The sequence below is a fragment of the Ammoniphilus sp. CFH 90114 genome, from assembly GCF_004123195.1.
Classification (GTDB): domain Bacteria; phylum Bacillota; class Bacilli; order Aneurinibacillales; family RAOX-1; genus YIM-78166.
In genome coordinates this window covers 57672-235059 of sequence record NZ_SDLI01000007.1, presented here as the reverse complement: position 1 = coordinate 235059, position 177388 = coordinate 57672, and the positions used below count along the sequence as shown (strand labels likewise).

Here is a 177388-nt window from a genome sequence, read left to right as displayed (position 1 = left end):
CAGATGCGCTACCAAGCTGCGCTACTTCCCGTCTGCAATGGCGTGCCCGGAGAGACTCGAACTCCCAACCTTCTGATTCGTAGTCAGACACTCTATCCGATTGAGCTACGGGCACACACATGTATGATTATTATTAATATGGAGCGGACGACGAGACTCGAACTCGCGACCCCAACCTTGGCAAGGTTGTGCTCTACCAACTGAGCTACGTCCGCTTGATGGATGGTGGACGATGACGGATTCGAACCGCCGACCTCTACGATGTCAACGTAGCGCTCTAACCAACTGAGCTAATCGTCCTTTATATAGTGAGCAAAGGCAAAGACATGGCCGCTTCCCCAAAGGGTAGCTAGATAAATTCTCATTCATTCTTTACGAAGCGACAAGAGATAATATAGCACATCTACATCGTTATTGCAAGCTTGATTTTACAAAAATTTGCTCCTCATCATTCAAGGAACAACGATTACAATAATGGACTGGTACCGAAGGTCGGGGTCGAACCGACACTCCTTACGGAACACGATTTTGAGTCGTGCGCGTGTGCCAATTCCGCCACTTCGGCACGATGAAATGTTTAATGTCTCGAGACAGTAGTATAATATCATGGAGCATTTCCAAATGCAATTTCTTTTTTAGATTTTTCTAATTACATTCTAACTTTCGTTCAGCCTTAGCTTTCCGGAAGGTTCTAGGCAATTTACCTAGTATGAACATTGGTCGTTTTATGTATTAATATGCTAAAATGAATTTTATCAACATTTACAACGTATTCATAGTATATATCCGATATATTTTCTGGAGGTGAAAAGATGAATACTGACTTTATTCGCGTTAAATCTCTAGAAGGCGAATTAAAATTGTCTCAGATGAAAAGTCAATTTGGTTGTTCCATAACGACGAAAGAGCTAATCTTTTTAAAACCTCATCATTCATACCAAATACAGTTAGCAGATATCATTAGTATGATTCCGCATCAATTACATGGTAAACCTTTGACCTTCTCTCCGCAGGCTTCAAAAGAGGAAAAGGTGGTTGCTTCTTTTGGAAACAATTATTATAAAATCTCAGTGGAAAAGGTCAAAATTTATAATCGAAGCGGTACTTTTGAGCGTGGTAAGATGGATTTTATCGTACCTTTAAGTCAAAAAATGCTTGAGCATGTGGCCCAATATAGTAGTATGACCGTATTAAACTAAATTGTTTTTCTCATTTTTACAAATATACTTTTCAAATAAAAACTGTTAGAATATATGAAATATCAAGAGGTGGAGGGAACCATTATGACAAGAAAAATGAGAAGTGACACAATCAAGCGTGGATTCGACCGCGCTCCCCATAGAAGTTTATTAAGAGCAACAGGAGTAATTCAAGACGAGTCCGATTGGGACAAGCCTTTTATTGCCGTTGCCAATTCTTACATTGACATCATTCCAGGTCATGTTCATTTACAAGAATTTGGGAAGATCGTGAAAGAAGCCATTCGTGAAGCGGGTGGAGTTCCTTTTGAATTTAATACCATCGGAGTTGATGATGGAATCGCAATGGGTCACATCGGTATGCGCTACTCTCTACCGAGCCGTGAAATTATCGCTGATTCAATCGAAACGGTTGTATCTGCTCATGCTTTCGACGGACTTATTTGTATCCCGAACTGCGATAAGATTACTCCTGCGATGATGATGGCATCACTGCGTGTGAATATCCCGACTATTATTGTTACAGGCGGACCGATGAAGGCTGGAAAAACCTCTGACGGTCGCTCCATCTCTTTATCTTCTGTTTTTGAAGGCGTTGGCGCTTTCCAATCCGGTAAAATTAATCAGGAGAGCCTAGATGAGCTTGAAAAATATGGTTGCCCTACCTGTGGATCTTGTTCCGGAATGTTTACTGCTAATTCTATGAACTGTCTTGCAGAAGTGTTAGGACTAGCTCTTCCTGGCAATGGAACGATCCTTGCTGTATCTGACGAGCGTAGAGATTTAGTAAAAAGGGCTGCAAAACAAATTATGAATTTGATTGAGATGGATATCAAGCCACGTGATATCGTGACAGAGAAAGCGATTGACAATGCTTTCGCCCTTGACATGGCCATGGGTGGTTCTACCAACACGGTTCTTCACACCTTAGCCATCGCTAACGAAGCAGGCATTGACTACTCTTTGGAGAGAATTAATCTTGTTGCCGATCGAGTGCCACATCTGTCTAAGATCGCACCTGCTTCTGATTATCATATGGAAGATGTCCACCTTGCAGGTGGTGTTACAGCGATCCTAAACGAACTTAGCAAAAAAGAAGGCGCTATTCATGTTGACACTCTTACTGTCACAGGTAAAACACTAGCCGAAAACATTGCTGGACACGATATCCAAAACAAAGAAGTCATTCGTCCTCTCGATAACCCTTATTCTGCAAAGGGTGGACTATCCATCCTATTCGGAAATATGGCACCTGAAGGTGGCGTAATTAAGACAGGCGCTGTTGAGCCGGGAATCAAAAAGCATGAAGGCCCAGCCATCGTATTTGATTCTCAAGAACAAGCTCTTGAAGGAATTGCTACTGGTAAGATTAAAGAAGGACATGTCGTTGTTATCCGTTACGAAGGACCAAAGGGTGGTCCAGGAATGCCTGAGATGCTTGCTCCTACTTCTCAAATCATGGGGATGGGTCTTGGAACCAAGGTAGCCCTTGTTACGGATGGTCGCTTCTCCGGAGCTTCTCGCGGAATTAGTGTAGGTCACGTTTCTCCTGAAGCAGCAGAAGGTGGACCGATTGCCTATATTCAAGATGGTGATATTATCACGATTGACCTTGAAACCAATCGCTTAGAAGTTCAAATTTCTGATGAAGAAATGGCAAATCGCAAAGCCCAATGGCCTGGTTTTGAACCAAAAGTAAAGACAGGATACCTTGCTCGTTATTCTAAACTTGTAACCTCTGCTAGCACAGGTGGAATTATGAAAATCTAAGTAAAGAAACGAAAAAAGACGATGGATAAGAAATTATCATCGTCTTTTTTTCTGCCTATTTGATGGTCTCTTCATCCCCCATGTAATGAAGTTGGGCAAAATAAATAAAATCCCACCTATACTTAGTGGGATTATCTTAACCTCTGATTTAGCAAGATGATTTTCGTTGTGTGGAAAGATAGGCAATTCTGCTATTAATTAACTGAACCTGCTCGTAAAGTTTCATTCTTGAGTCCCAATTCAAATCAGGACTGACCACTGAATCCTTAATCCTGTTCTTCTTTTCACGTAAAGTCCCTATGTCTTGTAATGCCTCAATTTCATTCCTAAATGAACTCATAGAAACCTCCTTAACACCTCATAAAAAAGAATCTAATTTCAGTGACTTAATCTAAGAATACCAAAATCAGGATAATCTGTCCACAGAAACATGTGCATAAATTGTTATTATCCTGTTAATTTACTGTTTATAAATCTTCATATCATGTGGATAAATTAATGTGTATATTTTTCTCGATTCCTACCCATAATAAAAATCCACAGCAAGGGACGAGGGCTTTTAGCCCACTGGTCGTCCGCTGTGGAGAGCTCTTCAAAAAGAACCAACCTGATTTGTGGCTGACTGTTAGCCATGACGGATTAAACGATCCGCCCTAAAACAAAAAAGGAGTGACATGCGAATGGCTCAAAATTCTAACAACAACCAAAAATTAGTACCTCAAGCGGCTCAAGCACTAGATCAAATGAAGTACGAGATTGCTTCTGAGTTCGGTGTAGAGCTTGGTGCTGATACTACGTCCCGCGCCAATGGTTCTGTAGGTGGAGAAATCACAAAGCGCCTTGTGCAATTTGCTGAACAACAACTATCTAACCAACGCTAAAGTCTTAAGGTAACCCTCCTTCTAAGGAAGCGGATCATCCGCTTCCTTTTTAGCTTTATAAAGAAAGGATGAACGTTAACCATGCAGCTAAATATTATTTGTTATAACATCCATAGCGGTAGAAATCTTTTTTATCGCCCTACTCTTGATCTCATCATTCAATTTTTAAAGGAGCAATCAGCCGATATTATTTCTCTCCAGGAAGTCCATCATAACTCAAAGCAAGGATGGCAGTTTGACCAAATCATGAAAGGTCTTGCCATGGATGGAAGCTATGGAGCAAACGTGAAAATTACAGACGGTGCTTACGGCAATGCAACATTTTCACGTTATCCCATTGTTTGGAGCAAAAATGTATGGTTACCGAGCCAGAAGGAGCAACGTGGCATGCTGCATTCTGTTCTGGAGATCCAAAGGAAGAAAGTTCATATTTTTAATACTCACCTTGGGCTTGGGAAAAAAGAGAGAGAAATGCAACTCGAGGCTTTGACTCATACTGTAGAAGAATGTGGATCCTCTTGTTTACTGATGGGTGATTTAAATACAACCGTTTCGCTTCCTTTCCCTAACATGATTGACTTAGGAAAAAAAGCAGGGAAAGAAAGTCAACCGACTATCTTTCCCTTGAAAAAACGCATTGATTATATTTATGCCTCTTCTTCTTTTGAGCTTCTTCATTATGAAGTGAATCAAGTCAACCACTCTGATCATTATCCAATCAAGGCAACGGTGCAATTAGTTGAGTAATTGGAGGATATAGGGTTTTAGATCAATCAGTCTGGGATGTTCAAATGGCCTTGTCTGATCTTCTGACCCCGCTATGATAAGGGGAATGGTCGAATCTTTACGATGCAAAGATCCGTGGCTTCCCCCATTAAGATGTGTAGGGGCAAACGCGGATTTGAACTCATAACCTGGTTTAGCTGTTATGGCGATCATAGGAATATCCTGTGAGTAGAGAGCACCGTTCAATCTAGCCAAGACATCTGGGAAGTCTCCATAGCTAAGCGCGTCATCGTTCCCGCTAATTTGAAGATCTAAGATACCAGGGTTTCCTTCAATTGTCCAACCAGCACCGTATACATCTTTCAGCTTACCTTTTCGCCGAAACCGAAGTCGCCCTTCTTTCTCTCCAGAACAAACTGAAATCCACTCTCCATCTCTATAGGCAATAATATCAATTCGAATATCCTGCTTAAGACGGTGGATGATTTCTGCTTCTACTCCATGTTTAAATGGATAAAGATATGTCATCCGCTCGTTATTTGCGATCAAAAGATCATCTTCAGGAGCTGGCGTGCCGCCATATGGGGTGATTCTCATGCCCAATAACAAATCTTCAAGTTTGATATTATGTTGCTCCTCCGACTTGCCTATGAGTGTTTGACCATGGTCTCCAGTTATAATAAACACGTATTTTTCCAACGCGTGTTCCCAGGAGGAAAATTGGTTGAGGACAGATTGCAGGCGTTTATCTACCTTTTGCAATATAGCCATAGCCTTTCTCGGATGGATGTGTACTTGATGATCGTTGTCCGGAAGATAGACCATGGTAAAGTCAGGTGTCGTATCATGAGTAATGAGATGATTTAACAAACGAATGGCAAAGTCATCGTTAATTCCATAATGCTTAAAAACTGTCTCATCAAAGCCCCAGGGCAACTTAGGCTGTATGTTGGAACGAACGAGACTTCCAAGAGTAAATAGATCAGGACCACTGACATCGTCATAAGAACGAAAACCAGTAACCAATTTAACTAAAAACGGAAGATTGACCTTGTATTTCTTGAGAGAACGATGGGCAATTAAATTAATTGAACCCGTAGTTTTCCCCTTTAAGGCCAATTCTTCATATAAGGTTGAGACGTTGCGGCTTAGATGCCTATCGTTCATTTGGCATAGGGCATCATCTATACATTGGCCGAGCCCTAATTTTAATACAGGCAATGAACCGTTCGTGTAATTCACCAGCTTACGCTTATCCGGATCATACCAGACGAGAGCTGGGATTTTATGCTTGTCCGGATATTCTCCTGTAACGAGTGAGCAATCCACCGAGGCCGTCATGGTTGGAAATACACTTGTACAATTGTTCCAATACATGCCCTTTTCCTTAAAAAACGCTAAGGCCGGGAGCATTCCGCGATCGATACCATCCTCTAAAACCTCAGGCATCAAGGAATCTATCATTAAGAAAATGACCTTTTTCACGAATAGTCCCTCTCCCCTTTTGGTTGGTCAAGTATTGTATAGTTTGTACAAGGTTATCCTTTTTATTCCACCATTTTGAGAAGAGAAATCTCTTCTTCTCGCAATTCACGATACTCTCCTAGAGAAAGCGCGGGATCAAGAGAAAGATTACCCATTTTAATTCTTTTTAGATACTTAACTTTTTTCCCGACGGCTTGGAACATTCTCTTTACCTGATGAAATTTTCCTTCATGGATGGTTAATTCGATCTTGGATAATTCACCCGATTGCAAGATCACAAGGTGAGCTGGCAGAGTCGTATATCCGTCATCAAGCTGAACTCCCTTTGAAAAGGCGAGAACATCTTCTGAGGTGACGATGCCTTCTACATCAGCATAATAGGTTTTTGGAACGTGCTTTCGGGGAGAAAGTAATTCATGTGCCATTTTTCCATCATTCGAGAGAATCAACAGGCCTTCAGTGTCCTTATCTAGACGTCCGACGGGGAACACCTCAAATGGTATGTATTCTTGATCAAGCAGATCTATCACTGTACGCTCCACTAAGTCCTCCGTGGCAGAGATTACCCCTTGAGGTTTGTTCAACATCAAATAGACAAACTCCCGATACCTTACGATCTCCCCATCAAATTCAACCTGTTGCTCCTCTGTCTCTACATGCTGACTGCTATCTTTTACGATTTTACCATCCACCACAATCAAACCATCTTTGGCAAATTTCTTAATATCTTTTCTTGTGCCATATCCCATATTGGATAGTAGCTTATCAAGCCTCATTTTGGCCATTGAACGCTCTCCTCCATCATATTTTTCCACTATTTTCCCCGACTTGGTTAAAAAATAAAAGGGCAATCCTAAAGGATTACCCTCGAACAACATTCTAATCTTCTTCAGCAGGATACCAATTATCAAGCACCTTTGCCTCTAGAACCTTTCCTTTTACAAACGACACTTGAGTTTCTGTGAAGTTCGCTGTCCAGTCCAATCCAAGCTCTTCAGCAATACCTGCGACGGTCAAGAGCTCTTGCCAAGCTACGTAACGCTTATACCAGAAAAATTGAGGATGTTCGCTCATGTAAGGGTATAGATCATCAAACTCCGTATGCTTACAATCCACAGCACGCTCAAATGTCTTCTTTGCTTTCTGTATCTTTTCCTCAAAGAATTTCGTAATATCTTGATCCATTTGGATGGACATGTCAGTTCCCCTCCCAAGCATTTTCTTTTCATTATAATACATTTTGGAGGGTAAAATCGATGTTTAACTAAATTTATTACACAATAAAATTCTGGCAACCTGCCCTATTAGTCGGTCGTCGTTGGATTCCCTTGAGCAGGCGGTTCAAGTAAATTTTCCTCAGGTTCCACAGGTGTTGGTTCGATAGGTGTGACTTCTGGCGGCTCCGTAGGAGGTGCCTGTTCCTCAGGCGGAAGGATCTCTCCCTCTCCTTCTGTACCTTCTTCCATAGGCGGTGCTAGCTCCGGATCCGATATCGGTTGTGGAATTAGACTAACCACATTGGAAGCTGAACCTTCCCGTCTATTCTGTGTATCATAAGGTACTACAAAATAGTGAATCGGTTCTGTCGATTGAATGCCCATGTCGATCCATTCACTGTATTCTGTTTCACCAATTAGTTCTCGATTGGCCGGATCCCCAATATAGCGATATATCCTATATAAAATACGTTCGTCAGGGATAGGTGACCAAATCAAATGAATGGAATCTATTGTGTTTGTCGCTTGAAGGTCGGTAATAGGCTGCAGGTTCACTGGTGGCTCTAGTTCCTTGACACCTTTAGGTCTGGTGAACGATTTGACTTCCCGCCCCTTTAGGGCTTCTGTCATTACCGTTCTGAAGAATTTTGCCGTTACCGAACTTCCTTCTGTCAGGTAGTTCGTCTTGGCATTGGATTTATCGTAACCCATCCAAATAGCTCCAACATATTCAGGCGTATAACCCACAAACCAGGCATCACGGTTACCGCCCTTGGTTCCTTCCATTTGAGTGGTACCTGTCTTCCCTGCAACAGGACGGTTCATCTTTGCACTTTTCCCTGTTCCTTCGTTTACTGCCGCTTGAAGCATTTTGGTCATATAGTACGCAGTCTGTTCGGTCACGACAGTGGATGTAGCGACATCTTTCTGCAGTAAGGCTCCATCGCGATCCTGAATTTTAACAATCGCATGAGGTTCAATGACCACACCATTGTTAGCAAATGCACTGTAGGCAGCCGCCATCTCCATAGGAGTAGCACCATGCGTAAGTCCACCTAAGGCAATACCCAGCTGGCGATCTTGTTGTTTATCATAAGCTATACCAAAGCGGTCAAGATATCGGAAACTTGTTTCAATGCCGATCTCATTAAGCAACCAAACTGCCGGGACATTCTTCGAGCGTTTAAGTGCATCATACATCGATACTTGCCCCAGATACCCATCGCCATTCCAGTTACTCGGACTGTACCCTCCTGAGAAGGTCATTTTTTCATCCTTTAACATGTCGTATGGGTTCCAGCCTTTTTCTAACGCTGGGGCATACACGGCAAGCGGTTTAAAAGTCGATCCAGGACTTCGTTTGGTTAACGCCCTGTTCAATCCCTTTGTGACATATTCACGGCCACCCATCATAGCGACGACCCCACCGGTATGAGGGTCCATAATGACCATACCTGCCTGAACCGGATCTTTAGACTTGCTCTTAGGGAAGAGAGCTGGATTATCAAAAGCCTTGATCATCGCGTTCTGAGCCTTAGAATCCATCTCCGTATAGATCTGATATCCCCCGCGATATAACTGGTTTTCGGTCAAATCAAATCGCTCTTGTGCTTCCTTAAGCACATAATCAACATAAGCCCGAATCGCTTGATCCCCTTTTCCTGCTCCTACAAGTTGTAACTCTTCATTGGCTGCTGCTTCCCGCTCTTCTTTTGTTATAGATCCGTTTCTCTCCATCAGAGCAAGAACTACTTTTCTACGTTCCAATGACTTTTCATAATTCTTAAGAGGGGAATAGTTGTTTGGCGCTTTAGGAAGAGCGGCTAAAGTCGCTACTTCCGCAAGAGTTAAATCATTTAAATCATCTTTCCCAAAGTAATACCTCGCAGCTGACTTAATGCCATATACGGCATCCCCAAAATAGATCTCGTTGAGGTAAAACTCAAGGATCTGCTCTTTAGAGTAGTTTTGCTCTAAATTCACCGCAATGATAGCTTCCTTCGTTTTTCTCCAAATGGATTTTTCATGTGTCAAATAAACGTTCTTCGCCAACTGTTGGGTGATGGTACTTGCTCCTTCCACCTTGCTGCCGGCTCGAATATCCTTATATAGTGCACGTGCAATAGCGATCGGATCTAAACCTTGATGGGTAAAGAAGCGCTCATCCTCTACATTGACGAAAGCACTAACGATAATAGGAGGAATCTCTTGATAAGGAACCGATTCTCTGTCCTCCACGTATAAACGAAAGACTTCTCGTTCTTCATTATCGTATAGAATAGTTGTTTCAATTTGCTCCTTCACTTTGCCTTGATCTACTAAAGCATTGCCTACAGACAGGACAGCGGCACATCCGCCTACAGCAAGCAACATCATCAAGCCCACCAGAACCGCAAACCATTTCCATATGTTTACTTTTTTCTTTTTTTTCTTTTTCATTTCTCTCCCCCCTGTTAGACAGGTCAAAGTTGTTATTAATCTAACCATAGTTATTTACTCTGTAAAGGTAAAAAAAGTTTCGTCCTTACCCTACTAAAAATCTTCGAAAAGCTCTTGACTTTTTTAAGGGGCAAATAAAAAAGAGGAGAAGGTACATAAATATGTACCTTCTACTTGTAGGGATTTTGATTCAGTTCTGTTTTCCTTTTGCGAACAGCCATGAGCGCAGACCGAAAAATATCCGGATCCCCGAGTAGACCAGCCTGATGGAGCTCCATTATTTCATCCTCCATAAGGATACAATCTCCCAAGGCATTACCGGTATAAATCACGATCCCAAATGTCCTTAACAACTCTTTTGCCTCGGTAAAGGACATAGGTTTCATAGGAAATTATCCTTCCTTGGTATACTCGACAACGACCTTCGTGCCTAGTCCGCCTCTCGCATTCCAATCCGCATCAATCTTCATGTATAGTGGATCACAGCACTTCACTAGATCTTCTAAAATACGATTGGTTGCATGTTCTTGATAAATGCCGACATTACGATAGGAAGTCAAATAATACTTAAGGGACTTCATCTCGATCAGTTCTTCATTCGGAACGTAGGTAATTCTGATATCAGCAAAGTCCGGTAATCCTGACCAAGGGCAAACGGAAGTAAATTCATTAGTTGGAATCATGACCTCTGTTCGCTTCCCAATATACTCATAGGGAATGGTTTCTAGGATATCCACTAAGATAACCGATTCGTCCTGAATATCAAAGCGAATTCCTTTATATTTGTCGTGATTATGTTCTACTTTTGCCATAAGCTTTTAAACCCCCTTAAAATAAAGAAACCACTCTAAAAAGAGTCGCCCAAAAAAGGGCAGACTTCATGTGGGAGTGGTGTAATATGAATTACATACGGTGGATGTTTTTTCCGTTGGTTTCCCCACTAAACAACGATTCTATTGTCCTAAGCTATTATGCGATAAACTTGCAGGATTTGCAACCAGAATAATTTGGCTTAATTTGGCTCTGTTTGAATATACGCTATTAATTGTGGATGAAGGTGCGGATTACTAGCCACGACTGTACTCGCCTCAGTAAATGGAAGCGGATCACCATCCAATCTTGAAGCGATTCCTCCCGCTTCTTCAAGGATGACTCTCCCCGCCGCGAAGTCCCACGGATTCAAGTTGAGGCTGACATAGGCATCAATTCTACCCGCTGCTACATAAGCCATCTCTAGGGCGGCGCAACCATACACGCGAATGCCGCGACAAGTTTTCGGCAGATCATAAAGAAGCTTTACTAATCCTAGTTCTTCAGCTCGATGATGCCAGAATAGACTCGTACAGATTAAAGCTTCACTCTGATTGACTTGCTTTTTCACTTCCAATAATGTGTCGTTGAGGAATGCTCCTTCTCCTTTCATTGCCCAAAAAAGCTCGTCTCGGGAAGGATCGTAGATGACTCCAAAAACGCTTTCCCCTTTATGAACAACCGCTACAGATATACAATAATTTAATTGCTGATGAACGAAGTTCATCGTGCCATCTATAGGATCGATAATCCATAAGGTGTCGAACTCCTTCGGGTCCCGTTCAAAGGTGCCCTCTTCCCCTACAATACCATGGTCAGGGTATTCGTTTAAGATTTTCTCAATCATAAATTCCTCGACTTCTTTATCCACCTGGGTTACTAAATCTGAGGGAGAGGACTTATAGGTATACTCAAGGGGGGTCTTTGCTCGAGTTAAACTTATACGTCCAGCTTCCATGGCCCACTCTTTTGCAACTGCTAACATCTTCTTAAAATCCTGCATAAGTTTGACACACCTTTACCATTAGATATTCTCTCTATTGTATTCCCTTGTCTTCCCAAAAAAACCTGCCTGCAGAATAACATGCTTTTACAATTCCTTATAAACAGAAGTGTTAAGCAAATATATTTGGTTTTAAATACTTGTACATGGTACATTAAAACTGCAAGAAAATTTTCCGAGAGGGATCACATTATGTTCAAAGTTGAACATCTTTCCGCTAACACATCTTTCATCAATATAGAGCCCTCGGCTCCATTAAACACCTTACACAACCTATTTCTAGAGGCTCAATACGCCATTGTGCAGAACGAATTATCGTACATTATTTCAGCTAATGAGTGGGAGTCAATCGCCCAACACGGTTTTCATGAGCTGACGATTCAGGATTGGCTTCTCCAACAACAATGGTTACCTTCAACATCTTGTTTGATAGAAGAGATCTACTCCACAGAGATCAATTGGAAAAGACCTATCATCGTAATAGATCATCAGGAAAACGTCAAAGGCGTAGTTTCTGCAGAATGTTTTATCACCTTTTTACTGAAAGAAAACAGGCAACTCGAAGCCTATTTTACGGCGCTTTCGGAGACGGTAAACGATGCCGTAACAGCCGTAGACCGGGATGGCGAAGTAATCTGCTGGAACAGTTCAGCGGAGCTTACTTATGGTATTCGAAAAGAGGATATCCTCCATCGAAAGATTGGTGAACACTTCCAACAGGAATCTATTATGTTATTGCGGATCCTAGATGTTGGTCGACCTGTTCGGCAAATTTACCATCAACCCACGCCTGATACACATGTATTGATCAACGCTTCTCCTATTCTTGAGAACAATCAGGTCATCGGCGGCATTGCAACCGAGCAAGATATTACCCGCATTGTTCAACTTAACGAAGAATTGTATTCCTCCCATCCTGTAAAAATGGAGAAAGAAGAAGATCCATTCTCTTTATTTATAGCTAGGGGACATGCTATGAAGCAGGCTATTCAGCTTGCGAAAAAGGTTTCAAAGACCCGCACGCCAGTCTTATTAATTGGAGAGCCTGGTACTGGGAAAGAAAGGTTGGCTTGGGCCATCCACTTTGCCGGTCACCGGAAGAACGAGCCTATTATTGCTGTTCATTGTCAAGCTGTCCCTCCCGCATTATTAGAGGCTGAGCTCTTTGGTTACCAAGGAGGTGCCTTCACTGGCAATGAAACCCTAGGAAAGCCAGGGAAGCTTGAACTTGCCGCCAACGGTTCCTTATTTATTGAGGACATTCATACAATGGAGTTAGAAACGCAGGGAAAGCTTCTTGAATTCCTCCAACAGCAGAGTTTCGTTCGAACTGGGGGCACTGAACCCATTCAAGTTAACGTGCGCATCATGGCCTCATCTGACCAGGATCTCATGACACTAGTTGAACAAGGACAATTCTTAAGAGAATTATACTATCAAATCAGCGTCCTCCCTATTGAGATCCCATCACTTCGACATCGTGTTGAAGATCTACCTGAGCTAGTCCATCGGTTATTACGCGACCTCACCCAACAACATGAAAAACCGATGCTAAAACTGGATCCTGTGGTGATGTCCGTGCTGATGAGCTATCATTGGCCAGGAAATATTAAAGAATTACGGAACGTGATGGAGCGTTGTGTTATTTTGGCTGAAGAAGACATGATCACGGTAGAACATCTGCCGAAGAACTTGACTCCTTCTATTGATATGGGAAATAAGATAGAAGAAGATCCTCCTGGTGACATCATGTTGAAAGCTCGTGTCTCTCATCAGGAAGAAGTGGCCATTATAGAAGAGGCGCTAAGGAAAACGTATGGAAACAAAAGTGCGGCAGCGAAGCTCCTTGGCATCTCAAGAGGAACTTTGTATAACAAAATGAAAGAATATGACTTAATCTAACGGATGAGGGGGATGAATATCGGATGAGCTTTGACTGGCATGGGGAGTCTGCTTCGCAGTGGAATCGAATGTCAAAACATTGGCAGCAAAACAGCAAGGAGATGTGGGAAGAAGGCAGCCGAATAAAAATCATTCCTCTATTTATTAAGCACTTGTCATTAGATTCTGGCACAATCCTTGATGCCGGATGCGGAGATGGATATGGTACTAGGAAGATGGCTCGACTTGGCTATCACATGATCGGGATAGATATATCAAAAGACATGATAGAGGAGGCTAAATCACAACAAGGTCATCTTCCTATCCAATTTATCCAAGCCGATGTTGTAAGCCTTCCCTTTCAAGACGATTCCTTTGACGGTGTTCTTTCGATTAACTGTCTGGAATGGATTCAGTCTCCCCTCACCGGCTTAAGAGAACTCAAACGCGTCCTAAAACCCGGCGGGCGGCTCTGTTTAGGAATTCTAGGCCCAACCGCAGCACCACGTCAGCATAGTTACAAGCGTCTCTACGGAGAAGAGGTCATTTGCAATACGATGATGCCTTGGGAGTGTGCCAGATTATTGGAGGAGAATGGATTTCGGATCTTAGATCAAGAAGGAGTCTATAAAAAAGGAGTTCAAGAAGGTCAACTGGGCTCATTATCTTTAGAATTAAAACAAGCACTGACGTTCATGTGGCTCTTCATTGTTGAGAAGCAACCGACATAAGCGGTAATTTTTCCGCTATTTTAGCAAAGTGGACAAATTAAGGCGAAATAAGCGGAGATACTCCGCCTAATTGGGTTGAGACCGCTTAAAATAGTGCAAAATAAACAAATAACGGAGATTTCTCCGCCTAATTGGCCGCTTTTTCTACCTTTTATTAAAATAAGCGGAAATTCTCCGCTTAAGAAAGAGAGGTTGTCCCTAAAGGTCGGTAAGACCGCCCTTAGGGACAACCTTATGATTTCAAAGCTTTACTGATGTTCACTAAAGCTTGTTGTACATGCTCTCCCGTAATTTCACGATGAGTGACAAAACGGATTACGCCATCATCGAATGGACCAGCTAATACCCCTGCCTGTCTTAAACGATCAAGGAATTCCTCATTCGAAAGCCCAGTTCCCTTAATATCACAGAGAATAATATTCGTGTCAACGCCTTGAACATCAACATAAAGCCCTTCAATCGCGCTCAAACCCTCAGCAAGCATACGAGCATGGGCGTGGTCTTCTGCTAATCGACCTACCATCTCTTGAATCGCAATGATCCCTGGTGCCGCAATAACACCAACCTGCCTTAAGCCTCCACCTAATCGTTTTCTCCACTTTCTTGCTTCTTTGATAAATGATTTACTTCCCGCTAAGATGGAACCAATGGGCGCTGATAGTCCTTTCGATAGGCATATCTGAACCGTATCTACATACTGGGTAAAATCAGTTACAGGCCTTCCTGCAGCAACCGCGGCGTTAAATAAACGAGCACCGTCAAGATGTACAGGCACTCCTTTTTCACTAGCATACTCATAGATAGCCTTCATATTTTCAATGGGAACAATCTTTCCGCCTGATTTGTTATGAGTATTCTCTAGACAAATCAACCCGCTGTAAGGATAATGGATATCTTCGCCACGTATCGCTTTCTTCACAGCCATAGGATCCATCGCACCACGATTACCGGCTATAGGTCTCGTTTGAACCCCTGCTAGTGCGGAAGAGGCTCCACCTTCGTACAGAAAGATATGAGATTCTGCCTCAAGAATGACTTCATCGCCTGGTCGGCAATGAGTGAGTACCGCAACTTGATTTCCTTGTGTACCACTCGTTACAAATAGAGCATCTTGCTTCCCAAGAATTTCGGCCGCAATAGCCTCAAGACGGTTAACGGTAGGATCTTCCCCATACACATCATCGCCAACAACAGCTTCAGCCATCGCTCGTCTCATTTCTTCGGTTGGTTTGGTTACAGTATCGCTGCGAAAGTCCATTTTTTTCTCCTTACATATTGATTTTTTTGTACAGATCATGATGTAATGGATGCTGTTCAATAATCATGAGAAGGTTGTCCATCCATGCCTTAATTCCTAGAATATGCTCTAAGTCCTCCCTGTTAAAGGAGAGCGTGTGGATGTAGGGCTCTACTTCAAGAAACATCTGTTCTAGCTTCTCATCAAAATGGTTCCACTTCATCATGTGTTTGACTTCTGCATCTTTGTTCATAAGTTCATGAATGATCTGGTACATGTAAAAGATTCGCTTCAACATCTCATAGGCATGACGACGATTCCCTAGATCATTAGCCTTTGCTTGCGCTCTTATGTCTCTTCTGACAAAAGAGAAGTAGGCGAAAAAGTGGACAAGGGTAAGCAAGAGAACTCCCCAAGTTAAAGCAAGGCCACCGTAATAATAATAAGGAATAATGACGGTATCATGAGCCAACCAAAGTATGAAATGATATAAAAGAGAAAGTACCCAAAGGATGACAATATACAGATTAACTCTTGCAACCTTTTCTTCCGTTTGGTTAAACTTTTTGGTGGAAACAAAGATAAACGCTAGTAAGTATAAACCCAAAAATAAGATACTGCTAAAAAACAAACTGATCTGTAAGGTCTGCCTGAACGCTAACGAATCAGGAATCTGGACATATACAAGCATGAAATAAATCATAGCTAAAAATAATACGCTTGTACCCAGAGATATCAATACCGTCGGTAGTTTGCTCTGGCTTACCTTGTGTCTCTCGACTCGAGACATCAGCTCCACGTTTGTCACCCACCTTCTCTTGCAATGGCATATTATAGTAATTCTACTTTTATTATTAATTTCCTTTCGATATAACCTTGACACAACAGATAAACTCATTTTATCAGCTGTGCCTAGAGTATACCAATTTTAATTTTGAGCTTCTATCCTATAACTTTCAAGGGTAAAATAATGGCATTAGTTTGTCAGAGGTGAAATCATGAAACGTATACCAATAGAATTTGAAAAGAGAATGAAAAGTTTACTTATTGATGAGTTTGATTCGTTTATAGAGTCTTACAACCAACCTGCCCACCAAGGGCTGCGCATCAATACATTAAAGACACAGGTAGAAGAATTTCTTAGGAGGTCTCCGTTTTCTTTAGAACCTGTTCCTTGGTGTCCTACGGGCTTTTATTATTCGGAACAGGATCGACCGGGAAAACATCCCTACCATGCCGCAGGTGTCTACTATATTCAGGAACCTAGTGCCATGTCTGTAGTTGAATTTCTTCAACCTGTACCTGGGGAGAATATCCTTGACTTGTGCGCGGCTCCTGGAGGAAAATCTACGCAGATTGCAGCCTATTTACAAGGGAACGGATTTTTAGTTAGCAACGAAATTCACCCGAGTCGCTCGAAGGCCCTATCCGAAAATATCGAACGGTGTGGAATTAAAAATGCATTAGTCACCAACGAAACTCCCGAACGTTTGGCCGCGCGCTTCCCCACTTTTTTTGATCGAATTCTTGTGGATGCCCCTTGTTCAGGAGAAGGAATGTTTCGCAAGCTAGAGGAAGCTTGCGATGATTGGTCCAATGAAAAAGTCGCACATTGCGCTTTCATGCAGGAAGAGATCTTGGATGCCGCCGCGTTGATGTTAAAGCCCGGAGGAGTAATGGTTTATTCAACTTGTACCTTTTCACCCGAAGAAAACGAAAAAAAGATGGTACAATTTCTGGAGAAACATCCTTCCTTTGTGCTGGAACAATTGCCCCCGCATCATGGAATGGTTGAAGGACGATCCGATTGGGGAGAAGGACCCGAAGAGTTAGGTAAAACCTTACGCTTGTGGCCACATCGACTAAGAGGAGAGGGACACTATGTTGCTCGTCTCCGTAAGGCTGAAGGCCAGGAACACATGCCCGGTAAGATACGTCAACCTAAGGTCGACAAACAGGCAATTAAGTCTTTCGAAGAGTTCCAGACAAGCTATCTAACAAGTGAAATCGTTCAACATGACGGGTTTCTACAGTTTGGAGAGCAGCTTTATCTCCATCCTCTAGGGATGCCTTCCATTGATAAGCTTAAAGTGGTTCGCCCCGGTTGGCACCTAGGAACCGTGAAGAAAGGGAGATTTGAACCTAGCCACGCACTGGCTCTTGGTTTACAGAAAGAACAAGCTCGCCTAACCCATACTTTTCACCCAACAGACATGGATCTTCTAAGATATCTGAGAGGAGAATCCATTATGATCTATACGGAACAGAAGGGTTGGACATTGGTTTGTGTAGAGGAATTTCCTATTGGATGGGGTAAAATCTCAAATGGACAATTGAAAAACCACTATCCCAAGGGTTTAAGATGGGTATAGTAGAGTAATATTTTCAGCACATAAAATAAAAACCCATCAAGGACTATAACTTTGATGGGTCTTTTCTATGCGTATTTTTCTTTTATCTCTCTCGCACTTCTCTTGCTTCTTTTCGCTTCTTCTTCTTAATCTGTTCATTAATCGATTGCTGAATTCGTTTGCGTTTCTCCTGACTTTCTTGACGTTGCTTCTCAAGGACGGCTTTTTTCTTATAACCCGGCTTCACCTTTTTCTTATCCTGAGCTGGCCTTGTTTGATTCTCTGCTTTTTCCGGATGCTTTTCTTTTGGTAAATGATCCTTAGGAGTTCGTCCTGTTCGTTTATTTTCTGGCCTTGGCTTTCTTCTTTCTTTTCCTGGGATTTCTGCAAAGCCTTTTGTTCCACTAAGCAAACGTTCTTCAATCTTTTGCTTAATCGAAGTTTCAATCTTTTTCATAATCGACTTTTGACGAGGAGATACAAAGGTAATCGCTGTTCCTTCCTGTCCTGCTCTGCCTGTTCGCCCTACACGGTGGATATAGCTTTCGGGATCAGATGGCAAGTCGAAATTAAATACATGGGTAACACCTTCAACATCCACGCCACGTGCTGCAATGTCTGTACATACCATATATTGGAATTTAACCTTACGGAAGTTCTCCATCAGCTGTTCTCTTTTATTTTGAGATAATCCGCCATGCAAAGCTGCCGCCTCATAACCGGCTTGTTGCAGCTGCTCGGTAATAAACTCAACACGGTCCTGAGTATTCACAAAAATAATGGCTAAATATGGATTCAGGTCTTTTAATAAAGATTGAAGAGCTTCCACTTTCTCACTCTGGTTCACCACATAATAATATTGTTTTGTTTTTTCCGCTGTAGCTTGTTTCATCTCCACTTTAATGTGTGGTGGCTGGAACATAAAACGGTGAGCAAGCAGTCGCACTCGGTCCGGCATCGTAGCGGAAAATAAAAGAGTTTGCTTCTTCTCAGGTGTTTGTTGGATGATGGTCTCCACGTCTTCCTGAAATCCCATTTCAAGCATTTTATCTGCTTCATCTAGGACAAGCATCTTGATCCTTCCAAAATGCAACGTGCCCCTTCTCAAGTGATCCAGGATCCGTCCAGGGGTTCCGACAACGATATGTACTCTGTCTTGTAACTTATTAATCTGCGCCTGAATATCTCTTCCCCCATGCAGGCAAAGGACATTCACCTCCAAGTGCTTAGCTAAATCAGCTACATCTTCAGCAATTTGAATGGCTAATTCTCGAGTAGGCGTAAGGATGAGACCTTGTATATCATGACTGTTTTCTTGTAGCTTCTGAAGCATAGGGATAACAAATGCTGCTGTCTTCCCAGTCCCAGTCTGCGCTTGACCAATAAGATCCTTGCCTTCTAAGGCAAGGGGAATCGCTCGCTCCTGAATGGGAGTCGGTTCTGTGAAATAGAGGTCAGAAATGCCCTCTAGTATTTCTCGTTTTAATCCGAACTTTGCAAATCCTTTCATGGATTAGCTCCTTTCAATTGGTGTGCCCACCTTATTGTACCGCAATTTTCCTGCTAGGCAAGGATTACCTCTTCACTCTTATTATACTTGCCCTATTTTACTAAAGAAAAACAATGAAAAGCCGCTGCACCTATATGGCGCAACGGCTTTTTTACTAATGGTTTACAATACCCACCCGCTCTTCTTCTTTTACAACAATCTCTGGTCTTTCTTTATCTTGAAGGAAATATCGAATACTATCCAGTAGAGCTTGCCAGCTCGCTTCGATGATATTGGCTGAAACCCCGACAGTATTCCATTTCTCCTTACCATCCGAAGACTCCATGAGCACTCGAACCTTTGCCGCAGTAGCTCCACCTTCGTCGAGAACCCGCACCTTATAGTCGGCAAGATGCATATTTTTGATTGCTGGATAATAACCTTCCAATGCCTTACGCAGCGCGTTATCCAATGCATTAACAGGTCCGTTTCCGTCTCCTGCCGTATGCACTAACTCGTCCTGGATCCGAATCTTTACAATGGCTTCTGTATGGATGGCTGAATCAGCTGATTTATCCACTAATATTTTAAAGGACTCTAGAGCGAAGGGTTCAAATAGTTCACCCAAGCCTTCTTTAAGCAATAATTCAAAAGAAGCATCTGCTCCTTCATACTGATATCCAGCATGTTCCCTATCCTTGATCTTATGAATGAGAGACTTCGTTGCAGGATCAGACTTACTTAAATCAATATTAAGCTCCTGAGCCTTGAATAATAAATTGCTTTGTCCAGACAACTCGGATACTAATACTCTCCTGTGGTTTCCTACCTGTTCAGGTTGAAGATGCTCGTAGGTTTCAGGCGACTTAAGGATAGCGCTGACATGCATTCCACCCTTATGGGCAAAAGCACTTACGCCTGTAAACGGCTGTGTATTAGGCGGTACAACGTTAGCGATCTCATGTACATAACGCGATAAGTTCGTAAGCTGCTTCAATTGGTCTTCCTTTACACAGGAGTACCCTAATTTAAGTTGTAGGTTAGGAATGATAGAGATCAGGTTGGCATTCCCACATCGTTCCCCATATCCATTAATCGTCCCTTGCACTTGTCTTGCACCTGCGCGTACAGCAGCCAAAGAATTGGCGACGGCACATTCTGAATCATTATGGCAATGCACTCCAATAGGGGTTGTCACGGCTCGTTTTACCGTACGAACGACCTCTTCTAACTCATGCGGCAATGTTCCCCCATTGGTATCACATAAGACAAGCCAATCTGCACCAGCCGCTTCCGCACTCTTCAGGGCTTCAATAGCGTAATCTGAATTATGCTTGTATCCATCAAAAAAATGCTCGGCGTCAAAGATAACCTCGAGACCCTTTGATTTCAGAAATTTAACTGAATCATAGATCATGGATAAGTTTTCTTCCAAGGTTGTCTGCAAAGCATGGGTGACATGAAAATCCCATGTTTTACCGAAGATTGTAGCTACTGAAACGCCACTTTCAATAAGCTTGCACAAATTTTCATCCTGCTCTGCTGTCACCCCTTGACGTCTCGTGCTGCCGAAAGCCGTAATCTTAGCCTGAGTTAAAGAAAGCTGTTTCGCTTTCTCGAAAAATTCCATGTCCTTGGGATTGCTTCCAGGCCATCCTCCCTCAATATAACGGACTCCAAACTGATCCAATCGGATAGCAATCTTCAATTTATCGTCAACGGATAGACTAATGCCTTCACCCTGCGTCCCATCTCGTAAGGTTGTATCATAGAGTATTACCTGATCCAACTTCTGTTCCCTCCTGACTAACGCTCAAGTCAATTAATTATCTAATAAATTTATATATTTTGCATTCCAGTATAGCATAGGCAACTGGAACTGAAAACCTGATTTTTTTTTCATCCTTCTAGGAAGGATATAGTATAATGTACGAAAGTTACCCTTGAAAGAGGCGAGTAGAACATGTACCTATTAGAGACTTCGGTGCTAATTAAATTAGGAGCATCTATCGTCTTTGGCATGGTCATAGGTCTAGAGAGAGAACTTCGAAAGAAGCCTCTAGGCTTAAAAACATCCCTCGTAATCTGTGTAAGCAGTTGTTTACTAACCATTGTAAGTATAGAGTCAGCAGAACGATACGCTGAAGCTGCCATACGCCCAATGGATCCTCTACGTTTAGCAGCTCAGATTGTGTCAGGGATTGGATTTCTAGGTGCTGGAGTTATCTTAAGAAAACAAAATGATATCATCGTAGGTCTAACCACTGCTGCGATGATATGGGCTGCATGCGGACTAGGTATTGCCACTGGGGCCGGATTTTACTTGGAAGCTTTTGTGGGGCTTTGTTTGATTATTATCAGTGTTGAACTATTACCCATTATCATTAAGCTGGTTGGACCTGCTTCCCTAAGCGACAAAGAGATTAAGATGGACTTGACTGTAAGCAGGGCTGATAACCGCGTCGTTGACATCCTAAATGAAATTAAAGCTAGAGACATTAAAATTAAACATGTCCGTATTACGGATATTCGAACCGATTCCGGTAAAGAAGGGACCCATCAGGTTCAATTAGTCATAATGGTACATGAAGACCGCTTTACAGCAGAAATTTATCACGAAATGAAGCAAATTGATTTCATCCTTAGTGTACAGATTGAAAACCTCTCTCCTTCACGAAGATAAAGGGTGTCGAACCACAAGGTTCGGCACCCTTTTCCTCTAAGCCTGTATGGACGATGATTCCTTCCCGCGCTCAAAATGAAACCCGTCGACCACCTGACCTTGATGGTACATCCGAATATTCACCCATTCCATTGGGTCTGTAAGTGCTTCTTCAAAGACGCTCTTCATTAAGTGATGAGCTGTGTCCTCAGTAGGTTTAATCGCTAATTCAACGGTTACATCTACACCATCTTCGGAGTAGTAAAAAGTCGCCTCTCCTAATGGACGATCTTTTTCATCGACCAGATCAAAGACAACCTCCGCACGTTCCCTATCTTCATAGTCATCCTCTTCTTCTTCACGTTCGAGCATTTGAATGATGGAATCCGAGCTCTCGGTTTCTAAATCCATGTTCTCTTCTATATCTTCGGTCTCAATCTCTACTTCCTCATACTCCTGTCCGTTGACAAAAAAGGTAAAGTTATATTGATCAATAAGATCATGGTCATAATCCTTTAGTAGGACAGCCTCAATATCTTCCATAACCTGCTCAGTAGGTTCACTTGTAAAGTGAATATCACCAACAATTCGGGTACCTTTAATATCGACTACAGCTTCTGCTACAAGGTCTCCTTCGTCATCGTATACTTGGTATTCAATACCGTTCTTTCCTTGTCCTACAATCCAGCGTTCATAACCCGTTACCTCTTCACCAAGAAAATCGTCTTCCTCTACTTCTTCCTCATTCATTTCATCTGTGTAATCTTCTAATAATGAATATTGTCCAAAGAGAATATTGATATTATGGTCGGTCACATTCAAGGCATAGGACAAGCTGGTAATATAGGATTGAACCTCCTGAATAATACGATATACCTCACTTTGCTCCACATACTCCTCATCTAGATGAATGGTACCTGTGAGTAGGTCATTTTCTCTATAAATCAAATAAACGTCACCAATCCATTCTCCTTTACGGTGAATCGATAACGCTTCGCCCCCTGTTGTACGCAGTTCAGGGTACAATTCAATTTTAGCCATCTATTCCACTCCTTCCAGCATGTTCTTCCTCTATTTTGGGATAAATAAGAGAAGGATATACTGCGGAGGTGGAGTAGCATTGGAAAATATGAGTTTCACCATTCATGACATCACGAGGGACGTGGGGGTTAGCATTTCCGGACCAGCGCAACATCCCTGTGGAGCTGATTTATATTTAAAGGCCATTCTCGCCCTTATTGAACAGGCAGATCTAAGTGCAATGGCTGAGGATGGGTACCGAGATTTTGGGTTTCAATTCCATGTGGCTATTCTTAAACAACTTGTAAACCGAACCTTCATGGACACCCTTGACAGGATCCCTGATGATTTAGATTACGCCGAAGCGTTAATTCATGATATTCACCATTACCGGGAAGAAGGCTTGATCTAAGCTGTCTGCATGGCGGTGTCGTGGGTAGGGGATTGGCTTGGGAGACAATAACCGGAGAAGATTCCGCTAATTCTCGTTTTTATATAATTATAGGCAAAATAAGACCCATTTTTTCCGCTAAATCAGTAAAAAAGACGAAGTAAGACGCTTTTTGTGAAATAACGGAAATGTATTCCGTTATTTCACGCCCATTTCTTAATTATTTTAAAATAAAGGAAAAAAGTTCCTTTATCCACCAGATTGAGTTCTAAATCGCTTTTTCTCTTGATTTTCTCTCTTCTTGATGGCCCAACAATTGAACTTTGACCCAAAAGGCATTAAATAGTATTAAAGAGGCTGCGAATAGAAATACTCCTTGTAACCCAATCCAACCGGATAGCCAGCCTCCTAGCAGTGGACCTAGCATATTACCTAGAAATATACACATATTGCTGTAACCGTAAGTTCTGCTTTCCATATTCTTGGGAGCATAATGGCGTATTAGAGCATTGACGCTTGGCAACATCCCACCAATACACATTCCTAGTAAGAAGCGACACAGGAACAATTGCCACAACGATACAACAAAAGCATGAGGAATCAAGAACAAACCTGCACCTACTAAAGCGTAAAACAGGATATATTGGGAACCAATGCGATCCCCCCATTTTCCTAAAAAAGGAGAAAAAATCATAGTAGCGAGTCCTGTAATGGAGATGGCGGCACCGGCTAGCAAAGCCAGCATCTCTTGGCTTTTCCATAGCTCTTGAACGTAACTAGTGATAAAAGGAGTAGTTCCTAGCATCGCAATTTGGATTAAAAATCCTGAGGCAAAGAGAGCAGGAAGTGGTTTCGTTTTGAAGATCACCTTAAAGTCCTCTATGTAGCCTGTTTCTTCTACCTTTTTCTTATCAGGTTTATTAATCTCCGTTACCAAGCACGTAACCATCACCGCTGCAACAAACAATAATATCCCCATAACGAAGAAGATGCTTCTATAACCCATGGAATGGGCTAACAACCCGCCAAGAAGCGGACCGCAGACGGAACCACCTACCGCCGCCGCTTGGAGCGTTCCTAGTGCATATCCAGATCTCTCCTTTGGGGTATTGGTTGAGACCAAGGCAATGGATGCCGGTATAAACCCTGATATGGTTCCATTCAAAAAGCGAAGTATGAGTAAATGGATCGGTGAGGTGGCAAGGCCCATACAAGCAACCACAATCGCCATTCCAAACCCACTGCGAATGAGCATAATTTTTCTTCCATGACGATCAGCTAATTTCCCCCAGATGGGTGAAAACAAAAACGCCGATAAGAAGTTCGCACCAAAAATAACACCCGTCCAAAGGTGTAGTGCCTTCTCATCGACGATTCCCATTTCTTGCTGTAAATAAAGTGGTAAAAAAGGAATGACTAAACTCATGCCAGCCATGACTAAAAACTGGGCGAGACATAGTACCACTAAATTTCTTTTCCAAAGTTCCACTGTCAATCATCTCCATCCTGCTACTATTATACTTGGCTTTAGCCATATTGAAAAGTAGCAGGAGAAGGGTAAAAACCATTTAACTACCCTCCGCTTACTGGAGGAATAAACGCTACCTCATCTGTTTCACGGATAAGATCTGAGGCATTAGCATACTCTTGGTTAATAGCTGCCATACTCTTCCCGAGTAAGTCTGCCATAGCCGGATATCGTAAGGATAACTTTTCTCTTACCGTTTCTATGGATAATGGGCCCTGTCCTACTTCTAAATGAATCTCGGACGCTCCAGCTACTTCCGCTAACCCTGCAAACAGTAGAACACGAATCATCAGCTTTCCTCCTTTATCTCAGGCTTCCCTGTTGGATAAGCCACCTTTTCTTTCTGATCTCCAATCCAGCTCTGTCCATCTTCCCAATTTTCTTTTTTCCAGATGGGGACAATTTCCTTAATACGTTCAATCGCGTACCGACAAGCTTCAAATGAAGCATCACGGTGCGGACTAGAGACGGCAATCGCTACGGCTACTTCAGAAATGTCAAGATGTCCAATTCGATGAACAATCGCTACGCGGGCTTCTGGATGCATGGCTGTAATCTCATCGCCGATTTGCTTTAGCTTTTTCTCAGCCATCTCTTCATACGCTTGATATTCGAGATAAAGCGTCTTAAGCCCTTTCGTCATTTCCCTTACTGTACCGATAAACGTGCAAATCGCTCCTGCATTTGGATGTGAGACAAGATCAATAAGCGGTTGAATCTCGATTTGATCACGAGTGATAGCGAAGTTTTTCACCTAAAAGGCCTCCTGTCAACATTTAGTTCTTAAGAAAATCGGAGATAATTTGAAATAATTGCTCATATTGATCTTTTTCAACTACCGGTAGGATAGGGTGTTGGTAGGGAAACCAAGTAGAAACCGCTATAATTTCATTCGCCTGGTCAAGAAGCGGAAGGTCCCCCTCATTTCTTAGCAGGACAACTTTAGGGTAGCTCTCAAACTTGTAACCTTCTACGATCACAAGATCAACCCCACTCATACGAGTTAACAAGTCGTCCAAACTCGAAGATTGCTGTTCCATGATGGCTGTTTTATCCTTCGAGGAAATGGCTACAATCTGAGCCCCTGCTTCTCTATGAAGCCAAGTGTCCTTTCCTGGGTAGTCCACCTCGAAGTCGTGGGCATCGTGCTTAATGCTCCCTACTTTCCAACCTAATTCAGAAAAACGACGAATCATCTCGCAGCTCGTCGTTGTCTTTCCGCTATTTTTATAACCTACAATCTGTATAACGGCTTTTTCTGTCATGCTGTCCCCCCAGTATGGAAGTTGTGTTACTTCTTATTTTCCGTTACTTGCTTTACCGTGTTCTTAGCTTCATCAATCTCTTCTCGTACATCTGCTGTTAACTCATTGGTCGATTTCTTAAATTCTCGTAGTGTTTGGCCAAAAGCTCGTCCGATCTCCGGAAGTTTCTTGGGTCCAAAAATGACTAAAGCAATGACAAGAATCAGAATAAGACCTGGAATTCCTATATTTGTAAACATACAACATCACTCCTTTTTTGTTAAGAGGTTTTTTCCTCCATGTCACCTAACCATTTCTCGTCCTCTTCTAACTGCTTCTTGTAAATTCCTTTCGATAACCAAATACTAAACTCATATAAAAGCAACAAGGGAATGGTCACAAGAAAATCAGAAATAATCTCGGGCGGCGTTATCGTGACAGCTACTAAAACAAGAACAAAATAGGCTAATTTTCTCATCTTTGCTAACCTAATAGGATTAAGGATCCTTAAACGGGTAAGGAAAATCACAAGAACAGGAAGTTCAAACAAAAGCCCAAAAGGTAACACAATCGAGAACATAAAACTGAAATATTGTGTGATACCAAACATTTCCTCTGCCTGTAAGGTTTGGGTCATAATTAACATAAACCTGGTAACCATAGGAAATAAAATATAATACCCAAATCCAATCCCTAATACAAATAATAAGGTCGCTCCCGGAATAAAGCGCAAGGCTATTTTCTGTTCAGACTTCTTCAAACCTGGTTTTACAAAAGCCCAGATCTGATAGAGAAAGAAAGGAAGAGAAATAATAAGACCTAAAACAAGGGAAACCTTAACGTAAACGGATAAAGCATCGGCAATACCGAAGACATGCCATTCTAAATGCTTGGCCGCAGGATCATTCTTCAAATGATTGACTACTTGTCCTGAAAATACAAATCCAGCGATCATGGCAAGGAAAAAGAATACTAAGCAATAAATAATTCTTTTTCTCATCTCGGCAAGATGTTCCGTAAGCTGTACATCTGATCTTGTTTCTTCTTTATTCATTTCACACCTCCTTTTAGCTTATTTGGAACATTTTTTTAGGAAAGTTATAATTAAAAGCATTTTGTTCCTTTTGGACCTATGATAATATTTAATAATAACTACTGTGAAGGGAGGTCATACATTGGAAAATATAACTGATAAAACCTTTTTCCAATTGATCCCAAATGAATTCCGTGAAGAGATCAATGCGATTGCCGTCGATGTCAATTACCCTAAGGATACCATACTTTACATGGATGGAGAAAAAGCTGAGAATCTCTACTTCATTCGTTCCGGTAGTGTGAAGATCAGTAAAACGACCCTTGAGGGAAAAGAGCTGACTCTTTATATTTGTAAACCAGGAGAACTGATTGGAGAACTAGCCCTTTTTCAGCCTGGAATAACCTATACCTCTACCGCAGAGATGCTAGAGGACGGAAGCGCTGGAATTATAGCTAGATCAAGCTTAGAAGATCTCCTGACACGCAACAGTAAACTAGCCGTAGAGTTTATGAAATGGATGGGAATTGCTTATCGCCGCAATCAATCGAAGTTTAGGGATCTAATGCTCCTTGGTAAGCACGGTGCTCTTTATTCTACACTGATCCGAATGACCAATACTTATGGGATTAAGGTCAAGGACGGTGTCCTTATTGATCTCTTCTTAACCAACAAAGATCTTGCCAATTTCATCGGGACCACCCGTGAGAGTGTAAACCGTATGTTAAATGAGCTTCGCAAGAATGAAGTCATTAGTGTTGATAATGGCTTTATTACTGTTCATAATATCACATATCTTAAAGAATTTTTAGAATGTGATGGTTGCCCTGAAGATATTTGCCGAATTTAACTTTCTTAAAACAAAAAGATTCCTGCGAGGAATCTTTTTTTACTTTTCCATCTGTAACAAATACCCCCTTAGCATAGGGAATAACCCGCTCTCCTCTTCAAAGATGTGAGTGACTGTTTGCGTAAGGAATCTTTTAGTTTTCACAAACACTTCTTCATCCAATTGCTCTCTTTCTTCACTAATGTGCATACGCAATTGCTTCTTAATAGCCAGTAGATCCTCTTCCATCTGCACGTGTTCATCTTCTACGTAATGAGCCATTTCTGGAGAATGATACATTTTCTCAACGAGAGGAACAATCACTTCCTCTTCCTGCCTGCTGTGCTCCATGAGCTCTGCTTTCAGTTTCACTAGTTTATCTAATACTTCTTGGTATCCCTCCACGTTTCCAGTTGATTTAATCCGCTCCAACGCGAGCTGGGCTTCCTTAGCCGTTGCTTTTATTTGTTCATGTTGTTCTAGAAAGAGCGCAAATGAATCAGTTATATTCATCGTTCCTTCCCTCTTTCCCATAGATTTTTGCAAAGTAACCTTGCATTGTGTTATACGTATCTGTATAGAATTCTCTATTCATATAGTAATTTACTATACGCTATAGCCAACGTCTGTTAAGTTTATCACAAACCTGAATAGATCAAGCAAAAGAGAGGAAGAAAACGATTGAGCATTGAACAAGCATTAGAGCGATTTCGATACGCCCTGTTCCTAGGAGTTGAACCACCTGAGGAATATACAGCAAAAACTCAAGAAGAGTATATTGAGCACTATGAACAGCAAATCGAACGAGACCCAGCAAAAGAAAGAAAACTTATCACACGACTGTCCGCTCCTTTACTACAGGTATACCGAAAACAAGTAGAGCAATTAGCCCGAATGGAACAGCTGATCTCAGGCGATCAATCCCCCCTCATATTTAGCGATGAGGATATACTTGAAGAACTGTACGATGAACTGTCTAACATCGAAACAGAAGAAGAGTGGGTCGTATTTAAGAGCCGCGTTGTCTCCACTTCATAGAAACTACCCATCCGGATATCGGAATATCCGGAGTTTTTTTCATATAAAAAATAAGCGGAATTGCTCCGCTTAATCTCTTTTCCATAATCGTCCCTGCCATGCATTCCTTTGACGCAATTCACGTTCGATTCCATTTAGGACTTCCCACTTTCTTCTACTCCACATCGGTCCAATCAAGAGTTCTGGAGGCCCATCTCCCGTTAAACGGTGAATAATCATTTCTGGTGGTAGGATCTCTAATATATCAACGACCAAACGTGTGTAGGTTTCCTGATCCAAAAATTCTAATCCTCCTTGTTCCCACAATTTGACTAACGGAGTCTTCTTAAGCAGGTGCAGCAAATGAATCTTAATGCCTTGAACAGGGAGGTTTGCGACAGCTTTAGCCGTCTCCATCATCATCTCTTCCGTCTCACCTGGCAAGCCTAAGATGATATGAGAACAAACTCGAATATTGTGCTTCCTCAATTTTTCTACAGCTTCTACATAGGTCTCAAAGTCATGAGCTCTATTAATGAGTTCCGCTGTTGATTCATGAACGGTTTGTAAGCCTAGTTCAACCCATAGATACGTTCTTTGATTCATCTCTGCTAGATATTCTACAACATCATCAGGAAGACAATCTGGCCTAGTTGCAATGGCTAATCCAACTACATCCTCTTCTAAAATGGTTTCGTAGCACTCCCTCAATTCTTCTACTGGAGCATAGGTATTGGTATAAGCCTGAAAATAGCCAATATACTTTGCCTCAGGCCACTTCGTATGCATTCTTTCTGCTACATCATGAAACTGCTTTTTTAGATCGTCTCTTCTTGCGCCGGCAAAATCTCCTGAACCTCTAGCGCTACAGAATGTACATCCCCCAATGGCTACTTTTCCATCTCTGTTCGGGCAGGTGAATCCCGCATCAAGCATGACTTTAAATACCTTAGCCCCGAATCGTTCTCTTAAGTGATAATTCCAAGTATGATATCGTTTATCTCCCCACATCTGCGGAGCAATCGGTTGAATAGTATTCAATTTAATCTCTGCCCCTTTCTCTACAACCTTACACGAGAACCATTCCATTATAAACTAACATTAAGACCTGAGAAAACACATCGTTTCCGTAGTATTCCCTTGACAATATGGTAAAATTATTGCTATACGAATTAACTAATTGGAGATGATATAAATGAATCTTGCAAATCCTAGTCGTGAAAATATGGTGCATATGCTTAATGAGCTACAAAAGAAATTAACAATGGCTAATACCTCCGTCATGAATCCTGATGCTTTTGAATTAGATATTTATGAGGATCTGCTAGACCTCTTTGAAATGGTCATGCGTAAAGAACGATTTAGCATCAGCGAGATGGAAGCCATCGTAAGCGAACTAGGGAGTATGCGAAAAAAATAAGAGGGACAATTATGAAATATGATGTGATTATCATTGGTGGAGGCCCTTCAGGTCTCATGGCGGCTGTTGCAGCCGGACGTTCTGGAAGCAAAGTTCTTCTGTTAGATAAAGGAGACAAGCTCGGAAGGAAATTGGCGATCTCCGGTGGCGGACGTTGTAATGTAACGAATGCAGGGAGTATTGATTTCATTATTAAGAATATCCCCGGTAATGGGCGTTTCCTACATAGTGCGTTTTCTGTTTTCAATAACAAGGATATTATTGAATTCTTTGAAGGGCTAGGCATCCCCTTAAAAGAAGAAGATCGTGGAAGGATGTTTCCCGTTACAGATAAAGCGAAAGATGTTGTTAATACTCTCATTAATCAAATTAAATTACTTAAAGTAGAGATTCTAACAAACGCCCCAGTAGATAAGGTCTTATATGAGGACCACGAGGTGAAGGGCATCCGATTAAAAGACGGGAAGCTCCTTGAAGCACGCTCCGTTGTCATAGCCGTAGGGGGGAAATCAGTTCCACATACAGGGTCAACGGGAGATGGATATGAATGGGCTCAGGAGGCTGGTCATACCATTACAGAGCTTTATCCGACAGAAGTACCGCTAACGTCGAAAGCACCGTTCATACAACAACGGGTACTTCAGGGACTCTCTCTGAGAAGTATCCACTTAGCTGTGCTAGATCCGCTCAAACACAAGAAAATTATCGAGCATGAAGGCGACATCATCTTTACTCATTTCGGATTATCCGGACCCGCTGCACTCCGTTGTAGTCAATTTGTCATCAAGGCCTTAAAAAAACATGGGGTTAAAGAAATCTCCGTGCTAATTGATCTATTTCCTACTAAAAAAGCAGATGAGATCATGGAGGAAATTCAGCGTAAGACAACGGAAGAACCGAAGAAAGCCATTAAAAATGTACTAAAAGGATATCTTCCAGAACGGTTGATTCCTTTACTTTTAGAATGGGCAGATATAGATGAGAGTACAACTTCTGCTCATCTGCCTAAAGATGGACTTGAAAAGCTTTCAAGATTATGTAAGGAGTTTCCAGTGCCTGTCAATGGTACATTATCCATTGAGGAAGCCTTCGTCACAGGTGGAGGGATCAACCTTAAAGAGATCGAACCTAAAACCATGAAATCTAAAATCATGCCAGGGCTTTTCTTTTGTGGAGAAATTCTAGACATCCATGGGTATACAGGTGGTTTCAATATTACCGCTGCTTTTGCTACCGGATATACGGCAGGACAAGGCGCAGCCGAATATAGTCGAAATGAGCAAGAACTTGCATTATTTCCTGTGGAATAAATAAAAAAACTTGGTTGACATTTAAAAAGTATGTCGTCAACCAAGTTTTTTTTTGTACTAATGGATCTGAGGCTCTTCTTCGCGAATTTTTTCTTCTTTCTTAATGACGGGATACTCAAAGGTCTTAACTTCCACCTTTGTCTTTTCCTTTTCTTTAGCGGATTGGGTAATTCCTACCAGTAAACTGGATAAGCCAAATCCAAACAACCCCCAACCAATGGGATTATCCACCAAATTGTCTTTTGGATTAGCTCTGCGCATAGGCATCATGAACAAGCCTAAAAGAGTAAAAACTCCTCCAAACAATAGCATCATTAACCCTCTTTGCATATCTGCATCCCCCCTCTTTGTTATTTAGTATGAAGAACTAAACAGCCTGCTATCCTTGGAATTAACTTCCCTTAATGAAATCTACATATATTCCTTTAGGTGTTTATAAAGAAATGTAGTATAATATCTAGGTTGAATGTAAAACTTTCTATGTAAGAGAACCCGAAGGAGCACAATAATGAAAAGAGAAGATTTACGTAATATTGCCATCATTGCACACGTTGACCATGGAAAAACGACTCTTGTGGATAAACTTTTACAACAGTCTGGGATATTTCGTTCTAACGAGCAAGTCCATGAACGCGTTATGGATTCCAATGACTTGGAGAGAGAACGCGGTATTACTATATTAGCGAAGAATACAGCGGTCAATTACAAAGGGCATACAATTAACATCTTGGATACCCCAGGCCATGCTGACTTCGGTGGTGAAGTAGAACGAATTATGAAGTTAGTTGACGGTGTACTGTTAGTCGTCGATGCCTTTGAAGGCTGTATGCCACAAACTCGATTTGTTCTAAAGAAAGCCCTTGAGCAACAGTTGACCCCCATCTTGGTTATTAACAAGATAGATAGGGAGAATGCCCGCCCTGAAGAAGTGGTAAATGAAGTTTATGACCTTTTTATTGATCTTGATGCCACTGAAGAGCAATTGGAATTCCCTGTTATTTACGCTTCTGGAATTAACGGTACTTCAAGTACTGATCCTAACCAACAGAACGAGAATATGGAATCCTTGTTCGACGCTATTATTTCCCACATCCCTGCTCCAGAAGTAGATGTGGATGGACCTTTACAGATGCAAGCAACGATCCTAGACTATAATGACTATCTAGGAAGAATCGGTATTGGCCGTATTCACCGCGGGGTTATCCGCAAGGGTCAAATGGTTGCCCATATTACTCGTGATGGTTCCATTAAGCAAGTGCGTATCGTCAAGCTATTTGGTTTTGCTGGCTTGAAACGAATTGAAATTGAAGAAGCTAAAGCGGGGGACCTTATCGCTGTACCAGGTCTTGCTGAAATTTACGTAGGGGAGACGATTGCTGATCTCGAAAACCCAGAAGCTTTGCCTCTTCTAAAGATTGATGAACCTACTCTTAAGATGACTTTCTCTGTCAATAATGGACCATTCGCAGGTAAAGAAGGGAAGCATGTTACCTCCCGTAAGATTAGAGACCGTCTGTACCAAGAGTTAGAAACCGATGTAAGTCTTCGTGTTGAGGATTCTGAAGGCGGAGAATCCTTCGAAGTATCTGGTAGAGGGGAACTACATCTTTCTATCCTTATTGAAACCATGAGAAGAGAAGGCTACGAGTTGCTGGTCTCTAAGCCTGAGGTAATTATCCGTGAAATTGACGGAAAGAAAATGGAACCAACTGAGCGTGTATTAATTGATGTTCCAGAAGAATTTACTGGTAATGTCATGGAGTCTCTTGGCTACCGAAAAGCTGAAATGATCAACATGGTTAATAATGGATTTGGAGCAGTTCGCTTAGAGTTCCTTATTCCATCTCGTGGCTTAATTGGCTACCGTACGGAGTTCATGACTTTAACTAAGGGTTATGGAATCCTAAACCATTCTTTTGACAGCTATCAGCCTTATATTGCTGCACAAGTGGGCGGTCGCCGAGTGGGAGTCCTCATCTCCCACGAAACAGGAGTCGCTACAACATATGGACTTCTTTCAGTTGAAGATCGCGGTTATATGTTTATTCATCCTGGAACCAATGTTTATGAAGGGATGATCGTAGGCGAACACAACCGTGACAATGACTTGGTCGTAAACGTGTGTAAAGAAAAGCATGCAACAAACGTAAGAAGCGCGACGAAAGATGATACTGTGAAACTTAAAACGCCTAGAACCTTGTCTCTAGAAGAAGCTTTAGAGTATCTTAACGATGACGAGTTCTGTGAGGTAACACCTAAATCTGTTCGTTTGCGTAAGAAGTACCTTAAGAAGAATGAACGTGAAAGTGCTAAGAAAGCACAACGATATGGAGTTACCCAATAAATAAGCTCTTCATAAAGAAAGAGGACCCTCGAGGGTCCTCTTTTTTCTTCTATTATCCTTGTGCTCCCTCTACCGGCTGTTGCGGTTCTGCTGGCTTCGGATTAGGTACAGGAGCTGGCGCAGGTGCTGGCGGTTGTAACATTCCTGGAGATTCTGCCGGGGCTGGTACTACAGCCGGTGAATCTGAAGGAGGTGAAGCCGGAGTGGATGGTTCTGGTTGTTGTGGTTGTTGTGGTTGTGCCGGTTGAACCGTTCCGCTTGGATTATCTTGTTGAACAGGTGGATCCATTGGAACGGGTTGTTCGGTTGGCTCAACTGGTTCTGCTGGTTTATTAGTTGGTTCTTTTGCAGGTGCTTCCTGTGCTTGGTTCTTAGGAGTGGTTGGAGTCTTGGCCGGTTCTGCTTTCTTGATTGGAGTTGACTTCGTTGACCCTCCATCTACACGCAAATTGGACTCAAACTTAACCCCTTCAATTCCCATCTCATGTTGGAAAGAATATTGAATTTGCTTTAGGTTTTCCTTCGGTATGATCGTATGAGAACTTGCTCGATCCCAATATCCGCCTGTATCTAAGCTCGCAATATTCTCAGAACCAACGGATTTGAAATCCATGACCAGCCCTCTAATTTGATCCTTAGATAGGTCTGTACGCGCGTGCTCCCCTGCTACATTCAGTACGCTGAAGAAGCTCGAAATCCCCGTAAAAGATTTCATCTTATCAACCATGCCTTTAACTACGATTTGCTGTCTTTGTCCTCGATCGAAGTCAGAAGAGTAATACTTCGGGCCTCTGTTATCTAAGCGATGACGCACATAATCTAGGGTCTGTTTACCATCTAATGATTGTCGTCCTGCTTCTAAGTTGATGTTCGTTCCGTCGGTTGGATCCGTATATTTCATACTTTTTTCTACGTCGATTTCAAGTCCACCCAACTTATCGACAACCTTAGTAAAGCCTTCGAAATCCACCATAGCATAATAATGGATAGGAATCCCAAGGGCCTCCTCTAATGTCTTCTTCAATAACGTTGTACCTGTTTCGGTAACGGGTTTACCGGTTTGTTCGGCTAGGCGACGCTCGCGCTCGCCTTTTGCATAGACGGAGTTAATCTTATGATAACCTTTATACCCTGGTATCTGTACCCCCGTATCCCGTGGGATAGACATCATGGTCACATGTTTCGTTTTCGGATTCAGAGCGGCTACAATGAGTACATCTGTATTCATTGTCCCAAGGCCTTCCCTAGAGTCCTTCCCAATCATAACAATAGAAATTGGATCTTGGTTATAGTTGACTGGTTTGGTCGTTTCTTCTTTAATTACTCCTGGTTCAGCTTCTATGGTAATATCATCTAAGAAATCTTCAACCTTCCACCAAACAGCCCCTGCCGCGATCGAAGCGAAGAGAAAGAAACTTAGGAGCATTCCAATCCATCGTCTTTTCTTTTTTGTCTTCTTCGTCTGTTTATTCTTTAAAGATCGATTTGTTTCAATTTGCATTGTTGTACCCCCACGCAACTAGATCATACCCATTAAAGCATAATGTACAACCATAAATTTAGCAATATCCTTTGTATGGGAAGACTTGTTTTTTCCCATACTATTAATTTATTCGAAAATGATCTACCCAATCAGACGGTAAAGAAGCAGAAAAAGTTTCATTCCTAAAAAAACAAAAGAGACTGATCTAGACAGCCTCTTAATCGTTCTCAGTTTAAATTTATCGGATAGCTTCCTCCGTTTTTGCATCAAAGAAATGAGACTTGTTCATATCGAATGCTAAGTCTACGTTTTCTCCACGCTTTTGCACTCCTCTTCCTTTCACACGTGCCGTAATGCTGTTCTTACCAACCGTGAGGTAAAGGAAAATTTCAGCTCCCATATTCTCGGCCACATCAATACTTGCTGTGAATTTAGACTGAGGAGCAGACTCTAGGAAAACTAGTTCGTCATGAATATCCTCAGGGCGTATGCCAAACGTGACTTCCTGATTTACGTATCCTTTTGTACGCAAGATCTTAGCTTTACCTTCTGGAATAAGAACATGGAACCCTTCGTTCTTGAAGAATAAGCTTCCACCTTCTTCTACAATTTTACCTTCAATAAAATTCATAGCAGGGGACCCAATAAATCCAGCTACAAACTTATTGGACGGAAAATTATAAATTTCTTGTGGAGTGGCTACTTGTTGAATAACGCCATCATACATCACCACAATACGGTCACCCATCGTCATTGCTTCCGTCTGGTCGTGGGTAACGTATACGATTGTCGTTTCTAATCGCTTGTGCAACTTACTGATCTCTGTGCGCATCTGTACACGGAGCTTGGCATCGAGGTTGGAAAGCGGTTCGTCCATTAAGAAGACTTGAGGTTCACGTACAATTGCTCGACCTAATGCTACACGTTGGCGCTGCCCTCCGGATAGAGCCTTCGGCTTACGATCTAATAAATGTTCAATATCAAGGATTTTAGCAGCTTCCCTTACACGCTTTTCAATCTCGGCTTTCGGGAACTTTCTTAGTTTAAGCCCAAATGCCATATTATCGTAGACGTTCATGTGTGGGTATAAGGCATAGTTTTGAAATACCATGGCAATATCGCGATCTTTCGGTGCTACATCATTCACTACACGATCACCGATATAAAGTTCACCTTCAGAGATATCCTCTAAGCCCGCAATCATCCGGAGAGTTGTCGATTTCCCGCAACCGGAAGGACCAACTAATACGAGGAATTCTTTATCTGCTACATCTAAATGAAAATCTTTTACTGTCAGTGCGTTATCTCCATACTTCTTTTTAATATGATTAAATTTCAATCCTGCCACTTGGTTTCCCCCTGCCATTGGTTAATTCTTACTCCTATTGTAACCAGAATCGAGCCTAACTCCAATTGGACAGGTTAAACAAAATTAGCGATAGGACTTTGGTCAATCTGTATGAAAGCCCTTGCAAAGAATCATCGCTAAGTAGACAAGATAGGCCTCCCGGCCGTTTCTTAAATCTCGTCCCGTCTCTTGCTTGAACCGTTCAATTCGATATAGAAGGGTATTCCTATGAATATAAAGTTTCCTTGCTGTTTCACTAACATTAAGATTCTCCTGGAGAAACACTTGAAGGGTAGAAAACAACTCTCCATTGACTTGTGACAACCCTTTTTCCCCTAGCACTTGCTCAACGTATCTCTTTACGCTTTCTTCAGGAAGATCAGACAGCATTAGCTCTAAAGGCATTTTCCAAGAAAAATACACACGGGCTTCTGGATCAAATTTTCTTCCAGCGTAGCACAGGTTTTTACCTAAATGAAAGGCTCCTGACCAATGGTGGATATCATGGACAGGGAGGGTAAATGACATTCGAACATGTTCCAATCCTTCCTCTAGCAAAAGCTCTGTCAACCCGCGCCCCAGTTCTTCTAACGCTTCCTGGTCTAACGGATCTAGAGCTAAGTCTCCTATCGATATGAAGAAATATCCTTGTAAATCACTTATATCTCCAAACACTTTTCCCTCAAAGTAGGATTCAATCATGGAAGAGAGGCCACTCTCTGCCTTCTCCATTTCGAGGTACAGAGGCATATAAACTTTATTATCATCCAATCCTAACTGCCTTGCTTCTTGAACCATTTGTACGATTGGTTTTCCGTCCATTAAATGATGAAAGAAGTCTAACACGCTCAATCCCTTAGAATAAGCGGAAGATGCCTCTAGAAGGAGCAATTCAATAAGCTGGATAGATTGAGGGTGCAACAATTTTAAAGGGTAAGCTACACATTGATTGATTTCAAATTGGAAGAGCAGCTCGTCCCCTAGCCTCCAACTCTGACCGATTTGCATCTGTGCCCTCGTACTTCTGACTTCTCCTCTTTGACCTATAATCCTATTCAATTGGTCTATCAATACATGCCCTTCTCTCAATTTTTAAGGTCTCCTCTCCTTCATCCACTTCACCATCGCATCCATAACCTCTTGCCTCTCCGGTTCACTCAGAAGTTCATGGTAAAGTCCCGGCCACAAGGTAAACTCTTTATCCGTAAGTTGTACATTGTCTATCCACTTCTTAGGGGCAGACGAATCAATGATAAGATCTTGACCCGCTTGATGAATGGCTATAGGAACATCTGGGAAAAGCACCTTCTCTTCCCAATTTCTTTGCATATGAACTTGAAGTTCTCGATACCACCGTACACTTACTCCCTTCACTCTTAAGGGATCATTCTCGATGATCCGTCGAGTTTCAATATTACGGGTAACAGCCTCTGTTGTCACTTCTGAGGGAAGGACTAGAGAAGGATAAAAAACATTAAGACTTTTTGCTATCCATTCTTTCCATGCAGGAACTCTAACCTTCAATGCAAAACAAGGAGAGGATAGGATGACGCCGCTCGCTTCTCTTTTCTTTACTTCCATAAATCTACTTACCACCAACCCTCCCAAACTATGCCCAAAAATAAAGGGAAGATGATGAGACTTCCTTCTAAACGCTTCATACCAAGTATCCACTGCATCTATATAATCGTCAAACTGATGGATATGGCCTCGTTTTCCAGGGGACTGACCGTGCCCAGGCAAATCCCCCCCCCATACATCAAGTCCAGCTTGATTCCACTGATCTACCGCCCATTTATAGGCACCTACATGCTCACCAGATCCGTGAACCAACAGAACAGATCCCCAAACCGGCTCGCTTCCGGGTGAAAAAAAGGTAAAAGTCTTCAATGTAAGTTACGCCTCCTACCATTTACTGAAATTTAACGAAATTTTAACATTAATTATCTTCAAAAATTCGACTCAATTTCTCTAAAAACAATTTTCTTTTGGTTTCAAAAACCTTTATAATATAAGTTATAGTGTTTTTTGAAGGGGGACGTTTTAGTGATTGAATACAGCAATGTAGACGCTAGATTAGAAGGGCGCCTAATGGAATTATACAAGGTTCACCGTGAAAGAGCTGAAAAGATTGACTGGAGCTATCATGATTTTATCCCTTGGGACAAGGCTCGATGCTTTAAGAAAGAACCATGGGAAGAAAGTCAAAGAACTCTACCCACAGCTATTTATACAGCTATTGAAACCGCCTTACTGACAGAAGTGAATCTTCCTTGGTTTACGACTCATCTTAACGTGACCTTCAAGGGTGCTTTAGAGCCTCTGGTAGACTTTATTCATACTTGGGTATCTGAGGAAGATCAACATTCCAGCTTATTAGAAACTTATCTCATTATTACTCGTAATGCAAACCCTCATGAACTGCGTAAGCTTAGAAAGCACGTGGTTGAGCAGGGATTTGAATGTGAGTTCCCTGAACCAGTACAAGTCATGGCATATACCGCTATTCAAGAGCTTGCAACGATGGTTTACTATAACAATGTTGCTAAAGTGGCACAGAACTATGATCGCGATTTAGCCACGTTGCTTAGACGCTTAGCCAAGGATGAAAGCTTACACTACGCCTTCTACAGAGATGCGGTTAAGGCTCACCTTGAGTTGGATCCTAATTATGTTTATCATGTCTCTCATGTATTGCTCAACTTTGGTATGCCCGGTAGAAACATGCCGGATTTTGAAGATCGCATGAAGGTCATTGGACATGAAGCGAATTATGGACCAGAGCAGTATTTTCTTCAGGTGGTTGATGTTCTTGTTGAGTTCTGGGGTATTCGTGAATTAACGCCTTCTCACTCTGAGGCAGAAGAAGCGAAGAACAACATGTTGAAGCACCATGATCGACTCAAGAAAATTTCAGAGAGAGCTGCACGAAAAAAAGCAAATGCATAACACCAGGTAGATTTTACCTGGTGTTTTTTCTTTCCAATAAAATTCAAACCTGGGTTACGATTAGAAGGGAGGATCTTCATCATTCCTTCCAGCTGCGACTTCTGTGTAGCCGTTTGAACGGAATTGCTTATTTGTGATCTTATGCATAACCTCTTCCAACTGATCAGGGCGTAGTAGTTCAATAGGAGAGATGCCCTTATCAAACTGAAAGGAGTCACCTTCAATCAGGACGACATAGCGATTTCCAATTTTAGCAAAGTGTATATTCTCTCCGTATTCCGATAACATGGACTTAACCATGACAGCATCAAGTTTGAATTTCATTTCCAAGTCCGGCTTTGCCTCAACCAGAGCTTGTGTTGCAGCCTCTACTTGATCTGGTGTCCACTTCTCCTGTAATTCTCTCTCTTTCTTTCCTGCCCATAAGTCCATTTCTTCGAGTTCCTTTTCCTTTTCTTCTTGCTCGACGGGAAAAGACTCCTCAATGAACTCTTGAACCATCCCCATGACCTGTGTATTCATCAACTCTGGTACAGAGGGCTCATAATCCACATACTTTAAAAAATCCTCAAAATAACGAGCGTGAGAAGACTGGAATATTTTCAACTCCCATTCATTTACCATTCCTTCTTCAGGCATATAAGGATAAAGGATGGATTTAATATTCTTCGCACTAATCGCCATCTGGACTTCCTGAATGATAAAGTCATCTGCAATTCGGGCGATCTTATTTTCAAAATCACACTTCATGATGAAGATGAATGGTTCATCAAAATATTTGGTGAGCTTTGCTCTTGCGATAATTAGGGCGCCCCCTCGACTAGCTGAGGTTTGAATATAAGCTCGAATCATATCATCTGTGGCTTTTTTGAAGTCCTCTATGCTCTCTGCCTTCTTTAGTCTGTAGAACATGTTATAGTTGGGGTTGCTGTCTAACCCATGACCTGGTTCTACAATAAACTTCCCAATTTTCGTTGGTGCTTGATCTGTTTTAGGAGTTCGTTCTGCCTTTCTTTTTACTGTTCTTGCAAACTCCCCTTCAAGAAACCACATGACATTACTTTCCTGGTAGCTGTTTTCATCGAATGTCTGGTAGTGCCTATAGGATGGAGAGGCCTGTTCTCCTTCTCCCTCCATTTTCACTACAAAAAACGAAAGATACTCAACCTTAAAATCCATATTGTCGTTTTCCCCTTAACCTAAGAGAATAGTTATCTTTTTAGACTTCATTATTATATCAGCTTTTCAAAAAGAAAAAGGACCACAAATCAATTTTATGCATGTATATTTTTGTCATAATATCACGTTTTCTGGATATATTTTAGCATTGGGGGAATTGTATTTTTTCCATGGTTAAAAAGGGGGAATTACGGTGGATGAGTTCCAAACTGAAATATACACAATATCAAATATAACTGCGCTCGAGGATATTAAAAAAATCATCAAAGACCAAGTGGTTGATCCTACAATATGTTGGCAAGAACGAATGTTGTTGTATCGTAAAGTTCAGGTGATTAACGAGCGAATAACGTTTCTTGGTGAAACAAGAAAAAAAGAAGCCTTATGAAAATTAAAGGCTTCTTTTCGCATACTCAATCCAATTAGGTATAAAAAATATCGTCTAAACAAGCTAATTCTCCATTTTCATCTAGCTCATAAAAAGTAATCTTTTCACCAAGTTTCATTTCTATAAAGCAGTCAGAGCAATAAAAGTACTTAGGGGCTACTTGTCCAACATTTATTCTTTGACAATTAGGGCACCTAACAATTCGATCTCCTTCTACACAACGATCTAAAAACTGATCTACTGGCATGACATCCATTCATTTTCACCTCATTCACGATGATCCACTCTTCTATCACTCAGTATAGACAAGAGATTCGTCCGTTAATCCTCTATTTGAAAAGGAATAGAGTAAAACGCTGCGGTAAACAATATGGTTAGTTTTACATGCACTATACTCAAAGGAGGATCAACATGAAGCAAAATCAAAACAATGATATGATCACACAAACGGCAAAAACGATTAAGGATGGAGCCGATACCGCATTTGATACCGTAGAAAACGCCGTTGCTGGGGCCGCGCAGGCCACCCAACAAGGTTTAGAAGCTGTAGAAAGTACTGCCATGAATGCAGTTGACCAGATGGCGAGTGCAGCAAAAAATATGGCGAAACGAATGAATAACACGAATCGAGAGAACTAGCCTAAGCTAGTTCTTTTTTATGTATTCTATTTTTGAATGTGATTTTTATCATAGCTGAGGATAAAAATCCATGTTAGCATCATGGTAAGCGTAAAAACATCGAAAACTAAAACCGAGAGGATGCTTCTCCTATGAAATTAGAATTATTGTTACCTATTTTCCGCTCCCTTCAAGATGACACTAGAATCAGTGTCTATAACTATCTTGTAGAACACCAAGAGACATTTAATTGTCAAGAGCTTGCTGCCGTTTTTAGTATTCACCCTAATGTTATGAGAGACCATTTAAAAACCTTAGAGCACGCCAATCTAATTGTAGAAGAACGCTCATCTTACAAAACGAATAAAACAGGTAGAAAGCCTATGGTTTACAAAGCAAACCCTCAAGTTTTCCATGCCCTTGATAAATGGAATCAGGAAATACGAGTACTCGTTGGATAAAAAAAAGAACTGTGTTCGTAAACACAGCTCTTTCTTTCATTACTTATAGTAAACAAGGGGTTAATACACATATGAGCTTACTTGGAGTAGATAAAGGGTTTGTGATTAAATGGGGGATGTGCGAAGGAAAGTGAATCGCATCTCCCTTTTTTAAATGAAATACTTCTTCTTCAATGGTAAAGTCAACTTCACCATCTAGCACATAATAAAACTCTTCTCCAGAATGTTGATTAAATCGTTTTTCATTCTGTGCAGGTTGAAGTTCCATAATTAAAGGATCCATCTTACGCTCAGGAAATTCCCCAGCTAATCGAATAAGTGTCGCAGAGGAAAAATCAACCTTCAGTTCCTTCTGGTCCACTTTGCGAATAACAAATTGAGTGTTATTCAGATCCATGAAGAATTTGGACATAGGGATATCTAAAGCTAGTGCTATCTTCTCCAATGAAGTGATAGCTAAAGAAGAAGTTCCCCGTTCCACTTGCGATAAAAAACTGATGGATAGGCCTGTGATTTCGCTCATTTCTTTTAATGTTATTCTTTTCTCGGTCCGTATTTCTCTTATCCGCTCGGAAATATGCAGTAAGACCTCGCTACCACTCGACATACCCTTACCCCCCATCACCCATTGATGTCTCTAGTTTTTCATTCTCGGGTCTAGTACATCTCTTAATCCATCTCCAATGAGATTGAATCCTAAAACAGTTAACATAATAGACAATCCTGGGAAAATAACGGTCCAAGGGGCTAACTGAATAAACTGTCTAGAATCGGCTAACATCTTACCCCATTCAGGTTCTGGCGGCTGTGCACCCATTCCAAGAAAACCAAGTGCAGCAGCCTCAATAATAGCTGTAGCAATCCCCAATGTACCTTGAACGATAATGGGTGCTAAGCTGTTAGGCAGGATATGATGGAAAAGAATTCGGCTATCTCGCATCCCTTGTGCTCTTGCTGCCATGATAAACTCTTCTTCTTTTAAACTTAATACCTTAGCTCTTACGAGACGACCAAAGTTAGGGATGTTAACAATCGCTATCGCTATTAGTGCATTCTGAAGAGAAGGACCTAATGCCGCTACAATCGCAATAGCGAGAAGGATACTCGGGAAAGCCAACATGATATCAAAGAAACGAGAGATAATCATGTCAACCCATCTTCCATAATAACCCGCAACAATCCCTAGGAAAGATCCAGCTATCATGGAGCCGATTACCGCAAATGTACCTACCCATAAGGAGATACGTGCACCATACAATATACGTGAAAAAATATCTCTCCCTAAATCATCCGTTCCAAACCAATGCTCAGCAGAAGGAGCTTGAAGGCGGTTCATCAAATCAGGTTCCTTGTAGTCATGTGTTGCTAACACCGGTGCAAAGATGGCAATGGTGACGAAGAAGATTATAATAAATCCCCCAACCATAGCCAGCTTATTTTTCTTAAGACCTCTCCATGCATCACGCCAAGGAGAGGATATCGGTTCGGACTTCTGTTTCAATTCATTATTCGTTTCTACTTGTGCAGTTAGTTGAGACAAAACTTATCACCCCTACCTATAGTTGATTCGTGGATCAATCAATGCATAGAGAAGATCAACGATTAAATTAATTAAGACGAAGATAACAGCGATAACGAGTATTCCAGATTGAATAACAGGGTAATCGCGGAAGCTGATAGCCTCAAAAATATAACGTCCTACCCCTGGCCAAGCAAATATCGTTTCTGTTAATACAGCACCGCCTAACAATAAGCCTGTTTGCAAACCAATGACTGTAACAACAGGGATTAGGGCATTCTTAAACGCATGCTTATATACGACTGGAAGCTGATTTAAGCCTTTTGCTCTTGCCGTACGAATATAATCGGAACGCATCACCTCTAGCATACTAGAACGCGTCATACGTGCAATGATGGCCATCGGAATCGTTCCCAAAGCAATACCAGGTAAAATTAAATGCTTGATTACAGTCCAAGCCTGATCTGGACGTCCAGCTATTAGAGCATCGATAATATATAAGTGTGTTACAGCCTCAACAGGATCGCGTGCATTCATCCGACCAAGAGAAGGGAGCCACTTTAACTCCAAAGCAAAAATCCATTGCTCCATAAGGCCTAACCAGAAAATCGGCATCGAAACACCAACTAAAGCAAAGATCATACTTGTATAATCAAACCATGAGTTCTGTTTCCAAGCACTAATAATACCTGCATTGACCCCAACGAAGACAGCTATTGCCATACTTACCAGTGTCAATTCAAGGGTAGCTGCCAAATATGGACCAATCTCCTCAGAGATAGGGACATTCGTGCGAATGGAATTGCCCAGATCCCCTTGCAACAATCTAGTCATGTAATTTAAATATTGCACATGAACCGGATCGTTCAATCCAAGTTCTTCACGAAGGGCTTCTTTGGATTCCTCTGTAGCCTTATCTCCTAGGATGGTTTCAGCCGGATCTCCAGGTATGGCATGTATAATAGAAAAAACGATAATAGACATCCCGATGAGTACGGGAATAAGCATAAGCAAACGCCTGATGATATATGACACCATGTTGTAAACCACCCACCTTCACTATACAAATTAATAATAAGTTCGCTATTGTCAAGACAACCATGGGTTACCTTGACATAATCACAACAGTCACTCGATGATTCGCTGTCAAGGTTATGTCAAGGTAACCTTGCTTCTCTTAAATAGAAAGAGGATAGTAGGTAGAACCTACTACCCTCTTGCCATTATTTACTCAAAGTATACAGCTTCATAAGATTCAGAGCCTGTAGGAGAAGGTACATATCCCTTCACATTCGCACGTCCAGCAAGCAATGGAGTAGAGTGTACTAAAGGTACCCAAGGAGCTTCTTGCTTGAAGATTTCTTGAGCTTTCTTGTACAGATCGATACGCTTCGCTTCATCTAGTTCGCCTTGTGCTTCTGCTACTAACTTAGAGTACTCATCATGCGCCCATTGTGAATAGTTGTTGCTTCCAATCGTATCCTTAGAAAGAAGAGTGAACAAGAAGTTATCCGCATCTCCATTGTCACCAGTCCATCCAAGCATAAAGATGTGATCTTTTTCTCCTTTTTTCGCATCTTCTAGGTAGACAGCCCACTCAGGAGATTCAATCTTTGTTTTCACGCCAATTTTTGCAAACTCAGCTTGAAGTGCTTCAGCTACTTTCTTTCCATCTGGCATATAAGGACGAGCTACTGGCATTGCATAGAATACTAATTCTTCTTCGATTCCATTAGGATAGCCAGCTTCAGCAAGAAGAGCTTTTGCCTTTTCTAGGTCATATGGATAATCTTCGATCGCATCGTTGTAACCAAACAAGGAAGGAGGCATTGGGTTTTTAGCTGGTTCAGCCAATCCGCCATAGAAAGCACTAATCAAAGCTTCTTTATTTACAGCATGGCTCAATGCAACACGAACCTTAGGATTGTCAAATGGAGGCTTCTTCGCATTAAATCCAAGGTATCCTACGTTAAATGCAGGACGAACGAACTTTTGTAAATCAGCATTACCTTCTAATGCAGCAAGATCATCAGGATTTACGCCTTCAATCAAGTCAAGCTCGCCTGCTTGAAGAGCTGTAAAACGTGCAGAGTTTTCAGGGATGCTGCGAACAATTACCTTATTCACCTTCGGGAATCCTTCGTTCCAGTAGTTAGGATTCTTTTCTAGTGTAATGGAATCATTACGCTTCCACTCTTTGAAAACAAATGCTCCGGTTCCAACTGGTTCTTCCTTAAACTTTTCACCTTTTTCTTCTAGAGCCTTAGGACTTGCGATACCAAATGCAGGCATTGCTAAATTACGCAAGAAAGGAGCTTGTGTCTTGTTCAAGGTAAATTCTACTGTATTAGCATCGATTGCTTTTACCTCTTTAATTACACGGTCTTCAGCAGTTCCAAATGCACTAACAAAGTAGTAGAATTGGCTCTTATCTCCAGCCAACCAACGGTTGAAGTTATGAACAACAGCATCCGCGTTAAAATCTGTTCCATCATGGAACTTTACGCCTTGACGCAATTTGAAAGTATATTTCAAACCGTCCTCAGACATTTCCCAAGACTCAGCTAAGGAAGGTTCTACATCCGTAGTCCCTGGCTTGTAGTCTAATAGGGTGTCAAATACTTGTTGTGTAATCTTGATTGACTCTCCATCTGTAACCACAGCTGGATCTAGTGCAGCAGAGTCACCTCCGCGCCCTACGATTAGAGTGTCTTGCGCTGGCTTGCCTGATTCAGCCGGTTGTGCATTTTCTTGCGGCTTGGAAGCATCTGGTGTTTGGCTAGAGCTTCCGCATCCTGTTAATCCTAAGGATGCTGCAAGAAGTAGTGAAAGTGCAGAGAACATCCATCTCTTCTTCATGCTTTTTCCCCCTTAATGGTTTTTAGAAGAATATTATTTTATCTATAACTAGAGCCAAATAAGAGAACTAGTTATAAAGATGACACGCTACAAAATGACCATTCCCACTATCCTTGAAAGCGGGTCTATCTGTTTTACAGATGTCCATTACTGCACTGCAGCGGGTATGGAATGCACAGCCCTTCGGTGCATTCGCTGGGCTTGGCACATCTCCTTGAAGGATAATGCGCTCCTGCAATACATCAGGATCTGGAATCGGAACAGCAGACAGAAGAGCCTTTGTATAAGGATGCTTAGGTTCAGCATAAAGACTATTCTTATCGGCCAACTCTACAACTCTTCCTAAATACATCACGCCAACGCGGTCGCAAATGTGTTTTACGACACTTAAGTCATGGGCAATAAAGATGTAGGTTAAGTCAAATTCCCTTTGTAAATCTTGCAGAAGATTCAAGACCTGCGACTGAATGGATACATCCAAGGCTGAGACAGGCTCATCCGCTACGATCAACTTCGGATTAACAGCGAGCGCTCTTGCAATCCCAATCCGCTGACGCTGTCCCCCAGAAAACTGGTGCGGATAACGCTTCGCGTGGTAGGCATTCAATCCTACAACCTCTAGTAAGTACTGGACTCTTTCTTTTCTTTCTTTTGCATTGCCCATACCGTGTACGATTAAAGGCTCTTCGAGAATCTTTTCTACTGTATGCCTTGGATTCAGAGAAGCAAACGGATCCTGAAAAACAATTTGCATATCTCTTCGCATCCGTCTTAACTCATCCTTAGACATTGCTGTTACGTCTTTCCCGTCAAAAACGACTTGGCCTGAGGTTGGTTCAATTAATCGGAGGAGTGATCTTCCAGTCGTTGACTTTCCGCATCCACTTTCCCCTACTAAGCCTAGCGTCTCTCCTTTTTTCACTGTAAAGGATACATCATCGACCGCTTTGACCTGACCGACCTCCTTACCCAATATGCCGCCTTTTATAGGAAAATACTTTTTGAGATTTTTAACTTGGAGCAAATCCTGTGCCACTCGAGAGTCCTCCTTTCCTTATTGTTGCAACCAACATCTGCACTTGTGCCCTGCTTCTAAAGAAACGAGCTCCGGCATCTCTTCCTTACATCTATCAATAATAGATTCACACCTTGGGGCGAAGCGACATCCCTTCGGCATGGACCCTGGGGTCGGAACATTACCCGGGATTGAATACAGTCGATCTTTATTATCATCCATACGCGGAACGGACTGAATTAAGCCTTTTGTATATGGGTGTTGTGGGTTCTTGAAGATCGTTCTTACATCTCCTTCTTCAACCACTTTTCCAGCGTACATAACAACAACCCGATCGCACATCTCAGCTACGACACCAAGATCATGAGTAATCATCATAATCGCTGCCCCAGTTTCTTTATTCAAGTTTCTCATGAGATCAAGAATCTGGGCTTGTATCGTAACATCCAGTGCAGTTGTCGGTTCATCGGCGATGAGTAATTCAGGATCACAAGACATAGCCATAGCGATCATGACCCGTTGTCTCATTCCTCCCGATAGTTGATGAGGATACTCATCAACTATCTGCTCAGGGCGTGGGATCCCTACCTTTCTCAGCATATCAATGGCATGCTGTTTGGCTTCCTTCTTACTCAAGTTCCGATGAAGACGAACGGTTTCTCCAATTTGATCCCCAATCGTGTAGACGGGGTTTAAGGAAGTCATAGGTTCCTGGAAAATCATCGCAATCTCATTTCCTCTAATTTTCCGCATTCTTTTTTCACTTGCGGAAACTAAATCTTCACCCTTAAAGGACATTGTGCCACCGACGATCTTTCCTGGTGGGTTGGGAACAAGTCTCATAACAGAAAGAGAGGTTACGCTTTTCCCGCAGCCTGATTCTCCAACAACTCCTAACACTTCTCCTCTTCTTACATAGAGATCAATTCCATCTACTGCTGGAATTTCTCCTGAATCACTGAAAAAGTGGGTGCGTAGTCCTTTTATTTCTAATAATTTGTCCGTCACAAAAGCACACCTCTTCCAAATTTACTGCAAATTTATAATAAATTAATATTTCACTCGATTAAAGTATTACTGTACGAAACCAATTTCATTTTCTATAATACTGAATATTTCCGAATCACAAAAGTGATTGTATCACTTTGTTCACATTTTTGTAAAGAAAAAAATAGATACATATTACTATTTTTTCTAAAAATTTTCCCAGTTCAGTGTACTCCCCATGAAGACACATTACAAATTCCTTCATTTTTCAACTATATTTGTTTGTCTGCAAACATTTTTGTGGATTAAGACCAAAAAACAATCATTTTCATACCGTTTACACGTAATAGACGACATGATACGCCTATTTGTTGCAAAGTTATCTACATTGGAAATATACCCAACTTAAGCGCTTACAAAGCGTTGAGACAAAATAAAAGGAGGTTTCTTATGGCAACAACAAACTTGGGTAAAAATGTCGTTCAGCCCATTGGGCACCAGTCCTCTGTTCCGGCTTCTCTAAACACACAATTTGTTTCAACCCAGGAATTAGCGGAAGTAGAGAAGTCTTTCTCTGCGCAGAAGAAACTAAGCTTCACCTTTGGAGCCTACTTCTTCCTCATCACACTCTTAATCCCCTTCTTGAGCATTACCTCGGAATGGTGGTACGCCACCCCTATTGTTGGAGGACTTTCACTTAACTTCTGGACTACACTCTTACTCTTTCATATCGTTTATTGGTTGATGGCTTTTGTATTTGTAAAGAAAGCGAATAAGCTAGATGAAATCCTAAATAAAAAGTAAATAACAAGTAAATGAAGATAGGGGGGTTTATATGTTAAATACTACCGCAGTTATCATGGTTCTTACTCTTGTAGTCATTACAATTGGAATTTCTATTTATGCGAGAAGCTTCAACTCCAATACAGCAAACTTTTATCTAGCTGGCCGTAAGGTAGGGATGTTGACAAACTCAACTGCGATCTGCGGTGATTACTTCTCCGCTGCCTCCTTCCTCGGTGTTGCTGCCGCTGTCTATGCATCAGGTGTTGATGGAATGTGGTATGCTGTTGGATTTGGTGCCGCCTTCGTACCTGTTGTTCTCTTTATAGCTAGTCCTCTACGCAAATTTGGGGAGTATACCATTCCAGACTTCCTATTTGCCCGATTCGGGAAAAGCCACACAGCTAGAATTATTGGCGTTATTATGGTTCAGATCATTTGTATTTTCTACTTAGCTCCACAAATGGTCGGAGCAGGTAACACTTGGAACGTACTTGTTGGACTTGGATTCTTTGGCATGACCCCATACCAAACGGGAGTAGTTGCTGTTGTTGCTATCATGATCTTTTATGTTGCTGTTGGTGGTATGAAGGGTACAACCTTGAATCAGATGATCCAATTCTGGGTATTGTTCACAGCTATGTTCTTAGTCTTTGCTCTTGTATTAGCTAAAGGTGTAGGTTCTTACGCTTCTGAAAACAAACCTTTAACTAACCCTGCTACGATGACTGTTGAAAAATTGATGGCAGGCGAAGAAGGTAAGCGTCCTTATGATAAGGCGAAGGCCGTCATGACTCCTGAAGCATTTGCGGAAGTAGATGCAAAGGTTCAAGCTGGAGATCCTTCTGCAAACGTGAATGTGGTATTGCCTCAATCCAATAAGTTGCATCCTGAGCGTACTATGACATTCCAAGAGCCAGGACACCGCTATGATTGGTTAAATCAGTTCTCTATGGTACTTGCGCTCGTTCTTGGTACAATGGGTCTTCCTCATATCATGAATCGCTACTATACCAACCCGTCTGGTAAGGTAGCACGCATTACAACGCTATGGGTATTAGGATTTATCGGATTTTTCTATATCATGAGTTCTGTAGTAGGGATGGGTGGACGAAATTTCGTTGCTAACCTTGCGGCAACAGATCCTAGCATACTTGCCCTTACTGTAGATGGACATCTGTTAAAGTCTGACCAGATTATGCCTGTATTAGGAAAGTTATTGTTCGGTGAGTTCGGTCTTGGATACGTTGCTGCAGGTGCTTTTGCTGCGATGTTCTCTACTGTTGGTGGATTATTAATCGCTTCTGCTGCTTCTTGGGGACATGATATTTATGAAAACTACGTAAACCCGAATGCACCAGAATGGAAAAAAGTATTTGTAGGTAAACTAGCGGTTGTGGTCATGGGTCTATTCTCTCTTCTCGTTGGAATCGGGATCCCAGCAATTGGACTTGATAAAGCTTATCCTTCTCTCATTGCCATGATGGTAACTTGGGCGTTCGCGGTATCTGGTGGTGCTTTCGTGCCTATGCTTCTCTGCTCCATCTGGTGGAAGAAAACAACTCGAAATGGTGCTATTGCAGGGATGATTGTTGGTGGAGGCGGAAGTATTTTCTTCATCCTCATGAACATCCTGAAGGAGACTGGTGTATTTGCACCTGGAAGCTTTGGAGCAACTCTAGGGGCAATGGCCTTTCCATCAATCTTCGTTATTCCATTAAGCTTCTTGGCGATTTACCTTGTAAGCATTATGGATAAAAACCAAATGCCCGTTTATGTTAATAACATTTGGGCTCGTATCCACGGTTCTGATGAATTATCTGAGCGTGTTCGCATTGCGATGCAGGAGGCCGACTCTAAAGCCTCATAAGATCACATAAAAAGGAAAGCTGGGTTACCCAGTTTTCCTTTTTCTATATTTGGGGTAGACTATGGTGAATGGATACTCGTTGGCAAAGGAGGAATATTCTTGGAGCAGATCATCGACATTGCTTATGCCAATCTTCTTTCTCCTATGATTTTATTCTTTATCTTAGGGATTATTGCTGTACTCGTAAATTCTGACTTACAGGTTCCCTCAGCTTTCTACACCGGCTATACGATGATTATTTTATTTACCATCGGAATTAAAGGTGGAGTGGAATTATCCCATGTCCCCTTTCTCTCCATGCTGCCTGCCGTTTTAGCCGCCCTTATTCTCAGCTTTTTTATGCTTGGGATTACCTTTTTACTTCTTCGATATGTCTACCGTTTTTCCCTTGATGATTCAACAGCGATAGCTGCGCATTATGGTTCAGTAAGTGCCGTTACCTTTGTTGCTGCTCTTAGCTTTCTTGATAAAATTAATATGCCCTACGAAAGCTATATTGCCGCCATCTTAGTCATTATGGAAGGACCGGCCATTGTTACAGCCATCGTGATCAATCGTATGTTATCTAAAAATAAACAACGTAATGAAGGATTAAGTCATGTCTTTAAAGAAGCGTTTTTCGGAAAGAGCATATTTCTTCTGTTAGGGGGGATGGTTATAGGATTAATCGCTCATGAGGATGGAATTGCCAAGATCAAGCCTTTGTTTGGAGACTTATTTTACGGTGTACTTTGCATATTCCTCTTGCACATGGGGATGATTGCCACACAAAAGATTCGAGAGCTTAAAAATATTAATCTTGTTTCTTTTTCCTTCGCCTTTATTCTTCCTCTTATCGGGGGAGTATTAGGTGTCATGCTCGGAACATTCATTGGGATGTCAATCGGAGGAGTAACCATGCTTGCTACGCTAGCTGCGAGTGCATCGTACATTGCCGCTCCTGCCGCTGTTGAGCAAGCCATCCCTCATGCCAACTCGGGTTTATACATTGGCTCTGCCTTAGGTCTAACCCTTCCCTTTAACCTCATTGTAGGGATTCCGTTATATTTTTGGTTGGCTAATACCATTGCTTCATAGCATATAAAAGAAAAAAGACGCTTAAGGCGTCTTTTTTTCTGTTTCCTCTGAACGTGTGGACTCAGCAAGTTGGTCTTCCTTTTGTTCAGTTGATTCCGTTATACTAATAGGGGATAAATCCTTTTCTTGGTATTGAGAAAGTTGAGATTTCGTTTGGGTTAACTCTTTTTCTAACTTTTTAAGTTGCCATTGAAGCTTATATTGTCTAAATATCCCTAACATCCCGACAACTAAGCCGCCAAGCAATGCTGACCCAACAATGACAATGATTAACGGAATTTCACTTACCCCTAATAAATAGTGAACGGTAACAGATGAAACATTGGCCACAGCAAATACAGCAACCAATAAGGCAAAGAATAGACCTAAGATAAGATTCCATTGACCTCTCACTTTCATATCACTCCATTGACTAGCCTTTAATTTATAGTAACATTCCTTGCAATTAAATGCTAGAAATCACAAACGTCCCCTGCAGTAAAGAGAAACCACTACTTCTCAAAAGATTAGAATTTATTTATACATAAAAGAAAAAGGGAGAAAACCAAAATATGTCAAAGCTTTATGATATTATCGACTTCAATCATACTTTTGTACAAAATAAAGAATTTGAAAAATACCGCACTACAAAATTTCCAGACAGAAAGATGGTCATCCTGACTTGTATGGATACTCGTCTTATTGAGTTGCTTCCACAAGCCATGGGCTTAAAAAATGGTGACGTCAAGATTATTAAAAATGCTGGAGCCATTGTCTCCCATCCCTTTGGAAGTATCATGCGCAGTATTCTGGTGGCCATCTATGAACTGAATGCTGAAGAAATTTGTGTCATTGGTCATCATGACTGCGGCATGACGGGACTTCACTCATCGTCCATGCTAGACAAAATAAAAGACTACGGAATTTCACAAGAGCATATTAACATTTTAAATCACGCGGGCGTGGATTTAGGGAAATGGCTTACGGGATTCGAAAATGTAATAGAAGCTGTAATTAATAGTGTAAAAATGATCCAAAATCACCCCTTGCTATCGAAGAGCATTCCTGTACATGGATTAATCATTCATCCTGAAACCGGAAAGCTAGATTGGGTCGTTAATGGGTATTCGCATACTCAGAAATAAAAATAGGCTTTCCCCTTGTTTGAAGGGGAAAGCTTATTTTTATCCTTTGATACTAATGTCACACTTCCCAAGAACCTCTTCGCCCCATACGAGTGACAATTGATCACCGTCAGCCAGTGGCCCTACTCCTTCTGGTGTCCCAGTAAAGATCAAATCTCCTTTTCCTAACCCAAAATGTTTTGCCGAAAATTCAACTAAGGCTTGCATGTCAAACAACATGTTCTCAATATTACCGCACTGTACTTGTTCTCCATTCTTAAGGAGCATGAAATTCTTTGCCTTACAAGCCTCAACACCAGGGAAAGGTACAAACTCGGTAACCACGGCAGAGTTCGGGAAGCCCTTCGCCAATAACCATGGGTATCCTTTCTTCTTCAATTCACCCTGAACGTCTCTTAAGGTCAAATCTAACCCTATGGCCATGGAGTCTACTAAATCATCAACCTTCATCCCAGCTTCGTAATCACGTGCAATATGAATTACTAATTCCACCTCATAATGCACGCCGCCTCTATCTCCTGGTAGCGTGATGGTTTGTCCATCAGCTTTCACTACTGCATGTGTTGGCTTGGAGAATAAGAAGGGAGAAGTAGGTACTTCATTGTTTAATTCTTTAGCGTGTAAGGCGTAGTTTCGTCCCACACAGTAGATATTTCGAATTGAATTCATATGTGCCACCCTCTGTCTTTTTTTATATAGATTTCACCATACCACCGTTGATGGGGATCACCCTCTATCTACAGTGCATGCAAATGGTTACTTTTTACTTGGTTGAACAAACTGTAAAAGCTCTTGATTAGGACCATAGAAGAAAATGGTCTTAGCTCCATCTATCGCCGTGTTGGGTTGATCCGTAAGGAACTGTATTCCCTTGTCCTGATAATGTGAAATGGCTTCTTCCATGTTCTCTACCGTAAAGGCTAAATGATTAACAATACCCTTCTCGGAATAGTTATGCTTCGTTGGGTCAAGGTCACGAATGAGTTCTAATTCCACACCAGGCTGATTCTTGTGGAAAAGAAAAGCCATCTCTCTAACTTGGTTTTCCCCTCTCGTTCTTAATTCGTAACCGAACATTTGGCAGTAATAGTTAATTGATGCATCCATATCTTTTACAATCAGTGCCACATGCTCCAATTTGATCATCATGTTCCCTTCACCCCTCTAGTAAACTTCTTTTTCAAACTCTGTAACATATTATACCAAAAAGAATATCATTGTGTATCTATTACGATAATTCCAATTGAATTATACAATCTATATACAAAAAAAAGAGCCATAACGGAGCAACCTCTCGCCATGACTCTATTCTTCCTTCTATGGTATTGACTTAAAATACTCTTGAATATAAGGGTAGCTTTCTTTTAACCTTTCCTTATAGACAGGTTTGTTCCACTCTTTCCATTGGTAAGGTGGTGACTCCTCAAGTTTGCTGCCGCCCGGGAATAAGTCTACCACTTCCTGATTTTTATCTAACCAAACCGCTGATACACGAATTCCTTCCGTTTTCTCCGTTCGTAGTTCGTCTCTTTCTAGGACACCTTCTAGTTCTTCCAAATTACGGCTATCATTTAATACCTGTAAGGAAGTCGGGTCTGTCACATTGATTCGACCCCAAGGCAGTCGAAGGTGGATTCTATCTTCAGTAGAATTCCAATGGTTGTAATTCCCTACAAAAGTACCATATTTAAGGCTGCTTCCATCGGCAAAATGCGCACCATAAGTGGTTCCGTCCTTACGAACACCCCCCTTGTTAATGAGGCGCCTCATTTCTTCAAAGCGACCCTCTTGGCTTCGTCCAGAGCTAAATCTCCCCTCTGCTATATTGTAGCTTGGTATGACTAGGAGCTTTGCGTCTTGCTCACTCTTGAGCTCTATGAGAAACTCCAATCCCGTAGGTGATGTCAAAGGATGTCCAGAGCGATATCGGAATTCACCCTTTGTCTTATCAAAGGTGTCGAGACCGATTAACAGTTCATCCTTGGACCAATCTACTGGACGACTCAAGGTTAAGTCGATATGAAGGAAAGCTTCATCCGCGCTCATTTTAAGCTTGCGTATGAGACCTTCTCCCTCCAGGGAATAATCCGATACGGATGGCTTCTTCGGTTCCATAGCAAGAAGACCGTAGTTCTGTTCTGGATCAATGGCATTATGCCACATGACATGTCTCTCATAAGGTATCATAAAAGGCTCGGTAATCCAGGTTTTCTTTGCCCATTCGTCCATCCATTCAAAGATTAGAGCGCCTGCATACCCTTCCCTGTGGATCGCCTTCGTCATTCGGACAACCCCTAAACCTTGCTGCTCTTCTGACATACCACCATGATGATATCCATCCGGACTATGATGCGCATTGCCCATTCCTGTCGCTAGTCCGTATTCAGCTACCACGGCTGGAAAGCCTTGATGGATCTTCATAAATTGCTGCAGATATCCACCATAGCGTAACCGCCCTTCTTCATCCTGATAATCATCGTAACTTTGCTCATTGTTCATGAAATCTGGATAGTTCGGATAAATATGATAGGCGCCGAAGAGGCCTGCCTTCATCTTAGGACCGAAGGACAAGTTGCGAATATCTACCGTGGCCTTATCATTATATAGCTTAGAAGGATCCCCTTCGGCATTCCATTCTGCATCATGCTTCAAGGCATCGAGGGTCGGCCAACTTACGATCGCGACCGGATGCTGCCAGCCGTAGGTTTTTTCTTCATAAGCCAATACATAGTCACAGCTCCAGGCCAGCCAGTTTTCCGTTGGACTGCCTCCTTTGGCTGAGAGATAATCTCCTTCAAATTGAAAGTCAGGATGTCTTTTATCTGTTTCTAATACCTCTTCCGGCTCCAGCTCACGTCCCACTAGATAACCCACTACGTAGGCAGAAACATCGACAGTGTATTCCCCATAAGCTCGGCCTTTTCGCTCAGGAATCTTCGCCTTTCCATGTATAGCATCTATCACATACTCAATTTCTTCATGAAAGGCACGATTATACTTTTCTCCTAAGAAGTCATGATGTTCCGGATGCTCTTCCGGCCAGATCTCTTGCATTAACCACAGCGGTTCGTCAGGGTGGACCTTATTGTATGCCGCCAAGGCTCGATAGAATGCAGGTTCCATTAAGGTATAGACACGAACCGTATTGCTATTCATCTCGCCAATCATGGTAAGCCATCGCAAATAGTCCGCTTCGTCCTTAGGAAATTCCGTAAACCATTTACCCGGGAGAGCCATCCCCATGTTTACACCCTTTGCAAAGAAGGTTTCCCAGTTGCCGTTTTGATAGATTTGTAGATCACTATCATGGGTTCTGGCTACTAGCTGTGTTCCATCTTCGGTTAGCATATCCGGCATGTTCGGAGGTGGACGGTTCTCTTTTTCCTTTAAGGTGTCAGCTAGGATATTCTCCATCATAGGTAAATAAATTCGCCAGAAAAAGGGTTCTAAGCTTTCCTTTGAATCCCAGGAGAGCCATGAGATCAATCGATCAAAGCCAGCGAATTGGAAAAGGGAGGGAAGCTCATTGCTATCGGCATAGTCACCAGCAAAATAGTAAGAAGTATATACTCCTGTTGCATTCTTGACCACCGCAGGAAATACGGCAGGAATTCCATGTTGGTCCAGTAGTTTCTTACCTTCTTCGGTTACATCCAAATGATACTCAGCCAGTACCGATTTTGGTTGAGTTGCTTCAACGATATCGAACCAATAGTTATACCGCGTATCACTTAGAGGGCCAAAGAAAGCTTTTCCTTCTTCCGTTAAAGAATATCTACTTCCTCCTTTTCCCGCCTCCTTGCCTCCCTCTAGTACAATAATGTCATCTTGCTCGTTGACGAAAACAAGTCCATATCCCTTATAGTTCCATGGAGTGCCATACTTTTTTTCATAATTGGATACAGCCCAAGCTGGCACTTCTTTTCCTCTCGTCAGATCCGCAAAGGATCTTCCAATCCAACCCGACCATTCAAGTCCTAGGATCTTATAAAGCGATTGTCTCACGCTTTCTTCTGTAGGACTTCCAAAGGTATTGAACTCGGCAATTAATGTTTTTCCCCGGTAGATCTCCGCCTTAATTTTCTCTAAGTCATCAGAGCGTAATCCTCCATAAATTTTATCTGAACGTACGCCATGACTATTGGCGGTATGACCATAGTAATCCTCTTCATACACCCCATACGTATCGGCAATGTAAATCAAGTCAGACTCATTAGGAGTTATCTCTAACTCTTTAATTTCGTATTTATGATCTGTGCTTGGAACAAAACCAAAATAATGATCTTTTAGACTATACGTAGACTGAGTTTGACTTCTCACATATTTAAAATGATTTAATAACCATATCAGTCCTTTATGTTCCCTGTAAGAGGAATTGGGAACGGTATTGTCTAGGATAACGACGTCTAAGGCTTGACTCTCCTTATATACCCAACTGAAATAAGGAAGTAGAATAATACTTATAGCAAAAAGAAGAACAACTCCCCATTTAATCCAACCTCTTCGCAAAACTCCTCCTCCTGTCTTTAAGCGGAAAAGGGACGACCTCATTCGGAGTCCGCCCCTAAATAGATAAGCTCTCTTTGTTTTCTTGAAACCATTTTATTTTTTCTCGTAATCTTACAACTTCCCCAACGAGGATAATCGCCGGATTCGTAACTTCAGTTAATTCCACAATCTCCTCGATCGTACAAAGCGTACCAATAACGGTAGTTTGCTGAGGGGTTGTCCCCCAAGAAATGACAGCCACTGGAGTTTCTGGTCTTCTCCCATATTTCATTAATTGAGAGCAGATATGTGGAAGATTGGCTACCCCCATATAGAACGCTATCGTATCCATTCCGCGCGCTAAAGACTCCCATTTCTCTTCGGAATGTTCCTTATCCCTTCCCATTTGCCCAGTGACCATAGCAAAGGTCGAGCCATAATCGCGATGGGTAACGGGAATACCAGCATAAGCTGGTACGGCAATCCCAGAAGTTACTCCCGGAATGATCTCAAATTCAATATGGTTGAACACCAAGACCTCAGCTTCCTCTCCCACTCGACCGAAAACACAAGGGTCTCCTCCCTTAAGTCGAGTAACCACCTTACCTTCTAGAGCCTTCTCCACTAATAGCTGATTAATGGCTTCTTGGCGTAAAGTATGATGATGCGGCAGTTTTCCACAATAAATCAACTCGGCTCCGTCTTTTCTGTAGTCAAGCAGAACAGGATTAGCAAGTCGGTCGTAGACAATCACATCTGCCTCCCGAATGCATTCCATACCCTTTATTGTAATTAATTTCGGATCCCCTGGACCGGCTCCTACTAAGTAAACTTTACCTCTCATCTTTTGCTCTCTTCCCTTTCTAGTCTAGTCTAAAACAATCATTAGAAGGAAGTGACCTTTTCTCCCAAGCCTAGTATTTTAGTTTAATAATACCTTACTCTTAGGTTTCTGGCATTGGAAATTTATCATCATTTCTTTCAATTGCTTTAAACAAAGGAAGATTCTTTATGCAAAATTATACCTTTGGCAAAATAGAAGCTTCCTCCTGCCCCATAGCCTTCATTGCTGCAGCCACCGCAGCACCTCGCTCTATCTTGGCACCTTGCAAAGTAAGCAACTGCTCAAGTGCTGTAAGAAATAGTACAACATTGCGCGGCTGGCATGAATGTCCCATAAGACCTATCCTCCAAACCTTTCCCTTCAGTTGACCAAGACCACCCCCGATTTCTAAACCGAACTGCTCCAGTAATGATTTACGAACAGCGAGATCATCCACACCCTCTGGAATGAGCACCGAGGTCAACTGGGGTAAACGCTGACCTTCCTTCACATGAAGGGTTAAACCCATAGCAACAAGTCCCTTCTGAAGGGACTGTCCCAAAGTCCAGTGTCTCTTGAAGGTCTGCTGTAAGCCTTCCTCTTGAACAACTAGCCGTAGAGCTTCACGTATGGCATAGCTCATGGTAATGGGGGCTGTGTGATGGTAAAATCTTTCTTTCCCCCAATAATTCTGAATCATCGACAAGTCTAAATACCAGCTCTGAACCTTAGACTTACGTTTCGACATGACTGCTAGAGCACGAGGACTAAAGGTTACAGGAGATAGTCCTGGAGGGGCACTGATACATTTTTGCGTACCGCTGTAACAAGCATCTACCTGATGCTTATCAATCCCAACTTCAATTCCTCCCAGAGAAGTAACGGCATCTACAACAAATAAAGCTTCATGCTCATGAACGACCCTAGAAATTTCCGCGAGAGGTTGTAGTGCACCTGTTGAGGTTTCTGCATGCACAATGGCTACGAGCTTAATATTGGTATTCGCTTTTAAAACTTTCTCAATGGCGTCCGGCTCAATAATTTCGCCCCAAGGTGCCTCCACACGGATCACCTCTGCTCCACATCGCTCGGCAACATCCACCATTCTTTCCCCAAACAAACCATTTACTCCAATAACGACCTTATCTCCGGGCTCAACGAGATTGACGAAGACCGTCTCCATTCCAGCGCTCCCTGTTCCGGACATTGCTACCGTCAGTTTATTATCCGTCTGGAAGGTCGCGCGTAATAGGTCCATTACTTCATTCATAATTTCAAGAAACTTCGGGTCTAAGTGACCAATGAGAGGAGTAGCCATAGCCTTCAACACCTGCGGGTGAACGTCACTGGGACCTGGTCCCATAAGAATACGGGTTGGCGGATTTAATGTGTACATCTTATCGACTCCTTATATCTTTTTACAAAATGTAGCATAATCCTTATGTAAATTCCAAGTGAAGGAATTGAAAAAAGCCTCCTAAAGAAGGCTTTTTCCCAATCTTACTTATTTAATAAGTTATAAATAACTTGCGCACTTTCAGCCCGTGTAGTCTTGCCTTGAGGACTAAACTGGTCCGCCGTGCGACCCTTGACTAAATCGAGTTCAACTGCTGCACTCACTGCATCCTTTGCCCAGCTTTGGACTTGTCCCATATCACTGAATGATGCTGCTGTTCCCGCTTGATAGCTCTGCCCTGTTTTCACTTCATAGGCTTTAACTAGCATCGCAACCATCTCTTGGCGAGTAATCGTTGCCTCAGGAGCAAACAATCCATTTCCTTTACCTTTTACAATGCCTGCTTCGGCCGCTGCAGTAACTTCCTTCGCGTACCACTTGCTGGAAGGTACGTCCTTAAACGCTGCGCTATTCTTAGCTTTTAAGCCAAGGGCACGTACCAATAAAGCAGAGAATTCAGCGCGGGTAACCGATCGCCCGGGAGCAAACTGGGTCTCGCTTACACCGCTTACGATATGTTTTGCGGCTAGTTCTTGAATGACATTAGAAGCCCAGAAGCTAACTGCTACATCATCATAAGATTTCTTATATTCGAGAACAGCAAACTTGCTAAAATGGTGAATTTCCGCGGTCATCATGCCATTGCTTAGTGTACCGCCCATATATTCTAGCTCTCCATTATCTCCAAGGAAGTAGATTCCAGCGTACTTTGCATTGACTTCAGCATTTGTGCGAAGGGCAATGGTTACAGGCTTATTAAATTGCTTCAAGGTCGATGTCTTTCCATCCTGGGTAACAATTGATAAGTCAAAGTCCAGAATGTCTCCACCCGCAATCAGATCAACCTTTCCTTTGCTTTTCGCTTTCGCTAAGAACTGCTTACCGGATTCCGCAGATAGGGTAGTCACAGATATAGAAATTCTACTGTCTTGTAGAGCCTCCTGAGAAACCAGGGAAGTCAAGGCCACAAGAACGTCTTGAGGTACTGTCATCGTCAGCCCTGCGCCTTTTACTTCAAGCTTATTTGTTTTGAGTAGTTCACCTATGTTAGAAGGAAGAAGGATCGTTCCTTTACTGTCAGTAAGCTGTATTGATAGCTTACCGTCTTTGACACCTTTCTGGACATCTTCTGCCTTTAATTCAATTTTAGGCAACCCTGTAGCCGGTTGAGTGACAACGGGCTGTTGCGCAGTAGGTCCACCTCCGCCTGGCCCACTTGTACCTGGTGTTCCACCGGTACCTGGCTGTTGAGGGGTGCCTCCCGAGATGTCTTGATTGTTCGAATTAGCAAGCTGAACCTCACCAAGTTTGATTCCATGATCTCCTGCTTGTTTTACTTTAAATGTTGCGGTATAAAGGGTATCGTTTAGATTAATGCCAGCTACATCACCAAGAGCAAGCAGAGCGGAGAACCCAACTCTTCCCTGCTGATTGTCAACATTGTTTTGGATCTCAGCCCCTCCGCCATAGTTCCCCTTCTTGACTTGGACTCCTGGGACATCCGTCATGGCATCTACAACTTCCACCTTTGTTGAATCAAAATCTAAGTTTACCTTCGCAGCGTATAAGTCGTTTGCCTTGACTACGACATCAACCGTAAAGGTATCTCCTGTTGTTGCTGGGTTTACTCTCAATGAAACAGGATTATCAGCAGCAGCCAATTGGGTAAATGGTTCAGGCAATGAACTTACAGAGCCAAAAGTGAGACTTGCAGCCAAAGCTATCGGAAGAATAGTACTATTTTTGACATATCGTTTCATAGTTACGCTCCTTTATTGTAGACAAGCTAATATCTATTTACTTAGTAATCTATCAAACTTAGGTTAATTGATTATTAAGGAAGTGTAAAAATTGTTAATAATTATTTCAATCCAAAAAAAGAGAACTCCGGAGGAGCTCTCTAATAAGTGTTAATTTCCTAAAGAAATATCTTGAAACTGTGGTTGTAATCTTAACCTTAGCTCCTTGGACGTGATAAAAATGGGCTCTTCAGCTAATGTAATAGAGGTAGAATCGTTTCCCTTTAATCTCGCCTTAAAGCTAAATAGAACTGCATCCTTGACATGGTGACCTGTTACGTTCCCAAGCAAGCTGCCAGCAAAAACGATCTGCTTGCTTGTATAGTTTGCTTCATTAGCTACTGGCAGTGAACGGAATAGAGAACCCGTATTAATGGTGACCTTCCCCGCTTCATTCGGACCATCTACTACATCCATTTTTGTTGGATCAAAGGCAAGGTGGACTTCTGCAGCATACAAATCAGAAGCAGTGAGAAGTGCTTTCACTTCATAGACATCTCCTTGCTTAGTAGAGACCAGCTTTAATTCTGCTTTATTAGATAGTACAATAATTCTAAATTGTTTAGTCTCTTGGGTATTATTTCTCTTAATTGTAGCTGTTAGGAGAACTTCCTGATCCCCTTGGTCAAAGGAAGGACGATTAACATCTCCAGTTTCTGTGACTAGCTGTGAATTGCTTGTTGTCCATGAGATTGTCGTTCCAGTTCCACTTTTCCCTGCTAGAGGCAAACTTAATTTAGTAGCAACATTTTGCAAATCCAAATTTCGATTTTTCAGTTCAGTGTCCGTTAGAGCTGTTGCTGCTTCTCTTACATAATCAACGTCAGTTTTACCGCCTCCTCCACTGCTTCCCCCACTGCTTCCTCCACTGCTGGAACCTGGAGATGTCGGTTGTCCAATCACATTATTCGGTTGCGTCTCAAAGCTAACGCCGGTCTGCACATTCAACTTTGCCGTTTGAATAGTCCCTGTTCCTGTAACGGAAACTGGGGCATCAATCGTCATGTTTTTAACAGAGGCACCTGAAGCCACATTGACAGTTGCACCTGCGGCCCCTGTACCTACTTGGAAGGACCCCACTTGTCCGCTTGCTACCTGAACCGTTACATTCGGAGCATTAATGATGACTTGTCCAAAGTTACCATTTAGTGTGATCGTTGCACCTGGTGATGCATTCACAACCACAACTTGTCCAAAACCATTCCCAGAAAGATTTTTTGTCTCAAGCTTCGCGCCTGAAACTACATTAGCTTCTTCAATTTCTGTTGTTCCCGATGCTTCAATACGTACCACGCCATTCGTGCGATCTACATGCATTACACCTAATGTGGAGTCTTCAATTAGAATACTATTAGATCCGCCGCCTCGTACAAAGGTAGTTCCCTTGACCGTTACTTTTTTAAGCTTGGCTTCTCCTTCACCAATGCCTTTATCCAGTATTAAATCTCCGTTAATCGTCATGTTTTGAAGAGTTACACCAGACACCGTTACAATAACATTTCCATTAATCACCTGCTGTCCGGATTGTGAACCGTAAACCCCGGCTTTATCGTAGGTTACCTTTTCCTGCTTGCTCTTCATCGCCGCATCTAAAGTGACAACCGCTTCTGCACGCGTAATAGACTTCTTAGCTTGGAAGGTTTGATCCGGATAACCTTTCATAATTTGCTTTTTTACAACAGCTTCTATCGCATCTCTGCTCCAGCTGGGGATGACATCTACATCCTTAAAGGCATTAATTACTTCTAGTTTTTCTGGAGCTTGCAATTCAGAAATATTAAAGATAATAGCAGCCACTTCTTGCCGGCTGATCGGCTGATTCGGACGAATGGTACCGTCTTCGTAACCATTCAGGTATCCTGCAGCTTTCGCTTTAGACAGCTCAGTGAAGTACCAATCTGTTACAGCTATATCCGTAAAGCTCATCTCTTCGATATTAGAGTAATTAAAGGCTTTATTAGTGAGTGTGACAAACTCTGCTCTAGTTATGGGCTTGTTAGGTCGAAAACTTCCATCAGGATAACCCTGAATTTTCTTTTCTTCCACCCAAGCATTCATTTGTTTTTCAGCCCAATGACCATCGATGTCAACAGCCATGGCAGAAATGAATGAGATCGGGTAGACCAGTATACAAAGCGTAAACATCATGAGTAATCTAGATAGCCTAGCAATTCTGTCCATAATTTCCTCCTGCTTGTTTTATTAATAGAATCCACTGTATTCAATCTACCAAATCAATTCATATCTTTTGTTAATTAATTGTAAAGTCTTGTTAAAAATCTATTCGTTATCTTAACATTGCATTTTTAAAACCGTCACCCCTCATGAATTTTCAGACTATAATATTCAATACTCTAAAAATCAACAATTCCTTGATCATATCTTGTTCAATCCACTTGCAATCTTAAATAAGGTGTTCTAAACATCCCGTTTAAAATCTATATATGATAACACGACAAAATCATCCCTTATTCGAAGAGCGAATGGGTCAGATTTTGGCGCGCTCAAGTTACAGTGGCACCAACTTCAGAGCCGCAGATGAAAGGAGATTATGAATGACCATTGCAAATCGGAATAAAGTTCTTCTTTTAGACATGGATGATGTTACCGTTGATCAAACCTCTACTTGGGTTCAAAGAATCTACGAGAAGACTGGCACTCTTTATGACCGGGAAGAATGGACAAAGTGGGATCTTTCAAGTATTCTCCCACCGGAGATTATGCATATGATTTTTGAAGAGATTAACAAGGAACCGGGTTTCTTTAGGCGTCTGCCGGCGAAAGAAGGAGCAATTGAGGGAATAAAGGAGCTTTCTCGCTATTTTGATATTGTATTTGTTACGGCTAGTGAGCATTATGCCTACCAGGATAAATATCACTGGATTAGGGAAAACCTTTCCTTTTTATCCAGACCCAATTTGATTTTAACTCACCGTAAAGACTTGGTTATGGGAGATATCATTGTTGATGACGGTCCCCATAATATAATAAAATCCCCTGTAAAAACCAAAATTATTTTTGATCATCCGTGGAATCGTCATATTTCCCAATTTCAACGAGTGGCACACTGGAATCAACTTGTCGATTTTCTCTTGACAAAAGAGCAGTATTTTAAATCCTCTGTATGCTAAATGATCAAATAAGGCCTAATGATGGAGTAGTCTCCGCCATCATAGGCCTCTTGGTTTATTACATTTTAAATTTACTAATCATCTTTTGAAGATCGTCAGCCATCTTGGACAGGGATAATGAGGCTGAAGTAATTTCCTCCATAGTGGCTAGTTGCTCCTGTACAGCCGAGGAAATTTCCTGGGTCCCTGCAGAAGAGGTCTCCGCAATTCCCGTAATTCTATTCATGGAATCTACTACTTGCTCACTACTTGCGGACATTTGTTCAATCGCTGCAGACACCTCTTCAATCTGGACGGCCACTTCATTAATAGATTGAGATATCTCACCAAAGAAGTCACCTGCTGTATGGACTTTGTCCATCCCTCGTGTTACCTCTTGCATGGCTGCTTCCATCGTTTTCACCGCTTGGTGTGTTTCTTCTCGGATGGAGAAGATCAATGTTGAGATCTGCTGAGCTGAGCCAGCTGATTGCTCCGCTAGCTTGCGAACTTCGTCTGCTACTACAGCAAAGCCTCTCCCTTGTTCGCCCGCTCTTGCAGCTTCTATGGCGGCATTCAAGGCTAGAAGATTGGTTTGTGCGGCAATTCCGGTAATCACCTCTAATATTTTCCCAATCTCTTGGGAACGTTCACCGAGCCCTTGTACGACACGTGCCAATCCATTCATTGTACTATGAATGGAACTCATTTGATCTGTTGCAGAAGAAATGGCCTCCGCCCCTACCTTGGCTTGTTCAAGTGTATGAGCGGATGAAACCGATACCTTCTGTGTAGAAGAAGCGATTTGCAGAATACCTTGTGACATATCAGCGAGGGTTTGAGAACTTTCTTCCATGCTTGTTACTTGCTTCTCTGCTCCACTAGCAACATCTTGAATCGTTGTAGCAATTTGCTGTGTTGCCTGTGCGGTTTGCTCAGCACCCGCCGTCAGCTCCTCTGCTGAGTTTGCTACTTTTTCTGCACTTCGTTTAACTTCTTGAATGATTTGCTTTAAATTTTGATTCATCGTACTCATGTCTTTAGCCAATTTGGCCACTTCATCCTCACCTTTTATAGTAATAGAGTGAGTGAGATCCCCTTCAGCAACGTTTTTCGCTATTTCTGCCATCTGACCAATCGGTCTCGCAATCCGGCTGGCCATGAGATAACTTATCCCGATGGAGAAAATGATAAGTATAATAGAAACGACATAGGATAAGTATTGTTTTGCTGCGGTTTGATTCATGATTTCTTCTTGCATGGATACAAAGCCTGGGATTCTAGCGACCATCACGCCTGCCACACTTCCTGTATGGGTAAGGATAGGCTGCAGGTAAGCGGCATAAGCCACTCCATTCCACTCCGTGACTTGAGTCATTCCCTTTCCTTCCGCACGTACCTGCTCTAAATAAGGAAGCACTTCTTTAAACATCGCCTTCTCATTCGCTAGTTGGGAAACATATCGAGCCTGCTCCCCTAAGGTTTCTTTTGATTCCTCAAACAAGAGGTGTCCAATTTCATCGGACTTCGTGTCGGTCATGACATAATAATCTTCTCCGTTAACCAGAAACAGAGTATTTCCAATACTTGCCAACTGAGAGATCTCTTGAAGCATGCCTTGATAAGTCTGCCTTCCGACTACAATCGCTCCAATGACTTTTCCTTCATTAAATATCGGAGCCGTCACTTGCAGCTTTCCATCTTCCTCGTTCACTTCCCAAGAGGATATCGTTTTCCCGCTGTTTAAAGCTTCATTTGTTGATGAGTAGTTAAGACCACCGAATCCATCAAATTTAGGATTGGTCGGACAAGCCAATATAGGTGTATCTCCTTCTGAGGTTCGACTAGATAGACTTGTCACCCAGATGAGATCAATTCCAGCTTTCTCCTTTGCAAGCTCTGAAGACTTCCCAAGGGCTTGATGAATCAATTCAGGGTTATTTTCCACAATCCCTTGGATAACTTGCTCCTCTGAAGCCATCTGCTCAGCCAAGAGGACGGAGGTTTGGATCACATGATCGAGTTGACCATGAACACTCATCTCTAACATTTCAACCTTCTCTTGTAATTGCTCTTCAAGCAGTTGAGAAGTATATTCCGCATTTTCCTTTAGCATGGATTGAGCAAAGATTAAATTGACGGAGGCAATCAGAATAAAGATCATTCCATAAATAAGTACCAATTTAGTTTTTATCGATTTCATATCCGCTACGGTTTCCTCCTTAAGCACTGAATTTAGAACGTTACTACTATGACCATAGGTTCAATAGATACTAAATATCATAAATCAAAAGTCCTTTTCTGTACATCATTTTGTATACAATATACTAAACAAAAAAGAGAGGGATATCCCCTCTCTCACGCTTGTTAGCACTTTACCTCTGCATTTTTCCTTGAATAATAGTACCAAGTAACGACTAAGCTGATTGCATAATATCCGATGAAAAGATACAAGGCTAAATTCGCAGCACCCGTTGTTTCGATAGACCATCCGAAGATCTTTGGAATAAAGAAGGCACCGTAAGCTCCGATTGCAGCCGTGAAGCCTAGTACAGGAGCAGCTTCTTTAGCTGGGAAGATGAAAGGAATCATGCGGAAAGTCGATCCGTTAGCAATTCCTGTCGTTGTAAAGAGAATTAAGAACATAATGAGGAATCCAGTAAAGTTCTTCTCGTTTAAGAAGTAGATAACACCGAAGGTTGCTGCAATCATCACAATGGTATCCCAGAAGGTTACCAAAGCTCCACCAAACTTGTCAGATAGCCATCCTCCGACTGGTCGAATCGCTGCCCCCACTAATGGTCCCAAGAAAGCTAGATGAATCACGTTTAGTTCAGCAAACTGTGACTTAATTAATAGTGGGAAAGCTGCAGAGTAACCGATAAAAGATCCGAAACACATGACATAAAGCCAAGTCATAATCCAAGTGTGTTTTCTTTTGAAGATAACTGCTTGTTCCTTAAAAGACTGCTTCGCGGACGGAAGATTATCCATTCCAAACAGCGCTGCGATTGTGACGAGAATGATAGGAATAACCCAGATAAAGGCTGCATTTTGAATCCATACTTCAGAGCCGTTCGCTAACTGTTGATTTACTCCACCTACTGCACCGAAGATTCCCATCGTAATGACAATCGGAGCTAAAAACTGAACCGTACTAACCCCTAAGTTCCCAATCCCTGCGTTAATTCCTAATGCAATCCCTTTTGATTTCTTTGGAAAGAAGAAACTGATATTAGCCATGGAAGAAGAGAAATTACCGCCCCCAAGACCACATAGTGCTGCTAGTATCGCCATGGTTGTAAAGCTTGTCTCTGGATTTTGAACAGCAAGTCCAATTCCTATAGATGGTATCAATAAGGACGCGGTTGAAATGACTGTCCAGTTCTTGCCTCCAAATATTCCAGGTAGAAAAGTATAAAAAATTCTTAGTGTTGCCCCTGTAAGACCTGGTAAAGCTGCTAGTGTAAAGAGCTGAGTTGAAGTAAAACTGAATCCAACATCGTTTAATCTTACTGCGACTACGGACCAAATTTGCCATACTGCAAAGGCGAGTAATAACGCTGGTACAGAGATCAACAAATTTCTTCTCGCGTGACGTTTCCCCTCTGCTTCCCAAAACTGTTCATTTTCCGGGTTCCAATTGGCTCCGATTCGCCCGACAGGTTTATTCCCGATGGTCTCCGCCTTCATTTTCCATTCCTCCTTATAGGATGTGTTGCTCCATTTTGTTTTGCAAATCAATTGTTTTTTAAGTTTTGATGATCATCAAGTTTATGGCTGATACCTATATAATAGAGGGCATCACTCGAAGCAGGTGTGACGAACTTCACAAATTGGATTGGATTCGATATTTAGTCACAAACTATTGAAAATAAAGATTCCGTGTGATTTTCTTCACCACAAGGTCTTTCTTAATCAAGTAGGATTAGACGATTAAACAAGAGGGAGGGGCAAGAATGCTTACAGCAACCATTCAATTTAAGCCAACCTATCAAATAGAGGGTGCCCTGTTAGTAAACGGATTCAAGAACTCGAAAGAAAGCTATGTACTAGAAACTAAACAAAGAAAAGAATTGGTTCGAGCCGAGGTTCGCACTGATGAAGTACTCTTTACTTTCCCCGGAAATCTAGGAATGGGAGAATACGAAACGGTTCATGAGGCATTGAAGAATGTACTAGAAGCATCAGGTGGCTCTATCGATGATTCAAACAGCCTCCTGGGCTACCTTCCAAACGGGGAAGGGGCTTATATCATTCATCAATTCAGAGCTTGGACAACCTTTCTGTTAACAGCTAAACATCACTCGATGAAAGGTCAAAAAGTACAGGTGCTAGATCAAGCGGGAAGAGTGATGGGAGAAGGTTTACTAATGGATTATGAGCTGGAAGAATCCCATTCCTTTTCAGTCAGTAAGTGTACACTCGTTACCACCTTTGGTGAGCAAAGTTATACAGGTAAGCATCTAAAAATTGAACCTACTGGAAGTTGGTAGATGCTTCAGTAAACTTGAGAGACCTGAATGTGTGGGCCATACATTTCATTATTTGTAATCATTAGCGATTCGTGACCTCGTAACTATCGTTCGTGATATCAGAAGGTATTTTTGTGAGTTTGGCTGGTCGTTTTGTATTCCATAGGGGTTGTTCAATGTGGGATTACTTGGAACAGTTTCAGGAAAGTGACAAAAAATGCCGATTCCGTGATTTTAATGGACGCTTTATTTGTAATAGATACAGTATCGTGAGAAACGAACTCTATTCCGTGACAAAAATCAATGTATTCGTGAGTATTCTCCATAATTTGTGAGTTTCTGATTCATCTGGGACCTAACATGTGGACTTTAGACTTGAGATCCGTTCGTTTGAGAAATTTTTAACACTTATCTCCCCAAAAATAGGCTTTGAAGGTGGTACGAAGACTGAAATAATTTTCTCCAGCTTTATTTTTTTAATAAATCCATCAAAAAGGGAGCTAATATCCCGTCAAAATTTAAAAAAGGCTAGGCTGTCACTTCTCACAGCCTAAGCCTTTCTCTTTAATTCTTCAACTGATTGAGCTCTTCCATCAGTTGTCTTGTACGCTTTGCATTTCCCTCAGCAAAGTTCTGTAGCCTGTCCTTTAGCACCGGATCTTCGTGGATACGTTCTGCTGTGATGAGGTATGTACGCATAAGTTCAGTTTCGAGTTCCAGTGAGCTTTCTAAGATTTCAGTTAAATGATCTCCAGCGATTTGATCCCGAGAAATCTGTTCACGGTCACGATCATAATCCATCTCATAGTTCATTTCACTTTTTCCACCCTTCAGGAAACTTATTTTTCTGTTTCATTGTTCGCCTTTCACGATCTCATTATTCAGCCCCCATATATACATAAAAAATAAGGCTTCCCCAGGTGCTCATGACAACGGGAAAAGCCTTATTTTTTATTTTGAATACTCTTGTTTCCTCCACCCCAGATACGAGAGGAAGGCGATGACAACCGAAATCAAGGCTACAATGGTAAATGTAAATACCAACTCATACTCCAAACCATAATAAGCTTCTACGGTCCATTGCAGCATCACCACATTGACGGCTAACGATAGGAAAATAATGACCCACCACAGTTTTTTAGGCATCATGACGAATCTTCCTTCCCACAGCAAAGATGGCTCCGTTCACTACTTCCACATCTATCTTCGGCAGTTCCCTTTGTGGTGGACCCGCTACAGGGTGTCCATTGTCTACACTGAAATAGCCTTGGTGACAAGGGCAGAGCAAAATATTTTCCTGAGCTTCATAGAAAACGGGACACTGTAAATGTGTACACTTATTGTTGTATGCCTTAAGTTCACCCTCTTTTGTATGAACTAAGATGGCTGGTTCCGCCTCAGAAGGATAATTAAAGTTTATAGCCTCACCCTTTGGAACATCGGCTAACTCTCCAATCTTTACTCTAAGAGGATCTCCTTCTCCTTTTTCCATCATGGCTTTGATGGAAAAAGGAACGGTTGCTAGGCCTAAGGCTACGGTAGCCCCAACAGCGGTTTTTAAAAAGGAACGACGGTTATATTTCAAATCGTTTTCACGCTCTATATTGTCGACCAGATTAATCATATCGTCATTCGTATCTTTCTGATTACGTCGAAGCTTCTTCTCTTCTGTCATGACGAACACCTCCTTTTATTTCTAATCCGAATAGACCCCGAAGAACTCAGGCACATAATCCCACTTGTTGCCTTCCTTCGGCTTCTTTCCTTCCACTAAGTTCATCTGGGTGCGACGACGGCGCAAAGCTTGCATTTCTTCAAAATCGATGAATCGGATCGCTTCACTTGGGCAAACGGAAGCACACATTGGAGCAATATCGTGTTTTGTACGATCGTAGCACATATCACACTTGTACATTTTATTCGCTTCAAAGTCGAACTTAGGAATACCGAATGGGCAACCAAACGTACAGTTTCGACATCCGATACACTTCTCTTCCATGGCTGAGAGAACAACACCCTCTTCGGTGATTTGGATCGCATTAGCCGGACATACTCTTGCACAGGCTGGATCTTTACACTGCATGCAGAGCATCGGGTAAGTCTGACGGCTCTCCATAAAGTCCACATATTCTACGTAGTTTCTCTCTTTGTATTCATGATCGCCACACTCTCGGCACGCCGCTTGGCAAGAGCGGCAGCCGATGCATCGTTCAAATTCTAGATACATAATCTTATTCATAGCCGGTTCCTCCTCTTATATTTCTATACTTTCTCGATTTTTACCGCACAAACTTTAAATTCAGGCATTCTAGAAGTCGGATCCAAGCAAGGATTCGTTAACTGATTGACCGCTAATTCTTTACCCCAGTGATAAGGGACGAATACGGTATCATTGCGAATGGCTTTTGTTAAACGAACTTCTAAAGTCATATGAGAACGTGGTGTCGTTAATTTCACTTGATCTCCCGTACGGAGGTTATATTGGCTCGCTAGTTCCGGATGAATCTCAGCGTAAGGCAGCGGACATTGCTCCATTAAAAATTCCGTGCGTCGCGTCTGGCTACCAGACAAGTAATGGAATACAACACGTCCCGTAGTTAAGATATGTGGATAATCCTTTGTAGGCGTTTCTCCAGGCTCTTTCCACGTTACTGCTGCTAAGTTCGCTTTGCCATCCGGTGTTCCGAACTTTTCTTTAAACATCGTTGGCGTCCCTGGATGATCCTCTGATGGACATGGCCAGAATACACCGTCTTCTTTGTCAATGCGCTCCCAAGTAATCCCATAGTAATCTGCTTTTCCGCCTTTCGTCGCTACGCGGAACTCTTCAAAGATCTCTCTAGCTTCTTGATAAGGGAAGAACTGTCCCTTTCCAAGACGTTTGGCAATGGCTTGCATGATACCCCAATCAGGTAAAGATTCACCTAGCGGTTCTCTTACTTTACGAATTCGGATGACGCGTCCCTCTAAGTTTGTTGTCGTTCCATCATCTTCCGCCCAAGTTGCTGCAGGAAGAATAACATCTGCAAACTCGGCAGTTTCCGATAAGAAGAAATCGCTCACGACCATGAAGTCTAGCTTACGGAAAGCAGACCAGACATATTCGGTATCCGGTGCTGAAACCGCTGGGTTACTACACATTACATGCATCGCACGAATGTTGCCAGCATGGATTTCATCAAACAATTCAAAAGCAGATACCCCGGGTTTAGGCATATCACTCGGATCCATTCCCCATAGCTCAGAAATATACTTTACAGCTTCTGGATCTGTGATCTTACGGTATCCAGGAAGTAAGTCGGACTTTTGACCGTGCTCGCGTCCTCCTTGTCCGTTGGCTTGTCCTGTAAAGGTGGCTACACCGGAAGCAAATTTCCCGATCTGTCCTCGCAGTAAAGCCATAGACGTATATAAGGATACGTTGTCCACTCCTTTAGACTGCTGTTCAGCTCCTCTTGCAAACATCATAACGGAACGTGGAGAGCGACCATAGATATGAGCAGCCTTGATGATCTTACCCACTTCAATCCCAGTAATCTTAGCAGTATACTCTGGTGTGAATTTTTCTACTGCCACTTTAAGCTCTTCATAATTATTGCAACGGTTAGCTACATAGTCTTCATCCACATATCCTTCTTTAATTAAAATGTGCATGATTCCATTAGCCAACGCGGAGTCCGTTCCAGGTTTAAGATCCAAGTGTACGTCAGCAATACGTGCTGTCGGTGTTTCTCTTGGATCAGCTACAATCATTTTTGCCCCTTTATCCTTAGCTTTCCATAGCCATTGAATACTCGTTGGGTGGCATTCTGCTGTGTTGGACCCAGCAATAAAGAAGCAATCGGTATGCTCAAGCTCTGGCCATGGTAAGGTAGATCCACGATCTGTTCCAAGTGTTTTTAGAAATCCACCTGCAGCAGAGCTCATACAGAAACGTCCATTGTAATCGATGAAGCGAGTGCCAAGTACCGCTCTTGCATACTTTCCTACGAGGTAGCACTTTTCATTGGTCATGGATACTCCGCCGAATACAGACACAGCATCTTTTCCATATTGCTGCTGCAACCCTTGGAACTTCTCGGCAATCAGGTCTAATGCTTCCTCCCAACTCGATTCTACAAACTTCCCGTTCTTCTTAATAAGCGGACGTAGAATACGTTCCTTATGTTCAACGGTTTGATAGGCCGTCACTCCTTTAGGACACATTTTCCCATTTGTCACAGGCCAATCATATCGTGGTTCAACTCCAACGACTTTCCCCGTCTTTTCCTCTACGCGCAAGTGCATTCCACATTGCATTCCACAATAACAGCAATGGGTTGTGATTAACTTTTCTCCTGGCTTGTGAAGATTCTTTACCCATTCTTTTGTTACAAATTGTTGAGTCATGACGTTTTCCCCCTTTTATTCTCCTGATACTTTCTTGTCTTTTTTATCTGGCAGATCATAGAATTCATCAGCACGTTTCTTTCCAAAACCAGAAATATGAATATCATTCATTGTACGAATTGGGCTATACGGGTTGCCTTGTGGTGCTTCTAAGTTCATCTGCTTCATGACACGAATCCGTCTACGGCATGGCTGACAGTAATCCGCTAGGCTAGTTCCATCGGACATCTTTAAATCAAAGCTTTGGGCTGCAAGTATTTCTTTTACATCGGTAATCTGATCATCATTACTGTAATTCGTGCCGCACTTTTTACAGGCTCGCGTATCCACCTTCACAACCTCCTGGTAGTTCATCGGTACCGCTGCAGCCAAAGGGCGAATAGGCAAGTGGAATAGCTTACCGAACGGAAAATAGACAAGGAAAACAATAACCGTAATTTGGTGAATCAACGTAAGATAGTGATGCATCCAGCCATCCAAGAACTTATAAGAAACCGTAAGAACAAGTCCCGTTAGCGTTACTGCAAGCAACAAGTAAAGAGGAAACAAATCGAATTCAGCTCGTTGCGTAACTTTTACATCTTGATCTTTGATCCGTCTGACAAGAGCCATAATTACTCCTATCATGACCATGATCGCTGTAATATTTAAGCCATTATAAACGAGTTCTGCGAAAAGTCCGTTCGCCGCCATCTTAATGGTAGGAATGCCCATCACCATAATTTGATAAGTTAGCGGATCAACCAAGTCAAAGTGCATCCAGCCAAAGGTTAAACCAAAGGTAATGGCAAGAGATCCAATACAACCCCAGGCTATAAGAAAATGTTGAACCCCACGATAGATACCGCGCTTAAAAATAAACTTTTGTAAGATAATATTGTCAAACGCTGTTTTAGCAATGGAGCGAAAATTACGACCTGCTCTATCTGATGTTTTCAAGTTTTGGATTGATCTTGCAATCATTTGTCGAGTTGCTGGACGAACGAGCCACGCACATAAGCGAACGGTTATTCCAATTGCAAAGATAAAAGAAGAGATCATATACCCTAAAAGTGCCATATCAATATGCTTAAACTGTTTGGTTCCGATCCACATCGTAAAAAACAATATCAGGGTTACCAAGAAGGCGTACATACTTGTCTTTGAATAAAAGGAACGTTCAAAGGATTTCATGTGCCCTTCCTCCTTTTCACTAGTAATGTTATTTCGTTTTTGGGCCACATCAACGAATGTTTCGTAAGGTTATTGTAAATTGAACGAGGTTTAAGCACTGTGAACTACATCACACTCCGAGGTGACAAACTTTTGAACGAAAGGACATCCTTACCTTCTCGATGTGACAAACTTCATAGATTTAACCCAAGTAACCTTCTACGATTAGAGCGAAAGAAAGCTTCTATATGAAGCCATTCGAAGAAGTAGACATTTGAATTTCCTATATAAGGAGTGACTAAAAAGATGTTAAATGGAGAAATCATTGCGGTTACAAGCGGTAAGGGAGGCGTAGGGAAATCAACCGTTTCCGTAAACCTCGCTCTTTCCCTAGCGAGATTAGGAAAGAATGTTGCCCTCATTGATCTAGATATCTATGGTTTCAGTGTTCCAAAGATCCTTAACTTAACGTCAAAGCCGAAGACGATGAACGGAAAAATCATTCCTGTAGAATCCCATGGGGTTAAAGTCATGTCGATGGGATTCCTAGTTAAAGGAAATGACCCTATTGTTTGGCGCGGACCGATGCTTGGTAAAATTGTAGAGAACTTCGTGAAAGATGTCTTATGGGGAGAACTTGACTATGCCATTCTGGATCTTCCACCCGGTACAGGAGACGTTGCTTTAGATCTACATCACTTTATCCCGCAAAGCAAAGAGATTATCGTTACGACCCCTCATCCAACGGCTACACACGTAGCAGAACGCGCTGGAACAATGGCGCTCAAGACAAAGCATGACATTCTAGGAGTGATAGAAAATATGAGTTATTTCATACCACCGGCAAGTGAGGAGAAATTTTTTCTTTTTGGCAAGGGGGGTGGAGATCAGCTAGCTACCGACCTTCATACGGAGGTTATCGCTCGCCTTCCTATAGAGCCACCAAGGGAAGGAAGTGCAACTCCCTCCGTTTTTGAACAGGGAAGTGAACTATATAATCACTACATGAAATTAGCCGAGAAGGTAGATCAACTTTCAAAACAACAAAACTTGGCCGATGCCAAACTATAATGATTTTGAAAAGAAAATGCCTGTTCAAGAGTTGATTGTCTTGAATGGGCTTTTTTAGCTTGTCATAAAGGTGTCACACCTCCTCTCTCCTAATAAGGCATATAATAGATTTAACGCAAATGGATATTCGTATTTCAATCATAGTAAAGGTGATAAATATATGAAATGTGCGGTCAAAAAAAAGAAGAACACGCTGTCTATTGAGCTCAAGGAACTATTAGATTCGGCAGAGCACACATTGAAAACGAGGAAAGGAACGTATCTATTTCAGGAGGGAAGGGAAGCCAAAGAACTCTACTTGATTCGATCTGGACGGATCCAAATCAGTAAGATTACTCCTGACGGGAGAGAGCTTACTCTCAGAATCTGCTCTAAGGACGATATTGTAGGAGAATTGACCCTCTTCACCGATAACGCAAAGTACTTACTTAACGCAAAAGTGCTAGAAGATGGAGAAGTGGCCGTCATCAATAAGGACGATCTTGAACAGAAGCTGTTTGAGAAGCCGGCTCTAGCTTTTGAATTTATGAAATGGATGAGTGACCACTTCCGGCGCACCCAAACGAAGTTACACGATTTAGTTCTTCATGGAAAAAGAGGAGCCTTATACTCTACCCTTATTCGAATGTCTAATAGCTACGGACTCCAGACTGATAAAGGGATTCTTATCGACATCCCTTTAACGAATCATGAGCTTGGAAACTTTTGCGGAGTATCTAGAGAAACGGTGAACCGGATGCTAAGTGACCTTAGAAGCAAGGAAATCCTTTCTGTTCATAAAGGGAAAATCCTTATTCATCAGATTGATTACCTCAAGCAAGAGATTAACTGTGAAGAATGCCCCATCGTTACTTGTAATATAGAATAGAGCTGCGGGATTCCTTAACTCCCTGCAGCTCTATTTTTACTCCCAAACGTCAGGACTTCCCTCTTGGTCTTCGAGAAGCACAACCTCTACTTCTCTCCCCGCTTCATACCCTCTTGTCCCACCGGGTAAGATCATTAAAGAGTCGGATTGAGCAAGAGAGGTAACCACATTGGACTTATCGAGTCCTGAAGGGGAAACATACACTCGTCCACCCCGATAACTGATTTTACTTCTTACCAACCGTGTGAATGGATTAGCTTTTGGAAAATCAGTATCTAATATAGCTTGAATCTTTTTCAGGTAGGGGTTAGGGGAAAACAACTGTTTTCTCACAACAGGACGGACGAGCAATTCATACCCTACATAGCATGCGGATGGATTTCCTGATAACCCAAATAATAGCTTTCCATTCCAGGTTGCTACCGTCGTCACACTCCCTGGTCTCATAGAAATTTTATTAAATAATACCTGAGCGCCTAACTTTTCATATATAGCAGGCATATAATCATAGTCTCCGACGGATACCCCTCCGGTTGTAATGAGTAGATCTACATCTTCCAGTGCCTTCTTCATTTTTTCATAGCAGGTGTCAAAATGATCAGGAAGCAACCCTAAATACTTTGGTTCCCCTCCAGAGCGAATAATCTGTGAGGCGATCATATACGAGTTGCTGTTCCGAATTTTCCCTGGAACGAGCGGCTCATCAACATCTAATAATTCGTTGCCTGTTACAAATAGGCCAATGACCGGTTTCTTGGCCACCAAGACGTGACGGTTACCCAAGGTAGCAAGCAAAGCCTTAATTCCTGGATTAATCATGGCTCCTTTTTGTACGAGAACGGTTCCTGCTTTTGCATCCTGCCCTGTAAAAATGACATGATCTCCTGATCGGACAGAACGCTTGATCCTCACCTTCTTTATTCCATCAGAGGTGACGGTTTCTGTGAGCTCGAGCATGATCACCGCATTCGCTCCAGCTGGCATCTGTGCCCCTGTCATAATACGAACCGCTTGACCTGGTCCTACCGTGCGACTTGGAACAGAACCTGCTCCTATTTCCTCTATTACTTCTAAATCCACCGGATGATCGAGGCCTGCCTCATGTAAATCTTCCGCACGCACGGCAAATCCATCAAATCCAGACCGGTCAAAGGACGGAATCGGTTGTTCCGCCACTAAGTCCAAGCCTAGAAATCTTCCATCACAGTTTTCGATGAGGATCGATTCATGCTCACCTGTCTTTGCTTCCTTCATCACCTTTAGTATGGCTTCACCAATAGCCACAGGTATTCTTCTCTCAACCAAGAAACGTCACTCCTTATACAAACCTTAAAAGAAAAACAGTAGAACAATCATAAAATAAATGGAATTTGCGATTTCTAATACCCCAACTTTCACTGCAGACACATTTTTTCCATATAAACCTATCGCTCGAACTGCACTTGGTGCATAGGCCAAGGCAAGAAGAGGTAATCCCACAAGCCAACATCCAGCCAATAATAGTAAATGGTACCCCCAAGAAACCCAGCGATAAACGGCGTTATTCCGTTCACGAATCATCGTTTTTACATAAAATGTACTTCCGATAAAGAAGAGCATGGAGAATCCCCAAACCATAAAGGCCGTTTGATCTAATTTCCCTGTACCTACATAATAACTCGTCAGACCGCCTATGCCAAACGCCGCAATGGCACAAAGATCATTAAAGAGCGCACGCTCCTTATTTCGCTTAGAGTAAAGAGCATTAATAAAAAGGAAAGGAATCATAGCAAAGCCAAAATAGGTGATCTTCCCTATCTCCAAAATAGGTAGGATCAGAGAAACTCCCGCCAAACCACCGTAAATCAAAGTCCATCTCAAGTAATGATTTACTTGCTTACCCTTGACTGCCATGAGTAGGGAATAGGTTGCAAGATAAAGAAACAACCAGCCAATAAACAAAGGGATATGGAGCCAAGAAGGCTCTCCTGCTATGACTCCTAAAGCAAAAGGAATGACGAGCATGGCCCAAGCCCCATGTTGTTTAGGTATTAAAGGTTTCATCCGGTCTTCTCACCTCCATTATTTTTTCGCAACGATTGAGGAATGTACACACAGAACGGCTCACTCTCTAGATAATCTCCCGTCACCGCATAAGCTCGTGAGCGGGAACCTCCACAGACCTGCCTATATTCGCATACGCCACATTTTCCTTTAAACTGGTCTGGATCTCGTAAAGCCTTAAAAACAGGGGAATCTCGATAAATAGAAGCCAGTCTTTCTTCTCTTACATTCCCAGCCTTAATCGGTAATAGACCGCTTGGATAGACATCTCCTATGTGAGAAATGAAAACAAATCCATTTCCATCATTAACCCCCTTCGGAGCTCTTCCAAGCCCATCAATTTGACCTGTCATGCCCTTCATTAATGCATCTTTATAATGGATTAAAGGAGAGGAGTTGGACTGCTCTCGCCCTTTCTGCTGAATGACAACTCGACGATAGTGCTGAGCTGCTGTGGTTTTAATATCAAACGATACTCGTTTACTCAAGTTGTATAACCACAAGAATACTTTTTCATGCTCCACAGGACTAATCATATCCGAATCTTTCCCCCTGCCCGTTGGGACAAGAAAGAACACACTCCATAACACACAATTCAGCTTCTCCACTAACTCTGCCATCTTATCTAGATGCTCCAGATTATAGCGAGAGACGGTTGTATTAATCTGGATAGGAATTTGACATTCATTTAGATATTCTATCGCTTGCATCGTCAAGTCAAAGGAACCAGATGTTCCTCTAAATTGATCATGAATCACTGGGTTCGGACCATCTAAACTAAAAGCCCACCGAGAAAGTCCGACTTCCTTTGCTCTCTGAATGGCCTCTCTTGTAACGTTTGGGGTGGCGCTTGGAGTCATCGATACCCGCACTCCTTTTTTAATCGCGTAGTCCGCCAAGTCATAAACATCTTCCCGCATTAAGGGGTCTCCCCCTGAAAAAACCAACATCGGATTTCCCATGGCTCTAATTTCATCTATAAGTTTTTTACCCTCTTCATGAGTAAGTTCTCTAGGATCTCGTGTATACTGTGCCTCTGCTCGGCAATGTAAACAATTCAATTGACAGGCTCTCGTCAATTCCCAAATCACGATAAATGGATTCTGGTTATAATCCATAGTTAGCATAAAAAGCACCCCCACTTTCGTTTCCGGTTATGCCCTTATTCTACTTCGAGGGGAAGCTTTATGAAGTGACTGTCGTCACACAAACGCATTACAGTTCAGTGAAGGGAAAAGAAAAAAAATAAGCCTGAAGGAGCTTATGGCGCTTCCTCCACGCTTACAATTTGATCAATATGCTCTACAAAAAACTCGACTAGCTTCGGGTCGAACTGTCGACCAGATGATTTTATCATTTCTCCTAAGGCTTCTTGAGTAGTCAACTGCCGCCTATAAATTTGATCGTGAGTCATCACATCATAAGCATTGACAATAGCAAGAACCCTTGCTATAAAAGGAATCCGGTCTCCCTTAATGCCATATGGATAACCCTTTCCGTCCCATCGCTCGTGCATGGCTAAAATCGCCTTGGCTACACCGGGCTCGCCAATGGACTGAGCCATCCGATACCCCACCTCACTGTGTCCCTTCATAATTTCCCATTCTTCAGCTGAAAGTTCGCCTTGTTTTCCAAGAATTTCTTTTGGTATGGCAATTTTACCGATATCATGCAACTGAGCAAGGAGTTGGATATCCATAAACTCAGGAGAATGCTCTTCAATCTCTAGCAGTTTGGCAAAATTAGTGGCCATCCTTATGATTCTTTCGGTATGTCCTTCCCCTTCGAAGCAACGCGTACGCATCACATTCTTCAAATTAAGAATCATATTCTTTTTGAAAAATTCACTTTCTAGCAGCTTGTTCTTATACATACGCCCTTCGGCTATACTTAACAGCTCTTCAAAGGATAGATCTCCATGTTTCTTTGTAGCTCCGCCTAGGGCTAAACTCACTTCAATGGGATCTGCTTTCACCTTTCTGCAATCGACTTTAATCTGATCCATCAAAACTCCAGCTATCTGTTCATCTGTGTTAGGGAGTAGAATTAAAAATTCGTCGCCGCCCCATCTAGCAATCATATCTGTCCTTCGGCAGGTTTGCCTTAAGATCTGGGATGCTCGAACAATAAGCGCATCACCACTTTGATGTCCAAACACGTCATTCGTTAACTTGAGTCCATTCATATCGACAAGAATGAGGCTTAAGGGGAGACTAGTAGAAGAGCTTATTTGGGGCATCATTTTTTCGATATAGGCCCGATTAAACAAACTTGTCAAACTATCATGATAACTGAGAAACTCCACTCGTTCTTGTGATTGAAGATTCTCTGTCACATCCGTGAGAATGACCATAATCCTTTCTTGACCAGATTCATCGTTAATCTGTTTAAATTCAATATTGATAGATCTTGCTCGGATGATCAGCATCTCTGGAAGTTGATCTAAATAGTTCTCTTTAAGCAACTCATCTGTTCCTGCAGAAAAAAAGGCTGATAAGCACTCCTCAAGCTTCATTTTGAGGTCAACCTTGTCTCCACTAAGAAGTTCGGTTACGGATCGATTCTCAATTCTCTGTCCAAATATCTTTACACATTCAGCACTATACTCGTTATGAACCAACAAGTCCCTGCCAAAGGTCATAAAACCTTGATTCGAATTATCCAACAAGGTGCGAATTTCCGATTCTCTTTTCTTTAATACTCGTCCTTGTGCATCACTTATTTTAAATATTTTCCGAGTCAGCTTGAGGAGCTTCTCATAATGAGCTAATAACTCTTGGTAATGAGGGAGAAGCTCGTTCTGCTGATATTTGCCCTCTCGGAGGCATGCCTTACCTCGGACCAAGATGTTCAGTTCTGATTCAAATATTTTTTCATCGTTACTTGGAGTTACCACTATAGGCTCCCTCCTTTCTAGTCAATGGGCGAAAGCCCACTACTAGTATATCATCTCTCTGTATCTCTTGCCCCATATAGGCTTCTAACTCATTAGACAAATACTGTTGTTGGTCTGCAAGTGGCTGTTGGTAGTACTTTTCAATCGCTGCTATGAATCTCTTCTTGCCAAAGGAGAAATTATGACTTCCTCCATTCTGGTCAAGAAAACCATCCGTAGTGAGATACAAAGTAGGATACTGTTCCAATGAAATTTCATGATTAGTAAAGGAATATTGAAGGTCCGTCTTTCTATACCCAATCCCTTTCTTATCCGCTTGGATTAGTTCCACCTCACCGTCGTTCCTTGCAATAAATAGTGAGCATCTAGCCCCCGCATAAGTCAATTTCTCGCCTTGAATATAACAGACGCTAATATCTAAGCCATCATCCGTTCCTAGAACCTTGTCCTCTTTGTTTAGTGTTTCCTGAACCAACTGATTTAACCTTTGCAACAGACTGCTGGGATCACATGATTCTTCGTTCTCCGTGATCTGATGAAGTATAGAAACCGCCATCATCGACATGAGAGCCCCTGGCACCCCATGACCTGTACAATCACCTACAGCTAACACATACTCGTCTTCTTTAAGCTTCTTTATCCAGTAAAAATCGCCGCCAACTAGATCTCTTGGCTTCCATAGAAGAAAGTATTCCTTCAATGCTTCATCTAACTTCTCCGGAGAAGGTAAAATGGATTCCTGTATTCTTTTGGCGTAGTCTATACTATCTAAGAGAGCCTGATTTTTCTCGTGCAGTTCCCTCGTTCTCTCCATTACCTTTCCTTCAAGCTCCTCGTTGAGCTTTAATGCACGCTTGAATGGATTCGCTAAATAATGAGAGATCAGATAGAAAATAATAATGATTAAAAGGAGACAAACGAAGGTTGCGATAGCAATGTTTGCTTTAATGGTATTTAAAAAGAATACCGTCTCATCTCGATGGATCTGGAAAAGAAGCTTCCAATCCGTATTCGCGATAGGATAGCTGATTAAATCAATAAGATGCCCTTCATGGTCCTTATATTCAAGAACAACTGGATTCAGGTTATCCGCTTCCTCAATCCATTCACGAGTTTCCTGAATTGAAATATATTCTTCGATATTTTTTCCTTGATGAGAAAAATCATCAGACAGCCAAATGCTACCGTCTGGACCAATCAGCCAGAGATTGCTAGTTTTTCCATACTTAAACTTTTGAAATTCTTCTGACAACTCTTTCAAATCTAGCCCTACACCTACTATAGCTCTTGGATCCTCTAAATCTCCCATCAAGGTGTTGATAAAGACAAAAGTTTCCTGTCTTCCTTTATTATAATCTATCGTTACATTTACTTTGTTTTTGGATTGAAGAGCTTGAAAGAACCACTCATGCAGCGGGTCATCCTTTGACATCGTCTCAATGATTGTTCCCGTTTCTGCCCAGTAATGACCCGTTATCGCGCTAACGATAAAGGCATTGCTATAATCAAAATGCTTAGCCGTATCTACCATTCTTTGTACAGAATATCTACCTAATTCAGGCTCCTTCTCTCCACCAGAGATCCAATCTATGATGACTGGATCATAAGCTAAGCTTAACGACGTTTCCTTTGCACGGTCAATTCTTCCATTGATCTTGGAAGCCATAGACTCAGAGATGTAGATGAGATCCTTCTCCTTCAGTTTCTTTACGGCTTCCTTCTCCATGATCAGGTACCCAATTGTACCAATGAGACCAATTGAGAAAAGTATCATAAAACTAGCTAAAATCATAATACGATAAACTCCCGTGTCATAATCAAGGAGCTTACCTATTAGCTGCTTGCGATTCATAGGTGTTGAGGGCTTCACTATTCGTACTCCCTTGGTAGAATATCAAAAGGGAAAGTTAGGTCTTCCATGAACTCCTCCGCACACTCGAATTCACTTTCATTATCCGGATGGTAATACCACTTTAAGGTAATCCTCTTTCCCTCTTGAAAAGCGTGATCGAACTTATCAAGCAACATCATCACACACTTCGAGCTGCTAGTGTTAATATACGGCAAGGTAAACTCTATTACCACGTCTTTATCCTCTTCTAGAGAAAAGTAAGAATCTACCCATTGAAAAAGCGGCTCATAAAATTTAAAAGCATTCTCGGGATAGGATTGTCCCCTCAAGGTAAGCACATGTGTCTCTGCACTAAAAAACACCTCCGGGGTGCTTTTCGTTCCTTCTATATATAACTTGTCCATCGTAACACTCTCCTACATCAGACAGTTCTAATCAGCTACTAACAGTATAATAGTCCCACACAATAAATACCAATAAATTTTAGCTTAAGAAAAGAAGAAAGAAGAACCCGACCGGCCTCGCCGGTAAGAGTCCTCCTTACCTATCAAACTGGATAGGAATTTCTTTGTAATCCTTTTTCTTATCCTTTGTGAGACGCAACTCTAGCATCCCCTCTCGATATAGGGCAGAACTTTGGTTCCAGTACACTTTACTAGGGAGATAAATTACTTGTTTTTGTCTAACAACTCCTGCCAAGACTAATTTGTTCAATTCTACCCAAACCCTTAGTCGTTTGACGTTGCAGTCCGTTGGAATGGGAACCCGTACAATGACTTCGTTCTCTGTCTCATATAGATTATAATGAAATTCTTTTCTTCTAACTTTAGCTTCCCTCGAATCAGATCCTGATTTCTCAAACATGCCTTCAAGGTAATGATCTAACCAGGACAAGTCAAGCTCAGGAACATGCTGAAACTCATCGGGACTTTTTATTTTCTTAAATTGGCTCTTAAACTGCTCCCAATCATAAGGAGGTAAACCAGGTTTCATATGGTTAGACATCTTCTTTCCTCCTGGGTATTAGACTATAGATTTACTCCTACTGTATTCATGAAGATCCGTTTACGACCCTTTAAAACAAAAAAATAAGCCTACCCTTAACGGGTAGACATGTCATTTGAGATCTTTATGCTTTTTTCCCTCTCATGGGAATCTTGAAAACTGTCCAACTCTCACTAGTTGTTGGCATTGCTCTGTATTTCGCTAGTTCTTCTTGATTCAGTTGGTAGCTAACCACTTCCCCGTGCTGACCGTCCGTCGTATGGACATCATCCCGTGGAACAGCCGTATGCTTAGCTACGTGCGAAATTCGGCCGAAAGTCATTTCTAGCTCCTCCTTTAACCTTAATGTGGTACAACGAGACAGCTAGGGTGATATGAACATTTTGGCGTTACTGCCAGAGCCTACCTTAGTGACCATTATGCATGCAGTAGGTAATTATGATTATGACATATTTAGACAGTTAAAGCAATTGGAAAGGTCTAGGAAAGAACATCATAAACCCATTTTTAGGAAGATAATTTTTTTGCCTAAGTGCTTAAGGTGGCTTGATTACATACTATACCATGATTTACCACAAAGAAAGGAGGTTTACTTGTGAAAAAAAAGAATAGAGGGAAATGCTGCAGAGGCAATGAAATCGTCTGTCTTTCCCTTCCTTCCCCACTAAACTTAGTTCTCCTAGGCATTAAACTCCGTCTTGAATTACCTTGCTTACGTTTAACTTCTAAAGAGCAAATATCTGAGCAACAAATTGAAAGACTGATCAATCTCCTTAGACGCCTACTAGGCGGTCTACTTGGAGCCAATGCCGGCAATGTAAGTAAAGCCCAAATAAGAAAGAGACTATTACAGCTTCAGCGTCGCCGTTAGACCCAATACTAAAGATAACGGGAGTGATATTGTTCAATGAATAACCATTATCGTCTCAAAGCGGTTTCCTTTTCTCGGGCTCAGTACCTCAATTATATTAGTAGAATGAGAAGAGCCATTAATCCCATTCAGATTAAACAAAGAAATATTGTGATCGGTACGAACAACTCTTGGTTCGGCGCCCGGGAGATTGACCGTAATCCCGCTTGGGTTGAAGTAAGTGGTGCTCGTTATGTATGGAGTCAATCCAACCCTAGCTCCGACCGAGCCATCGTCTCAACTTCCTTCACCCTCCCTCGTCCTCGAAATATTCGTTCCGCCTCCCTATTTTTATCCGTTGACAACTATGCCATTGTCCTTGTGAATGGAAGAGTAGTAGTTGATGATAATCCTGTAGCAAATCCCGCTAACTTTAATCCCGGCAGAACCTTCAACATTAGACCTTTCTTGCGTCGCCGAATAAATGATGTCGTTATTATTGCCTTTAATTTCGGTGGAAACCGAACGGCAGCTAACCCAGCAGGAGTAGCAGCAAGAATTGATATCAGGCTCCGAGATTAGCAATAAAGAAGAGGGTGTCCTCTTAACTTGAGGACACCCCAATACTTAAATTGCTTCTCCATTCACGCAAAGTCATCTCTCGTGTATTCTCCTTGACTACCGGATCTTGGTCTGCTAGACTCTCTGCTTCTTCCCACGAGTCAGCGAGGAAAATAATGAGTCCTCCACTCCCATCCGTAAAAGGTCCCTTGGCCAATATTTTTCCCTGTTCAATCAATGTATTCAAGTACGCAATATGCTCTTCTCTTATTTCCTTGTCTTTCTTTTCATCAATCGTCTTCATAATTCCTACATAGTAGTTCATCTGCTTGACACCGCCTTTTACTTTTTATTGATCAACAATTACAAACTTTGTCTCCTGGTTGTAATCAATGAATAACTTACGAAAAACAAATCTTATAGAGTACTTATCCAGGAGAAAACATATTCCCTTGACAGACCACTCTGTGTCGCCTTCCCTATACTCATCCAGAGTTAGGTTAAAAGTAACTGAACCTCAACAATCACCATTTGGAGTTGCCTTTAGTCTTATGATTGGGGCTGTTTTCCCTATCTCGTAACTCATTTTAAAAATTTCCTTACATGCATCGTCCGATATCTCAATCATATGCTCCCTCCAAGACAAAAAAGCACTGTAATTTTAGTCCCAAAAGTAAGGAACTTATCACAGCGCCTTTGCTGATCAAATCAATATGAATTAAAAAGTGAGATTACATATTCATCATAACGCAGGAAAAATATACAGTCAATAATATTCAGAATAATATAACTAATAGTCCAATAAACTTAAATTGTACAACGAAGATTGGCTAATTTCCGACGAGTATCTCCAAAACTACCAGAAAAGGGGGATAGTCCACTGTTTTTCATGATTAGTTTATTTTTGTAAAAAGGAGGAAAATTATGAGCACAAAGAGAGTTCAGTATCCCTGGTATAAAAAAGAGGACACCGATGCTTTCTTCGCCCTTTTCCAAAACAATTTAGCAAATTTCGTGGTGATTGCCGTGAGTATGTTGGGAATGGGTTTCCCAGCCGAAATTGTATTTGGTAAAGTCATACCTGGAGCAGCGATTGCTGTATTGGTCGGTAATCTCTATTACGCCTATTCTGCGAATCGATTAGCTCAAAAGGAAGGCAGGATCGATGTTACAGCGTTATCTTACGGGATCAGTACCCCCGTTATGTTTATCTTCTTGTTTGGTGTCTTGCTTCCGGCCAAGCAATTGACAAACGATCCAGAGCTGGCTTGGAAAATTGGTTTGGCAGCTTGTTTAATTAGCGGGCTGATAGAAGTACTTGTCAGTTTCTCTGGAAATTGGATTCGAAATCATCTCCCTCGTGCAGCGATGCTTGGAGCCTTAGCCGGAGTTGCTCTCTCTTTTATCGCGGGTGAAATGCTATTTAAAACCTTTGAACTTCCCGTTGTCGGTCTCCTTGTCCTCGCCATTATTATTATCGGCATTATCGGTAAAATCAGTATGCCCTTTAAAATCCCATCCTCCCTATTTGCTATCGTAATTGGAACCGTTCTAGCTTACGCTCTCGGTCAAGCCAATACAGCAAAAATCAGCGAAGGTCTGTCCCATGTTGGCTTCTATCCCATTCTTCCAACCTTTGGTGCATTCGAAGGAATGTCCTATCTCTTCGGTCCACTCATCGCCTTATTTGCGGTAGTATTACCTATTACAATATATAACGCAATTGAAACGATGAATAACGTTGAAGCGATGGCCGCTGCTGGTGACAGCTATGATGTACGGGAATGTCAAGCCGTAGATGGAGTAGGAACCATGCTCGGAGCCCTTTTCGGAGGGGCATTCCCTACTACGGTGTACATCGCTTCCGTCGGTTCGAAGTGGATGCAAGCTGGGCGAGGATACAGCATTTTAAATTCCATTGTCTATATTTTTGCTGCGATGTTTGGCTTGATTGCTGCCATGTCGGCCATTATTCCTGTTGCTGTAATTGCCCCTATTCTTGTATTCGTAGGGATTTCCATGGTCGCAACAGCCTTCCAGTCAAACGAAATCAAATACTTCCCAGCTGTCGCGTTGGCCATGCTTCCTTATTTCGCAAACTATATCATGACCCGTTTTAATGGAAAAGCTGCGGAAGTCGTAACTGGCGTATCCTCAGGGATTGTTCCACTTGGACAGGGAGCGATGTTTACAGGCATCATACTCGGTGCCATTGCTGTATTCATTATTGACCGAGACTTCAAAAAGGCTACTGTGTTTTCTTTCGTAGGCGCTCTATTCTCCTTTGTCGGATTGATGCACGCTCCTTCCTTATCACTAGGAGCAGCTAATAACTTCGCACTAGGCTATATTATTATGGGGCTCTTCTTCACTTATTATATTTATGCCGGGGTTAACGATGAGGGGATCCAACAAAAGAATCAGAGCTTCTCGACAGATTAAAACAAGGATAAAGGAGCTGCTCCCAAAGTTAGACTCGAACTTTGGGATCGAATCTGAAGTATGAAGCATTCATTACAGCTACTAACCATGAGTGTACAACGGGTTCCGTTTAGAGGTGCAAGGGTATTACCATTTTTCAGTACGTTTACGTTTCAGAGTGCTTTTACCAATAAGATCGCATCGAAATTCGTAATTAAATCATGAAGAAAGAAGGCCTTCTCTCAACTGTTATGTGTTGGAAGAAGCCCTTCTTTAATTTTGTTTGTGTTCATGAACTCAAATCGATAGAGGAATGGACTTGCAATCGGACAGGTTGGAGCCTTTTCTACCTTGAGCTGTCGGAATGAGGCCTGTATACTGACTGGTTTGAGCTTTTTTCGGCTTGAGCTGTCCGAATCAAGCCCGTATTCTGACTGGTTGGAGCTGTTTTCCCCTTGAGCTGTCCGAATGAGGCTTGTATTCTGACTGGTTTGAGCTTTTTTCCCCTTGAGCTGTCCCAATCAAGCCCATATTCTGACTGGTTCGAGCTTGTATCCCCTTGAGCTGTCCGAATCAAGCACGTATTCCGACTGGATCGAGCTTGTATCCCCTTGAGCTGTCCGAATCAAGCACGTATTCCGACTGGATCGAGCTTGTATCCCCTTGAGCTGTCCGAATCAAGCCCGCCTTCGATTTCACACCCCATTTCAACGTGTTGCGCTTCACCACTTGTACCTGTTGATTAAAGTGGAAAGTGCCATCTTTATGGCTATAGGTTTGTAAGATAACGACTGCCTTTTTTGAGAGTTCGAACGTACATAGCTAAGAATTCACATTGTTTTACCACCTTAAGAGCTTTTCCTGCTGCATGGCTCATATCAACCGACTCCCTTATCCTGATTACTACTCTCTTAAACGATGTGAAGCGTATAATGTTTCATTCCTTCCTTTCATGTAAAATTTGGATGAAGAAAAGAGGATCAAAGCTTTCCTATCTCGAATTTATGTGATGCAATTAAATGACGTAGAGAGAAGGTTCATTGTATGAGAATAGGCTTGGCCCAAACAAAATTTCCTGCATCGATGGATGAGGGAATCGACATTGTAAAACAAGGAATGAAAGAAGCTGCTGAATCCCGCTGTGATCTGGTTTGCTTTCCAGAATCCATCCTTCCTGGGCTGCGTGGTGTTGGTTATCCAGTAGAAGAGTACAATCAAGAAAAACAAAGAAAAGCTATTGAGTTAATATCCTCCCTAGCAAGGGAATACAAAGTAGCAGTCATACTCCCGACGGAGTGGATGGATGAACTGGGATACCATTTAGTAGCCTTTGTCATTTCAGAAGAGGGAGAAATACTAGGCTACCAAACGAAAAACCAGATTGCACCTGATGAGGATCAATTTGGATATGTAGCGGGGAATGGTCGAGAAATTTTTGAGATAAAGAACGTCAAATTTGGCATCGTGATTTGTCATGAAGGCTGGAGATATCCAGAGACCGTGCGTTGGGCGGCCCTGCAAGAAGCTGCCATTGTTTTTCATCCTCAATTTACTGGAGTCGTGAACCAACCAGAATTTTATCAGGTTGCCATGGTCTGCCGAGCAGCGGAGAACAATCTTTATTTTGCCAGCGTGAATTATTGCCTAGAAAATCAGGGGTGTTCCACTTCCCTCATATCACCATCTGGTGAACGTTTAAGTATGCTTACGCCGAGTACGGAGGGGCTTTTAGTGTGGGATATTGATCCGAATGAGGCACATAGATTACTAGCAAAACGTTTTAAACCGGAGCTACTAGGCTAGTTAAGGAAATAGCAGGAGTTTTTCCTGCTATTTCTATTTTCGGCTAAAAAGAGGAGGAAATAGAGGGAAAATATTCCGTTATATCATGTAAAGCCCTTAGTTTTTCTTCAATTTAATTAAATAGTCGGGATTACTTCCCTTATATCCGCCCAAAACTCCGCATTTTTGAAAATAACCGGATTGGGTTCCCTTAACTGCCTTCCACGCCCTCCCTAAGTCCCGCCAAACAAAAAGAAGAGGTCGAAGGACCTCCCAATCATAGGGTAAAGAAGCTGAACTAACCACAGCCACATGGAGTATCATATACTCCTTTCTGCCATCCATTACAAGAAAATTGAATAACAGAGAGCAGCAGACGAAAGCTTGAGGGATTAAAAGGATAGAAGATAACCGGTCGTCTCTTCTACCCCTATCCTATTCACGTTCTATCTTTGAGCTAATACCTGTAACTTAAGCGAGGTTACTTTAAAGCCATTTACAGGTGCCATATCCTGTGAACACGTCGAAACCGCCACCACAACATCATGTAAGGCCTTAAGTTGCACATAATCACCAGGCTTAGAAAACGGTTCTTCAATCACATAATCCCAATTCTCATCCAGCGCATTATTCATGAACCAATTGATAGGATCTGGAATAGGAAGATGATCAAGCTGATACTTTGCCAGAGCATCTCTTAAATTGTCGTGACAGTTAGGATGGTCTTCCATGTTGAAGTCCATCTTGTAGCGCCAGTAATCACAAGCCGGAAAGAAGAAGTCATGTCTCCCTACGGTATCCTTAACCATTTGCATGAGAGGTTTGCGCCTATTGCTGTAAAGATAATCTCCTTCTTTCAGTCGGATACTGCTTAACGAAGCACGCATATGTACAGGAGACACATGCTCCTCGGGAAGAGCATAGTTGAAGCAGACGAAGTCCCCGACCTGCTTACCTTCTACATCAATAATGACCAGTTCTTCTCCCGCCCGTACGAGAACACTCCTTCCTGAATACGGAGGAATCACAATTTCTTCCTTTATATATAAGTGCTGATTAATCAACCATTGTCCCCCCTTACCCGAATAGTACTAAGCTACTCCACGAATACGGCAACCGCACGGACCGGTGAACCCGTTCCTTTTCTAATTTTCAGTGGCAACCCAAAGTAGAGAAACCTTTTTCCCGCTACTTGATCAAGATTACATAGATTTTCAGTATTCGTAATGGCAAACTCACGGCATACCTGATGCCCGGAATACCGAGGATCATCGGGATGATCAATGGCTGGTGCATCTATTCCGATGTTGACGACCCCCTGCTGAGCCAGCCACTTTGCCGCGTCATACGTCAATCCCGTATGTCGGGTTAACCAATCCTCTGTCCCATATGACCGATTGTAATGACCCGTATAGAGAAGGACGATATCTCCTTTATCAATATGAAGGTTTGATTTGGCAAGTGCATTTTCCAAATCTCCTTTTTTGATATAAACACTAGCAGGAATATGGGATAAATCCAGACAAATTGCCGGCCCGTAAAAGTACTCCAATGGCATTTCATCAATCGTTGCCCCATTTGGATCATACTCATATACTGCATCGCTATGTGTTGGCCCATGTTCATTGATAAGAAGATTATTCGTAGCAAAAGGAAAACCAATCTTCTTCATAGACTCTTCGTGTGTAATATTAGGAAAGATCAACGTTCCCTGGTGCAAAGGAAACACAGGCATCCCCTGATAGATTTCTTGTGTTAGATCGATTAAACGAAATCCCATTATGAGCCTCCTTCCTCTATGAAATAACAGTTGGAATGATTTGATAGTTATCTACTTCTATCAATCCCATATCCGTAATCTTCCATTTTGGACTTGTTACTAAAGATACGAAGGATAGATGCATGAATGGGACATGGATGCCGCAGCCCAGCTCCTCTTCTGCTAAACGATGCAGTTCGGCGATTTTTTCACTCATTTCCTTCCCTGTCAGCTCATCCGTCATGAGTCCGCCAACACGCAGAGGAAGATCTCCGACTACCTTACCATCTTTAATCATGGCAATTCCGCCATTCATGGAAATGACGCGATTGATCGCAATGACCATATCTTCATAGTTCGTCCCGCACACAATAATATTATGCGTATCATGCGCAACACTCTCCGCAATTGCGCCGCTCTTCAGCTTGAAGCCGTTCATGAAGGTCTTTCCAATCTTTCCACTACGGCCGTGTCTTTCTACTACTAACAAGGGCAACACATCCTGCTGAAGACAAGGCTGGACAACTCCGGATTTGACGGATAAGGTAAATTCTTTTGCCCCCGTCAGGTTCTGATCAGGTATCACTTCGATCGCACGAACTCGAGCTTGGCTTCCATTTGCCTCAATATATAGCTCCTCTACTTTTACAGGCTTACGCTTAACGGACTTCTTCACGGTGTCCGGATAAATATAGGAAGGAATATCAATAACAAGTTCTCCACGTTCAGCTACTTTCTTACCGTCAATATAGACTTGTTCAATCGACATCTGATTGAGGTCACTAATGACAGCAATATCGGCTTTTTTACCTGGTGCGAGTAGCCCGCGATCCTGGAACCCGAAATGGGCAGCAGGATTAATCGTCACCATTTGAATCGCTTCAACCGGATCGACACCTTGAGCAATCGTTCTACGCACAATATCATTCATATGTCCGAACTTTAATAAATCCTCAGGGACCATATCATCCGAAACAAGAATCGCCCGACGAGAATCTAATCCTTCTTCCGTTATGGCTCGAATACACTCTGCCATATTCCTCTGGGAAGAGCCCTCTCTCATGAACACACTGATTCCGTATCGGAGTTTTTCAATCATTTCTTCTTTTGTGGTCGTTTCATGACATGAAATGTGAGCTCCTCCACTTATAATATGAGCAGCCAGTTCCTTGCCAAATAATCCAGGACAATTTCCTTCTACCGTTTTGCCAATGCTCTTTGCATAGCTTACGGAAGCAAGCTGATCTGTAATAATTTCCGGTGCATGATCAAATACGGGACGGACATTCGCAAACCCTTGAATTTCCCCGATACCTTGAACATACGGATCATTCAGTAATTCTTCCATATCTTTGGAATTCACATCATAGCCTGCTGTCTCTAGTCCCGGCACATCTGGTGTTAAGCAAGGAACCGTATAAAGTACCTTATTGGGTAAGGTCTTGGCTTCCTCAATCATCGCTTTCATCCCCATTACACCAAGAACATTCCCAATCTCGTGAGGATCGGCAATGAGAGTGGTTGTACCTGTCGGGATGGAGAGCTTAGAAAACTCCGTAACGGTTAGCATCGCGCTTTCAAAGTGCATATGAGAGTCAATGAACCCCGGACTGATAAACTTACCTTGGACATTTTCCACCTTCGTCTTCGGGCCAATGAGGTCGCTGGCATCTCCCACCATCAGGATATGCTCTCCCTTAATCGCCACGTCAGCCATATAGATTTCTCTGGTCACTACATTAATGAAGTACCCGCTTTTAAGCACGAGGTCAGCAAATTGATTGGAATCCATCAGAGTATCAATTAACTGTCGCCATTGCATCACCTGTTTAAGCGTTCTAGTGTTCATCAGTTAAACCTCCGTAATCTGTTATTGCCTCAGTTCGATTCCATACTGCTGGGCTAAGTCCCTCGCCAATGGCGTAACGATCGTATTCGGTCGTAGGTAGATACTGTATTGCTGATTGCTGTGCGCTGCTAATATATCGTCCTGCGACAATAAATATTTTTCCTCTGTCATAAAAGATCGTTTGTTACGGGAAATCCAGCTTGTTACTTGATCAGCCTCTAGCAGTTCCATTCCATACCCTCTTAATTGAAGCAGTCTTGACTTCATGTCATGCTTCAATAGAGGGGCAGCCCCTCCAAATCCTACCTCATTCCACTTCGATTGATAGGGATCTGCTCCTAAGGAGACTCCCCCGACCTTCTTCCCTTGTAATAAAGCTTCCATGATAACCCTAGAAAAAGGGTCCCTGTCATCAAATTGAATCGTTCGGGAAACCAAAGAATACGAAAGAACAGGAAGAAAAAAATGAGAGTAATGATCTAGATTGGCTGGCTCAAGATGGCAGATTTCATCTACACCTGTTCTCCGAACAACTTCGCTAATTGAATATCGTTGACATACGAGAGTATCCACCCACAGCCTCACTCTCATCTTCTCTCGGCTCAAAATCTCAAGGCAGCGAAATCCCTCTTCCATCCCTATTGCACTATAACTTAAAAGGACAAGAATATTCGGAAAGTCCTGATCTAACTCAACCGATCTGTGACGGTAAGAGAGAGTAAGCAAAGTGTTCCTCACTAGCGCACTCTGCTTAGACATTTATCCCACTACTCTCCCTTCTTTGATAAAAGGGCTCTTTCTACTTCACTATGCGGTCTAGGAATCACGTGAACAGACACGAGCTCACCTACACGGCTTGCTGCATTGGCTCCCGCATCGGTAGCTGCTTTTACCGCTCCTACATCTCCTCTTACCATAACCGTGACTAATCCAAAGCCGATCCTTTCATATCCGCAGATTTCTACGTTTGCTGCCTTTACCATGGCATCCGCAGCCTCAATTGCCCCTACTAATCCTTTCGTTTCTACTAAACCTAGCGCTTCTCCCATTATGATTCCTCCTTATTATGATTCTTCGTTATGATCAACAGAAGATTCCTCCGTTGTTGTTCCCTTCGTTTTTTTCTTGCGTGAAGAGCTAGTTTTTTTGGGTTTAGCTTTCTTCTCTTCCTTTATGAAGGAAAAGTGAGGAAGCAATTTTTCATTCACTTCCAGATGAGTTCGTGGGATGACGTGGGCAGATATCACTCGGCCAACTCTTTCCGCTTCCATCTTCCCTGCATCGACAGCTGACTTGACAGCACCTACGTCTCCACTGAGATGAATCGTAACTCCTAATGCTCCACCTACACCAATGACTCGCTCGACTCCCACAAGTTCTACGTTCGCTGCCTTTAACGCAGCATCAGCAGCTGAAACTGCTGTCGCATAACCAACCGTCTCAATCAAACCTAATGCAAATTGCATCTCCTATTTTTCTCCTTCCTGCAGCTGCGTCTCCTAAGAAAATAGCTTTTCAGCATCCTTTTCCAACTTTTCTATAACAGTTTCCACATAACCGCTCTGTCCTGTTATCAGAAGACAATCATCACGCAAATCAAACTGGAAGGAGGATTCTGGGTCATTCTTCATATAACGATCTAATAACGCTATTCCATTTACATATGAAACTCCGTTGATGAGCCCCACACATATTCCATCTTTGAGGTTAAAACAATCTAATAAAAATCGGGAAGGCCTAGCTGCTACATAGGACTCAATGACGCGAGCCGAAGGTCGATTCAACTGATTATAAATTTCTCGCAACACCTTTTGAGTAAGCTGTTGATCTTTGGAATGAATCTTTATCACATCAGGCAGCCCATTCCTCTCTTTTTCCCCCAACACTCCGCAGGATACCTCCGGGAGCTCTCTCGTTATTTGGTCAAATAAAAAGAAGGTTCCAGGATGGGTGGATGCCCCTGTGATCATGCCGGTGGAATCACTATATGAAATAGAAGGAATGTTACGATTCGGACTCGGAAACAGCCAAACATATTGATTTTTTCTTGTCTTCCCAATCAACTGTGCTCCTTGTTGCGGTTTGCCATCCGGCCTTGCCGGAGGCTGTGGACCCTGACGGCTAATGGCTCCTGCTGTTGTGAGCATCTGCAAGGATGATAATTGATTCATCCTTGTCTGTTCAGTGGCTCGCTCCGTTTGCTGCACGTTTCCGGGACGCTCTGGTAATAGTCTTTCTCTACTCTTTTCCCTCTGATAATTCGGGCGATGAATTCCCGGAATCGTGGGAGTTGCCCCTGCAGATGGGACAGAAGCAGATTGCCCGACCATAGATGTCACTTTATTGCGATTTAGGACTTCATGGACAATGTCTTTCATAAACTTCGCCACTAACTATCACCTCCTTACACTCACAACATTTTTTCTAGTTCGGGATGAGGGCGAGGAATCACATTTTCGGCAATTAATTCGCCTCCGGTTCTTGTATGAACCGTCTTGCCTATGTCAACGGCGGCCTTCACAGCACTCACGTCACCTGTGATGATCACACAGACGAGACCTGAACCGACGACCTTAAGGTCAATTAATCGAACATTTGCCGCTTTTGTCATCGCGTCTAACGCTTCAATGGCTGGAACTAAACCTCTCATTTCTACCATTCCTATGGCTTCCATTTATTTCTCACTCCAGACCCTAGAGGTAGTCTTCTAATCGGATGAAGTCGGCACCTGGAATCCTCTTCCGCTGGTAGTTCTCTTTTTCAGTCAAAGGAACCGTCGCATCGATCCCCATCTTGGCCGTTACACCTCGCAGGTTGTGTGACGGCTCTAACGGTGAACCCTTGGCCCCAGGAACAATAAAGATGTCCAAATCAGCCTGAACGCGAGTGGCGATCGCCCATTCTACATCCGAAGGATCAAAGATATTCACATCTTCATCCACAACGACCACATGCTTTAAGTCCTTATCACTGGCAAAAGCCGCTAAGGCCGCTTGCTTCCCGTCACCCTCCGAACGTTTTTCAATTTGAATGACGCCATGATATCGGGCCACACCACCCATCGTGATATGGACATCTTTGACACTCGGTACGACTTGGCGAACGGAACTGAGAAGCGTAACTTCTCTCACTAATCCCATAGGCAACTTTTCCTCAAAGCTAGCAGGTAAAATCGTCTGGCATATGGCCTGATTCCGATACGTTACAGCGGAGATTTCCACCACAGGTTGGGGAGATTGAACACCATAGTAACCCGCCAGCTCACCGAATGGCCCTTCTTCTTCCCTCACATGAGGCAACATTCGTCCTTCCAATACAATCTCGGCTTCGGCCAACACTTCTAAATCTACGGTTTTGCACTGAACAACTGGCAGGGATTCTCCTAGCATCGCACTAGCGACATTAAGTTTATCCGCATGATAGAGATGGGTACTAATCTGGGAGCTCAGCACCACAGCCGGTACAACACCCATCATAATCGCAATCTCCATCGGTTCTCCCGCTTGTTCAAATTGCCGATACTGCTCCCTTAGCTCAGGGGATGTAATCAGAATCCCGCAACGATTTCCTCCATAGAACTGCATGCGACGAATCGAGGTATATCGTTTTTGACCGCTTAGATCCTTTACAACAAGCACGCCGGCTACAATAAAGGCACCTGAATCAAACTCGTTGTAAGTGCAGATTGGAAAAATTCTATCCAATTGAATATTTTTGGTGATAACATTTTCTTGAACTGGGCCTGTGGCCCACTTCGTCGTAGGAAGGGGATTGACGATGGAATCAATCATCTTCGGTATAAGCTGCTGACCCTCTTCAATCCCCATCGAGTCAGCCATTAGCCCTCTATCAGCTCCGAATCCCGCCACCATCGGCATCTGATAGCCTTTCACCTTCTCAAAGTAGAATGGCTGTCCATCTTTCTTGCTGATCACTCCAGGCAATTCGAAGTAAGGGTCAACTTCACGCCTGATCCTCAGCATTACACCCTTTGTATCCCAGTAGTCGATCAGCTGACGCAGAGTCGTATTCATAGTCTCCATCTTCTCCATCTCTTATTGGGTTTGCTTCTCCCCCCATCGGGCCATCAAATCATGCTCGATGTCAAAAGCGTCTAGTATCCTTGCCACCATGAAATTCGTTAATTCCCATACTTCCCCGGGGCGATGATAAAAGCCGGGGGAAGCCGGCATCATGCTAGCTCCCGCCCGCGCGAGTTTCAACATATTTTCAAGGTGGATGATACTGAGGGGAGTTTCTCTTGGCACAATAACCAATCGCCGATTCTCCTTTAAAACGACACTCGCTGCTCGATTCATCAAGGTATCGCCAACTCCATTTGCAATGGAGCCAAGCGTGTTCATGGAGCAGGGGACGATGACCATCCCATTGGTTTTGAACGATCCGCTCGCGACAGAGGCAAAAAGATTTTGGTTGTTCAGCAAGGTCGCGTACTCTTTTAAGTCTTGCATGCTGAGCCCGCACTCGAACTGCAATACCTTTTCGCCCATGCCTGTTGCGATGACATACGTGTCAACCCCAAGCTCATGGAGCGTCCGAATAAGTGTATAGGCATAAAGGGAACCGCTTGCGCCTGTAATCCCGACAATGAGCTTCATCCGTTTCCCTCTCTTTACTTAAGTCTTATGATGCGGATTGCTGATTCGTTAAGCTCTTCTTGAAAGCTTCGATGTATTCATCCGAAGAATAAATTTCTCCAAAAATCCCGATGTCACGAAGCCCTGATTCATGCATGCTCTGGTCTTTAGAGGCCGTTCCATCACTAATCGTAATGACATTGTAACCATGATAGAGTGCATCAGATGCTGTACTGCGTACGCAGACATTCGTCCATACCCCTGTCAAAACGACCGTGTCAATTTTCTCTTCGCGAAGGAAAAGGTCCATATCCGTGTAAGAAAAGGCGCTATGGCGTCTCTTCTGAACCACATAATCTCCCTTATCTTCTTCAGGTGTTAATTCAGAGATAAACTCTGCCCCCCATGTTCCCCTGATGGCATGCACGGGACGAACTCGGAAATCAGCATCTCCCACGCGATGCCATTCCTGAACATGAATCACTTGAATGCCATGGTCATGAGCAAAATCAATGAGCTTGCGGATATTCGGAACAATTTCCTCTCCAGCTTCGCAGCGCAGCGAGGCCTTAGGTCCAATAAAATCATTCAGCATATCAATAATGACAAGCGCGTGTTTATTTCCTTTCATCTTTTGTCCACCTTTCCCATCTTCTACATTTGTTTTAGAACTTTAAAGTGCTTTGTAGCTGGGTTGGCGATTGGCGCTTAGTGTATTGGCCAAATCCTTCCTCAGCCACGATTCCTTTTCCATCTTCAAAAACGACATTGCCGCGGATAATCGTCATCACCGGCATCCCTTTCAACTTGATGCCATGCAATGGATTGTACTTGGCCATGGAGTAGGTCTTCTCCTGATCAATGACCCCTTCTTTATCCAAATCGATGACCGTAAAGTCAGCATCACTTCCGATTTCCATCGCTCCCTTTTTCGGATAGAGTCCGAAGTGAATCGCTGCATTTCGGCTGGTCACTTCTACAAATCGAGACAGAGACAAGCGACCTTTGTTTAATCCCTCACTTACAAGGATAGGAACCATCGTCTCTACACCCGGAATACCAGGGAAGCTGTTCCATATGGTGGAGTCTTCTGCTGCTTTTTCCGTTGCAATCTCATACGGGGCATGGTCTGTTCCCACAAAATCGATCGTTCCATCTGCTAATGCTTTCCAATGAACCTCATTGTCTTCCTTCCCGCGAAGCGGAGGAGCAATCTTCGCAAACGTTCCATGCTCCGTCATCGAATCCTGCGCATTAAGCATGAGATAATGCGGGCAGGTTTCTGCTGTAATCTTGACCCCGCGCTCCTTTGCCCGACGGATCAACTCAGCGCCTTCCTTCGTACTCATATGCACAATATGCGCCCTAGCTCCTGTCTCCTCTACATAGGAAATAATTAACTCGATCGCCACTTTCTCAGCCAAAGCTTTTCTCGCTTCAGCCCAAGCCGGACCATCTGTTCTTCCCTCGTTTTTCAGTTTTTCTGTGTAAAAGCTGCAAATATCATAGTTTTCAGCATGAATTCCAATCGGTAAGCCCGTTTCTGCTACTTTATAGAAGATCTCCAGCATCTCAGCATCAGTAACCTTAGGGAACGTCGGTACGGAAGGTGTCATATAGACCTTAAAAGCCGTTACACCAGCTTCAATTTGCCCCCATACATTATCCAGCCATCCTTCCCTTACATCTTCGCCGGTCATCCCTCCCCAGAAAGCAAAATCAATATAGGCTTTTTCCTTAATGGGGTTCAGCTTGGCATAGAAGCTATCCTCACTTCTTACCGAAGGCTTACTGCAGCAAGGCATATCGATAATAGTGGTCACGCCGCCTGCGGCCGCTGACATCGTACCCGTTGCAAAATTTTCACGATGCTCAAACCCAGGGTCCATGAAGTGAGTGTGAGGGTCAATACATCCTGGTACGACGAGCTTTCCTTCCATATCGATCACTTGCTTCGCTTGAATACCGTCAACGGAATCAATAAAACCAACAATTTTCTCATCTTTAACTAGGATATTTGTGCGAACTTGTCTATCCCCTTGCGGAATATTAGCGTTTTTTAGAATAAGATCCATAGTATTGATTCCTCCTCAAATTAGATAAATGATCATGTTTGATATGAGATTTATTATGACTTCTTCAATTTACAGAATTTCCGTTTTTCCCCCTCTCTTTTAAACTGAGGTTGGCTTATATAGAAAAGGGCACTAGAATAGTAGACCGCGTTATACTTTGCGGATCTCATTCATAGCACCCTTGCCATGCATGGTATGTGATAGGTGATAAATAAAAAGCTGTGCAAAAGACGCCACTGCCGACGTTACTTTCACACAGCATCGTTGCCATGTACAGATATCATGTTCCTTAGGAGATGGTTAGGATAAGCACCCTTGCTCTATCCTAATCATTACAATTTTATTGTAATGAATTTTCTTTATATTGTCAATAATTAAAAATAAACCTTATTTTTTCAAATACCCAGAGATAATAGGAAGTCTCATGTGGAACAAAATCTTGCTTGCTCACCACTTGCATAAGCTCGGTCCGATTCCCTTGAGCATCCACACCAAAACCTTTTGCCCTGACCGTCCGCCTTTCACCTTGAAACAAAGCAATGACCTGATCCAGTTCAAGCTGCAGGATAGCCTTTACTTCTTCGACTTGAAGCTGGTACTGCTCTATTGGAACCTCACTCTCATAGAGAAATATATGATAAATGGCCTTGTCGTAGAACCTTCCAAAATGAAGAATCTCTTTCATACTACCTAGGGGAATAAGGTCTTCTGTCCGAATCTTAATCCCTAGTTCTTCTTCTAATTCACGTGCCCCATCCCGCGGATTTTCCCCGGCGAATAAGTGACCGGCCGCAGTAACCGATAGTAGATTGGGATAGATTTCTTTATTTTCACTTCTCCTTTGGAACAGGATGTGGAGGCGTCCACCAACGCGTAGAACCACCCAACAATGAAAAGTGCTATGCCACAATCCTCTCTTATGCACATCTTCTCGGGGCGCTGTTCCCATATGATTCAAGTGTTCGTCGTAGATATCTAAGATTTCCTGTTCCATCTTCTGCGCTTCCCACTTCCTTCCACCTTAATCATCCACTAGATTTTCTATTCGCTCCGGGTGTGTATAGATATTTAAAGAGTCCTTACGGATGAATCCAACCGTTGTAATGCCAAGATCCTGAGCCAGCTCTAAGGCAAGTTCTGTCGGAGCGGACTTAGAGAGTACCATCTCACAGCCGATCTTCGCTACTTTCAGGAGAATCTCTGACGATATCCTACCGCTAAAGACCATTACCTTTCCAGACAAAGAAATCTGGTTTCGTAAGCAGTGGCCATAAATCTTATCTAATGCATTATGACGACCAATATCCATTCGTGAGACTATTATCCCCTGTTTATCACACAACGAAGCATTATGGACGCCTCCTGTGCATTGGAAGGTGGTAGAAGTCGCGTGCAGTTGGTCCATTAACGAGAAACATTGCTCTACAGTAAGTGTGGTATTTTTAGCTTGCTTGAGATCCTTAGCCATACGAGCATCATTCAGGAAGTAAAATCCTTGCCTGCCCTTGCCGCAACAAGAAGCAATGTACCTCTTGCTGTGAAACTCCTGATAGTAGGGATTGACTTTCTTAGAGGTTACTTGGATGATGCCAACGTGTTTTTGCAGGACCATCCCCTCAATATCGTCAAATTGTGAGATCACTCCCTCTGACATCAAAAATCCAACAACCAAATCTTCAATATATTCTGGAGTACAAACCAACGTAGCAAATTCTTGACCATTAATCTTGATCGTTAAAGGGTATTCTGCAGCCACTTGATCGACGAGTTTCTTCCATCCATCTCTGGTGTATTGGATAATTGGACGTGATACGACGGAGGAGGTTTGCAACCCATCCACTTCCTTATTTTTTATTTGGGAATGCTAGGGAGGGCATTAGATTCTCCCCTGTTCCTTCATAGCTTTGTAGACTCTCTCTGGTGTGGCTGGCAAATGATTTATTCGAGCTCCTGTTGCATCATAGATCGCTTGCATGATAGCCGGGATAATCGGAATCATCACCACTTCTCCAATCCCTTTTGCTCCGAATGGGCCTGTATCCTCCAATTCTTCGACGGGGATCGTTTCAATCACCGGGGTTTCTTTGAAGGTGGGAAGGATGTAATTCGTAAAGTTCGTTGTTTTATTATAGCCGCCTTCTATCACGGTATCTTCATACAACGTATAACCGATGCCCATTACCGCTCCACCTTCTGTCTGGCCTTCGAGTCCCTGCAGATTGATAACCTTCCCGCAGTCTGGAATGGAGACGACCCGCAGCACTTCCGTTTCACCTGTCAATGTGTCCACTTCAACCATGACGACGTGAGTTTGATAGCCATAGAGTTTGTGCGGCATTCCCACATTGTTTCCAATCTGCTTATCGGCTTTAGGAACCATGAAATGTCCTTCAACTTTCGTCTCGCGGCGATGTTCATAGAGATAGTGATAGATGTCAGCATAAGTGAGCTCGGACTTCCCCTCAGATGCCCCAGCAAGCCGAAGCTTATTTTGATCATATTCTACCTGGTCAATCGGGACTTGGAAGATTTCTGCTGCCGTTTCTTTTAACAATTGAATCATGTGAGGTGCAGCTGCAAGGACGGAATTTCCTCCCACATAAGTCGATCGAGATGCGGATACTGTTCCGCTGTCAATCGTTCTCCTCGTATCTCCTTGAACCACATCTATATCATTTATATGACAGTGCAAAGCTTCTGCTGCCACAATGGCAAATACCGTTCCATTTCCTTGTCCTATATCCTCTGAACAAACTCCTACCTTAAACCTGCCGCCTGGGAGCAACTCAATGGTTGCTGCTCCATAATCAGGCAAACCAATCCCCATTCCAATCCCGTGAAAAGAGGAGGCGACTCCAATTCCACGCTTTTTCCATGGCTCTGAAGGGGTTTTATATTGGTCTTGGTTCTTCCACAAATCGCACTTTTCCGCTTCCTCTAATGTTCGCCATGTTCCCACACTGCTAGTGACCCGGTTCCCCATACTTGAGAGTCCACCTTGATGGTAGACATTTTTCTTGCGAATTTCGATAGGATCCATGCCAATTTTTTCAGCAATCATTTCTAGATTCGCTTCGATGGCCATACACACTTGATTCACCCCAAAACCTCGAAAAGCCCCGGCAATCCCATTGTTGGTATAGACACAGTAGCCATCTAAGTCCACATTGGGAATATAGTAAGGACCGCAGGAATGCTCAATGGCTAGACTAATTACGGCCCCACCAAGTGAAGCATAGGCTCCGGTGTCAGCAAAAGCTTTAACCTGATTGGCGAGAAGGGTGCCATCTCTTTTTGCAGCTGTTTTCATGGTCACTTTGAAGGGATGTCTTTTAATCCCAGCTATAACGGACTCTTCCCTCTTATAATGAATTTTTACTGGTCTACCTCCAGTGTGAAGTGCAAGTAAAGCTAAGTAGATTTGTACTGTAATTTCATCTTTCCCTCCAAATCCTCCACCAATTGGATTGGAAATAACATGGATTCGACTAGGATTCCACGCGAGGACTCTCGCAATTTGCAATCGATCACGAAAGGCATACTGTCCCGGACATCGAATGGTTAATGATCCATCAGCCTCCAGCATCCCCCATCCCCCTTCGGTTTCAATGAAGGCATGCATTTGCCTTGGGGAATAATAGGTGTTTTCTACGATAACATCAGCTTCAGCAAAAGCCTTTTCCACATCTCCATTGTTCACCTGAACACGGCTATGGATATTTCCCGATGGATGTAATGAAGGTGATTCTTCTTTTATCGCTTCCTCTGGATCTGTAACCGGTGTCAAGATCTCATAATCTACCTCAATCAACTCTAATGCAAGCTCTGCAATCTCTTCCGTTTCTGCTGCCACTAAGGCTACCGCATCTCCCATGCAGCGCACCACATCATGACAGAGCACCGGCTGGTCCGGAATGACAATTCCAAATCCATTAAAACCGGGAATATCCTCATGGGTTAGTACACATACAACCCCTGGATAGGCTTTGGCCCTTGTGGTATCTATTCGCTTAATCCTCGCAAATGGATACTTCGGTCTAAGCACCCTTCCCCATACCATATTAGGATAGTTATAATCTGTCATGTACCTTAAGGAGCCCGTAACTTTCTCCGGACCATCTTTACGCTGAACTCTTTTCCCTACCCATTTATAGTCGTTCATCGATTTTCCCACCTTTTCATCAAGCGATATAAACCTCTTTCGAGTATGGCGCCTGCCATATCCCTGCGGTACTCTGCGGATGCTCTAATATCTGAAATGGGTGCCACCTCTTTCCAGGCTACTTTTCCGATATTCGTAATCATCTCTTCTGTCAAGGGAGAAACACGAAGGAGAGACTCACATTTATGAGCTCTAATGACGGTTGGTGCTACCGACCCGAAGGCAATCTTTCCACCAATGCACTCACGTTTCTCCTTCCCCATGCGCAGCCTAATCGCAACGTTCACAATCGAGATGGCCTGAGCCCTGCGTGGCCCTAGCTTTTGAAAGATGGACACTTCGTCTGTTTTTTGCGGTTGGATGATAATATTCGTAATCATCTCATTCCTATTTATAGCTGTTTTCCTTGGACCGTAGAAAAAGTCTTCAATAGGTACCTTTCGTTTTCCCGCAATAGATTGTAATTCTACTACTGCATCAAGAACGTAAAGTGCCGGTATGGTATCTCCAGCAGGAGAAGCTGTTGCCAGATTGCCGCCAAGGGTCCCCATGTTACGAATCTGCGTAGCTCCCACCTCCCAAGCGGCGTCCGCAAGAGCTTGTGCTTGGTATTGGATGATTCTGGATTTAATCAGGTCTGTATGAGTCGTTAGGGGGCCGATATGAATCCCATCATCTTCCTCGCGAATAAAGCGAAGCTCCTTTATCCCTTTGATGTTTACCCACGTCTTGGGCCTTCCCTTTCCTTCCTTCATTTGGACGACCGTATCCGTTCCACCCGCAATAAGTCGGATATCGCGATCTGTATCCTGCAGGTAGCTTAAACATTCTAGAACTGATTTAGGTGAGATCAGTTCCATTTCTGAGATTCTCATCAGGTACTCCCTCCTTATAATCCATTGGCGTGTTGAAATTATATAGAACCGAAGCATCTTCTACTTCAACGTAAGCAATCTCTTTTTCGTACTCTCGAACAATTGATTTAAGCCCCTGGGTCTCTTCCGATATGGAGTGAAGGGCACCGAGCAGCTCCGAGGAGATCAAGATAGGATGACCTCTTCGCCCTTGATAACTCGGAATGTGGATCATAGAAGAAGTCTTTTCAAATGATGTCCGTAATTGGGCAATGATAGAGGGAGAAATAGGCTGGTCTAAGTTGACGAAAAGAAGGGCATCCACAGAATCTTGAATGTGGCTAATTCCTTTCAGAATCGAGGAAGTTCTTCCTAGATGCCAGTGATCATTCTGCACTAGAATACATCGTCCATCCGTTGATTCGATAAAAGATTGATAGTTTTCAGGCTGATGACCTAAAACAACAACGATTTTCTCTACGCTCGAGCGTTTTAACTGTTGGAGCTGGTAGTCAAAGAGCGGCTTCCCTCTCCAAGAAAGAAGGCCCTTCGGCTGTCCCATTCGCGAGGATTGGCCTGCAGCAAGGAATATGGCGGCAATCATCTTAAACCTCTATTAAGGAGGGAGAGTAAGGTTGAATAAAAAGAGTATAACGACCTCCGCATACGGGCTGATAGGAGTCATAACGGCCACTGAAGTCTACCTCATGCTTCATCGCCCTTCGTTCTTGTATGCATTCAAGAGCCAAGGCGATCACTTCATTTTCTCTCCGCCCTCCGCCAATCGTTTGATAGGTACGGCCATTCTTCCATACCAGCATCTTTGTTCCAATCCCTCTTGGGACATGACCTGAGGAATCTACTACCGTAACCGTGGCAAAGGTCTCTGCTCCTGACCATGCTTGCTCCATCACTTGAATGAAATCAAGCTCCTGCCTCATCCTTTGGTAATCCTTCTTATGAACCTTATGCTGAGGAAGAGAAGACAAGGACTGCCCCGTGCCTCCAAAGCGAAGGAGCGCAATTTCTGCCAGAATAGACAAAGAGATTTCTTGAGGAGTCTCGGAGTGCATGTCAATTCCTACGGGAGCAAATACATTTTTATGTTCTGTCAAATCCAAGCCTCGTACTTGCAACAAGGATTTGATACTTTGAATCTTGCGGCTGCTGCCAACCATCCCGATGTAAGGTAAGGTTTTAACCAGCAAGTGCTCCAAGCAGATGGTATCCGTTTGGTGTCCTCTCGTGGCTAAAACAGCATAACATCCAGCATGAATGGGGAGGGTGGAGAGGACCTGCTCAAACGGCCCACAAATGACCTGATCAGCCGCTGGGAAGTGTTGGACTGTTGTATATTCTGGACGATCATCTACGACGATCACTTTATAAGAGAGGAATTTCCCTAATGTAACTAAACTCTCTGCGATATGACCGCTTCCAAAGATAAGTAAAGTCGGCTGAGCAGAATAAGATTCTACCACCCATTCAACAGATTTTCCTTGAACAATAGCTGAATGGAGACCCACTTGCTTCGAAAAGATAAGAGGAATAGAACCTTCTGAAACGAGGACCTGGCCCAAATCATTCCATAACGTATGGCTACCTTTTACCTCTTCCTCTTCTCCATCCACGATAGTGCCAAGATAAGCCTGTCGGCCTGCTTCCACCTCAGACAACAAACGGCGAAAGAGTTCAAAAGGAAACGACTTCATTTATTCACCCACTGCTTTTGTGCGGCATGATGGACGGCTTCAATAATTTTGGTATAACCCGTGCAGCGGCATAGATTCCCAGCTAAGGCATCCTTAATTTCTTCCTGGGTCGGTGGCTGCTGGAGATGATCAAGGTAGGATCTCGCGGCTACAATAATCCCCGGCGTACAGTAACCGCATTGGGTCGCTCCGCACTCAATAAAGCTTTCTTGAATCGGATCAAGGCACTCCGGATTCCCAATCCCCTCTACAGTCAACACATCTTCCCCTTCTACCTGTCCAACTAAAATCAGACAGGAACAAACGACTTCGCCATTCAATATCACTGAACAGCTTCCGCATTCTCCCTTACCGCAGCATTCTTTGCTTCCCGTTAGCTCTAATTCTTCTCTTAGCACATCTAGTAAGGGCTTAGCAGGATGAGCGGCAACAGAAACGGGCTGGTTGTTTACGCGAAACTTTATCATCTTCAAATGACCTCTCCCTCTCTTAAACAAGTAAGGTATACACAAAAATTCCCAGCTACGAGAAAAAGCCACTTCACAGCGGATTCTTCTCGTAGCTAGGAATGTTTACGGCTTCCAGTAGAGACCCCCAACCCTTATTGTTGGAGTTATACGAGGATTTGGAAATTTTAGGTGTTTAGGTAGATCTTAGAAGATATCTTCACTAATGTCAAGAATAATTAAAATATTTAAAATGAATATTGAAAACTCATAGGGAAAACCCTATGAGTTTTTACTTTGCCATTGTATTAACCCGCTTGCAATGGTTCTATTCGCACAGCACAGGCTTTAAATTCGGCTGTCCCCGCAAGAGGATCGGTTGCATTAATCGTCAATTGGTTCGTATTGGTCTGATCCGGGAAGTGGAACGACATGAAGACTAAGCCTGGACATACCTTTTTGCTGATCTTCACCTTCGTTTTTACCGTCCCTCTCCTTGAAGTAACCCGGACAAATTCCCCTTCCTTAAGCCCTAGTTGCTCAGCATCTTCCCGTGAAATCTCAAGAAACTCTTCAGCATCTTTTATCTTCTTATAATTTTGTGTTTGCACTCCTGTGTTGTAGAAGGACAATCTCCTGCCAGTTGTCAGCTGATAAGGATACTGCTCATCTGGCTCCTCCACAGGTGCTTGATAGGAAGTAGGATGGAATCCGGCTTTCTTCCCTACTTCTTCCTTCCATAACCGGTCATGCAAGAACGGAGTACCGGGATGGGACTCATCTAAACATGGCCACTGCAGTCCACCCTCCTGCTCTAAACGGGAATAGTTTATGCCTGCAAAATTCGGAGCGACAAGGCGAATCTCTTCCCATATTTCTTCAGCCGTTGCATACTTCCAACTTGCCCCCATCTGATTCGCTATCATCTGAACAATATCGTGATCCTGCTTGGCTTCCCCAGGGGGCTTAATCGCAGGTCTGACTCGTTGCACCCGACGCTCAGAATTGGTCACTGTCCCATCATTCTCAGCCCAACCTGCAGCAGGCAAGACGACATCCGCCTTCTCTGCTGTTTTCGTCATAAGAATATCTTGAACAACTAAGAATTCAAGACCGTCAAATATTTCTTCAATATGATGACTGTCTGCATCAGATTGTACTGGATTCTCTCCTATAACATATAGTCCCTTGATCTCTTTACGCTTCATCGCATCCAGCATGGCTGTCTGATGCTTCCCTTCTTTCTCTGGTATAGGACTTCCCCATACCTTTTCAAACCGTGCTCTTCCCTCTGGATCATTGTACAGCCAACCGCCTGTCAATCGATTAGGCAAGGCTCCCATGTCGCCCCCGCCCTGTACATTATTCTGACCTCGCAAAGGATTCAGGGCGGAACCAAACTTCCCAATATGGCCTGTCAATAAAGCTAGATTAATTAAAGCAAACACATTCTCTGTTCCATTGTGATGTTCCGTAATTCCAAGCGTCCAATTGATAATCGCCTTTTCCGCAGTAGCGTACATTCTGGCAACTTCTCTAATGTCGGCTGCCGGTATGCCTGTAATTTTCTCAGCGACTTCAGGCGTATAATCTTCTACATGCTTACGATAAGCCTCAAAATCTAATGTAGCCCTTTCAATAAACTCTTGATTATGCAATCCTTCCTCTATGATGACATGAGCCATGGCATTCGCTAAAGCAATATCTGTACCTACGCGAACGGGAAGCCACTTCTCTGCCAGCTTCGTCTGATCAATCTGTCTTGGATCAATGACGATCATTTTCGCCCCGTTTTTAATCCCTCTTCGGATATGATTAAATATGATAGGATGACACTCCTGTGTATTACTTCCCCAAGCAATAATCACATCCGCATGCTCCATCTCATCATAGGAACCTGTTGCAGCACCTGTACCGAAAACCGCCACCAGACCGGTGACGCTTGGTGCGTGTCAGGTTCGATTACAGCTGTCAATATTGTTCGTGCCAATCACCGTTCTCATCAGTTTAGCTGCAAGATAGTTTAATTCATTCGTTGACCGTGATGAACTAAAACAGCCTAAGGCGTCTGGACTGTAGCTGTTCTTGAGCTTCTCGAAGTTCACCGCAATATGCTCTATCGCTTCCTCCCAGGAACTCGGGACTAGCTTACCCTCCTTGCGAATGAGAGGGTGCTTCAAACGCTTATCACTATAAACATACCCCCATCCTAAGGCACCCTTGACACAAGTTTCCCCATGGCTAGAAGGATTGTCAGGATTTCCTTTCACCTTAGAGATGAGGCCTTCTTCTACTTGGACCGTAAGGCCGCATCCCGTTCCGCAAAAGCTACAAATCGTCTCTATTTCCTTTACTTGCTCCATTCTAGAAATCCCCCCATCGAGATGATGAAAAAACAGATTACCTTTTCCTTGTACTGTGTTTGACAGGACTAGAAAAAAGGACAGAGGAAAGGTAGAGCCACCCGCTCTACCCTTCCTCTGTCCTTTTACCTGAGAGCTTTCATCTCTTGACTGGATAATCAAGAGATTCTTCCCCTTGGGTGGCCTTACAATAGACTCTCTCCAGAGGTGCGTCCCACTATGGTACCTCTACCTGAGAGTTTAACCCCAAGGATTTTTGGGACTTGCTCCTTCGGTGCTGAAACCTTAAAGTTCAGTCTCTCCCATAATGTTCATTCGCCACAGCAATATTCAGTTTGTAAATTGTTATTTTCATAATATACATAACCTTCAATAAAGTCAACATACTAACATAGAGTTACCCATAATAAGGTAAGTTTTAGATTTAGCTAGACTTCGGTTATTAAAAACTAATGATTAAAAATAATAAAAATATTCTTGACATTATATTCCAGCCCCTATAAAATGCTAACAGAGGGTGGGTATTTTGCCCTCAACTCGTATAACCACGGCAATATGGGCTGTGGGTCTCTACAGGGAAACCGTAAATTTCCTGGCTACGAGGAAGACATGCCAGACGTGGTATGTTTTCTTCTCGCCAGGATTTTTCATGCCTACAGGAGGTGATGGAAAGCACGCAGACAATTACTGGGGGAAACAATCTTGAGAGTGTCATGGGCCAATTCTAAAAGGGAAAGGGGAATGGACAGATGTCCGTTGATCCACAATTGGAACAAGCCGGCAAGAACCTCCCATCAGAGAACTTATCTAAGCTTGATCGTTTTTTCAAATTAACGGAGCGCGGAACCAACATTCGAACCGAATTTATCGCTGCCATCACCACTTTTATGACGATGAGTTACATCATCTTCGTTAATCCAGCAATACTTGCTGATGCTGGTATTCCGAAGGAAGCGGCTATAGCTGCTACGATCTGGGCCAGCGTGATTGGAACCGTTCTTTTTGCTTTATGGGCGAACATGCCAATTGCCGTAGCTCCCGGTATGGGACTCAATGCCTTCTTTACCTATACCGTTGTCCTTGGCCAAGGGTTAAGCTGGCAGACAGCGTTAGGTGCGGTTTTTATCTCAGGTGTCGTCTTTCTCATTTTGACTCTTACAGGTATCCGTAAGAAACTGGTTGAAGGAGTGCCTGAAGTACTCCGGTCAGCTATCGGTGTTGGTATCGGTCTTTTCATTGCTTTTATAGGTTTAAAGAATGCAGGAATTATCGTACAGAGTGATGCGACTTTTGTCGCCTTAGGCTCTATTACTTCTGCCGGACCACTATTAGCTTTATCAGGGTTCATCTTGGCTGCGGTATTACTCACCCGAAAGGTAAAAGGAGCCTTAGTCATCAGTATCCTCCTAACTACCGTTGCAGCCATGATTGTAGGAGCAGCTCAAACACCAACCGGGCTAGGGGATATCGTATCCTTTACCCTCCCAAGCTTGTCTGAGACCTTTATGCAAATGGATGTCATGGCGGCTATTAGCTATGGGATTATCTCTGTCATCTTCTCCTTTACCATTGTTGAGTTGTTCGACAACTTAGCTACTCTCCTTGGACTCAGCAAGAAAGCAGGTCTAATGGACAAAGACGGAAAGATTAAACACCTTAACCGTGCTCTTACTGCGGATGCCATTGCAACAATGAGCAGCGCTGCCATGGGGTCGACTGCCATGAATGCCTACATTGAGAACGCGACTGGGATTGCTGAAGGAGGACGCACAGGACTAAAAGCCCTTTTCATCTCTGCCTTCTTTTTACTCGCTCTGTTCTTTACCCCTTTAGTTATGCTCATTCCTGGCTTTGCAACTGCCCCAGTATTAGTGTTGGTTGGTGCTCTCATGCTTAATGAGATTGCACATATCCGATTTGATGACTTTACTGACGTCGTTCCTGCCTTCTTAACCATCATTATGATGCCGCTTACATTTAGTATTGCAGAAGGATTAGCCTTTGGATTTATCTCTTATACACTACTGAAAGTATTTACAGGTCGTGCAAAAGAGGTTCAATGGATTGTGTATTGCATCAGCGCTGCCTTCATCATTAATTTCATGTTCCATGGATAAATTTTAAAAGAGGGCGGGGTTACCCCGATAAATACTTATGAACATTACGGAGCAGCCTGGCGTTGCTCCTCTTTTCTTGGTTGAAAACATGGAGACCCTCAAACCTCTAATCCAACCAAATCTGGGCCTCATTTAACCACAATGAGACCCTCAGATATCTATTCAATTTAACCTAATCAAGAGCTGAGAAATCGAGTAGCCAACTCCTTATAAAAAGCAATAGAGCGTAAATAAGCGCTAATATCTACCCATTCATTTGGCTGATGGGCTAATTTTTCATCTCCGGGACCATAGATGAGAGTTGGAATTTTACTATAGGGGTTGAGGACAGATGCATCAGTGTAATAAGAGACACCATAACAATCTTTTTGTCCCTGTCCTTTAATCTGCAGGGCGGTCTGAATGATAGAACTGCTAGAGTCTGTCAGTACAGCCGCACGATCTAACAATTCTCTGCACTCCGCGCGAAATCCGGGTACCTTGCGTTGCCAGTTCTCTAGTTTTGAGCGCAGCTCTGCCACAAGCTCTTTATGAGACTGAGGGGGAACACTGCGAATATCAACATGAAGAAAACATTGATCTGGGATCACATTCGTTTGAATTCCTGCTCCAATCTGTGTGACTGTCATACTGCTTTGTCCTAGAGGATCGCTCTCCATCCTCCATTCCAAATTATAGGACTGAATCAGCTCAATCACTCTCATCATATGCTCAATGGCGTTAATGCCTTGATCAGGCATGGAACCATGCGCCGTTTTACCGAAAGTTTTTATTTCTAGCCAAAGAGCCCCTTTATGACCTATGACTACTTTCTCATGAGTCGGTTCGGCAATTACGATCGCATCAACATCCCGCATCCCGACTGTTTCTTGATAGTTTCGAGCGCCACAACTGTCGACCTCTTCCCCAGCAGTCGCTAGGAAGACGATATCCCCGCCTAACACCTTGCCTTCTTGATGTAGTTCTTCCATGGCTAAAAGCATAGCAGCTAGTCCACTTTTCATGTCTGATGCGCCTCTACCATAAAGGCGGTTATCTACGATTTCTCCGGAATACGGTGGGTAGTCCCATTCTATCTTTCCTGGGGACACGGTATCCATATGCCCACAAAAGAATAGCACCTTTTCCCCTTGCCCCTTTAATCGCACTTCAAAGTTGCTGCGTTGATCATTTAGCTTCAAGATCTTACCTGGCATTCCGATTCTCTCACAGCGCGTTGCTAACACCTTACTTATTTCATGCTCATTCCCAGGGGGATTCGAACTATTCATTCGCAAAAGCTCTTGCAAAAACGCCACTGGCATACCACCGCCTCCTAGTCCTCTGGCTTTTGACTCTCAATATGATCAATGATTCCTACAATAGCAGCATCTACAGGAGCTTCTTTCTGATATATGGCACGTGCCGCCATACTGCCTGAAACATAAATCACCTTCTCCCCTATTCCTGCCCCGACGGTATCTACCGTTACAAGAGGTTGTCCACATAATTTTCCTTCAAGATCAATAGGATGCGTAATAAGCAGTTTCGTTCCTACAAGTCTCTCATCTTTCCTGGTCGCAATCACTCTTCCAATGACTAAACCAATATTCATGAGCCACACGTTCCTCTCCGAAAGGTAACAATAGAAAAAATAAAGTTAGAAATTGTACTTGCCCATTTCTAACTCAATCCGTTCTTTATTATGGTTATACGTTCATCTTAGAAAGAATTGCTCTCTCCACTTCACTATGGGGACGTGGAATAACATGAACGGAGACTAACTCCCCGACGCGTTTAGCTGCCTCAGCCCCAGCATCAATCGCTGCTTTAACAGCGCCTACATCCCCTTTTACCAAGACGGTAACAAGCCCATACCCAATCTTCTCATAACCACAAATCTCTACATTTGCTGCCTTAACCATTGCATCTGCGGCTTCAATAGCGCCTACTAGTCCCTTGGTCTCGACCATCCCCAATGCTTCCCCCATTATCGCATCCTCCCGCAACTAAAATGGCATGCTGCCACTAAGCAGAATCCCTGTTCTCAAACTTACTCTCAGCTTCCAACATATACTCTTCCGTACTCATGACCACCCCAAACAATGACATATCCCGAAGTCCGGCCTCGTGCATGTTCTCGGTTTGGGACGCTGTTCCATCACTTAGGCAAATGACATTATATCCTCTGTAAAGTGCATCTGACGCTGTACTTCTCACACAAACATTCGTCCATACCCCTGTCAGGACGACCGTATCAATTTTCTCTTCACGGAGGAATAAATCTAAATCCGTATAAGAGAAGCCACTATGGCGACGTTTCTGCACCACATAATCTCCTTTATCTTCCTCGGGTTCGAGTTCCTTAATAAACTGTGAACCCCATGTACCCTTTATGGCATGAACAGGCCTTACTCTGAAATCAGCGTCATTCTTGCGATGGGCCTCTTGAATATGTACAACCTGGATGCCCTTATCATGCGCAAAATCAATCATCTTGCGGATGTTAGGCACAATTTCCTCCCCCGCTTCACAACGCAATGCTGCATTAGGTCCAATAAAATCATTTAACATATCAATGACAAGTACCGCATGTTTGTTTCCTTTCATTCCGTCTGCCTCCTTTTTCTTATTCCTCGTGAAGAAGAATGAGATCCGCAATTTCTCTTAGACTCTTTTGCTCACGCATCGCTTTACTTCGCATCTTACGGTATGCTTCCTCTTCTGAAGTCCGATGTCGCTTCATGAGGACGAATTTAGCCTTTTCTATAATTCTGCGATCCTGTAACTTCGCATTCAGCTTCTGGTTTTCTTTCATAAGCTGTTCTCGTTCCTTTTTTCTAGCCCAACAAACTTCAACAACACCCTTAAGCAAATAGCCTGTACAGGAGGCGTCAATAATGCCGCTGCAAGTGTAAAGGTCAACCACCTTAATGGTTTCTTCAGCCATCTGTTCTGTATACAGGATGGGATAGTTAAATTTAGATGGAAACTCTTCTAATACCTTTTGATCTACTATAGAAATGTGACTGACATTTTGTTCAGCGTTCAAATTGTCTACGACCCGATAACCGAGCGTCTTCAGCTCCTTGCCAAGTTCCTCATGGAATTGCTGCTCAGATAGACAAAGATTGATCTGTATCATTCGATCGCCTCTACCCTATTTTTTATTTCTTTTTTCTTTTTTTCTGTTTATCTTTCAGTCTCGGTCATTCCTACAAATTCATGAAAAGTACAAATGGTTGCGAACATCCCAATATCTTGCAACCCCGATTGATGAAGTTCTTCTGATTGAGAAAAACAGCAATCACTTAAAACAGTGACTTGATAGGCTTGGTAAAAAGCATCTGAAGCTGTACTTCGTATAGAAACATGAGTCATGCCGCCTACCAACACGACTTCTTCAATTTTTTCCTCTCGTAGAAAAAGATCCAGGTCCGTGTAAGAGAAAGCACTATGTCTCCTCTTTAATATATGGTAGTCTTCTTCCTCCTGATCAGCCTTTAACTCATCCGCGAGTTCTGCTCCCCAACTTCCTGATATCGCATGAAGCGGCCGCAGCAAAAATTCAGCATCATTCTTCCGATGAGAATCATGAACATAGATCACTTGCTGTTGTGTTTCGTGAAAATAAGCCACGCTTTCTTTTATCTTTCGTGTTACCATCTTACCTGAAGGACAAAAAAGAGGCCCCTCCGAATTCTTCACAAAGTCATTGATTACATCAATCACGATTAACGCCTTTTTCCCCATAGGATCACCACGCTCTTGTACAGTGTACTGTTGGTTACACGAGCTAAAACCACAAGCCTAATATTTCGTCTACACAGATTCTGACAGGACAAAAAAACGCCATGCAACAGCCTTGCCTTCCGTAACAAAAATTCAGGATGGTAGCCATTGCATAGCGCCCTTGCCATGCTGCTTCATAAATTGTGAAAAAAACCATTCTCACCGCTAGGTCAGCATCCTTGCCTCCCTCAAGTGTTACTTAGGTTCATTCTACCATCCTTTTCTTCTGTGTGTCAATTTATATTATTTTATATATTTAATCTTATCAAAATATTAAAATTAATATACCAAGGATATTTGGGTGGGCGCTTCTCTAGTAAATGTACGCTGATGAGGATAAATTCATTCGTCTATCTTCTACAAACAAATGAAAAATTCCTGACTATGAAAGATATCTCTACCCATTCATAGTCAGGAGATTTGCTAACTCGTCTCTTCCATATTACTAATTAAATAACTCTCACTATTTTTCTTAGTGACAGTAACTAAATATTTAATATGAGATTCAGCCGATGCATTTGTTTCCTCACTTGCAATCGTTCGAGTAGATTCTAGGGTATAGAAAAGATCGTTCCCTTCTCGTTTAACGAAAGTGATCGTAGGCTCTGTTCCTGTTACTGTCGATTTCGAATCGAGTATAAATTGTTCCATCCCCGCCCTCATCTCATGATATTGTGCAGCAAACTCTGGTGTCAAAAACTGATCTCCCTGGGTAAAGGTAGCTGGGTCGCTGTAAGTGATAGAGGATTGCGATTGTTCAAACTGCCTAACAACTTCTTGAGCTAAAGTCTTATCAGCTTCAGCTTCTTCAGCATTCTGAGTAGCACAAGCTGTGGTAAACAAACATAGAAGAGTGAACATAATGGAGAATAACTTTCGTGGCATGAGGCCCCTCCTTAACAACTTAGATTCCCATTATCTAAGTTTACCCTGCAGAGGAAAATTAAAACTCCACCTCCGAAGTGGAAGTGGAGACGGCTACCTTGTTATTTTCGCACTAATATCGCGTGATCCACTTTAATACATTGATCCATCACAACCTTCATCCCGTGCTTTTCACAGTACTCTGCTGCCTCTTCATTATAGATTCCCTGTTGAAGCCAGAACACCTTAGCTTTTCCGTACTTGACTGCCTCTTCCGCTACAGGCATGATCTGTTCACTTCTTCGAAAAACATTAATAATATCTACAGGCTCTTCAATTTCTGTTAAGGAGGCTACTGCTTTCTCCCCTAGCACTTCCTTAACTGTAGGATTAACGGGGATAATTTTATATCCTTTCGCTTGCATGGCTTGCGTGACCATGTAGCTTGTCTTGTCAGGGTTATCAGACAAACCGACAACTGCAATCGTTTTCGCTTGTTCTAAGATTTCTTTACGCTCTTCATTGCTTGGATTTTGAAATGGCATAAACCAAAGCCCTCCTTGTTTTGTACTCTACTATTATGTTCGGCACGCTAACAGGAAAATCCTACCTATTTTTTACACAAAAAACGCCCCTTAAAGGAGCGTTTTTTCTAAATTACGAGGCTTTCTTCACTTGGTCACTGTTTTGTCCTGAAACAGAAGCTTCCGCACGATAAGTAAACGTATAGTATACAAAGAATAACCCCATAATGATGTAGCCAAGAGCAAAATCATTAGCTGCTCCAATTGCAAGCGAAGGAGCATGCATTAAACCTACATAGGATAATAGCGCACCAATCATCGAGAATATCGCAGCTTGCTTGAAATCACGGTCAATGATAAAGACGGTAATCGCACCAAGAATAATTCCCGTAAACATCGCACCTTGACCCAATGGAACAATCCCAGTCGATATTCCTTCAACGACTTCTCCTGCTTTCCCATTGAAACGGGTCATCAAGTAGTTGGAAACGTAAGGCAGCATGGAAATGGCAACAGCTGGGAAGTACTTGGTTTCATTTGATTGAAACGCAGTAGACACCATCGATACTCCCACAAACACAAGAATCGGAGCAACCACTGCAACCGGAATAATGGCAGACATGGCAGCAATCAATCCAAACATCGCAGCAACAACATAAACAATTCCATTAAGGATACTATATCCTCGCCCTGCTCCCATCCACTTCGAACCAATCGATGCAATATACACCGTCGTTGGGAATGGTCCACCGAATACAGCTCCTAGCATCGTACCTACACCATCAACCGCTTGACATTCTTTAACATCGTAGCGATCACCTGTAACCGCAACAGCTTCCACATTGTTCATCGTCTCAATCGCATTATAAATGGTAATTGGCAGTAGCACGGCAAAAAGACCAATCATTGCTCCAAACAAGTAGGTAAATCCATCAACAAACTCAAGTGTTGGTAAAATAGGATAGAAACCTACATGAGAAAGTCCTTCTGTTACCTTCGCTGTATCTACTTGTCCTAATACATAAGCAAGTACCGTACCGATAATAATGGCAAACAAAGAAGCAGGAATCTTGAACGGAAGGGCTACTTTTCCAACAATACCTAGAATGATAATAGCTAAAACTAACAGACCGACTACCGGTAATTCAAACGTTTTAAATAGCATCTCACCTGCAATAAAAGTGACCGCAACCCCTGCTAGAGCACCAAGCATAGCCGCGCGAGGCAAGTGATCACGAATCCAGTTCCCAGAAAAGCTAACAACAGCTTCAATAAGTCCACTTAAGAAACAAGCCGCAAGACCAATTTTCCAAGCCATCTCCGGATCTCCGGTTAGCGTCTTAGCTGGAAGCAATACACCAAACAGGAAGATAAACATAACAGGAGTACTAATTCCATAGGATAACGCTGTGACATCTGTTCGTTTTTCCTTCTGGGCCAAACGGTTGGCCATATAAGCATAATAGAGGTTACCTACTAATACAGCAACCGCTGCACCCGGAAGCACCTTTCCAAATACGATACTGGCTGGAAATCCCATCCCTAACATACTAACGGCAATCACCACAAAATTGGCTAGGTTATTCTGAAATAGGGCAAAAAAAGCATCTGTGTCTTCTTTTTTATACCATGGGTAATGTACGCTGGACTTTTGACTCATTTCACTAGTTCCTCCTCCATAAATTCTACTTTCCCTTTTTGCATGCCTTTAATTCGAGCTAGCGAATGAACATCATAACCGGCTTCCTTCAATTTCTCGGCCCCTGCTTGGAATGACTTCTCAATCACAATACCAATTCCCGCAACACTCGCTCCCGACTGCTCTACCACGGAAGCCAAACCTAGAGCAGCCTCCCCGTGAGCTAGGAAATCATCAATGACCAGCACATGGTCATCAGACGATAAAAAACGCTTCGATACGGTAATGTCATTGCTCTCTTGTTTTGTAAAGGAGTAAACTTTTGCCACAAATATATCATTAGACATCGTTAAAGACTTTTTCTTCCTTGCGAATACTAGTGGTACCCCTAGTTCCAGCGCTGTAGTCAAGCCAATAGCGATTCCTGAGGATTCAATGGTAAGGACTCTCGTTATTTTCTTTCCTTTGTTATTAAAATACCTCGCAAATTCTTTACCCATCTCAGCCATTAATACCGGATCGATCTGATGGTTAAGAAAGGAGTCTACCTTCAAAACTTCTTCAGAAAGGGCTATTCCTTCATTTATAATCTTCTCTTTTAGTAATTGCACCTGCTGTCCCTCCATGTTTTCCCCAAAATAATAAAAGCCCGAAATGATTAGTCTCCCAACAAGTGAAAGACCATCATTCCGGGCTGTACTTCATAGAAATATGAATAAGCCAAAAAAGATCCATCACTCGTAGTCAGTCCATTTACGGTGGACCGGTAGAAACTTGCAAGCCATATCCCTGCGATTATACGAGCTAATATTCATTTATGGACTCATTATAACGGATGAAACGAAAAAAATAAAGCCCGTAATCACAAAAATCACGAACTTTATTTCGTTAAAATGCCTGAACATTCGTTTATTCGGCGTTATTCAGCCCTTCCTGCTGCCAAAAGGGCTAACGTTCGGACCATAGCCCCTGTTCCACCTGTCGGAGAGTAATCCGTTTCTTTTTCTGCCCATGAAGTACCTGCAATATCTAAGTGAACCCAAGGTGTTTCTTCAGCGAAAGCCCCTACGAATAGACCCGCTGTAATACTCCCTGCATACCTTCCACCCGTGTTCTTCAAGTCTGCTACTTTACTCTTAATTTGCTCCTTATAAGGGTCGAATGCTGGCAATCTCCAAACCGCTTCCCCTGCTTCGGCTGCTGCCTCCATGACTTCTTCTACAAATTCTTCATTATTCGTAACCACGCCTGTCGTGCAGGTTCCAAGGGCAACTAGTACCGCTCCCGTTAGCGTAGCGATATCAACAATATAATTCGCTCCCATTTTCTTGGCGTAAGTCACGCCATCTGCCAATATCAAACGACCTTCTGCGTCCGTATTGAGAATCTCAACTGTTTTTCCGCTCATCGTTGTGATCACATCACCCGGCTTAAGGGCTGTACCCGATGGCATATTCTCTGCACAAGGAATGACAGCTAGCACATTTACTTCCGGTTTTAAACGACCAAGAGCTTCAAGGCTTCCAATAACAGCCGCTGCTCCCCCCATGTCCCCGATCATCTCTTCCATTCCTTCACGAGGCTTGAGTGAAATGCCACCTGTATCAAAGCTTATCCCCTTCCCGACAAATCCAAGGACATCGTCCCAGGTCTGGCGACCTTTGTACTTAATCGCAACTAACTTCGGAGGCTCTGCGCTGCCTTGAGCTACCCCTAATAACCCACCCATCCCATATTTCAACATATCTTCCCGCTCGAGGACTTCGTACTCCATCCCGTATTGCTTGGCTACATCAACAGCCGCTTCCGCTATACCTGTCGGAGTCAATAAGTTACCTGGTGTATTCACTAGCTCTCTAGCCAAATTCGTCCCAGCAGCCAAAGCTTCTCCAATCATACGTCCCTGTTCCACCTCTGCCAAATCACCTTCTTGGCTAACAAGAGAAATGGTTCCTACCTGATGAAAGTCTCTCTCTTCTTGAGCGAATCCTTTATAGCGGTATCCGCCCAACATAGCTCCTTCCACGATGGCATGAGCTCCTTCCCCAGAACTCACCTCACCCACAACGAGACTGTCTAAGGCAAACGCTACATGAACACATTCACTCTTTATAGCCGCTCTAATCGAGCGAGCTGCCACAGCACGCAAGGTTTCATATGTTACCTGTTCACCCAAGCCTACGAAAAGTACTCGTTTGCAATTCATCTTACCAAATGTATAATGCATGAAGGTATCTTTCTTCTTACCAGACAAGTCCCCTTCAGCTAAAAGGCTGGCTAACTGCCCTTCTAGCATCTGATCTAGCTGAACCAACACACCCTTAGGTTGTTTTAAACCTTGTTTTACACCGACAACAAGACAATCGGCTGTAAGTTCGTTCCACTTATTTGTCGATACTTTAACTTGCATCAAAAAAACACCTCCATTAACTTCAAAACCTTGAATTCTTATATCTTACCAATACTTGATAAGCTTGTACAACAATGGATACAATTGAGATAATGGAAATGCCACAAATACCTTTATTAACGAGCTAAGTTATATTACCATGGTAGTATGGATCGGAAAGAGAAAGGAAGAACCTCATGTCACTATTGCAAAACTATCCTTTATGGGCTTCCCTCGCAGGAATCACTCTAGCACAGGCCATTAAGATTCCCCTTCACTTCTTTACTCACCGTACATGGAAGTGGGGATTGTTATTTAGCACAGGAGGTATGCCCAGTTCCCATTCTGCGGCCGTAACAGCTCTCGCTACAGCTGTCGGGATGACTGAAGGATTTGGGTCAACCTATTTCGCCATCGCTACCATCTTCGCCGTTATTATCATGTTTGATGCAGCTGGCGTCCGTCGCCACGCAGGTGAACACGCAGCATTGCTGAATATCCTGTTGGATGACTTTCACCTTATTAAGGAAGAACTAAAACTTTTCCGTACAGGTGCTCAACAAGAGAAACGAGAAAAACTAAAAGAGCTGCTCGGCCATAAGCCCATTGAAGTCCTCATTGGAGGAGCACTTGGGATCTTAATTGCTCTCGGGATCGGCTATATTGTGGAATTTAATTAAAAGAAAACTAGGGGACAAGGTTATTCCTTGCCCCCTAGTTAATGGACTTTTTTATTATCTCGACATCGCTTGTACAATACTCTTGGTATTTAAATCCTGGATGATCGCATCATTAACAAATCCTTCGCCTTGCTTCACTACGTATACATCAATGGACTTTTTCCCCCATTGACTATAGACTTCCTCTGTGGTATCAAAGTACAAATCAATCTTATTCCCCTTAATGGCAGAACCAATATCTGCAACTACTCCATATCCATAACCTGGAATGTATAGAATAGTTCCTAGAGGAAACACATCTAGGTCTGCAGCAATCGTAGAATATTCATCTCGAACCACTTTGGCTCCGGAATATGTAATACCATATTGGGGGTGCCCTACGTCTTTTCCTGTCGATTCAATCCCTGCTGTATAACCTGTGGCAACTACATTCATTTTTTTAAAATGACCGAGCAAATCATGGGGACTTGTCTCTAATTTTTCCTCTTGAGGAGGAGTCTCTTCCAGCTGAGCCGGCTGCTCAGCCAAGGACAAGGATTGCTTCGACTCCTGCTGCTGTGGCATAGGCTGTGGTTCATTTAACAGAAACGTTGCAGTAACCAAAAATAAAACCGTAGTTACGATGTAAGTGGTATGGACAAGTTTCACTTTTATTCACCTTCTTATTTAATTCCTCTCCGTATTCACATCGTCCCCAGAACGATAGAGAAATATACAGATAGGATGAGAAGGTGACCAAACAACTTGGAAAAATGAGTGAATTGGGTGGTGAATGAACCGGAGAAATTTCCGCTATTTTTCTCAAACAGGTAAAAACGCCTTATATAACAGGAGAATTTCCGCCTACCTGCCTTAATATGCCCATAGATTAGCATTTCTAGCTCGACAACGGAAAATACTCCGCTTATTTAGAGCCCAAATGACCAATTTCCCCAATTAACGGAGAAAACTCCGCTTATTCCATCAGCCGGCATCCTGCACATAAAAAAAGACGCCTCATTAGCGTCTCTGAAAATTAGAACATTCGGTAACCCTTCGCTCTAAGAAATCGTATAGTTACACCACTTAGGATGGCACCAGCCAATCCGGATGTAAGGATAATATAGTCAACAGGAAGCAATCTCCCCATGCTTATTAACAAGTAAACGATCAATAAGGAATACATAACTAATGGAAGCCATGTGGTCTTAATCAACATGTTGAGTATAAAACCAATCCCAAAGGCCAGAACAAGAAAAAGCGGGACTGAAATAATCAATTGCAAAAGATTCACTTACTACACCTCCTTGTACACTTCATTCCTCAGTTTACTGAAATTAAGGAGCTCGGTCAACTACTTGCCAAGAGGTTTTCTCCAAACAAAAAAAGAAAGGAGGATCATTAAGACACTCCTTTCTCGAGTATATCATTAGCTTCGTACTTCTTCGCGATCCTCTTCTTGCCTTTTCTCATTACCAGTACCTAGACAAGATGGGCAGGTCTCGGACCCTCCAAGTACAAGTTGAAAATATCCAACACCCACACAATACGGACAATGGTTAGTCATAAGAGCTGCCTCACTTTCTTTTTTCAGACTATTTTAACAAATATTACAAGTATATCAAGCGTCGGATCGCTTCTTCAGCACGGATGAAATCGTAAACATCACCAGCGATCTTTAGTATTCTTTATTCTTCGCTTCATTAATATATTAATCCAATATTTGTGCAATTATATAATTAAAAAGCAAAACGAGCAACTCTATTCACCCAGAATTGCTCGCCCTCGCCTTTTATTCTTCGTTTTTCTGCTCAATAAAGTCCTGTGTAAGACGGTCACGCTCTTTGCTTCCTTCCTTCAAGCGTTCAATGGCAGGAAGAATTAAAAGATCGACTTCTCTTTGTACGAAATAAGCTAAATCATATCGATTCTCGGTTTCGAGAAATTTGCCTACTTCGAATAAATTTTCATATCGTTCAAGCTCTTCTTTCGTTAACTTTGAACGAACTTGAATACTAGCATGGCGCATGTATATTCCACCTAGAACTTAGATTTCTTTAGTACAAGCCCTACACCACCGAGCATGTAGAGGTAGCGATGGTCAATTACTTTCTTCATTAATGCTGCAGTATTTCCGTAGATCTTCTTGTTTCCTACGATTCCAATCGCTTCTCCTTTACCAAGTGAAGCTACTGTACCTTTTAGTTCTGGTACGAACTTCTTCATTTCCCCTGCACCGCGAACTGTTACTACCAAGTTAGCAGCCAAGGTTTCCCCTTGTTGGATCGCGATCTGAGCTGTTGGAGGGTACGGACGTCCGTTCTCTTCATTAAAGATAAGAGCTCCGTCACCTACGATAAACACATTGTCATGACCAGGTGCACGCAGATATTCGTCTACCTTCACACGACCGCGCATCACTTCAAAGCCAGACTTCTCGATAATGGAATTACCGCGAACTCCACCTGTCCACACGATGGTACCCGCTTTAATCTCTTCGCCATCTGCTAAGATAACGCCATCTGGGTTACATTCCTTGATTGGGGTATTGATCTTAAAGGTTACCCCTTTATCGCGCAGAATGTTCATAGCATATTCTACTAATTCCGGATCAAATCCAGGCAGAGCCGTTGGAGCAGCTTCGATATTGTAGATCTTTACGAACGAAGGGTCTACATCAAACTCCTTGCACAATTCTGGAATACGGTCCGCTAACTCTCCAACAAACTCGATTCCTGTGAAACCAGCACCACCGACAATAAAGTTTAAGTAATCTTTGCGAGATGGTTCATTACGGTACTTAGAGAACATATACTCAATATGCTCTTTAATCATACGAACACTGTTAATGCTTCGGATGCTGAATGCATGTTCCTTCAAGCCTTGTATACCGAATGTCTCTGGCTCACTTCCAAGTCCGATCACCAAATAGTCGTAATCTAAAGTAGTGCCATCTTGAAGCGTAACTTTTCTTTCCTCAGACTGAATACTCTCAACTGTTCCTTGAACAAAATTGACCTTGTTTTTATCAATAACCGTGTCAATTTCAATGCGGCAATTATCATGATGTAGGGTTCCAGCTGCCGGCTCATGCAGCCAGGTTGTAAGGTAATGATAGTTGTGCTTGTTCACTAATGTAACTTGAGCTTCATTGTAGTTTAACAGCTTTTGCAGTTTAACCGCAGTCATGAGTCCGCCGTACCCTGCACCTAGAATAACGATCTTCGTATTCATCTCATCACATCCATTTATCATGATAATTTGACTTTCTACTCCTGCTTGAAGGGCAGGATAAGGAAACTTGCAACGTCTAGCTAGCTAAATTTTCTAGCTTTTTCACTTATTTTCTCCTACAGAAAAACACTAAGTCCCGTTAGGTTTTTCCTTGGTTGCATAGCTTATCTTTGTTTGAGAATTATTTCACAAATTGTTCACATTTATATTGTAAAATGAAATGGTAAATTTGACAAGTGAAATTTTGCACAAAGCTCGTGAATTTCTATACAAAATTTTAAGGTTAACAATACCACTGTGTCAATATAAAATAATTCGTGTTTTCACCTGGAATGAGAAATTCATCTTTCCTAATATTGGGCGTAAGTTTATAATAAGATAAATTGGGAGCCTGTATTTTCTTCCTTGGAGTGATGCTGCATAAGTAATAACAATAAGTGGAGGTGCCTGAACTATGAGTCTTTATCGTGATGAAAAAGTGTACGATTTAACGATTGTAGGTGGTGGTCCTGCCGGTTTATTTACTGCTTTCTATGGCGGAATGCGCCAATGCAGCGTTAAAATAATCGAAAGCATGCCCCAACTCGGTGGCCAGCTCTCCGCGTTATATCCAGAGAAGTACATCTACGATGTGGCTGGCTTTCCTAAAGTACGTGCACAAGAATTAGTAGATGCGCTAAAGGAACAAGCCATGCAATTTGAACCTACCCTATCCCTTGAAGAGCAAGTTCAGAATGTTGAAAAACAGGATGATAAGTTCGAAATTACCACAGATAAAGGTGTCCACTTCTCTAGAGCTATTATTGTTACGGCAGGGGTCGGTGCGTTTGCACCCAGAAGATTAGACCATCCCAAATCCGCTCACTTTGAAGAAAAGAATCTCCACTACTTTGTAACCGACTTAAATATGTTTTCCGGGCAACGTGTAGCTGTATTTGGTGGTGGAGACTCCGCGGTTGACTGGGCGTTAATGCTTGAGCCTATCGCGAAGGAAGTACACCTCATACACCGTCGTGATAAGTTTCGTGCTCATGAACATAGCGTAGAAAATCTTATGAACTCTAAAGTTAACGTTCTGACCCCTTACGAGCTTACGGACCTCGTAGGGAATGAGAAGGTTGAAAAGGTAGCTATTCAAAACAGTAAAACACAAGAGAGTATGGTTCTTGATGTAGATGCTGTTATCGTAAATTTTGGATTTATCTCCTCATTAGGACCTATTAAGAATTGGGGATTAGAATTTGAAAAAGGAAGCATTGTTGTAAACTCTAAGATGGAGACGAATATCCCAGGGATCTATGCTGCTGGTGATATCGCAACCTACCCAGGGAAAGTGAAATTGATTGCTGTAGGCTTCGGTGAAGCTCCAACCGCCGTAAACAATGCTAAATCTTATATTGACCCAGAAGCGAAAGTTCAACCGGGCCATAGCAGCTCGATGAATCTGTAATTGCATAACATAAAGAAGGGCTATCCCACTTGCAGAGGGTTAGCCCTTTCGTTATTTCATACATAATCACTACGTAATTAACGCAAATTAATATAAAATAAAAACCGAAAGATTTGGAGGGCTTTCTCCTCATGTCTAGAACAACAATTAACATTCTCTACATTGCATTCCTTGTGGTCATGACTCTCATCCTGCCCCTCCTCCTTCTCTGGGGAACGGGAGGCTCTCTAGAAGGGATTATCGCTGCCGTACTTTCCTTCGGGACAATGGCTTCTTACCTAGTCTATACACTCATTCTGGGAGCTAGAAACTCTTAAAGAATGGAAAAGAAAAAAACCTGTTTCAACAGGTTTTTTTCTTGTAACGTAATGGAATTTACTTAATCACACTTTTCTGGATTTCCTTCGTTCGTAGCGGTCTTGAAGCTGGTTCCGCATCCGCAAGTGGCAACAGCGTTCGGGTTATCAATCGTAAAACCGCCGCCTACCATAGATTCTTTATAATCAATTCTTGTTCCGTTTAGAACCTTTAGACTGTCTGCATCCACAACAACTTTAATACCTTGAAGTTCAAACTCTTGGTCTGTTTCTTTTTGTTCTTCATCAAATCCCATACCATAAGTAAGTCCGCTGCATCCGCCACCTTGAACACCCACGCGTAGGAATAAATTCGGGTTTTCTTGGGCTTGTAACAGCTCTCGAATCTTACTGCCCGCACTTTCCGTAATCTCTAACATTACTTTCCCTCCCTTAGTGTTCTACGTCTGTATTCAAAAGTATACAAGTATTTAAGTGATTCCTCAAGGTTACAACTATCTCAAGAACTTGCGTTCCCTTTGCATTTAAAATCCCAGCTCTCTCCATTGCTTATCTTCCTCTTGCTTTTTCTTTACAAAATTCCTAATATTATTTAATAACTCTTCAGGTGTTTCGCCAGCCACAATCATACCTTCTACCATCGCAAAGGGTTCTAGATAGCATTGACCACAATTCCCTAAGCACCCATATTCGATGACTTCTGCGTCTTCTAAGTCCCCAGGGTTTTTGAGTAATTGATCTTTAACCTGTTCCGAACCAGTGTTTAAATTAGCCCGACAGAACTCAATCATAATCGACATTCATTTCACCTATTCTATTCTAGGAATCCCCAACTCATCCAATTTTTTATAGATCACTTTAAGATCAGGATTGCCTTCAGTAATAACATTCCCCTTTATCACCACAACAGGATACCATAAATCTTCTTCCAAAACCCTCGTGGAAAATTCTTTTTCCTCGTCACTTGATGGTTGGTGGATATCCACATACCGTACTTTAATGGCCTCTTTATCATATACCCTGTTCAGAGCAGCTTCTAACCAGCTTGCTGTTTCTCTAGAAGAAGGGGCATTCAAGCAGCTCGCACATAGTTCTTCCGCTCCATAAACGATAATCTCGACCACATAAACAACCCCTTATCAAGTCATTTCTCTTATTTTATAATAATATCATGGGTTGATCCAATTCATGTACAGGTAAATGTGCTCGAACTCATGGATTTATCCTCAGAAGGATATTATAATAAAGGAACAGAAAGGAGTTGTTAATCATGTCTGATCTTAATGCACAAGTTCAAGAAGTTCTAGATAAACTACGTCCATTCCTACAACGTGACGGTGGAGACTGCGAATTAGTGGATATCGAAGATGGTGTTGTTAAGCTTCGATTGATGGGAGCATGCGGTAGTTGCCCTAGTTCTACCATCACACTAAAAGCAGGTATCGAACGTGCACTAACCGAAGAAATTCCTGAGATCAAAGAAGTTCAACAGGTTTTCTAATTTCCTAGGTTACAGTAAAGGCTAATCCCCATTTCCCTGTGGATTAGCCTTATTTTTTTATTTTAACTTGGAAAGCTTGCTCCATTAATTCCGGAAACTTGTTAATTAATGTTTCATTCCGTTCCCATTCCTCTTGTTCTACCTCTTCGTTCTTATCGTGATGATCTGGACTCCCGGGTTCGAACCCAGGAAATAAAGGAGAGAATAAAGAAGCTAGGGGAGAGGGACGATAGTAAATCCTGTTTATTTTATTTAATGCCTCAGTAGGCATGAGAAACATGGCATACATAATATAGTATTCCTGAGGAAGGAGAGGAGCAACTCTCTGATACCCATAGAGAAAGGAATAAATTTGTTGTGGATTCCATCCAAATTCTAATACATCCGCTTGAATAAATTGTCCAATGTCCCTTACTCTTGTATCTTCCATCCATAAGAAAGGATCTACATAGAGAATATTTTCATGAGAAGAAACGATAAATTGTTGATGTCCAAAGCGCTCATGACTGATTTTTCCTACCGCTTGACAGTTTGTACATACTTCTGCATAGTTAGCCTGTTGCAAGTAGGAAAGAGCACTCTGACACCTCTGAAGCAGAGGCTCGAAGTTTTGAACTAAATAGGAGTCCATAGGATGTGCTCCCGGCCTGCCTACTCTTCCATAGGCTACCCTTTGGTATTGATATAAATTCCTTATTTTATTAGACCAGTCTTGCTCCCACGTACCTAGTTCTCTTGATGAAGCATGCTCATGAGTGATATATCTACTCATGAGATGAAATTGTGCAAGTGACTCTCCAAGGGACGTATAGTCGATCCATTCCGATTCCTCGGCTGGCCATCTCATAAGGTAGTAAGAGGCTCCATCAAGTTCTACAATCCAATTGCCTTCCGCACTAGGCAAGATCGGAAGTGTCATCCCTGTTCGCTCCATTACTCGGTACGCATCTCTTACAAGGCTCTCTTTTCTCTTATATGAATCATTTATCGGAACAAGGATAACCGGACCCCGATTGGTATCCATCCATAATCCCTTTGCAGTATATTGATAACGATAGACATTAAAATTGTAACTCCGCTTTACTTTTTCCATCCAGTCCTTCATGGCTAAAGTTCATGCTCCCGTTCAGGTTTTACCTTATTCTATGTTGTAGCGCCTGGATAAGTGCCTAGCCTCTCTTGGATCTGCTTCATCACGCCATCTTTCATAAAAGGACTAAACTTGTCTTGATACGTATCTACTTGTATAGGATATAAGGCAGAATCGACGGTCTCATATCCCTGAGGACGCTGGTTGCTCCACTCCAAGACCTGGGCAAGGAAAATGGCCTTCTTAAAGATTATCCCTGTACCCTCTACTTTGTACTGGCCTAATTGTTTTACGATGACGATTTCTGCTCCTGTTTCCTCCCACACCTCTCTAACCGCTGCTTGCTCTGCTGTTTCCCCTTTCTCCACTTTCCCACCAGGCAATTCCCAACCTCGCTCAGGGTGACAGGTAAACAGTAATTTTCCTTGATATATTGGCACAATCAGCACATGGTCAGGATGACTGGCGAATAATTCAGGAGAAAATGTGAGATAAATATTTTGACCTAAAGAATCTTGAAAGACGTAATCGTTCATACTGTAACTCCCCTTAATTAATCTTAAGCTCTTATATGAGGAAGGAGAATAAACCGTGTCACCCATTATCGTTGTTAATGATGAAGTCGTCGAAAAGAAAACCCGAGAACTACTTGAATTAAGAGGCGTAACAATAGATGACCTAGTAGAGCTTGTTATGTTCTTACAGAAGGACTATTTCCCCGATTTATCCCGCGAGATCTGTGTTGAAAATATTGAAAGAGTACTAGCAAAACGGGAAGTTCAAAACGCCATTCTTACCGGTATCCAACTAGATATGCTAGCTGAGCAGCGTCAATTAATGGAGCCTTTGCAAAGCATCGTTTTTAACGACGAAGGCTTGTACGGTGTGGATGAAATTGTAGCCTTGTCCATCGTAAATGTCTATGGTAGCATCGGTTTCACAAATTATGGTTATATCGATAAAGTGAAACCTGGTATTTTGAAAAAATTAAACGATAAAAATGACCATCAAAATCATACTTTTCTAGACGATATTGTAGGAGCCATTGCCGCTGCGGCTTCTAGTCGCTTGGCCCATAGTAAAGGCCATTCAAAATCAAAAGCGTAAAGTCCACTCTTTTAAGTGGTCAACCGCATAGGTAGGCTTAATGGCTTGAAGCTCTAAATCTTCAGGCCGAGTAATTCCAGTGTAAACTAAAAGGGTATCCACCTGGGCTTGAACACCTGCAGCGATATCGGTCTGTAAATTATCGCCTACCAACAGTACATTTTCAGCATTTACCCCAAGCTTTTCGAGTGCCAAATGAACAAATAAGGATTCCGGTTTTCCTATATATTGGGGTTCTTTCCCACATGCCACACTAATCGCAGCTGTGAGTGCACCATTACCAGGAACTAACCCTCTTTCTGTAGGAATGGCCCTGTCACTATTCGTAGAAAGAAAATGAGCACCACCCTGGATGGCCAAAGAAGCTTTGGCCATCTTTTCATAGGTAATCTCTCGGTCAATCCCAACTACCACCACCTCTGGCTGCTCCTCCGCGAGTTCACAGCCTTCTTGCTGTAAAGCCTCGATCAACCCTGCCTCCCCAATAGCGTAAACCCTATGGGAGCTTAGAGTTGAAGATATATAATGAGCAGCAGCCATACTGGTCGTATAGACGTGTTCTGGACCACAAGTGATCCCCATAAGACCCAGTTTATGGGCAACCCGCTGAGGAGTCAAAGACGAATTATTCGTTAGAAAAAGAAATGGAATTCCTTGTTCATTTAACCACTGAATAAACCCCGGCGCTTCTTCAATTACCTGGTTTCCTCGATACATGGTCCCATCTAGATCAATCAAATAAGCACTATAGGCTTTCATATGGCTGTTCCCCTTTCAACTTGTCCGAATATATCTTTAACTATAGTATACATCATACCATTTTTTTCAAAGACCAAGAAAAAAGAACAACCGCTCTGTATGATTGGCTGTTCCTTTTAGGATTCTGAATTCTTGATCACATAGACACACTTATCTTCGCCTTGGGCTATACATTCATTCTGTTCTACTTCTGTTTCTAATACTTTCTTAAAAAGGCTTAGTTCACAATCGCAGGCATGATTGTATTCTTTCGCTACTTGAGAAATAGGACAATTAAATTCTTTAAAAATAAAATCTCCTGTTTCGGGGTCCTTCTCAATCTCAACCATGTAACCCTTTTCGTTCTGTATAACAGCTAACTGTTTTACCTTTTTTTCTAACGTATCACCTTTTATTTGCTTCTTATACTTATCTGATAATCTTTGCTCTCTTCTCTGGAACAAGGACCTAATCTTCTCTTCCCCTTCAACATCTTCAATATCCTGAAGGAAATCAAGGGCAAAGTCAGAATAATGCCGGGGGAACATCTGCTCAGATTCTTCCGATAGAGAATAGACATTCGTCGGTCGCCCCATGGATTGTCTGACCATTTTGGATTCGATAAGATGATCTCGCTCGAGTGTACTTAGATGGCGGCGGACAGCCATCTCTGTAATTTGCAGCTGGACGGCCATTTCACTGACGGTAAGGGAGCCATGAAGCTTAAGCATATGGAGAATTTCATTTCGTGTAGAAGAATTCTTTGCTTTAGACATATACGTACTCACCGCCTTTCTCTTATTATCATATTCTACTCGATTTTATTAGATAAGTAAATTTTTATACAATTTTATATAAAAAATACCTAAATAGGATTATGACAGGCTTTGATGACAAAAAGTAAACCCAAAAGCTTAGGGCTTTTGGGTCAAATTCTTTTACCATAATTCTTTCTTTAAATAGCTTCGAATGAGAGAGGTATAAGTGGTCATGACATTCGAATGCTCTGCATAAACATCATAAAGTCTCTCATGAATGGACACAGTGTAATTTTGCACGAGATCCTTGCGCAAAAGAACAATATCCTTAAATGCAACTGCTTGTTCTGTCGTATAAACGCCTTCGTCTTCCATGATGTCTACAATATCCTCATAGCTTCCTGGATCACGCATAATAAACCCATCAATTAAAAAGTTCCCGACATCTGTCATTCCTTCAATAAATAAATGGACGATCCTTTCGGCAGCGAAGACTGCGATAGAGTCACCTAATAATTCTTGTTTACCGGACTGCATAATCGCCTGTAACGAAGGCAGTAGCGAATGGTCTATGTATGTTAAGATTTCCTCAATTCTTTGTGTGTTCACATTATACATGAGATATCGACCTACTTTTTCTTTTTCCTTAGTTTAGCTGAAATAATCGTAATTGCAAACGTTAATACAAGGGCAAGTAAAATGACGGCTACATGTCCTGAATTCTCATCCACCCTAAAGGTTCACCTCTCCTACTTATTCTTTCCTACAGTATACCCAGCCACTCCCCGCGGTTCAAGCCCTATCCCCCTCTAGATTGGATGTAGGTAGAGACGGTGTGTTATGCTAAGAATACAACATGGGGTTCTTATGTTAAAATGGAACACAAAGATCCAGGAGGAGGGTGAAACATATGAGTAATGAGACCTTTTTTCTCTATGACCATAAAGAGGACACAAAAACACGATTCGTTAGCTTTATGGGTGAGAGCAATCGCTATGATTTAGCTATTACCATCACCAATAATTTCTATGGAAAGAAGATGGTTGTTAATCTGCAAACCAATCGTGCGGCTATCATTGGCCAGGATGATCTGAAGGAAGAAGGATACATCGAGCATGCCTTTGCTGTGTCAGAAGAGGAAGCTGAAGAACTGCTCGAGTTTTTATATACCATTATCTAAAAGAAGAGCAACCTACTCTATAGGTTGCTCTTCTTTTGATTCACCTTGTTTATCTTTTGATTTTTTCAATACAAAATAAGGGCAACCAAAATTGCAGTACTCTTGTATATACTCATCTAAGAAACTAATTCGATTATCAAATGAGGATTTAGGATATTGGTCCTCGAAGAACCCCTTCAGCCGTAGCTGACCATACCCCCAGTCTCCTACGATATAATCAAACTTATTTAATATGTCGCTATATCGGCTCTTGAACGCCTCCGGATTCCATCCATTACGATGGTCTTCCAGCAATTCAAAGGACAATCCTTGAATGCGTATCACGCTCTATTTCCTCCCATGTTAACCATATTATCTAAGAATATATATTACCACACTTTCCTGTAATCCACACTCTCTTTCCTGCAATGGATTCAATGAATTAGGGTTACTCTAATGACAGGAGGTGTTTATATGACAAAGTGGAAATCATGGTTAGCTATCACGGCCCTGTCCTTGAGTGTTATTGGTTGTGCTCCAGCTGCGGATGACGCGCGGGATACGAATTATCACGGGGCAGGAGTAACAGGATATGGAAACAACTTGGCAACTGATGATAACATCGGTTTAACGCGAAATAGAGCTGATCGCGGTACTCCTCTAGCTAACGCTAATGTAAATGACCAAGGAAACTTTGGAACCCTCTTTAATCATTCCATCTATAAGGATGGAACAACAGGCATGAACCGCAACGGTAAAAAAGATTATGGGTATGCTACTTATAACAAAAGAGATGTTACTGTGCAACAAAATGGAACCTTCCACATCGACCGAGATGTTTTAGCTCGAGCTGTTGGTTCTGTTGTATCCGCGATTCCAGGAGTAGATCAATCTACCGTCTTAGTTACGGATGAGGATATCTTTATTGGGTGTCCTGGTGTAACAGATGAAGATACGCTGAATCGTGCCAAGCTTTCTGCTTGGGGAATGACTCCTCGTTGGTATGACATCTATATTTCCGGGGATGAAAACGTCATTGACCAAGTCAACACATTAGTCAATCGTACTGGCAGCAACACGATTAACAATGATCAACTCGAAGCTGTGCTCAAGACTCGAACGAAAGACATGACAGGAATGAATGTCACGAATAATAACCAGAATATTGACGATTACAACTTAAATCAAACGTATCCGAACACGAATTCAACCCATCGTATGACAAACCAATAGAAAAAATCAAGCGCAGGGAAGCATCCCTGCGCTTTTTTTACACATGTCCTGCTGCTTGTCCCTGCTCGTGAGCGTGATACGAGCTTCGAACAAGAGGACCGGATTCTACGTGATCAAATCCCATCTTCATTCCTTCCTCTTTTAAGAAAGCAAACTCATCTGGGTGCCAATACTTCTGTACAGTAAGATGTTTTTTGCTTGGTTGAAGGTATTGTCCGATTGTGACGATATTAACGTCATGGGAACGAAGATCTCTCATAGTTTGGAGTATTTCCTCCATTGTTTCCCCTACTCCAATCATTATACTGGACTTGGTCGGGATTCCGGGAGCCAAATCTTTAGAAATCTTGAGAAGTTCTAATGATCTTGCGTACTTCGCCTTGGAACGAACACGGTCAGATAATCGTTCTACCGTCTCAATATTGTGGTTGAGAATGTTAGGCTTTGCTTCCAGAACCGTCCGCAAAGCGTCCCAGTTCCCTTGGAAATCAGGGATCAAAACTTCTACACTACAGAGAGGGAGTCTCTTGCGGATCGCATGAATGGTTGCAGCAAATATGGATGCGCCCCCATCCTTTAGGTCATCCCTTGCCACAGCGGTTACCACCGCATATTTAAGCATCATCTGCTCCGCTGCTTCAGCAACCTTCTCTGGTTCAGCCAAGTCTAATTCTGTCGGTAGGCCAGTAGTCACCGCACAAAAACGACAGGCCCTCGTACAGATGCTTCCATTTATCATAAACGTTGCTGTTCGGTTCGACCAACATTCATATAAGTTTGGGCACTTCGCTTCTTCACACACGGTATGAAGAGTTTTGCCTCGCATCATTTTCTTCAATTCTTTAAAGTTTTTATCCGTATTTAACTTTATCTTTAACCATTCGGGCTTACGCTGGTTCATTCAATCAATCACTCCCATCTTATCCCTTATCATCCCCTTATTTTAGAGCTTGCCTTCACAAAATGCAATACGCCCAACTGCTACCCCCATTCATTTCCTGACCTCTTTGTGGTATCGAAGCCCTTTCTCTGACACAAACTAACCCTAGATCAAAAAATGGGTGGTGAACCTATTGGCTCGTCCAATTTTTGTTTTTTTATTAGTTTTTTCGTTGCTCAGTCCTTCTCTCCCGACTTCAGCTAAAGAATCTCAAGCTGATTCATCTTCCTATGAAGATAAAATGGAACTCTTTCAACGAATGGCAACGTTAACGGGAGTGCCGTGGTACTACTTAGCTGCCATTAACCAGTATGAAAAGAATGTACAAAAGCGATCAAAAAATGAAGAACCTGACAAGGAAAGGCAACTATCTATTAATATCCCCCCACAAAAATGGGGAGGGTTCCTAAATCCAAACACGGATGAGACTTCACCAAACAGTATAGATTTCTTTAATGGGATGGGCAGAGACGGTTCCGGCGATAACGTGGCAGATTCCACAAACGATGAGGATGTACTCTACACGATTGCTACATATATCTCCAAATATGGTTATACAGAAGACGATATTCGTATTTCGCTTTGGGAATATTATCGCAGCGATAAAACCGTTGATATTATTTCCGAGTTCGCTCAGATTTTCCAGAACTTCCAGACGATCAACCTAACAGAATCCGCCTTCCCCTTACCGCTTAGATCTGATTACAGTTACCGCTCCACTTGGGGAGATGCTAGAGGATGGGGTGGTAGAAGAATTCATGAAGGAACAGATATCTTTGCTCATCATGGCACCCCTGTTCGCAGTGTATGCTACGGTTACGTCGAAGTAAAAGGGTGGAATCGTTACGGTGGATGGAGAATTGGAATTCGAGATCTTAATAATGTTTATCACTATTACGCTCACTTAGGCGGCTTTAATAAGAATATAAAAATCGGTGATATCGTAAAACCCGGTGATGTCGTTGGATGGGTAGGAAGTTCTGGATACGGAAGTCCAGGAACATCAGGAAAGTTTCCTCCCCATCTCCATTACGGAATGTATAAGTATAACGGTAAGACCGAATGGGCTTTCGATCCTTATCCTCACTTGAAGAAGTGGGAACGGATTGAATACAGAAAAAAGAAGAAAAAATAATGGTTAATTGTAAAGAGAGGGGGCATTTTAGCCCCCTCTCCTTGTTGTGTTACTGAGTACTGGGCGGAGCATCCATCCTAAAATTTTTCCCATCAAGCTGAAGAGGAGGCAACATAGTTGGGCCCTTTCCTTCTTCTGGTAACCCTGTTCCACGGAAATAAAAATCAGGCACTTCACCCATAAATAAAGCTTGCGTAATAGGAATCTGCGTTCTTACGATGGTAGGTTCCGTCGTGAAGGGAATGACTACTTGAACCTTTGCTTGAATCTCAATAAACACATTAATATGTACCATATTGATTCCAGCCTCCCTAATTTCCGGCACCATATTAACTTGAACGGACCCCATAGGTACCATGGTGATGGGGACATCTGGACCAATCATGGCCAGGATATTACTGTCTAATGCCTGACCGAGAGGAATAATAAGGGGGATGGACTCAAGTTCTTTTAATGTATTACTTACTCTTGCCGTGGCTTCCCCCACGATTCTAGTCTGTTCATTATAATTAAAAAGAATAGCTCGAATTTGACCCTCTTTATCCTCTTGGAAATAAACAAGTTCTTTAAAGTCCACACCTTCGGCAATCCTTTTGCTTATCGCCTCATTAATCGCATCAGCAGCCAACTGCTCTACCTTAGTCATAGCAATTTTGAGCATGGCAGGCTCAAGCTTTCTTTCGATGTATAAAAAGGTCTGAAAAGAAATGAGCAAGAAGATGGTAAATGAAATGAAGAAAGCCGTCTTAAAGCTGAAGGGCTTCGCTCCATTAAACCGTCTTCCCGTCCTGAATCTGGCCATACTTCACCTCCCTAATACAACCTATGCTTGACTAGGGGTATACCATACCAGAGAAACACTCAAACTAAAAAAGAAAAACATGACGTACAATCCTATTATTCTTTAGACAGGAGAATGAAAAAGACATGCCTAAAATGGATGTGAACGGAGCTATTCTCCATTATGACTCTGAAGGAGAGGGGATCCCCATTATTTTTATTCATCCACCTGTCCTTACAACCAAGGGGTTTACCTATCAAGTGAGAGACCTGTCTCCTTACTTTCAGGTGATTAGGTTCGACATACGGGGACATGGCCATAGCTCTCCTTCATCCTTGCCTATTACCTATTCTCTAATAGCGGATGATATGATAGCCATAATGGACAAATTAGGACTAGAAAAAGCTTATTTTTGTGGCTACTCAATGGGAGGCACGGCTGTATTGGAGGTACTCCTTAGGTACCCAGAGAGGTCACTAGGGGGGATTGTTTTAGGCGGACTATCAGAGGTTCTAGATCTGAGGCTAAGGAGTCAAATCTTGCTCGGAGCCACCATTGCCAAAGCAGGTGGAGTCGAACTCTTAGCCAGAGCTGTTTCCTCAACCAATTCAGATACGTTGGAGTTATTCCGAGAACAGTACCAGGAAGCTCGTAGAGGCTCTGCTCGTAACATTGAACAATATTATCGTACAGGGTTGGATTATAATTGTACTTCCCGATTAGGGGAGATTACGTTACCTATTTTGCTATTATACGGGGCTCGTGATAAACGCTTCCTCCACTATGCTCAGCTCCTACACGAAAAATTGCCGAATAACGAACTCAAGTTTATCTCTAACGTCAAGCATCATCTTCCAACGAGAGCGGCTATTGAAATGAATGATCTCATTAAACAGTTTATTTATACCCACCATCGTCCATCAGAAGAGATACCTCAAGAGTATTTTTCACCTTACCAAGTATTATCTGAGCTTCCGAATGATCCGGGAGTTTTTCCAAGAGCGTAGAAAAAAAGTAAGTCCACGTGGATGGACTTACTTTTTCTCGTAGACAAAGAAGGTATGCGGAAACTTGTTCTTTTCATCTATTACCCCTTCGGTCCTAGACACTTCAACCCACTCCCCTGCATCGAACTCAGGAAGAAACGTATCTCCTTCAAATTCTTCATCAATCTGTGTAAGATACAGCTTGTCCACAACAGGCAGAAATTCTTTAATAATTTCCGCTCCACCAATAACAAAGAGATCCTGATCTTTGAACTCCCTCAATGCTTCCTCTATTGTATGGAGTACCCTACATCCTTCTTGATGGTAATCCTTTTGTCTAGTGAGAATCACATTGTTCCTCCCAGGCAAAGGCTTTCCCATGGACTCAAACGTCTTCCTTCCCATGAGGACGGTATGGCCCATCGTCACACGCTTAAAGTAAGCCAAATCTGCCGGAAGATGCCATGGCATCTTGTTATCCTTACCGATGACACGGTTCCTAGACATGGCCACAATGACAGAAATCATACGGAAACCTCTCCTTTAATATGGGGATGGGGATCATAATGACGCAACTCAAAATCCTCATATTTAAAATCAAATATATTCTTCACTTCCGGTTTGATCACCATCTGAGGCAGGGGGCGCGGATCTCTAGTTAATTGAAGCTTAACTTGTTCGAGATGATTATTATAGATATGCACATCACCAAAAGTGTGGACAAAATCACCCGGCTCTAAATCGCATACCTGAGCCATCATCATCGTCAAGAGTGCGTAGGAGGCGATGTTAAAGGGAACTCCTAAAAAGACGTCCGCGCTGCGCTGGTAGAGCTGACAAGACAGTTTTCCTTCTGCTACATAAAATTGAAATAAGGTATGGCAAGGCGCTAAGGCCATTTTCGGTATTTCTGCTACATTCCAAGCACTTACAATGAGACGTCGCGAATCCGGATTCGTCTTAATATCACGAATCACTTGCTCAATTTGATCAATGGTTGTCCCATCCTCACAAGCCCAAGATCTCCACTGCTTGCCATAGATAGGTCCTAGTTCACCGTCTTCTTTGGCCCATTCTCTCCAGATCCTAACGCCCACTTCTTCAAGTTCATTGTTATTCGTAGAGCCTCTTAGGAACCAAAGGAGTTCATGAATGATGGATTTCAAATGCAATTTCTTCGTTGTTACTAAAGGAAACCCTTGCTGTAAATCAAAACGCATCTGGTAACCAAATGTACTAATGGTGCCCGTACCTGTTCGATCTTCTTTTTTGGCCCCATTGTCTAGAATGTGCCTGCACAAGTCTAAGTATTGCTTCATGGATTGTCCCTCCAATACTAGTTCGCTTCCCATCTTATCTAATTCATATCCAGGTTTCAACAGGTGAGAACGAATATAAAAAGGCAACCCGTCACACAGGTTACCTTCTCCTCTTCTATACCATCTTCAAAATGGCCTCTTTCCCGGTCATCCCGGCGGTAATGCCATGCTCCTCCGCTGTCGTTGTAACAGACTCTAATGGAGCTTCAAGCAACTGATCGATCGTTCTAACCCCTAATGCACGACCGGCAATGATTTGACGATCCTTTAGCTTTTCATTCAATAAGCCTACATCCAAAGCGCCGCACATTATATAACCTTTATCCGTTGTTACGACAAGCAATGTTGTTTTGGGTAATTGGACCGAAATAGCTACCACTTGATGTCCTTCAAGGGTTATCGGTTTCACATCGATCATATAAGCTACTGCCTCCCTGTAGAACATATTCTCACCGTATCATATGCCCTATAGAGAGGTTGTGTGAAACCGTTAATGGAAGGTATCCCTCGTTGGATCTGTGTCAAGTGTGCTGCTTCCTACTCCTTCAGTAGCCATCTTGTGTCTCATGAGTTCTATGAGAAACATACTTAGCATATGAAAGATTTCCTCTTCATTCATGTCGGAGATTAGCTTCAACATGTCTTCACGATCCTGTTCCTGGAGAACACCAAGGACAATGGCAATAGCATCCTCGTCATCACCTGTCAGATGATCTCTATAAAGATTATAAAGGTCGTCGATAAATTTCATTTCCTCACCTCCAAGTATAGTTGCTAGACGTGAATCCACCTTGTCTTGCTGCTCCTTGCCAAGGCGTCGGTACTTTGTAGCTCTTTTTCTAAGACATCCCGAATAAATTCAGGAAGAAAATAATCTATCTTTTCCGCTTTCCGAAAGAGGGGAAAGATAAAGCCAAATGTAAACATATCAAGGGTTCCGATGGAGTAAATCCTGTCCTCTTCAAGCGGTTGGTCTTGAACGAGAATACTTTCGATCCGTTCGCCTTCCGCTCGTCTCTTATCATAACGAAGAGACATTCCATCCACACACATCCACCCCATTACCTTCCCTCGAAAGCCAAGCCCTCTGATTTCCCGATGAATACTCTCATCTGTCAGAGCCTCCTCCAGAATATTTCTGAGGAACTTCCCCTTAATTGAAATCTTGCATGGATTAATCGGATGTGGACAAAGAGCTAATAAATCTTTCCGGGTAACTGAACCTCTCGATAGAGAGAACAGGAGGGTTCCAGCATTAACCATAGCTACTTCTGAACCCACCCAGTCCCGTATTCCCTCAGCCAATAAGTTCCCAAGTGGGGACTCCTCAACCCAACTTATATTAAAATCATGCTCAAGGAAGGTGATGGCGGGAGATAATACTTCACTTGCAGCCCGTTCTTGTTGCGCTATAAGCTCTACAATATCAGGAGCAGCAGGAAACGATTGGGTAGGATGGCAAGTCCCCTTTATACTTATAATCCCTTTTGTTTGAGTATCGAATTCAACAGTAGTCTGTCCAAGATACTGGCCGAATTTTCCTGTTTGGATAATAAACGTATCTTCCACATGAATTCCCGTCTCGAGCAGGTCATGGGTGTGGGCACCTAGGATAATATCAATTCCCTTTACTTCTTGGGCAAATTGATGGTCCATGCGAAGTCCTGTGTGCGACAACAATACCACTAGATCTACTTGATCCCTGACGTCAGTTACAATTTCTTGAACGGTTGATATAGGGTCCATAACAATCCAGCCAAGTAAGTCATAAACAGGAAACGGGGCCGTCACACTGATCCAACACACTCGCAAAGGACCTACCTGCTGAATAAAATAAGGCTTCATAAGTCGTGGGAGTTGGTTCGTTTCCGAATCGATCAGGTTTGCACAGATCACTTGGAATTTAGCCTCATCGTAAAAACTTAGAAAAATATCCTTAGGAAAAGTTAAACCTTCATTGTTCCCAACGGAAGCAAATTGATAACCTGTAGCATTCATGATTTCAATGTTTGCCCGTCCCCAGGTTCCTTCCGTTATTGGATTCATTCGATCCGCATGATCACCTAGATCCACGGTGACAACGAATTCACCCTGAGCTTGACTCTCCTGCTTGAGCTTGCGAATTCCACCGGCTATGTATGGCATCTGGTGAAAATGGCTATGAATGTCATTGGTATGTAAAATGTGGAGCTTTGAAGCTGTCAACACCCTCTCCCCTTTCCGCCCATCAAACCCCCAAACCCATATACTTAATATTCATAATACTAGATCTTTATGTATTTAGATACCTTCTCTTTCTATAGAGGAAAAAAATCCCGGATCTTTTCCGGGATTTTTTTGTTTTGTTCAACCTTTATCCAATTGAGCCTTCCATTTCGAACTTAATCAAACGGTTCATCTCTACCGCGTATTCCATTGGAAGTTCTTTCGTAAAGGGTTCAATGAATCCCATTACGATCATTTGTGTTGCTTCATCTTCCGTAAGGCCACGGCTCATAAGATAAAACAATTGATCTTCACTTACTTTTGAAACAGTAGCCTCATGTTCAAGCGTTACTTGATCATTTAACACTTCGTTGTATGGAATGGTATCTGAAGTTGAAATGTCATCTAAGATGATCGTATCACACTTGATATTGGACTTCGAACCAGCAGAGTTACGCCCAAAACGGGATAATCCCATATAAGTTACTTTTCCGCCATGCTTACTGATACTCTTTGAAACAATCGTAGAGGAACAGTCAGGAGCCAAGTGAGTCATTTTCGCTCCAGCATGTTGATGTTGGCCTTTCCCTGCCACGGCAATAGAGATAACTACACCCTTTGCACGAGGTCCAACCATAACAACGGCTGGATATTTCATGGTAAGCTTACTTCCAATATTACCATCGATCCATTCCATCGTCGCATCTTCATGCGCAATGGCACGCTTGGTCACAAGATTATACACGTTTGCGGACCAGTTCTGGATCGTGGTATAACGACATCGAGCGCCTTTTTTAACAATAATTTCCACTACAGCACTATGGAGAGAATCCGTGGAGTAGATCGGAGCCGTACAGCCCTCTACATAGTGTACGAAACTGTCTTCATCTGCGATGATGAGAGTCCGTTCAAACTGTCCCATATTCTCAGAATTGATACGGAAATAGGCTTGCAATGGCTGTTCGCACTTGATTCCTGGTGGAACATAGATAAAGCTTCCTCCAGACCATACCGCACTGTTCAACGCAGAAAACTTGTTGTCTGCCGATGGAATCACCGTACCAAAGTATTGTTTCACGATTTCTGGATGCTCACGCACCGCAGAATCCATATCTGTAAATAGAATACCGAGCTTCTCCAAGTCTTCTTGCATGCTATGGTAAACAACCTCAGACTCATACTGAGCAGATACCCCAGCAAGAAACTTCTGTTCGGCTTCAGGTATACCTAGCTTATCAAACGTAGCTTTGATCTCCGCAGGAACCTCTTCCCATGTTTTCCCTTGTTTTTCAGAAGGCTTAACATAGTAAGTGATGGACTCAAAGTCTAGGTCCTTCAATTCTCCGCCCCATTCAGGCATAGGCATGCTATAGAAAATATCGAGAGCCTTCAAACGGAACTCGAGCATCCATTCCGGTTCTTCCTTAATACGGGAGATTTCCTCTACGATTTCCTTTGTCAAACCTTTTTTCGTACGGAATACGGAAACGTCCTTATCATGGAAGCCATATTGATATTCCGACAATTCAGGTGCTTTTTTAGCCATAATTCTCCCTCCTTTATTAGCCTGCTTCAGCAGGAAACTCCTTATGCTTGATTCGCCCCTTGTTGTAGAGCTTTCCAAGCGAGTGTAGCGCATTTTATCCGAGCAGGGAACTTAGCGACTCCCTGCAATGCTTCAATATCTCCTAGATCAAGATCATCGTCATCGATCTCTTCACCCTTCATTAGACCTGAGAAGATATCGGCAAGTTTCAAAGCTTCCTCTACGGTTGCTCCTTTAACAGCTTGCGTCATCATGGATGCTGAGGACATGCTTATAGAACAGCCCTCACCCATGAACTTCACATCCTCTATCTTCCCGTTTTCCACCTTCATTTGAAGTTGAATTCGATCTCCACAGGTTGGGTTGTTGAGGTTAATTGTCACGGATCCATCATCCTGTAATTCCCCTCGGTTCCGTGGGTTTTGGTAATGATCCATGATCACGCGGCGGTATAAATCATCCAAGGAAGACATTTCCGAAATACTCCTTTGTCTTTTTTAGACCTTTCACCAGCGCGTCAATGTCTTCTTCTGTATTGTAAATATAGAAGCTAGCACGTGCCGTTGCGGTCACATTCAGCCATCTCATGAGTGGCTGGGCGCAGTGATGACCAGCTCGAACAGCAATACCCTCGGCATCCAGAACGGTTGCCACATCATGAGGGTGAACATCACTTAAATTAAAAGTAACAAGTCCGCTTCGCTTTTCAGGTCCAAATATCGTTAGACCATCTATCTGACGCAACTGTTCCATCGCATATTGAACTAGCTGCTGTTCATGACGCTCAATGTTCTCCATTCCAATTTGCTGGAGAAAATCAATGGCAGCACCAAGTCCGATGGCACCTGCAATAATCGGGGTTCCCCCTTCGAACTTCCAAGGGAGCTCCTTCCAAGTGGAATCGTACAACTCCACAAAATCAATCATTTCTCCACCATATTCATAAGGTGACATCTTCTCCAACAAGGTACGCTTCCCGTATAACACACCGATCCCTGTCGGACCTGACATCTTGTGACCAGAGAAGGCCAAGAAATCACAATCAAAATCCTGCACATCTATAGCAACATGAGGGGCACCTTGAGCGGCATCCACACAGATAACAGCACCGTTTCGATGAGCGATTTCAGCGATTTGCTTTATCGGATGTACCGTCCCCATTACGTTAGAAACATGAGCGATAGCTACTAGCTTCGTTTGCGCTGTAATGGTGGCTTCCACATCTTCTAGCTTTACGGTACCGTCTGGCTGCAACGGAATATATTTCAACGTGGCACCCGTACTCTTTGCCGCTTGCTGCCATGGAATCAAGTTACTGTGATGTTCCATTAAGGTAATGACGATTTCATCGCCTTCCTTCAAGAACTCACGGGCATAACTGTTAGCCACGATATTAAGTGCCGTAGTCGTTCCACGCGTAAAAATGATCTCAGCTGATTCTTTTGCATGAATGAATTTCTTTACCTTTTCTCTTGCACCCTCGTAAGCATCCGTCGCCCACGTCCCTAGTGTATGAACACCACGATGCACGTTAGAATTGTATCTGCGATAATAGTCATCTATGGCTTCAATGACAGAGATAGGTTTCTGTGAAGTAGCAGCACTATCTAGATAAACCAACGGATGTCCATTGACTTCTTGATTTAAGATAGGGAACTGAGATTTAATCTCTTTTATGTTCATTGGGACACTTTCCTCTCAATTGTCCTCTCCAGAAGATCCCTTACACCCGCTTCTCCAATCTCATCTACTACAGGAGCGACGAAGCCATTAATAATAAGTCTTTGGGCCTCTCTTTTACTAATTCCACGAGACATGAGATAGAAGATTTGCATTGGATTAATCTGACCTGCGCTAGCGGCATGCCCTGCTGTTACATCGTCTTCATCAATCAATAGGATCGGATTCGCATCTCCGCGAGACTTAGGACTAAGCATTAGCACATTTTCCGCTTGTTCCCCGTTCGCTTTAGTAGCTCCTTTTTCAATAAAGGTGATCCCATTCAGAATCGCTGAAGCTTCATCCTTAAGCACGCCCTTAACTAAGACCTGACTATCAGAATGCTTCCCCGTGTGTACAACTTTGGAAACGACATTTTCTTTTTGTGTACCGGAACCAACCGTAACGAGTTTAGAGTCTACTGTTGATCCCTTGCCTAATAAGTGAGTCGTATTCTGTGTAACCGTATTGCTGTCGTTCATTTCTCCAAGAATCCATTCCATACGACCATCTTGCTCAACTGTTGCATGTCGATAGATATAATCCGTAACCGTCTGCTCGAACGTTCTAACCGTCGTATATTTCACCTTAGCTCCCGGACCTACATGAACTTCGGCCACTCCATTATGAACTCCTTCTGTTCCGGCAAGGTTCACATAAGCATCAGTATACGATACTGAGCTGTGAGTTTCAGCCACAATCATCACATGTGGGAATAATCCTGCATCCGTACCCGTAGCATAGAACACGGCCTGAACAGGAACTTTGACTTCCACGTTCTTCGGAACGTACAGGAATACTCCTCCGCTCCATGCTGCTGTGTGAAGTGCCGCTAATTTATGAGAATTGACCTTACTATCCTTTTGCATAAAGTGCTTCTTGATCACTTCACCGTGGGTAGTGAGGGCTGATTGCAAAGATTGAAAAACAACACCTTGACTCTTCAAAGCTTCTGGTAGATAGGTATAAACGGTAGAAGCGTCTTGTTGAACTAATATCGCTTTCTCTACCCCATCTTGTTGAGCAATAAGAGCCTGAACCTCTTGAGGCAGTTCATTAGTCGAGGTTACAGCATTGTGCGTTCTAAAAGGAACAAATCCATCCACGTTCCAACTGTCTAACTTAGTCTTATCAAGTTTAGGAAGTTCTAGTTGCAAGGATTGGTCGTATCCTTGTAATCGAAGGCTAGTCATCCATTCTGGCTCACCAGATTGCTTGGAATATTGCGTGATGGCATCTCGGTCAAATCGCAATTTCATTTCTACGCTCATGTCAGCACCCCCTCTACGCTTCAGCGCCAACAGTTTCGTCTACGATACCCAGCTCTTCTTTAATCCAGTCATAACCTTCTGCTTCTAGACGCTCTGCTAATTCTGGACCACCGGACTTAACGATACGTCCTTGCATCATGACGTGAACGAAATCTGGCTTAATATAGTTTAACAAACGTTGATAGTGAGTAATGACAAGAACGCCTAGTTCAGGGTTTAACATTTCGTTTACCCCTTTAGCTACGACCTTCAACGCATCGATATCCAATCCAGAGTCGATTTCATCAAGGATGGCAATACGAGGGCTCACCATCATCATTTGTAAGATTTCATTTCTTTTCTTTTCTCCACCAGAGAAACCTTCATTTAAATAACGATGGCTGAACGCTTCATCCATCTCTAATGTCTTCATTTTCTTTTCCATTTCGCGAATGAACTTCATGAGGGAAATTTCATTTCCTTCTCCACGACGAGCATTAATTGCACTGCGCAAGAAGTCAGCATTCGTTACACCGCTAATTTCACTTGGATATTGCATGGCAAGGAAAATCCCCTTACGTGCACGCTCATCCACTTCCATCTCTAATACAGCTTCGCCATCTAAAGTAACTTCACCACCTGTTACTTGGTACTTCGGATGACCCATAATAGCGGAAGACAAGGTACTCTTTCCGGTACCATTCGGCCCCATGATCGCATGAACTTCTCCGCCCTTAATTTCTAGGTTTAAACCCTTAAGGATCTCTTTATTCTCAACAGAAACCCTAAGATCTTCTATTTTCAAGTGTGGCACTTGTGACATATAACTTCATCCTCCATTCCATTGGAACCTCAATCGAAACTGGAAATAAATAGATCCTATTCTCAATTGATTATCAGCTCTTATATAATATATAGTATAACAGATAATTAAATCAAGGAAACACTATTTGCATATTTTTTATATATTTTTGTATAAAAAGTGTGCCTGTAGATCGTCATGTGAATTTTGTGGATCGGTTGTCCATTTCTGCCTAATAGTACTACCGTTTAGTATTTGTATCAAGTGTAAGATTAACCGTCGTTCAGAAAAAATTATTCACTTTAAAAAGAAGTGACAGAAAAAAGGCACCGAAGCTCCCGGTGCCTTTTATTGTTATTCAGATTTCGGTCCCGCTTCAACAATCTCCTGCGCTACCCCTTGAAACTTTGTAAAGTTTTTAACAAAACGAGCGGCTAATTCTTTCGCCTTTTTATCATAGGATTCTTTATTCTCCCACGTATTTCTTGGCAGAAGAACCTCGCTTGGTACACCTTCTACAGATTGGGGTACAGATAAACCGAAGATTGGATCGACAACATAATCCACATCATTCAACTGTCCATTCACTGCTGCTGTTACCATAGCTCTTGTATATTTTAAGTTCATTCTCTTTCCTACTCCGTAAGGGCCGCCAGACCATCCAGTGTTCACGAGATAAACTTGAGCATCGTGCTGGGTGATCTTCTCCCCTAACATCTCCGCATAAACGCTTGGTTGTAGAGGTAAGAATGGAGCTCCAAAGCAAGTAGAGAAGGTTGCTTCTGGCTCGGTTACACCACGCTCTGTACCTGCAAGCTTACTCGTATATCCAGAGAGGAAGTGATACATAGCTTGCTCTTTGGATAACTTCGAGATCGGAGGTAACACACCGAATGCATCAGCTGTTAAGAAGACGATAACCTTCGGATGACCAGCCTCTCCTGGAATCATCGCACCTGGGATAAAATCTACTGGGTACGCCACTCGAGTGTTCTCGGTTAAGCTTCCATTATCATAATCAGGAATACGAGTCTCATCATCTATAACCACATTCTCTAACACGGAACCAAACTTAATGGCATTCCAAATCTGTGGTTCTTTTTCTTCAGAGAGATTAATACATTTTGCATAGCAGCCGCCCTCAATGTTGAACACCCCTTGATCTGACCAACCATGCTCATCGTCTCCGATAAGACGTCGATTCGGGTCAGCAGACAAGGTAGTCTTTCCTGTTCCAGAAAGACCGAAGAACAAGGCCACATCGCCTTCTTCACCCACGTTGGAAGAGCAATGCATAGGCATAACGTCCTGTTCAGGTAAAAGGTAATTCATAACGCTAAAGATGGATTTCTTCATTTCACCTGCATACTTCGTACCGCCAATAATAACCGTCTTCTTAGAGAAGCTCACAATAATGAAGGTCTCAGAGTTGGTTCCATGTACAGCTGGACTCGCCTCAAAACCTGGTGCAGCAATCACAGTAAAGCCAGGTACATGAGACTTTAGTTCCTCTTGGCTTGGTCTTACAAAGAGCTGGTGAACAAAAAGGTTATGCCATGCATATTCATTAATTACGCGTATAGGTAAACGGTATGTCTCATTAGCTCCTGCATATCCATCAAAAACGAAAAGTTCTTTTCCGTTTAAATATTCAAGCACATCTTGGTATAATTTATCAAACTTAGAGGCATCAATAGGCTGATTCACTGATCCCCAAGCGATTTTCTCATGAACAGAAGGTTCATCAACAATGAATTTATCCTTGGGAGAGCGACCAGTGTATTTGCCTGTTTCGGCTCGAAGCGCTCCTGTAGCGGTAAGCTTCGCTTCCCCTCTTTGAATGGCTGCTTCTACCAATTGAGGTACGGAAAGATTGAAGCGCGTTTTTCCCGCTCCTAATACCTCATCAACTTCTAAGCTAAGCTTTGTCTCCATTTGTCGTTCCTCCCGGTTTTCCATCTAAATAGAAATAGGTCCTAGTCGTCGTTTCTTTATGATCAATAGTATAACACATTTAAACAAATAGTCCATAATAAATTATAATCGCATTTATGGATAATGTGACAAAAATATGTCCGATTTATGCGCGATTTAACCCCTTTTCTCTCCCACCTTTTTTTAGGAGAAATCGCAGTTTCTTTGTTAAATGCTGAATTTGTCTTGATTCTCCCGCGAGATAAATACACTCTCACTATACACAATAGCATCCATTTTTCCATTATAGGATTTTTGTCCATCCTCTAGATAAATGATCGTCCCACGCCACAGAGGAGTTTCAAATCGGGGTTCAATGGTTGAATAGGATACTTTCTTAGGTTTATATCGAATAATGTAGATGACGACAAATATATAAAATATGATATGAAGGATAAATATAGCGGATACGATAGCTTGATCGATTCGCAACTCCTCATCCCCTCACTTTTTTTGTAACCATCGTAACACGTTAAGGGCAATGGCACTATTACAGTTACAGTTAAAAGGAAATAAACGGCCTTGAAGAAAGGCCGCTATCTCAAGTGTAAAGTGTACCAATTACTAGCAATACGAATAGGATGACAGAGAACCAAAAGATAATCCAATCTTCTCTCGTTCTTTTGAACAATCTCCTCACACTCCCCTTTCCCTAAGTAGAGAGGTGTATAAGCATTATATGCAATATACTCGGACTATTGTGAAAAAAATAAGTATTCGTCCACTGTCATCCCATTTCTTGTATAATAGAGTAAAAATGACTAATCAGGAGGTACGAAGATGGATTTCTATTGTCCACCCTGTTTAAAGATCGTCAATCAGCAAAAGCTTAAATGCAATAAGCTGGCTACGCATTTTATCTCCTTGAAAGGTAAACGGATTTGGCGTATACGCTATCTCAATCGCTATGCTTATCAATACATTACAGAGTGCCAATACGAAGAACTCGTTCGAGACCAGCCTCTCATCCTTGCTAACGCCACCTACTGGGACGACTTCAACCCTCATGATTATACAGGGCTAGACGCTAAAGGAAGCCGATCCTCTATCTTTGCTTAAAGGGGACTGAGGATTTATCGGCGATGCGATAGGAGACGATAGCGAAGATGCTTTTCGAGAGATTGTAAGCGCTATCACACACACTTGCATTGGCTCAGTTATTTGTAACGATTATCGCTTCGTGACTCCGTAACTATCGTTCGTTACTTCAGGGCATATTTTCGTGAGTTTGACTACTTGTTTAACTTGAAAAGCTTCATTTATCATGGATTTATTTATAATCATTCCCGACTTCGTGATTAAAATAGCCAAATTCGTGAGTAAGAGAGCTCAGTTAATTGTAACGGATACACCTTCGTGATATATGACTCCTTTTTTGGGACAAAAATCAATAGCTTCGTGACTAATTTCAATAATTCGTGAGTTTACGGTTCATTTAGACCAAGGATGCCAACCCAAGCTCAAAGTTAATCCATAGCTAGTACTACTATTAGTCGCTCCGTATAAAAAAATAGACTTTTTGGAGGGGAAGACAGTCAACACTTGTCTCCTCGTTAGGCCATTTTTAATATTTTCATTAAAAAGTAGCTCAAAAAACAGACTAAATCCAAAAAGGAATCAAATCCTCAACCCCACCCACTCTACCACAAACAAAAATAAGAGACTGATCCCAATCCTTTGGTTTCAGCCTCTTCTGCACACATTCAATCTTTATCGTCCTTTTTGCTTTGACCAGGGGATTCCTTATCCCTACCTTTACCTTTGTCGCTCTCTTTTCGATCATCGTCTCCATCAGACTTTTTATTCTCTTTACCTTTTGCATTTTCATTCTTTTCATCTTGCGGCTTAGGAGGCACCTGCTTCGGCGCCTCCTTCTTTTGTTCTTCCTTCTTTTCATTTTCTTTCTTTTGTTCCTGCCTCTTCTGCTCTTCTTTCTTTTCTGCGGGCTTTGGTGTATCCGGTTTCTTTATATCAGGCTTACCTTGGTCCTTCTTAGGCTCTGATTTAGGCTCATCCTTTGGTTCCGGCTTCTTTTGCTCTGGCTTGCCCTGTTGACCAGGCGGTTTCGGCGATCCTGCAGGAACGGCTGGACCTTTTTCCGGTGCAGCTTTCTCTTTATCTTTGTCTTTCTCTTTGTCTTTTTTATCCTTCTTTGGTTTTGGAGGTATCACCTTGACTCCTGAGACCGGAGGAATACGATCAAGTTCGCCGTTCTTTACTTCGTTCTCTGTTAACTCAACCCCTTGCTCTTCAGCTTGCTTAACAAGCATAAACCTACCTGGGGCTATATTCTTTTGCTGAGCTTCTTCTTTCCATTCTTTTTTCCCTTGTACAAGGACAAAAGTAATTTCATTTTCTGTAGTGACAGATTCAGATACTTGTTCTAGGATCGGCTCTAGATCCTGTTCGTTATCTTCCTGATAGTAGGTTGTTGTAATCAACACCTGGTTTTCCGCATTCATGTATCCCTTCTGCTCAGCTATTTGAACGATGTTTACGGTCACGATAGTCAAAAGCTTATTTTTCCATTCAAAAGAACTGAGAATCTCTTGGCCTTCATCGTTCATCGAAGTGGCACTGATAACGAAAGTATCTTCATCTACTTCCAGCTCGATACTTGGATTAATATCGATTGTAACTGCCGCATAAGCCGTCGACCCCGAACCAAATGGAAAGATCATCACGAGCAGCAATAGACAGGCTGTTGCAAGAGAAACCGCACTCATCCATCGTGGTATTCTTCGTCTTCTACTGGAGGGGATACCCACCGCTGCCGGATGAAAAAAAACTTCTTTACCTTCTAGATGATGTGGATGTGCAGGAATTTTAACAAATTCGCCATCCGGGGTTAACACAACCGTCCACTTTTCCCCTGATTCCATGACAATACCTTTATTCAACGGCAACGTACCCTCCTTTCTCTTCATTAATCTGCAGGTAGCTTTGGAGGTATCGGTAGTCTTCCATGAGCAAAAGGATAATAGCTACAATATAATTCCGATTCCGTTCTACCGTTTTCCGGCTTACTTCCACTTCGTTCATCAACTCTTTCATCGGGAGCTTCTTTTTTTCTGTAAAAAGAGTACTAAGCCGTTCACTCCTGACTAACACCCTCGCCACTTCGATGGCATTTTGCCTGGCATCAGCGTGCTTAGGAGAAATATCCGGAAGATCCATTAAATCAATGTCAAATTCCTTTAATTTCTCTTTGTAATGCTCGATTTCCTCCCTTCGCAAACTAGCTTCGTAATCAAGCTGATATTGCTGGATCGAAGCCTGCGTCTCTATGGGAGACAGGTCGGAGTCTTCTTCGCCTTCGATGGTATGCTCGAAGGATAATTGACCGCGGTGCCTGGATTCTTTTCGAATGTAATCGATGATCCGGCGACGTATAACAAGATCAGCAAAAGAAAGAAACGAACTTCCTTTCCCAATGGTATACTTGTTTATCGCCTCATCAAAAGCTTCCATAGCCACACTGAATTCATCGTCTCGTGAAGGATCAATAAATCTCTTGCACACCTTTGAGGCGACTTGCGAAATAAATGGCGTATATTGACTAATCAATTGATTTCTAACGTCCAAGTCCCCGTTTTGGGCCAAGCGGATATCCTCTTCTAGTTCAATCTTGGCTTGAGACGGTTGTGAAGAACGCTTTCCTAGGAAGCGGGTTAAAAACATGTTTTCACCTCACACCACAGTTATTCGTCTGGACGTTTACATTTATGTCCGTATTTGACTATGTAAAAGAAAGAAAACTTGATTGCCACGAAGCAAACAAGTTTTCTACCTTCCTATTTACATAAAAAGGATAGCCTTCCCACTAGGCGGAAAGACTATTTTCCTTTTCCTATCAGCGTTGTTTTTGACTTTTCCACTTATTAAGACGCTCACTTAATCGGTTCAGTCTCTTCTTCAGCGATTCTTCCCACTCACGATCCTTTAACATTTTGGCAACGGATAAAAGGTCTAGAGCTGAATCAATCTGCTGGCGAAACACTTCGTCAATTCGCCCTTCATCAATTACTGTACAATTTTCAAAAATATTTTTCAAGGATTCTCCATTCACGTATTCTTTAAAATCCACTTCAGGAGTGTCATCCGTTTGTGCGTATTCTGACAGAATTTCAAACTCTTCTTCTATTCTTGGGTGTACATCAATCCGGTTACAGACCGGACAGTGAAGTATCGGTACATTGTTGATGTAAGTCTTGTGGTGACGCAGGCTGCCGAGTGCGCCGATCATACTCGCTCCACAACAGAAACTCATCGGATCTCCTCCCCTACATTTCTCCAACCGAAACTTTCAATCTCTTGAAGTTGGCCGAAACTTTGTTCATTTATATTCTATTTTAATAGGGAGTATTCCAGTTTCCTAGGTTTAAATATTGGGGTGATTGGCAGGAAAATCAAGAACGCTAAAATAACCGAGCAAAAATAAGAAAAGGCCAGTGCATTTAGCACCAGCCATTCTCTTCGCAATCTACATATTGTGCAGGTTGTGGAATGCTCGCGTCTTCCACTCGGAAGATACGCTGATCATCTACTTGATAACCTTGGTCCATATGAACACATGTTGCATCAAAAGGAATATGACCAATGGCCTGCCCATGCAAGGTCAGGATAATGGCATTCTCTCTGATTTCCCCCCGAATTCTCTCCGTGATATCCGTACGCGGTGATAATTCAGACATAGTCCATCAGCTCCTTCAAGTTTAAGAGATGATATTAGTCTTCCTTAACCATGCTTTCGTATTCATTGGCAGACATGAGCCCTTCAACCTGGGAAGGATCTTCAAGCTCAACAACAATCATCCATGCCTTCTCATAAGGAGAATCGTTCACTAATTCAGGAGAATCCTCTAATTCAGCGTTAACCTCAAGAACCTTGCCGCTCACTGGAGCATAAAGTTCAGAAACCGTTTTCACGGATTCGACGCTTCCAAAAGAGCTGTCTTGAACGATATCATCCCCTACAGAGGGAAGTTCAACGAATACAATGTCTCCAAGCTCTGACTGGGCAAAATAAGTAATCCCAATATATGCTTTGTTGCCTTCAACACGAACCCACTCGTGTTCTTTACTATACCTTAGTTCGGCTGGATAACTCATCCTTAAGACCTCCTTATGTATGATCTAGATTATTTTACCATAATTATAGGCAAAATTCGCTAGTTCTTTACTAGCCCTAGCATACACAATTAATCCTCTGAATATCCAGTTTCATCCTGTTCTTGTTTTAGACCTGCTCTACACCTTCTACTACTCCATAACCGCCATGGAGACCTTATATCCCGTGTACTTTTTAATGTTCAACACCGCTTGCTCAAAGATGAGATATTGACCCTTAATCCCAATCAGGCGATCCTCTATTTCTGGTTGCTTGTCAAGATTGTACGTCTTCACTTTTCCCACAGATTCCAACAAGGGGTAAACGACCTCTACCCATTGTTCCTCACGAATCGCGTAAGGCTTAAATTCGTCTGGGAAATAGGAGAACGCCTTTTCTCTCAATTCAAACAAGTCTAGCGGTTCCGCTTCCCCTTTGAGCATCTTGCGCCAATCCGTCTTATCAGGGAAATGCTCCGCTAAAGCAACCTCCAGTTCACCGGCTAGCTTGCGATTGGGCACCTCGGCTATAGGAATGGCCTGGATCGCCCCTTGGTCTACCCAACGCTTCATCTCATTGCTCTTGCGAGTTAAGCCGACCTTGACTCCGCTGCTTACAGCAATATAGACATAGTGCGGAATCATACAGTGCGTGTCGCCGAAGGCCGAATCACGGCATGTCCCGGCATGATAATGACATTCATGTGGTTTGACAATGCACAGATCTGTCTCAGGTAAGGAAATCACACAGGGATAGCAGTATCCCGTATTGAACGTCTTTTTAATCTTTCTTCCACAATTCGTACATTGCATTTCACCGAGAAAACTTAAAGCCACCTTTTTCCCTAACCAGTCATTTAAGACAACTGTGTCTTCTCCCATCGGTAAGTGATAAGTAATAGGACTCTTATATTCATGCGTTAATCCTCGCAGAAATCCGTTGTAGCTCATCCGTCATCCTCCTTCAAAAGAAAAAAGTCTTACCGCCTTCAGCCTCTCTCCTTAGGAGTCGGTTTCGTGCGGCAAGACTATAAAAATCATACCCTACCCTTCTAACTTCGGTCAATATGGATCAACTGACGCTTTCTGGCTGTTGTTGTTCCGCTTGATAGGAGTGTTTGGCCTTAAACCCTAATAAAAAGAATCCGGCAAACACAAACCCTAAAAAGAAAAATAGGCTGTTCGGATGAATGTATTGAATCCCCATGCCAGACATTGCTGGTCCGATAATACTTCCTATACTAAATAACATAGCTGCCAGAACATTGGCGCTTGGAAGCATATGCTTGGGAAGAAGATCAGCTAAATAAGCTAAACCCAATGAGAAGAAGGACCCTATCGAACAACCCGTTACAGCGAAAATAAACAGAATAAGGCCTACCTTATCACCCGCTAAAGGAATAGAAGTGAATCCAACGGCTCCAATAGCACCTGCTATCATAAGTACCTTCTTTCTCCCCACTCGGTCGCTCCATATCCCTAGCGGCAATTGAGTCAAGAGGGCACCTCCAGCAAATGAAAATAATAGAACAGAAACCCATCCTTCAGAGATTCCAGTACGCAAGGCATAGACCGGGAAGCTACCATTCATCACTGCCTCCATATACCCATATAAGAAGGCAGGGATTAACGCATACCACCCCAAGGAAATAGCACGACGATAAGACACCTTTTCTTCTTTAGCAACCTGCTCTGGGAACTCATTCGTAACCCGAAGGACAAGAACGAAGGCGAGGATATAAAATAATGCAACGAGAAGAAACGGCAACCATACATTGATAGGTAGAAGATTCACCCCAAAGGGACCAACGCTAAACCCAGCTCCATAAGCGAATCCATATAACGAGATATTTCTCCCTCTTCGCGCCTCTGCGCTAGTGGACGTAATCCAGAGTTGAGAAGCATAGTGCAATGCACTATCCCCTGCCCCGATTAGGAAACGCAAGACAAACCACCAGATCAAGTTATGCCATAAGGGAATCAATAGGGACGATATCAATACGACAATAATACCGAACAGGATCATTGGCTTATAACCAAAGCGACGCAAAGGCTTCTCCACGAAGAAGGACGCGACAAACATTCCAATATAAAGTGCTGCGGCATTCCAACCATTCAGAATGGAGGAATGGCCTGCTTTTTCAATCATAATCGAGAGCAACGGTAACGTAAGGCCTTGGCTAAGTCCGGCTACCGCTACTGCTAAAATTAAAATATAGAAGCGATACAATTCACCCTGTGGATCTTTAAAGCTCCTTCTCATAATTTAGCGAAATCTCCCTTTTCTATAATAGAGAAACCCCGCTAAGCCAGCGAGGTTTCATAATGACTTCTATATATGATTATAACGCATTAAGCATCATAACAACACACAAGACAATAAGATAAACAAGAGAATAAGCGAACATCTGACGTGCCCACTTCATCACGTCTTGAGCAAAGAAGCCTGCTATAGCAAGAGCCAACCATCCTAATCCTAAAACAGCAGCCGTAACGAAATAGATCTTACCTACAACACCTACGGTATAAAGGAATAAGGAAACCGGTACTAAAGCACCTGTCCACAATAAGATCTGTCTCTTAGTCTCTAAAAATCCCTTCACAACGGGAAGCATCTGATATCCTGCTGCGCGGTAATCCTCAGATTTCATAATAGCGAGGGCAAGGAAATGAGGGATCTGCCAGATGAATAAAAATCCAAAGAGAACCCATGCACCTTGTTCAAGATTCCCCGTAACAGCAGCCCATCCAATAAGTGGAGGCATCGCCCCAGAGATAGCTCCCACTACCGTATTAAGGTCTGTCGTTCTTTTCATCCATGCTGTATATACTACTACATAAATAAAAGCGCCGATTAAACCTAAGAGAGCAGCTAGAGAATTGGCCCAGATTCCAAGCATCGTGGTTCCAATGAGAATCAATGACATTCCATAAATCAAGGCAAATTGCGCGGACATACGACCTGAAGCAATAATCCGATCCTTCGTCCGTTCCATCTTAAGGTCTAAGTCCCGATCAAGATAGTTGTTCAAGACACAGGACCCGCCCATGACTAGAGAGCTTCCAACTACGGTAATAAGGAAAAGCAGAAAGCTAAAAGTATCGGACCAAGCAGATGCTAACCAAAATCCTGTCACAATGACAATAAGATTAGATTTCACAATACCAGGCTTAGTTACCTCAATGTAATCTCTCCAAGTGAGTGGCAATGACACGCTGTTTTGTACCTCATCAGTGGTTGTCGATCGATTATAAGTTGCGGGCGTATCCATTCTTTTGACCCCTTTCAAAAAAACCTGTTTATTCCACAAAAAAAACGAGCAATAATCTCGTAATAACTATAGTTATAGTTGTAACATATCAATTGTATTTGGCTGATCCTCCTATGTCAAGAAGCAGGGAGGAATTCCCGAGATCCTTTTATAGTATTAAAATTTCGATTTTGACTTGACTATTTTTCCTACCCTCATGCATAATTATGAAATATATTCGATATGACCTTGCAATGAAGGGGAGCCAGAAAGTGACATGCGAAACAGAGAACGACGGCCTAGGCTGCAAGCCGTTGTCGTGATGCCTTTTTGTACCCGCCCCAGAGCTTTCCAGGGAAACAACCTGGACAGGGATGTCCCCTGTTATCAACGTATAAGTGGGCAATTTATGCCAATATAAGGTGGTACCGCGGAAGATAACCCTTTCGTCCTTTTTTATAGGGATGGAAGGGTTTATTTTATGTTTATTGATGATAAAGGAAGTGAACGAAAGAGATGACTAAACTTCTTGAAAAGAAAAGATATAGAATTGCCGTAAAAATCGGCAGCAGCTCCCTAACCGAAGAGGAAGGCGGCTTATCGTTAGGCAAGCTTGAGGACCATGTAAGCTCACTCGCTTACCTCAAAGAATTAGGACATGAGGTCGTCCTGATCTCCTCTGGTGCGGTTGCAGCCGGGTTTACTTTGCTCGGATTCCACAGTAGACCGACATCCATCGAGATGAAGCAAGCGTCTGCTGCCGTAGGTCAGGGACAGCTCATCCAAACTTATACTCAGGCTTTTTCCCGATATCAGATCCCGGTGGCGCAGATCCTCCTCACTCGAAGGGACTTCTCCACACGCAAGCAATTTATAAATGCACATAATACGTTGTCCGCTCTCCTGCAGAGAGGAGCAATACCAGTTATTAACGAAAATGATACCGTGGCCATCGAAGAATTGACCTTTGGCGATAACGATATGTTGTCTGCTCTGGTTGCAGGAGCTCTACATGCTGATTTACTCATCATCTTAACCGACACAGACGGACTTTACGATTCGAACCCTCGAGTCAATCCCAATGCTGAGAAAATAGATTACATCGAAAAAATTACTCCTGCCATAGAAGAAATGGCTACAGGTGCCGGGTCTAAGGTGGGTACGGGCGGAATGAGGTCCAAAATCATTGCGGCTAAAACTGCCCTTTCCTTCGGTGTTAAAGTCTTTGTCGGGCAAGGAACGGGCAAGGAAAAATTATATGATATCATTACGGGGAACGGTAGAGGAACCTATTTCGGCTCCTCTACCCTCTCAACCATGAAGAATAAAAAACAGTGGATCGCTTTTCACGCGGATGTAAAAGGCAGTCTGATTGTAGATCAAGGAGCCAAGATGGCCCTGCAGGAACAGGGCAAGAGTCTTCTTCCCTCAGGCATTACTGCTGTAGAAGGTGTGTTTGATAAAGGCGATGTAGTAGAAGTGGTCACTTCTTCCGGAGAGCGCATTGGTAAAGGATTAGTGAATTATTCGTCAACTCTAATAGAGCTAGTAAAAGGAAATTCATCAGAATACGCGATGTCCCAAACCGGGGGATCAAAGCCTGAAGTCATTCATCGAGATGAATGGGTATCTTATGATTGGAGGGAATTAACATGACCGAATTATTAACCAAAGGCCAAGCGGCTAAAGCAGCAGCGAAAAAATTAAGTATGGCTACAACCGAACAAAAGAATCGAGCTCTTGCAGCTATTGCTGACCAACTCTTGACTCATAGTCCATTACTTATCCAAGAAAATGAGAAGGACCTGCACAAGGCTCGGGAAAATAACACCCCTAACGCCATTATTGATCGCATCGCCCTAACGGAAAAACGAATTCAAGACATGGCAGAAGGATTACGACAAGTGATGGAACTTCCTGATCCTGTAGGAGAAACGATTGAAACCTTTACCAGGCCAAACGGACTCGTCGTCGAAAAAGTTCGAGTACCACTAGGTGTGGCTGGGATTATCTATGAAGCACGTCCTAATGTGACGGTCGATGCGGCGGCTCTCTGTCTAAAGACTGGGAATGCGGCCTACTTAAGAGGAAGCTCCTCCGCCCTTCATTCCAATAAAGCGATCATCCAATTGATCCAGGATGCTCTAGAAGAGTCTGGACTTCCTAGGGAAGCTGTGCAATTACTTGAGGATACATCTTATGAAACCTCCGATCAGATGCTTCGTTTAAATCAATACGTAGATGTATTGATCCCACGCGGCGGCGCAGGTTTGATCTCCCATGTTGTTCAGAATGCTACCGTACCTGTACTTGAAACGGGTGTTGGCAACTGTCATGTATATATAGATGAAAGTGCTCAGGTGGATATGGCACTAGATATTATCGTTAATGCGAAAACGCATAGACCTGCGGTATGTAATACCGTTGAAACTCTACTTGTGAATCAAGAGTGGGCAGCCACTCATCTACCAAAGGTTGTAGAAGCTCTCCAGAGCAAAGGTGTAGAGCTTCGAGCATGCGAAAAGACCTTAGCTCTTTCTCCTGCATTGAAGGCAGCTGAAGAAACCGACTGGGGGACAGAATATCTTGACCTCATTCTTGCGGTGAAAACAGTGGATCATCTAGGCGAGGCGATTGAGCATATTGAAAAGTATGGCAGCGGCCACTCTGAATGTATTGTTACAGAAAAAGCTGACCATGCTGAACGTTTCCTTCGAGAAATCGATGCGGCAGCCGTTTACCATAATGCATCCACTCGCTTTACCGATGGATTCGAGTTTGGTTTCGGAGCTGAGATTGGCATTAGTACACAAAAATTACATGCCCGTGGACCTATGGGATTAAAAGAATTGACATCCTATAAATATCTATTGCGTGGGCAAGGTCAAATTCGAAATTAACAGGAGGTCCAATATGTTATCAGAGAAAAAAGTCTGCTTTCTAGGTGCAGGTGCCATGGCAGAAGCTGTACTCGCCGGTATGCTCAACAAGCGGATTATTAAACCAGGAGCTGTCAGCATTACAAACCGTAGTGATCGATTTCGCTTAGATGAGTTGGTTTATAATTTTGGAGTCGTTGCAGATGCTAATCAAAAGGACAGCTCCATCCAGGACGCGGATATTCTCATCTTGGCCATGAAGCCAAAAGACGTTGCCTCCGCCTTAGAGGAAATTAAACATTTAACAAATCCTAATCAACTAGTCATCTCGGTTGTAGCCGGTATCACGACAACCTTCATCACTTCCTTGTTGGGTCATCAAGCTCCGGTAATACGGACGATGCCTAACACATCGGCAACGATCGGCTTGTCAGCGACAGGTGTTTGCCAAGGTGAAACCGCGACCGAAGAACATTTGGAACTAGCTAAGCATATTTTCGAATCCATCGGAATGGTTGCCGTTGTAGAAGAACATCAACTAGACGCTGTTACAGGTCTATCTGGAAGTGGTCCTGCTTATATCTATTATCTGGTCGAATCCTTACAATCTGGTGCCGTTCAAGCCGGTTTAGATGAGCAGGTCGCGCGTGAATTGATTCTACAAACCTTAATTGGAGCGGCTCATATGTTGAAGGAAACAGGAGAGGATCCTGCCGTCCTAAGGGAAAAAGTGACCTCACCGAATGGTACGACCCAGGCTGGACTCGATAAACTTCGTTCGTTCCAGTTTGAAGAAGCCCTCGTTTCCTGTGTCCTTAGAGCGACTGAACGTTCAAAAGAACTTGGGGCCATCTTAAGTGAAACAAAATCATAAACACTAGAGAAAAGTCTTGCTTAACCATAAAGCAAGACTTTTTCTTCCCATTTTAAACTCTAGTCCCCACTTTTTGGTATACTGGGGTCAAGACATATGCAAAAAGGAGAAATATGCTGTGGAGATTTATGCCTTATATGGTCCGAGCGGAACAGGAAAGAGCACGAGTGCTCTAGCTCTTGCTCATAAATATAATATCAATGCCATTATCGATGATGGGTTGCTCATTTATCAAGGAAAGAAAGTCGCTGGACAATCGGCTAAATATGAAAAAACAACGGTCCAGGCTGTAAAGCGGGCGATCTTCTTCTGGGAAGAGCATGCTGATGCCGTAAAAGAAGCTATAAATCATTATCCCATTGAGCGCCTACTCGTCTTAGGGACATCACGAAAGATGATCCATCGTATACAGGGAGCTTTAGCCCTCCCAGAGATCCACCATTATATCAATATTGAAGAAATTCGTTCCTCCGCAGAGATCAAGGCTGCTTTGTTTGATCGTGGGACTCAGGGGCGGCACGTCATCCCTATCCCTCGGATTCAGGTGGAACAAGACTTTATTCATCGCTTAATTGCCAAGGTGGACAAGATCTTTTCTCCTAAAAAGGAAGAGATCGGGGAAACCACTATCGTCCATCCACAATTCCAGACAGGAAAAATCCATGTCTCAGAATTAGCCATGAAAAAAATAGCGATTCAGTCCTGTGAGCATTTACCTTTTATTGAATCTTTTAGAAAAGTGAAAGTTGACATCACGAACACTCCTGTTGTAGAGGTAGATGCCTCATTCATTATTCACTTAGGCCAAAACGTTAACGATCTGGCTAATACTATCCAACAGCATATCTATGATGCCTTCCTTGAATTCATGGATTTAGAAGTTGAACAAATTCGTATCGTCGTCTCACACATCCAAATTGAATCACCAGCCCACGCTTAAATCCCAAAATCTAATCAGTCTATAAGTCAATTACTGAGGGAAAAACAAAAAGGGAGCAGGTAAGACTGCTCGATTCTTGGATTCTCTAGGAGGGTAACCGGATGCAAACAACGATGCAGCCGCAACAACAGCAACAGCAGCCAATGATGATGACTCCCCCTCAAGTAGTAACGACGAAAGACTTACTTTATCTAAAAGATGCGATGTCTTGGCTGTTGGATGCAATGAAGAAATGCTCCCATTTCTCGGCTCAGGTACAAGATCCGCAACTTAAGCAAGAAATAGACACCATCGGTCAGATGCATCAGCGTCACTACAACTTATTGTTAAAGCATTGTCAAAATAACAACACCCAGCAGATGATGGGGGTTCCACAACAACAGCAGCAAGGACAGCAACAGCAGCAAAACCAAATGTTCCAATAACGAGTACAGGAGGGTTCCTTGATGCAGCAACAGCAAAATACAATAAAAAACCCTAAGCCAGCTAACGAGCCAAAGGTAAAAGGACCTCAGATGAATGACAGGGACTTTCTGAACGATATCTTAGCTACTGAGAAATACTTGACGGACAGTATTAATGTAGCCGTTCGGGAAGCCAGTCATGATTCCTTGCATCAGGATTACATGATGATTCTCACGGAAACCCATATGGCTCAGCGCCATGCCTTTAACCTCATGTTCCAAAGAGGAGCATATAAGCTTGAAGCAGAAGAACAACAAAAGCTAGACCAAGCTTATAGGCAATTCAGTAATTACAGCACCCAGTTTCCTTATCCTTTACAATAAAGAAAAAAGGGGCTGATCTTTTCGAATAGAAAAGACAGCTCCTTCTTCTTACTCATTCTTATTAAAAACGGATTGATGCTCACGTATTTGTTTTTTATTTTCCTCATTTAGACGTTGAATCTCTTCAAAGATCTCACGTATCTTACGCTTAGCTTCTTGATGCTCTTCCTCAGACGTCCAATGTTTAACCAGCGGAGGCATTACTTTCAGCATATGGCTATATATAGACCATACTTTGATCATTTCCACCCGTTCTTCTGTCGCTTCCCCCGTTAGCAGTTCTGTAAATTTATATAACAATCCATCTAATTCAGGGATTAGTTTATTGTCCTGTGTCATCTGTCTCACTCCCTTCGTTTCCATCCATTAACCATCTAGACATAGTATTTACATTAATTACATTCTTTCAATTTCCTACCCGATTGTCAATCTATTATTGTGCAGACGAGCAAATTGTTTATAATGGAAAAAAAGGAAAGTAGGGACTACTCATGGAGAAACGATATAGTGAAATGACAACAGAAGAACTTAACCATGAATTATTAAAGCTTAAAGAAGCCTCGATGAAAAAACACCAAGCTGGTTTTTTCTCAGAAGCGGCTGTTCTAGAACAAAAATTTTACATGGCAAAGTCTTATCTCATGAATCCAGCCGACTTCATTCCAGGACAGACGTATCATGTAACTGGTTATGACGGAAAGTTTACCATTACATACCTAAACGGCATGATGGCCTGGGGGAAATTCGACCCTTCTCAAGAAGAGATCGCCTTCCCCATTGCCCGCTTAACCAATTAAAAACACACAAGGCTGGAAACCCTTCAATGGTATCCAGCCTTGTGTGTTTTATTAAACGGCCATACTTCTTGAACTATACTCACGAATTCGTCCCTTTTCTAACTGTCTTTGGAAGGCATCCTTATCTATTACGAACCCTAATGTTGAATCTAAGTACTTACAGGCATAGTAATGTGGATCAACATCACTGATAATAAAAGCTTCACTCTCATAAGACCATCTATACTGTCTTCCCCACTGTTTCATAACAATCATCTCCCCATCAATTTTCTCTTAACTGTATTATAACAACAGATATATAAAACAGCAAGCCTTTTTCTAAAATTATTATATAACACATTATATGACAAAAAACTCTGTCAAGACATTCTCGACAGAGTTCAAGCTTGTATTTTATGCTTTTTCCTTCACCGTAGGAAGGATCTTAGCCATATTAACTGTACGTCTCGTTTCCCAAGTAGATGGATCTGACTCTTCATATTGTTCTAGGTAGTGGATGACTTCTCGTGTTATCGGCGTTGGCGTAGAGGCTCCTGCCGTAACCGCAACTTTCCTTTTTCCTTTTAGCCACTCCTGCTTAATTTCTGTGACATCTCCAATTCGGTAGCTCTCAGTCCCTGCGATCTCCTCAGAAACTTGAGCTAGGCGATTGGAGTTATTGCTCTTGGGGTCTCCTACAACCAGCAACAGATCGGCTTCCTTCGCCTGTTCTGCTACAGCCTCTTGGCGCACCTGAGTTGCTAAGCAGATCTCATTATGAATTTCTGCTTGTGGAAATTTAGCAATGCACTTATTCATAATGTGCTTAATATCCCACTGACTCATGGTCGTCTGATTAGTGACGATAAGCTTATCGTTCTCTAGGTTAAGCTTATCCACATCCTCCGGCTTCTCAATTAAATGCACACGGTCTGGTGAATTTCCTATGGCGCCTTCCGGTTCCGGGTGACCTTTCTTTCCGATATAGATAATATCGTATCCATCGGCTACTTTCTCTTTGATTAAATCATGGGTCTTCGTTACATCAGGGCAAGTAGCGTCCACTACTGTTAACCCTTTTTCTCTTGCTCTTTTCTTTACTTCAGGAGAGACTCCGTGAGCTGTGAAGATCACCGTCCCTTTCTCAATCTGTTCCAACATATCTAAACGATCGGGTCCTTCGATGGTAATGACCCCTTCTCTTTCAAAGGCCTCCACAACATGGCTATTATGAACAATCATCCCGAGAATATAAATTGGACGGGGAAAATCAAAATTTTTCGCTGTTTGCAAAGCCAATACCATGGCATCTACGACTCCGTAACAATAGCCACGAGGACTGATCTTTATGACTTCCATTCTTTTTTTCCTCCCCTTAAACACATGGTTAGTATCATTATAACTTATCTTTTGCCACCAAGCACAAGATAACTTGTTAAAGAAAAAACCGCCCCTACTTAAAGCAGGAGCGGCTACCTGAACTAGATCACTAATGCTAGGACCGTACAGAACAAAAAGAAGACAAAAGAAAAAGCGGAAAAAGCAAAGCCAAAGACGTTTCCGGTTTTCTTATTTTGCAAGATACCGTAGCCTGAAAGCAGCCCGGTCGCTAGAAGAATTAATACCATAACCATTTGTCGATCACTCTCCATTTGCTTTCTATGTAAATCTGTCCCACTAAAACATACATATCTATTGTAAATACTTTATACACAAGAGTAAACTCTTTTTTCTCGTTGCCATAATTTTGCCTTATTCAGAATGGATAACGCCAAAATGTTTTTGGTGTCTGCAGTTTGGACAGTAGATCTCTTCCGCTGCCTCTGTCTGGAAATCTTGGAATTTCTCCTTCGCTTCGAGCAATGGATCCCCACAACCTGCACATTGACTCCTGTTTTTGGGGTGTTTCTTTTCACTCATGCTCATCATCCCTCCGAATCATCGTTTCCCATTAGTCTGTTCCGGAGAAGAAGAAGCTATGTATCTGATACCTCTTTATCAAACTCAATGTACCTCGATTCACCTTGAGAAATCTTGACTTGTCCGCTTGTCAAATCGGTCATCCATTCGATAAGCGGGGCCTCTTGTCCTGTTTCTACTAAGACAGAAACGGTAACCATATCGAGATATCCAATGTGATCAATAATATATTGTGGCTTCGCTCGAAGTTCATTCTCAATTTTTCCGAGGAAAGTGTAGTCTAATTCAAATTGGTACAGATCATGGAGTACTCGCTCCACGATCGTTCCTGCTTTCAGTGCTTCCGAAGCACCCTTTCCATAAGCTCGAATTAACCCGCCTGCCCCTAATTTAATACCTCCAAAATAACGGGTCACCACAACCGCGGTATCCTTCACGTGATTCTTCTTCAGGACCTCTAAAATGGGTTTACCTGCCGTCCCGCTAGGCTCTCCATCGTCGTCAGCCTTCTGGATCTGATCATGCTCCCCAATTATATAAGCTGAGCAATTGTGCGTCGCATCCCAATGCTTCTTCTTCAGGGAAGCGATAAAGGCTTGAGCTTGCTCTTCTGTTTCTACACGTTCTACATATCCTATAAATCTGGAGCGATTAATTTCAATCTCCGTTACACCGCTGCCTTTTATGGTGAAATAACGCTTCAACAAGGTCGACCCACTCCTTACTGTACTCAGTAGGAATTATAACACAGAAGAGACCGAAGGTTACAACCCCCTCGGTCTCGTTTTATGATTATACGCCTACGTTTTGTCCGGTTAAAACCGTTTCAACAGCTACTGGAGTGTAACCATGAGCTTCAGCTACAGCCTTATAGGTTACCTTTCCATCTACAACGTTAATTCCCTTAGCAAGAGCTTTATTATCAAGCGCTGCTTGCTTCCATCCCTTATTTGCAATTTGTACACCATAAGGAACGGTTACGTTTGTAAGAGCGATTGTAGATGTACGTGCTACGGCACCAGGCATATTAGCTACAGCATAGTGAAGTACTCCATGCTTTACATACGTTGGATTATCGTGAGTGGTGATACGATCAATCGTTTCAATAGATCCACCTTGGTCGATCGCTACGTCAACAATCACAGAACCTGGTTGCATCGTCTTCACCATTTCCTCTGTTACAAGGCGAGGTGCACGCGCGCCAGGGATCAGAACAGCACCGACAACGAGGTCAGCCTTCTTCACCGCTTCTGCGATATTGTAGCTGTTAGACATTAACGTTTTCAGACGACCTTGGAACATATCATCTAATTGACGAAGACGGTCAGCACTGATATCAAGCAAGGTTACACTTGCCCCTAATCCTAGAGCCATTTTCGCTGCGTTCGTTCCTACAATACCACCACCAACGATAACCACTTCACCAGGTGCTACTCCCGGTACTCCTCCAAGAAGAACCCCTTTACCGCCTTTAGACTTTTCAAGGAACTGGGCTCCGATTTGAATGGACATTCTTCCCGCTACTTCACTCATAGGAGTGAGCAATGGAAGGGATCCGTTATCTGCTTGGATGGTTTCATAAGCAATAGCAATCACTTTCTTTTCTACCAATGCCTTAGTCAACTCTGGTTCTGGAGCTAAGTGCAAGTAGGTGTAAAGAATAAGCCCTTCACGGAAGTACGTATATTCTTCAGGAAGTGGTTCTTTAACCTTAACCACCATCTCAGCAGACCAAACAACACTTGCCGAATCTACGATCTTCGCACCTGCCGCTGTGTAGTCCTCGTCCGTAAATCCACTGCCCATTCCGGCATTGGTTTCTACCCAAACATCATGTCCATTATTTTTGAAAGCGGTTACACCTGCTGGTGTTAAACCGACGCGATTCTCGTTGTTTTTTATCTCTTTTGGTACTCCAATAATCATTCCTGATTCAGCTCCTTCAATGGAATTCCTGGCACTATTTATCATTTACTATTTCATTATAAGGTATAGATATTTTCTTCACCTTATGTAAAACTCAAAAAAACTATAAAGTGCCTTGTGGAAATCCACAAATGAAAAAAGCACCTAAGTTTTAGGTGCTAGAATTTAGGAATTTGTAAATTTCATCATCTTCAAATCAAGGTACATCGAAATTCTTTGGTTTGGATCATCTAAATCCAAACCAGCAACCTCCGATATGCGCTTAAGCCGATAAGCAAGCGTATTGGGGTGAATATGAAGTTGCCCAGCTGTCAAATTGATTCTTCCAGCAAAGTCGAGGTAAACTTCAAGTGTCTCAAGTAGATTGCTTTGGTTTTCTAGGTCATACTTCATGAGTCGTTCTAATCGGTAGTTGCTATAGCCCTCTGATTCACTTTTTTCCACGAAGGTTGGCAATAAACGATAAATCCCTAGATCCGCATAGCCTAGAATGCCCCTCGTTTCTTCGGGTAAATTCTTTTTCATGCGAAGCACGGATAGGGCTTGGTGATAGCTCGTTCGTGCTTGGGAGAAAGAATCATACGCCTGGCCGAAGGTTCCCTGAATGGGGAAATCTCCAAATCGTTCTTGTAGGCGATCGTTGACCTCTTCTACGAAGGTATTGCATCGAGTGTGGAACTCTACCTTCTTGCCTCCTCCCCCTCCCATTACAATTAACCTTTTTTGGTCTGTAACCGCCAGCGGAAATTGGGTCAGGGAGAAAGAGTCCTTGAGGTTGGCCAGAAGGTAAGTCAGCTCTTTTTGCACAGATTCATAATCAGACGAGTCCGCCTCAAAGGTAAATATAGAAAAAGGTTTAGGCAAGCGAATTCCAATATCCTCAGCCTTCGTTTGGATCTCGTGATGAGATATGATGTTGCCAAGCAAGATTTCCCAGAAAAATTCTTTCCCTTTCTCTTCTTGAAGTCGTCGCTTGGTTTGCCTTTGATGGAGTCTTGGCATGGCTGCTCGAGCGGCCTGACGAAGATAGATCATCTCCTCATCGCCCAGCCATTCGTTAATTTCCTGCACCCAAATATACCCCAATACACTTTGTCCTTTACGGATAGAGATCGCAACTCTGTTGCCAAGCCCTACTTCATTCTTCGCCTGGATCCGAATAGGATCATCACAGCCCATTAACTCTTGGATTACGCCATCCTGCCACAGCCGATTAAGGACCGTCTCAGGTACTCTTCTGCCCATAATGGTCTCCATACGCGCTTGATCATTGCAATGTCCATGTTTACTATAGGCGAGCAATCGATGATTCATATCTTCTATAGTAATCGGGTTATTCACACGTTGGCTGATGAGATCCGCTAGTTCGTCTAAATCTACAATATGATCAAACAAAGGTTTACCCCCGGAAAATAAGTGTTAATCAAAGTTTACAAAAAATTAGCGGGAAACACCATATTATTTCGGACAACTCACGAATCGACTGGCCTCCTGAACTCTTTCCGCTCGGTTAAGCCACAAGGAACAACCGAAGGTCACGCATAACACAAGGAGGGATCCTCCTACGACACCCGGCCAATGCCAGGCTTCCCAGAACACTCCCAAAAAGCTGCTCCCCAAGCTTCCCCCTAGATAATAAGAAACTAAATAAAGACTCGAAGCGCTAGCCCGCGCAAACTCAGCATGGGAATTGACCCAGCTTGCCGAAGCGGAATGAGCGAAGAAAAATCCAAAACATTGAATAAGCAACCCAATGAAAATGACAACTAGCGAATGATGGAGAGTAAAAATGATCCCTAAGGCAAACAATCCAATTCCCACTAATAAACAGACGGTCTTGCCCCACTGCTGAGCCATCTTTCCTGATAGGGTAGAACTAACGGTTCCCGCCAAATAAGTAACGAACAACAGCCCCAGTAAGGTTGGTGAAAGACGATAGGGTGCTGCACTTAACAGGAAGGTAATATAGTTAAAGCTGCCTAGGAAGACAAAAAAGTTTAATCCACCTACTAAAAAAGCCACCGATAAGACAGGGTTTCGAAGATGTCTTGTCAAGCCTCCTAGTGCCTGCCTCACATCAAAAGGAACCTTCTTAAACTGTTTCGAGGCCGGCAGCATCCAGACGAACAAGAAGAAAAAGCTGAGACCAAGTAGTCCGATCACCCAAAAAGATGCTTCCCATCCCCACAGGTCTGCGGCGGCTCCACTAATCAATCTACCGGATAATCCGCCTAGGCTGTTTGCACTAATGTATAAACCAATAGCTAAACTCAGCGCTGCTGGAGAAAATTCCTCCGCCATATAAGCCATGGCCAAGGATGGAAGTCCAGCCAGGAAGGCTCCTTGGATGGCCCGCAACACAAGAATAGATTCAAAACTTGTCATGAAGGGGATGGCCAAAGTGACTACAATCGCCCCGAGCATCGTCCAGACCATGATCACTTTCCTGCCGAGAGAATCCGATATAGGACCATAAAATAACAAGGCTATACTGATAAATAAAGTAACGATAGATAATGAATAACTCGCTTGGGATGCGCTCACCCCGAATTGCTCTGTAAATAAAGGCAGCAGGGGCTGTGTCAAGTAAACCATCGCAAACACTAAAAATGAACCTAAACTTAATGCCAAGGTTGCTCTCCAATAATCCTTTGTTCCTTGTTCAATCATATGAACAACTTCCTTTTCTCTTTATTTGTAAAGAAATCATAACACCGTTATAATGATAAAAAAAATATATAGTTTTTATTAATACCATAACTAATAGGAATGGAGACTGCCCTATGGAGTTCCGTCAGCTTGAGTATTTTGTAGAAGTTGCCCTATGCCAGAACTTCACTCGTGCCGCTGAACATCTTCTCGTTGCTCAGCCCGCCATCAGTAAAGCTATTCAAAAATTAGAACAAGACCTCCAAATCACGTTATTTGACCGATCTTCTAAACATATCGTCCTCACTCCAGAGGGAGAGGTATTCTTAGAGCACGCTCGGGCCATTCTTAGTCGGGTAGAGGAAGCAAGAACGGAATTGAACGAAATGCGAGGGTTAGAAAAAGGAGAAGTCCGCATTGGGCTTCCTTCTATGGTAGGGAGTTATTATTTCCCAGCCATCATCAAAGATTTCAAACGGAAATTCAAATCTTTGCAAATTAGCGTAGTAGAAGAGGGAACACTGCAAGTTCAAAAACTCATTGAGAAGGGCGAGGTAGATCTAGGAATTATTGTCGTCGATCATCCTCCGGATCATTTAGAGTATATTCCCTTATTCCATGAAGAGCTTGTCGTTTGTGTCCCGTTAGATCATCCCTTCGTCTTCAAAGACCACATTACCTATCATGACTTGGTAAAAGAGCCTCTCATCCTGTTCAAGGAAGGGTATTTTCAGCGTCAGTTGATTCTAGAGACGAGTAAACAAACGGGCATTACTCCGAACGTAAGCTTCTCAGCGAACCAGCTCTCCCTTATTAAATCTTTCGTTAGCGAAGGTTTAGGCGTTACCTTATTCCTCCGCATGATTGCGGCAACAGATCCCAAGCTCGTGCCCATCTCCTTAGATCCGCCGGTTTACCTTTCCCTTGCTGTGGCTTGGAATAAGAACCGTTACTTATCGATAGCATCCCAAGCCTTTTTGGACTTCCTGAAAAACAGAAAAGAGTAGGGTAAAGGCCCCTACTCCTTCAATAGTCTTTCCATTTCATCTAAAGTATCTATAAACCCTTTCAACGCTGTTTCAATCACTTCCGGAGAAGTCATATCCACACCCGCTTCTTTTAGCACCTCAATCGGATCCTTGGAGTTTCCAGCTGACAAGAACTTCTCGATATAGCGCTCAACGGCCGGCTCCCCTTCATCCCACATCTGTTGGGCAAAGGCATTGGCCGCAGCAAAACCTGTTGCATACTGATAGACGTAGTAATTTCGGTAGAAATGAGGAATTCTCGCCCACCCAAGGGAGGCTCCAAGATCAATCTCCAGACTATCGCCAAAATATTTTTTCATCAGAGAACCATACAGCTCAATAAGAATCTCAGAGGTGAGGGCTTCTCCCTTTTCGGATTTCTCATGGATCGCCTTCTCAAACTCGGCAAACATCGTTTGAAGGAACAAGGTTCCACTATAATCTTCTAAGCGCTGATTGAGAATAGCAATCTTCTCTTCTTTCGTCTTCGCTTTCTGATACATCTCTCTAAACAGTAAGGCTTCGTTCGTCGTAGAAGCTACCTCTGCCGTGAAGATGGGATAACTTGCATTCAGATAGCTTTGAGTTCGATTGGAGAAGTGAGAATGGGCCGCATGTCCTAATTCATGAGCGAGGGTATAGATGTCGTCCATCTCTCCCTGGTAATTCATGAGAATATAGGGGTGGGAGTCATAACCTCCCCATTGAAAAGCGCCTGAACGCTTACCTGGGGTGTAATAAACATCGATCCAGCGGTCTTTAAAACTTCGGTCAAGAAGACGGGCATAATCCTGACCAAGGACCTGGAGGCCCGATTTAATTCGCTCCTGAGCCTTCGCATAAGGGATGTAACTTCTCTCCCGATCCTCGCCAAATTTCACGTATAAATCGTACAGATACATTTTATCAAGATTGGCGGCTTCTTTTTTTAATTCAATATAGCGATGCAGGCTCGGCAATTGTTTACCCACGGTCGCAATCAAATTATCGTACACAGAAACCGGGATCTGATTTCCTTCCATACTTGCGTCTCGCGTACTAGGGTACTGCCGAACTTCAGAATAAAAGATATTCTTTTTTACCTCAGACTGCAAGATTTGGGCAAACGTATCTCTAAACTGATTGATGGTTTTATAGTACGCTTCATAGGCTCTCTTTCGCACCTCCCGATCCGGGCTCTTCATGAAGGCAGCATAATTGGCCGGGGTAAGCGTAATTTCATTGCCGCTCTGATCCTTTATAGAAGGAAATGTAAGATCTTTCGTCAGCATCCCAAAAATGCTTTCTGGAGCATCGGCTAACACACCACTCTTCGCCAATACTTGTTCCAGCTCCTTTGGCAAGGTATGCTCTTTGACTCTCACTTGCAATTCGATCCACCTTTTATATTCCTTCATACTGGGATCTGATAAATACTCCATTAGCTTCTTTTCCGGGATATTAATTAACTCTGGGATAAAAAACGAAATTTTTTCACTCATCTTGATCGCAACATCATCTGCTCGAGAGGACAACGCCTGATAGACCGAGTCACTTTTGTTCGTATGAAAGGATAACTTCGCGTAAGTATACGTCTTCTCGAAGCTGCGGCTTAATTGAACATATTTTTCCATCGCTTTTCTTAGGTTCTTCAGAGAATTTCCTAGACGACCATTATACTTACTCAGTTCATCGCTTAGTTCCTCAACTTCCCGAAGGTCCTTCTCCCAAGCCTCCACACTAACGTACAAATCCTCAAGGTTCCATTTGTATTGGGCAGGAACTTCCTTCCTCGTCTTATACTGCGGAATCTTTGCTTCTCCCTCGACTTCCTGGGCTAGTCCATTCGCCACACTGGCAAATACAATAACAAAGGCCAACAGAAGGATAAAGATAGGCTGTCTTGATCCTTTTCCCACAAAGTTTACCCCTTTCTTATAAAGGCACAATTTCTTTTAGTATGTTTGATTTGGAAAAAAATATGCTCAAAAAAAAGACCTGATCGTTTAAGATCAAGTCCATTATTTTAAGCGCCATCCAAGTTTTCTTCACGTTTCATTCGCTCGACAAAGTCATGCAGAATACGAGCCGTCATCCCCCATATCACCTTGTCTTCATACCGGTAGAAATATTCTGCGATCTTCGCCTTTCTCCACTTATAGGATTTACCATTAGGAATCAACTCAAAAGGAAAGTCCTCTGGCGGTTTCATTTCTAACGGAATGTAATAAAGCTCTGGCTCATAATTCATCAGAAACTTAAGCGGTACGGTAAACACTTCGGCAACCTCTTCCGGATCGGGATAAAGGTGAATATCGTCCTTTAATTGGCAAAGGTAAGGATAAAGAATGGTATGTGTAGTGACGAAAATGTCCAGTGGTGCGATTAAATCAATCTCATCTGCACCGATTCCTAATTCTTCACATGTTTCTCTTATCGCTGCAGACTCTTCGGAGAGATCATCAGGTTCTAGTCTGCCTCCTGGAAAACAAATCTCTCCTGGTTGCCGACGCAGCTGATGGCCACGAACTTGAAACAACACAGAGAGTCCATCTTTATTCTGGATTAAGGGAACCATTACGGCTGCTTTAGCCACACTTTCATGGCCCAAGATGTGTGGTGTTCGATTGCGATAAATGGCTTTAATCTCTTCAATCATGGCTTTTGTGGTCCCCTTCCCTATTGGTATTTCTTTCTATTCTACCACGATTGCTCCCTTATTTCATGGTAAATCCACCATCAACAATGAGGCATTGACCGGTTACAAACCTCGACCACTCACTCGCAAAGAACAAAACACTGCCCGTTATATCTTCCGGTCGAGCAATTTTACGGAGTGGCGTTTCGGCTATGATTTGATCCTTGATCTCTTCCTTCGTCGTCCGACTGGCATCTGTGGGATAAACAATTCCAGGGGCAATACAATTGACTGTAATTCCGAACGGACCGAGGTCACCTGCTAAATTTTGCGAGTAGGTTAACAGGGCTCCTTTTGCCGTCGTATAGTCGTGATAAGGAACAATCGGACGATACACGAGATTCGTAACCATATTAATGATGCGCCCATACCCGTTTGATTTCATGATCGGGATGGCATGCTTGCAGACATGAAAGGAGCCTTTAAGGGAGCCGTCTAATTGCCTCTGATAATCCTCCCACTCGACTTCCCAGGCCATTTTTCGCTGATCAGGGTCGAACCGATAATGATGAAGAGCATTATTCACCACAATATCAAGAGCCGTGAATTCCTCATGAACGGCTTCTATCATATTCTTAACATCGGTTTCGATGGTGACATCTCCTCTTATGGTCATGGTTTCTGTCCCATATTTCTGCCTTAGTCGGTCGGCAAGCTGTGTTGCCCGCTCTTCATTCCTTACGTAATTGATGATGACGATAGCCCCTTGCTGGGCAAATGCCTCAGCTATCGCTGCCCCAATTCCTCGACTAGATCCGGTGATGAGTACCACTTTACCTTTTAGATTCATCTCCATGTTACTTTAATTGCTCCACCCACTCGTTCGTGAGCATATTTTCAATATGAACTGGACCTTTTAAGAGCCCCATGTTCACATAGGTCTCTTCCACTTCCTTTAGGATATCAGCATTAAGCCAACCCAAGCCTTTTTCTTTCATTTCCTCATTCATGGAGACCGCATTACGGATCTTGATAATCTCTAGATTACGGGCTTCATCCTTTCCATCAATAGCCGCTTGTACGGCAACTTTCGCTGCTTCTTCCGGATGCTCCATCGTATATTTCACACTATCACGATAAACCTGCAGAAACTTAATCAGCATCTCTTTCTTTTCATTAAATGTTTTCTCCGTTACGACAAACACATCAGAAGGCGTGTTCAGCACTTCCTTTACTTCCATAACATTCACATCGCCTAAACCTTTTTGCTTGGCGTCATAAAGTCCTGTATCCGTTGCCGCTGTTGCATCCACCTGTTTGTTCATCAAAGGTCCGAAGTTTAAAACACCTGCTTCAATAATCGTCACATCATTCTCCGTCATTCCAGCTGACGAGAGCAGTACTTTTAAGTTTTGGTAGGTTCCGCTGCTTAAGCTGTAGACACCAACATTCTTTCCTTTGAGATCCTCGATGCTCGCAATGTTACTTTCCTTAAGAGAGACAAGATTAAACACATTTTCAGGGTAAATATTGTAAATGATCTTGAGCTTTTCACCCTTTTCCGCAGCCAATAACACGGCTTCTACATTGGCAAAAGCAATATCCGCATTTCCTGCAACAATGTTTTTTACGGCATCACCGCCGCCCGCACCCGGAATGTATTCAAACTCTAGTCCTGCTTCCTCAAACCAGCCCTTTTCCTCTGCGAGGTATAAGTTACTCTGCTCAGCAATCGGCTTACTCCAAGAGGCCATGCGTACTTTCTCACGTTCTTGTACGGCTGCTGATTGCTCTACCTTCGCTTCTGTTTGTGCAGGCTGTGAAACGGGTGTAGAGCTCGCACATCCTGTTAATCCAATAGCAGTAATCAATGTAAGGATGGATAGCGATAAAGACTTTCTCACGTTTTCGTCCTCCGAGTATAATAATATTTTTTAAAAAACAAGATCTCTACGATAGCGACCATCTGATAAAGGGCAATTCCCATAAAGGTTAATAGAATAAAAACAGAAAACATCAACGGCGTATCCATCATCCCCTGGGAAACAATGATCAACGCCCCTAAACCTTTATTAGCTCCAATAAATTCACTAACGACAGCTCCTACGACACTAAGTACGATCGCGACACGCAAGCCTGAAAATAAGTAAGGAATAGCAGTAGGAAGTCTGAGCTTAACGAGTATACTCCACTTCGAAGCACGCATGGAACGAAATAAGGCCACCTTATCCTGGTCAACGTAGGTCAGTCCGGTCACCGTACTTTCAAACAAGGGGAAAAAGCTGACCAAAGCGACGATTAATATTTTCGGGAGGTAGCCAAAGCCGAACCAAAGAGCAAGCAAGGGTGCCAAGGCTAGCTTGGGCATGGCTTGGGAGGCGATAATGTACGGGTGAAGCACCTCTTCCACCGCCTTAGAATTTGACACGAGAAAACCGAGCCCAATACCCATGAAGGCTCCAAGCGCGAAGCCCCCAAACACCTCAATTGAAGTAGCCGCGATATGAGGATAGAAATAACCGTTTGAGAAGTTTTCTATGAGATTTTTCCCAATGACTAGAGGAGTAGGTAAAATAAGTTCCGGTATTTGCAAGAATCGGACAAGCCCTTCCCATGCGAATAGGACGATAAGAAACAAGAGAAGCGAATACATCATTGGCTTTCTGATCATGGTGTTCTTGCACTCCCTATGTTTTCGATATCATCGTGTAGGATCTTGGTTAAATCTAAGAATTCCTTCTCAAATTTCAGTTCTTTTCTTCTGGGTTTAGGAAAGGGCACCACGTACTCCTTGAGCACACCCGCTGGGGTTCCACCCATAAAAAAGATGCGATCAGACAGGTAGACCGCCTCTTGAATATCATGGGTAATGAATACGACAGTAGGAT

General features: G+C 42.7%; 192 protein-coding genes, 4 tRNA genes, 1 pseudogene and 5 riboswitches (1 of these 202 running past the window's edge). Of the genes and pseudogenes, 49 read left to right on the top strand and 148 right to left on the bottom strand.

The features are described from left to right. Positions 1–38: 38 nt before the first annotated feature. The 4 genes from EIZ39_RS17355 to EIZ39_RS17340 form a co-directional block, all read right to left on the bottom strand. A tRNA-Arg gene (locus tag EIZ39_RS17355) sits at positions 39–115 on the bottom strand. Between the two features lie 24 nt (positions 116–139). After that, positions 140–215, bottom strand: a tRNA-Gly gene (locus tag EIZ39_RS17350). 8 nt (positions 216–223) lie between these two features. Next, a tRNA-Val gene (locus EIZ39_RS17345) sits at positions 224–300 on the bottom strand. 180 nt (positions 301–480) lie between these two features. Beyond that, a tRNA-Leu gene (locus EIZ39_RS17340) sits at positions 481–565 on the bottom strand. 247 nt (positions 566–812) lie between these two features. Here EIZ39_RS17340 and EIZ39_RS17335 point away from each other — a divergent pair. Together EIZ39_RS17335 and ilvD are read left to right on the top strand one after the other, a co-directional pair. After that, positions 813–1199: a hypothetical protein gene (locus EIZ39_RS17335; protein ID WP_129201345.1), complete on the top strand. Its 387-nt coding sequence runs from the start codon at positions 813–815 to the stop codon at positions 1197–1199. Positions 1200–1283: 84 nt separating this feature from the next. Further along, on the top strand, positions 1284–2969 hold the full coding sequence (gene ilvD / locus EIZ39_RS17330; RefSeq protein ID WP_129201344.1) for a dihydroxy-acid dehydratase: 1686 nt from the start codon (positions 1284–1286) through the stop codon (positions 2967–2969). 148 nt (positions 2970–3117) lie between these two features. On the opposite strand, the gene EIZ39_RS17325 is transcribed toward ilvD, so the two are convergent. Further along, complete coding sequence (locus tag EIZ39_RS17325) at positions 3118–3309, bottom strand: hypothetical protein (RefSeq protein WP_129201343.1); 192 nt, start codon at positions 3307–3309, stop codon at positions 3118–3120. Between the two features lie 340 nt (positions 3310–3649). On the opposite strand from EIZ39_RS17325, the gene EIZ39_RS17320 reads away from it, so the two are divergent. Together EIZ39_RS17320 and EIZ39_RS17315 are read left to right on the top strand one after the other, a co-directional pair. Then, positions 3650–3850 (top strand): alpha/beta-type small acid-soluble spore protein, encoded by a 201-nt coding sequence (locus EIZ39_RS17320; protein ID WP_129201342.1) that lies wholly within the window; start codon positions 3650–3652, stop codon positions 3848–3850. Positions 3851–3931: 81 nt separating this feature from the next. Then, positions 3932–4597, top strand: a complete 666-nt coding sequence (locus EIZ39_RS17315) for an endonuclease/exonuclease/phosphatase family protein (RefSeq protein ID WP_129201341.1) — start codon at positions 3932–3934, stop codon at positions 4595–4597. On the opposite strand, the gene EIZ39_RS17310 is transcribed toward EIZ39_RS17315, so the two are convergent. The 7 genes from EIZ39_RS17310 to EIZ39_RS17280 all read right to left on the bottom strand — a co-directional run bounded on the left by EIZ39_RS17310 (position 4586) and on the right by EIZ39_RS17280 (position 11530). Beyond that, complete coding sequence (locus EIZ39_RS17310) at positions 4586–6061, bottom strand: alkaline phosphatase family protein (protein WP_129201340.1); 1476 nt, start codon at positions 6059–6061, stop codon at positions 4586–4588. The genes EIZ39_RS17315 and EIZ39_RS17310 overlap by 12 nt on opposite strands. 62 nt (positions 6062–6123) lie before the next feature. Continuing rightward, entirely contained in the window at positions 6124–6837 is a 714-nt protein-coding gene (locus tag EIZ39_RS17305; protein WP_129201362.1) for a pseudouridine synthase, read from the bottom strand. Positions 6838–6940: 103 nt separating this feature from the next. Beyond that, positions 6941–7258, bottom strand: a complete 318-nt coding sequence (locus tag EIZ39_RS17300) for a hypothetical protein (protein WP_129201339.1) — start codon at positions 7256–7258, stop codon at positions 6941–6943. A 107-nt stretch (positions 7259–7365) separates the two neighbouring features. Next, positions 7366–9717: a transglycosylase domain-containing protein gene (locus tag EIZ39_RS17295; RefSeq protein WP_164985149.1), complete on the bottom strand. Its 2352-nt coding sequence runs from the start codon at positions 9715–9717 to the stop codon at positions 7366–7368. Positions 9718–9887: 170 nt separating this feature from the next. Next, on the bottom strand, positions 9888–10103 hold the full coding sequence (locus tag EIZ39_RS17290; protein WP_129201337.1) for a YqgQ family protein: 216 nt from the start codon (positions 10101–10103) through the stop codon (positions 9888–9890). Between the two features lie 6 nt (positions 10104–10109). Continuing rightward, positions 10110–10529 (bottom strand): preQ(1) synthase, encoded by a 420-nt coding sequence (gene queF / locus EIZ39_RS17285; protein ID WP_129201336.1) that lies wholly within the window; start codon positions 10527–10529, stop codon positions 10110–10112. A 200-nt stretch (positions 10530–10729) separates the two neighbouring features. Beyond that, positions 10730–11530 (bottom strand): inositol monophosphatase family protein, encoded by an 801-nt coding sequence (locus EIZ39_RS17280; RefSeq protein ID WP_129201335.1) that lies wholly within the window; start codon positions 11528–11530, stop codon positions 10730–10732. A gap of 192 nt (positions 11531–11722) precedes the next feature. Between EIZ39_RS17280 and EIZ39_RS17275 the strand changes: the two genes are divergently transcribed. Together EIZ39_RS17275 and EIZ39_RS17270 are read left to right on the top strand one after the other, a co-directional pair. Continuing rightward, the gene (locus EIZ39_RS17275; RefSeq protein ID WP_129201334.1) at positions 11723–13432 is read left to right on the top strand and encodes a sigma-54 interaction domain-containing protein; all 1710 of its coding nucleotides are present in this window, start codon (positions 11723–11725) and stop codon (positions 13430–13432) included. A 23-nt stretch (positions 13433–13455) separates the two neighbouring features. Then, positions 13456–14142, top strand: a complete 687-nt coding sequence (locus tag EIZ39_RS17270; protein WP_129201333.1) for a class I SAM-dependent methyltransferase — start codon at positions 13456–13458, stop codon at positions 14140–14142. Between the two features lie 232 nt (positions 14143–14374). On the opposite strand, the gene ltaE is transcribed toward EIZ39_RS17270, so the two are convergent. Both ltaE and EIZ39_RS17260 read right to left on the bottom strand, forming a co-directional pair. Further along, positions 14375–15400, bottom strand: a complete 1026-nt coding sequence (gene ltaE / locus EIZ39_RS17265; RefSeq protein ID WP_164985148.1) for a low-specificity L-threonine aldolase — start codon at positions 15398–15400, stop codon at positions 14375–14377. A 10-nt stretch (positions 15401–15410) separates the two neighbouring features. Then, positions 15411–16178, bottom strand: coding sequence for a hypothetical protein (locus tag EIZ39_RS17260; RefSeq protein WP_129201332.1), 768 nt, complete (start codon positions 16176–16178; stop codon positions 15411–15413). Positions 16179–16377: 199 nt separating this feature from the next. On the opposite strand from EIZ39_RS17260, the gene EIZ39_RS17255 reads away from it, so the two are divergent. Continuing rightward, a complete protein-coding gene (locus tag EIZ39_RS17255) occupies positions 16378–17751 on the top strand; it encodes an RsmF rRNA methyltransferase first C-terminal domain-containing protein (RefSeq protein ID WP_129201331.1) in 1374 nt (457 codons plus the stop codon). A gap of 82 nt (positions 17752–17833) precedes the next feature. Here the strand turns inward: EIZ39_RS17255 and EIZ39_RS17250 are convergent, their stop codons facing one another. Beyond that, complete coding sequence (locus EIZ39_RS17250; protein WP_129201330.1) at positions 17834–19240, bottom strand: DEAD/DEAH box helicase; 1407 nt, start codon at positions 19238–19240, stop codon at positions 17834–17836. Between the two features lie 154 nt (positions 19241–19394). Beyond that, positions 19395–21008 (bottom strand): citramalate synthase, encoded by a 1614-nt coding sequence (cimA, locus tag EIZ39_RS17245; protein WP_129201329.1) that lies wholly within the window; start codon positions 21006–21008, stop codon positions 19395–19397. Between the two features lie 174 nt (positions 21009–21182). Here cimA and EIZ39_RS17240 point away from each other — a divergent pair, with 174 nt between their 5' ends. Further along, entirely contained in the window at positions 21183–21902 is a 720-nt protein-coding gene (locus EIZ39_RS17240; protein ID WP_129201328.1) for an MgtC/SapB family protein, read from the top strand. 36 nt (positions 21903–21938) lie between these two features. Here EIZ39_RS17240 and EIZ39_RS17235 read toward each other — a convergent pair whose 3' ends face one another. Continuing rightward, positions 21939–22922, bottom strand: a complete 984-nt coding sequence (locus EIZ39_RS17235; protein ID WP_129201327.1) for a hypothetical protein — start codon at positions 22920–22922, stop codon at positions 21939–21941. A gap of 79 nt (positions 22923–23001) precedes the next feature. Between EIZ39_RS17235 and EIZ39_RS17230 the strand changes: the two genes are divergently transcribed. Continuing rightward, complete coding sequence (locus tag EIZ39_RS17230) at positions 23002–23313, top strand: hypothetical protein (protein ID WP_129201326.1); 312 nt, start codon at positions 23002–23004, stop codon at positions 23311–23313. A 247-nt stretch (positions 23314–23560) separates the two neighbouring features. Here EIZ39_RS17230 and EIZ39_RS17225 read toward each other — a convergent pair whose 3' ends face one another. The 6 genes from EIZ39_RS17225 to tatC all read right to left on the bottom strand — a co-directional run bounded on the left by EIZ39_RS17225 (position 23561) and on the right by tatC (position 27118). Then, positions 23561–24781: an MFS transporter gene (locus EIZ39_RS17225; RefSeq protein ID WP_129201360.1), complete on the bottom strand. Its 1221-nt coding sequence runs from the start codon at positions 24779–24781 to the stop codon at positions 23561–23563. Between the two features lie 83 nt (positions 24782–24864). Next, entirely contained in the window at positions 24865–25110 is a 246-nt protein-coding gene (moaD, locus tag EIZ39_RS17220; protein ID WP_129201325.1) for a molybdopterin converting factor subunit 1, read from the bottom strand. After that, a complete protein-coding gene (locus tag EIZ39_RS17215) occupies positions 25110–25574 on the bottom strand; it encodes a molybdenum cofactor biosynthesis protein MoaE (protein ID WP_129201324.1) in 465 nt (154 codons plus the stop codon). Before EIZ39_RS17215 ends, moaD begins: the two co-directional genes overlap by 1 nt. A gap of 22 nt (positions 25575–25596) precedes the next feature. Beyond that, entirely contained in the window at positions 25597–26085 is a 489-nt protein-coding gene (mobB, locus tag EIZ39_RS17210) for a molybdopterin-guanine dinucleotide biosynthesis protein B (RefSeq protein WP_129201323.1), read from the bottom strand. A 26-nt stretch (positions 26086–26111) separates the two neighbouring features. Then, positions 26112–26324, bottom strand: coding sequence for a twin-arginine translocase TatA/TatE family subunit (locus EIZ39_RS17205; protein ID WP_129201322.1), 213 nt, complete (start codon positions 26322–26324; stop codon positions 26112–26114). A 20-nt stretch (positions 26325–26344) separates the two neighbouring features. Then, the gene (gene tatC / locus EIZ39_RS17200; protein ID WP_129201321.1) at positions 26345–27118 is read right to left on the bottom strand and encodes a twin-arginine translocase subunit TatC; all 774 of its coding nucleotides are present in this window, start codon (positions 27116–27118) and stop codon (positions 26345–26347) included. Between the two features lie 121 nt (positions 27119–27239). On the opposite strand from tatC, the gene EIZ39_RS17195 reads away from it, so the two are divergent. Next, positions 27240–27947 (top strand): Crp/Fnr family transcriptional regulator, encoded by a 708-nt coding sequence (locus tag EIZ39_RS17195; protein ID WP_240675847.1) that lies wholly within the window; start codon positions 27240–27242, stop codon positions 27945–27947. A 39-nt stretch (positions 27948–27986) separates the two neighbouring features. Here EIZ39_RS17195 and EIZ39_RS17190 read toward each other — a convergent pair whose 3' ends face one another. Continuing rightward, positions 27987–28439, bottom strand: coding sequence for a hemerythrin domain-containing protein (locus tag EIZ39_RS17190; RefSeq protein ID WP_164985147.1), 453 nt, complete (start codon positions 28437–28439; stop codon positions 27987–27989). A gap of 168 nt (positions 28440–28607) precedes the next feature. Here EIZ39_RS17190 and EIZ39_RS17185 point away from each other — a divergent pair, with 168 nt between their 5' ends. Further along, entirely contained in the window at positions 28608–28964 is a 357-nt protein-coding gene (locus EIZ39_RS17185) for a hypothetical protein (protein WP_129201319.1), read from the top strand. A 69-nt stretch (positions 28965–29033) separates the two neighbouring features. On the opposite strand, the gene mnmL is transcribed toward EIZ39_RS17185, so the two are convergent. Next, positions 29034–29954, bottom strand: a complete 921-nt coding sequence (mnmL, locus tag EIZ39_RS17180; protein WP_240675854.1) for a tRNA modification radical SAM protein MnmL/YtqA — start codon at positions 29952–29954, stop codon at positions 29034–29036. 184 nt (positions 29955–30138) lie between these two features. On the opposite strand from mnmL, the gene EIZ39_RS17175 reads away from it, so the two are divergent. Beyond that, complete coding sequence (locus tag EIZ39_RS17175) at positions 30139–30363, top strand: DUF1128 domain-containing protein (protein ID WP_129201317.1); 225 nt, start codon at positions 30139–30141, stop codon at positions 30361–30363. Between the two features lie 11 nt (positions 30364–30374). After that, entirely contained in the window at positions 30375–31673 is a 1299-nt protein-coding gene (locus EIZ39_RS17170; RefSeq protein ID WP_129201316.1) for a BaiN/RdsA family NAD(P)/FAD-dependent oxidoreductase, read from the top strand. Positions 31674–31730: 57 nt separating this feature from the next. On the opposite strand, the gene EIZ39_RS17165 is transcribed toward EIZ39_RS17170, so the two are convergent. Then, complete coding sequence (locus EIZ39_RS17165) at positions 31731–32003, bottom strand: hypothetical protein (protein WP_129201315.1); 273 nt, start codon at positions 32001–32003, stop codon at positions 31731–31733. Positions 32004–32181: 178 nt separating this feature from the next. Between EIZ39_RS17165 and typA the strand changes: the two genes are divergently transcribed. Next, complete coding sequence (gene typA, locus EIZ39_RS17160) at positions 32182–34017, top strand: translational GTPase TypA (protein WP_129201314.1); 1836 nt, start codon at positions 32182–32184, stop codon at positions 34015–34017. Between the two features lie 52 nt (positions 34018–34069). Here typA and EIZ39_RS17155 read toward each other — a convergent pair whose 3' ends face one another. From EIZ39_RS17155 to EIZ39_RS17140, 4 genes are all read right to left on the bottom strand, one after another. Next, on the bottom strand, positions 34070–35518 hold the full coding sequence (locus EIZ39_RS17155; protein ID WP_129201313.1) for an LCP family protein: 1449 nt from the start codon (positions 35516–35518) through the stop codon (positions 34070–34072). 220 nt (positions 35519–35738) lie between these two features. Further along, positions 35739–36848 carry an ABC transporter ATP-binding protein gene (locus EIZ39_RS17150; protein ID WP_129201312.1) on the bottom strand — a complete coding sequence of 370 codons (1110 nt, stop codon included), beginning with the start codon at positions 36846–36848 and terminating at the stop codon, positions 35739–35741. 102 nt (positions 36849–36950) lie between these two features. Further along, a complete protein-coding gene (locus tag EIZ39_RS17145) occupies positions 36951–37937 on the bottom strand; it encodes a PucR family transcriptional regulator (RefSeq protein WP_129201311.1) in 987 nt (328 codons plus the stop codon). A 3-nt stretch (positions 37938–37940) separates the two neighbouring features. After that, complete coding sequence (locus EIZ39_RS17140; protein ID WP_129201310.1) at positions 37941–38738, bottom strand: alpha/beta hydrolase; 798 nt, start codon at positions 38736–38738, stop codon at positions 37941–37943. Between the two features lie 159 nt (positions 38739–38897). Between EIZ39_RS17140 and EIZ39_RS17135 the strand changes: the two genes are divergently transcribed. After that, complete coding sequence (locus EIZ39_RS17135; RefSeq protein ID WP_129201358.1) at positions 38898–39797, top strand: acyl-ACP desaturase; 900 nt, start codon at positions 38898–38900, stop codon at positions 39795–39797. Between the two features lie 60 nt (positions 39798–39857). On the opposite strand, the gene EIZ39_RS17130 is transcribed toward EIZ39_RS17135, so the two are convergent. After that, the gene (locus tag EIZ39_RS17130; protein ID WP_129201309.1) at positions 39858–40976 is read right to left on the bottom strand and encodes a DUF3900 domain-containing protein; all 1119 of its coding nucleotides are present in this window, start codon (positions 40974–40976) and stop codon (positions 39858–39860) included. A gap of 193 nt (positions 40977–41169) precedes the next feature. On the opposite strand from EIZ39_RS17130, the gene EIZ39_RS17125 reads away from it, so the two are divergent. Then, on the top strand, positions 41170–41364 hold the full coding sequence (locus tag EIZ39_RS17125) for a hypothetical protein (RefSeq protein ID WP_129201308.1): 195 nt from the start codon (positions 41170–41172) through the stop codon (positions 41362–41364). A gap of 34 nt (positions 41365–41398) precedes the next feature. Here the strand turns inward: EIZ39_RS17125 and EIZ39_RS17120 are convergent, their stop codons facing one another. Continuing rightward, entirely contained in the window at positions 41399–41620 is a 222-nt protein-coding gene (locus EIZ39_RS17120) for a hypothetical protein (RefSeq protein WP_129201307.1), read from the bottom strand. A 155-nt stretch (positions 41621–41775) separates the two neighbouring features. Between EIZ39_RS17120 and EIZ39_RS17115 the strand changes: the two genes are divergently transcribed. After that, positions 41776–42003, top strand: coding sequence for a hypothetical protein (locus EIZ39_RS17115; RefSeq protein WP_129201306.1), 228 nt, complete (start codon positions 41776–41778; stop codon positions 42001–42003). A gap of 131 nt (positions 42004–42134) precedes the next feature. Further along, positions 42135–42443, top strand: coding sequence for a winged helix-turn-helix domain-containing protein (locus EIZ39_RS17110; RefSeq protein WP_129201305.1), 309 nt, complete (start codon positions 42135–42137; stop codon positions 42441–42443). A gap of 43 nt (positions 42444–42486) precedes the next feature. Here the strand turns inward: EIZ39_RS17110 and EIZ39_RS17105 are convergent, their stop codons facing one another. The 6 genes from EIZ39_RS17105 to EIZ39_RS17080 form a co-directional block, all read right to left on the bottom strand. Continuing rightward, positions 42487–43050, bottom strand: a complete 564-nt coding sequence (locus tag EIZ39_RS17105; protein ID WP_129201304.1) for a cupin domain-containing protein — start codon at positions 43048–43050, stop codon at positions 42487–42489. 30 nt (positions 43051–43080) lie between these two features. Beyond that, positions 43081–43983: an ABC transporter permease gene (locus EIZ39_RS17100; protein ID WP_129201303.1), complete on the bottom strand. Its 903-nt coding sequence runs from the start codon at positions 43981–43983 to the stop codon at positions 43081–43083. A 12-nt stretch (positions 43984–43995) separates the two neighbouring features. Continuing rightward, positions 43996–45000 carry an ABC transporter permease gene (locus EIZ39_RS17095; protein WP_129201302.1) on the bottom strand — a complete coding sequence of 335 codons (1005 nt, stop codon included), beginning with the start codon at positions 44998–45000 and terminating at the stop codon, positions 43996–43998. Positions 45001–45189: 189 nt separating this feature from the next. After that, positions 45190–46821, bottom strand: coding sequence for an ABC transporter substrate-binding protein (locus tag EIZ39_RS17090; RefSeq protein ID WP_129201301.1), 1632 nt, complete (start codon positions 46819–46821; stop codon positions 45190–45192). A gap of 67 nt (positions 46822–46888) precedes the next feature. Next, entirely contained in the window at positions 46889–47857 is a 969-nt protein-coding gene (locus EIZ39_RS17085) for an ABC transporter ATP-binding protein (RefSeq protein WP_129201300.1), read from the bottom strand. A gap of 18 nt (positions 47858–47875) precedes the next feature. After that, positions 47876–48844: an ABC transporter ATP-binding protein gene (locus EIZ39_RS17080; protein WP_129201299.1), complete on the bottom strand. Its 969-nt coding sequence runs from the start codon at positions 48842–48844 to the stop codon at positions 47876–47878. A gap of 429 nt (positions 48845–49273) precedes the next feature. Here EIZ39_RS17080 and EIZ39_RS17075 point away from each other — a divergent pair, with 429 nt between their 5' ends. The 3 genes from EIZ39_RS17075 to EIZ39_RS17065 all read left to right on the top strand — a co-directional run bounded on the left by EIZ39_RS17075 (position 49274) and on the right by EIZ39_RS17065 (position 52553). Then, the gene (locus tag EIZ39_RS17075) at positions 49274–49627 is read left to right on the top strand and encodes a DUF485 domain-containing protein (RefSeq protein WP_129201298.1); all 354 of its coding nucleotides are present in this window, start codon (positions 49274–49276) and stop codon (positions 49625–49627) included. 31 nt (positions 49628–49658) lie between these two features. Further along, positions 49659–51476 carry a solute symporter family protein gene (locus EIZ39_RS17070; protein WP_129201296.1) on the top strand — a complete coding sequence of 606 codons (1818 nt, stop codon included), beginning with the start codon at positions 49659–49661 and terminating at the stop codon, positions 51474–51476. Between the two features lie 99 nt (positions 51477–51575). Continuing rightward, a complete protein-coding gene (locus EIZ39_RS17065; RefSeq protein ID WP_129201295.1) occupies positions 51576–52553 on the top strand; it encodes a sodium-dependent bicarbonate transport family permease in 978 nt (325 codons plus the stop codon). 21 nt (positions 52554–52574) lie between these two features. On the opposite strand, the gene EIZ39_RS17060 is transcribed toward EIZ39_RS17065, so the two are convergent. Next, the gene (locus tag EIZ39_RS17060) at positions 52575–52946 is read right to left on the bottom strand and encodes a LapA family protein (protein ID WP_129201293.1); all 372 of its coding nucleotides are present in this window, start codon (positions 52944–52946) and stop codon (positions 52575–52577) included. 158 nt (positions 52947–53104) lie between these two features. Here EIZ39_RS17060 and EIZ39_RS17055 point away from each other — a divergent pair, with 158 nt between their 5' ends. Continuing rightward, entirely contained in the window at positions 53105–53677 is a 573-nt protein-coding gene (locus EIZ39_RS17055; RefSeq protein WP_129201291.1) for a beta-class carbonic anhydrase, read from the top strand. A gap of 39 nt (positions 53678–53716) precedes the next feature. On the opposite strand, the gene EIZ39_RS17050 is transcribed toward EIZ39_RS17055, so the two are convergent. From EIZ39_RS17050 to EIZ39_RS17020, 7 genes are all read right to left on the bottom strand, one after another. After that, a complete protein-coding gene (locus EIZ39_RS17050) occupies positions 53717–54346 on the bottom strand; it encodes a fumarylacetoacetate hydrolase family protein (RefSeq protein WP_129201289.1) in 630 nt (209 codons plus the stop codon). A gap of 87 nt (positions 54347–54433) precedes the next feature. Next, positions 54434–54826 carry a VOC family protein gene (locus tag EIZ39_RS17045; RefSeq protein ID WP_129201287.1) on the bottom strand — a complete coding sequence of 131 codons (393 nt, stop codon included), beginning with the start codon at positions 54824–54826 and terminating at the stop codon, positions 54434–54436. Between the two features lie 168 nt (positions 54827–54994). Further along, the gene (locus EIZ39_RS17040) at positions 54995–58186 is read right to left on the bottom strand and encodes a hypothetical protein (RefSeq protein WP_129201285.1); all 3192 of its coding nucleotides are present in this window, start codon (positions 58184–58186) and stop codon (positions 54995–54997) included. Positions 58187–58241: 55 nt separating this feature from the next. After that, the gene (cobA, locus tag EIZ39_RS17035) at positions 58242–59009 is read right to left on the bottom strand and encodes a uroporphyrinogen-III C-methyltransferase (protein WP_129201283.1); all 768 of its coding nucleotides are present in this window, start codon (positions 59007–59009) and stop codon (positions 58242–58244) included. A 175-nt stretch (positions 59010–59184) separates the two neighbouring features. Continuing rightward, positions 59185–60384, bottom strand: coding sequence for a pyridoxal-phosphate-dependent aminotransferase family protein (locus tag EIZ39_RS17030; RefSeq protein WP_129201281.1), 1200 nt, complete (start codon positions 60382–60384; stop codon positions 59185–59187). 104 nt (positions 60385–60488) lie between these two features. Next, entirely contained in the window at positions 60489–62204 is a 1716-nt protein-coding gene (locus tag EIZ39_RS17025) for an S-layer homology domain-containing protein (protein WP_129201279.1), read from the bottom strand. 150 nt (positions 62205–62354) lie between these two features. Beyond that, entirely contained in the window at positions 62355–64424 is a 2070-nt protein-coding gene (locus EIZ39_RS17020) for an S-layer homology domain-containing protein (protein WP_129201277.1), read from the bottom strand. A gap of 374 nt (positions 64425–64798) precedes the next feature. Between EIZ39_RS17020 and EIZ39_RS17015 the strand changes: the two genes are divergently transcribed. Next, entirely contained in the window at positions 64799–65374 is a 576-nt protein-coding gene (locus EIZ39_RS17015; protein WP_129201275.1) for a 5' nucleotidase, NT5C type, read from the top strand. Between the two features lie 58 nt (positions 65375–65432). Here the strand turns inward: EIZ39_RS17015 and EIZ39_RS17010 are convergent, their stop codons facing one another. Both EIZ39_RS17010 and EIZ39_RS17005 read right to left on the bottom strand, forming a co-directional pair. Next, positions 65433–67556 carry a methyl-accepting chemotaxis protein gene (locus EIZ39_RS17010; RefSeq protein ID WP_129201273.1) on the bottom strand — a complete coding sequence of 708 codons (2124 nt, stop codon included), beginning with the start codon at positions 67554–67556 and terminating at the stop codon, positions 65433–65435. 164 nt (positions 67557–67720) lie between these two features. After that, a complete protein-coding gene (locus tag EIZ39_RS17005; RefSeq protein WP_129201271.1) occupies positions 67721–69046 on the bottom strand; it encodes a NarK family nitrate/nitrite MFS transporter in 1326 nt (441 codons plus the stop codon). 266 nt (positions 69047–69312) lie between these two features. Here EIZ39_RS17005 and EIZ39_RS17000 point away from each other — a divergent pair, with 266 nt between their 5' ends. Then, positions 69313–69849: a hypothetical protein gene (locus tag EIZ39_RS17000; protein WP_129201269.1), complete on the top strand. Its 537-nt coding sequence runs from the start codon at positions 69313–69315 to the stop codon at positions 69847–69849. A 543-nt stretch (positions 69850–70392) separates the two neighbouring features. Here the strand turns inward: EIZ39_RS17000 and EIZ39_RS16995 are convergent. The 6 genes from EIZ39_RS16995 to EIZ39_RS16970 all read right to left on the bottom strand — a co-directional run bounded on the left by EIZ39_RS16995 (position 70393) and on the right by EIZ39_RS16970 (position 75390). Then, positions 70393–70641, bottom strand: coding sequence for a hypothetical protein (locus EIZ39_RS16995; protein ID WP_240675845.1), 249 nt, complete (start codon positions 70639–70641; stop codon positions 70393–70395). Between the two features lie 138 nt (positions 70642–70779). Next, entirely contained in the window at positions 70780–70977 is a 198-nt protein-coding gene (locus tag EIZ39_RS16990; protein ID WP_129201267.1) for a hypothetical protein, read from the bottom strand. Next, positions 70967–71503, bottom strand: a complete 537-nt coding sequence (locus EIZ39_RS16985; protein WP_129201265.1) for a Rieske 2Fe-2S domain-containing protein — start codon at positions 71501–71503, stop codon at positions 70967–70969. The genes EIZ39_RS16990 and EIZ39_RS16985 overlap by 11 nt, the downstream gene beginning before the upstream one ends. A 21-nt stretch (positions 71504–71524) precedes the next feature. Beyond that, on the bottom strand, positions 71525–72067 hold the full coding sequence (locus EIZ39_RS16980) for a 4Fe-4S dicluster domain-containing protein (RefSeq protein ID WP_129201263.1): 543 nt from the start codon (positions 72065–72067) through the stop codon (positions 71525–71527). Positions 72068–72090: 23 nt separating this feature from the next. Next, positions 72091–74217, bottom strand: a complete 2127-nt coding sequence (gene fdhF / locus EIZ39_RS16975) for a formate dehydrogenase subunit alpha (RefSeq protein ID WP_129201261.1) — start codon at positions 74215–74217, stop codon at positions 72091–72093. 15 nt (positions 74218–74232) lie between these two features. Beyond that, entirely contained in the window at positions 74233–75390 is a 1158-nt protein-coding gene (locus EIZ39_RS16970) for an MFS transporter (protein ID WP_129201259.1), read from the bottom strand. Positions 75391–75675: 285 nt separating this feature from the next. Here EIZ39_RS16970 and EIZ39_RS16965 point away from each other — a divergent pair, with 285 nt between their 5' ends. Beyond that, positions 75676–76440, top strand: coding sequence for an Mrp/NBP35 family ATP-binding protein (locus tag EIZ39_RS16965; RefSeq protein WP_129201257.1), 765 nt, complete (start codon positions 75676–75678; stop codon positions 76438–76440). A gap of 160 nt (positions 76441–76600) precedes the next feature. Beyond that, on the top strand, positions 76601–77308 hold the full coding sequence (locus EIZ39_RS16960; RefSeq protein WP_129201255.1) for a Crp/Fnr family transcriptional regulator: 708 nt from the start codon (positions 76601–76603) through the stop codon (positions 77306–77308). A gap of 36 nt (positions 77309–77344) precedes the next feature. Here the strand turns inward: EIZ39_RS16960 and EIZ39_RS16955 are convergent, their stop codons facing one another. The 8 genes from EIZ39_RS16955 to EIZ39_RS16920 all read right to left on the bottom strand — a co-directional run bounded on the left by EIZ39_RS16955 (position 77345) and on the right by EIZ39_RS16920 (position 85426). Continuing rightward, entirely contained in the window at positions 77345–78613 is a 1269-nt protein-coding gene (locus EIZ39_RS16955; RefSeq protein ID WP_129201253.1) for a molybdopterin molybdotransferase MoeA, read from the bottom strand. Positions 78614–78637: 24 nt separating this feature from the next. Beyond that, entirely contained in the window at positions 78638–79351 is a 714-nt protein-coding gene (locus tag EIZ39_RS16950) for a YwiC-like family protein (protein ID WP_129201251.1), read from the bottom strand. Further along, positions 79348–80478, bottom strand: coding sequence for a TIGR04053 family radical SAM/SPASM domain-containing protein (locus tag EIZ39_RS16945; protein WP_129201250.1), 1131 nt, complete (start codon positions 80476–80478; stop codon positions 79348–79350). Before EIZ39_RS16945 ends, EIZ39_RS16950 begins: the two co-directional genes overlap by 4 nt. 134 nt (positions 80479–80612) lie before the next feature. Beyond that, positions 80613–82247, bottom strand: a complete 1635-nt coding sequence (locus EIZ39_RS16940; protein WP_129201248.1) for a sensor domain-containing diguanylate cyclase/phosphohydrolase — start codon at positions 82245–82247, stop codon at positions 80613–80615. Then, a complete protein-coding gene (locus EIZ39_RS16935; protein WP_129201246.1) occupies positions 82231–84117 on the bottom strand; it encodes a SpoIIE family protein phosphatase in 1887 nt (628 codons plus the stop codon). Before EIZ39_RS16935 ends, EIZ39_RS16940 begins: the two co-directional genes overlap by 17 nt. Continuing rightward, positions 84117–84503, bottom strand: a complete 387-nt coding sequence (locus EIZ39_RS16930; RefSeq protein WP_129201244.1) for a DUF1987 domain-containing protein — start codon at positions 84501–84503, stop codon at positions 84117–84119. The genes EIZ39_RS16935 and EIZ39_RS16930 overlap by 1 nt, the downstream gene beginning before the upstream one ends. A 136-nt stretch (positions 84504–84639) precedes the next feature. Further along, positions 84640–85104: an Hsp20/alpha crystallin family protein gene (locus EIZ39_RS16925; RefSeq protein ID WP_129201242.1), complete on the bottom strand. Its 465-nt coding sequence runs from the start codon at positions 85102–85104 to the stop codon at positions 84640–84642. 124 nt (positions 85105–85228) lie between these two features. Beyond that, the gene (locus EIZ39_RS16920) at positions 85229–85426 is read right to left on the bottom strand and encodes a hypothetical protein (RefSeq protein WP_129201240.1); all 198 of its coding nucleotides are present in this window, start codon (positions 85424–85426) and stop codon (positions 85229–85231) included. 273 nt (positions 85427–85699) lie between these two features. On the opposite strand from EIZ39_RS16920, the gene EIZ39_RS16915 reads away from it, so the two are divergent. Further along, complete coding sequence (locus EIZ39_RS16915) at positions 85700–85975, top strand: hypothetical protein (RefSeq protein ID WP_129201238.1); 276 nt, start codon at positions 85700–85702, stop codon at positions 85973–85975. 36 nt (positions 85976–86011) lie between these two features. Then, on the top strand, positions 86012–86536 hold the full coding sequence (locus EIZ39_RS16910; protein ID WP_129201237.1) for a hypothetical protein: 525 nt from the start codon (positions 86012–86014) through the stop codon (positions 86534–86536). A gap of 22 nt (positions 86537–86558) precedes the next feature. Here EIZ39_RS16910 and EIZ39_RS16905 read toward each other — a convergent pair whose 3' ends face one another. Next, entirely contained in the window at positions 86559–86840 is a 282-nt protein-coding gene (locus tag EIZ39_RS16905) for a YciI family protein (protein WP_129201235.1), read from the bottom strand. Positions 86841–87439: 599 nt separating this feature from the next. Between EIZ39_RS16905 and EIZ39_RS16900 the strand changes: the two genes are divergently transcribed. Then, positions 87440–88957, top strand: coding sequence for an NCS2 family permease (locus tag EIZ39_RS16900; protein WP_129201233.1), 1518 nt, complete (start codon positions 87440–87442; stop codon positions 88955–88957). A gap of 221 nt (positions 88958–89178) precedes the next feature. Here EIZ39_RS16900 and EIZ39_RS16895 read toward each other — a convergent pair whose 3' ends face one another. Beyond that, positions 89179–89457: a hypothetical protein gene (locus EIZ39_RS16895; RefSeq protein ID WP_129201231.1), complete on the bottom strand. Its 279-nt coding sequence runs from the start codon at positions 89455–89457 to the stop codon at positions 89179–89181. Positions 89458–89509: 52 nt separating this feature from the next. After that, positions 89510–89662, bottom strand: a complete 153-nt coding sequence (locus EIZ39_RS26735; RefSeq protein ID WP_164985146.1) for a hypothetical protein — start codon at positions 89660–89662, stop codon at positions 89510–89512. Between the two features lie 318 nt (positions 89663–89980). Here EIZ39_RS26735 and EIZ39_RS16890 point away from each other — a divergent pair, with 318 nt between their 5' ends. Next, on the top strand, positions 89981–90739 hold the full coding sequence (locus EIZ39_RS16890; protein WP_129201229.1) for a carbon-nitrogen hydrolase family protein: 759 nt from the start codon (positions 89981–89983) through the stop codon (positions 90737–90739). A 425-nt stretch (positions 90740–91164) separates the two neighbouring features. Here EIZ39_RS16890 and EIZ39_RS16885 read toward each other — a convergent pair whose 3' ends face one another. The 21 genes and pseudogenes from EIZ39_RS16885 to EIZ39_RS27765 form a co-directional block, all read right to left on the bottom strand. Beyond that, positions 91165–91782: a DUF1989 domain-containing protein gene (locus EIZ39_RS16885; protein WP_129201227.1), complete on the bottom strand. Its 618-nt coding sequence runs from the start codon at positions 91780–91782 to the stop codon at positions 91165–91167. A 32-nt stretch (positions 91783–91814) separates the two neighbouring features. Beyond that, positions 91815–92498, bottom strand: a complete 684-nt coding sequence (locus EIZ39_RS16880; protein ID WP_129201225.1) for a cyclase family protein — start codon at positions 92496–92498, stop codon at positions 91815–91817. A 16-nt stretch (positions 92499–92514) separates the two neighbouring features. After that, positions 92515–94326, bottom strand: coding sequence for an adenine deaminase (gene ade, locus EIZ39_RS16875; RefSeq protein WP_129201223.1), 1812 nt, complete (start codon positions 94324–94326; stop codon positions 92515–92517). A gap of 21 nt (positions 94327–94347) precedes the next feature. Next, positions 94348–95085, bottom strand: a complete 738-nt coding sequence (locus tag EIZ39_RS16870; protein ID WP_129201222.1) for a hypothetical protein — start codon at positions 95083–95085, stop codon at positions 94348–94350. Positions 95086–95093: 8 nt separating this feature from the next. Then, positions 95094–95378, bottom strand: coding sequence for a BMC domain-containing protein (locus EIZ39_RS16865; RefSeq protein WP_240675852.1), 285 nt, complete (start codon positions 95376–95378; stop codon positions 95094–95096). Positions 95379–95390: 12 nt separating this feature from the next. Continuing rightward, positions 95391–95792: a BMC domain-containing protein gene (locus EIZ39_RS16860; RefSeq protein ID WP_129201218.1), complete on the bottom strand. Its 402-nt coding sequence runs from the start codon at positions 95790–95792 to the stop codon at positions 95391–95393. A gap of 33 nt (positions 95793–95825) precedes the next feature. Next, the gene (locus EIZ39_RS16855) at positions 95826–96716 is read right to left on the bottom strand and encodes a hypothetical protein (protein ID WP_129201216.1); all 891 of its coding nucleotides are present in this window, start codon (positions 96714–96716) and stop codon (positions 95826–95828) included. Positions 96717–96736: 20 nt separating this feature from the next. After that, on the bottom strand, positions 96737–97000 hold the full coding sequence (locus EIZ39_RS16850) for a BMC domain-containing protein (protein ID WP_129201214.1): 264 nt from the start codon (positions 96998–97000) through the stop codon (positions 96737–96739). 19 nt (positions 97001–97019) lie between these two features. Beyond that, on the bottom strand, positions 97020–98369 hold the full coding sequence (locus EIZ39_RS16845) for a UbiD family decarboxylase (protein WP_129201212.1): 1350 nt from the start codon (positions 98367–98369) through the stop codon (positions 97020–97022). Between the two features lie 12 nt (positions 98370–98381). Next, on the bottom strand, positions 98382–98945 hold the full coding sequence (locus EIZ39_RS16840) for a UbiX family flavin prenyltransferase (RefSeq protein ID WP_129201210.1): 564 nt from the start codon (positions 98943–98945) through the stop codon (positions 98382–98384). 25 nt (positions 98946–98970) lie between these two features. After that, positions 98971–99555, bottom strand: coding sequence for a cysteine hydrolase family protein (locus EIZ39_RS16835; RefSeq protein WP_129201208.1), 585 nt, complete (start codon positions 99553–99555; stop codon positions 98971–98973). Between the two features lie 34 nt (positions 99556–99589). Further along, entirely contained in the window at positions 99590–100999 is a 1410-nt protein-coding gene (locus EIZ39_RS16830) for a dihydroorotase (protein ID WP_129201206.1), read from the bottom strand. A 367-nt stretch (positions 101000–101366) separates the two neighbouring features. Continuing rightward, positions 101367–101993: an NUDIX hydrolase gene (locus EIZ39_RS16825; protein WP_129201204.1), complete on the bottom strand. Its 627-nt coding sequence runs from the start codon at positions 101991–101993 to the stop codon at positions 101367–101369. Between the two features lie 27 nt (positions 101994–102020). Further along, on the bottom strand, positions 102021–102830 hold the full coding sequence (gene fdhD / locus EIZ39_RS16820; protein WP_129201356.1) for a formate dehydrogenase accessory sulfurtransferase FdhD: 810 nt from the start codon (positions 102828–102830) through the stop codon (positions 102021–102023). Positions 102831–102875: 45 nt separating this feature from the next. After that, entirely contained in the window at positions 102876–105161 is a 2286-nt protein-coding gene (locus EIZ39_RS16815) for a xanthine dehydrogenase family protein molybdopterin-binding subunit (protein WP_129201203.1), read from the bottom strand. Next, the gene (locus EIZ39_RS16810) at positions 105158–106036 is read right to left on the bottom strand and encodes an FAD binding domain-containing protein (protein ID WP_129201201.1); all 879 of its coding nucleotides are present in this window, start codon (positions 106034–106036) and stop codon (positions 105158–105160) included. Before EIZ39_RS16810 ends, EIZ39_RS16815 begins: the two co-directional genes overlap by 4 nt. Further along, on the bottom strand, positions 106002–106619 hold the full coding sequence (locus EIZ39_RS16805; RefSeq protein ID WP_129201199.1) for a nucleotidyltransferase family protein: 618 nt from the start codon (positions 106617–106619) through the stop codon (positions 106002–106004). Before EIZ39_RS16805 ends, EIZ39_RS16810 begins: the two co-directional genes overlap by 35 nt. Before the next feature lies 1 nt (position 106620). After that, the gene (locus EIZ39_RS16800) at positions 106621–107727 is read right to left on the bottom strand and encodes an XdhC family protein (protein ID WP_129201197.1); all 1107 of its coding nucleotides are present in this window, start codon (positions 107725–107727) and stop codon (positions 106621–106623) included. Further along, positions 107724–108194 (bottom strand): (2Fe-2S)-binding protein, encoded by a 471-nt coding sequence (locus tag EIZ39_RS16795; RefSeq protein ID WP_240675844.1) that lies wholly within the window; start codon positions 108192–108194, stop codon positions 107724–107726. The genes EIZ39_RS16800 and EIZ39_RS16795 overlap by 4 nt, the downstream gene beginning before the upstream one ends. A gap of 72 nt (positions 108195–108266) precedes the next feature. Then, positions 108267–108368, bottom strand: a riboswitch (purine riboswitch). Between the two features lie 113 nt (positions 108369–108481). Continuing rightward, positions 108482–110353 (bottom strand): formate dehydrogenase subunit alpha, encoded by a 1872-nt coding sequence (gene fdhF / locus EIZ39_RS27770; protein WP_368666328.1) that lies wholly within the window; start codon positions 110351–110353, stop codon positions 108482–108484. A gap of 21 nt (positions 110354–110374) precedes the next feature. After that, a pseudogene (locus tag EIZ39_RS27765) lies at positions 110375–110536 on the bottom strand (hypothetical protein); the annotation flags it as partial. A gap of 114 nt (positions 110537–110650) precedes the next feature. Continuing rightward, positions 110651–110744: riboswitch (glycine riboswitch) on the bottom strand. A 2-nt stretch (positions 110745–110746) separates the two neighbouring features. Then, a riboswitch (glycine riboswitch) is annotated at positions 110747–110851 on the bottom strand. A gap of 202 nt (positions 110852–111053) precedes the next feature. Beyond that, positions 111054–111155: riboswitch (purine riboswitch) on the top strand. 130 nt (positions 111156–111285) lie between these two features. On the opposite strand from EIZ39_RS27765, the gene EIZ39_RS16785 reads away from it, so the two are divergent. Beyond that, positions 111286–112653, top strand: a complete 1368-nt coding sequence (locus EIZ39_RS16785; protein WP_129201191.1) for an NCS2 family permease — start codon at positions 111286–111288, stop codon at positions 112651–112653. A gap of 176 nt (positions 112654–112829) precedes the next feature. On the opposite strand, the gene EIZ39_RS16780 is transcribed toward EIZ39_RS16785, so the two are convergent. From EIZ39_RS16780 to EIZ39_RS16730, 11 genes are all read right to left on the bottom strand, one after another. Further along, positions 112830–113957 (bottom strand): M20 family metallopeptidase, encoded by a 1128-nt coding sequence (locus EIZ39_RS16780; RefSeq protein ID WP_129201190.1) that lies wholly within the window; start codon positions 113955–113957, stop codon positions 112830–112832. 11 nt (positions 113958–113968) lie between these two features. Continuing rightward, positions 113969–114247, bottom strand: a complete 279-nt coding sequence (locus EIZ39_RS16775) for a EutN/CcmL family microcompartment protein (RefSeq protein WP_129201188.1) — start codon at positions 114245–114247, stop codon at positions 113969–113971. A 94-nt stretch (positions 114248–114341) separates the two neighbouring features. Next, positions 114342–114623: a BMC domain-containing protein gene (locus EIZ39_RS16770; RefSeq protein WP_164985145.1), complete on the bottom strand. Its 282-nt coding sequence runs from the start codon at positions 114621–114623 to the stop codon at positions 114342–114344. A gap of 37 nt (positions 114624–114660) precedes the next feature. Continuing rightward, entirely contained in the window at positions 114661–115242 is a 582-nt protein-coding gene (locus tag EIZ39_RS16765; protein WP_129201187.1) for a cysteine hydrolase family protein, read from the bottom strand. Between the two features lie 19 nt (positions 115243–115261). Next, positions 115262–115777 (bottom strand): ANTAR domain-containing response regulator, encoded by a 516-nt coding sequence (locus EIZ39_RS16760; protein ID WP_129201185.1) that lies wholly within the window; start codon positions 115775–115777, stop codon positions 115262–115264. Between the two features lie 47 nt (positions 115778–115824). Then, a complete protein-coding gene (locus EIZ39_RS16755) occupies positions 115825–116385 on the bottom strand; it encodes a cysteine hydrolase family protein (RefSeq protein WP_129201183.1) in 561 nt (186 codons plus the stop codon). 462 nt (positions 116386–116847) lie between these two features. After that, a complete protein-coding gene (locus EIZ39_RS16750; RefSeq protein ID WP_129201181.1) occupies positions 116848–117309 on the bottom strand; it encodes a hypothetical protein in 462 nt (153 codons plus the stop codon). 101 nt (positions 117310–117410) lie between these two features. Next, positions 117411–117833, bottom strand: coding sequence for a CoA-binding protein (locus tag EIZ39_RS16745; protein ID WP_129201180.1), 423 nt, complete (start codon positions 117831–117833; stop codon positions 117411–117413). Between the two features lie 112 nt (positions 117834–117945). Continuing rightward, positions 117946–119472 (bottom strand): NCS2 family permease, encoded by a 1527-nt coding sequence (locus EIZ39_RS16740; RefSeq protein WP_129201178.1) that lies wholly within the window; start codon positions 119470–119472, stop codon positions 117946–117948. Further along, the gene (locus EIZ39_RS16735) at positions 119469–120062 is read right to left on the bottom strand and encodes a xanthine phosphoribosyltransferase (protein ID WP_129201177.1); all 594 of its coding nucleotides are present in this window, start codon (positions 120060–120062) and stop codon (positions 119469–119471) included. Before EIZ39_RS16735 ends, EIZ39_RS16740 begins: the two co-directional genes overlap by 4 nt. 110 nt (positions 120063–120172) lie before the next feature. Then, positions 120173–120274, bottom strand: a riboswitch (purine riboswitch). Positions 120275–120370: 96 nt separating this feature from the next. Further along, on the bottom strand, positions 120371–121861 hold the full coding sequence (locus tag EIZ39_RS16730) for a leucyl aminopeptidase (RefSeq protein WP_129201354.1): 1491 nt from the start codon (positions 121859–121861) through the stop codon (positions 120371–120373). A 176-nt stretch (positions 121862–122037) separates the two neighbouring features. Here EIZ39_RS16730 and EIZ39_RS16725 point away from each other — a divergent pair, with 176 nt between their 5' ends. After that, positions 122038–122520: a divergent PAP2 family protein gene (locus EIZ39_RS16725; protein WP_129201176.1), complete on the top strand. Its 483-nt coding sequence runs from the start codon at positions 122038–122040 to the stop codon at positions 122518–122520. Positions 122521–122574: 54 nt separating this feature from the next. Here the strand turns inward: EIZ39_RS16725 and EIZ39_RS16720 are convergent, their stop codons facing one another. The 5 genes from EIZ39_RS16720 to EIZ39_RS16705 form a co-directional block, all read right to left on the bottom strand. Further along, positions 122575–123168 (bottom strand): 3D domain-containing protein, encoded by a 594-nt coding sequence (locus EIZ39_RS16720; protein WP_240675843.1) that lies wholly within the window; start codon positions 123166–123168, stop codon positions 122575–122577. Between the two features lie 367 nt (positions 123169–123535). Next, positions 123536–123793 carry a YuiB family protein gene (locus EIZ39_RS16715; protein WP_129201175.1) on the bottom strand — a complete coding sequence of 86 codons (258 nt, stop codon included), beginning with the start codon at positions 123791–123793 and terminating at the stop codon, positions 123536–123538. Positions 123794–123928: 135 nt separating this feature from the next. Beyond that, positions 123929–124066: a YuiA family protein gene (locus EIZ39_RS26730; protein ID WP_164985144.1), complete on the bottom strand. Its 138-nt coding sequence runs from the start codon at positions 124064–124066 to the stop codon at positions 123929–123931. Positions 124067–124291: 225 nt separating this feature from the next. Continuing rightward, on the bottom strand, positions 124292–124528 hold the full coding sequence (locus EIZ39_RS16710; RefSeq protein ID WP_129201174.1) for a hypothetical protein: 237 nt from the start codon (positions 124526–124528) through the stop codon (positions 124292–124294). A gap of 11 nt (positions 124529–124539) precedes the next feature. After that, the gene (locus EIZ39_RS16705) at positions 124540–125733 is read right to left on the bottom strand and encodes an NAD(P)/FAD-dependent oxidoreductase (RefSeq protein WP_129201352.1); all 1194 of its coding nucleotides are present in this window, start codon (positions 125731–125733) and stop codon (positions 124540–124542) included. A 454-nt stretch (positions 125734–126187) separates the two neighbouring features. Here EIZ39_RS16705 and EIZ39_RS16700 point away from each other — a divergent pair, with 454 nt between their 5' ends. Next, positions 126188–127183, top strand: coding sequence for an NAD(P)/FAD-dependent oxidoreductase (locus EIZ39_RS16700; protein ID WP_129201173.1), 996 nt, complete (start codon positions 126188–126190; stop codon positions 127181–127183). Positions 127184–127314: 131 nt separating this feature from the next. Next, positions 127315–127500: a hypothetical protein gene (locus EIZ39_RS16695; RefSeq protein ID WP_129201172.1), complete on the top strand. Its 186-nt coding sequence runs from the start codon at positions 127315–127317 to the stop codon at positions 127498–127500. Between the two features lie 62 nt (positions 127501–127562). On the opposite strand, the gene erpA is transcribed toward EIZ39_RS16695, so the two are convergent. The 3 genes from erpA to EIZ39_RS16680 all read right to left on the bottom strand — a co-directional run bounded on the left by erpA (position 127563) and on the right by EIZ39_RS16680 (position 128624). Beyond that, positions 127563–127919 carry an iron-sulfur cluster insertion protein ErpA gene (erpA, locus tag EIZ39_RS16690; RefSeq protein WP_129201171.1) on the bottom strand — a complete coding sequence of 119 codons (357 nt, stop codon included), beginning with the start codon at positions 127917–127919 and terminating at the stop codon, positions 127563–127565. Positions 127920–128024: 105 nt separating this feature from the next. After that, positions 128025–128300 (bottom strand): YuzB family protein, encoded by a 276-nt coding sequence (locus EIZ39_RS16685; RefSeq protein ID WP_129201170.1) that lies wholly within the window; start codon positions 128298–128300, stop codon positions 128025–128027. A 9-nt stretch (positions 128301–128309) separates the two neighbouring features. Further along, positions 128310–128624, bottom strand: a complete 315-nt coding sequence (locus EIZ39_RS16680) for a DUF1462 family protein (RefSeq protein WP_129201169.1) — start codon at positions 128622–128624, stop codon at positions 128310–128312. 146 nt (positions 128625–128770) lie between these two features. Here EIZ39_RS16680 and EIZ39_RS16675 point away from each other — a divergent pair, with 146 nt between their 5' ends. Continuing rightward, on the top strand, positions 128771–129001 hold the full coding sequence (locus EIZ39_RS16675; RefSeq protein WP_129201168.1) for a NifU family protein: 231 nt from the start codon (positions 128771–128773) through the stop codon (positions 128999–129001). A 49-nt stretch (positions 129002–129050) separates the two neighbouring features. Here EIZ39_RS16675 and EIZ39_RS16670 read toward each other — a convergent pair whose 3' ends face one another. Both EIZ39_RS16670 and EIZ39_RS27565 read right to left on the bottom strand, forming a co-directional pair. Then, a complete protein-coding gene (locus tag EIZ39_RS16670) occupies positions 129051–130106 on the bottom strand; it encodes a hypothetical protein (protein ID WP_164985143.1) in 1056 nt (351 codons plus the stop codon). A 38-nt stretch (positions 130107–130144) separates the two neighbouring features. Beyond that, positions 130145–130627 carry an NUDIX domain-containing protein gene (locus EIZ39_RS27565; protein WP_164985142.1) on the bottom strand — a complete coding sequence of 161 codons (483 nt, stop codon included), beginning with the start codon at positions 130625–130627 and terminating at the stop codon, positions 130145–130147. A gap of 55 nt (positions 130628–130682) precedes the next feature. Between EIZ39_RS27565 and EIZ39_RS16660 the strand changes: the two genes are divergently transcribed. Beyond that, on the top strand, positions 130683–131198 hold the full coding sequence (locus EIZ39_RS16660) for a phosphatidylglycerophosphatase A family protein (RefSeq protein WP_240675842.1): 516 nt from the start codon (positions 130683–130685) through the stop codon (positions 131196–131198). On the opposite strand, the gene EIZ39_RS16655 is transcribed toward EIZ39_RS16660, so the two are convergent. The 3 genes from EIZ39_RS16655 to EIZ39_RS16645 all read right to left on the bottom strand — a co-directional run bounded on the left by EIZ39_RS16655 (position 131187) and on the right by EIZ39_RS16645 (position 133312). After that, the gene (locus EIZ39_RS16655; protein ID WP_129201165.1) at positions 131187–131957 is read right to left on the bottom strand and encodes a TIGR01457 family HAD-type hydrolase; all 771 of its coding nucleotides are present in this window, start codon (positions 131955–131957) and stop codon (positions 131187–131189) included. The genes EIZ39_RS16660 and EIZ39_RS16655 overlap by 12 nt on opposite strands. Before the next feature lie 116 nt (positions 131958–132073). Continuing rightward, positions 132074–132712 carry a helix-turn-helix transcriptional regulator gene (locus EIZ39_RS16650; protein ID WP_129201164.1) on the bottom strand — a complete coding sequence of 213 codons (639 nt, stop codon included), beginning with the start codon at positions 132710–132712 and terminating at the stop codon, positions 132074–132076. A gap of 162 nt (positions 132713–132874) precedes the next feature. Next, positions 132875–133312 carry a DUF86 domain-containing protein gene (locus EIZ39_RS16645; RefSeq protein ID WP_129201163.1) on the bottom strand — a complete coding sequence of 146 codons (438 nt, stop codon included), beginning with the start codon at positions 133310–133312 and terminating at the stop codon, positions 132875–132877. 292 nt (positions 133313–133604) lie between these two features. Here EIZ39_RS16645 and EIZ39_RS16640 point away from each other — a divergent pair, with 292 nt between their 5' ends. Then, positions 133605–133874, top strand: a complete 270-nt coding sequence (locus EIZ39_RS16640; RefSeq protein ID WP_129201162.1) for a DUF3055 domain-containing protein — start codon at positions 133605–133607, stop codon at positions 133872–133874. Between the two features lie 12 nt (positions 133875–133886). On the opposite strand, the gene EIZ39_RS16635 is transcribed toward EIZ39_RS16640, so the two are convergent. Beyond that, positions 133887–134198, bottom strand: a complete 312-nt coding sequence (locus EIZ39_RS16635; RefSeq protein WP_129201161.1) for a YutD family protein — start codon at positions 134196–134198, stop codon at positions 133887–133889. A 129-nt stretch (positions 134199–134327) separates the two neighbouring features. On the opposite strand from EIZ39_RS16635, the gene EIZ39_RS16630 reads away from it, so the two are divergent. Continuing rightward, positions 134328–135086, top strand: coding sequence for a YhcN/YlaJ family sporulation lipoprotein (locus EIZ39_RS16630; RefSeq protein WP_164985141.1), 759 nt, complete (start codon positions 134328–134330; stop codon positions 135084–135086). A 37-nt stretch (positions 135087–135123) separates the two neighbouring features. Here the strand turns inward: EIZ39_RS16630 and lipA are convergent, their stop codons facing one another. Continuing rightward, positions 135124–135987 carry a lipoyl synthase gene (lipA, locus tag EIZ39_RS16625; protein ID WP_129201159.1) on the bottom strand — a complete coding sequence of 288 codons (864 nt, stop codon included), beginning with the start codon at positions 135985–135987 and terminating at the stop codon, positions 135124–135126. A gap of 184 nt (positions 135988–136171) precedes the next feature. Here lipA and EIZ39_RS16620 point away from each other — a divergent pair, with 184 nt between their 5' ends. After that, entirely contained in the window at positions 136172–137161 is a 990-nt protein-coding gene (locus EIZ39_RS16620; RefSeq protein WP_483296054.1) for a M23 family metallopeptidase, read from the top strand. Between the two features lie 49 nt (positions 137162–137210). Here the strand turns inward: EIZ39_RS16620 and yunB are convergent, their stop codons facing one another. Beyond that, the gene (gene yunB / locus EIZ39_RS16615; protein ID WP_129201158.1) at positions 137211–137963 is read right to left on the bottom strand and encodes a sporulation protein YunB; all 753 of its coding nucleotides are present in this window, start codon (positions 137961–137963) and stop codon (positions 137211–137213) included. A gap of 125 nt (positions 137964–138088) precedes the next feature. Between yunB and EIZ39_RS16610 the strand changes: the two genes are divergently transcribed. Next, complete coding sequence (locus EIZ39_RS16610; protein ID WP_129201157.1) at positions 138089–138949, top strand: alpha/beta fold hydrolase; 861 nt, start codon at positions 138089–138091, stop codon at positions 138947–138949. A gap of 27 nt (positions 138950–138976) precedes the next feature. Here EIZ39_RS16610 and EIZ39_RS16605 read toward each other — a convergent pair whose 3' ends face one another. From EIZ39_RS16605 to EIZ39_RS16550, 12 genes are all read right to left on the bottom strand, one after another. Further along, positions 138977–139456, bottom strand: a complete 480-nt coding sequence (locus EIZ39_RS16605) for a dihydrofolate reductase (RefSeq protein ID WP_129201156.1) — start codon at positions 139454–139456, stop codon at positions 138977–138979. Further along, on the bottom strand, positions 139453–140247 hold the full coding sequence (locus tag EIZ39_RS16600; protein ID WP_129201155.1) for a thymidylate synthase: 795 nt from the start codon (positions 140245–140247) through the stop codon (positions 139453–139455). The genes EIZ39_RS16605 and EIZ39_RS16600 overlap by 4 nt, the downstream gene beginning before the upstream one ends. 115 nt (positions 140248–140362) lie before the next feature. Beyond that, on the bottom strand, positions 140363–140665 hold the full coding sequence (locus EIZ39_RS16595; protein ID WP_129201154.1) for a YunC family protein: 303 nt from the start codon (positions 140663–140665) through the stop codon (positions 140363–140365). 72 nt (positions 140666–140737) lie between these two features. Then, positions 140738–140998, bottom strand: a complete 261-nt coding sequence (locus tag EIZ39_RS16590) for a DUF6154 family protein (protein ID WP_129201153.1) — start codon at positions 140996–140998, stop codon at positions 140738–140740. A 23-nt stretch (positions 140999–141021) separates the two neighbouring features. Continuing rightward, the gene (locus EIZ39_RS16585; RefSeq protein ID WP_129201151.1) at positions 141022–142452 is read right to left on the bottom strand and encodes a bifunctional metallophosphatase/5'-nucleotidase; all 1431 of its coding nucleotides are present in this window, start codon (positions 142450–142452) and stop codon (positions 141022–141024) included. 148 nt (positions 142453–142600) lie between these two features. Continuing rightward, the gene (sufB, locus tag EIZ39_RS16580; protein WP_129201149.1) at positions 142601–143998 is read right to left on the bottom strand and encodes a Fe-S cluster assembly protein SufB; all 1398 of its coding nucleotides are present in this window, start codon (positions 143996–143998) and stop codon (positions 142601–142603) included. 41 nt (positions 143999–144039) lie between these two features. Beyond that, a complete protein-coding gene (sufU, locus tag EIZ39_RS16575) occupies positions 144040–144471 on the bottom strand; it encodes a Fe-S cluster assembly sulfur transfer protein SufU (RefSeq protein ID WP_129201148.1) in 432 nt (143 codons plus the stop codon). Beyond that, positions 144455–145681 carry a cysteine desulfurase gene (locus EIZ39_RS16570; RefSeq protein ID WP_129201146.1) on the bottom strand — a complete coding sequence of 409 codons (1227 nt, stop codon included), beginning with the start codon at positions 145679–145681 and terminating at the stop codon, positions 144455–144457. The genes sufU and EIZ39_RS16570 overlap by 17 nt, the downstream gene beginning before the upstream one ends. Further along, positions 145678–146988 carry a Fe-S cluster assembly protein SufD gene (gene sufD / locus EIZ39_RS16565; RefSeq protein WP_129201144.1) on the bottom strand — a complete coding sequence of 437 codons (1311 nt, stop codon included), beginning with the start codon at positions 146986–146988 and terminating at the stop codon, positions 145678–145680. The genes EIZ39_RS16570 and sufD overlap by 4 nt, the downstream gene beginning before the upstream one ends. A 13-nt stretch (positions 146989–147001) precedes the next feature. Then, complete coding sequence (gene sufC / locus EIZ39_RS16560) at positions 147002–147790, bottom strand: Fe-S cluster assembly ATPase SufC (protein ID WP_129201142.1); 789 nt, start codon at positions 147788–147790, stop codon at positions 147002–147004. Between the two features lie 333 nt (positions 147791–148123). Next, positions 148124–149704 carry a phosphoenolpyruvate carboxykinase (ATP) gene (gene pckA, locus EIZ39_RS16555; protein ID WP_129201140.1) on the bottom strand — a complete coding sequence of 527 codons (1581 nt, stop codon included), beginning with the start codon at positions 149702–149704 and terminating at the stop codon, positions 148124–148126. Positions 149705–149911: 207 nt separating this feature from the next. Further along, positions 149912–150175 carry a hypothetical protein gene (locus tag EIZ39_RS16550; protein WP_129201138.1) on the bottom strand — a complete coding sequence of 88 codons (264 nt, stop codon included), beginning with the start codon at positions 150173–150175 and terminating at the stop codon, positions 149912–149914. 348 nt (positions 150176–150523) lie between these two features. On the opposite strand from EIZ39_RS16550, the gene EIZ39_RS16545 reads away from it, so the two are divergent. Then, a complete protein-coding gene (locus EIZ39_RS16545) occupies positions 150524–150802 on the top strand; it encodes a hypothetical protein (protein ID WP_129201136.1) in 279 nt (92 codons plus the stop codon). A 644-nt stretch (positions 150803–151446) separates the two neighbouring features. Here the strand turns inward: EIZ39_RS16545 and EIZ39_RS16540 are convergent. The 8 genes from EIZ39_RS16540 to cyoE all read right to left on the bottom strand — a co-directional run bounded on the left by EIZ39_RS16540 (position 151447) and on the right by cyoE (position 158124). Continuing rightward, on the bottom strand, positions 151447–152649 hold the full coding sequence (locus EIZ39_RS16540; RefSeq protein WP_164985140.1) for an anti-sigma factor domain-containing protein: 1203 nt from the start codon (positions 152647–152649) through the stop codon (positions 151447–151449). Next, complete coding sequence (sigI, locus tag EIZ39_RS16535) at positions 152636–153424, bottom strand: RNA polymerase sigma-I factor (protein WP_129201133.1); 789 nt, start codon at positions 153422–153424, stop codon at positions 152636–152638. Before sigI ends, EIZ39_RS16540 begins: the two co-directional genes overlap by 14 nt. Positions 153425–153596: 172 nt before the next feature. After that, a complete protein-coding gene (locus tag EIZ39_RS16530) occupies positions 153597–154013 on the bottom strand; it encodes a hypothetical protein (RefSeq protein ID WP_129201131.1) in 417 nt (138 codons plus the stop codon). 187 nt (positions 154014–154200) lie between these two features. Continuing rightward, positions 154201–154437 carry a DUF2553 family protein gene (locus tag EIZ39_RS16525; RefSeq protein WP_129201129.1) on the bottom strand — a complete coding sequence of 79 codons (237 nt, stop codon included), beginning with the start codon at positions 154435–154437 and terminating at the stop codon, positions 154201–154203. A gap of 34 nt (positions 154438–154471) precedes the next feature. After that, positions 154472–154855, bottom strand: a complete 384-nt coding sequence (gene gcvH, locus EIZ39_RS16520; protein ID WP_129201127.1) for a glycine cleavage system protein GcvH — start codon at positions 154853–154855, stop codon at positions 154472–154474. Positions 154856–155005: 150 nt separating this feature from the next. Beyond that, on the bottom strand, positions 155006–155803 hold the full coding sequence (locus tag EIZ39_RS16515) for a DUF2797 domain-containing protein (protein WP_129201126.1): 798 nt from the start codon (positions 155801–155803) through the stop codon (positions 155006–155008). A 121-nt stretch (positions 155804–155924) separates the two neighbouring features. Next, a complete protein-coding gene (locus EIZ39_RS16510; RefSeq protein WP_129201124.1) occupies positions 155925–157115 on the bottom strand; it encodes an MFS transporter in 1191 nt (396 codons plus the stop codon). A 79-nt stretch (positions 157116–157194) separates the two neighbouring features. After that, positions 157195–158124, bottom strand: coding sequence for a heme o synthase (cyoE, locus tag EIZ39_RS16505; protein ID WP_129201123.1), 930 nt, complete (start codon positions 158122–158124; stop codon positions 157195–157197). 495 nt (positions 158125–158619) lie between these two features. Between cyoE and proB the strand changes: the two genes are divergently transcribed. The 6 genes from proB (at position 158620) to EIZ39_RS16475 (ending at position 163584) form a co-directional block, all read left to right on the top strand. After that, positions 158620–159759 (top strand): glutamate 5-kinase, encoded by a 1140-nt coding sequence (proB, locus tag EIZ39_RS16500; RefSeq protein WP_129201121.1) that lies wholly within the window; start codon positions 158620–158622, stop codon positions 159757–159759. Next, positions 159756–161003 carry a glutamate-5-semialdehyde dehydrogenase gene (locus EIZ39_RS16495; protein ID WP_129201120.1) on the top strand — a complete coding sequence of 416 codons (1248 nt, stop codon included), beginning with the start codon at positions 159756–159758 and terminating at the stop codon, positions 161001–161003. Before proB ends, EIZ39_RS16495 begins: the two co-directional genes overlap by 4 nt. A gap of 13 nt (positions 161004–161016) precedes the next feature. Continuing rightward, positions 161017–161856 carry a pyrroline-5-carboxylate reductase gene (gene proC / locus EIZ39_RS16490; RefSeq protein WP_129201118.1) on the top strand — a complete coding sequence of 280 codons (840 nt, stop codon included), beginning with the start codon at positions 161017–161019 and terminating at the stop codon, positions 161854–161856. Between the two features lie 118 nt (positions 161857–161974). Continuing rightward, the gene (locus EIZ39_RS16485; RefSeq protein ID WP_129201116.1) at positions 161975–162796 is read left to right on the top strand and encodes an AAA family ATPase; all 822 of its coding nucleotides are present in this window, start codon (positions 161975–161977) and stop codon (positions 162794–162796) included. Between the two features lie 113 nt (positions 162797–162909). Beyond that, on the top strand, positions 162910–163221 hold the full coding sequence (locus EIZ39_RS16480; protein ID WP_129201114.1) for a hypothetical protein: 312 nt from the start codon (positions 162910–162912) through the stop codon (positions 163219–163221). Between the two features lie 21 nt (positions 163222–163242). After that, on the top strand, positions 163243–163584 hold the full coding sequence (locus EIZ39_RS16475) for a spore coat protein (RefSeq protein ID WP_129201112.1): 342 nt from the start codon (positions 163243–163245) through the stop codon (positions 163582–163584). A gap of 48 nt (positions 163585–163632) precedes the next feature. On the opposite strand, the gene EIZ39_RS16470 is transcribed toward EIZ39_RS16475, so the two are convergent. Next, on the bottom strand, positions 163633–163923 hold the full coding sequence (locus EIZ39_RS16470; RefSeq protein WP_129201110.1) for a DUF2573 family protein: 291 nt from the start codon (positions 163921–163923) through the stop codon (positions 163633–163635). Between the two features lie 152 nt (positions 163924–164075). On the opposite strand from EIZ39_RS16470, the gene EIZ39_RS16465 reads away from it, so the two are divergent. Then, positions 164076–164381 (top strand): YfhH family protein, encoded by a 306-nt coding sequence (locus tag EIZ39_RS16465; protein ID WP_129201109.1) that lies wholly within the window; start codon positions 164076–164078, stop codon positions 164379–164381. Between the two features lie 51 nt (positions 164382–164432). On the opposite strand, the gene EIZ39_RS16460 is transcribed toward EIZ39_RS16465, so the two are convergent. The 8 genes from EIZ39_RS16460 to EIZ39_RS16435 form a co-directional block, all read right to left on the bottom strand. Then, complete coding sequence (locus EIZ39_RS16460) at positions 164433–164627, bottom strand: hypothetical protein (RefSeq protein WP_129201107.1); 195 nt, start codon at positions 164625–164627, stop codon at positions 164433–164435. Between the two features lie 147 nt (positions 164628–164774). After that, positions 164775–165719, bottom strand: a complete 945-nt coding sequence (locus tag EIZ39_RS16455) for a 4-hydroxy-3-methylbut-2-enyl diphosphate reductase (protein ID WP_129201105.1) — start codon at positions 165717–165719, stop codon at positions 164775–164777. 122 nt (positions 165720–165841) lie between these two features. Then, on the bottom strand, positions 165842–165994 hold the full coding sequence (locus EIZ39_RS26725) for a hypothetical protein (RefSeq protein ID WP_164985139.1): 153 nt from the start codon (positions 165992–165994) through the stop codon (positions 165842–165844). Positions 165995–166112: 118 nt separating this feature from the next. Further along, complete coding sequence (locus EIZ39_RS26720; RefSeq protein WP_164985138.1) at positions 166113–166280, bottom strand: hypothetical protein; 168 nt, start codon at positions 166278–166280, stop codon at positions 166113–166115. A gap of 56 nt (positions 166281–166336) precedes the next feature. Then, positions 166337–166987, bottom strand: a complete 651-nt coding sequence (locus EIZ39_RS16450; RefSeq protein ID WP_129201104.1) for a YigZ family protein — start codon at positions 166985–166987, stop codon at positions 166337–166339. 85 nt (positions 166988–167072) lie between these two features. Next, positions 167073–168206: an alanine dehydrogenase gene (gene ald, locus EIZ39_RS16445; RefSeq protein WP_129201349.1), complete on the bottom strand. Its 1134-nt coding sequence runs from the start codon at positions 168204–168206 to the stop codon at positions 167073–167075. Positions 168207–168371: 165 nt separating this feature from the next. Further along, on the bottom strand, positions 168372–169601 hold the full coding sequence (locus EIZ39_RS16440) for a PucR family transcriptional regulator (RefSeq protein ID WP_129201102.1): 1230 nt from the start codon (positions 169599–169601) through the stop codon (positions 168372–168374). 63 nt (positions 169602–169664) lie between these two features. Beyond that, positions 169665–170876: an MFS transporter gene (locus tag EIZ39_RS16435; protein ID WP_129201100.1), complete on the bottom strand. Its 1212-nt coding sequence runs from the start codon at positions 170874–170876 to the stop codon at positions 169665–169667. A 113-nt stretch (positions 170877–170989) separates the two neighbouring features. Here EIZ39_RS16435 and EIZ39_RS16430 point away from each other — a divergent pair, with 113 nt between their 5' ends. After that, positions 170990–171862: a LysR family transcriptional regulator gene (locus tag EIZ39_RS16430; protein WP_129201098.1), complete on the top strand. Its 873-nt coding sequence runs from the start codon at positions 170990–170992 to the stop codon at positions 171860–171862. Positions 171863–171873: 11 nt separating this feature from the next. On the opposite strand, the gene pepF is transcribed toward EIZ39_RS16430, so the two are convergent. From pepF to EIZ39_RS16400, 6 genes are all read right to left on the bottom strand, one after another. Next, on the bottom strand, positions 171874–173781 hold the full coding sequence (pepF, locus tag EIZ39_RS16425; RefSeq protein WP_164985137.1) for an oligoendopeptidase F: 1908 nt from the start codon (positions 173779–173781) through the stop codon (positions 171874–171876). Between the two features lie 107 nt (positions 173782–173888). Further along, positions 173889–174521: an NUDIX hydrolase gene (locus EIZ39_RS16420; RefSeq protein ID WP_129201094.1), complete on the bottom strand. Its 633-nt coding sequence runs from the start codon at positions 174519–174521 to the stop codon at positions 173889–173891. A gap of 58 nt (positions 174522–174579) precedes the next feature. Then, positions 174580–175356 (bottom strand): 3-oxoacyl-ACP reductase, encoded by a 777-nt coding sequence (locus EIZ39_RS16415; RefSeq protein WP_129201093.1) that lies wholly within the window; start codon positions 175354–175356, stop codon positions 174580–174582. Between the two features lies 1 nt (position 175357). Next, positions 175358–176404: an ABC transporter substrate-binding protein gene (locus tag EIZ39_RS16410; protein WP_129201091.1), complete on the bottom strand. Its 1047-nt coding sequence runs from the start codon at positions 176402–176404 to the stop codon at positions 175358–175360. Further along, complete coding sequence (locus EIZ39_RS16405) at positions 176401–177171, bottom strand: ABC transporter permease (protein ID WP_240675841.1); 771 nt, start codon at positions 177169–177171, stop codon at positions 176401–176403. Before EIZ39_RS16405 ends, EIZ39_RS16410 begins: the two co-directional genes overlap by 4 nt. Next, positions 177168–177388 carry the 3' portion of an ABC transporter ATP-binding protein gene (locus tag EIZ39_RS16400; RefSeq protein ID WP_129201090.1) on the bottom strand. The gene runs 553 nt beyond the window's last position, so the window shows 221 of its 774 coding nt (coding positions 554–774); its start codon lies beyond the right edge, outside the window; its stop codon occupies positions 177168–177170. The genes EIZ39_RS16405 and EIZ39_RS16400 overlap by 4 nt, the downstream gene beginning before the upstream one ends.

Coding starts and splice junctions, on each gene's coding strand:
- EIZ39_RS16405 (WP_240675841.1), bottom strand. CDS start 177,171: ATGATCAGAAAGCCAATGATGTATTCGCTTCTCTTGTTTCTTATCGTC.
- EIZ39_RS16705 (WP_129201352.1), bottom strand. CDS start 125,733: ATGAATACGAAGATCGTTATTCTAGGTGCAGGGTACGGCGGACTCATG.
- EIZ39_RS16765 (WP_129201187.1), bottom strand. CDS start 115,242: ATGAAAGGAAACAAACATGCGGTACTTGTCATTGATATGTTAAATGAT.
- EIZ39_RS17170 (WP_129201316.1), top strand. CDS start 30,375: ATGAAATATGATGTGATTATCATTGGTGGAGGCCCTTCAGGTCTCATG.
- EIZ39_RS26730 (WP_164985144.1), bottom strand. CDS start 124,066: ATGACTAACCATTGTCCGTATTGTGTGGGTGTTGGATATTTTCAACTT.
- EIZ39_RS16870 (WP_129201222.1), bottom strand. CDS start 95,085: ATGTCTAAGCAGAGTGCGCTAGTGAGGAACACTTTGCTTACTCTCTCT.
- EIZ39_RS17270 (WP_129201333.1), top strand. CDS start 13,456: ATGAGCTTTGACTGGCATGGGGAGTCTGCTTCGCAGTGGAATCGAATG.
- EIZ39_RS16740 (WP_129201178.1), bottom strand. CDS start 119,472: ATGAGTCAAAAGTCCAGCGTACATTACCCATGGTATAAAAAAGAAGAC.
- EIZ39_RS16755 (WP_129201183.1), bottom strand. CDS start 116,385: ATGGGGAAAAAGGCGTTAATCGTGATTGATGTAATCAATGACTTTGTG.
- yunB (WP_129201158.1), bottom strand. CDS start 137,963: ATGGCCAGATTCAGGACGGGAAGACGGTTTAATGGAGCGAAGCCCTTC.
- EIZ39_RS16730 (WP_129201354.1), bottom strand. CDS start 121,861: ATGCAAGTTAAAGTATCGACAAATAAGTGGAACGAACTTACAGCCGAT.
- EIZ39_RS16630 (WP_164985141.1), top strand. CDS start 134,328: ATGACAAAGTGGAAATCATGGTTAGCTATCACGGCCCTGTCCTTGAGT.
- EIZ39_RS16515 (WP_129201126.1), bottom strand. CDS start 155,803: ATGAGCTACAACGGATTTCTGCGAGGATTAACGCATGAATATAAGAGT.
- EIZ39_RS16495 (WP_129201120.1), top strand. CDS start 159,756: ATGACCGAATTATTAACCAAAGGCCAAGCGGCTAAAGCAGCAGCGAAA.
- EIZ39_RS16815 (WP_129201203.1), bottom strand. CDS start 105,161: ATGAACGACTATAAATGGGTAGGGAAAAGAGTTCAGCGTAAAGATGGT.
- EIZ39_RS16455 (WP_129201105.1), bottom strand. CDS start 165,719: ATGGAAGTCATAAAGATCAGTCCTCGTGGCTATTGTTACGGAGTCGTA.
- erpA (WP_129201171.1), bottom strand. CDS start 127,919: ATGTTAGAGATTACGGAAAGTGCGGGCAGTAAGATTCGAGAGCTGTTA.
- EIZ39_RS17190 (WP_164985147.1), bottom strand. CDS start 28,439: ATGAATATAACTGATTCATTTGCGCTCTTTCTAGAACAACATGAACAA.
- EIZ39_RS17005 (WP_129201271.1), bottom strand. CDS start 69,046: ATGAAGGCGGAGACCATCGGGAATAAACCTGTCGGGCGAATCGGAGCC.
- EIZ39_RS17235 (WP_129201327.1), bottom strand. CDS start 22,922: ATGGCTAAAATTGAATTGTACCCTGAACTGCGTACAACAGGGGGCGAA.
- EIZ39_RS17305 (WP_129201362.1), bottom strand. CDS start 6,837: ATGAGGCTTGATAAGCTACTATCCAATATGGGATATGGCACAAGAAAA.
- EIZ39_RS16545 (WP_129201136.1), top strand. CDS start 150,524: ATGGATTTCTATTGTCCACCCTGTTTAAAGATCGTCAATCAGCAAAAG.
- EIZ39_RS16965 (WP_129201257.1), top strand. CDS start 75,676: ATGTTAAATGGAGAAATCATTGCGGTTACAAGCGGTAAGGGAGGCGTA.
- EIZ39_RS16655 (WP_129201165.1), bottom strand. CDS start 131,957: ATGAAAGCCTATAGTGCTTATTTGATTGATCTAGATGGGACCATGTAT.
- EIZ39_RS17240 (WP_129201328.1), top strand. CDS start 21,183: ATGTACCTATTAGAGACTTCGGTGCTAATTAAATTAGGAGCATCTATC.
- EIZ39_RS16950 (WP_129201251.1), bottom strand. CDS start 79,351: ATGAAACCTTTAATACCTAAACAACATGGGGCTTGGGCCATGCTCGTC.
- EIZ39_RS17110 (WP_129201305.1), top strand. CDS start 42,135: ATGAAATTAGAATTATTGTTACCTATTTTCCGCTCCCTTCAAGATGAC.
- EIZ39_RS16570 (WP_129201146.1), bottom strand. CDS start 145,681: ATGAACATAAAAGAGATTAAATCTCAGTTCCCTATCTTAAATCAAGAA.
- EIZ39_RS17070 (WP_129201296.1), top strand. CDS start 49,659: ATGTTAAATACTACCGCAGTTATCATGGTTCTTACTCTTGTAGTCATT.
- EIZ39_RS16845 (WP_129201212.1), bottom strand. CDS start 98,369: ATGGAGACTATGAATACGACTCTGCGTCAGCTGATCGACTACTGGGAT.
- EIZ39_RS17000 (WP_129201269.1), top strand. CDS start 69,313: ATGCTTACAGCAACCATTCAATTTAAGCCAACCTATCAAATAGAGGGT.
- EIZ39_RS16510 (WP_129201124.1), bottom strand. CDS start 157,115: ATGAGAAGGAGCTTTAAAGATCCACAGGGTGAATTGTATCGCTTCTAT.
- ald (WP_129201349.1), bottom strand. CDS start 168,206: ATGATTATTGGAGTACCAAAAGAGATAAAAAACAACGAGAATCGCGTC.
- EIZ39_RS17025 (WP_129201279.1), bottom strand. CDS start 62,204: ATGAAACGATATGTCAAAAATAGTACTATTCTTCCGATAGCTTTGGCT.
- EIZ39_RS16980 (WP_129201263.1), bottom strand. CDS start 72,067: ATGAATAAGATTATGTATCTAGAATTTGAACGATGCATCGGCTGCCGC.
- EIZ39_RS17055 (WP_129201291.1), top strand. CDS start 53,105: ATGTCAAAGCTTTATGATATTATCGACTTCAATCATACTTTTGTACAA.
- pckA (WP_129201140.1), bottom strand. CDS start 149,704: ATGGAGACAAAGCTTAGCTTAGAAGTTGATGAGGTATTAGGAGCGGGA.
- EIZ39_RS16435 (WP_129201100.1), bottom strand. CDS start 170,876: ATGATTGAACAAGGAACAAAGGATTATTGGAGAGCAACCTTGGCATTA.
- EIZ39_RS17335 (WP_129201345.1), top strand. CDS start 813: ATGAATACTGACTTTATTCGCGTTAAATCTCTAGAAGGCGAATTAAAA.
- EIZ39_RS16995 (WP_240675845.1), bottom strand. CDS start 70,641: ATGAACTATGAGATGGATTATGATCGTGACCGTGAACAGATTTCTCGG.
- EIZ39_RS16645 (WP_129201163.1), bottom strand. CDS start 133,312: ATGTATAATGTGAACACACAAAGAATTGAGGAAATCTTAACATACATA.
- EIZ39_RS16985 (WP_129201265.1), bottom strand. CDS start 71,503: ATGACAGAAGAGAAGAAGCTTCGACGTAATCAGAAAGATACGAATGAC.
- EIZ39_RS17155 (WP_129201313.1), bottom strand. CDS start 35,518: ATGCAAATTGAAACAAATCGATCTTTAAAGAATAAACAGACGAAGAAG.
- EIZ39_RS17205 (WP_129201322.1), bottom strand. CDS start 26,324: ATGTTTACAAATATAGGAATTCCAGGTCTTATTCTGATTCTTGTCATT.
- EIZ39_RS16775 (WP_129201188.1), bottom strand. CDS start 114,247: ATGAATATTGGTTTAGTCATTGGAAGAGTGATTGCGACCAGGAAAGAT.
- EIZ39_RS17015 (WP_129201275.1), top strand. CDS start 64,799: ATGACCATTGCAAATCGGAATAAAGTTCTTCTTTTAGACATGGATGAT.
- EIZ39_RS17010 (WP_129201273.1), bottom strand. CDS start 67,556: ATGAAATCGATAAAAACTAAATTGGTACTTATTTATGGAATGATCTTT.
- EIZ39_RS16745 (WP_129201180.1), bottom strand. CDS start 117,833: ATGCCATTTCAAAATCCAAGCAATGAAGAGCGTAAAGAAATCTTAGAA.
- ade (WP_129201223.1), bottom strand. CDS start 94,326: ATGAACACTAGAACGCTTAAACAGGTGATGCAATGGCGACAGTTAATT.
- proC (WP_129201118.1), top strand. CDS start 161,017: ATGTTATCAGAGAAAAAAGTCTGCTTTCTAGGTGCAGGTGCCATGGCA.
- EIZ39_RS16640 (WP_129201162.1), top strand. CDS start 133,605: ATGAGTAATGAGACCTTTTTTCTCTATGACCATAAAGAGGACACAAAA.
- EIZ39_RS16695 (WP_129201172.1), top strand. CDS start 127,315: ATGTCTAGAACAACAATTAACATTCTCTACATTGCATTCCTTGTGGTC.
- EIZ39_RS16480 (WP_129201114.1), top strand. CDS start 162,910: ATGCAGCCGCAACAACAGCAACAGCAGCCAATGATGATGACTCCCCCT.
- EIZ39_RS17130 (WP_129201309.1), bottom strand. CDS start 40,976: ATGGATTTTAAGGTTGAGTATCTTTCGTTTTTTGTAGTGAAAATGGAG.
- EIZ39_RS16710 (WP_129201174.1), bottom strand. CDS start 124,528: ATGCGCCATGCTAGTATTCAAGTTCGTTCAAAGTTAACGAAAGAAGAG.
- EIZ39_RS26720 (WP_164985138.1), bottom strand. CDS start 166,280: ATGAGTGAAAAGAAACACCCCAAAAACAGGAGTCAATGTGCAGGTTGT.
- EIZ39_RS16835 (WP_129201208.1), bottom strand. CDS start 99,555: ATGAAAGGAAATAAACACGCGCTTGTCATTATTGATATGCTGAATGAT.
- EIZ39_RS16700 (WP_129201173.1), top strand. CDS start 126,188: ATGAGTCTTTATCGTGATGAAAAAGTGTACGATTTAACGATTGTAGGT.
- EIZ39_RS17250 (WP_129201330.1), bottom strand. CDS start 19,240: ATGAAAGGATTTGCAAAGTTCGGATTAAAACGAGAAATACTAGAGGGC.
- EIZ39_RS16840 (WP_129201210.1), bottom strand. CDS start 98,945: ATGAAGCTCATTGTCGGGATTACAGGCGCAAGCGGTTCCCTTTATGCC.
- EIZ39_RS17120 (WP_129201307.1), bottom strand. CDS start 41,620: ATGGATGTCATGCCAGTAGATCAGTTTTTAGATCGTTGTGTAGAAGGA.
- ltaE (WP_164985148.1), bottom strand. CDS start 15,400: ATGGACTTTCGCAGCGATACTGTAACCAAACCAACCGAAGAAATGAGA.
- EIZ39_RS17290 (WP_129201337.1), bottom strand. CDS start 10,103: ATGAAACCTATGTCCTTTACCGAGGCAAAAGAGTTGTTAAGGACATTT.
- EIZ39_RS17175 (WP_129201317.1), top strand. CDS start 30,139: ATGAATCTTGCAAATCCTAGTCGTGAAAATATGGTGCATATGCTTAAT.
- mobB (WP_129201323.1), bottom strand. CDS start 26,085: ATGACAGAAAAAGCCGTTATACAGATTGTAGGTTATAAAAATAGCGGA.
- mnmL (WP_240675854.1), bottom strand. CDS start 29,954: ATGTGGGGAGATAAACGATATCATACTTGGAATTATCACTTAAGAGAA.
- EIZ39_RS17090 (WP_129201301.1), bottom strand. CDS start 46,821: ATGAAGAAGAGATGGATGTTCTCTGCACTTTCACTACTTCTTGCAGCA.
- EIZ39_RS16670 (WP_164985143.1), bottom strand. CDS start 130,106: ATGAAGGACTGGATGGAAAAAGTAAAGCGGAGTTACAATTTTAATGTC.
- EIZ39_RS17325 (WP_129201343.1), bottom strand. CDS start 3,309: ATGAGTTCATTTAGGAATGAAATTGAGGCATTACAAGACATAGGGACT.
- gcvH (WP_129201127.1), bottom strand. CDS start 154,855: ATGAGTTATCCAGCCGAACTAAGGTATAGTAAAGAACACGAGTGGGTT.
- EIZ39_RS16795 (WP_240675844.1), bottom strand. CDS start 108,194: ATGATAAAGTTTCGCGTAAACAACCAGCCCGTTTCTGTTGCCGCTCAT.
- sigI (WP_129201133.1), bottom strand. CDS start 153,424: ATGTTTTTAACCCGCTTCCTAGGAAAGCGTTCTTCACAACCGTCTCAA.
- EIZ39_RS17300 (WP_129201339.1), bottom strand. CDS start 7,258: ATGTCCATCCAAATGGATCAAGATATTACGAAATTCTTTGAGGAAAAG.
- cyoE (WP_129201123.1), bottom strand. CDS start 158,124: ATGGATACGCCCGCAACTTATAATCGATCGACAACCACTGATGAGGTA.
- ilvD (WP_129201344.1), top strand. CDS start 1,284: ATGACAAGAAAAATGAGAAGTGACACAATCAAGCGTGGATTCGACCGC.
- EIZ39_RS17095 (WP_129201302.1), bottom strand. CDS start 45,000: ATGGTGTCATATATCATCAGGCGTTTGCTTATGCTTATTCCCGTACTC.
- EIZ39_RS16860 (WP_129201218.1), bottom strand. CDS start 95,792: ATGCAATTTGCATTAGGTTTGATTGAGACGGTTGGTTATGCGACAGCA.
- EIZ39_RS16905 (WP_129201235.1), bottom strand. CDS start 86,840: ATGAACTACTATGTAGGAATTATGAAGACGATTGATGAAAAGAAAGAC.
- EIZ39_RS16605 (WP_129201156.1), bottom strand. CDS start 139,456: ATGATTTCTGTCATTGTGGCCATGTCTAGGAACCGTGTCATCGGTAAG.
- EIZ39_RS17020 (WP_129201277.1), bottom strand. CDS start 64,424: ATGGACAGAATTGCTAGGCTATCTAGATTACTCATGATGTTTACGCTT.
- typA (WP_129201314.1), top strand. CDS start 32,182: ATGAAAAGAGAAGATTTACGTAATATTGCCATCATTGCACACGTTGAC.
- EIZ39_RS16900 (WP_129201233.1), top strand. CDS start 87,440: ATGAGCACAAAGAGAGTTCAGTATCCCTGGTATAAAAAAGAGGACACC.
- EIZ39_RS17165 (WP_129201315.1), bottom strand. CDS start 32,003: ATGCAAAGAGGGTTAATGATGCTATTGTTTGGAGGAGTTTTTACTCTT.
- EIZ39_RS16810 (WP_129201201.1), bottom strand. CDS start 106,036: ATGAGAATCTCAGAAATGGAACTGATCTCACCTAAATCAGTTCTAGAA.
- EIZ39_RS16990 (WP_129201267.1), bottom strand. CDS start 70,977: ATGATGCCTAAAAAACTGTGGTGGGTCATTATTTTCCTATCGTTAGCC.
- EIZ39_RS16600 (WP_129201155.1), bottom strand. CDS start 140,247: ATGAAGCAATACTTAGACTTGTGCAGGCACATTCTAGACAATGGGGCC.
- EIZ39_RS17030 (WP_129201281.1), bottom strand. CDS start 60,384: ATGTACACATTAAATCCGCCAACCCGTATTCTTATGGGACCAGGTCCC.
- EIZ39_RS16880 (WP_129201225.1), bottom strand. CDS start 92,498: ATGGGATTTCGTTTAATCGATCTAACACAAGAAATCTATCAGGGGATG.
- EIZ39_RS17295 (WP_164985149.1), bottom strand. CDS start 9,717: ATGAAAAAGAAAAAAAAGAAAAAAGTAAACATATGGAAATGGTTTGCG.
- EIZ39_RS17255 (WP_129201331.1), top strand. CDS start 16,378: ATGAAACGTATACCAATAGAATTTGAAAAGAGAATGAAAAGTTTACTT.
- EIZ39_RS16610 (WP_129201157.1), top strand. CDS start 138,089: ATGCCTAAAATGGATGTGAACGGAGCTATTCTCCATTATGACTCTGAA.
- EIZ39_RS17045 (WP_129201287.1), bottom strand. CDS start 54,826: ATGATGATCAAATTGGAGCATGTGGCACTGATTGTAAAAGATATGGAT.
- EIZ39_RS17320 (WP_129201342.1), top strand. CDS start 3,650: ATGGCTCAAAATTCTAACAACAACCAAAAATTAGTACCTCAAGCGGCT.
- cobA (WP_129201283.1), bottom strand. CDS start 59,009: ATGAGAGGTAAAGTTTACTTAGTAGGAGCCGGTCCAGGGGATCCGAAA.
- EIZ39_RS16530 (WP_129201131.1), bottom strand. CDS start 154,013: ATGAGTTTCTGTTGTGGAGCGAGTATGATCGGCGCACTCGGCAGCCTG.
- EIZ39_RS16910 (WP_129201237.1), top strand. CDS start 86,012: ATGAATAACCATTATCGTCTCAAAGCGGTTTCCTTTTCTCGGGCTCAG.
- EIZ39_RS16780 (WP_129201190.1), bottom strand. CDS start 113,957: ATGCCAGTGGCGTTTTTGCAAGAGCTTTTGCGAATGAATAGTTCGAAT.
- EIZ39_RS16800 (WP_129201197.1), bottom strand. CDS start 107,727: ATGAAGTCGTTTCCTTTTGAACTCTTTCGCCGTTTGTTGTCTGAGGTG.
- lipA (WP_129201159.1), bottom strand. CDS start 135,987: ATGAACCAGCGTAAGCCCGAATGGTTAAAGATAAAGTTAAATACGGAT.
- EIZ39_RS17275 (WP_129201334.1), top strand. CDS start 11,723: ATGTTCAAAGTTGAACATCTTTCCGCTAACACATCTTTCATCAATATA.
- EIZ39_RS17315 (WP_129201341.1), top strand. CDS start 3,932: ATGCAGCTAAATATTATTTGTTATAACATCCATAGCGGTAGAAATCTT.
- EIZ39_RS16970 (WP_129201259.1), bottom strand. CDS start 75,390: ATGAAATCCTTTGAACGTTCCTTTTATTCAAAGACAAGTATGTACGCC.
- sufB (WP_129201149.1), bottom strand. CDS start 143,998: ATGGCTAAAAAAGCACCTGAATTGTCGGAATATCAATATGGCTTCCAT.
- EIZ39_RS16925 (WP_129201242.1), bottom strand. CDS start 85,104: ATGTCTAACCATATGAAACCTGGTTTACCTCCTTATGATTGGGAGCAG.
- proB (WP_129201121.1), top strand. CDS start 158,620: ATGACTAAACTTCTTGAAAAGAAAAGATATAGAATTGCCGTAAAAATC.
- EIZ39_RS26725 (WP_164985139.1), bottom strand. CDS start 165,994: ATGGTTATGGTATTAATTCTTCTAGCGACCGGGCTGCTTTCAGGCTAC.
- EIZ39_RS16890 (WP_129201229.1), top strand. CDS start 89,981: ATGAGAATAGGCTTGGCCCAAACAAAATTTCCTGCATCGATGGATGAG.
- queF (WP_129201336.1), bottom strand. CDS start 10,529: ATGGCAAAAGTAGAACATAATCACGACAAATATAAAGGAATTCGCTTT.
- EIZ39_RS16920 (WP_129201240.1), bottom strand. CDS start 85,426: ATGACTTTCGGCCGAATTTCGCACGTAGCTAAGCATACGGCTGTTCCA.
- EIZ39_RS16760 (WP_129201185.1), bottom strand. CDS start 115,777: ATGATACAGATCAATCTTTGTCTATCTGAGCAGCAATTCCATGAGGAA.
- EIZ39_RS16805 (WP_129201199.1), bottom strand. CDS start 106,619: ATGATTGCCGCCATATTCCTTGCTGCAGGCCAATCCTCGCGAATGGGA.
- EIZ39_RS17105 (WP_129201304.1), bottom strand. CDS start 43,050: ATGTCGAGTGGTAGCGAGGTCTTACTGCATATTTCCGAGCGGATAAGA.
- EIZ39_RS16960 (WP_129201255.1), top strand. CDS start 76,601: ATGAAATGTGCGGTCAAAAAAAAGAAGAACACGCTGTCTATTGAGCTC.
- moaD (WP_129201325.1), bottom strand. CDS start 25,110: ATGATTCGTGTTCTACTGTTTGCAGGGTTAGCGGAAGTAGCTGGAGCG.
- sufC (WP_129201142.1), bottom strand. CDS start 147,790: ATGTCACAAGTGCCACACTTGAAAATAGAAGATCTTAGGGTTTCTGTT.
- EIZ39_RS16415 (WP_129201093.1), bottom strand. CDS start 175,356: ATGGAGATGAATCTAAAAGGTAAAGTGGTACTCATCACCGGATCTAGT.
- EIZ39_RS16465 (WP_129201109.1), top strand. CDS start 164,076: ATGGAGAAACGATATAGTGAAATGACAACAGAAGAACTTAACCATGAA.
- EIZ39_RS16850 (WP_129201214.1), bottom strand. CDS start 97,000: ATGGAAGCCATAGGAATGGTAGAAATGAGAGGTTTAGTTCCAGCCATT.
- EIZ39_RS16830 (WP_129201206.1), bottom strand. CDS start 100,999: ATGGATCTTATTCTAAAAAACGCTAATATTCCGCAAGGGGATAGACAA.
- EIZ39_RS16460 (WP_129201107.1), bottom strand. CDS start 164,627: ATGAAACAGTGGGGAAGACAGTATAGATGGTCTTATGAGAGTGAAGCT.
- EIZ39_RS16750 (WP_129201181.1), bottom strand. CDS start 117,309: ATGCCACGAAAGTTATTCTCCATTATGTTCACTCTTCTATGTTTGTTT.
- EIZ39_RS16725 (WP_129201176.1), top strand. CDS start 122,038: ATGTCACTATTGCAAAACTATCCTTTATGGGCTTCCCTCGCAGGAATC.
- sufD (WP_129201144.1), bottom strand. CDS start 146,988: ATGAGCGTAGAAATGAAATTGCGATTTGACCGAGATGCCATCACGCAA.
- EIZ39_RS16945 (WP_129201250.1), bottom strand. CDS start 80,478: ATGCTAACTATGGATTATAACCAGAATCCATTTATCGTGATTTGGGAA.
- EIZ39_RS16590 (WP_129201153.1), bottom strand. CDS start 140,998: ATGAAATTTATCGACGACCTTTATAATCTTTATAGAGATCATCTGACA.
- EIZ39_RS16430 (WP_129201098.1), top strand. CDS start 170,990: ATGGAGTTCCGTCAGCTTGAGTATTTTGTAGAAGTTGCCCTATGCCAG.
- EIZ39_RS16525 (WP_129201129.1), bottom strand. CDS start 154,437: ATGTCTGAATTATCACCGCGTACGGATATCACGGAGAGAATTCGGGGG.
- EIZ39_RS17280 (WP_129201335.1), bottom strand. CDS start 11,530: ATGCAGGATTTTAAGAAGATGTTAGCAGTTGCAAAAGAGTGGGCCATG.
- EIZ39_RS16595 (WP_129201154.1), bottom strand. CDS start 140,665: ATGATCGATGTGAAACCGATAACCCTTGAAGGACATCAAGTGGTAGCT.
- sufU (WP_129201148.1), bottom strand. CDS start 144,471: ATGTCTTCCTTGGATGATTTATACCGCCGCGTGATCATGGATCATTAC.
- EIZ39_RS17075 (WP_129201298.1), top strand. CDS start 49,274: ATGGCAACAACAAACTTGGGTAAAAATGTCGTTCAGCCCATTGGGCAC.
- EIZ39_RS16930 (WP_129201244.1), bottom strand. CDS start 84,503: ATGGACAAGTTATATATAGAAGGAACGAAAAGCACCCCGGAGGTGTTT.
- EIZ39_RS16785 (WP_129201191.1), top strand. CDS start 111,286: ATGTCCGTTGATCCACAATTGGAACAAGCCGGCAAGAACCTCCCATCA.
- EIZ39_RS16825 (WP_129201204.1), bottom strand. CDS start 101,993: ATGGAACAGGAAATCTTAGATATCTACGACGAACACTTGAATCATATG.
- EIZ39_RS16470 (WP_129201110.1), bottom strand. CDS start 163,923: ATGACACAGGACAATAAACTAATCCCTGAATTAGATGGATTGTTATAT.
- EIZ39_RS16675 (WP_129201168.1), top strand. CDS start 128,771: ATGTCTGATCTTAATGCACAAGTTCAAGAAGTTCTAGATAAACTACGT.
- EIZ39_RS16685 (WP_129201170.1), bottom strand. CDS start 128,300: ATGTCGATTATGATTGAGTTCTGTCGGGCTAATTTAAACACTGGTTCG.
- EIZ39_RS16770 (WP_164985145.1), bottom strand. CDS start 114,623: ATGGGGGAAGCATTGGGGATGGTCGAGACCAAGGGACTAGTAGGCGCT.
- EIZ39_RS16475 (WP_129201112.1), top strand. CDS start 163,243: ATGCAGCAACAGCAAAATACAATAAAAAACCCTAAGCCAGCTAACGAG.
- tatC (WP_129201321.1), bottom strand. CDS start 27,118: ATGAATAAAGAAGAAACAAGATCAGATGTACAGCTTACGGAACATCTT.
- EIZ39_RS16420 (WP_129201094.1), bottom strand. CDS start 174,521: ATGATTGAAGAGATTAAAGCCATTTATCGCAATCGAACACCACACATC.
- EIZ39_RS27565 (WP_164985142.1), bottom strand. CDS start 130,627: ATGAACGATTACGTCTTTCAAGATTCTTTAGGTCAAAATATTTATCTC.
- EIZ39_RS16650 (WP_129201164.1), bottom strand. CDS start 132,712: ATGTCTAAAGCAAAGAATTCTTCTACACGAAATGAAATTCTCCATATG.
- EIZ39_RS17050 (WP_129201289.1), bottom strand. CDS start 54,346: ATGAATTCAATTCGAAATATCTACTGTGTGGGACGAAACTACGCCTTA.
- fdhF (WP_129201261.1), bottom strand. CDS start 74,217: ATGACTCAACAATTTGTAACAAAAGAATGGGTAAAGAATCTTCACAAG.
- EIZ39_RS17115 (WP_129201306.1), top strand. CDS start 41,776: ATGAAGCAAAATCAAAACAATGATATGATCACACAAACGGCAAAAACG.